The organism is Aurantiacibacter gilvus (assembly GCF_038289935.1).
Lineage (GTDB): Bacteria > Pseudomonadota > Alphaproteobacteria > Sphingomonadales > Sphingomonadaceae > Alteraurantiacibacter > Alteraurantiacibacter gilvus.
On sequence record NZ_JBBYHV010000001.1, the window covers coordinates 1,288,760 to 1,512,710 of the forward strand.

222 protein-coding genes, 7 tRNA genes and 1 other RNA gene (2 of these 230 cut by a window edge) are annotated in these 223,951 nt (G+C 64.5%); 135 read left to right on the plus strand and 95 right to left on the minus strand.

The genetic code is table 11. The features are described 5' to 3' along the window. Window positions 1-614 carry the 5' end (the start) of a patatin-like protein gene (locus tag AAEO60_RS06305; protein WP_341672801.1) on the minus strand. 1,711 nt of this gene lie to the left of the window's left edge, so the window shows 614 of its 2,325 coding nt (coding positions 1-614); its start codon is at window positions 612-614; its stop codon lies off the left edge, out of view. A gap of 96 nt (window positions 615-710) precedes the next feature. Between AAEO60_RS06305 and AAEO60_RS06310 the strand changes: the two genes are divergently transcribed. The 11 genes from AAEO60_RS06310 (at window position 711) to rnr (ending at window position 13,338) form a co-directional block, all read left to right on the plus strand. Beyond that, window positions 711-1,604 (plus strand): MBL fold metallo-hydrolase, encoded by an 894-nt coding sequence (locus AAEO60_RS06310; protein WP_341672802.1) that lies wholly within the window; start codon window positions 711-713, stop codon window positions 1,602-1,604. A 45-nt stretch (window positions 1,605-1,649) separates the two neighbouring features. Further along, on the plus strand, window positions 1,650-3,017 hold the full coding sequence (radA, locus tag AAEO60_RS06315) for a DNA repair protein RadA (protein WP_341672803.1): 1,368 nt from the start codon (window positions 1,650-1,652) through the stop codon (window positions 3,015-3,017). Window positions 3,018-3,029: 12 nt separating this feature from the next. Continuing rightward, window positions 3,030-3,548 carry a CvpA family protein gene (locus AAEO60_RS06320; RefSeq protein WP_341672804.1) on the plus strand — a complete coding sequence of 173 codons (519 nt, stop codon included), beginning with the start codon at window positions 3,030-3,032 and terminating at the stop codon, window positions 3,546-3,548. Continuing rightward, a complete protein-coding gene (locus tag AAEO60_RS06325; RefSeq protein WP_341672805.1) occupies window positions 3,545-3,970 on the plus strand; it encodes an iron-sulfur cluster assembly scaffold protein in 426 nt (141 codons plus the stop codon). Before AAEO60_RS06320 ends, AAEO60_RS06325 begins: the two co-directional genes overlap by 4 nt. Window positions 3,971-4,006: 36 nt before the next feature. Beyond that, window positions 4,007-5,632 (plus strand): MFS transporter, encoded by a 1,626-nt coding sequence (locus tag AAEO60_RS06330; protein WP_423970100.1) that lies wholly within the window; start codon window positions 4,007-4,009, stop codon window positions 5,630-5,632. Next, window positions 5,619-6,668, plus strand: coding sequence for an alanine racemase (gene alr, locus AAEO60_RS06335; RefSeq protein WP_341672807.1), 1,050 nt, complete (start codon window positions 5,619-5,621; stop codon window positions 6,666-6,668). The genes AAEO60_RS06330 and alr overlap by 14 nt, the downstream gene beginning before the upstream one ends. Before the next feature lie 70 nt (window positions 6,669-6,738). After that, window positions 6,739-7,302 (plus strand): polyhydroxyalkanoate synthesis repressor PhaR, encoded by a 564-nt coding sequence (gene phaR / locus AAEO60_RS06340; RefSeq protein WP_341672808.1) that lies wholly within the window; start codon window positions 6,739-6,741, stop codon window positions 7,300-7,302. A 100-nt stretch (window positions 7,303-7,402) separates the two neighbouring features. Beyond that, entirely contained in the window at window positions 7,403-8,947 is a 1,545-nt protein-coding gene (locus AAEO60_RS06345; RefSeq protein ID WP_341672809.1) for an aminoacyl--tRNA ligase-related protein, read from the plus strand. Window positions 8,948-8,974: 27 nt separating this feature from the next. Then, on the plus strand, window positions 8,975-9,559 hold the full coding sequence (locus AAEO60_RS06350; RefSeq protein WP_341672810.1) for a DUF805 domain-containing protein: 585 nt from the start codon (window positions 8,975-8,977) through the stop codon (window positions 9,557-9,559). A gap of 101 nt (window positions 9,560-9,660) precedes the next feature. Beyond that, window positions 9,661-11,013 carry a M28 family peptidase gene (locus tag AAEO60_RS06355; protein ID WP_341672811.1) on the plus strand — a complete coding sequence of 451 codons (1,353 nt, stop codon included), beginning with the start codon at window positions 9,661-9,663 and terminating at the stop codon, window positions 11,011-11,013. A 24-nt stretch (window positions 11,014-11,037) separates the two neighbouring features. Then, window positions 11,038-13,338, plus strand: coding sequence for a ribonuclease R (rnr, locus tag AAEO60_RS06360; protein ID WP_341672812.1), 2,301 nt, complete (start codon window positions 11,038-11,040; stop codon window positions 13,336-13,338). On the opposite strand, the gene AAEO60_RS06365 is transcribed toward rnr, so the two are convergent. Beyond that, window positions 13,335-13,787, minus strand: coding sequence for a universal stress protein (locus tag AAEO60_RS06365; protein WP_341672813.1), 453 nt, complete (start codon window positions 13,785-13,787; stop codon window positions 13,335-13,337). The two genes, rnr and AAEO60_RS06365, sit on opposite strands and share 4 nt — an antisense overlap. A gap of 126 nt (window positions 13,788-13,913) precedes the next feature. On the opposite strand from AAEO60_RS06365, the gene AAEO60_RS06370 reads away from it, so the two are divergent. Genes AAEO60_RS06370 through AAEO60_RS06400 form a run of 7 tightly spaced genes read left to right on the plus strand, consistent with a single transcriptional unit; the run spans window position 13,914 to window position 19,466 of the window. Next, window positions 13,914-15,188, plus strand: coding sequence for a pyruvate dehydrogenase complex dihydrolipoamide acetyltransferase (locus AAEO60_RS06370; protein ID WP_341672814.1), 1,275 nt, complete (start codon window positions 13,914-13,916; stop codon window positions 15,186-15,188). A gap of 8 nt (window positions 15,189-15,196) precedes the next feature. After that, a complete protein-coding gene (locus AAEO60_RS06375; protein ID WP_341672815.1) occupies window positions 15,197-15,589 on the plus strand; it encodes a hypothetical protein in 393 nt (130 codons plus the stop codon). Next, a complete protein-coding gene (locus tag AAEO60_RS06380; protein WP_341672816.1) occupies window positions 15,586-15,981 on the plus strand; it encodes an acyl-CoA thioesterase in 396 nt (131 codons plus the stop codon). Before AAEO60_RS06375 ends, AAEO60_RS06380 begins: the two co-directional genes overlap by 4 nt. Then, on the plus strand, window positions 15,978-16,388 hold the full coding sequence (locus AAEO60_RS06385) for an SH3 domain-containing protein (RefSeq protein ID WP_341672817.1): 411 nt from the start codon (window positions 15,978-15,980) through the stop codon (window positions 16,386-16,388). The genes AAEO60_RS06380 and AAEO60_RS06385 overlap by 4 nt, the downstream gene beginning before the upstream one ends. A 3-nt stretch (window positions 16,389-16,391) precedes the next feature. Continuing rightward, window positions 16,392-17,804 (plus strand): dihydrolipoyl dehydrogenase, encoded by a 1,413-nt coding sequence (lpdA, locus tag AAEO60_RS06390; RefSeq protein WP_341672818.1) that lies wholly within the window; start codon window positions 16,392-16,394, stop codon window positions 17,802-17,804. A gap of 4 nt (window positions 17,805-17,808) precedes the next feature. Further along, complete coding sequence (locus tag AAEO60_RS06395) at window positions 17,809-18,738, plus strand: aminotransferase class IV (protein WP_341672819.1); 930 nt, start codon at window positions 17,809-17,811, stop codon at window positions 18,736-18,738. Between the two features lie 14 nt (window positions 18,739-18,752). Then, window positions 18,753-19,466 carry a sulfotransferase-like domain-containing protein gene (locus tag AAEO60_RS06400; RefSeq protein ID WP_341672820.1) on the plus strand — a complete coding sequence of 238 codons (714 nt, stop codon included), beginning with the start codon at window positions 18,753-18,755 and terminating at the stop codon, window positions 19,464-19,466. Window positions 19,467-19,477: 11 nt separating this feature from the next. On the opposite strand, the gene AAEO60_RS06405 is transcribed toward AAEO60_RS06400, so the two are convergent. Beyond that, window positions 19,478-19,567, minus strand: a tRNA-Ser gene (locus tag AAEO60_RS06405). Window positions 19,568-19,709: 142 nt separating this feature from the next. Between AAEO60_RS06405 and AAEO60_RS06410 the strand changes: the two genes are divergently transcribed. The 11 genes from AAEO60_RS06410 (at window position 19,710) to mazG (ending at window position 29,680) form a co-directional block, all read left to right on the plus strand. Continuing rightward, window positions 19,710-20,594, plus strand: a complete 885-nt coding sequence (locus AAEO60_RS06410) for a DUF8021 domain-containing protein (RefSeq protein WP_341672821.1) — start codon at window positions 19,710-19,712, stop codon at window positions 20,592-20,594. A 78-nt stretch (window positions 20,595-20,672) separates the two neighbouring features. Beyond that, window positions 20,673-21,707, plus strand: coding sequence for a lytic murein transglycosylase (locus AAEO60_RS06415; RefSeq protein WP_341672822.1), 1,035 nt, complete (start codon window positions 20,673-20,675; stop codon window positions 21,705-21,707). Continuing rightward, the gene (locus AAEO60_RS06420) at window positions 21,691-22,749 is read left to right on the plus strand and encodes an SPOR domain-containing protein (RefSeq protein WP_341672823.1); all 1,059 of its coding nucleotides are present in this window, start codon (window positions 21,691-21,693) and stop codon (window positions 22,747-22,749) included. Before AAEO60_RS06415 ends, AAEO60_RS06420 begins: the two co-directional genes overlap by 17 nt. Before the next feature lie 36 nt (window positions 22,750-22,785). After that, on the plus strand, window positions 22,786-23,940 hold the full coding sequence (locus tag AAEO60_RS06425; RefSeq protein ID WP_341672824.1) for a D-alanyl-D-alanine carboxypeptidase family protein: 1,155 nt from the start codon (window positions 22,786-22,788) through the stop codon (window positions 23,938-23,940). Next, entirely contained in the window at window positions 23,937-24,572 is a 636-nt protein-coding gene (gene tmk / locus AAEO60_RS06430; protein WP_341672825.1) for a dTMP kinase, read from the plus strand. The genes AAEO60_RS06425 and tmk overlap by 4 nt, the downstream gene beginning before the upstream one ends. After that, entirely contained in the window at window positions 24,569-25,546 is a 978-nt protein-coding gene (locus tag AAEO60_RS06435; protein WP_341672826.1) for a DNA polymerase III subunit, read from the plus strand. Before tmk ends, AAEO60_RS06435 begins: the two co-directional genes overlap by 4 nt. Then, window positions 25,539-27,113, plus strand: a complete 1,575-nt coding sequence (metG, locus tag AAEO60_RS06440; RefSeq protein WP_341672827.1) for a methionine--tRNA ligase — start codon at window positions 25,539-25,541, stop codon at window positions 27,111-27,113. Before AAEO60_RS06435 ends, metG begins: the two co-directional genes overlap by 8 nt. Then, on the plus strand, window positions 27,110-27,907 hold the full coding sequence (locus AAEO60_RS06445; protein ID WP_341672828.1) for a TatD family hydrolase: 798 nt from the start codon (window positions 27,110-27,112) through the stop codon (window positions 27,905-27,907). The genes metG and AAEO60_RS06445 overlap by 4 nt, the downstream gene beginning before the upstream one ends. Further along, on the plus strand, window positions 27,904-28,671 hold the full coding sequence (locus AAEO60_RS06450) for an MBL fold metallo-hydrolase (RefSeq protein ID WP_341672829.1): 768 nt from the start codon (window positions 27,904-27,906) through the stop codon (window positions 28,669-28,671). The genes AAEO60_RS06445 and AAEO60_RS06450 overlap by 4 nt, the downstream gene beginning before the upstream one ends. After that, the gene (locus AAEO60_RS06455) at window positions 28,668-28,835 is read left to right on the plus strand and encodes a hypothetical protein (protein WP_341672830.1); all 168 of its coding nucleotides are present in this window, start codon (window positions 28,668-28,670) and stop codon (window positions 28,833-28,835) included. Before AAEO60_RS06450 ends, AAEO60_RS06455 begins: the two co-directional genes overlap by 4 nt. A gap of 80 nt (window positions 28,836-28,915) precedes the next feature. Then, entirely contained in the window at window positions 28,916-29,680 is a 765-nt protein-coding gene (gene mazG / locus AAEO60_RS06460; protein ID WP_341672831.1) for a nucleoside triphosphate pyrophosphohydrolase, read from the plus strand. On the opposite strand, the gene hflX is transcribed toward mazG, so the two are convergent. From hflX to dusB, 8 genes are all read right to left on the minus strand, one after another. Continuing rightward, a complete protein-coding gene (gene hflX / locus AAEO60_RS06465; protein ID WP_481125111.1) occupies window positions 29,677-31,008 on the minus strand; it encodes a GTPase HflX in 1,332 nt (443 codons plus the stop codon). The two genes, mazG and hflX, sit on opposite strands and share 4 nt — an antisense overlap. Continuing rightward, window positions 31,008-31,577, minus strand: coding sequence for an RNA chaperone Hfq (hfq, locus tag AAEO60_RS06470; protein ID WP_341672832.1), 570 nt, complete (start codon window positions 31,575-31,577; stop codon window positions 31,008-31,010). Before hfq ends, hflX begins: the two co-directional genes overlap by 1 nt. A gap of 178 nt (window positions 31,578-31,755) precedes the next feature. Beyond that, window positions 31,756-32,640, minus strand: a complete 885-nt coding sequence (locus AAEO60_RS06475; RefSeq protein WP_341672833.1) for a hypothetical protein — start codon at window positions 32,638-32,640, stop codon at window positions 31,756-31,758. Window positions 32,641-32,736: 96 nt separating this feature from the next. Further along, a complete protein-coding gene (gene ntrX, locus AAEO60_RS06480; RefSeq protein WP_341672834.1) occupies window positions 32,737-34,125 on the minus strand; it encodes a nitrogen assimilation response regulator NtrX in 1,389 nt (462 codons plus the stop codon). Window positions 34,126-34,145: 20 nt separating this feature from the next. Then, window positions 34,146-36,374 carry a sensor histidine kinase gene (locus AAEO60_RS06485; RefSeq protein WP_341672835.1) on the minus strand — a complete coding sequence of 743 codons (2,229 nt, stop codon included), beginning with the start codon at window positions 36,372-36,374 and terminating at the stop codon, window positions 34,146-34,148. Window positions 36,375-36,443: 69 nt separating this feature from the next. After that, window positions 36,444-37,853 carry a sigma-54-dependent transcriptional regulator gene (locus tag AAEO60_RS06490; protein WP_341672836.1) on the minus strand — a complete coding sequence of 470 codons (1,410 nt, stop codon included), beginning with the start codon at window positions 37,851-37,853 and terminating at the stop codon, window positions 36,444-36,446. A gap of 12 nt (window positions 37,854-37,865) precedes the next feature. Further along, window positions 37,866-38,936, minus strand: a complete 1,071-nt coding sequence (locus tag AAEO60_RS06495; RefSeq protein WP_341672837.1) for a two-component system sensor histidine kinase NtrB — start codon at window positions 38,934-38,936, stop codon at window positions 37,866-37,868. After that, window positions 38,933-39,952, minus strand: coding sequence for a tRNA dihydrouridine synthase DusB (gene dusB / locus AAEO60_RS06500; RefSeq protein ID WP_341672838.1), 1,020 nt, complete (start codon window positions 39,950-39,952; stop codon window positions 38,933-38,935). Before dusB ends, AAEO60_RS06495 begins: the two co-directional genes overlap by 4 nt. A gap of 82 nt (window positions 39,953-40,034) precedes the next feature. Between dusB and AAEO60_RS06505 the strand changes: the two genes are divergently transcribed. From AAEO60_RS06505 to AAEO60_RS06515, 3 genes are read left to right on the plus strand one after another with little or no spacing between them, the layout of a single operon-like run. Next, window positions 40,035-41,198, plus strand: coding sequence for a bifunctional 2-C-methyl-D-erythritol 4-phosphate cytidylyltransferase/2-C-methyl-D-erythritol 2,4-cyclodiphosphate synthase (locus tag AAEO60_RS06505; RefSeq protein WP_341672839.1), 1,164 nt, complete (start codon window positions 40,035-40,037; stop codon window positions 41,196-41,198). 12 nt (window positions 41,199-41,210) lie between these two features. Continuing rightward, on the plus strand, window positions 41,211-41,732 hold the full coding sequence (locus AAEO60_RS06510) for a hypothetical protein (RefSeq protein ID WP_341672840.1): 522 nt from the start codon (window positions 41,211-41,213) through the stop codon (window positions 41,730-41,732). A 10-nt stretch (window positions 41,733-41,742) separates the two neighbouring features. Continuing rightward, window positions 41,743-42,237 (plus strand): CinA family protein, encoded by a 495-nt coding sequence (locus AAEO60_RS06515; RefSeq protein ID WP_341672841.1) that lies wholly within the window; start codon window positions 41,743-41,745, stop codon window positions 42,235-42,237. Here AAEO60_RS06515 and AAEO60_RS06520 read toward each other — a convergent pair. Further along, entirely contained in the window at window positions 42,198-42,659 is a 462-nt protein-coding gene (locus AAEO60_RS06520; RefSeq protein ID WP_341672842.1) for a type II toxin-antitoxin system RatA family toxin, read from the minus strand. The genes AAEO60_RS06515 and AAEO60_RS06520 overlap by 40 nt on opposite strands. Then, window positions 42,659-43,600: a lipoyl synthase gene (gene lipA / locus AAEO60_RS06525; RefSeq protein WP_341672843.1), complete on the minus strand. Its 942-nt coding sequence runs from the start codon at window positions 43,598-43,600 to the stop codon at window positions 42,659-42,661. Before lipA ends, AAEO60_RS06520 begins: the two co-directional genes overlap by 1 nt. 94 nt (window positions 43,601-43,694) lie before the next feature. Between lipA and AAEO60_RS06530 the strand changes: the two genes are divergently transcribed. From AAEO60_RS06530 to AAEO60_RS06545, 4 genes are read left to right on the plus strand one after another with little or no spacing between them, the layout of a single operon-like run. Next, a complete protein-coding gene (locus AAEO60_RS06530) occupies window positions 43,695-44,342 on the plus strand; it encodes a carbonic anhydrase (RefSeq protein WP_341672844.1) in 648 nt (215 codons plus the stop codon). After that, a complete protein-coding gene (locus AAEO60_RS06535) occupies window positions 44,339-44,668 on the plus strand; it encodes a low molecular weight protein tyrosine phosphatase family protein (RefSeq protein WP_341672845.1) in 330 nt (109 codons plus the stop codon). The genes AAEO60_RS06530 and AAEO60_RS06535 overlap by 4 nt, the downstream gene beginning before the upstream one ends. Before the next feature lie 58 nt (window positions 44,669-44,726). Continuing rightward, window positions 44,727-45,443, plus strand: coding sequence for an NYN domain-containing protein (locus AAEO60_RS06540; protein WP_341672846.1), 717 nt, complete (start codon window positions 44,727-44,729; stop codon window positions 45,441-45,443). A gap of 60 nt (window positions 45,444-45,503) precedes the next feature. Continuing rightward, entirely contained in the window at window positions 45,504-46,301 is a 798-nt protein-coding gene (locus AAEO60_RS06545) for a DUF1206 domain-containing protein (protein ID WP_341672847.1), read from the plus strand. Here the strand turns inward: AAEO60_RS06545 and AAEO60_RS06550 are convergent, their stop codons facing one another. Both AAEO60_RS06550 and mutL read right to left on the minus strand, forming a co-directional pair. Beyond that, the gene (locus AAEO60_RS06550; protein ID WP_341672848.1) at window positions 46,302-46,811 is read right to left on the minus strand and encodes a hypothetical protein; all 510 of its coding nucleotides are present in this window, start codon (window positions 46,809-46,811) and stop codon (window positions 46,302-46,304) included. Beyond that, window positions 46,811-48,622 carry a DNA mismatch repair endonuclease MutL gene (mutL, locus tag AAEO60_RS06555; RefSeq protein WP_341672849.1) on the minus strand — a complete coding sequence of 604 codons (1,812 nt, stop codon included), beginning with the start codon at window positions 48,620-48,622 and terminating at the stop codon, window positions 46,811-46,813. The genes AAEO60_RS06550 and mutL overlap by 1 nt, the downstream gene beginning before the upstream one ends. 183 nt (window positions 48,623-48,805) lie before the next feature. Here mutL and AAEO60_RS06560 point away from each other — a divergent pair, with 183 nt between their 5' ends. From AAEO60_RS06560 to AAEO60_RS06585, 6 genes are all read left to right on the plus strand, one after another. Further along, a complete protein-coding gene (locus tag AAEO60_RS06560) occupies window positions 48,806-49,852 on the plus strand; it encodes a rod shape-determining protein (RefSeq protein ID WP_341672850.1) in 1,047 nt (348 codons plus the stop codon). Window positions 49,853-49,886: 34 nt separating this feature from the next. Continuing rightward, the gene (mreC, locus tag AAEO60_RS06565; RefSeq protein WP_341672851.1) at window positions 49,887-50,783 is read left to right on the plus strand and encodes a rod shape-determining protein MreC; all 897 of its coding nucleotides are present in this window, start codon (window positions 49,887-49,889) and stop codon (window positions 50,781-50,783) included. After that, window positions 50,783-51,337 carry a rod shape-determining protein MreD gene (gene mreD, locus AAEO60_RS06570; RefSeq protein WP_341672852.1) on the plus strand — a complete coding sequence of 185 codons (555 nt, stop codon included), beginning with the start codon at window positions 50,783-50,785 and terminating at the stop codon, window positions 51,335-51,337. Before mreC ends, mreD begins: the two co-directional genes overlap by 1 nt. A gap of 3 nt (window positions 51,338-51,340) precedes the next feature. Further along, window positions 51,341-53,368: a penicillin-binding protein 2 gene (gene mrdA, locus AAEO60_RS06575; protein WP_341672853.1), complete on the plus strand. Its 2,028-nt coding sequence runs from the start codon at window positions 51,341-51,343 to the stop codon at window positions 53,366-53,368. Continuing rightward, window positions 53,365-54,483, plus strand: a complete 1,119-nt coding sequence (gene rodA / locus AAEO60_RS06580; RefSeq protein WP_341672854.1) for a rod shape-determining protein RodA — start codon at window positions 53,365-53,367, stop codon at window positions 54,481-54,483. The genes mrdA and rodA overlap by 4 nt, the downstream gene beginning before the upstream one ends. A 92-nt stretch (window positions 54,484-54,575) precedes the next feature. Then, window positions 54,576-54,651, plus strand: a tRNA-Lys gene (locus AAEO60_RS06585). A gap of 10 nt (window positions 54,652-54,661) precedes the next feature. Here the strand turns inward: AAEO60_RS06585 and AAEO60_RS06590 are convergent. From AAEO60_RS06590 to AAEO60_RS06605, 4 genes are all read right to left on the minus strand, one after another. Next, window positions 54,662-55,780, minus strand: coding sequence for a cobalamin-independent methionine synthase II family protein (locus AAEO60_RS06590; RefSeq protein WP_341672855.1), 1,119 nt, complete (start codon window positions 55,778-55,780; stop codon window positions 54,662-54,664). Next, window positions 55,777-56,799, minus strand: a complete 1,023-nt coding sequence (locus AAEO60_RS06595; protein WP_341672856.1) for a 5-methyltetrahydropteroyltriglutamate--homocysteine methyltransferase — start codon at window positions 56,797-56,799, stop codon at window positions 55,777-55,779. Before AAEO60_RS06595 ends, AAEO60_RS06590 begins: the two co-directional genes overlap by 4 nt. Further along, window positions 56,799-57,353 carry a VOC family protein gene (locus AAEO60_RS06600; protein ID WP_341672857.1) on the minus strand — a complete coding sequence of 185 codons (555 nt, stop codon included), beginning with the start codon at window positions 57,351-57,353 and terminating at the stop codon, window positions 56,799-56,801. The genes AAEO60_RS06595 and AAEO60_RS06600 overlap by 1 nt, the downstream gene beginning before the upstream one ends. Before the next feature lie 76 nt (window positions 57,354-57,429). Continuing rightward, window positions 57,430-58,554, minus strand: a complete 1,125-nt coding sequence (locus AAEO60_RS06605) for a CaiB/BaiF CoA transferase family protein (protein ID WP_341672858.1) — start codon at window positions 58,552-58,554, stop codon at window positions 57,430-57,432. An 82-nt stretch (window positions 58,555-58,636) separates the two neighbouring features. Here AAEO60_RS06605 and AAEO60_RS06610 point away from each other — a divergent pair, with 82 nt between their 5' ends. The 4 genes from AAEO60_RS06610 to AAEO60_RS06625 are packed head-to-tail and all read left to right on the plus strand — an operon-like array spanning window position 58,637 to window position 62,331. Next, entirely contained in the window at window positions 58,637-59,419 is a 783-nt protein-coding gene (locus AAEO60_RS06610) for a citryl-CoA lyase (protein WP_341672859.1), read from the plus strand. Between the two features lie 48 nt (window positions 59,420-59,467). Then, the gene (locus tag AAEO60_RS06615) at window positions 59,468-60,196 is read left to right on the plus strand and encodes an SDR family NAD(P)-dependent oxidoreductase (protein WP_341672860.1); all 729 of its coding nucleotides are present in this window, start codon (window positions 59,468-59,470) and stop codon (window positions 60,194-60,196) included. 13 nt (window positions 60,197-60,209) lie between these two features. Continuing rightward, window positions 60,210-61,361: an alpha-hydroxy acid oxidase gene (locus AAEO60_RS06620; protein ID WP_341672861.1), complete on the plus strand. Its 1,152-nt coding sequence runs from the start codon at window positions 60,210-60,212 to the stop codon at window positions 61,359-61,361. Between the two features lie 19 nt (window positions 61,362-61,380). Beyond that, the gene (locus AAEO60_RS06625) at window positions 61,381-62,331 is read left to right on the plus strand and encodes a PDZ domain-containing protein (protein WP_341672862.1); all 951 of its coding nucleotides are present in this window, start codon (window positions 61,381-61,383) and stop codon (window positions 62,329-62,331) included. Here AAEO60_RS06625 and AAEO60_RS06630 read toward each other — a convergent pair. Next, a complete protein-coding gene (locus tag AAEO60_RS06630) occupies window positions 62,328-62,846 on the minus strand; it encodes a flavin reductase family protein (RefSeq protein ID WP_341672863.1) in 519 nt (172 codons plus the stop codon). The genes AAEO60_RS06625 and AAEO60_RS06630 overlap by 4 nt on opposite strands. A 104-nt stretch (window positions 62,847-62,950) precedes the next feature. Here AAEO60_RS06630 and ribB point away from each other — a divergent pair, with 104 nt between their 5' ends. Genes ribB through AAEO60_RS06645 form a run of 3 tightly spaced genes read left to right on the plus strand, consistent with a single transcriptional unit; the run spans window position 62,951 to window position 65,631 of the window. Continuing rightward, window positions 62,951-64,252, plus strand: a complete 1,302-nt coding sequence (gene ribB, locus AAEO60_RS06635; RefSeq protein ID WP_341672864.1) for a 3,4-dihydroxy-2-butanone-4-phosphate synthase — start codon at window positions 62,951-62,953, stop codon at window positions 64,250-64,252. Window positions 64,253-64,255: 3 nt separating this feature from the next. Continuing rightward, window positions 64,256-64,675 carry a 6,7-dimethyl-8-ribityllumazine synthase gene (gene ribH, locus AAEO60_RS06640; protein ID WP_341672865.1) on the plus strand — a complete coding sequence of 140 codons (420 nt, stop codon included), beginning with the start codon at window positions 64,256-64,258 and terminating at the stop codon, window positions 64,673-64,675. Next, the gene (locus tag AAEO60_RS06645; protein WP_341672866.1) at window positions 64,672-65,631 is read left to right on the plus strand and encodes an aldo/keto reductase; all 960 of its coding nucleotides are present in this window, start codon (window positions 64,672-64,674) and stop codon (window positions 65,629-65,631) included. The genes ribH and AAEO60_RS06645 overlap by 4 nt, the downstream gene beginning before the upstream one ends. A gap of 5 nt (window positions 65,632-65,636) precedes the next feature. On the opposite strand, the gene AAEO60_RS06650 is transcribed toward AAEO60_RS06645, so the two are convergent. Beyond that, a complete protein-coding gene (locus tag AAEO60_RS06650; RefSeq protein WP_341672867.1) occupies window positions 65,637-66,545 on the minus strand; it encodes a DUF8021 domain-containing protein in 909 nt (302 codons plus the stop codon). 119 nt (window positions 66,546-66,664) lie between these two features. On the opposite strand from AAEO60_RS06650, the gene AAEO60_RS06655 reads away from it, so the two are divergent. Then, complete coding sequence (locus AAEO60_RS06655; protein ID WP_341672868.1) at window positions 66,665-66,925, plus strand: hypothetical protein; 261 nt, start codon at window positions 66,665-66,667, stop codon at window positions 66,923-66,925. Here AAEO60_RS06655 and eno read toward each other — a convergent pair. Further along, window positions 66,922-68,205 carry a phosphopyruvate hydratase gene (gene eno / locus AAEO60_RS06660; RefSeq protein WP_341672869.1) on the minus strand — a complete coding sequence of 428 codons (1,284 nt, stop codon included), beginning with the start codon at window positions 68,203-68,205 and terminating at the stop codon, window positions 66,922-66,924. The genes AAEO60_RS06655 and eno overlap by 4 nt on opposite strands. Before the next feature lie 147 nt (window positions 68,206-68,352). Between eno and AAEO60_RS06665 the strand changes: the two genes are divergently transcribed. The 5 genes from AAEO60_RS06665 to AAEO60_RS06685 all read left to right on the plus strand — a co-directional run bounded on the left by AAEO60_RS06665 (window position 68,353) and on the right by AAEO60_RS06685 (window position 70,548). Further along, window positions 68,353-68,889 (plus strand): hypothetical protein, encoded by a 537-nt coding sequence (locus tag AAEO60_RS06665; protein WP_341672870.1) that lies wholly within the window; start codon window positions 68,353-68,355, stop codon window positions 68,887-68,889. 45 nt (window positions 68,890-68,934) lie between these two features. Continuing rightward, window positions 68,935-69,360 carry a phage holin family protein gene (locus tag AAEO60_RS06670; RefSeq protein WP_341672871.1) on the plus strand — a complete coding sequence of 142 codons (426 nt, stop codon included), beginning with the start codon at window positions 68,935-68,937 and terminating at the stop codon, window positions 69,358-69,360. Beyond that, window positions 69,353-69,715 (plus strand): hypothetical protein, encoded by a 363-nt coding sequence (locus AAEO60_RS06675; RefSeq protein WP_341672872.1) that lies wholly within the window; start codon window positions 69,353-69,355, stop codon window positions 69,713-69,715. Before AAEO60_RS06670 ends, AAEO60_RS06675 begins: the two co-directional genes overlap by 8 nt. Window positions 69,716-69,737: 22 nt before the next feature. After that, on the plus strand, window positions 69,738-70,229 hold the full coding sequence (locus AAEO60_RS06680; RefSeq protein ID WP_341672873.1) for a hypothetical protein: 492 nt from the start codon (window positions 69,738-69,740) through the stop codon (window positions 70,227-70,229). Between the two features lie 85 nt (window positions 70,230-70,314). Continuing rightward, a complete protein-coding gene (locus AAEO60_RS06685; RefSeq protein ID WP_341672874.1) occupies window positions 70,315-70,548 on the plus strand; it encodes a DUF4170 domain-containing protein in 234 nt (77 codons plus the stop codon). Between the two features lie 61 nt (window positions 70,549-70,609). Here AAEO60_RS06685 and greA read toward each other — a convergent pair whose 3' ends face one another. The 4 genes from greA to carA form a co-directional block, all read right to left on the minus strand. Beyond that, entirely contained in the window at window positions 70,610-71,077 is a 468-nt protein-coding gene (gene greA / locus AAEO60_RS06690) for a transcription elongation factor GreA (protein WP_341672875.1), read from the minus strand. A 105-nt stretch (window positions 71,078-71,182) separates the two neighbouring features. Beyond that, window positions 71,183-74,506, minus strand: coding sequence for a carbamoyl-phosphate synthase large subunit (gene carB, locus AAEO60_RS06695; RefSeq protein ID WP_341672876.1), 3,324 nt, complete (start codon window positions 74,504-74,506; stop codon window positions 71,183-71,185). Then, complete coding sequence (locus AAEO60_RS06700) at window positions 74,506-75,015, minus strand: hypothetical protein (RefSeq protein ID WP_341672877.1); 510 nt, start codon at window positions 75,013-75,015, stop codon at window positions 74,506-74,508. The genes carB and AAEO60_RS06700 overlap by 1 nt, the downstream gene beginning before the upstream one ends. Further along, window positions 75,012-76,193 carry a glutamine-hydrolyzing carbamoyl-phosphate synthase small subunit gene (gene carA, locus AAEO60_RS06705; protein ID WP_341672878.1) on the minus strand — a complete coding sequence of 394 codons (1,182 nt, stop codon included), beginning with the start codon at window positions 76,191-76,193 and terminating at the stop codon, window positions 75,012-75,014. The genes AAEO60_RS06700 and carA overlap by 4 nt, the downstream gene beginning before the upstream one ends. A gap of 150 nt (window positions 76,194-76,343) precedes the next feature. On the opposite strand from carA, the gene AAEO60_RS06710 reads away from it, so the two are divergent. The 7 genes from AAEO60_RS06710 (at window position 76,344) to AAEO60_RS06740 (ending at window position 84,675) form a co-directional block, all read left to right on the plus strand. After that, window positions 76,344-76,796 carry a GatB/YqeY domain-containing protein gene (locus AAEO60_RS06710; RefSeq protein WP_341672879.1) on the plus strand — a complete coding sequence of 151 codons (453 nt, stop codon included), beginning with the start codon at window positions 76,344-76,346 and terminating at the stop codon, window positions 76,794-76,796. Window positions 76,797-76,874: 78 nt separating this feature from the next. Continuing rightward, window positions 76,875-78,776: a DNA primase gene (gene dnaG, locus AAEO60_RS06715; protein WP_341672880.1), complete on the plus strand. Its 1,902-nt coding sequence runs from the start codon at window positions 76,875-76,877 to the stop codon at window positions 78,774-78,776. Between the two features lie 9 nt (window positions 78,777-78,785). Continuing rightward, a complete protein-coding gene (rpoD, locus tag AAEO60_RS06720) occupies window positions 78,786-80,807 on the plus strand; it encodes an RNA polymerase sigma factor RpoD (RefSeq protein ID WP_341672881.1) in 2,022 nt (673 codons plus the stop codon). Between the two features lie 25 nt (window positions 80,808-80,832). Further along, window positions 80,833-81,384, plus strand: coding sequence for a pseudouridine synthase (locus AAEO60_RS06725; RefSeq protein WP_341672882.1), 552 nt, complete (start codon window positions 80,833-80,835; stop codon window positions 81,382-81,384). An 82-nt stretch (window positions 81,385-81,466) separates the two neighbouring features. After that, window positions 81,467-82,099, plus strand: coding sequence for a ParA family partition ATPase (parA, locus tag AAEO60_RS06730; protein ID WP_341672883.1), 633 nt, complete (start codon window positions 81,467-81,469; stop codon window positions 82,097-82,099). A gap of 40 nt (window positions 82,100-82,139) precedes the next feature. Next, window positions 82,140-83,744 (plus strand): GMC family oxidoreductase, encoded by a 1,605-nt coding sequence (locus tag AAEO60_RS06735; RefSeq protein ID WP_341672884.1) that lies wholly within the window; start codon window positions 82,140-82,142, stop codon window positions 83,742-83,744. Window positions 83,745-83,790: 46 nt separating this feature from the next. Then, complete coding sequence (locus AAEO60_RS06740) at window positions 83,791-84,675, plus strand: DUF8021 domain-containing protein (protein ID WP_341672885.1); 885 nt, start codon at window positions 83,791-83,793, stop codon at window positions 84,673-84,675. Here AAEO60_RS06740 and AAEO60_RS06745 read toward each other — a convergent pair. After that, on the minus strand, window positions 84,669-85,088 hold the full coding sequence (locus AAEO60_RS06745) for a nuclear transport factor 2 family protein (protein WP_341672886.1): 420 nt from the start codon (window positions 85,086-85,088) through the stop codon (window positions 84,669-84,671). The two genes, AAEO60_RS06740 and AAEO60_RS06745, sit on opposite strands and share 7 nt — an antisense overlap. A gap of 82 nt (window positions 85,089-85,170) precedes the next feature. Here AAEO60_RS06745 and AAEO60_RS06750 point away from each other — a divergent pair, with 82 nt between their 5' ends. From AAEO60_RS06750 to rpsD, 8 genes are all read left to right on the plus strand, one after another. Beyond that, window positions 85,171-87,045 (plus strand): outer membrane protein assembly factor BamB family protein, encoded by a 1,875-nt coding sequence (locus tag AAEO60_RS06750; protein WP_341672887.1) that lies wholly within the window; start codon window positions 85,171-85,173, stop codon window positions 87,043-87,045. Between the two features lie 69 nt (window positions 87,046-87,114). Continuing rightward, a complete protein-coding gene (gene rpiB, locus AAEO60_RS06755; RefSeq protein ID WP_341672888.1) occupies window positions 87,115-87,549 on the plus strand; it encodes a ribose 5-phosphate isomerase B in 435 nt (144 codons plus the stop codon). Between the two features lie 11 nt (window positions 87,550-87,560). Beyond that, window positions 87,561-88,874 carry a serine hydroxymethyltransferase gene (gene glyA, locus AAEO60_RS06760; protein ID WP_341672889.1) on the plus strand — a complete coding sequence of 438 codons (1,314 nt, stop codon included), beginning with the start codon at window positions 87,561-87,563 and terminating at the stop codon, window positions 88,872-88,874. A 3-nt stretch (window positions 88,875-88,877) separates the two neighbouring features. Next, a complete protein-coding gene (locus tag AAEO60_RS06765; protein WP_341672890.1) occupies window positions 88,878-89,108 on the plus strand; it encodes a hypothetical protein in 231 nt (76 codons plus the stop codon). 23 nt (window positions 89,109-89,131) lie between these two features. Further along, window positions 89,132-89,602, plus strand: coding sequence for a transcriptional regulator NrdR (gene nrdR, locus AAEO60_RS06770; RefSeq protein WP_341672891.1), 471 nt, complete (start codon window positions 89,132-89,134; stop codon window positions 89,600-89,602). Further along, window positions 89,589-90,326: an RNA methyltransferase gene (locus AAEO60_RS06775; RefSeq protein WP_341672892.1), complete on the plus strand. Its 738-nt coding sequence runs from the start codon at window positions 89,589-89,591 to the stop codon at window positions 90,324-90,326. Before nrdR ends, AAEO60_RS06775 begins: the two co-directional genes overlap by 14 nt. An 87-nt stretch (window positions 90,327-90,413) precedes the next feature. Beyond that, window positions 90,414-90,749, plus strand: coding sequence for a hypothetical protein (locus AAEO60_RS06780; RefSeq protein ID WP_341672893.1), 336 nt, complete (start codon window positions 90,414-90,416; stop codon window positions 90,747-90,749). Between the two features lie 172 nt (window positions 90,750-90,921). Next, window positions 90,922-91,536: a 30S ribosomal protein S4 gene (gene rpsD / locus AAEO60_RS06785; RefSeq protein ID WP_341672894.1), complete on the plus strand. Its 615-nt coding sequence runs from the start codon at window positions 90,922-90,924 to the stop codon at window positions 91,534-91,536. 64 nt (window positions 91,537-91,600) lie between these two features. On the opposite strand, the gene AAEO60_RS06790 is transcribed toward rpsD, so the two are convergent. The 6 genes from AAEO60_RS06790 to AAEO60_RS06815 are packed head-to-tail and all read right to left on the minus strand — an operon-like array spanning window position 91,601 to window position 98,461. After that, entirely contained in the window at window positions 91,601-92,602 is a 1,002-nt protein-coding gene (locus AAEO60_RS06790; protein ID WP_341672895.1) for a c-type cytochrome, read from the minus strand. Window positions 92,603-92,644: 42 nt separating this feature from the next. After that, window positions 92,645-94,621 (minus strand): S9 family peptidase, encoded by a 1,977-nt coding sequence (locus AAEO60_RS06795; RefSeq protein ID WP_341672896.1) that lies wholly within the window; start codon window positions 94,619-94,621, stop codon window positions 92,645-92,647. Window positions 94,622-94,651: 30 nt separating this feature from the next. Further along, on the minus strand, window positions 94,652-95,791 hold the full coding sequence (gene tgt / locus AAEO60_RS06800; protein ID WP_341672897.1) for a tRNA guanosine(34) transglycosylase Tgt: 1,140 nt from the start codon (window positions 95,789-95,791) through the stop codon (window positions 94,652-94,654). Beyond that, window positions 95,781-96,725 carry a DUF481 domain-containing protein gene (locus AAEO60_RS06805; RefSeq protein ID WP_341672898.1) on the minus strand — a complete coding sequence of 315 codons (945 nt, stop codon included), beginning with the start codon at window positions 96,723-96,725 and terminating at the stop codon, window positions 95,781-95,783. The genes tgt and AAEO60_RS06805 overlap by 11 nt, the downstream gene beginning before the upstream one ends. 18 nt (window positions 96,726-96,743) lie before the next feature. Beyond that, window positions 96,744-97,517 carry an ABC transporter permease gene (locus AAEO60_RS06810; protein ID WP_341672899.1) on the minus strand — a complete coding sequence of 258 codons (774 nt, stop codon included), beginning with the start codon at window positions 97,515-97,517 and terminating at the stop codon, window positions 96,744-96,746. Then, entirely contained in the window at window positions 97,514-98,461 is a 948-nt protein-coding gene (locus AAEO60_RS06815; protein WP_341672900.1) for an ABC transporter ATP-binding protein, read from the minus strand. Before AAEO60_RS06815 ends, AAEO60_RS06810 begins: the two co-directional genes overlap by 4 nt. Before the next feature lie 165 nt (window positions 98,462-98,626). Here AAEO60_RS06815 and AAEO60_RS06820 point away from each other — a divergent pair, with 165 nt between their 5' ends. Continuing rightward, window positions 98,627-99,022 (plus strand): cupin domain-containing protein, encoded by a 396-nt coding sequence (locus AAEO60_RS06820; protein ID WP_341672901.1) that lies wholly within the window; start codon window positions 98,627-98,629, stop codon window positions 99,020-99,022. Window positions 99,023-99,025: 3 nt separating this feature from the next. On the opposite strand, the gene queA is transcribed toward AAEO60_RS06820, so the two are convergent. The 5 genes from queA to AAEO60_RS06845 form a co-directional block, all read right to left on the minus strand. Then, the gene (queA, locus tag AAEO60_RS06825; protein ID WP_341672902.1) at window positions 99,026-100,060 is read right to left on the minus strand and encodes a tRNA preQ1(34) S-adenosylmethionine ribosyltransferase-isomerase QueA; all 1,035 of its coding nucleotides are present in this window, start codon (window positions 100,058-100,060) and stop codon (window positions 99,026-99,028) included. A 20-nt stretch (window positions 100,061-100,080) separates the two neighbouring features. Further along, window positions 100,081-100,788, minus strand: coding sequence for a peptidylprolyl isomerase (locus AAEO60_RS06830; RefSeq protein WP_341672903.1), 708 nt, complete (start codon window positions 100,786-100,788; stop codon window positions 100,081-100,083). An 84-nt stretch (window positions 100,789-100,872) separates the two neighbouring features. After that, a complete protein-coding gene (gene coaD / locus AAEO60_RS06835) occupies window positions 100,873-101,385 on the minus strand; it encodes a pantetheine-phosphate adenylyltransferase (RefSeq protein WP_341672904.1) in 513 nt (170 codons plus the stop codon). Beyond that, window positions 101,385-102,290 (minus strand): polyprenyl synthetase family protein, encoded by a 906-nt coding sequence (locus tag AAEO60_RS06840; protein ID WP_341672905.1) that lies wholly within the window; start codon window positions 102,288-102,290, stop codon window positions 101,385-101,387. Before AAEO60_RS06840 ends, coaD begins: the two co-directional genes overlap by 1 nt. A gap of 6 nt (window positions 102,291-102,296) precedes the next feature. Then, window positions 102,297-102,545, minus strand: coding sequence for an exodeoxyribonuclease VII small subunit (locus AAEO60_RS06845; protein WP_341672906.1), 249 nt, complete (start codon window positions 102,543-102,545; stop codon window positions 102,297-102,299). A 63-nt stretch (window positions 102,546-102,608) separates the two neighbouring features. Between AAEO60_RS06845 and AAEO60_RS06850 the strand changes: the two genes are divergently transcribed. Genes AAEO60_RS06850 through AAEO60_RS06870 form a run of 5 tightly spaced genes read left to right on the plus strand, consistent with a single transcriptional unit; the run spans window position 102,609 to window position 107,023 of the window. Beyond that, complete coding sequence (locus AAEO60_RS06850; RefSeq protein WP_341672907.1) at window positions 102,609-103,010, plus strand: DUF2177 family protein; 402 nt, start codon at window positions 102,609-102,611, stop codon at window positions 103,008-103,010. Between the two features lie 59 nt (window positions 103,011-103,069). Continuing rightward, a complete protein-coding gene (purL, locus tag AAEO60_RS06855) occupies window positions 103,070-105,304 on the plus strand; it encodes a phosphoribosylformylglycinamidine synthase subunit PurL (protein ID WP_341672908.1) in 2,235 nt (744 codons plus the stop codon). Beyond that, window positions 105,304-105,714: a hypothetical protein gene (locus AAEO60_RS06860; RefSeq protein ID WP_341672909.1), complete on the plus strand. Its 411-nt coding sequence runs from the start codon at window positions 105,304-105,306 to the stop codon at window positions 105,712-105,714. The genes purL and AAEO60_RS06860 overlap by 1 nt, the downstream gene beginning before the upstream one ends. Then, entirely contained in the window at window positions 105,711-106,397 is a 687-nt protein-coding gene (locus tag AAEO60_RS06865; protein WP_341672910.1) for a nitroreductase family protein, read from the plus strand. The genes AAEO60_RS06860 and AAEO60_RS06865 overlap by 4 nt, the downstream gene beginning before the upstream one ends. Before the next feature lie 26 nt (window positions 106,398-106,423). Then, window positions 106,424-107,023: a ferric reductase-like transmembrane domain-containing protein gene (locus AAEO60_RS06870; RefSeq protein WP_341672911.1), complete on the plus strand. Its 600-nt coding sequence runs from the start codon at window positions 106,424-106,426 to the stop codon at window positions 107,021-107,023. Here the strand turns inward: AAEO60_RS06870 and serB are convergent. Beyond that, window positions 107,020-107,844, minus strand: coding sequence for a phosphoserine phosphatase SerB (gene serB, locus AAEO60_RS06875; RefSeq protein ID WP_341672912.1), 825 nt, complete (start codon window positions 107,842-107,844; stop codon window positions 107,020-107,022). The genes AAEO60_RS06870 and serB overlap by 4 nt on opposite strands. A 52-nt stretch (window positions 107,845-107,896) precedes the next feature. Between serB and miaA the strand changes: the two genes are divergently transcribed. The 7 genes from miaA (at window position 107,897) to leuA (ending at window position 115,713) form a co-directional block, all read left to right on the plus strand. Next, window positions 107,897-108,844 carry a tRNA (adenosine(37)-N6)-dimethylallyltransferase MiaA gene (gene miaA, locus AAEO60_RS06880; protein WP_341673555.1) on the plus strand — a complete coding sequence of 316 codons (948 nt, stop codon included), beginning with the start codon at window positions 107,897-107,899 and terminating at the stop codon, window positions 108,842-108,844. A gap of 143 nt (window positions 108,845-108,987) precedes the next feature. Continuing rightward, window positions 108,988-110,730 (plus strand): biosynthetic-type acetolactate synthase large subunit, encoded by a 1,743-nt coding sequence (ilvB, locus tag AAEO60_RS06885; RefSeq protein WP_341672913.1) that lies wholly within the window; start codon window positions 108,988-108,990, stop codon window positions 110,728-110,730. Then, window positions 110,730-111,245, plus strand: a complete 516-nt coding sequence (gene ilvN, locus AAEO60_RS06890; protein ID WP_341672914.1) for an acetolactate synthase small subunit — start codon at window positions 110,730-110,732, stop codon at window positions 111,243-111,245. Before ilvB ends, ilvN begins: the two co-directional genes overlap by 1 nt. 113 nt (window positions 111,246-111,358) lie before the next feature. Beyond that, window positions 111,359-112,378, plus strand: coding sequence for a ketol-acid reductoisomerase (gene ilvC, locus AAEO60_RS06895; protein WP_341672915.1), 1,020 nt, complete (start codon window positions 111,359-111,361; stop codon window positions 112,376-112,378). Between the two features lie 19 nt (window positions 112,379-112,397). Next, window positions 112,398-112,997 carry a DUF4329 domain-containing protein gene (locus tag AAEO60_RS06900; protein ID WP_341672916.1) on the plus strand — a complete coding sequence of 200 codons (600 nt, stop codon included), beginning with the start codon at window positions 112,398-112,400 and terminating at the stop codon, window positions 112,995-112,997. Window positions 112,998-113,101: 104 nt separating this feature from the next. Further along, window positions 113,102-113,752: a YceI family protein gene (locus AAEO60_RS06905; protein WP_341672917.1), complete on the plus strand. Its 651-nt coding sequence runs from the start codon at window positions 113,102-113,104 to the stop codon at window positions 113,750-113,752. 263 nt (window positions 113,753-114,015) lie between these two features. Beyond that, entirely contained in the window at window positions 114,016-115,713 is a 1,698-nt protein-coding gene (leuA, locus tag AAEO60_RS06910; protein ID WP_341672918.1) for a 2-isopropylmalate synthase, read from the plus strand. Between the two features lie 140 nt (window positions 115,714-115,853). Here the strand turns inward: leuA and AAEO60_RS06915 are convergent, their stop codons facing one another. Continuing rightward, window positions 115,854-116,612, minus strand: a complete 759-nt coding sequence (locus AAEO60_RS06915; RefSeq protein ID WP_341672919.1) for a hypothetical protein — start codon at window positions 116,610-116,612, stop codon at window positions 115,854-115,856. A gap of 198 nt (window positions 116,613-116,810) precedes the next feature. On the opposite strand from AAEO60_RS06915, the gene recJ reads away from it, so the two are divergent. From recJ to AAEO60_RS06975, 12 genes are all read left to right on the plus strand, one after another. Further along, window positions 116,811-118,592, plus strand: coding sequence for a single-stranded-DNA-specific exonuclease RecJ (recJ, locus tag AAEO60_RS06920; protein ID WP_341672920.1), 1,782 nt, complete (start codon window positions 116,811-116,813; stop codon window positions 118,590-118,592). Window positions 118,593-118,673: 81 nt separating this feature from the next. Then, window positions 118,674-118,748, plus strand: a tRNA-Glu gene (locus AAEO60_RS06925). A 56-nt stretch (window positions 118,749-118,804) separates the two neighbouring features. Next, a tRNA-Glu gene (locus tag AAEO60_RS06930) sits at window positions 118,805-118,879 on the plus strand. 80 nt (window positions 118,880-118,959) lie between these two features. Continuing rightward, window positions 118,960-120,141 carry an ATP-binding protein gene (locus AAEO60_RS06935; protein ID WP_341672921.1) on the plus strand — a complete coding sequence of 394 codons (1,182 nt, stop codon included), beginning with the start codon at window positions 118,960-118,962 and terminating at the stop codon, window positions 120,139-120,141. A gap of 117 nt (window positions 120,142-120,258) precedes the next feature. After that, complete coding sequence (locus AAEO60_RS06940; protein ID WP_341672922.1) at window positions 120,259-121,665, plus strand: OprO/OprP family phosphate-selective porin; 1,407 nt, start codon at window positions 120,259-120,261, stop codon at window positions 121,663-121,665. Window positions 121,666-121,788: 123 nt separating this feature from the next. Continuing rightward, complete coding sequence (locus AAEO60_RS06945; RefSeq protein ID WP_341672923.1) at window positions 121,789-122,832, plus strand: substrate-binding domain-containing protein; 1,044 nt, start codon at window positions 121,789-121,791, stop codon at window positions 122,830-122,832. A gap of 18 nt (window positions 122,833-122,850) precedes the next feature. Beyond that, window positions 122,851-124,236, plus strand: coding sequence for a phosphate ABC transporter permease subunit PstC (pstC, locus tag AAEO60_RS06950; protein ID WP_341672924.1), 1,386 nt, complete (start codon window positions 122,851-122,853; stop codon window positions 124,234-124,236). Beyond that, entirely contained in the window at window positions 124,229-125,488 is a 1,260-nt protein-coding gene (gene pstA, locus AAEO60_RS06955; RefSeq protein WP_341672925.1) for a phosphate ABC transporter permease PstA, read from the plus strand. Before pstC ends, pstA begins: the two co-directional genes overlap by 8 nt. A 101-nt stretch (window positions 125,489-125,589) precedes the next feature. Further along, window positions 125,590-126,336: a phosphate ABC transporter ATP-binding protein PstB gene (gene pstB, locus AAEO60_RS06960; protein ID WP_341673556.1), complete on the plus strand. Its 747-nt coding sequence runs from the start codon at window positions 125,590-125,592 to the stop codon at window positions 126,334-126,336. Continuing rightward, window positions 126,336-127,004 (plus strand): phosphate signaling complex protein PhoU, encoded by a 669-nt coding sequence (gene phoU, locus AAEO60_RS06965; RefSeq protein WP_341672926.1) that lies wholly within the window; start codon window positions 126,336-126,338, stop codon window positions 127,002-127,004. Before pstB ends, phoU begins: the two co-directional genes overlap by 1 nt. Before the next feature lie 109 nt (window positions 127,005-127,113). After that, window positions 127,114-127,803, plus strand: a complete 690-nt coding sequence (phoB, locus tag AAEO60_RS06970; protein WP_341672927.1) for a phosphate regulon transcriptional regulator PhoB — start codon at window positions 127,114-127,116, stop codon at window positions 127,801-127,803. A gap of 222 nt (window positions 127,804-128,025) precedes the next feature. Further along, a complete protein-coding gene (locus AAEO60_RS06975; protein ID WP_341672928.1) occupies window positions 128,026-128,268 on the plus strand; it encodes a hypothetical protein in 243 nt (80 codons plus the stop codon). An 82-nt stretch (window positions 128,269-128,350) separates the two neighbouring features. Here the strand turns inward: AAEO60_RS06975 and AAEO60_RS06980 are convergent, their stop codons facing one another. Then, entirely contained in the window at window positions 128,351-131,926 is a 3,576-nt protein-coding gene (locus AAEO60_RS06980) for an error-prone DNA polymerase (RefSeq protein WP_341672929.1), read from the minus strand. A gap of 144 nt (window positions 131,927-132,070) precedes the next feature. Here AAEO60_RS06980 and AAEO60_RS06985 point away from each other — a divergent pair, with 144 nt between their 5' ends. From AAEO60_RS06985 to AAEO60_RS07000, 4 genes are all read left to right on the plus strand, one after another. Beyond that, a complete protein-coding gene (locus AAEO60_RS06985) occupies window positions 132,071-132,460 on the plus strand; it encodes a PilZ domain-containing protein (RefSeq protein WP_341672930.1) in 390 nt (129 codons plus the stop codon). Between the two features lie 93 nt (window positions 132,461-132,553). Further along, the gene (locus tag AAEO60_RS06990) at window positions 132,554-133,912 is read left to right on the plus strand and encodes an MFS transporter (RefSeq protein WP_341672931.1); all 1,359 of its coding nucleotides are present in this window, start codon (window positions 132,554-132,556) and stop codon (window positions 133,910-133,912) included. Beyond that, complete coding sequence (locus AAEO60_RS06995; RefSeq protein WP_341672932.1) at window positions 133,909-134,811, plus strand: TauD/TfdA dioxygenase family protein; 903 nt, start codon at window positions 133,909-133,911, stop codon at window positions 134,809-134,811. Before AAEO60_RS06990 ends, AAEO60_RS06995 begins: the two co-directional genes overlap by 4 nt. A gap of 53 nt (window positions 134,812-134,864) precedes the next feature. Then, window positions 134,865-135,668, plus strand: coding sequence for a TerC family protein (locus AAEO60_RS07000; RefSeq protein WP_341672933.1), 804 nt, complete (start codon window positions 134,865-134,867; stop codon window positions 135,666-135,668). Window positions 135,669-135,678: 10 nt separating this feature from the next. Here the strand turns inward: AAEO60_RS07000 and AAEO60_RS07005 are convergent, their stop codons facing one another. Together AAEO60_RS07005 and AAEO60_RS07010 are read right to left on the minus strand one after the other, a co-directional pair. Next, window positions 135,679-137,283, minus strand: coding sequence for a DUF6504 family protein (locus AAEO60_RS07005; protein WP_341672934.1), 1,605 nt, complete (start codon window positions 137,281-137,283; stop codon window positions 135,679-135,681). Next, entirely contained in the window at window positions 137,198-137,917 is a 720-nt protein-coding gene (locus AAEO60_RS07010) for an ImuA family protein (protein ID WP_341672935.1), read from the minus strand. The genes AAEO60_RS07005 and AAEO60_RS07010 overlap by 86 nt, the downstream gene beginning before the upstream one ends. Window positions 137,918-138,021: 104 nt before the next feature. Here AAEO60_RS07010 and AAEO60_RS07015 point away from each other — a divergent pair, with 104 nt between their 5' ends. Next, window positions 138,022-138,489, plus strand: coding sequence for a pyridoxamine 5'-phosphate oxidase family protein (locus tag AAEO60_RS07015; RefSeq protein ID WP_341672936.1), 468 nt, complete (start codon window positions 138,022-138,024; stop codon window positions 138,487-138,489). A 57-nt stretch (window positions 138,490-138,546) separates the two neighbouring features. Here AAEO60_RS07015 and AAEO60_RS07020 read toward each other — a convergent pair whose 3' ends face one another. Then, window positions 138,547-140,004 (minus strand): sodium-dependent transporter, encoded by a 1,458-nt coding sequence (locus AAEO60_RS07020; RefSeq protein WP_341672937.1) that lies wholly within the window; start codon window positions 140,002-140,004, stop codon window positions 138,547-138,549. A gap of 130 nt (window positions 140,005-140,134) precedes the next feature. Here AAEO60_RS07020 and AAEO60_RS07025 point away from each other — a divergent pair, with 130 nt between their 5' ends. Genes AAEO60_RS07025 through AAEO60_RS07035 form a run of 3 tightly spaced genes read left to right on the plus strand, consistent with a single transcriptional unit; the run spans window position 140,135 to window position 143,851 of the window. Continuing rightward, window positions 140,135-141,877, plus strand: a complete 1,743-nt coding sequence (locus AAEO60_RS07025; protein ID WP_341672938.1) for a caspase family protein — start codon at window positions 140,135-140,137, stop codon at window positions 141,875-141,877. 25 nt (window positions 141,878-141,902) lie between these two features. Next, entirely contained in the window at window positions 141,903-142,772 is an 870-nt protein-coding gene (gene panB, locus AAEO60_RS07030) for a 3-methyl-2-oxobutanoate hydroxymethyltransferase (protein WP_341672939.1), read from the plus strand. Window positions 142,773-142,783: 11 nt separating this feature from the next. After that, a complete protein-coding gene (locus AAEO60_RS07035; RefSeq protein ID WP_341672940.1) occupies window positions 142,784-143,851 on the plus strand; it encodes a DUF475 domain-containing protein in 1,068 nt (355 codons plus the stop codon). Here AAEO60_RS07035 and AAEO60_RS07040 read toward each other — a convergent pair. The 7 genes from AAEO60_RS07040 to AAEO60_RS07070 all read right to left on the minus strand — a co-directional run bounded on the left by AAEO60_RS07040 (window position 143,832) and on the right by AAEO60_RS07070 (window position 152,499). Then, window positions 143,832-144,797, minus strand: coding sequence for a bile acid:sodium symporter (locus tag AAEO60_RS07040; RefSeq protein WP_341672941.1), 966 nt, complete (start codon window positions 144,795-144,797; stop codon window positions 143,832-143,834). The genes AAEO60_RS07035 and AAEO60_RS07040 overlap by 20 nt on opposite strands. 25 nt (window positions 144,798-144,822) lie before the next feature. After that, complete coding sequence (gene prsR, locus AAEO60_RS07045) at window positions 144,823-146,187, minus strand: PEP-CTERM-box response regulator transcription factor (RefSeq protein WP_341672942.1); 1,365 nt, start codon at window positions 146,185-146,187, stop codon at window positions 144,823-144,825. Next, window positions 146,187-148,313: an XrtA/PEP-CTERM system histidine kinase PrsK gene (gene prsK / locus AAEO60_RS07050; protein WP_341672943.1), complete on the minus strand. Its 2,127-nt coding sequence runs from the start codon at window positions 148,311-148,313 to the stop codon at window positions 146,187-146,189. The genes prsR and prsK overlap by 1 nt, the downstream gene beginning before the upstream one ends. Next, on the minus strand, window positions 148,313-149,698 hold the full coding sequence (locus AAEO60_RS07055; RefSeq protein ID WP_341672944.1) for a TIGR03013 family XrtA/PEP-CTERM system glycosyltransferase: 1,386 nt from the start codon (window positions 149,696-149,698) through the stop codon (window positions 148,313-148,315). The genes prsK and AAEO60_RS07055 overlap by 1 nt, the downstream gene beginning before the upstream one ends. Window positions 149,699-149,802: 104 nt before the next feature. Beyond that, window positions 149,803-150,105: a hypothetical protein gene (locus AAEO60_RS07060; RefSeq protein ID WP_341672945.1), complete on the minus strand. Its 303-nt coding sequence runs from the start codon at window positions 150,103-150,105 to the stop codon at window positions 149,803-149,805. Window positions 150,106-150,326: 221 nt separating this feature from the next. Then, window positions 150,327-152,159, minus strand: a complete 1,833-nt coding sequence (locus AAEO60_RS07065) for an SLC13 family permease (RefSeq protein ID WP_341672946.1) — start codon at window positions 152,157-152,159, stop codon at window positions 150,327-150,329. 255 nt (window positions 152,160-152,414) lie between these two features. After that, window positions 152,415-152,499 (minus strand) — tRNA-Leu (locus tag AAEO60_RS07070). 131 nt (window positions 152,500-152,630) lie between these two features. On the opposite strand from AAEO60_RS07070, the gene AAEO60_RS07075 reads away from it, so the two are divergent. Then, window positions 152,631-153,596 (plus strand): hypothetical protein, encoded by a 966-nt coding sequence (locus AAEO60_RS07075; protein ID WP_341672947.1) that lies wholly within the window; start codon window positions 152,631-152,633, stop codon window positions 153,594-153,596. A 16-nt stretch (window positions 153,597-153,612) separates the two neighbouring features. Here AAEO60_RS07075 and AAEO60_RS07080 read toward each other — a convergent pair whose 3' ends face one another. Genes AAEO60_RS07080 through efp form a run of 3 tightly spaced genes read right to left on the minus strand, consistent with a single transcriptional unit; the run spans window position 153,613 to window position 155,358 of the window. Continuing rightward, on the minus strand, window positions 153,613-154,431 hold the full coding sequence (locus AAEO60_RS07080) for an inositol monophosphatase family protein (protein ID WP_341672948.1): 819 nt from the start codon (window positions 154,429-154,431) through the stop codon (window positions 153,613-153,615). Between the two features lie 15 nt (window positions 154,432-154,446). Beyond that, window positions 154,447-154,785, minus strand: coding sequence for a hypothetical protein (locus tag AAEO60_RS07085; protein WP_341672949.1), 339 nt, complete (start codon window positions 154,783-154,785; stop codon window positions 154,447-154,449). Window positions 154,786-154,794: 9 nt separating this feature from the next. Further along, the gene (efp, locus tag AAEO60_RS07090; protein WP_341672950.1) at window positions 154,795-155,358 is read right to left on the minus strand and encodes an elongation factor P; all 564 of its coding nucleotides are present in this window, start codon (window positions 155,356-155,358) and stop codon (window positions 154,795-154,797) included. A gap of 116 nt (window positions 155,359-155,474) precedes the next feature. Between efp and AAEO60_RS07095 the strand changes: the two genes are divergently transcribed. Next, window positions 155,475-155,825 (plus strand): elongation factor P, encoded by a 351-nt coding sequence (locus AAEO60_RS07095; protein WP_341672951.1) that lies wholly within the window; start codon window positions 155,475-155,477, stop codon window positions 155,823-155,825. Between the two features lie 5 nt (window positions 155,826-155,830). On the opposite strand, the gene AAEO60_RS07100 is transcribed toward AAEO60_RS07095, so the two are convergent. After that, on the minus strand, window positions 155,831-156,403 hold the full coding sequence (locus tag AAEO60_RS07100; protein ID WP_341672952.1) for a YdcF family protein: 573 nt from the start codon (window positions 156,401-156,403) through the stop codon (window positions 155,831-155,833). After that, the gene (thiE, locus tag AAEO60_RS07105) at window positions 156,400-157,026 is read right to left on the minus strand and encodes a thiamine phosphate synthase (protein WP_341672953.1); all 627 of its coding nucleotides are present in this window, start codon (window positions 157,024-157,026) and stop codon (window positions 156,400-156,402) included. The genes AAEO60_RS07100 and thiE overlap by 4 nt, the downstream gene beginning before the upstream one ends. A 79-nt stretch (window positions 157,027-157,105) precedes the next feature. Between thiE and AAEO60_RS07110 the strand changes: the two genes are divergently transcribed. Beyond that, window positions 157,106-157,519: a hypothetical protein gene (locus AAEO60_RS07110; RefSeq protein ID WP_341672954.1), complete on the plus strand. Its 414-nt coding sequence runs from the start codon at window positions 157,106-157,108 to the stop codon at window positions 157,517-157,519. Here the strand turns inward: AAEO60_RS07110 and AAEO60_RS07115 are convergent. The 5 genes from AAEO60_RS07115 to tkt form a co-directional block, all read right to left on the minus strand. Continuing rightward, window positions 157,516-158,403 (minus strand): fructose bisphosphate aldolase, encoded by an 888-nt coding sequence (locus AAEO60_RS07115; protein ID WP_341672955.1) that lies wholly within the window; start codon window positions 158,401-158,403, stop codon window positions 157,516-157,518. The two genes, AAEO60_RS07110 and AAEO60_RS07115, sit on opposite strands and share 4 nt — an antisense overlap. Before the next feature lie 106 nt (window positions 158,404-158,509). Then, complete coding sequence (locus AAEO60_RS07120) at window positions 158,510-159,151, minus strand: 2OG-Fe(II) oxygenase family protein (protein WP_341672956.1); 642 nt, start codon at window positions 159,149-159,151, stop codon at window positions 158,510-158,512. A 131-nt stretch (window positions 159,152-159,282) separates the two neighbouring features. Next, complete coding sequence (locus tag AAEO60_RS07125; RefSeq protein ID WP_341672957.1) at window positions 159,283-160,485, minus strand: phosphoglycerate kinase; 1,203 nt, start codon at window positions 160,483-160,485, stop codon at window positions 159,283-159,285. A gap of 11 nt (window positions 160,486-160,496) precedes the next feature. After that, complete coding sequence (gap, locus tag AAEO60_RS07130) at window positions 160,497-161,504, minus strand: type I glyceraldehyde-3-phosphate dehydrogenase (protein WP_341672958.1); 1,008 nt, start codon at window positions 161,502-161,504, stop codon at window positions 160,497-160,499. 15 nt (window positions 161,505-161,519) lie between these two features. Then, window positions 161,520-163,502 (minus strand): transketolase, encoded by a 1,983-nt coding sequence (gene tkt, locus AAEO60_RS07135; RefSeq protein WP_341672959.1) that lies wholly within the window; start codon window positions 163,500-163,502, stop codon window positions 161,520-161,522. Window positions 163,503-163,694: 192 nt separating this feature from the next. On the opposite strand from tkt, the gene AAEO60_RS07140 reads away from it, so the two are divergent. The 5 genes from AAEO60_RS07140 (at window position 163,695) to AAEO60_RS07155 (ending at window position 165,211) form a co-directional block, all read left to right on the plus strand. Then, window positions 163,695-163,880 (plus strand): hypothetical protein, encoded by a 186-nt coding sequence (locus tag AAEO60_RS07140; RefSeq protein ID WP_341672960.1) that lies wholly within the window; start codon window positions 163,695-163,697, stop codon window positions 163,878-163,880. Continuing rightward, window positions 163,877-164,185 carry a cell division protein ZapA gene (locus tag AAEO60_RS07145; RefSeq protein ID WP_341672961.1) on the plus strand — a complete coding sequence of 103 codons (309 nt, stop codon included), beginning with the start codon at window positions 163,877-163,879 and terminating at the stop codon, window positions 164,183-164,185. Before AAEO60_RS07140 ends, AAEO60_RS07145 begins: the two co-directional genes overlap by 4 nt. Before the next feature lie 10 nt (window positions 164,186-164,195). Then, window positions 164,196-164,364, plus strand: a non-coding RNA gene (gene ssrS, locus AAEO60_RS15795) — 6S RNA. 23 nt (window positions 164,365-164,387) lie between these two features. Then, window positions 164,388-164,972 carry a 5-formyltetrahydrofolate cyclo-ligase gene (locus AAEO60_RS07150; protein ID WP_341672962.1) on the plus strand — a complete coding sequence of 195 codons (585 nt, stop codon included), beginning with the start codon at window positions 164,388-164,390 and terminating at the stop codon, window positions 164,970-164,972. Further along, a complete protein-coding gene (locus AAEO60_RS07155; protein ID WP_341672963.1) occupies window positions 164,972-165,211 on the plus strand; it encodes a DUF2842 domain-containing protein in 240 nt (79 codons plus the stop codon). Before AAEO60_RS07150 ends, AAEO60_RS07155 begins: the two co-directional genes overlap by 1 nt. Window positions 165,212-165,226: 15 nt before the next feature. Here the strand turns inward: AAEO60_RS07155 and AAEO60_RS07160 are convergent. The 6 genes from AAEO60_RS07160 to AAEO60_RS07185 form a co-directional block, all read right to left on the minus strand. Further along, window positions 165,227-165,303, minus strand: a tRNA-Asp gene (locus AAEO60_RS07160). Window positions 165,304-165,411: 108 nt separating this feature from the next. Next, window positions 165,412-166,671, minus strand: a complete 1,260-nt coding sequence (locus AAEO60_RS07165; protein WP_341672964.1) for a dihydrolipoamide acetyltransferase family protein — start codon at window positions 166,669-166,671, stop codon at window positions 165,412-165,414. 5 nt (window positions 166,672-166,676) lie between these two features. Further along, window positions 166,677-167,729, minus strand: a complete 1,053-nt coding sequence (locus AAEO60_RS07170; protein ID WP_341672965.1) for an alpha-ketoacid dehydrogenase subunit beta — start codon at window positions 167,727-167,729, stop codon at window positions 166,677-166,679. Window positions 167,730-167,734: 5 nt separating this feature from the next. Next, window positions 167,735-169,027 (minus strand): 3-methyl-2-oxobutanoate dehydrogenase (2-methylpropanoyl-transferring) subunit alpha, encoded by a 1,293-nt coding sequence (locus tag AAEO60_RS07175; RefSeq protein ID WP_341672966.1) that lies wholly within the window; start codon window positions 169,025-169,027, stop codon window positions 167,735-167,737. Between the two features lie 86 nt (window positions 169,028-169,113). Next, window positions 169,114-170,061, minus strand: a complete 948-nt coding sequence (thyA, locus tag AAEO60_RS07180) for a thymidylate synthase (protein WP_341672967.1) — start codon at window positions 170,059-170,061, stop codon at window positions 169,114-169,116. Between the two features lie 39 nt (window positions 170,062-170,100). Further along, window positions 170,101-171,099 (minus strand): NAD-dependent epimerase/dehydratase family protein, encoded by a 999-nt coding sequence (locus AAEO60_RS07185; RefSeq protein WP_341672968.1) that lies wholly within the window; start codon window positions 171,097-171,099, stop codon window positions 170,101-170,103. Window positions 171,100-171,255: 156 nt separating this feature from the next. On the opposite strand from AAEO60_RS07185, the gene AAEO60_RS07190 reads away from it, so the two are divergent. From AAEO60_RS07190 to AAEO60_RS07205, 4 genes are all read left to right on the plus strand, one after another. Next, a tRNA-Pro gene (locus AAEO60_RS07190) sits at window positions 171,256-171,332 on the plus strand. 151 nt (window positions 171,333-171,483) lie between these two features. Then, complete coding sequence (gene purF / locus AAEO60_RS07195; protein ID WP_341672969.1) at window positions 171,484-172,959, plus strand: amidophosphoribosyltransferase; 1,476 nt, start codon at window positions 171,484-171,486, stop codon at window positions 172,957-172,959. Further along, complete coding sequence (locus tag AAEO60_RS07200) at window positions 172,959-173,690, plus strand: SDR family NAD(P)-dependent oxidoreductase (RefSeq protein ID WP_341672970.1); 732 nt, start codon at window positions 172,959-172,961, stop codon at window positions 173,688-173,690. The genes purF and AAEO60_RS07200 overlap by 1 nt, the downstream gene beginning before the upstream one ends. 103 nt (window positions 173,691-173,793) lie before the next feature. Continuing rightward, entirely contained in the window at window positions 173,794-174,141 is a 348-nt protein-coding gene (locus AAEO60_RS07205; RefSeq protein WP_341672971.1) for a PilZ domain-containing protein, read from the plus strand. Between the two features lie 121 nt (window positions 174,142-174,262). Here the strand turns inward: AAEO60_RS07205 and AAEO60_RS07210 are convergent, their stop codons facing one another. From AAEO60_RS07210 to AAEO60_RS07240, 7 genes are all read right to left on the minus strand, one after another. Next, on the minus strand, window positions 174,263-177,568 hold the full coding sequence (locus AAEO60_RS07210; protein WP_341672972.1) for a S41 family peptidase: 3,306 nt from the start codon (window positions 177,566-177,568) through the stop codon (window positions 174,263-174,265). Between the two features lie 133 nt (window positions 177,569-177,701). After that, window positions 177,702-178,970 carry a UDP-N-acetyl-D-mannosamine dehydrogenase gene (gene wecC, locus AAEO60_RS07215; RefSeq protein ID WP_341672973.1) on the minus strand — a complete coding sequence of 423 codons (1,269 nt, stop codon included), beginning with the start codon at window positions 178,968-178,970 and terminating at the stop codon, window positions 177,702-177,704. Then, on the minus strand, window positions 178,970-180,088 hold the full coding sequence (wecB, locus tag AAEO60_RS07220) for a non-hydrolyzing UDP-N-acetylglucosamine 2-epimerase (RefSeq protein WP_341672974.1): 1,119 nt from the start codon (window positions 180,086-180,088) through the stop codon (window positions 178,970-178,972). The genes wecC and wecB overlap by 1 nt, the downstream gene beginning before the upstream one ends. 93 nt (window positions 180,089-180,181) lie before the next feature. Further along, on the minus strand, window positions 180,182-181,384 hold the full coding sequence (locus AAEO60_RS07225; protein ID WP_341672975.1) for a serine hydrolase domain-containing protein: 1,203 nt from the start codon (window positions 181,382-181,384) through the stop codon (window positions 180,182-180,184). Next, a complete protein-coding gene (locus AAEO60_RS07230; RefSeq protein WP_341672976.1) occupies window positions 181,384-182,616 on the minus strand; it encodes a class I SAM-dependent methyltransferase in 1,233 nt (410 codons plus the stop codon). The genes AAEO60_RS07225 and AAEO60_RS07230 overlap by 1 nt, the downstream gene beginning before the upstream one ends. Before the next feature lie 43 nt (window positions 182,617-182,659). Next, entirely contained in the window at window positions 182,660-184,045 is a 1,386-nt protein-coding gene (locus AAEO60_RS07235) for a cryptochrome/photolyase family protein (protein WP_341672977.1), read from the minus strand. A gap of 30 nt (window positions 184,046-184,075) precedes the next feature. Then, on the minus strand, window positions 184,076-184,984 hold the full coding sequence (locus AAEO60_RS07240; RefSeq protein WP_341672978.1) for a metal-dependent hydrolase: 909 nt from the start codon (window positions 184,982-184,984) through the stop codon (window positions 184,076-184,078). 86 nt (window positions 184,985-185,070) lie between these two features. Between AAEO60_RS07240 and AAEO60_RS07245 the strand changes: the two genes are divergently transcribed. Next, window positions 185,071-186,384 carry a GumC family protein gene (locus AAEO60_RS07245; RefSeq protein WP_341672979.1) on the plus strand — a complete coding sequence of 438 codons (1,314 nt, stop codon included), beginning with the start codon at window positions 185,071-185,073 and terminating at the stop codon, window positions 186,382-186,384. Window positions 186,385-186,386: 2 nt separating this feature from the next. On the opposite strand, the gene AAEO60_RS07250 is transcribed toward AAEO60_RS07245, so the two are convergent. From AAEO60_RS07250 to AAEO60_RS07260, 3 genes are all read right to left on the minus strand, one after another. Then, a complete protein-coding gene (locus tag AAEO60_RS07250) occupies window positions 186,387-187,673 on the minus strand; it encodes a sugar transferase (RefSeq protein WP_341672980.1) in 1,287 nt (428 codons plus the stop codon). A gap of 144 nt (window positions 187,674-187,817) precedes the next feature. Further along, window positions 187,818-188,843: a 2-oxoacid:ferredoxin oxidoreductase subunit beta gene (locus tag AAEO60_RS07255; RefSeq protein WP_341672981.1), complete on the minus strand. Its 1,026-nt coding sequence runs from the start codon at window positions 188,841-188,843 to the stop codon at window positions 187,818-187,820. Further along, window positions 188,840-190,699: a 2-oxoacid:acceptor oxidoreductase subunit alpha gene (locus AAEO60_RS07260; protein ID WP_341672982.1), complete on the minus strand. Its 1,860-nt coding sequence runs from the start codon at window positions 190,697-190,699 to the stop codon at window positions 188,840-188,842. The genes AAEO60_RS07255 and AAEO60_RS07260 overlap by 4 nt, the downstream gene beginning before the upstream one ends. Before the next feature lie 144 nt (window positions 190,700-190,843). Between AAEO60_RS07260 and AAEO60_RS07265 the strand changes: the two genes are divergently transcribed. Beyond that, the gene (locus AAEO60_RS07265; RefSeq protein ID WP_341672983.1) at window positions 190,844-191,326 is read left to right on the plus strand and encodes an RNA pyrophosphohydrolase; all 483 of its coding nucleotides are present in this window, start codon (window positions 190,844-190,846) and stop codon (window positions 191,324-191,326) included. A 50-nt stretch (window positions 191,327-191,376) separates the two neighbouring features. On the opposite strand, the gene AAEO60_RS07270 is transcribed toward AAEO60_RS07265, so the two are convergent. The 3 genes from AAEO60_RS07270 to guaB are packed head-to-tail and all read right to left on the minus strand — an operon-like array spanning window position 191,377 to window position 194,579. After that, entirely contained in the window at window positions 191,377-191,871 is a 495-nt protein-coding gene (locus tag AAEO60_RS07270; protein ID WP_341672984.1) for a tetratricopeptide repeat protein, read from the minus strand. Between the two features lie 59 nt (window positions 191,872-191,930). Next, entirely contained in the window at window positions 191,931-193,112 is a 1,182-nt protein-coding gene (locus tag AAEO60_RS07275) for an RsmB/NOP family class I SAM-dependent RNA methyltransferase (protein ID WP_341672985.1), read from the minus strand. Between the two features lie 3 nt (window positions 193,113-193,115). Further along, window positions 193,116-194,579 carry an IMP dehydrogenase gene (gene guaB / locus AAEO60_RS07280; protein ID WP_341672986.1) on the minus strand — a complete coding sequence of 488 codons (1,464 nt, stop codon included), beginning with the start codon at window positions 194,577-194,579 and terminating at the stop codon, window positions 193,116-193,118. Window positions 194,580-194,706: 127 nt separating this feature from the next. Between guaB and AAEO60_RS07285 the strand changes: the two genes are divergently transcribed. Beyond that, a complete protein-coding gene (locus AAEO60_RS07285; RefSeq protein ID WP_341672987.1) occupies window positions 194,707-195,057 on the plus strand; it encodes a DUF2200 domain-containing protein in 351 nt (116 codons plus the stop codon). A gap of 21 nt (window positions 195,058-195,078) precedes the next feature. Here AAEO60_RS07285 and AAEO60_RS07290 read toward each other — a convergent pair whose 3' ends face one another. Next, a complete protein-coding gene (locus AAEO60_RS07290; protein WP_341672988.1) occupies window positions 195,079-195,519 on the minus strand; it encodes a hypothetical protein in 441 nt (146 codons plus the stop codon). A gap of 29 nt (window positions 195,520-195,548) precedes the next feature. Further along, a complete protein-coding gene (locus AAEO60_RS07295; protein WP_341672989.1) occupies window positions 195,549-196,316 on the minus strand; it encodes a 3-hydroxybutyrate dehydrogenase in 768 nt (255 codons plus the stop codon). 95 nt (window positions 196,317-196,411) lie between these two features. Here AAEO60_RS07295 and ypfJ point away from each other — a divergent pair, with 95 nt between their 5' ends. Beyond that, window positions 196,412-197,278, plus strand: a complete 867-nt coding sequence (ypfJ, locus tag AAEO60_RS07300; protein ID WP_341672990.1) for a KPN_02809 family neutral zinc metallopeptidase — start codon at window positions 196,412-196,414, stop codon at window positions 197,276-197,278. Next, window positions 197,244-197,825 carry a hypothetical protein gene (locus AAEO60_RS07305; RefSeq protein WP_341672991.1) on the plus strand — a complete coding sequence of 194 codons (582 nt, stop codon included), beginning with the start codon at window positions 197,244-197,246 and terminating at the stop codon, window positions 197,823-197,825. Before ypfJ ends, AAEO60_RS07305 begins: the two co-directional genes overlap by 35 nt. A 74-nt stretch (window positions 197,826-197,899) precedes the next feature. Here the strand turns inward: AAEO60_RS07305 and AAEO60_RS07310 are convergent, their stop codons facing one another. Both AAEO60_RS07310 and AAEO60_RS07315 read right to left on the minus strand, forming a co-directional pair. Continuing rightward, entirely contained in the window at window positions 197,900-199,738 is a 1,839-nt protein-coding gene (locus AAEO60_RS07310) for a M56 family metallopeptidase (protein WP_341672992.1), read from the minus strand. Beyond that, on the minus strand, window positions 199,735-200,127 hold the full coding sequence (locus tag AAEO60_RS07315) for a BlaI/MecI/CopY family transcriptional regulator (RefSeq protein WP_341672993.1): 393 nt from the start codon (window positions 200,125-200,127) through the stop codon (window positions 199,735-199,737). Before AAEO60_RS07315 ends, AAEO60_RS07310 begins: the two co-directional genes overlap by 4 nt. Window positions 200,128-200,315: 188 nt before the next feature. Between AAEO60_RS07315 and AAEO60_RS07320 the strand changes: the two genes are divergently transcribed. Genes AAEO60_RS07320 through AAEO60_RS07335 form a run of 4 tightly spaced genes read left to right on the plus strand, consistent with a single transcriptional unit; the run spans window position 200,316 to window position 203,279 of the window. Continuing rightward, the gene (locus AAEO60_RS07320) at window positions 200,316-200,843 is read left to right on the plus strand and encodes a sigma-70 family RNA polymerase sigma factor (protein ID WP_341672994.1); all 528 of its coding nucleotides are present in this window, start codon (window positions 200,316-200,318) and stop codon (window positions 200,841-200,843) included. Beyond that, the gene (locus tag AAEO60_RS07325; RefSeq protein WP_341672995.1) at window positions 200,840-201,466 is read left to right on the plus strand and encodes an NrsF family protein; all 627 of its coding nucleotides are present in this window, start codon (window positions 200,840-200,842) and stop codon (window positions 201,464-201,466) included. Before AAEO60_RS07320 ends, AAEO60_RS07325 begins: the two co-directional genes overlap by 4 nt. Further along, window positions 201,463-202,656 (plus strand): alpha-hydroxy acid oxidase, encoded by a 1,194-nt coding sequence (locus tag AAEO60_RS07330; RefSeq protein ID WP_341672996.1) that lies wholly within the window; start codon window positions 201,463-201,465, stop codon window positions 202,654-202,656. The genes AAEO60_RS07325 and AAEO60_RS07330 overlap by 4 nt, the downstream gene beginning before the upstream one ends. Before the next feature lie 59 nt (window positions 202,657-202,715). Then, entirely contained in the window at window positions 202,716-203,279 is a 564-nt protein-coding gene (locus AAEO60_RS07335) for a hypothetical protein (RefSeq protein WP_341672997.1), read from the plus strand. Between the two features lie 52 nt (window positions 203,280-203,331). Here the strand turns inward: AAEO60_RS07335 and creD are convergent, their stop codons facing one another. Next, window positions 203,332-204,753 carry a cell envelope integrity protein CreD gene (gene creD / locus AAEO60_RS07340; protein ID WP_341672998.1) on the minus strand — a complete coding sequence of 474 codons (1,422 nt, stop codon included), beginning with the start codon at window positions 204,751-204,753 and terminating at the stop codon, window positions 203,332-203,334. A gap of 132 nt (window positions 204,754-204,885) precedes the next feature. Between creD and AAEO60_RS07345 the strand changes: the two genes are divergently transcribed. Then, window positions 204,886-205,530 carry a peptidylprolyl isomerase gene (locus AAEO60_RS07345; protein WP_341672999.1) on the plus strand — a complete coding sequence of 215 codons (645 nt, stop codon included), beginning with the start codon at window positions 204,886-204,888 and terminating at the stop codon, window positions 205,528-205,530. 17 nt (window positions 205,531-205,547) lie between these two features. On the opposite strand, the gene AAEO60_RS07350 is transcribed toward AAEO60_RS07345, so the two are convergent. Genes AAEO60_RS07350 through sdhC form a run of 6 tightly spaced genes read right to left on the minus strand, consistent with a single transcriptional unit; the run spans window position 205,548 to window position 211,082 of the window. Beyond that, window positions 205,548-206,846 carry a M20/M25/M40 family metallo-hydrolase gene (locus AAEO60_RS07350; RefSeq protein WP_341673000.1) on the minus strand — a complete coding sequence of 433 codons (1,299 nt, stop codon included), beginning with the start codon at window positions 206,844-206,846 and terminating at the stop codon, window positions 205,548-205,550. Between the two features lie 33 nt (window positions 206,847-206,879). After that, window positions 206,880-207,872: a C13 family peptidase gene (locus tag AAEO60_RS07355; RefSeq protein WP_341673001.1), complete on the minus strand. Its 993-nt coding sequence runs from the start codon at window positions 207,870-207,872 to the stop codon at window positions 206,880-206,882. A 44-nt stretch (window positions 207,873-207,916) separates the two neighbouring features. Beyond that, complete coding sequence (locus AAEO60_RS07360; protein WP_341673002.1) at window positions 207,917-208,447, minus strand: STM3941 family protein; 531 nt, start codon at window positions 208,445-208,447, stop codon at window positions 207,917-207,919. A 13-nt stretch (window positions 208,448-208,460) separates the two neighbouring features. Beyond that, window positions 208,461-210,305 (minus strand): succinate dehydrogenase flavoprotein subunit, encoded by a 1,845-nt coding sequence (sdhA, locus tag AAEO60_RS07365; protein WP_341673003.1) that lies wholly within the window; start codon window positions 210,303-210,305, stop codon window positions 208,461-208,463. Continuing rightward, on the minus strand, window positions 210,305-210,691 hold the full coding sequence (sdhD, locus tag AAEO60_RS07370; RefSeq protein WP_341673004.1) for a succinate dehydrogenase, hydrophobic membrane anchor protein: 387 nt from the start codon (window positions 210,689-210,691) through the stop codon (window positions 210,305-210,307). Before sdhD ends, sdhA begins: the two co-directional genes overlap by 1 nt. A 10-nt stretch (window positions 210,692-210,701) precedes the next feature. Beyond that, window positions 210,702-211,082 carry a succinate dehydrogenase, cytochrome b556 subunit gene (gene sdhC / locus AAEO60_RS07375; RefSeq protein WP_341673005.1) on the minus strand — a complete coding sequence of 127 codons (381 nt, stop codon included), beginning with the start codon at window positions 211,080-211,082 and terminating at the stop codon, window positions 210,702-210,704. Between the two features lie 135 nt (window positions 211,083-211,217). Here sdhC and AAEO60_RS07380 point away from each other — a divergent pair, with 135 nt between their 5' ends. From AAEO60_RS07380 to AAEO60_RS07400, 5 genes are all read left to right on the plus strand, one after another. Then, window positions 211,218-211,928: an SDR family NAD(P)-dependent oxidoreductase gene (locus tag AAEO60_RS07380; RefSeq protein WP_341673006.1), complete on the plus strand. Its 711-nt coding sequence runs from the start codon at window positions 211,218-211,220 to the stop codon at window positions 211,926-211,928. Beyond that, the gene (locus AAEO60_RS07385; protein ID WP_341673007.1) at window positions 211,918-212,817 is read left to right on the plus strand and encodes an MBL fold metallo-hydrolase; all 900 of its coding nucleotides are present in this window, start codon (window positions 211,918-211,920) and stop codon (window positions 212,815-212,817) included. Before AAEO60_RS07380 ends, AAEO60_RS07385 begins: the two co-directional genes overlap by 11 nt. Then, the gene (locus AAEO60_RS07390) at window positions 212,814-213,719 is read left to right on the plus strand and encodes a 50S ribosomal protein L11 methyltransferase (RefSeq protein ID WP_341673008.1); all 906 of its coding nucleotides are present in this window, start codon (window positions 212,814-212,816) and stop codon (window positions 213,717-213,719) included. Before AAEO60_RS07385 ends, AAEO60_RS07390 begins: the two co-directional genes overlap by 4 nt. A gap of 11 nt (window positions 213,720-213,730) precedes the next feature. Continuing rightward, entirely contained in the window at window positions 213,731-214,432 is a 702-nt protein-coding gene (locus tag AAEO60_RS07395; RefSeq protein WP_341673009.1) for a DUF2459 domain-containing protein, read from the plus strand. An 82-nt stretch (window positions 214,433-214,514) separates the two neighbouring features. Further along, a complete protein-coding gene (locus AAEO60_RS07400; RefSeq protein WP_341673010.1) occupies window positions 214,515-214,859 on the plus strand; it encodes a PilZ domain-containing protein in 345 nt (114 codons plus the stop codon). A gap of 9 nt (window positions 214,860-214,868) precedes the next feature. Here the strand turns inward: AAEO60_RS07400 and ligA are convergent, their stop codons facing one another. From ligA to recN, 3 genes are read right to left on the minus strand one after another with little or no spacing between them, the layout of a single operon-like run. Continuing rightward, window positions 214,869-216,917, minus strand: coding sequence for an NAD-dependent DNA ligase LigA (gene ligA / locus AAEO60_RS07405; protein WP_341673011.1), 2,049 nt, complete (start codon window positions 216,915-216,917; stop codon window positions 214,869-214,871). Further along, window positions 216,914-217,261, minus strand: a complete 348-nt coding sequence (locus tag AAEO60_RS07410; protein WP_341673012.1) for a hypothetical protein — start codon at window positions 217,259-217,261, stop codon at window positions 216,914-216,916. The genes ligA and AAEO60_RS07410 overlap by 4 nt, the downstream gene beginning before the upstream one ends. Further along, a complete protein-coding gene (recN, locus tag AAEO60_RS07415; RefSeq protein WP_341673013.1) occupies window positions 217,261-218,928 on the minus strand; it encodes a DNA repair protein RecN in 1,668 nt (555 codons plus the stop codon). Before recN ends, AAEO60_RS07410 begins: the two co-directional genes overlap by 1 nt. Before the next feature lie 131 nt (window positions 218,929-219,059). Here recN and AAEO60_RS07420 point away from each other — a divergent pair, with 131 nt between their 5' ends. Further along, entirely contained in the window at window positions 219,060-219,395 is a 336-nt protein-coding gene (locus tag AAEO60_RS07420) for a PilZ domain-containing protein (protein ID WP_341673014.1), read from the plus strand. A gap of 12 nt (window positions 219,396-219,407) precedes the next feature. On the opposite strand, the gene AAEO60_RS07425 is transcribed toward AAEO60_RS07420, so the two are convergent. Beyond that, window positions 219,408-220,202, minus strand: coding sequence for an outer membrane protein assembly factor BamD (locus AAEO60_RS07425; RefSeq protein WP_341673015.1), 795 nt, complete (start codon window positions 220,200-220,202; stop codon window positions 219,408-219,410). Window positions 220,203-220,518: 316 nt separating this feature from the next. Here AAEO60_RS07425 and AAEO60_RS07430 point away from each other — a divergent pair, with 316 nt between their 5' ends. The 4 genes from AAEO60_RS07430 to AAEO60_RS07445 all read left to right on the plus strand — a co-directional run. Beyond that, the gene (locus AAEO60_RS07430) at window positions 220,519-220,833 is read left to right on the plus strand and encodes a UrcA family protein (RefSeq protein ID WP_341673016.1); all 315 of its coding nucleotides are present in this window, start codon (window positions 220,519-220,521) and stop codon (window positions 220,831-220,833) included. Between the two features lie 194 nt (window positions 220,834-221,027). Further along, entirely contained in the window at window positions 221,028-221,765 is a 738-nt protein-coding gene (locus AAEO60_RS07435; protein WP_341673017.1) for a 2OG-Fe(II) oxygenase, read from the plus strand. Beyond that, complete coding sequence (locus AAEO60_RS07440) at window positions 221,762-223,453, plus strand: tetratricopeptide repeat protein (RefSeq protein ID WP_341673018.1); 1,692 nt, start codon at window positions 221,762-221,764, stop codon at window positions 223,451-223,453. The genes AAEO60_RS07435 and AAEO60_RS07440 overlap by 4 nt, the downstream gene beginning before the upstream one ends. After that, window positions 223,450-223,951 carry the 5' portion of a class I SAM-dependent methyltransferase gene (locus AAEO60_RS07445; protein WP_341673019.1) on the plus strand. It continues 413 nt past the right edge of the window, so the window shows 502 of its 915 coding nt (coding positions 1-502); its start codon is at window positions 223,450-223,452; the stop codon falls past the right edge of the window. Before AAEO60_RS07440 ends, AAEO60_RS07445 begins: the two co-directional genes overlap by 4 nt.

A 223,951-nucleotide genomic window follows, 5' to 3' on the forward strand; every position in this document is an offset into this window, starting at 1 on the left:
CGTTCGGGCAAAAGGGGCGGCCCGGCGGGTGTCTTTTCCATCGCCTGCAGGGCATCGTGGATCAGCCGGGAGAAGCCCGGTCCGGAGAACGGCGGCTCGAACCAGCGTCCGCGCACCAGCCTGGAAATCTTGTGGCGAACCTCCTTGCGGGTTTCCACCGCCACCGTCTCCTCCACGGTGTTGCCCGGCCCGCGCGTGAGGTACCAGACGAAAGGCCGCATATAGCCGCGTGCCATCAGGTCGGACCACGGACGCGCCTGCGGATCGACCAGGTTCTCGACATCTGCCGTGTCGAGCCACAGTTCCGTCAGCGGTTCCAGGCTGCGCCCCGAGTGGATCGCCTGCGCGAGGAACACCGCGTTGATCCCGCCAGCGCTGGCGCCGGTGATGATATCCGGCAACACGCGCAGGCGCAGGTCATGCTGCGTTTCAAGCTCGTTGAGCATGCGCTGGTAGACTGCCTCGGACCCTGTCTCGTGCAAGGCGTCAGGCGAATGGTGCGCCTGGCTGGCGCGGGCGAGCTTCCACAGCTCCTTCGTGACGCCGTGCATGTAGACTGCCAGGCTGACGCCGCCGTAGCAGACTAGCGCGATCCTGAGTTCCTTCTGCCGCATGGCGCGCTTGATGGCAGATGCGCGGCCTTCACGCTAGCCGCTCGACACTAACCGGAAGGACGGATAACCTTGCCGCCGAAATGGGGAGGGTTACCGATGAGAACTACCGTTGCCGCACTGCTGGCCTGCACCGCCATTGCCAGCCCCGTCTTGGCGCAGGACATGGACGACGTTGAAATCCGCGCGGTGGAACTGCGCCCCGGGGTCGCTGTCCTGTTCGGCAACGGCGGCAATATCGGAGTCAGCTACGGTGAAGACGGCACGATCCTGGTAGACGATCAGTTCGCGGTGCTCAGCGACCGGATCATGGCGGCCGTGGCGGGACTTGGTGCAGAACCCGTGCAATACGTCATCAACACCCATTGGCACTTCGATCACGCGGGCGGCAACGAACCTTTCGGCGAGGCCGGGGCAATCATCGTGGCCCACGACAATGTCCGCGCCCGGCTGGCGTCGGGCGGCACCGTGCTCGGCAATGTCGAGCCTCCCGCACCCGAAGTCGCCTTGCCGGTGCTGACCTACGACCAGGGCATGACGATCCACGCCAACGGCGACCAGATCGACCTCATGTACCTTGGCGGCGGCCACACCGACGGCGATACCGTGGTATTCTGGCGCGAGGCCAACGTCGTCCACATGGGCGACAATTTCATGCACCAGGCGGGCTGGCCATTCATCGACATCGAAAGCGGCGGCAACGTCGAACACCTGCTGGCGTCGCTGGGCCGAGTGCTGGCGATGATCGACGATGACACCGTCGTGATTCCGGGCCACGGGGGAATCACCGACCGTGCTGGCCTCGCCGCATTCCGCGCCATGGTTGCCGACGGGGTCGACCGGGTGCGAGCCTTGCGGGAGGAGGGCATGACGCTGGAGCAGGCAGTTGCCGCGCAACCGGTTGCAGGCCTGTCCAACACGGCCAACGGCTTCATCTCTGACGATGCCTTCGTCACTGCGGTCTGGCACAGCCTGGACGCACATCGCCACTGACAAGCGCACTTGTGTTCCATGTTTGTTCCGTATAGCTAGGCAGCCATGGCCAAGCCCAAGAAACGCTACATTTGCACCGAATGCGGCAGCGTCGCCTCACGCTGGCAGGGCCAGTGCGGCGAGTGCCAGGAATGGAACACGCTGGTGGAGGATGCCCCCGACACCAAGTTCGCCGCCAAGCACGATCTTTCCAGCGGAGGGAGGGCGCTGGCCTTCGAATCGCTCGATGCGCCCACCAAGCCGCTCGCGCGTCGCCCAACCGGCATCGGCGAATTTGATCGGGCACTGGGCGGTGGGCTCGTTCCCGGTGCGGCCATCCTGATGGGCGGCGAGCCGGGTATCGGCAAGTCGACCCTGCTGCTGCAAGCTGCAGCCAGGATTGCCGAGGATGGCGGCTCTGCCGTCTATGTCAGCGGCGAAGAGGCCACGGGACAGGTCCGCATGCGCGCGGGACGGCTAGGCCTCTCCAAGGCCCCGCTCAAACTCGCTGCGGCCACCTCGGTGCGCGATATTCTGACCACCCTCGGGCAGGACAATCCTCCGGACCTGCTCATAGTCGATTCGATCCAGACGATGCATTCCGACATGATCGAAGGCGCACCGGGAACGGTCAGCCAGGTCCGCGCTTCTGCTTTCGAACTGATCCGCTTCGCCAAGGAGAAAGGCACCGCGCTGGTGCTGGTCGGCCACGTAACCAAGGACGGCAACATTGCCGGCCCGCGCGTACTGGAACACATGGTCGACACGGTCATGAGCTTCGAGGGCGAACGCAGTCACCAATACCGTATCCTCCGCTGCCTCAAGAACCGCTTCGGCGCGGTGGACGAGATCGGCGTCTTCGCCATGGAAGGCCACGGGCTGGACGAGGTGGCCAACCCATCATCGCTGTTCCTTTCGGGCCGCGACCGGCCCATTGCCGGTGCCGCGGTATTCCCCGCGCTCGAAGGTACGCGTCCGGTGCTTGTAGAGATCCAGGCGCTGATAGTGCGGCTGCAATCGGGTGCCACGCCGCGCCGCGCGGTTGTCGGCTGGGACAGCGGTCGTCTCGCCATGCTGCTGGCCGTGCTCGAATCGCGCTGCGGGCTGAGCTTCTCGACCGCCGAGGTCTATCTCAATGTCGCAGGTGGCTACCGCCTTTCCGACCCGGCGGCAGACCTGGCCGTTGCCGCCGCACTGATGAGTGCTTTGGCGGACAAGCCCCTGGCTGCCAATGCCGTCTGGTTCGGCGAAGTGGCGCTGTCAGGTGAAGTCCGGCCCGTTGCCCACGGCGGTGTCAGGCGGAAGGAAGCGGCAAAGCTCGGATTCGAAACAGCATTTGGTCCACAGGATGGTGGTCAAAGCGTGGCTGGCTTGCGATACTCGGAAGTTGGCAGCGTCACCTCGCTCGTTGACCGGGTGATGGCATCGGCATAACTTCCGCGCCCAATGACCGCTTTTGACCTTATCGTGCTGCTTATCGTCGGCGTTGCTGCCGTGGGTGGCTTCTTGCGCGGCTTCGTGCAGGAAGTGCTTTCCATCATGGCATGGATATTGGCCGTGCTGGCTATCCGTTTCCTCCACACGGACCTGACAGCGGCAGTCCTTGATTTCATGGGTTCCCCCATCACCGCCTCGATCCTCGCTTTCGCGCTATTGCTGCTGGTTCCCTATGCAGGGATGAAACTGATCGCCAGCCGCGCTGCCAACAACGCGCGTACTTCCGTGCTCAACCCGGTCGACAAGGTGCTGGGCTTCGGGTTCGGTGCCTTGAAGGGCCTGATCATCGTCGTTGTCGCCTTCTCGCTGCTGGTGCTGGGCTATGACACGGTCTGGGGTTCCTCGGGTCGCCCCCTCTGGATCGCAGAGGCTCGCACCTACCAACTGGTCGATGCCGGTTCGCGCGAGATGGTGCAGATCATTGCCGAACGGCGCGCGCGCTTGCAGCACGACGACGAAGGCGAATGAGCGCGGAACGGCTGTACACGCCCGACATGCTGGCAGCGGCAGTCGAGCTGGCGAACTATCCCCCTATCGACAATGCCCCGCTACATGGCGAGGCACGCTCGCAGGCCTGCGGTTCAACTCTGGCGATGGACGTCGTGCTGGACGAATCCGGTTCGGTGGAGCGTGTCGGCATGCTGGTGCGGGCATGCGCAGTCGGGCAGGCCGCAGCGACGGTTTTTGCGCGTCACGCCGTCGGCCGAACCCCAGACGAAATCCGCATGGCGCACGACTGCCTTTCCGGCTGGCTGGAGGAAGAGGGCCCCGCGCCGCATTGGCAGGACATCGGCTTGATCGCCCCGGCCCGGGACTACCGCGGACGGCACGGTGCCATGTTGCTGCCGTGGAAGGCGGCAATGGCGGCTCTTTCCAGCACGGCTGCATAACGCTAACTCCCACGGTCAGATTTATCGGGGGATCGCATGGCAAGCACAGCCACAACACCACATCACGAACCAAGCGCGAAGGAAATTCGCATGGTCATTGCCGCCAGTTCGGCAGGTACCGTGTTCGAGTGGTACGACTTCTTCATCTACGGTACGCTGGCGGCTTTCATAAGCACGGCCTTCTTCCCCACCGGGAACGAGACGCTCAGCCTGCTGCTGACCTGGGCCGGTTTTGCCATCGGTTTCGGTTTCCGCCCGTTGGGTGCGATCCTGTTCGGCTACCTGGGTGACCGGCTGGGCCGGAAATATACCTTCCTCGTCACTGTCACGATCATGGGCATCGCGACCGCGGGGGTGGGCTTGGTACCCGCCGAAGCGAGCATCGGCATATTCGCCCCGATCATCGTCATCCTGCTGCGTGTGGCGCAGGGCCTGGCGCTGGGCGGAGAGTATGGCGGCGCGGCAATCTACGTCGCCGAACACGCTCCGTCGCACAAACGCGGGCTCTATACCAGTTTCATCCAGGCAAGTGTGGTCGGCGGCTTCGTGCTGAGCCTGGTTGTCGTGCTGGGATGCCGCTTCCTGATCCCTGCGGATACCTTCGCCGCGTGGGGCTGGCGCGTACCCTTCCTGTTATCGATTGTCCTGCTGGGCATCTCGCTGTGGATGCGCCTGAAGCTCAACGAAAGCCCGGTGTTCCGGGCGCTGAAGGAAGAGGGCGAAACCTCGGCCAACCCCTTCGTCGAAAGTTTCACCTATCCCGGCAACAAAAAGCGCATCTTCATCGCCCTGTTCGGCGTTGCCTGCGGCCTGACGATCATCTTCTACACCGCCTTCTTCTCGACGCTCAGTTTCCTCAAGGGGCCGATGCGGATGGAGGACACGACAGCCGAACTGATCGTCGGCGCGGCTTCGATCGGTGCCGTCATCTGCATGGTCTATTTCGGCAGCCTGTCCGACCGCGTCGGTCGCAAGAAGCCGATCCTGTTGGGCTATATCGCCAGCCTCGTGCTGCTCTTCCCGCTGTTCTGGGGCATCGGTGCATTGGCCAACCCGCAACTGGCAGAAGCAGTCGAAAGCAATCCGGTGCACATCAGCGGACCGGGCTGTGATTACAATCCCTTTGCTGCCGAGCAGGCCACCGAATGCGGACAGCTGATGGGCGAACTGACCGATCAGGGCGTTCCCTATACGGCCTCGGAAAGCGAAAACCTGACGTTCGGCTTCAGTGATTCCACAGGTTACCCGCTGGAAGACGTGCCGGGCAGCGCGGCCAACAGGGCGCTCATCGCCGAACAATTGTCGGCTCGGGGCTATGACCTGCCAGACCAGGTTCCGCCCTTCGTCAATATCCTCGGCGTGTTCGCCATCCTGCTGGTGTTCGGCGCGCTGAGCGGCGCCACCTACGGCCCTGTCGCGGGCCTGCTGTCCGAGATGTTCCCACCCAAGATCCGCTACAGCTCCATGTCGATCCCCTACCATATCGGCGCAGGCTATTTCGGCGGGTTCCTGCCGCTGATCGCCGGCTACCTCGTTGCGCGGTCGGGCGATCTCTATGCCGGCCTCTGGTACACCTGGTGGCTGCTGGTCGTGGCTATCGTGGTGGCTTGGTGGGGCCTGCCGAGCGGACCGCCACGCGATTTCGAAGATGACCCTGCCTGAGCCGCCGCCAGCAAGCCTGCGGCTGGGAATCGACAAGGCAGCACTGGCTGACAACTGGCGCGCGCTGGGCAGGTTGTCCGGCGCGGCCGAGGCCGGGGCCGCGGTCAAGGCCGACGGCTATGGGCTCGGCGTAGATCATGTCCTGCCTGCCTTGCTGGAGGCCGGAGCGCGGCAATTCTTTGTCGCGCACTGGAGTGAAGTGGTGGACCTGCTCAAGCACGTGCCGGGCAAGCAGGTTTCGGTGCTCCACGGCATCAGGAACGCTGACGAAGCCGCCTATGCCAAGGCGACGGGGACCGTGCCGGTCATCAACTCCCTGGCCCAGGCGCATCGCTGGAACGAAGCCGGGGGAGGGACATGCCACCTGATGATCGACAGCGGTATCAACCGGCTCGGCATCGCTCCTGACGAAGCCGGCGATCCAGCGATACAGGCGCTGCGAGTCGACACGCTGATGTCGCATCTCGCTTCGGCGGACGAAGACTCGCCACTCAACGAGCGCCAGCTCGCCACCTTCCGCGACGTGGTGCCGTGGGTGCAGGCCCGGCAGCTCAGCCTCGCCAACAGCGCCGGAATCGCGCTGGGGGCCGACTACCACTTCGACCTCACCAGGCCGGGCCTGTCGCTCTACGGCGGTGTTCCGCGGCCCGAGCTGGCAGAGGCAATCCGGCCAGTGGTCACCGTCGAAGCCGCAGTGCTGCAAGTGCGCAACCTGCAACCGGGTGACGTTGTTGGATACAATGCTGTCTGGCGCGCGCAAAAGCCGACGCGTGCGGCAACCATTTCGTTAGGGTATGCTGACGGAATATTACGCTGCTGGGCACAGGGCGGTGCGTTGCAGCATGGGGGAGACCAGCTTCCCATCATTGGCCGGGTGTCCATGGACATGGTGGTGGTGGACTGCGGCGAGAACGATCTGAAGGAAGGCGATTTCTGCAATTTTCCCTATGGTTTACCGCAGGCAGCGGAACTTTCCGGCCTTTCGCAGTACGAACTGCTGACCTTGCTGGGGAAGAGGTTTCTGCGACAATCCTAATACACTGAATTGCCATTTCCATGTTGCAAGTGCTAAGGCAGCCCCGGTCGTACAATCAGGGAGCCATGGGATGGCCGCAGAAGACACTACGGGCGAGGCAGCCATCATTATCAAGAAGTACGCCAACCGGCGTCTCTACAACACGCAGTCGTCCAGCTACATTACTCTCGATGACTTGGCGCAGATGGTGCGCACCGGCGTCGACTTCCAGGTTCTCGATGCCAAGACCGGGTCTGACATCACGCACGCCATCCTGACGCAGATCATCATGGAAGAAGAGACGCATGGCGAGCAGATGCTCCCCGTCAGCTTCCTGCGCCAGCTGATCGCCATGTATGGCAATTCGATGCAGGCAATGATGCCGCCCTACCTCGAAGCGGCCATGGCCAATTTCCAGACCAACCAGAACAAGCTGCAGGAAGCCTTCCAGTCGAGCATGGGAACCGATGCCCTGTCGAAGATGGCAGAATCGAACATGGCCATGTTCCAGGCGGCTGCCAGCGCCTTCATGCCGGGAGCCCCCGGCGCGCCGACACCTACTGCCGCACCGACGGCCAGCGAGGGCGACGATATCGACACGCTGCGCGAACAGATGGCGGAAATGCAGCGCAAGCTGGACAAGCTTGGCAAGTAGCCCGCCGCAGACTAGCGGATAAACCTCCTGCACTCTCGACTTGTCGCCAATCCGGCGGCATGCGAGCGTGCCGTTCCCGTTGAATTTTGGAAAGCCTGCCATGTCCGCCATTCGCCACGCTCTCAACACCAAGCGCGAAGACGATTTCGCCGCCTGGTACCAGGAGGTGATCTCCGCCGCCGATATGGCGGAGGAATCGGGTGTGCGCGGCTGCATGGTGATCAAGCCGTGGGGCTACGGCATCTGGGAGCGCATGCAGCGGCTGCTGGATGACCGGATCAAGGCCGCCGGCGTGCAGAACGCCTATTTCCCGCTGTTCATCCCGCTGGGCAATTTCACCCGCGAAGCGGAGCATGTCGACGGCTTCGCCAAGGAAATGGCCGTGGTCACACACCACCGCCTGATCTCAGACGGGAAGGGCGGCCTGATCCCCGATCCCGAAGCCAAGCTGGAAGAGCCGTTGGTGGTGCGCCCGACCTCGGAAACGATCATTGGCGACGCCATGAGCCGCTGGATCCAGTCATGGCGCGACTTGCCGCTGCGGCTCAACCAGTGGGCCAACGTCGTGCGCTGGGAGATGCGCACCCGCATGTTCCTGCGCACCAGCGAGTTCCTGTGGCAGGAAGGCCATTCCGCCCACGCCTCCGCCGAGGAAGCCAAGGCCGAAACCATGATGGCGCTGGAACTGTACCGCTCCTTCGCCGAAGAAGACGCCGCGTTGCCGGTGATCGCTGGCGAGAAGCCGGAGAACGAGCGCTTCCCGGGCGCCGTGGAAACCTGGTCGATTGAAGCCATGATGCAGGACGGCAAGGCCCTGCAGGCGGGCACCAGCCACTATCTCGGCACCAATTTCGCCCAGGCAGCCGACATCCATTACCAGAACCGCGAAGGCCGTGAAGAACTGTGCCACACGGTCAGCTGGGGTATGTCGACCCGCATGGTTGGCGGACTCATCATGACCCACGGCGATGACGACGGCTTGCGCGTCCCGCCCGCTCTCGCGCCGTTCCAGGTGGTGATCCTGCCGATGCTGCGCGACAAGCCCGAAGACGATGCTTTGCTGGCCTATTGCGAGGAGCTGCGCGCGATGATCGCTGGCCAGGGCGCACTGGGAGAGCCCGTGCGCGTGCTGCATGACACCCGTCCGGGCAAGGCTGCCACCAAGCGTTGGGACTGGGTGCGCAAGGGTGCACCCGTCATCATCGAGGTCGGTAGCCGTGACATGGAGAACGGCGCTGTCAGCCTGCTGCGGCGCGATGCCCTGTGGAATGCCGAGACGGGCAAGCCCGCTTTCCAGTCACCCACCCGCGAATTGGCCGCCCAGTCGATCTCGACGATCCTCGCCGATATCCAGAACGGCCTGCTGGTCGAAGCCCGCGAGCGGCGCGAAGCCAACATCGTGCGCGACATCGACACCATGGAGGACCTCGCCGCCCACTTTGGCGAGGATCGCAAGTATCCCGGCTGGGTGGAAGTACAGTGGTCCAAGCCGACAGGCGAGGGGCTGGAAAAGGTGGTGGAACAGCTCAAGGCGCTGCGCCTCACGCTGCGCAACGTGCCCATGCATGTGCCGCCGGCGGACGGCACCTGCATCTTCACCGGTGAGCCGGCGGTCGAAAGGGTGTTCGTAGCGCGCGCCTACTGATATCATTGACATAAGGGAGGCCTGTCGATGATCAACGAAACCAAATATTGCCTGAAGAACGTCACCAATTTCGAGGGGCGCGACGCGCGCCAGACATTCTGGTTCTACGTCCTCTTCCTGGTGCTGCTGCAGTTCGCCATCGGCCTGCTATCAGCGATCCCGTCCATGGCATCTGCATTCGGCAGCAGTCTCGAAGCCGCCCAGTCCGGCATGGATATGGAACGCGTGCAAGCGCGCATGATGGCCGAAATGGCCAACTCGCTCGGGACAATGATGTGGATTGGCGTTGCCACTTCGGCCATTATAACGCTGTTGTTCGTAGCAGCTTTTGTCCGCCGTCTGCATGACGCGGGTTACAGCGGCTGGCTGGCGCTGGTGCCGGTAGTGATCCAGGTGATGGCGATCTACGGGCAAATCGACCAGGCCGACCAATTGCAGCAGATCTTCACCTCGGGTGCCAGTCCTCAACAGATGCAGGCGATGCAGATGGAGGTAAGCTCCAACCCGGTGAATTACATTTCCTGGCTCGGCTACCTGTTCGTGATCGTGTTCGGCGTATTCAAATCGCAGCCAGGCCCGAACCGCTACGGCGAACCGCCGCAGCCGCTCTAGGCGGGCGGGTTGCCGCGCGACCGGCGGGTCGCTCCCGTGATGGGTAACACCTGCAATCAGCCACCTTGCCAAGTCCGCCCGATTGGGCGATTTCTCGCCGCATGCGCTATCTGATCCTGCCAGCGGCATGCATTGCCGCCATCGCCGCTCCTGCCATCGCCCATGACGATCCGGCCGAACCCGTTTCCGCCGAACGCCTGCAAGCCGATGTCGAAACCCTGGTTGGCTTCGGCACGCGGCACACGCTCTCCGGGCTTGACGGAACCGAGCGCGGCATCGGAGCGGCCTTGCGCTGGGGCAGGGCGGAGTTCGAAGAGACCAGCGCGACTTGCGGCGGCTGTCTCGAAGTCAACTATGTCGAGCGCGAGATGAGCGGGCGGCGTATTCCCGAGCCGGTACTGATCCGCAATGCCGTCGCGATCCAGTGGGGCACCGAGCGCCCAAACGAGGTCGTGATTATCCAGGGCCATATCGACAGCCGCGTTTCCGATGTGATGAACGCGGAAGCCGACGCTCCCGGCGCCAACGACAATGCCAGCGGCTCTGCCCTGGTGCTGGAAGCAGCGCGAGCGCTGTCGCAGCACGAATACCCCACCACCATCATATACGCCCTGCTGATGGGGGAAGAGCAGGGCCTCTACGGCGGCAACCTGCTGGCCGACTATGCCACCGAGCAGGGCTGGACGGTGAAGGCCGTGCTCAACAACGACGTGGTCGGCGGATCCTGCGGTTCAGACGGGGTTTGCGATGACAGCCATGTCCGCGTGTTCTCCGAAGGTGTTCGCGCCGACGCCGACGAGGCCACTAGCGCGCAGATGCGCTCCATGGGCGGTGCCAACGACAGCCCCAGCCGCAACCTCTCGCGTTTCCTGGACCAACTGGCCGATACACAGGTGGGCGGTCTTGATGTCCGCCAGACATGGCGCAGCGACCGCATGGGACGAGGCGGGGACCACCTGCCGTTTCTCGACCGCGGCTATCCCGCTATCCGCTTCTCGGTCGCCATCGAAGACTACGAACACCAGCATCAGGACCTGCGCGTCGAGGACGGAGTGACCTACGGCGACACGGTGGACGAAATGGACTTCGATTTCCTCGCCGGCGTCACCCGGCTGAACGTTCAGGCGGCCGACGTGCTCGCCCGCACGCCCATGCCGCCCGTGGTGCAAAGCGACGGTATCGTGCGGCCTGACGTCCTGCTGGAATGGGAGCCTGTCGCCGGCGCGACCAGCTACCGGATCTACCGCCGCCGCACCGACGAGCGCGACTGGAACCTGCGCGAAGTGCTGGCCGCAGACCCTGCCGCGGACCTCAATTCGATCATCCTAGCGCCCGATCGCGGGGACGACTGGATCTTCGGGGTCAGTTCTGTTGCTGCCGACGGGGCGGAAAGCCCGGTCTCCAGCGCCGTGCCGGGCGGGCAATTCTATCCGCTACCGGTCGACAGCGAGTAAGCCAGCCCCCATATGGCGGGGCAGATGACAAAACGCCCCCACAACAAGTTCCAGGGACTGCCCAGCAAGGAGCAGATCCTCGAATTCATCCGCGCATCCGAAAACGTCGTCGGCAAGCGCGAGATCGGCAAGCATTTCCGCCTCAAGGGACAGGAAAAAATCGCGCTCAAGGCGCTGCTGAAGGACATGGCCGAAGAAGGCCTGATCGACGGCAAGAAGAGCGCCTTCCACCGCATGGGCGGCGTGCCCAAGGTCACCGTGCTGCGCGTGGTCGATATCGAGGATGGCGAGCCCATTGCGATCCCCGAGACCTGGCAGCCCGATGACGCCACGCCGCCGCCACGCCTGCGAGTGATAGAACGCAAGAAGCAGGCCGCCCTGCGCAAGGGCGACCGTATCCTCGCGCGGACCGAAGAAGCGGGGAAGGGCTGGCTGGCCCACCCCATGCGCAAGCTGCCGTCGACCGAGGGCGCATTGCTGGGCATTGTCGAGTTTGACCGCAGCGGCCAGGCCTGGCTTGCGCCGGTCGACAAGAAGATCCGCAGTTCCGCCCGCGTCAGCGATGTCGGGCAGGCCGAAGAAGGCCAACTGGTCCTCGCCGAACCTGCCGGGCGCGGTCGCAATTCGACGGTGAAGGTGACCGAGGTGCTGGGCGATCCGCTCGCCCCGCGATCCTATTCGCTGATCGCCATCCACAAGTACGGCATCCCCTTCAACTTCCCCGACGAGGTTCTGGACGAAGCCGACGAGGCGACCAGGCTTGCCCTCAGCGAGGAGCAGCGCGAAGACCTGCGAAACGTACCCATCGTCGCCATCGACCCCGCCGATGCGCGTGACCACGACGATGCCATCTGGGCCGAACCCGATGGCAAGGGCGGTTTCCGCGCCATCGTCGCCATTGCCGACGTATCGTTCTACGTGCGCCCGGATAGCAAACTGGACCGCGAGGCGCGCAAGCGCGGCAATTCGGTATACTTCCCCGACCGGGTCGTGCCGATGCTGCCCGAAGTCCTCTCGGCTGACGTCTGCTCGCTGAAGGAAGGCGAAGATCGTGCAGCCATGGCCTGCCACCTCCACATCGATGCCGGGGGGCGGGTAACAGACTGGCGTTTCACCCGCGCACTGGTGCGGATCGCGGGCAACATCGCATACGAAGACGCGCAGGCTGCAATCGACGCGGGCGATGCGCCCGAAAACCTGCGCAACCTGTGGGACGCATGGGCCTTGCTCGCCAAGGCGCGCGCGGACCGTGATCCGCTGGAACTGGAACTGCCCGAACGCCGCGTGATCCTCGATGAACAGGGCAAGATCGCCGAGATCGCCGTGCGCGAACGGCTGGATGCCCACCGCGTGGTCGAGGATTTCATGATCGCGGCCAACGTCGCGGCAGCCAAGGCGTTGGAAAGCAAGGCCAGCCCGGTGGTCTACCGCATCCACGAGCCGCCGACCCGCGAGAAGCTGATCGCCCTGCGCGAATACTTCGAATCGATCGGCAAGAACCTGGCCCTGGGGCAGGTCATTACCCCCAGCCTGTTCAACCGCATGATCAAGGACATCGGCGATCCGAGCGAAAAAGGGCTGGTGATGGAAGCCGTGCTGCGCAGCCAGACGCAGGCCTATTACGGCCCCAAGAACGCCGGCCACTTCGGGCTCGCGCTGGGCAGCTATGCGCACTTCACTTCGCCGATCCGCCGCTATTCGGACCTGCTGGTTCACCGCGCACTGGTCGACAGTTTCGGGCTGGAGCAGCCCAAGCCCAAGAGCAAGGCGATCCCGGCCCATTCGGGACTGTCGGACAAGGATCGCGACGATCTCGGCAAGATCACCGACGCCATCAGCGTCACTGAACGCCGAGCGATGGAGGCGGAACGTGACACCATCGACCGCTACGTCGCCGCATGGCTGTCAGCCCGCGTGGGCGAGGTGTTCAAGACCCGCATCACCGGGGTGCAGAAGTTCGGATTCTTCGCCACCATCGTGAGCCTTGGCGGCGACGGACTGGTGCCGATCTCCACGCTGGGCCGCGAATACTTCCGCTACGACGAGGCCGCCCATGCGCTGATCGGCGAGGATAGCGGCGAGAGTTACACCGTGGGCGACGTGCTTGACTTGCGCCTGGCCGAGGCCAACCCGCTGACGGGCGCCCTGAAGTTCGAGTTGCCTGAAGGTGGCGGGTCGCAAAAGGTGGAACCTCGCGGGCGCAGGCCCGAGCGCAAGCCCCGTACGAACAAGGGCCCGAAGAAGGACAGGCAGGGCAAGCACGTAGTCGGCCAGCGCGGGCGTCCGGGCAATATCCGCCATCAGGGGCGGGGCAAGAAACGCTAGCTCAACCTGTCCAGCTCTTCATTCGACAGGCCACCCGGAACGATGAACACCGGGCACTGCAGGTCACCCGCGTGGGTCGAGAAATAGGTAACCAGCGGGCCGGGTATGCCGTCCGCTGCCGCACCCAGCACCAGCGCGGCCACTTCCGGGTGTTCCTCGAGGTATTCCCTGATCACCGCCTTGCCGTCGCCCACCCGCACGGCAATCTGCGGCATCTTGCCGCTTTCATATTTCATTTCGCCCGCGGCAGAATTGGCGAGCACCTCGGCACGGTCGCGGGCCTCCTGTTCGATAGTTTCCTGGATTCGCCCGAAGGCGCTGAAGGCCTGCTTCGGCACCAGCGCGAGCAGGTGCACGGCGCCGCCGGTTTTCGCCGCACGACGCGCGGCAAAGCGCAGCGCGACCTGTGCTTCTTCCGTTTCGTCGATGATCGTCAGATAGACGCGCATTAATGGTCTCCCGGCGTCATGGTATCGGTGGAAACCTTGAATTCCGCAAGATGCCTTGCCCCGCGCCATGATTTTGGCCAATGAGCGGGTCACGCGACAACCAGCTGCCAGGGAGCAAGCGCCGCAATGCCGATTGCCATCAAGATGCCCGCCCTTTCACCGACCATGGAGGAAGGCACGCTGGCCAAATGGCTGGTTAAAGTGGGTGACCAGGTTTCCGCCGGTGACATCATGGCCGAGATCGAGACCGACAAGGCCACGATGGAATTCGAAGCGGTCGACGAAGGCACCATCGCCCACATCCAGGTTGAAGAAGGCACCGAAGGCGTCGCCGTCGGTACCGTGATCGCCACACTGGCCGAAGAAGGCGAAGACGTGGCTAACGTCGAACCGGCTGGTGGCGCTGCCACGCCTGCTCCGGCTCCTGCCCCGTCCGAGGCGAAGGAAGAAGCTGCCCCGGCTGCCGCACCAGCACCAGCTCCGGCTGCTGCTCCCGCCGCAAGCGGCGACCGCATTATCGCTTCACCGCTCGCCAAGCGTATTGCCGAGCAGAAGGGTATCGACCTCTCCACCGTGAAGGGGTCCGGCCCCAACGGCCGCATCGTGAAGGCTGACGTCGACGGCGCACAGCCCGGTACTGCTGCTCCGGCGCCTGCCGCTGCCGCCGCTCCGGCACCCGCTGCCGCACCGGCCGAGGCACAGGACTTCGGCATTCCGCACGACGTCGAAAAGCTTTCCGGCATGCGCAAGACGATCGCGCGCCGCCTGACCGAGTCCAAGCAGCAGGTCCCGCACATCTACCTGACGGTGGATATCCGTCTCGACGCCCTGCTCAAGCTGCGCAGCGAGCTCAACGCGGCGCTGGAGCCGCAGGGCGTTAAGCTGTCGGTCAACGACATGCTGATCAAGGCGCTGGCCAAGTCGCTGGAGCAGGTCCCGGCCTGCAATGTCCAGTTCGCCGGCGATTCGATGCTGCAGTTCAAGCGCGCCGATATCTCGGTCGCTGTGTCGATCCCCAACGGCCTCATCACCCCGATCGTGAAGGACGCGGGTGCCAAGGCGATGAGCAAGATCAGCACCGAGATGAAGGATCTCGCCACCCGCGCCAAGGACGGCAAGCTGGCGCCCGAGGAATACCAGGGCGGTACGGCGAGCCTTTCCAACATGGGCATGTTCGGCATCAAGCAGTTTGAGGCGGTCATCAACCCGCCGCAGGGCATGATCATGGCCATCGGCGCGGGCGAGAAGCGCCCCTACGTGGTCGAAGACAGCCTGCAGATCGCCAGTGTGATGAGCGCCACCGGCAGCTTTGACCACCGTGCCATCGACGGCGCTGACGGCGCGCAGCTGATGAAGGTGTTCAAGGAACTGATCGAGGCACCGCTCGGGCTGGTGGCGTAAGCACCGCCATGGTCCGACGCTGTCTCATTGTCGCTGCCTGCCTTGCCCTGCCGGCACAGGTGGCAGCGAGCGAGCGGGAACAGGTGCCGCGGATCGGTCTCGACGGTCCGGAGCTCGACGCATGCGGCGGTATTGGCTCGGTCACCCACTTCGAACCGGAGATTGCCGTGCTCGAGGCACCGGACGCCTATGCCCGAGAAAAGGACCGCTTGCCGATCCGCTCGCTCGTATGGCTGTGCGAAGCCGTGGGCGACTATCAGGGCATTGTCTATGCCACGGGTGAATTCCAGGATCTGGGAGATTGCCGAGTGAGCCGCCCGATCGCCACACCACAAGCGTATAACGGCCCCTGCGCCCATGGCTGGGTCATGGCGCTCAACCTGTCGCTGGTGTCCGAATGACGGAAAGTGGAACGCATAGCAGGCGCGATCCGGCCATGCGCGTCACCGCCATGCCGGCTGACGCCAACGCCTACGGAGACATTTTCGGCGGCTGGCTGCTGAGCCTGATGGATTCGGGCGCAGGCCTGATTGCCGCCCGGCGAGCGAAGGGCAGGGCAGTCACCGTCGCCATGGACGCCGTGGAATTCCACAAGCCGGTGAAGGTTGGCGACGAAGTATCGGTTTATGCCGAGATCACCCGTGTCGGGCGCACCTCGATGGAAATCTGCACCGACGCCTATCGGCGGGAGCGCCATTCCGACAGGGAAGAGCGGGTGACATCCGCAAAGTTCACCTTCGTTGCAGTCGACGATCATGGCCATCCGCGCTCGGTAAACGAGGCGCAGTCATGAGGGCAGTCGCCGCCATTGCCGCCACCGCCCTCGCCAGCGCACCTCTCGCCGCACACGAACCGGCAGACGCACAGCCGGTGATGATCGGCCACGACGGGTTGGATTTCGACGCCTGCGCCGGGTTCGGCGTCGTCAGCGGCCTCAACCCAGACGGCGACAACTTCCTCGCCGTGCGCGCCGCGCCAACCACGCAGGCCAGCAAGATGGACGAGCTCCGCGAAGGCGAGGAAGTCTGGTTCTGCGACGGGACCGCAGACCAGCAGTGGATCGGCATTGTATACGGCTCCAACCGCGAGCCCGGTGTCGACTGCGAGGTTTCCTCGCCGGTTCCGAATGTCGTTCCTTATATCGGCCCATGCCGCTCCGGCTGGGTCTCCGCCCGTTATGTTACCCTCATTGCAGGATAGATCATGAGCACTTCCTACGACGTCATCGTTCTCGGTTCCGGCCCCGGCGGCTATGTCGCGGCAATCCGCTGCGCGCAGCTCGGGCTGAAGACCGCCATTGTGGAGCGTGAACTGCTGGGTGGCATCTGTCTCAACTGGGGCTGCATCCCCACCAAGGCCCTGCTGCGCAGCGCGGAGATCCTGCACTATGCGCAGCACGCGTCGGACTATGGCCTGAAGATCGCCGGTGCCATCGAGGCTGACATCGAGGCCGTGGTGAAGCGCAGCCGCGGCGTTGCCAAGCAGCTGAACCAGGGCGTCACGCACCTGATGAAGAAGAACAAGATCGCCGTGCACATGGGCGAGGGCACGCTGACCGGCCCGACCAGCCTGACGGTGAAGGGCGAGAAGGGTGAGGAGAAGCTCACTGCCAAGCACGTGATCGTCGCCACCGGTGCCCGAGCGCGCGACCTGCCCTTTGCTCCGGCGGACGGCAAGAAAATCTGGACCTACCGCACTGCCATGACCCCGCCGGAAATGCCGAAGAAGCTGCTGGTGATCGGTTCAGGTGCGATCGGCATCGAGTTTGCCAGCTTCTACAACGACATGGGCGCCGATGTTATCGTTGTCGAGATGCTCGACAACGTGGTGCCGGTGGAAGACAAGGACGTGTCCGTCTTCCTCGAAAAGGCGCTGACCAAGCAGGGCATGACGATCATGACCGGCGCCGGCGTCGAAGAGCTGAAGGCCACGCCCAAGGGCGTAACCGCCAAGATCAAGCCCAAGGACGGCAAGGCTGGCGAGCAGGAATTCACCCACTGCATCGTCGCCATCGGCATCGTCCCCAACACCGAGAATATTGGCATCGACAAGCTGGCCGAGCTCGATCGCGGGTTCATCCAGATCGATCCCTACGGCCGCACCAAGTCGAAGGGGCTGTGGGCCATCGGCGATTGCACGCCCGGCCCGTGGCTGGCGCACAAGGCGAGCCACGAAGGTGTCACCACGGCGGAAGCCATCGCGCAGGAACTTGGCAACAAGGACGTGCATCCGCACCCGCTTAACCGCTCGGCCATTCCGGGCTGCACCTACTGCCACCCGCAGATCGCCAGCGTCGGCCTGACCGAGGCCAAGGCCAAGGAGGCAGGTTATGAGGTGAAGGTTGGCATGTTCCCCTTCATCGGCAACGGCAAGGCCATCGCGCTGGGGGAGGCCGAGGGCTTCACCAAGACCGTGTTCGACGCCAAGACCGGCGAACTGCTGGGCGCGCACATGGTTGGCGCGGAAGTGACGGAAATGATCCAGGGTTATGTCGTCGGCAAGACGCTGGAGACGACAGAGGCCGAACTGATGCAGACCGTGTTCCCGCACCCGACCATCAGCGAATCGATGCACGAAAGCGTGCTCGCTGCATACGGCCGGGCACTGCACATCTGATCCGATGGAAGGGCAGGGGACACATTCCTACCTCCCCGATCCGCGCAATGCGGAGATCCTGATCGACGTAAACGGGACGCATTTCCCGCGTGACGAAGCGCGGGTGAGCGTGTTCGATTCCGGGTTCATGCTGGGCGACGGGGTATGGGAAGGGCTGCGCCTCCACGGCGGACGGCTGGCTTTCCTTGACCGCCACCTCGACCGGCTGTGGCACGGGGCCAAGGCCATCGCCATGGATATCGGCATCAGCCGCGAGGAGATGGCGCGGCGGCTGTACGCCGTGCTCGACGCCAATGGCATGACCGATGACGGTGCCCACGTCCGCCTGATGGTGACGCGTGGCGTCCGCTCCACGCCCTACCAGGACCCGCGCGTGGTGGTGACGCCCGCCACGGTGGTGATCATCCCCGAATGGAAGCAACCGTCGCCCGAAACCGCGACGCGGATGCTCAAGCTGTTCACCGTCCACGTGCGGCGCGGATATCCCGACGTGCAGGACCCGATGCTCAATAGCCATTCCAAGCTCAACTGCATCACCGCCTGCATCCAGGCGACACAGGCAGGTGCCGACGAGGGGCTGATGCTCGATCCGCACGGTTTCGTGGCGACCTGCAATTCGACGCATTTCTTCATCGTCAAGGATGGCGAGGTCTGGACCTCGAGCGGAGACTACTGCCTCGACGGCATTACCCGCGGCATGGTGATTGAAATCGCGCGCGAGGCCGGGATCACCGTGCGCGAGCGCAATTTCTCGCTCACCCACGTCTACGGGGCGGACGAAGCCTTCACCACGGGCACCTTTGCGGGCGTGGCCCCCGTCGGCAGCGTGGACGGCCGGGTTCTGGGAACTGAACGCGGCCCGATGGTCGAACACCTGCAACAGCTCTACCTCAAGCGGATTGCCGAGGATGCAGCGGGGAGGGCGCGGCCCTGACTGTCAGGATCGCCATGTGGTCTGGCCCGCGCAACATCTCGACCGCGATGATGCGCAGCTTCGGTGCACGGGCAGACTGCGCAGTGTCGGACGAACCGTTCTACGGCGCCTTCCTCAAGGAAACCGGCGAACCGCACCCCATGGCAGCCGAGATAATCGACAACATGGACTGTGATTGGAAGAGGGTGCTGGCCACGCTGTCCGGCGATCCGCCCGGCGGCGAGCCGGTCTGGTACCAGAAGCATATGCCGCACCACATGGAAGGCCCGGTGCACATCGAACACATGCCGCACCACCGCCACGCCTTCCTGATCCGCAATCCCGCGCGCATGGTCGCCAGTTATCGCCACAAGAACGAGCTGACCGGCCCCGAAGCGCTCGGCTATGCCCGCATGCGCCGCTACTTCGAGACGGAAGCCGATCGCCTGGGCCACGCACCGCCAGTGGTGGATTCCGATGCAATCCTGACGAATCCCGCTGGCGTGCTGGCGAAGCTGTGCGAGGCACTGGACATCGCTTGGGCCCCGGCAATGCTGTCATGGAAAAAGGGACCACTGCCCGAAGACGGCATCTGGGGCCCGCACTGGTACGACAAGGTCAACGCCTCGACCGGCTTTGGCGCGCCGCCCGGACCTGTGCCCGAACTGAGCGAGTACCAGCAGCAGGTCGCAGACGCCTGCCGCGCGGACTACGCGGCTCTCGCGGACCACAGCATCAAGGCAGCATAGCGGGGAATTGCTGGCGGACAGGGTGGGATTCGAACCCACGGTGGGCTTGCACCCACGCCGGTTTTCAAGACCGGTGCATTCAACCGCTCTGCCACCTGTCCGACCGAGCGCGAGGCGGTTAGCGCCTTCTGTCGCAAATGTCACCTACTCCCCCGTGACAGGGTCGAAAACAGGCGTTAGAAATCTTTTTGACTATGTCCACGGAGCGGCATCAAGCCGCCTGTTCAAGAGGATCGCCTGACCATGACCCGCAAGCCCAAGAGCCTCAAGCTTTACGCTGTTCTTGCCGCCGCCACCGCCTTTGTCTCCGCCACGCCCGCCATGGCGCAAGGTGCCTGCACCCGCGAACAGCTGCAGGGAATGGCTGACGACTGGATCGAAGCTATCGAGCAGGGCACGATGATGACCATGCAGCTGGGCGAATGGGTCGATTACAACGAGAACTTCGAACGCTCCTCGCTCGGCGGTTTCCTCCATCCGGCCCGCGAAGTGAACTGGCACATGGCCCTGCTGGACACCACGAGCTGCAAGGTCTTCGTCGAAGCAGTCATGAAAGACGCAGAGCGCCCGATCGTCACGGCGACCACTTTCGGCAGCGGTTTTTTCGGCGTTGGCAGCTTCGACAACATCGTTACCGACGAGGGTGACTGGCTGTTCGACGCCGAAGCCACTTACGAATATGCCCGGCGCGAGGACTGGGGCGACATTCCCGAAGGCGAACGCGCCACGCGGGAGGAACTGATCGCCGCCGCCGACGCCTATCTCGACCTGTTCAATGACCCGACCGTGGAAGTGCCGTGGGGGACACCCTGCGCACGCCTGGAAGGCGGGGTCTACACTGCCCGTGGAGAGCCGACTGACAGCTGCAACGTCGGTGTGCCCGAAGGCGTGGAACTGACGAACCGTCGCTATGTCGTCGACCCGGTGAAGGGCGCAGTGAACGTGTTTCTCGAATTCGGCGAGAACCGTCGTCCGGACAGCCACACATTCCGCGTCGAAAACGGCGCAATCCGCTACATTCACACCGTCACCTATTGCGAAGAGGACAATTGCGGCTTCACCCCGTTCGCGGAGATGCTGGCCAACAATCCCGACATGCAGCCGCCTTACGCTCCTCTCGACGAGTAGGCGCGCGCCAGCGGCATTTGGTCGCTTTTCGCATTTGAGGGATTCCATCTGCGGGGGCGGTGATCTAATCTCCGCCCCATGCAGTTCAAATCCCTGCGCCGCCATGGCGCTTTCGCCGCAATCGCCGTCATTTCCGCTACCCCTGCCGCAGCGCAGGAGGAGCCGTTTGACGAATATCTCGCGACGGTGGCGCAACAGGCGCGGGCAGAAGGTGTTAGCCAGGCAACGATCGACGAGATCTTCGTCGGCCTGACGCCCAACGACCGGGTGATCGCACTGGATACGCAGAACGTCTCCTCCGGCGGCTCGGTCAACCCGGCCACCGGCTTTGCCTGGATGTCGAGCTATTTGCGCCGCCACAACACTGCTTCGCGGATCAGTGGCGGGCGGCGGAAGCTGGCCGAAGTGCGGCCCATCGCGGCAGAAGTGGAGCGCCAATATGGCGTCCCGGGAGAAATCATCGTCGCCATCTGGGGACATGAGACCGCCTACGGCGCCGTGATGGGCAGCTTTGACCTGCCGCGTTCGCTCGCCACGCTCGCGTGGGAAGGGCGCCGTCGCGACCTGTTCGAGCGCGAATTCATCGACGTGCTCAAGATGGCCGACCAAGGCGTGCCGCGCAGCCAACTGACGGGCAGCTGGGCAGGGGCCTTCGGCAACGGCCAGTTCCTGCCGAGCGTCTATCTGCGGCTCGCCGTGGATGGCGATGGCGACGGTGACCGCGATATCTGGAACAGCGACGTCGACACCATGCATTCGATCGCCAACTATTTCCGTGACGCCGGCTGGCGCACGGGAGAGCCCTGGGCCGTGCGTGCCTATGTGCCGAACTCTGCGGATCGCAGCGGGATCGAAAACCTTGTCGACTCGCCGGTTTGCCCGCGAGTTCACGAACGCCACAGCCGCTGGCTGACCGTTCGGGAATGGCGTGAACGGGGTATCGAACCACGCGCGCCCATCGGTGATGACGTGATGGCTTCGCTGTTCGAACCCGACGGTCCGGCAGAACCTGGGTACCTCTTAACCCAGAATTATAGGGTTATCCTCGAATATAACTGCTCGAACTATTACGCGATGAGCGTGGGGTTGCTTGCAGATGAGATTACCCAATAGCCGCATTGTCCGTGCGTTTCCGCGCACTGCCTTAACCATTATTCTTGTCGCTGGCCTTGCTGGCTGCGGCGGCGGCGGCAACTCTGCGCAACTCGCCAGCGTGTCCGCACCGCGCGCCACGACCGGCCCGGCGGCAGACTATCCGGTGACCGTGGGCGAACCTTACACCGTCGACGGCACGCTCTACACGCCGATCGACACCATGAATTACGACGAGGTCGGCTACCTGGCGCTCGACGACGATGCGATGGGGTACACGGCCGCGCATCACACACTGGCCTTTCCGAGCTATGTCGAAGTCACCTCGCTGGAAACCGGGCGCACCGTCCTAGTGCGCGTCGAACGGCGCGGACCGGTAGCTTCAAACGCGCTGATCGCCTTGTCACCGGCAGCCATGGCGCAATTGGGAGGCAACGTCGACACGCCCGTGCGGGTGCGCCGCGTCAACCCGCCGGAAGAACACCGCGCGCTCCTGCGTGCCAGCAATGCCGCGCCCCTGCGCATGGATACGCCGATGTCGCTGGTAAATGTGCTGCGCCGCCGGCTGCCGGATAGCGGCTCGGCCCCGCTGCAAGCGGACGCGCAGCCGCAGCCGGTCGAGAACGTCGAGGTTGCCGCCTCGACAGCGTCAGCCGCTCCTACCTTGCCCGCAGCGCCAGCACCGGCAGCAAGGCCCGAACTTCCGCAGTTCGCACCCGGCGCCGCCCCGGCAACGCCTGCGGAAGCGCTTGCGGAGGCTTTTGTCGAAGTGGCAGAAGCCGAGACACGGGAACCAGTCGAGACTCCCGAGATCGCAGAGGCTGCACCGGGACCTGTCGCCACCCAGCCCGCAGAGGGGCGGTTCCTCGTCCAGGCGGCGGCATTCTCCAATCCGGACAATGCTCGCCGTGCGGCGAATGTGCTGGGCGGCGAGGTCACCCGTTCAGGCGCCTACTATCGCGTGCGCACCGGGCCTTTCGCCACCCGTGGAGAAGCCGAAGCCTCGCTCGCCAACGTCCGACGCGCGGGCTATACCGATGCCCGAATCCTGACCAGCGGCTGAGACTGAACTTCCGCCGCTCCAAGCGGTGGAGAATCTGTGCGATATCCGAAGGTCCTGGCACTGGCAGCAGCGGCATTTGGCGCGCTCGCCAGCCAGCCTGCCAGCCCGGCACCTGCGCCCGTCCCCGACGAGATTCCTATCGCCCTGCTGGTGGACCTGAGCACCGGCCAAACGCTCTATGCGCGCGAGGCAGAGCGGCGCTTCACGCCAGCATCGGTTACCAAGGTGATGACGGCCTACTTGGCCTTCAAGCTGATCAGCGAAGGCGACCTGCATCCGGGCCAGCGCTTCCAGTACACGCCGGAACTGGAAGACGAGTGGTATGCCGAGGGCTCCAACATGTTCCTGCGCGCGGGCGAGCAACCGACCATCGGCCAATTGCTGCTGGGAATCACCACCGTGTCCGGCAACGACGCCAGCGTGGCCCTGGCGATTGCGGCAACCGGTTCGCTCGAAAACTGGCTGGAGCTGATGAACGCCAACGCCGAAGAGCTTGGCATGCATGACACCCATTTCGGCTCGGCCAATGGCTATCCCGATGGCGGGCAGACCTATACCTCGGCGCGAGACCTTGCCCTGCTGGCAGAGGCCATGACGCGGGACTATCCGGCGCTCTACCAGCGATACTTCGGTCACCGGACCCTGCGCTGGCGCAACATCACCCAGGCCAATCACGATCCCGTCACCGGCGTTGTCGCAGGCGCAGACGGGATCAAGACAGGCTACACGCGCGAGGCAGGGTTCACCTTCCTTGGCTCCGGCGAACGCGATGGACGCCGGCTGGTGATGGTGCTGGCAGGTGCGCCGGACAGCCGCACGCGCGACGACGCGGCGCGCGAATTCCTCGAATGGGGCTTTTCGGATTTCGAACAGGCCACGGTGATCCCGGCGGGTGTCGAGGTCGGCTCGGCACTGGTGCAGGACGGCGCCGAACGCAACGTGCGCCTGCGCACCGCGGCCGACGTGGTCGCATCCCTGCCGCGCGGGGAGGCAGCGGACCACTGGACTATGGAAGTGGTCTATCGCGGCCCCATCACCGCACCCATTGCCGCGGGCGATCCCGTCGCGCGATTACAGCTGAGCGTCGACGGCCAGCTGGTGCTGGAGGTCCCGCTGGAGGCGGCCGATTCCGTAGCAAAGGCCAATGCCTTGCAACGCGTGCTCAATGCGTTGAGAAAGTGGACTGCATGAGCACGGGGCGTTTTATCACATTGGAGGGCGGCGAAGGGGTCGGCAAGTCGACCCAGGCCGCCATGCTGGCGGACGCCTTGCGCGCGCGCGGCATCGACGTGCTGCTGACACGCGAACCGGGCGGCACCCCGGGCGCAGAGGCCATTCGCAAGCTGCTGCTCGACAGCGAACTGGAAATCGGCGCGCGGACCGAGGCCTTGCTGTTTGCCGCCGCGCGCGCCGATCACGTTGAAAAGGCTATCGCCCCCGCGCTCGATCGCGGCACCTGGGTGGTCTGCGACCGTTTCATCGATTCCTCGCGCGCTTACCAAGGCGGCGGGGACGACCTGTTCGACGATGCCATCATGGCGCTGCACAACATCGGATCGTGGGGCCTGATGCCGGACATGACCTTCCTGCTGACAGCAGACAATGAAGCCGTGGCCCAGCGGCTGGCCGCCCGCGATGGTGACAATTCCGACAGGATCGGCGGGCGCTCCGCTGAATACCACGCCGCGGTGGCAGACCGCTTCCGCACGCTGGCTGTCAGCGATCCGGAGCGGTTCGCATGCATCTCCGCCGACGGCACGCCCGGCGAAGTCCACGACCGCATCATGCGCGCCATGGCGCCGCTGACAGGAGAGGGCGGGTGAGCCACGACGCCGCCTCCTACATCGGCCACGATGCCGCCTGGGCCGAATGGCGCCGCGCGATGGCGGGCGAACGCATGCATCACGGCTGGATCCTCTCGGGCCGCAAGGGCGTGGGCAAGTCCGCCTTCGCCCTCGCCGCAGCGCGCGAACTGGTGGCGGAGGAGGGCATTCCACAGCCTCCCGGCGACCATCCCGATATCCGCTACGTCACCCACCCGCCCAAGAACGACACCGAGGCGCGCAAGCGCGATGACGGCAAGCCCTACGAACTGGCGCGCAACATCAAGATCGACCAGATCCGCGAGCTGCAACGCCGCCTGACCACCCGCCCCACGCTGGGCAGCCGCCGCGTGGTCATCCTCGATCCGGCCGACGACATGGAGCCAGGTGCCGCCAATGCGCTGCTCAAGAGCCTCGAGGAACCGCCGGTAGGCACCTATTTCATGCTGATCGCGCACCGGATCGGTCGGCTGCTGCCAACGATCCGCTCACGCTGCCGCGTGCTGTCCTTCCCGCGCGTGTCCGACGAGGACATGGACCGCGTCCTTGCCCGCGAAAGCCCGCAGGCCAGCGCCGACATGCGCGAAGCGGCGATTGCCGCGGCCAATGGCTCGCCCGGGGCTGCGATCGACTTCGTCGAGCTGGACCTCGGCAAGGTGCACGCGCTGATGAAGCAGGTGGCGGAGCGCGGCGATCCCGATTTCTCCCTGCGCGGTCAACTCGCCAGCGCCATGGGCGCGCGGCCAAGTCGCGAGAAGCAGCTCGCTGCCATCGAACTGGCGCGCGCCGTCGTGGCCGAGCGAATGCACGGTGTATCCGGCAGGCATATCCCCGCGCTCGTCGATACCCACGCTGCTCTTGTGAAGCTGGCCGGGCAGGCCCCGACCTACAATTTCGACGCAGGACTGCTGGTGATGGAAATCGGCACCTTGCTCGCCAGTCTTGCGGCTTCTAGGGAAGCCGCCAATGTCTGAGACCTTTTACCTCACCACCGCGATTCACTATCCCAACGGCAAGCCGCACATCGGCCATGCCTATGAGACCATTGCGGCTGATGTCCTCGCCCGTTTCCACCGCCAGATGGGCCGCGAGGTGCGGTTCCAGACCGGTACCGACGAACACGGCCTGAAAATGGCGCAGAAGGCGCGCGACCTGGGCATGACCCCGCGCGAACTGGCGGACGAAATGTCCGACCATTTCCATGCCTTGTTCGACAAGCTTGATATCAGTTACGACCGGTTCATCCGCACGACCGAAGAAGAGCACCACCGCGCCAGCCAGGCGATCTGGAAGGCAATGGAGGCCAATGGCGACCTCTACCTGGACCGCTACGAAGGCTGGTACTCGATCCGCGACGAAGCCTATTACGACGAAAGCGAGCTGGTCGACGGGGAAGGGGGCGAAAAGCTCTCCCCGCAAGGCACGCCGGTAGAATGGACCGTGGAGGAAAGCTGGTTCTTCAAACTGTCCGCATACGGCGACAAGCTGCTGGCGCTCTACCGCGACAATCCCGACTTTATCCGCCCCGAAAGCCGCCGCAACGAGGTGATGCGCTTCGTCGAGGGCGGCCTGCGCGATCTTTCGGTCAGCCGCACCAGCTTCGACTGGGGCGTGAAAGTGCCGGGGAGCGAAGAGCACGTGATGTACGTCTGGGTCGACGCGCTCACCAACTACCTCACCGGCCTCGGCTATCCCGACGCGACCGAGAACATGGCCAAGTTCTGGCCGGCGGACCTGCACCTGATCGGCAAGGACATCGTCCGCTTCCACGCCGTCTACTGGCCTGCCTTCCTGATGAGCGCCGGAATCGAGCTGCCGAAGCAGGTGTTCGGCCACGGCTTTCTTCTCAACCGCGACGGCAAGAAGGAAAGCAAGTCGGCGGGCAACGTCACCGATCCTGCCGAACTGGCTGACCGCTATGGCGTCGACGTTCTGCGCTATTTCCTGCTGCGCGAATTCAGCTTCGGACAGGATGGAAGCTATTCGCAGGAAGCCATTGTAAATCGCGCCAATTCGGAATTGGCAAACAGCTTCGGCAACCTCGCCCAGCGCACCCTGTCGCTGATCTTCAAGAACTGCGAGGGCAAGCTTCCGCCGGTGAACGGTCACAGCGACGAGGACAATGCCCTGTTCGCCCACGTCGACCGGGTGATCCATCAGGAAATGCCCGACGCCTATGCCGACCTCGCCTTTGCCCAGGCGCTGGAGGCATGGATGGGCGCGGTATTCGCCTGCAACGCCTATATTGACGCACAGGCGCCCTGGGGGCTGAAAAAGACCGATCCGGAGCGAATGCAGACCGTGCTCGCCACCCTGTACATCTGCATTGCCCAGCTGGCCGTGGCCGTTATTCCGGTCATGCCGGAATCGATGGGCAGGCTGCTTGATGCCATGGGCATTGCACCGGGACAGCGTACGCCCGAAGCTATTCGCTCGCACTGGTATTCGCCGCTGGCCGAAGGCAATTTCACGCTGGAGAAGCCGCAAGGTATCTTCCCGCGCCTCGAACTGCCTGAAACCGAAGGGGAGGGGGCACAGTGACGCTCCACGCGCCACTGATCGACAGCCACTGCCACCTCAATTACGAGGGCCTGATCGAGCGGCAGGCAGACGTGCTCGCCAATGCCCGTGCGGCTGGCATTACCGGCTTCCTCAACATCTCCACGCGCGAAAGCGAGTGGAGCGACATCGTCGCCACGGCGGAGCGCGAGCCTGACGTCTGGGCCACCGTCGGCATTCATCCGCATGAGGCGGACAAGCACGCCGACCTTGGCCGCCAGGTGTTGCGCGACGCCACCGACCATCCGCGCGTGATCGGCGTCGGCGAAACCGGGCTCGACTACTATTACGACAAGTCCGACCGCGCCGTGCAGCGCGACCTGTTCCGCATGCATATCGGCGTGGCGCGCGAAACCGGCCTGCCGATCGTGATCCACACGCGCGATGCCGAAGCCGATACGCTGGAGATCCTGGCCGACGAAATGGAGCAGGGCACCTTCCCCGCGCTGATCCACTGCTTCACCGCTTCGGCGGACTTCGGTCGCAAGGTGCTGGACCTGGGCCTGACGGTCTCGCTGTCGGGCATCGTGACTTTCAAGAACGCGCGCGAAATACAGGAATTTACGAAGGAAATCCCGGCAGAGCGGCTGCTGGTGGAAACCGACAGCCCGTTCCTCGCACCGGTCCCGCACCGCGGCAAGACCTGCGAGCCCGCCTTCGTTCGCAATACCGCCGAATTTGTCGCCGAACTGCGCGGTGAAGACGTCGAGCAGTTGGCTGCAACAACCTCGCGCAACTTCTTTAATCTTTTCAGAAAAGCCGGGACGCCCGCGTGAAGCTGGTGGTGCTCGGCTGTGGCACGTCGACCGGAGTTCCGCGGATCGGCAACGACTGGGGCGAATGCGACCCCAAGGAGCCGAAGAACCGCCGCAGCCGCGTCTCGATCCTGGTCGAAAGCAAGGCCGGGCAGCGGCTGCTTGTCGACACCTCGACCGACCTGCGCAACCAGTTGCTCGCCAACGGGATCGAGCGGATCGACGGCGTGTTCTGGACGCATGACCATGCGGACCATTGCCACGGGATCGACGACTTGCGTCCGTTACGCTTCGGCCGCGCCGGATCGATCCCCGGATTTGCCTCGAAGGAAACCTGCCGCCGGCTACGGAACCGGTTCGACTACGTCTTTGCCGGACAATATGGCTACCCGACCATCGTCGAGCTCAATTCGCTCGAGAACCTGCGAATCCTTTCGGGCTTCTCGGTCGAGAGCGTGGAGATGCCGCATGGACCGATTATGACGACCGCCTACAGGTTCGAAGCAGATAATAAATCAATTGGTTATGCCACGGACTTCAGCGAGATTACCGATGATATGGTCGACTTGTTCGAGGATATCGACGTGCTCGTGACCGACTGCCTGCGCCGCGAACCCCATCCGACGCACGCGCATCTCGGCATGGCACTGGAGCTTGGCGAACGTTGCGGTGCCCGTAAACTGGTCCTGTCACACCTCGACAAGTCGATGGATTATGCCACCTTGAGCGAGGAAACGCCGGACAATGTCCTGGTAGGCTATGACGGAATGGAGCTTGAACCATGAGCGGTGGAGGAATTGTGTCGATCGTTGCCATGCTTGGCTGGCTGGTCTTGGCGTTCGCTTCATACCGGTCCTATCAGGTCGACACCTCAACAACGATTCGTATCGCTCTGATATGGGGCTGTATTTTCCTCGGCGTGGCGTTTCTTTTCAGTGTGTTCATGTGAGAGGGAACTCTGACCTGGCCCTTTGGAACACCTCTCTATATTTAACATAATATATATTATCATTCCAATATTCTTGAGCCATGACTGACCAGATATCCCGCCTCCTCTCGATCATGGCGCGCCTGCGTGATCCCGAAACCGGGTGTGAATGGGATGTCGCGCAGGATTTCTCGACCATTGCGCCGTATACGATCGAGGAAGCTTATGAAGTAGCCGACGCCATCGAGCGCGCCGACATGGAAGACCTGCGCGGCGAACTTGGCGACCTGCTGCTGCAAGTCGTCTTCCACGCCCGCATAGCCGAGGAAGCCGGCCACTTCGAGTTCAACGACGTTGCGCGAGCCATTTCCGACAAGATGGAAGCCCGGCATCCGCACATCTTCGGCGACGAAGGCGGCGTGATGGACGGCAAGCGCTGGGAAGACCTGAAAGCGGCCGAGCGCGCCTCAAGCGGGTCTGAAAGCGCCATGGACGGCGTCGCAGGCGCGCTGCCCGCACTGTTGCGATCAGACAAACTGCAGAAGCGCGCAGCGCGCGTCGGTTTTGAATGGCACGACGTGAAAGGACCGCGCGAAAAGCTGCTCGAGGAGATCGGCGAGCTGGAAGCAGCCACAACGCCAGAAGAACGCGAGATGGAAGCCGGCGACATTCTCTTCGTCGCTGTCAACATCGTCAGGCGTTTCGGCGTCGATCCCGAAGCAGCCTTGCGCGCCTCCAACAGGAAGTTCGAGCGCCGTTTCCGCGAGATGGAGCGCCTCGCCGCCGCAGACGGCCTCGTCTTCGCGGATCTCTCGCTCGACGAGCAGGAAAGCTACTGGCAGCGCGTCAAGCGCGCCGAGAGCTAGGCGTCCAGCGCCTCGAACCGGCCGAGTTCCTTTTCGGTCAGCCGCACGTCGATTCGGCGCATTGGGCCATCATCGCCATCACCGGCCTCAACCTCATCCAACACTTCGCCATGCGCGTGAAGCCAGGCGATCCGAGCGCCGTCGCTGGCGGGGACCAGCAGCGAATGCAGGCGCGCACCTTCGGTCAGCACGGCCCCGAGACGTTCCCGCAAGGTTTCCAACCCGGCACCGGTGACGGCAGAAATGGCCAGCACCTTGTCGTCCGCTGCGGCGACGGCCCCCAGCTCCTCGGCGTCTTCGGGCGAGAGCAGGTCGAACTTGTTCCACACCTCGATAATCGGGGTACTCCCCCCCTCCCCGTCGCCTTCGTCAGCCACGACGCCAAGGTCACCGAGAACGTTCAACACCTGCTTCTTCTGCGCGGCGGTGTCGGGATTGGCGATGTCGCGGACGTGGAGGATGATATCGGCGGCAGTCACCTCTTCCAGCGTGGCACGGAAGGCAGCGACCAGCTGGGTCGGCAGGTCGGAGATGAACCCCACGGTGTCCGACAGGATGGCTTTCTCCACGCCCGGCAGTGAAATTGCCCGCATCGTGGGGTCGAGCGTGGCGAAGAGCAGGTCTTCCGCCATGACATCTGCGCCCGTCAAACGATTGAAAAGTGTTGATTTACCCGCGTTTGTATAGCCAACCAGAGCGATAACCGGCCAGGGTGCCCTTCCCCGCCGCTTGCGATGCAATTCGCGGGTCTTGCGCACCTGTTCCAGTTCGCGGCGCAGCTTGCCCATGCGATCGCGGATCATGCGGCGGTCAGCCTCGATCTGCGTTTCGCCCGGACCGCCAAGGAAGCCGAAGCCACCGCGCTGGCGTTCGAGGTGGGTCCAGCTGCGCACCAGGCGGCTCTGCTGGTAATCAAGGTGGGCCAGTTCGACCTGCAGGCGACCTTCCGCCGTCGAGGCGCGCTCGCCGAAGATCTCGAGGATCAGGCCGGTACGGTCGATGACCTTGCGCTTGAGCTTGTCTTCGAGGTTGCGCTGCTGGATCGGCGAAAGCGCGCCGTCGACGATGACCAGCTCGGCCTCGTGCAGTTCGCAGTCGGCGGCGATGCGTTGGACCTGGCCTTCACCAAACAGGGTATTCGGGCGCACTTCGCGCACCGGCAGGATGTAGGAGTGCGCGACGACAATGCCGATGGCGAGCGCCAACCCCTCCGCCTCTGCAAGGCGGGCAACAGGATCGTCTTCGCGCCGATGGCTGCGAATGTCGGGGCAGATGACGAGGGCCCGCGCACCGCGCGTGACCTCGCCTTCGATGTCATCGTCGAAAATCAGTCGTCGCTTTCGTTGTCGCCGTCATCATCCAGGTCATCGGTCAGGTCGACATGACTGGCGGGCTGAATGGTCGACACGGCGTGCTTGTACGCGAGTTGCACGTATCCGTCACGCTCCAGCAGCATGCAGAACAGGTCATAGCTGGAGATGCGGCCCTGCAGCATCACGCCGTTGACCAGGAACATGGTGACCTGCACCTCCGCCTCACGCACACGCGACAGGAAAATGTCCTGCAACAGGCGCTGCTTGCGGTTGCCGTCCGGGCCGCTGCCAAACTGCTCGGCATCCATAGGGACGCCCGGCATGATGGTGGAGATCGCGTGCTTGTAGACCAGCTGCGATTGCCCGTCCCGCCGCAGCAGGATGGAGAAGTTGTCGAACCAGGTAACGATGCCCTGCAGCTTGACACCCTTCACCAGGAACATGGTGACGGGGGTCTTCTCGCGCCGAAGGTGGTTGAGGAAGACGTCCTGCAGGTTGGCATTCTTGCCCGTTGCAGGTGGCTTGCTTGCGGGTTCCGCTTCTCCCACTGGTCGCGGGCGAGCGGAGAGGGTGCCTTTGGTCATTTGCCTGACTCCTGTATCTTCTTGTTGGCGAGCCTTGGCCCGCATTCTGGTGCCGCCGTGTGACAATCACAGGACTCACCGGGTAACACTTCTTGTGCGACGCAGCATAACCTCGTTGCCAGATGGCTTACAAGGACGATTATACAAGTTTTGTCGGCCTTAATTGTAGCAGCTTGTATCAGCCGGCCACATTCTCGCAGGCAATCCGGGTGGTACTGTGCGAATCCCGCCGCACGCTGCCGCTACGATCCCGGACCAGGGTAAAGTCGTAGAGATTGCAGTAATCGGGGTTTGACGGATCGCGCGCGGCAATGGCGGCATCGCGGCGCTGGCCGACCACGCGCCCGTTCTCGATCTTGTCGCGCCAGCCAGAGGTGACGTTGATACGCATGATCTGCCAGTCGATGCCGCTGGTCGTCCATGCTTGGCGGAACATGGCGATGGCCGCCGGGTCGGTCGTGATCGCAGAGGGCATGCGCACATTGCGCGCGGCCGCCAGTTCGGCAGCATCCTCAGCCGCCAGAGCGCCGGCCCGCGAACCGCCAAGCTCCGCCATGGCAGCCTGCACCTGCGACCGCGCTACGGCAAAGCTGCCATCCTGCGGGAAAAGGTGCGTCGCGGCGTAGAGATAGACGTCGTAGGCGAGCAGGAAATTGTAGGCCGCATCGCCGCGCCCGACCCCAGTAACCAGGCTGCGCGCCTGCTCGATCAGCTGCGGAACCGATTGCACGGCGCCCTGATAATGCATCCGCAAGCCCATCAGCATAGCCTGCTTCTGGGCATCAGGCAGGGCATCGTAACCGTCGCCCATGACGCGATCTGCCAGGTCGCGGTAGGCTTGCACCTCCCGGTCGACACGCTCGTCGTCAGCCGGGGTGACGGTGGTCGTGTCGATCCGGACACCCAGGCGCTGGCTATCCATGATGAAGTCCTGCAGCACTTGTCCGCTTCCAGCGCCCACTTGCAGCGCGGGCAACAGGGCCGGCGCTTGAGCTCCGGCGACCGCCGGAACTGCTGCGGACAGCAGGCACAGAACCGCGGAAACAGTGGCGATAGAACGCATCTCGACCTCCATGAAACAGGAGGACCAGATGTCATCTGCTGCCGTTTCCCCTCAATACCACAAGCGTGGGATGTGGTTGACGCGTGTCGGCCAGCCCTATTCCTTGTCGTCGTCGTTACTGCTGCGCTCGTTCATTCCGAGCAGCTTCAGCTTGCGGTGCAAGGCCGAGCGTTCCATGCCGATGAACCCAGCAGTCTTGGAAATGTTGCCGGAGAAACGGCGGATCTGGATGCGCAGGTATTCCCGTTCAAAGCTTTCGCGCGCCTCGCGCAGGGGAACGCCCATCAGGGAAGAGATACCGCCTCCGTTGTCGTCCGAGCCGCCGGTAATTTCCGACGGCAGCATTTCCGGCGTGATCTCGCTGAAGTTCTCTCGCGGCGCGAGGATGACCGTCCGCTCGATGACATTGCGCAGCTGGCGAACATTGCCGGGCCAGTCGTAGGCCTGCATGGCCGCCAGCGCCTCGGGCGTGACAGTCGGCGGCTCCAGACCTTGCTCGCGCGCATAGCGGGTGAAGAAATGCTCGGCGAGCGCGGGGATGTCGTCACGCCGATCGCCCAGTGGCGGGATCGCAATCGGGACCACGTTAAGCCGGTAGAACAGGTCCTCGCGGAAACGCTTTTCCTCGATCTCGGCGAGCAGATCCCGCGCAGTGGAGGACACGACGCGCACGTCCACACCGACTTGCCGATTGCCGCCGACGCGCACGAAGCTCTGGTCAGTCAGGACGCGCAGGATGCGCGCCTGGGTGCTTTCCGGCATGTCCGCCACCTCGTCGAGGTAGAGCGTGCCGCCATCCGCCAGTTCCAGCAGGCCGGCACGAACCAGCTTGCCTTCGGCTTCCTCGCCGAACAGTTCGTGCTCGAAACGCTCAGGCGTGATGCGCGCGGAATTGACGCTGACGAATGCCTTGTCGGCACGCGGGCTCCAGGCGTGCAGCAAGCGTGCCGCGACTTCCTTGCCCGCCCCGGCCGGGCCGCTGATCAGGACGCGACTGCCGGTATTCGCGACGCGCTTCAACGTCGCGCGCACGCTGTTGATGACGCTGGAATTGCCGGTGAACTCGTCCGGCGAGGCCATGCCTTCGCGCAGGCGTTCGTTCTCGCGGCGCAAGCGTTCGGTCTCGGTCGCGCGTTCGACCAGGTGGAGCAGTTTCTCGGCCTCGAACGGCTTTTCGATGAAGTCCATCGCGCCGCGGCTGACAGCGGACACGGCCGTGTCGACATTGCCGTGTCCCGAGAAGATCAGCACTGGCAGGTTGGGTTCGCGCGCCTTGATCGCATCGAGCACTTCCAGCCCGTCCATCGGGCTGCCGTGCAGCCAGACGTCGAGCAGTACCAGGCTGGGTCGCCGTTCGTCGACCATGGCCAGGGCAGAGACACTGTCGCCGGCCGTGCGGCATTCATAGCCTTCGTCGCTCAGCACACCGGCGACGAGATCGCGGATGTCGCGTTCGTCATCGACGACAAGGATGTCGAGTGCCATTCAAAGGTCTCCTAATGTAATCATTCGGCGGCCTCGTTGTGCTCGCCGGTTTCGGTCGGCCGAATGGCGAACCGTAGTATTGCCTGGGTGCCGCCGTGCTCGCGCGGCGAGAATTCCAGGTCGCCAGCGTGTTCCTCGACGATCTTCTTGACGATCGCGAGGCCCAGCCCGGTGCCCTTCTCGCGGGTCGTGACATAGGGTTCGAACACGTTCACCCCGCTCTGCGGCAAACCCACGCCGTTGTCGCAAATGGTGATCGCCAGGTGATCGCCCTCAATCGCCATGCTGACATCGATCCTGCCGCGCCAGTCAGCCGCCGCGTCGGGAACGCGCGCATCGACCGCCTCGGCAGCATTCTTCAACACGTTGGTCATGGCCTGGCCAAGCTGGTGGCGATCGCATTCGATTGGCGGGATCTGCTCTTCGACACTGAAACCGTAGGTGATTTCCGGATGGGCGACTTCCTGCAGGAACAGCGACTGCCGGACGAGGTCGACCGCGTCTTCCTGCCGGAATACCGGCTTGGGCAAGCGCGCAAAGCTGGAGAATTCATCGACCATCTTGCGCAGGTCACCCACCTGCCGGATGATCGTACCGGTTAGCTCGTCGAACAGCTCGACGTCCTTCTCGATCTGCTTGGAATAGCGACGCTTGAGGCGCTCTGTCGCCAGCTGGATCGGGGTGAGCGGGTTCTTGATCTCGTGGGCGATACGGCGCGCCACGTCGGACCAGGCGGCCTGCCGCTGGTCGAGCAGCTGGCGGGTGATATCCTCGAAGGTGATGACGAAACCGCCTGCTGCCGGGGCTAGCTGCACGGCCAGCGTCAGCAACTCCCCGGCGCGGCTCATCTGGATGATCTCGCTCTGGGTGCCGTCTGCCACCAGTTGCGCCAGCTGCGGCGCGATTTGGGCCAGCTCGGTGTTCACCGGCATAGGGCCTTCGCTGTCCAGCAGCAAGCGTTGGGCCGAGCTGTTCATCAGCAGGATGCGCCCTTCCCCGTCGATCGAGATGATCCCGGCGGTCACCGATTGCAGCACGGCCTCGATCAGCGCGCGGCGTTCTGCCAACTGGTGGTTGGCGCCGATGAGCGCGTCGGTCTGTCGTTCGATCTGCGCCGACATGCGGTTGAAGGCGCGGTTTAGCAGGCCGATCTCGTCCGTCCCGGTGCGCCCCGATACGCGCATGGCATAGTTGCCTGCCCCGATTTCCTGCGCAGCGTTGGCAAGGTCCGCCAGCGGTTTCACTTGCCGGTCCGCAAAACGCAAAGCTGCCCATACCGCAAGCGCCACCAGCGCCAGCGATACGCCAAACAGCGCGAGGTTGAACTGCAATTGCAGGACCCGCGTCCGCAGGATGAGGTCGTCATAGGAATTCACGACGTTCTGCGCCTGGCGGTACAATTGTTCGGCTTGCGGCCGCGCGTCTCGCGCAACATACAGGTAGAGATCAAGCTCGCGGTCAAGCAAGGATACCGCCTCAATACGCTCGGGCGAGGAAGAGACGATGTACGATTGACCATCGCGCAGCGGAGCAACGCTCTCTGCGGCAATTCGTTGACGGGCGCGGTCGTCCTCGGGGTCAGCAAGCGCGACCAGGCGGCTCTCGCCGTCTTCGGTCAGGCGAATGATCGCTCCTTCGCTCAGGCTGCGGTTGTAGACTTGGGAGACGAACTGATCGGCGAATTCGGGGCTCGATACGGGCACGCTCTGCATGATGAAGCGCATGTCGCTGGCCATGAGCACGGCATTGTCACCGACATTGCGAAGGTTCTCGTCATAGTAACCCTGCGCCACATTGTTCGCATTTTCGAGCAACCCGCGAGAATCGTCGCTGAACCAGAAAGCCACACCCGACTGGAACAGGATAGAAGCGAAGACCGCGACGAACAAAGTCGGAATCGCCGCGATCAGCGAGAAGAAGAACACCAGGTTCACATGCAAGCGCGCGGTTGTGCCCCCTGCCCTCCGGATGGCAATCCGCCTCCCCCATAGGACAATCAGCCCGAGCGAGGGCAGCAAGGTGCCCACCAGCATGGCGGCAGCCTGCGCGGAAGGAACAGGATCGCCTTCGTCCGGCCGACCGGAGAAATAGATCCAGACCGTCAGCAGCATCGCCGCAAGCGCCAGGTAGCAAAGCGCTTCCAGCCACATGAACAGGTTGATCCGGCGCGCGGTAACCGCCGCCTGGCGCAGCAGGCGCGAGCGTTTGGCCGTTGTGGATGCCGGATCGTTAATGGGCTCGGACGCCATGTTGCAGGCATACAACAGGGCTGTTGCATCAGGGCAAGTGAAAATTGTGAGCTAGCCCCAGCAATGCGACTAACCGCGCGCGAAAGCTTCCGGATCGATATCCAGTTCGGACAGTCGCTTGCGCAGGGTGTTGCGGTTGATCCCCAGCATTTGCGCCGCTTTCAACTGATTTCCACTGGTCCGTGACAGGGCATGGGCGAAGATGGGACGTTCCAGTTCGGCAAGTGCCGTATGGTACAATTCCCCGTCGGCAATGTCCTGCGCTGCCAGCCACTGCGCCACCTGTTCGCCGATATCGCGCGCCTCGCTCGCATCGGTCCCGGCCTGTCCGCTGTCCAACAACGAGCGCACGGTGTCCGCGTCGATCACGTCCTCGCGCGCCAGCAGGGCCGCACGGAAGATCAGGTTCTGCAATTCGCGCACGTTGCCGCGCCAGTATTGCTTCTCCAGCAGGCGGGCCGCGTCAGCGCCAAGCGTGCGCTTGGGCAGGCCTTCGCTTGCCGCACGAACAAGGAAATGCCGCGCCAGCGGCGTGATGTCGTCCGGCCGTTCGCGCAACGGCGGCAATTTGATCGGCACGACGTTGAGCCGGTAATAGAGGTCCTCGCGGAAATCGCCGCGCGCAATCATTGGTTGCAGGTCGCGATTGGTAGCGGAGATGATCCGCACGTCCACGGCGATTTCATCGTTGCCGCCCACGCGCCGGATGCGGCCCGATTGCAGAGCGCGCAGCAGGCGGGTCTGGGCTTCGGCAGGCATGTCGCCGATCTCGTCGAGGAACAGCGTGCCGCCGCTGGCCTGCTCGAACTTGCCGATGGAGCGCGTGGTGGCGCCGGTGAAGGCCCCCTTCTCGTGTCCGAACAGTTCGCTTTCGATCAGTTCGCGCGGGATCGCCGCCGTGTTCACTGCCACGAAGGGACCGCCCTTTCGGTTGCCCAACTGGTGGATCGCTTCGGCTACCAGTTCCTTGCCCGTACCGCTCTCGCCCAGCACCAGCACCGTCAAATCATTGTGCAGCACGCGGGTGATCATGCGGAAGACTTCCTGCATCGGCTGGCTGCGACCGATCAGGGGCAGGCCTTCCACCGTTTCACCATCCTCGCCGGCAGAGGCGCTGCGTGACTGCACGGCCTGCAGGGTCGCCCGGACAAGCTCGTCGAGGTCGAAGGGCTTGGGAAAATATTCGAAGGCCCCGCGCTCGGTTGCGCGCACGGCTGTATCGAGCGTGTTCTGTGCCGAAAGGATGATTACCGGCATGTCCGGATAGTTGTCGCGCACGGCACCCAGCGTTTCGATGCCGTCACCGTCGAGCAGCATGACGTCGGTCAGCATGACGCTGTATTGCCGCTCCGCCAGCGATTCATCGCGGCAAGCGACCGTGTCGCACGTGTCGACCGACAGCCCTTCGTCTTCCAGCGCGGCGCGAATGACCATTGCGATCGCGTTATCGTCCTCCACCAGCAGCACGTTGTGGCTCATCTCTCGCTCTCCCTAGCGGGCCATGGGCAGGTGGACACGAAAGTGCGTCCAACCGGTGGCTTCGTCGCGTTCGTGACTGATGCGCCCGTCCATGTCGCGCACCAGCTTCTGCACCAGCGCCAGGCCAAGGCCCTGGCCGTTGGTCTTGTTCGAGACAAACGGCTCGAAAATGTCGTCGCGAATGGCCGGATCGATACCGGGGCCGTTGTCGCTGACCTGGATTTCGATCGGCAATTTTACCGGCCGCCCCAGCCGGATCACGTTCATCACCAGCCCGCTGACGAAGCGGGTCTGCACCGTCACTTGCGGAGCGACGTTGTCGGCACAGGCATCGCGGGCATTGGCCATCAGGTTGACCAGCACTTGTACCAGCGCACCCTCGTTGGCCAGCACCGGCGGCAGCGAGGGGTCGAACTCCTCGCGCCAGGCGATGGCGCTGTCGCTGGCAATCTTCACCGTCTCGTAGGCACGGTGGATCGCGGCGTGCAGGTTGACCGGCCCCACCGGCTCCGCCCGTTCGCGACCGAGCCGCTGCATGCGGTCGATCAGCTGGGCAATCCGGTCCACCTCGTCGGCAATCAGGTCTGTCAGCGGCTTCTGCGTCTTGCCCGCCTTGCGGCCAAGCAATTGCGCCGCGCCGCGAATGGCCGCCAAGGGATTCTTGATCTCGTGCGCCAGAACGGCGGGCCCGCGCAGGGTCCCGCGCCGCTCGGTCTCTTCAAAGCGCTCACCCTGGGTAGCATCGGAAAGCGTGGCCACCCGCCAGCCCGGATGACTGTCGAGCGCGGAAAAAGTCAGATTCACGCGCAAGTCACGCTTGCCGACCTTCACGTCCAACCCGCGCGCATAAAGCTGCGCGCCGGGCAGCTTCAGCCGCTCCAGCAGGTCCTCGTTTTCGAAGGTGATAACCTCGCCGAACTCGCGCCCGAGCATGCGCTGCGAACCCAGCCCGAGCAGGTCTTCCGCTGCCGGATTGACTTCGCAGATCTCGAGGTCTGGTGACAGCAGGAGCAGGGCGAAACTGAGCCCGTGGATCTGCGCCCGTGCAGCAGGAAGCGCCGGATCGGCCCCGGTCTCGCTCACGCGGCGCGGCGCCTCAGGAAGGGTTCGTAGAACTGCTCCAGCTCTTCCAGCACCAGCTTCGCATCGTCGATGAAGTTCACCTTGTTGCGGAAGTCGGCGCTGCCGTGCATCCCCTTGGTGTACCAGCCCAGGTGCTTGCGGGCGATCTTCACGCCCACGTTCTCGCCGTAATGGTCGAGCATCTCGTTATAGTGCTCCACAACGGTCTCGTACTGTTCGTCGAAGCTGGGGCTTTCGAGCATTTCGCCGGTCTTCCACCAGTGCATCACCTGCCCCAGCAGCCACGGCCTGCCATAGGCCCCGCGCCCGATCATGAGCCCGTCCGCGCCGGACTGCTCCAGCGCCGCGGCAGCATCGCGGATGGAGCAGATGTCGCCATTGACGATAACCGGGATGCTCACGGCTTCCTTCACCTTGCGGACGAAGGACCAGTCGGCATTGCCCTTGTACATCTGGTTGCGTGTGCGCCCATGGACGGTGATCATCTTCACGCCCAGGTCCTCGGCAATCTTGCTGAGTTCGGGCGCGTTGAGGCTCGCGTGGTCCCAGCCCATGCGCATCTTCACCGTCACCGGCACCTTCACCGCCTTGACGGTGGATTCCATCAACTTCACGGCGAGCGGTACCTCGCGCATCAACGCGCTGCCGGCATACTGGCCCACGACCTTGCGCACCGGACAGCCGAAGTTGATGTCGATCACCGCCGCGCCGTTGTCTTCCTGCATCCTGGCAGCTTCACCCATCGATACCGGGTCGCACCCGACAAGCTGCATCGATACCGGCTCTTCCGTCGGATGCCACTCGGCCTTCTGGATCGACTGCCGGGTTTCGCGAATCGCCGCTTCGCTGGCGATCATCTCGGTGACATTGAGGCCAGAGCCATAGCGCCGCACCAGGGTGCGGAACGGACGATCGGTCACACCCGTCATCGGCGCGAGCACGACCGGGCAGTCGATCCGCACGGGACCGATGTCGATGGGCATGATTGCCGGAGGGGTTGGGACTTCGTTACTCATATTCACCAGTGTGCCTAAAATATGGGCAGGCGCATAGTGCATTGCTAGGGCGCACTCAAGCAGGTAGCTCGCGTGGCGCATTATGACTGACGCTTCCCCTCCCCCTGCCCCTTCCATCGCCGCCGTCATCGTGGCTGCGGGCAAGGGCCTGCGCGCGGGGCAGCCGCTGCCCAAACAGTTCGCCCCTTATCGTGACAGCACCGTGCTGCGTTCCGCCGTGGAGGCGCTTGCTGGCGCCGGCGTCACGCGGTTTGCCGTGGCGATCCCCGAAGGGGCCGACGAGATCGCCAGCAACATTCTTGCCGGGATCGACGGCGTGATGTTGGTCACCGGCGGCGCGACTAGGCAGGAAAGCGTGGCGCGCGGGCTGGAGGCACTCGCCGCTGACGCCCCCGATCTGGTGCTGGTCCATGACGCCGCCCGCCCGGACTGCCCGCCCGACGTGGTGGTACGGCTGGTTGATGCCCTCGCCGCCCGGCCCGGCGCAATTCCTGTCCTGCCCGTCGTCGACAGCATGGTCGTGGCCGACGGCGACCTCATGGGCGCGAACGCCGAGCGCGAGAAGCTGCGCCGCGTGCAGACACCGCAAGCCTTTCGCTTTGGCGATATCCTCGCCGCTCACCGCGCATGGCCTGGCGAGCTCACGGCTGGTGACGACGCACAGGTGCTGCGCGCCTTTGGCGGCGATGTGGCGCTGGTCGATGGCGACGAACGGCTGCACAAACTGACTTTTGCGGAGGATTTCGTGACTGCGAGCAAACCTGCCCTGTCCGTCCGCGTCGGGTCCGGCTACGATGTCCACCGCCTTGCCGCAGGCGAAGAGCTATGGCTCTGCGGCGTCAGGATCGACCATGACAAGGGGCTTGCCGGTCATTCCGATGCCGATGTCGGGCTGCATGCCGTGGTCGATGCCGTGCTCGGCGCGATCGCGCAGGGTGACATTGGCCAGCATTTCCCACCCACCGATCCGCAATGGAAGGGCGCGCCCTCGGCGCGGTTTGTCGAACATGCGGTGAAGCTTGCAAGCGAAGCAGGTTACGTAATCGGCAATGTCGACCTGACACTGATTTGCGAGGCGCCCAAGATCGGCCCGCATCGCGATACCATGCGCGCGCGGCTGGCCGAACTGCTTGACGCAAGCATCGAACAAGTCAGTGTAAAAGCAACCACGACCGAGAAACTCGGCTTCACCGGGCGTGGCGAAGGCATCGCTGCCCAGGCCGTTGCCACCCTGGTCGCCAAGTAAAGGAGTCCTCGCATGCAGATCCGCCGTAAGATCGCCACCGCGCTTGCCGCTGCCGCCACCGGAGCCCTGCCCGTATCTGCCGCCGCGCAGGAAGCCTGCCTCACCGAAACCCAAGTCAGTGCCATGGTCGTCTACGGCGTGCCGCTGGCCATGGGCGGCCTCCAGCAGAGTTGCGGCGAAGTGCTGTCACCGGACGGCTTCCTCGCAACCGGCGCGCCGGCAATGGCAGACCGCTATGCCGCGCAGAGCGACGCCGCCTGGCCGGATGCTTTCTCCGCCTTCCTGAGCTTCGCCGGATCGGGCGGCCAGGAAGGCGTTTCCGCCATGCGCGAGATGCCGGAAGAGGCCCTGCGCCCATTCCTCGACGCCCTGATTACCGGCCTGATCGCCAACGAAGTGAAACCGGAAAAGTGCGGCAACATCGAACGCCTGCTGGAGGTACTCGCTCCGCTCGAACCGTTCGAGGCTGGTCGTCTCGCTGCCGTGATTGCTGCGATGGCTGGCGTGGAAGACCCGGAAATCTGTGATAGCTGAAGGGACCGACGTGGACTCCTTACTCCCCCCCGAAATCGTCGACCTTGCCCGCCGCGTGGTCGAGGAAAACACCGCTGCCGGTCGCAAGGTGACACTGGCGGAAAGCTGCACCGGCGGCATGGTGGCTGGTGCCATAACCGAAATCCCCGGCAGCTCGGCCGTGCTCGATCGCAGCTATGTCACCTATTCCAACGAAGCCAAGATGGGCGACCTCGGTGTCGATTCCGACATTATCGAGGCCTTTGGCGCCGTCTCGGTCGCCTGCGTCTATGCCATGGCCAAGGGCGCGCTGGAACGCAGCGGAGCGGACGTGGCCGTGGCGATCAGCGGGATTGCGGGGCCTGACGGCGGCAGCGAACTCAAGCCGGTCGGCACAGTGGTCTTCGCCCGGATGGTGCGCGGCGACGAGGAACCGACGGCCGAGGAAAGGCTGTTCGCCGACACCGGACGCTCCGGCGTGCGGCTTCAGGCGACGCTTTGTGCGCTGGAACTGTTGCTGCCGTAGAGCGCTTCGGCGCGGGCTTCGAAGGCGGCCACCATCTTGCGGAAGGCGCGGTCGATATACTGGCCCGCCAAGGTTTCGAACATGATGTTCTTGAAAGAGAAATCGACCGCGAAGTCGATCTCGCAGCAGTTCTCGCCGCAGTCGCGGAAGGTCCAGTTGTTGTCGAGGTCGCGCAGCGGACCGTCGATGTAGTGGACGTTGATGGAGTTCGGGCGGTCCTTCACCACCCGCGAGGTGAACTTCTCGCGCAGCGCCTTGAAGCCCACCAGCATGTCCGCCGTCATCTCGGTATCGCTGTCTGCGCGCACCCTCGTGGCGACTACCCAGGGCAGGAATTCGGGATACTTGTCGACATCAGCCACCAGGTCGAACATCTGTTCGGCCGTATAAGGCAGTCGGTGAGTCTCGCGGATCGAAGGCATCAGGCTTTGGCTGCTGCCTTTGCCAGCTTGGCTTCGCGTGCAGCTTTCATCTGGGCGAAATCATCGCCAGCGTGATAGCTGGAGCGCGTCAGCGGGCTGCTGGCGACCTGAAGGAAGCCCTTGGCCCGCGCGATGGAGCCGAAAGCGTCGAAAGCCTGCGGCGTCACGAAGTCTTCCACCTTGGCGTGCTTCGGCGTCGGCTGGAGATACTGGCCCATGGTGATGAAATCGACATCGGCACTGCGCATGTCATCCATGACCTGGTGCACTTCGAGTCGCTGCTCGCCCAGCCCCAGCATGATACCGGACTTGGTGAAGATCAGCGGATCGTGCGCCTTCACCTCTTCCAGAAGGCGAAGTGAGGCATAATAACGCGCGCCCGGCCTGATCGTGGGATAAAGCCGTGGCACGGTTTCGAGGTTGTGGTTGTAGACGTCAGGACCGGCCTCGCAGATCGCCTCGACCGCGGCGCGCATCTTGCCGCGGAAATCGGGCGTCAGGATCTCGATCGTCGTATCCGGCGTCTCGCGGCGGAGCGCCTGGATCACCTTTACGAACTGCCCTGCCCCGCCGTCCGGCAAGTCATCGCGGTCCACGCTGGTGATGACGATGTGCGAAAGACCCATCTGCGCCGCGGCGATGGCGGTGTTCTCCGGCTCCATCGGATCGACGATCCGCGGCATGCCGGTCTTCACGTTGCAGAAGGCACAGGCCCGCGTGCAGACATCGCCAAGGATCATCACCGTGGCATGCTTCTTGGTCCAGCATTCCCCGATGTTCGGGCAAGCAGCTTCTTCGCACACGGTGTTGAGGCCGAGGTCGCGCATCAGCTTGCGCGTTTCGTGATAGCCCTTGCTGACCGGCGCCTTGACGCGAATCCAGTCCGGCTTGCGCTGGCGCGGGGGGCGATTGCCTTCGGGAGCGGAAGAAAGGTCGTTCATTGCGGGCCCACTTAGGAGCCTCGCCCCGCGCGGGCAAGCCGTATGGACTTTTGGCCTCTTGCCGAATCCACAAAATGACGCCAGCGAAGGTGGCATGACTGACAAGACCCCCGCCATGAACAGCCTTGTCGATGGCTACCGTCGTTTTCGCCAGGGCGAATATTCGCGCGAACTCGATCGCTGGAGGCAGCTGACCGAAGGCCAGTCCCCGCGCACGATGATCATTGCCTGTTCGGACAGCCGCGTGGACCCGGCGCAGATCTTCGACGTGTCACCCGGCGAGCTTTTCGTGGTTCGCAACGTCGCCGCACTGGTTCCTCCGTTCGAGACGACGCCCGGCCAGCACGGTGTTTCCGCCGCGCTGGAATTCGCGGTGCAGTTCCTGAAGGTGGAACAGGTGGTAGTCATGGGCCATGGCATGTGCGGCGGCTGCCAGGCAGCGCTGACGCAGGACCTGCACGGAAACGAGCTGGGGGAAGGCGGCTTCGTCGCCAACTGGATCGACATGCTCGATCCCGTGCGCGATCCGATCGCCAAGGAACTCGGCACCAGCGGGCGCGAGGCCGAACGGGCGATGGAACTGGCCGCCGTGAAGGTGAGCCTCGCCAACCTGCGCACTTTCCCCTGCATTCAGGAGAAAGAGCCGACCGGCGAAGTGACGCTGCGCGGTGCCTATTTCGCTATTTCGGACGGTGTCCTGCACCTGCTTGATGAGGAAAGCGGCGAATTCAAACCGGCGTGATAAACGTCCTGTTCGTGTGCAGCCAGAATAAGCTGCGTAGCCCCACTGCCGAACAAGTCTTTGCCGATCATCCCGGTATAGAGGTCGATTCCGCCGGCACCAACAGCAACGCCGAGAACCCGCTGACCAACGAGTTGGTCTCATGGGCGAACATCATTTTCGTGATGGAAAAGACCCACAGGAGCAAGCTCCAGAGGAAATACCGGGCACAGTTGAAGGATGTGCGGATCATTTGCCTCGATATTCCCGACGACTTTGAATTCATGGACGGGGCACTGGTTGACTTGCTGCGAGTGAAAGTGACACGATTTATCCCCGTGGCTTAGCGGTCCTTTGTTCCATCGCTGCTTGCACTCACCTGCCCACGGAGCCATCTAACGGGCCATGCCAGAAGCAGAACTCAAGAATATCGCCCTGTTGATCGACGCCGACAACGCCAGCCATGCGGGGATCGACCCGGTGCTGACCGTGCTCGCCGAGCTTGGCCAAGTGAATATCCGTCGTGCCTACGGCAACTGGGCCAAGCCCGCGCTTGCCAACTGGAACAAGATCACCCACCGCTTCGGCCTGCAGCCGATGCAGCAGTTCGACCTGACCAAGGGCAAGAACGCTACCGACATTGCCATGGCCATCGACGCCATCGACCTGCTCAATGCGGGCAAGGTGGACGGTTTCGGCATCATGAGCAGCGACAGTGACTTCACCCCATTGGTCACACGCCTGCGGCAGGACGGGCTGATCGTCTACGGTTTCGGAAGCGCCAAGGCGCCCGAGGCCTTCAAGACCGCCTGCACCCGCTACATTGATGTCGACCAACTGATCCGCACCGCTTCGCACGATGACGACAAGACTTCATCGGAAGGCGGGCCGATCGACAACGAGCTGATCGAACTGCTGGGGGCAGCATGGAAGGCCGCCAGTCGCGATGACGAGGGCTATGCCCGGTTGCACGAAGTCGGCCAGATTGCCGGCAACCGCTCCAGCTTCGACGTGCGCAACCATGGGTTCAAACGCCTGTCAGACCTGATGCGGGCGGCCAGCGACAACTTCAAGATGGAACGCCGTGACGACAACCAGCTCTATGTGAAGCGCCTGCGATAAAGGGCCATCTCGGCACAATCTCTCCCGGCTGGCGTTGGTCCGGAAAAGAGGGAAATGTGCATGGTCGACAAATCGGAGAAATTTAACTGGCTGGTCCGCGTCGGCTATTTCAGCCGCGCAATCCTATACGCGACCCTGGGGCTAATCGCGCTCACCAGCATGGGCCGCATTGCCGATGGGACCAGCGGCATATTCCAGGCCATAGAGGATTACCCACTGGCAACCGCGATCCTGTGGCTGATGGTGGTCGGCTTGTTCGCCTATGCGCTGTTCCGGCTTGCCTCGACTTTCCTTGATATCGAGCACAACGGGAATGACTCCAAAGGCTGGGCCAAGCGGATTGGCCACGCAGGCAGCGCGATCGGGCACCTCGCCCTTGCCTACACTGCGTTCCAGTTTGCCACGTCCGGTCAGTCCAGTGGAGGTGGAGCCGAGGGCGCAGCAGCTGGCGTGCTCGCGATGCCTATGGGCGGCATTGTGCTTGGCCTGCTGGGGCTGGCTTTCCTGGGTGCAGCCGTATTTCAGGCGAAGAAGGCGTGGACGGCAGAGTTCATGCACCGCATCTCCTCTCGTGCGCCCTCAGCGACGCGCTCGATGGGCCGCGCTGGCTATGCCGCTCGCGCCGCGGTTTTCCTGATTATCGGCTGGTCACTGGTGAAGGCAGGCTTCATGTCGGGCGGCAGCGAGCAGGTGAAAACGCTGGGCGATGCTGTCGCCTCGCTGTCGGGCAGTGGCGTCTGGTTCACGCTGGTTGCCGTCGGTTTGCTGGTTTTCGGCCTCTTCAGCCTGCTGCTGGCGCGCTACCGTATCGTCCCGGACCTCGACGCTAGTGGAAATGTGCCCGACTTCCGCAGCTGATCAGGCCCCGCAATTGACCACGCCGGTACCCTGGTAAACCACCCTGTCCCACCGGTCGCGCAGCCAGACGGTACCTTCGTAGAAGACTGCACCACCATCGATGGTCTCCTCGCCAGTGCCCTTCTCCGCGATTTCGAGCCGCAGCGAATATTCGCGGCCATTATAGAGCGAGCGCGTGGCCGCAGGCAGTTCACGTGACCCGGGGTCGGCGGCCAGGCGAATCACGTCGCCGTCTATCTTGACGAAGGCATCCACTTCGCGGGCAATAACGCGCGCACCCATGCTGGTGCCGGGTGCATAGGAGCAGGCGAGGCCGTAAAGGTCGTTCGCTTCGATATCGTCGTAGAGCAGAGGGTCAGGCACGATCTCGACCATCGGTGGTGCAAGGTCGTTGGCTTCGCGAACGCGCTCCGCCAGGGCTTCGTCCTCGGCAGCCCGTTCGGCGGGAGTACGCTCATCACCGCACGCCGCCAGCAATGCCGGGGCACAGAGCAGAATCGGCCAACGCATCAATGTCTCCCGAACAACTTTTCGACATCATCCATGGACAGTTTCACCCATGTCGGTCGCCCATGGTTGCATTGCCCTGAACGCGGAGTCGACTCCATCTCGCGCAGCAGGGCGTTCATTTCGGGAACGTTCAACGTGCGCCCTGCCCGAACCGATCCGTGGCAAGCCATTGTGGCGAGCACATGTTCTATCTTCTCGCCCAGCAGCAGCGACGAACCGTGCTTGGCGAGATCGTCCGCCAGGTCGGTCAGCAGGGCTGCGGAATCGGCCTGCTTGAGCGATGCGGGCATGGCGCGCACCAGCATGGCCGAGGGGCCGAAGCGCTCGATCACCAGTCCGAGGGTGGCGAAATGATCGATCTGCTCTTCCAGCCTGTCACAGGCCGGTTCGTCCATCTCGACCACGTCGGGGATCAAGAGCGCCTGGCTGGCCGCGACCTTGTCGCCCGCGCCTGCCGCGCGCAGCCGTTCGAGCACGATCCGCTCGTGGGCGGCGTGCTGGTCGACGATCACCAGCCCGTCCGCCGCTTCGGCGACGATATAGGTGTTCGCCACCTGTCCACGCGCGACACCCAGCGGATAGTCCTCCGCTTCCTGTGGTATCGCTTCGGCTGCCTCTGCCCGGCCCTGGGGAGCAGCCAATGTCTCCCCATGGGTTTGCCACGCTGCACGTGCCTCTGCCACGCGGGAGGGAGAAGGCGCAGACCAATCCCGACCGGCAAAGATCGAACGCATTGCTGCAGGTTCGGGCGCGAGGGGTTCCGTCTGCCAGCGTCCCATGGCCCCGGCATCAGGCGCCTGCGCGCTCCGGCGGTCACCGGTGGAGAGTGCCTGTCGCAATCCGCTGACGATAAAGCCGCGCACGGCCGCCGCATCGCGGAAGCGGACCTCGGTCTTGGCCGGGTGCACGTTCACGTCGACGTCCGCGAAAGGAATGTCGAGGAATAGCGCCAGCACGGCATGGCGATCACGCGCAAGCATGTCCGCATAGGCTCCCCGCACGGCACCGGTCAGTAGGCGGTCCTTCACCGGGCGCCCGTTGACGAACAGGTACTGGTGGTCGGCAACGCCGCGGTTGTAGGTCGGCAGGCCCGCGACACCGGTCAACCGCATGACCCCCTCCTCACTCGGCCGCTCCAGTTCGATGGAAACGCCGTTGTCCGCCAGCTCGCGCGCGATGATCTGCGCCACGCGCGCTTCGGTGCTGTCACCGGCTTGCACGGAGAAAATGCGGCGGTCGCCATGTTCGAAGGTGAAGCCGACGTCCGGCCGCGCCATGGCGAGGCGACGCACTACGTCGAGGCAGGCGGCATACTCGCTGCGCGGAGTGCGCAGAAACTTGCGGCGGGCGGGAATCTTGCCGAACAGGTCCTCCACGCGGACGCGGGTCCCCGGGGGCAAGGCAGCGGGTCCCCGTTGCCCCACCGAACCATGGTCGACGACGACCTTGTGGCCGTGCTCAGCCCCTCTTGGCCTGCTCTCGAGTGTCAGCTTCGAAACGCTGGCAATCGACGGCAAGGCCTCGCCGCGGAAGCCGAGTGTGCTCACCTGCTCGATGGCTTCGTCCGGCAGTTTGGAGGTTGCATGCCGCTCCAGCGCCAGCGCCATCTCGTCCGGCGACATGCCGCAGCCGTCGTCGGTGACTTCCAGCGATCCGAGGCCGCCCTCGACAATCGAAACCACGATCCGGCTGGCGCCAGCGTCGACGGCATTCTCCACCAGTTCCTTCAGCGCGGAGGCGGGGCGTTCGACCACTTCGCCAGCCGCAATACGGTTGACCAGCGTCTCTGGAAGGCGGCGAATTTCGGGCATTTCCGCATACTATCGACCACTCGCCGCATTTTCGAGGCAGACCGGGAGAAATCTGTGTGCTTTTCGACAAATTTTTTGCCCTTTTCCCGCACGACGCGTTACAGAGCGCAACTTCACGCAAAACCTGCGGCTGCTGCGCGGAGTCCCTCCGCGAGCAAGCCTTCATAAGATACGGATTTATCGATGGGTTCCTTCTTCTCCAATTTCTTCAAATTCGGTTCGCAAAACATGGCCATCGACCTCGGAACGGCCAACACCCTCGTCTACGTGCAGGATCGCGGGATCGTGCTGAATGAGCCGTCAGTGGTCGCCATCGAGACGATCAACGGCGTCAAACGCGTGAAGGCGGTTGGAGAAGACGCGAAGATGATGATGGGCAAGACGCCCGACAATATCGAAGCGATCCGCCCGCTGCGCGACGGCGTCATCGCCGACATCGAGATCGCTGAAGAAATGATCAAGCACTTCATCCGCAAGGTGCACGGCAAGCGGACCCTGCTGCGCTATCCGGAAATCGTGATTTGCGTCCCCTCGGGTTCGACCTCGGTCGAGCGCCGCGCCATCCGCGACGCTGCCAGCAATGCCGGCGCATCCGAAGTCTTCCTGATCCTCGAACCCATGGCTGCGGCCATCGGCGCCGACATGCCAGTGACCGAGCCGGTCGGCTCGATGGTGGTCGATATCGGCGGCGGCACTACCGAGGTCGCCGTACTTTCGCTGCGCGGCCTCGCCTACACCACTTCGGTGCGTACCGGCGGTGACAAGATGGATGAAGCCATCGTTTCCTATGTGCGTCGCCACCACAACCTGCTGATCGGCGATGCTACGGCAGAGCGGATCAAGAAGGACTACGGCGTCGCCACCGTGCCGGAAGACGGCGTGGGCGAAAGCATCATCATCAAGGGCCGCGACCTGGTGAACGGCGTGCCGAAGGAAATCACCATCAACCAGGCGCACATCGCCGAGGCCCTGTCCGAACCGATCGGCGCCATCGTCGAAGGCGTGCGCATCGCGCTGGAGAACACCGCACCCGAACTGGCCGCCGACATCGTCGACCAGGGCATCGTGCTGACGGGTGGCGGCGCGCTGATCCGCGGTCTCGACGATCACATCAAGGAAGAAACCGGCCTGCCCGTCTCGATCGCGGAAGACCCGCTGACCTGCGTTGCCATCGGCACCGGCAAGGCCATGGAAATCCCGATCTACCGCGGCGTGTTGATGACCGCCTAATTTCAACGGAAGTACCCAGGAGGAGCTGGCGGTTATGGCACCGCCTTCGGCAAAGCAGCGATCCGGATCGAACAAGAAGGCACAGCTCGGGCTGTTTGCCGGTTATCTTGCTGCCGGATTGGGTGCGACGCTCGGTGCCCTTTTGCTGGCACTTTCGCTTTGGCGTCCTGACACCTTCAATGGACTGCGCTCGATGGCCAGCGATGCCGCCGCGCCTGTGGGTGAGGTCGGCGCCGCTGGACGCGTCAACACGCGCAGTTTCTTCGAATCGATCGCCGGATATTACGATGCAGGCACCAAGAACGCCGAGCTCGAGCGCGAGATCGAGATAGCGCGGGTGCGGCTGGTCGAAGCCGAAGCGCTGGCGCAGGAGAACGAACGGCTCCAGGCAATCCTCGGGTTGACCCAAGCAGACACCGAACCCGTGGCTGTCGCCCGCCTGATCGGCTCCAGCGCTGCGAGCGCACGGCGTTTTGCCTATCTATCCGCCGGCAGTGACGACGGCGTGGAGCGGGGTATGCCGGTAACATCCCCCATGGGCTTGGTCGGACGCGTGCTCGAAACCGGCAGCGATACCTCGCGCGTGCTGCTGTTGACCGACACCGACAGCGTTGTGCCGGTCCGGCGCGCCACCGACAACGTGGTAGCTTTCGCTGAGGGCCGCGCCGACGGATCGCTGCGCATCCGCCTGATCAACCTTGGCATCAACCCGCTGGAACCGGGTGATATCTTTGTCACCTCCGGCGCGGGCGGCCTGTTCCATCCGGGCGTGGCCGTGGCCATGGTCAGCGAAATCACTAACGATGGAGCGATCGGTCAGCTGTTGAGCAATCCGGCAGCAACCGACGTCGTCGTCGTGCAACCGATCTGGCAGGGCGAGATCCTGGAAGCCATGGACGAGCCGCTCGAAAACAGCGAACCGGCGGGCTGATGGAGCGTCTGAGCGATACAGCCCGCCGCGACGCCTATGGCAGCAAGATCAACCGTCACCACTCACCCGTGCTGGCCTACGGCATGCCGTGGGTTACGATCATCCTGGGCTCGCTGACGCCGCTGCTGCCGATCATCGCCCTTGCGCCGATCCTGCCCCCCTTCGGTTACATGCTGCTGCTTGGCTGGCGCCTGTCGCGACCAGGCCTCTTGCCCATGTGGGCGGGCCTGCCGCTGGGTCTGATTGACGATCTCTATTCCGGCCAGCCGCTCGGCAGTGGTATACTCCTGTTCAGCTTGACCATGATAGCGCTCGAACTTCTCGACGCGCGCGTACCCTGGCGCAATTTCTGGCAGGACTGGCTGACGGCCTGCATGCTGCTGTTTATCTACCTGGTCGTTGCAGCGCTGGTCTCGGGTGCGGAGATCAGCCTTGGCCAGCTTTACCTCTTGCTTCCACAGATACTCCTCACGATGGTTCTTTACCCCGTAATTACCCGCCTCATTGCCATGCTGGACCGGCTTCGCCTCACCCGCATCAGGCGGATCGGGTAGCGCATGGAACGCAAACTTACCTCGAACGCGCTGAAGCAGACCTTCTCCAAGCGCAGCTTTGTCGTCGGTTCCATACAGGGCGGTATCGGACTGCTGCTGGCTGCGCGCATGGGTTACATCGCCGTTGCCGAGAACGAGAAGTACGAGATGGAGGCGGAGAGCAACAGGGTGAACCTCACCCTGATCCCGCCGCGCCGTGGCTGGATCCTTGACCGCAACGGTTCCCCCATCGCCTCCAATCGCGCCGACTTCCGCGTGGACATCATACCCGAGCGCCTGCATGATCCCGACGAGACGGTCGCACTGCTGGGCGACTTGCTCGACTTCACCGAACCGGAAAAAGCTGACCTGCGTGACCGGCTGGAGACATCCGCCGGCTTTGCCGCCGTGCCCGTGGCCAGCGGCCTCGATTACGAGAAGTTCGCGGCCGTCAGCGTCCGCATCCCCGAATTGCCGGGGGTGATCCCGCAACGCGGCTTCTCGCGCTACTACCCCACCGGTCCCTCGGTCGGGCACTTGATCGGCTACGTCGGTGCTCCCAGCCGCGAGGAATACGAGCAAGACCCTCAGCCGTTGCTGCTGACGCCCGGTTTCAAGCTGGGCAAGGACGGGATCGAGAAGCAGTTCGAACAGGAACTTCGCGGTGAGCCCGGCGCTCGCCGTGTCGAAGTCACCGCCTCGGGCCGCATCGTGCGCGACCTGGAGACGCGCGAGGACGTCCAGGGAAATCCTGTCCAGTTGACTATCGACGGCCCGCTGCAGGACTACGCCGCCCGCCGTATCGGCTTGGAGAGCGGCTCGGTCGTAGTGATGGATTGTCGCACGGGCGACCTGCTTTGCATGGCCTCCATGCCCAGCTTCGATCCCAACAGCTTCTCCGACGGGATCGGCCGCGTCGAGTATTCCATGCTCAGCGAGAACGAGCGCGTTCCGCTGCGCAACAAGGTGCTGCAGGGCCTCTATCCGCCGGGTTCGACCGTGAAGCCCACCGTGGGCATGGCGCTGATGGGTGCAGGCGTCGATCCGGAAGAGACCGTGATCTGCAATGGTGGCCTGCAGGTTGGCAACCGCCGCTTCGGATGCTGGAACCGTAGCGGCCACGGCCCGGTCAACCTTGCCAAGGGCATTTACCAGAGCTGCGACGTCTATTTCTACGCCATGGCCCAACGCGTCGGCATGCAGCCGATCGCCGACACCTGCAAACGCTATGGCATGCAACAGCAGTTCGACCTGCCAGTGGTCAGCCAGTTCTACGGCACGGTACCCGATCCGGCGTGGAAGATGGAACGCTACGGACGCGAATGGCAGGCCTACGACACGGTCAATGCCACCATTGGCCAGGGCTATATGCTGGCGAGCCCGCTGCAGCTGGCGGTGATGGCTTCGCGCCTTGCCACGTCCGAAGTGGTCTTGCCGCGCCTGTTGCTGAACGACACTGCTCCGCAATTCGAATCGATGGGAGTTAGCCAAGAGTACAAGGCCTACATCCGCCAGGCGATGAGCGACGTGGTCAATGGCCCCGGCACGGCAGGTCGGGCGCGTCTGCCGCTCGACGATGTCCTGATGGCCGGAAAGACGGGTACGGCACAGGTTGTTGGCCTGAACTTTTCGGACGGTCGCTCCGGCCCGTGGCGTTACCGCGACCATGGCCTCTTCATCTTCTTCGCTCCGTACGACAATCCGCGCTACGCCGGCGCTGTTGTTATCGAACACGGCGGCGGGTCGGGCGCAGCCTATCCGGTGGCGCGCGACGTCATGACCTTCCTGTTCGATCCGCAGCGCGGCCTCGACGCACTGCACGCGCTTGAAGCGCAGTGGGGCGGCACCGCGCAGCAGCGGCTTGACGCGCAGTATGCGGCCTATGCCGCAGCCGCCGGCGTGGACCTGCCCCCTGCCCCGCCGCCGGTGACGCTGGCCGAACAGGTGGATGCCGAAGCGCGCGCAGCCGTAAACGAACCCCAGCAGGCTGTGACCGAAGCGTTCACGCCGCGCGAAGAAGCCAATCCGCGCGCCGAGGATACGTCCACGTGAGGGGCGAGATCAGCCTCCCCCGGCCGATAGCCGAGTTCCCGTGGCGCGTGGTGATCCCGCTTGCCCTGTTGGTGGCCTTCGGGGCTGCCGTGCTGCACTCGGCGGCTGGCGGCTCCATGTCACCCTATGCCACGTCGCACCTTGTGCGATTCGGCGTGTTCCTGGTGATGGCCCTGATCATGTCCTACTTCCCCGAGGACTGGGCGAGGATGGCGGCCATCCCGGTCTATGCCGTTGTGGTCCTGTTGCTGCTCGCGGTGGAAGTCTACGGCCAGCTTGGCGGCGGCAGCCAGCGCTGGCTGGAACTGGGCTTCATGCGCCTGCAACCTTCGGAGTTGATGAAGCCCGGCATCGTCCTGATCGTCGCGGCCTTCTACCATTCCCTGCCCGCCGCCATGATAGCCTCATGGCGCGCGCTTTTGGTGCCACTGGGGATCACCGCCCTCCCCATGGGCCTGGTGCTGTTGCAGCCCGACCTTGGCACGGCGCTGGCCATCGGTTTCGGCGGGATCGTGGTGATGTTCCTCGCGGGCATTCCGCAGAAGTGGTTCATCAGCGGCGGTGTGGCGGCAGTCATTGCGGTACCGATCGCCTTTTTCTTCGTCCTGAAGCCCTACCAGCAGCAGCGTGTGATGACCTTCCTCGACCCCGAGAGTGACCCGCTCGGCACCGGCTACCACATCACCCAGTCGAAGATCGCCATTGGCTCGGGCGGGATTGTCGGCAAGGGGTTCGGCGAGGGTTCGCAAAGCCAGCTCGACTACCTGCCCGAACCGCACACCGACTTCGTCTTCGCCACCATGGCAGAGGAATGGGGACTGGTCGGCGGGCTGTTCGTGCTGCTGGTTTTCGGCATCGTGCTACGCTGGGGCCTGCTGGTCGCCCGCGACGCGCAAACCCGCTTCGCGCGCCTGCTGGCCGCGGGCATGACAGCGACGATTTTCTTCTATGTGGCAGTAAACCTGATGATGGTAATGGGGCTGGCGCCAGTGGTCGGCATCCCCCTTCCCTTCATGAGCCACGGCGGCTCTTCGATGATGACCAACATGATCTGCGTGGGAGCTTTGATGATGGTCGAGAGGTGGAACCGGCAGTCCGCGAGGTCAGCTTTCTAACACTACCCCTTTTCACGCGCGAAACAGCCGCTATATGGACGCCTCTCGCGATTCGCAGCGCGCATCGTGATCCAGCGGTAAATCGCCGGAATGGACGCATAGCTCAGTTGGTAGAGCAGCTGACTCTTAATCAGCGGGTCCTAGGTTCGAGCCCTAGTGCGTCCACCATTTTTCAAGCTTAGAAATAACGCTTCGAGGCGATAGCTGCGCCTTCCGCGAGGGCTGCCAGTTTCGCCCAGACCACCTCGGCATCGACAGAGTTGCTGCCGGCGTGGACCGAGAAGCCGCAGTCGACGCCGGCCATCACCCGTTCGCGCCCCAGCAGCTCGGCATAGCGGCCGATGCGCTGGGCGATCAGGTCGGGGTGTTCGATGTAGGGTGATTGCGGCTCTACCATGCCGGGGCACAGCACCTTGCCTTCTGGCAGCTGGTGCTCCTCGAAATAGGCGAACTCATGCGCGTGGCGCGGGTTGGCACCTTCCAGAAGGACAGTCTGCGGCTTGGCGCTCCAGACGATGTCGGCGATCTCCGCAAGGTCGACGTCGCAGTGGTGCGGGCCGGGGTAATTGCCCCAGCACAGGTGCATGCGGCACTGCTCGGCAGGGATGTTCTGCAAGGCGTGGTTGAGCGCGGCGATATTCATGCCGATGCGCTTGCGGAAGTCCTCCAGCGACAGGTGCGTGAACTGCACGTGGCGGCCCATGGCGAGGTCCGGGCAGTCAACCTGCAGGGTGATCCCGGCCTTGGCGATAGTCTCGTATTCGTGCCGCAGTCCCTCGGCGAGCGCGAAGACATACTCCTCGTCGCTGGCATAGTACTGGTTGGGGAAGAACAGCGCGGTCACGCCCGGCGATGCCGCGGACATGAATGTTTCGTGCCCATCTGCCAGCCGCGTCAGGCGTTCGGCATCGAGGCGCGGGGCGTCCATGTCGATGACTTCGATAGGTCCGGTGCAGGCCGGAGCCGAGCGCTTGGCCCTACCCTTGTTGCCGAACACCTGTGCCTTGGCACCGGGGAAGTCCTCGAGGTCCTGGAATTCGTACTGCCCTGCCTCGCCGCCAAAGCCCGAAAGGCGGTGCTTGATGTAGGTGGCATAGCTCGGCTTCGACATCTCGCCATCGCCCACCACGACGATGCCCGCCTGCTTCTGGCGCGAGACGATCTCGGCGGTGGCGCGTTCAACGGCCGCGTCGAACGCATCCTGCGAGACATCCTCACCGCCCTCGCGGGCGAAGACGAGGTCGAGCAGGTAGTCGGGGCGCGGCAGGCTGCCGGTGTGGGTGGTCCTGAAGCTCACGACAACTCTTCACGCACGATCCGCGCACCGTCGGCCATGGCCTTCATCTTCCCGAAGGCGACATCGCGCGGCAGGTACTTGAGGCCGCAGTCGGGCGCGACGATGACACGGCTGGCATCGACATGCGGCAAGGCCTTGCGGATGCGCGCAGCCACGGTCTCGGGCGTTTCCACTTCGTGCGTCGAAAGATCGAGCACGCCGAGGATGATGGTCTTGTCCGGCAGGCTTTCCAGCACGGTGCAGTCGAGATCCTGCTGCGCGGTCTCAATGCTGATCTGCTGTACCGCCGATCCCGCCAGTTCCGGGAGGAAGGAATAGCCTTCGGGCCGTTCATGGATTAGTGCCGCGTAGCCGAAGCAGATGTGCAGCGCGGTCATGCCCTCAACGCCTTCGAGCGCGCGGGAAAGCGCCTTGAGGCCGTACTGACGCGCCGCATCGGGCCGCGCCTGCATGTAGGGTTCGTCGAGTTGCACAACGTCGGCACCGGCCGCATGCAGATCCTTGATCTCTTCGTTCACCGCTGCGGCATAGGCCAGCGCCAGCGCCTCAAGGTCGCCGTAGTGATCGTCCTGCGCCTGCTGGCTCATGGTGAAGGGGCCGGGCACGGTGATCTTGATCGGCTTGTCGGTGAAGCGCCGCATGAATTCGACGTCGCGCACCTGCACCGGGTGCTTGCGGCTGATTTCGCCGGCCACGCGCGGCACCGGCACCGGCTCGCCCGAACGATCGAGCGCGGTGCCGTGGTTCTCCATGTCGATGCCGTTCAGCGCCGTAGCGAAGCGGTTGGAGTAGGATTCACGGCGCATCTCGCCATCGGTGATGATGTCGAGGCCCGCCTTCTCCTGCTCGCGAATGGCGACGATCGTGGCATCGTCCCACGCCTGTTCCAGCAGCTCAGGCTCGACCTTCCACAGCTCCATGGCGCGGGTGCGCGGCGGGAAGCGTCCCGCCAGCTTGGCGCGATCAATCAGCCAGTCGGGCTGCGAATAGGACCCGACCAGCGAACTTGGCAGCAGCATCAGCTGGCCTTTTCGAGTTCGGAAGGACGCACGTCATTGTTGGGCGTGTGATCGCCTGCCAACCAGCGCTTGAGCTCCGAATGGGCATCCTTGGCGCGGATGGCGTTGATCTGCTCCGCATGCGGCGCATCGCAGCAGAATTCGCAGATCATGCCGTCGGGATCGACGACATAGACGCTGCGGCAATAGCCATGTTCGAGAACGTAAGTTCCGGGAGGCTCGATACCGGCATCGGCAATACGCCGTTCCAGCTCGGCCTGGGTTTCGGCGTCAACGTTGAGGGCGATGTGGCGGAAGGGGCTGGAGGCCAGCTCCGGCCCGAATTCAGCCTGGTCGTCGTCATTGGCAAACTGGAAGAAGGCCAGCGCGCTGCCATCGGCAAGGCCAAAGAAGCAGTGGCAATAGGTCCGTTCCTTGCCGAACAGTTCTTCCTGCTCGCACCAGGTGGCAACCAGCGGGAAGCCGAGAACGTCCTCATAGAAGGCGCGGGTCTTCTCCAGATCTTTTGACACGTAGGCAGTGTGATGCAGCCTGCTCGGCAGCGAATTGGCCATTGTCCTTCTCCCATTTCGTCGATTCTTCGACGTGTTTTGCCGGACATTATCAAAGAAGGCCGTCTTCGCAACGCCGCTAGCGCCCAAGGATCTCCTTGTTGTGCTGCCCCAGCTCGGGCGGGGGCGTCACTTCGTCCTCGATCTCGCCATCGAAACGGATCGGGTTGCGGATGGTGCGGAAGGTGCCGCGCTGCCCTTCCCCGCTGATTTCAAGGCGGTGGTGCTTGGCCAGGTCGCCATCGAGCACCTCCTTGGAACTGAGCACGGGAGAATGCGGTACTTCACATTCGGCCAACCGCTGCTCCCAGTAGGAGCGCGGCTGCGCGGCAAACAGCGGGGCGAGGAATTCGATGACCTTCTCGTAATTCTCGATTCGCGCCGGACGGCTCTCGAACTCGGGCCGTTCGAGCATGTCGGGCTGGCCGACAGCCGTGGCGAGGTTTTCCCAGAACTTGGGCGGGCTGGACATGTGCAGGGCCACCCAGCCGCCGTCCGCGCATTCGAAGACGTAGCTCTGCGAAACGTGCGGGCGACTCCACGGTCCCATGACCTCGTCGACGCTGAGGTAATGGGTGAAATCGTCGAGGTTGAAGTGCGCCATGGCCTCGAACATCGAGGTCTCGACGCGGCGGCCCTTGCCGGTCTTTTCGCGTTCGTAGAGCGCTGCCAGTATGCCGTAAGCGGTGTAGAACCCGGTAACGGCGTCGCCGATGGCAGGACCCACCACGCGCGGCTTGTGCGGGTTGACCAGCAACCGCAGGAAACCGCTGCAGGCCTGCGACACCGTGTCGAAGGCCGGGCGATCCTTCCACGGGCCGTCGTTCCCGAAACCGGAAATGTCGGCATAGATCAGGCGCGGGTTGATGGCTTGCAGGCGCTCGGCATCGACGAACAGCCGTTCGGCCACGCCGGGGCGGAAGTTCTGGATGAAGACGTCGGCGCCCTTAACCAGCTCGTCGAAGGCCGCGAGGTCCTCCGGGTTCTTCTTGGTGTTGAGCTCCACGCTCTTCTTGTTGCGGTTGTAGGTCTGGTAATGCGGCGAATAGAGATCGCCCTTGAAGGCGCGGAAGGGATCGCCCGTTTCGGGCATCTCCACCTTGATCACCTCGGCCCCCAGGTCCGCCAGCAACATGCCGGCAGCAGGTCCGGTGATAAAGGTGCCCATGTCGAGCACGCGCACGCCTTCGAGCGGTCTGGCCATTCGTCTCTCCCTTGCCTCTGCGGCGCATGGCTATAGGCAGGGAGCAGACACCGCAACCGGGTTCGGGACTGGGAGAGACAGATTGCGCACAAGTAAGCAGGACACCGGCTATTCGGCCATTTGCACATCGGATGCTGACAGCATCACCGTGCGCGGGCACGACCTGTGCGAGGACCTGATCGGCAAGATCGACTTCTCCAGCTACTTCTGGCTGCTGGTGACCGGCAAGGAACCGGACGAGAACCAGAGCTTCTTCCTCAATGCCGTGCTGGTGGCCCTGGCAGAGCACGGCATGGTGCCTTCCGTGGCGGCTGCGCGCATGACGCTGGCCGCCGCGCCCGAGGCGGTGCAAGGCGCGGTGGCGGCAGGCATTCTCGGTTGCGGTTCGGTGGCGCTGGGCAGCGCCGAGATCGCGGGCAAGTTCTACGCCAGCTGCGTCGAGGAACAGCGCAAGAGCGGCGATCCGGTCGACGAAGTTGCCGTGCGCTGCATCGAACAGTGGCGCACCCATACCAAGGCGGTGCCCGGCTTCGGCCATTGGCAGCACACCGAGGGCGATCCGCGTGCGCTCAAGCTGCTGGCCATGGCCGAAGAGCGCGGCGTTTGCGGCGAGCACGTCGCCATGATGCGCGCGATCCAGGCCGCCCTGCCGCAGACCATCGGCCGTGAATTGCCGGTCAACGTCAACGGCCCCATCCCTGCCATCATGCTCGACCTTGGCTGGCCGCTTGCCGCCCTCAAGGGCATCGGCCTGCTGTGCCGCACCGGCAGCCTGATCGGCCACCTGACCGAGGAGGCGGAGCGGCCCGTAGGCTTCATCATGAGCGGCGCGGCTTCGGCAGCCATAGAATATGATGGCGATTGACGTTCGTCAGGGTTAGTCGCCCCGGCAAAGGTTTTGGAGGAGTATTCAATGTCCATTCTTGAAGGCCGCGTCGCCGTTGTCACCGGAGCGAGCTCCGGCATTGGCGAGGCCTGTGCAGTCGAGTTCGTCAACAAGGGCGCCAAAGTGGTGCTCGCTGCCCGCCGTGCGGAGCGGCTGTCGGGCCTGGTCGAGAAGATCGAAGGCATGGGCGGCGAAGCGCTTGCCGTGACCACGGACGTTACTGACGAAGACGCCATCGCCAACCTCTTCGCCGAGGCCGTGACCAGGTTCGGCGGCGTCGACGTGCTCATCAACAACGCCGGTATCGCCGAGAACACGCCCGTGCACGAGACCTCGCTCGAGCACTGGCACAAGGTGATAGACACCAACCTCACCAGCGCCTTCCTCTGTGCCAAGCATGCCTGGCCCCTGTTCCTGAAGGCAGGGCACGGGCGGATCGTCAACATTGGCTCGATCTCGGCCAAGGTGCCGCGCAGCGAGTGCCCCAGCTACACCGCCAGCAAGTTCGGCCTGCAGGGGCTGACCCATGCGCTGGCCGTCGACGGGCGCGATCACAACATTGCCGTGTCGATCTTCCACCCCGGCATCGTCGCCACCGAGATCATGCCCGGTTCGGTGAAGCTGCCCGAGAACTTCGCCGCGACGCCCGAAGAGATCGCCGAAGTCATCGTGCACATGTGCAACCTGCCCGACTACCTGAACTTCTACGAAGCGCTGGTAGTGCAGAACAAGCTGCCCTTCCTCGGGCGGGGTTGAGGGAACAGGGCTAGTGGCTGGCGAAACGCTCGGCTGTTTCAACATTGCCGACCTGGCGGCCAAGGCGCGTCGCCGGTTGCCCAGGGGCGTGTGGGAATACCTCGAGCGCGGGGTCGAGGACGAGACCGGCATGGATCGCAACCGTGCAGCCTTCGATCGCCTGACCTTCAGGCCCCGCGTCCTGCGCAAGGTCGACGAAATCGACACGCGCACCACGATCCTGGGCAAGGAAGGCGCACTGCCCTTCGCCATTGCACCGACCGGCGCAGCTGGCATCATGTGGTATCGCGGGGATCACGATCTCGCCAATGCCGCAGCCAAGGCCGGTATCCCCTTCACCATCTCCAGTGCCAGCACGATGGACGTGGAAGACTTTGCCGAGATCGGCGGACGGCGCTGGTTCCAGCTCTACATGTGGGAAAACCGCGAGCTGTCCTACGACGTGGTGCGCCGGGTAGACGCCGTGGGCTGCGATACGCTGTTCGTGACGCTCGACCTGCCGGTGCCGCCCAACCGCGAATACCTGGCGCACAACGGCTTCGGCATGCCCTTCGGATTCAATCACAAGAACGTGACCGACGTCTTGATGCACCCGCGCTGGCTGGCGGGAGTGATCGGCAGGTACATGGTGAACGGCGGCATCCCCAAGCAGGCCAACCTGCCCAAGGCGATGAAGAACTCGGTCATGCGCGGAGCCAAGCCGGGGGCGCTGTTCAAGCAGGACGACCTCGACTGGGACGGCATCAGGCGACTGCGCGATATCTGGAAGGGCCACTTCATCCTCAAGGGCATGCTGCACCCGGACGATGCCCGCATAGCGCTGGAAGCAGGCGTGGACGGGATCGTGGTCTCCAACCACGGTGCGCGGTCACTCGACCACTCGGTCGCGGCGATTGACGCCCTGCCCGACGTTGTCGCCGAGGTTGGCGGGAAGATGACCGTCTTCCTCGACAGCGGCGTTCGGCGCGGCAGCGATGTGGTGAAGGCCCTCGCGCTGGGCGCCGATGCCGTGATGGTCGGCCGTGCCACGCTTTACGGACTTGCTGCAGCCGGCGAACCGGGCGTTGCCCGTGCCATCGACCTGCTGGGCAGCGAAGTGGCCCGCACCATGGCCATGCTGGGCCTGCGCAGCGTGGCCGAGATTGACGCCAATGCCCTCGCCTAGGTCGCGCCTCTGGCCTGCATTGCTTGCCCTTGCGGCGCTGCTCTGCTCGCCCGTCGCCCGCGCCCAAGGCTGGGCCGAAGTCGAAGAGCAGGATCTGCGCCTCGCCCGCGTGGCGGAGCGGATCATGATCGCCAATGCCGCGCTGTGTAACCAGACCATGCCGATCACCGGCCTGATCCTGCATAGTGCTGACATGTACGGCGAAGGCGTGGCGGAGGACCGCTTCGTCAACGGTCCCCTCGCCATCGCGTCCCTGCTGCCCGGTTCGGTGGCTGCCAATGCCGGGTTGCAGCGCGACGATGCGATTGTCGCGATCAATGGCGTGGCCACCGCGAACCTCGAACCGGAGCCGGAAGGCCACTTGCGTGAAGCCGCCTTCGCGGTACTGGTAGGCGCTTCCCCGGCCCGCGCGGTCACGCTGTCGGTGCAGCGCGCCGGGCAAGTCATTCCGGTTTCACTCGACGCTCCGCGCGGCTGCCGTTCGCTGGTGGAAATCCTGCTAGGCGACGGCCCCAATGCCCTTTCCGACGGGCGGATCATCCAGCTGCAATACGATTTCGCGCAAAGCCTCACCGACGACCAGCTCGCCGTCGCCTTTGCCCACGAACTGGCGCACACCGTGCTGGAACACCGCCGCCGCAAGACCGAAGCGGGGATCGACAACGGCAGCCTGCTCGCCAACCTCGGCCGCCATCGGCTCGCCAACCGCCAGGCCGAGATCGAGGCCGATCGACTGTCGATCCACCTGCTCGCCAATGCCGGTTACGATCCGGCAATCGTCGAGCAGTTCTGGCATTCCGACGCCGGGTCGCGCGCCAACGGGTCAATGCCCAACTTCATCTATCCCACGACCCAGTCGCGAGCCGACATCGTGGCGCTGGAACTGTCGCGTTACCTGCCGCTGCGGCGGGGACCGACCTGGCCGGGGCACCTTCTGGAATGGCGCGAGCGCGGATTTGCCAGCGACTAGCTGTCTGCCGGGCGCTGCGGAGCCTGGCTTATGTCGATGTAGTCGCGATCGAAATAGGTCAGCGGCGTGGCATCCTCGCGGTGGCGCGCCGCCAGCAACTCACCGATGAAAATCGTGTGCGTGCCATAGCTGTGCCGGTGCGCCGTACGACAGATCAGGCTCGATTGCGCGGTGGCGAGAACGGGCACATCCAGTTCCTCGGTCCAGTCGCCCACGTCGAAGCGGTCCTCGCGCGGCAACATGAAATGTTCCGCCACGTCGCGGTTGCCCAGCCCGAGCACGTTGACGCAGAACCGCTCGGCGCGCTCCAGCGGGTCATGCAGTGAGGCCGACCGGTTGACGCAGACCAGCAGCGAAGGCGGCTCGAAGCTCAACGAACTGACCGCCGTGGCAAGGATACCATAGCGCTGGCCGGCATCCTTCGTGGTGACGGCATAGACCGTGGCGGCGACATGACGCATCGATTCGCGGAAGGCCTCGACCAGCTCCGCATGGCTTTGTGCTGCATCGCTCATGGGCGTTCTTTGCGGCCTGCCGAGTCGCGGCGCAAGAGGCAATGTTGGCCTCCAATGTGATATCACGCACTTGCGATCACATTATAATGTGATAAGCGGGCTGCATGAACGACATAACGATAGCTCGCGTCCGCGAAATCATCGCTGACGGAAAGATGACCCGCGCCGGACTCGCCCGCGCCGCCGGTCTCCACGCCAACACCCTGCGCGACTGTACCGAAGTCGGCTGGAACCCCACCACCGAAACGCTCGGCAAGCTCGATCGCTTCCTGACAGAAAACGACCAGACACCGGTGCTCGTCGGGATCGAGGAGATCATCGAAGAGGCGCGCAATGGCCGCATGTTCATCCTTGTCGACGACGAAGACCGCGAGAACGAAGGCGACCTGATCATTCCCGGCCAGATGGCCACGCCCGATGCGGTCAACTTCATGGCCACCTACGGCCGCGGGCTCATCTGCCTTGCTCTCACACGCGCACGCGTCGATGCCCTTGGCCTCGAACTGATGAGCCGCAAGAACCGCACGCGGCACGAAACTGCCTTCACCGTCGCCATCGAGGCCCGCACCGGCGTCACCACCGGCATCAGTGCGGCAGACCGCGCGCGCACGGTTTCGGTCGCCATCGACGCCAGCAAGGGTCCCGACGATATCGTCACGCCTGGCCACGTGTTCCCGCTCGTCGCTCGCGAAGGCGGCGTACTGGTGCGCGCCGGCCATACCGAAGCCGCGGTCGACATCTCGCGCCTTGCCGGTCTCAACCCCAGCGGCGTGATCTGCGAGATCATGAACGAAGACGGCTCGATGGCGCGGCTGGAAGACCTGATCGGCTTCGCCCGCAAGCATGGCCTCAAGATCGGCACGATTCGCGACCTGATCGCCTATCGCCGCCAGAACGACCACCTCGTCGAAAAGCGCGAGGAAGAACGCTTCAGCAGCGAATGGGGTGACGACTGGCGCGCCATCAGCTTCTACAACACCGCCACGCGCGGCGAAACGATGGCCCTGGTGAAGGGGCACATCGACCCCGACGCCCCTACCCTCGTGCGCATGCATGCACTATCGATGTTCGACGATATCTTCGCCCGCAAGGGTGATCGGCGCAGCCTTCTCGAAGGGTCCATGCGGATGATCGCGGAAGAAGGCTCGGGCGTCGTCGTGCTGATAAATCAGCCCCGCCCCGACTATGCCAGCAGCGCCGTCCGCCGCCTGAACAAGAAGCCCCCTCGCGATGACGACATGCCGCCAGAGGAGCAGCGCGACTACGGTGTCGGCGCGCAAATCCTCACCGAACTGGGCGTGCGCGACATGGTGTTGCTCACCAATACCAGCCATTCGCTCGTCGGACTGGACGGCTATGGCCTGTCCATCGTAGGCGAGCGGCCGATTGTTCTTGAGGAGAAATAGACGATGGCCCGCTTCCTGATTGTCGAGGCCCGTTTCTACGGCCATCTGAACGACATGCTGATCGACGGCGCGCGCAATGCCTTGCGCGATGGGGGGCACGAGGTCGACGTCCTGACCGTCCCCGGCGCGTTGGAAGTGCCCGGCGCCATCGCCATGGCAGCCGAAAGCGCCCAGTACGATGGCTTCGTCGCCATCGGCGTCGTGATCCGCGGCGAGACCTATCATTTCGAGATTGTCGCTGGCGAAAGCGCACGCGCGATCATGGCCCTGACCATGGATGGCATTCCCATCGGCAACGGCATCCTCACCACCGAGAACGAGGAACAGGCGCTGGTGCGCGCGGACCCGGCGCAGAAGAACAAGGGCGGCGAGGCGGCACGGGCGGCCATGCGGCTGCTCGAACTGCAGGAGAAGTTCCGATGAGCGACCATCCCGCAATCGCAGGCATCCCGCTGGTCCTGGGCGGCAACGTCTTCGGCTGGACCGCCAAGGGCGAGGATGGCTTTGCTGTCCTCGATGCCTTCTACGAGGCTGGCGGCCGCATGATCGACACTGCCGACGTCTACTCGGCCTGGATTCCCGGGCACGTCGGCGGCGAGAGCGAAAGCTTCATCGGCGAATGGCTCGCCTCGCGCGGGGTGCGGGGGGACATGCGCGTCCACACCAAGACCGGCATGCTCAGCAAGAACAAGCCCTTGGTGCCCGGCTCTGCTGGCGATCCCGATCTCTACCAGCCGCAAGCGGTGAAGGATCACCTCGCTGCCTCGCTGGAGCGCCTGCAAACCGACTATATCGACCTCTACTACGCCCACCGCGACTTCGAGGAGCTGGAGGTGGCGCAGATCGTCGAAGTCTTCGACGCCACGACAAAGGACGGTACCGTCAAGTCGCTGGGCGCGTCGAACTTCAACGCCGAGCGCCTCGAGGCGGCACTGGACCACGCCGACAGCACGGGTGCCGAACCGTTCCGCGCACTGCAGAACGAGTACAACCTCGTCGCCCGCAAGGCCTACGGGGCAGACTTGCAGGCGATCTGCGTCGAACGTGGCATCGCTATGCTGCCCTTCTTCGGTCTCGCCGCAGGCTACCTGACGGGCAAGTACCGCAAGCCGGAAGACTTCGAGCAAGGCCAACGCGGCTACCGTACCAAGGACTATGCCGAAGTCGGCCCGCCCGTCCTCGCCGTGATGGACGAGATTGCTGCCGACACCGGTGCCTCCATGCCCGCCATCGCGCTGGCCTGGCTGGTGCGCCAGCCCGGCATTCCGGCACCGATTGCGAGCGCGCGGAACGTCGAACAGCTGACCGAGCTGCTCGAGTTCACGCAGGTCGAGCTAAGCGAGGCGCAACTGGCCGAACTGACCGAGGCGCTCGCCTAGCCTGCCTAGGGCTGCTCGATACCCTCGGCAATCGGCCAACCGCCAAGATCCAGCTCCGGTGGCAGCAGGCGGATATAGGCCTCCACCATGTGGATCTGGCCGTCGTAGACCTTGAACATCTCCCACGCCGTCAGCCGGTCAGAGCCCGGGCCGCTGGCATTCCATGACAGCCGCATCAGTACGATGCCCATGCGTTCGTCGACGACAATGTCACGCACGGTCACACGGCCGAGCTGGTTGAAGATCGCCAGCGACTGGTTGCCGATGTCGTTGCAGCCGGGGATGAAGGTGCAGTCCGGCCCCGCCATCATCATGCCGTTCTCGATGCGGTAGGCATCATCAGAGAACGGCGTGCCGACGGCGTTGAAAGTCTCTGCGTTGGACAGGCCGAGCGGATAGAGCATGGCGATGGCCACGGCGTCCTCGCGGCTTTTCAGTTGCTCTGGCCGGGGCGCCAGGTTCATCTCCACGGACGGCGCGCCGCTGTAGCGGTCGATGGCGAAGAGCAGGCCCTCGGCGCGGCTGCGGGTGGCAACAAGTTCTATTTCGTTCAGGCGCTGCCGGTCGTCCACCTTCACGCGCACAACGAGGATGATCGGGGCTCCCGATTCCTCCACCATGACCCCCGCCACACCGACGCCTGCATGTTCGTCGATAATGTCCTGCCGATAGCCGCGCAGCCGTGTGACCGTGCGCACCAGGCCAACCTGCGCCAGTTCCTTCTCGACGCCGTCCTCGGTAACCCGCAGGTCCGGCGCGACGTCGAGGCCGCTGGTGTCGTGCCGCACCAGCGCGTGCAGAACCTCGGTGACCTTGCCGCGCAGGCATTCGCGGTCACAGTCCTGCGCGCTGGCAGGCGTAGCCACCATCAATGTCGCTGCAATCGTCAGGCACAGTGCCAGCACCTTGCGCATGAAATCTTCTCCCTTTCCCCGGTATCTTCGCGCGCAGCTATATCGGCAGCATCGAGGCAACGGAAGGGTCGACCCGCCGTGGCTGGAACCACTTGCCCTGCCCGCGCGCTTTGGCTGGCATGAACGGACCGCTGGAATGGATCGCCGCCATTGGCACCATGATCGCCGCCTCACTGATCGCGTTCGACCTTGGCCGGCGCGCAACGGCGTGGGGGTTCGTGCTGTTCTGCCTCGTTTCGATCACCTGGATCATTTCCGGCCTGACCGGCGGATCGATGCCGATCGCGGCAATGAACGCCGTGTTGCTGGCGATCAACGTCTGGGGCGTGTGGCAGTACTGGTTCCACCCGAAGAACCGGGCTGACAGCGAGAGGCCTTAGGCAAGCCGCCCGAAGCATCCGCGGCCGGCGTACCTGGCACTGTCGCCCAGCTCTTCCTCGATGCGGATCAGCTGGTTGTACTTGGCGAGCCGGTCCGACCGGGCGAGCGAGCCGGTCTTGATCTGGCCGCAGTTGGTGGCAACCGCGAGATCGGCGATGGTGGCGTCTTCGGTTTCGCCCGAACGGTGGCTCATCACGCTGGTGTAGCTCGCGCGGGTGGCCATATCGACCGCGGCCAGTGTCTCGGTCAGCGTGCCGATCTGGTTGACCTTCACCAGCAGCGAGTTGGCCAGGCCCTGCTCGATGCCCATGGCGAGGCGCTCCGGGTTGGTGACAAAGAGGTCGTCGCCCACCAGCTGCACCTTGTCGCCAATCAGATCGGTAAGCGCCTTCCAGCCGGCGAAGTCGTCTTCGGCCATGCCGTCCTCGATCGACTTGATCGGGTAGTCATCACACAGCTCGGCGAGGTAGGCGGCCATTTCGTCAGGCGTCAGCGAGATCTGCTCGCCTGCCATGTCGTATCGGCCGTCGGCGAAGAACTCAGTCGAGGCGCAGTCGAGCGCCAGCACTACGTCTTCGCCCGGGGTGAACCCGGCCCTCTCGATCGAGGCCATGATGAAGTCTAGCGCGTCGCGGGTGCTGGCAAGGTTGGGCGCGAAGCCTCCTTCGTCGCCGACCGAGGTCGACAGGCCCTTCTCCGCTAGTCCCTTCTTCAGCGTGTGGAAGATTTCCGCGCCCCAGCGCACACCTTCGGCCAGCGTGTCGGCGCCGACCGGCATGATCATGAATTCCTGGATGTCGATCGGGTTGTCGGCATGCTCGCCGCCGTTGACGATGTTCATCATCGGCGTGGGCAGCACATGCGCCGAGACCCCGCCAACATAGGAATAGAGCGGCAGGCCACGCGCATTCGCGGCGGCCTTGGCCACTGCCATGCTGACGCCGAGGATGGCATTGGCGCCGAGCTTGGCCTTGTTGGGGGTGCCATCGAGCTCGATCATGGCGCGGTCGATATCGCGCTGGTCCTCGGCATCGAGGCCGAGAATGGTGTCGGAAATCTCGCCGTTGACCGAGTCGACCGCCTTCAGCACGCCCTTGCCAAGGTAGCGATCCTTGTCACCATCGCGCAGTTCGACCGCCTCGTGCGCGCCCGTCGAGGCGCCCGAAGGCACTGCCGCGCGACCGAAGCTGCCATCTTCCAGCAGCACGTCGACTTCCACTGTCGGGTTGCCTCGGGAATCGAGAACTTCGCGGCCGTGAATGTCGATGATGGCGGTCATGTAAAAATCTCCGGATTTCGGTGTTCGCGCCCCCTATACTCTTGGAACTTTGCACTGCAACATGCGTTGATCTCTTGAACGGGGGTGTCTTACTCCCATAATACAATATTGAGGGACCTTCCCGCTAACTCGAAAAAGGGGAACACAATGGCTGCCAAGAAACCAGCAACGACCAAGAAGACGGAAGCAGACCTTGCTGCCGTCGCCGCCGCAACCGCTGCTGCCGAACCGACCACCAGCAATACGTCCGAGGCCAAGTCGCGCTTCAATGCCGCCCTGGAAGAGGCCAAGGCCGGCGCCGTCGCCCTGGGCGACGAAGCCCGCGCCCGTGCAGGTAACGTCCGCGACGAAGCCCGCGCCCGCGGTGAAGACTGGGCTGGCGATGCCAAGGAAAAGGCGGGTGAACTCGCTGTCGAAGGCAAGCACAAGGCCAGCGAAGCCCTTACCAACCTGTCGCGCATGATCGACGAGAACGCAGCGTCGCTCGACGAGCGGTTCGGCCCGAAGTACGGCGACTACGCCCGCTCGGCATCGCGCTCGCTGCAGGAAAACGCCCGCAAGCTTGAAGAGAAGAGCTACGAGGAATTGGCTGAAGATTCGCGTGAAGCGATCCGCAAGAGCCCCGCAACGGCGGTTGGCCTGGCGGCACTGGTCGGTTTCTTCTTCGCCCGCCTGTTCCGCTAGACCCTCGTGGAGGGACGGGACGACAATACCGGCTCGGCCGCAACCATGGCGCATGGCGATGCCGCGCTTGACGATGCGTCGCAGGGTGTGCCTCCGCACGAGGAGCACACCACTGCGCCCACTCGCTCGCTTGGTGACGATCTCGAAGCGCTGATCGAGGACGCGAAGACCTATGTCGACGCAGAGCTTTCGTATCAGAAATCACGCGCAGGCTTCGTTGCCAACCGCCTGAAGCAGACGATCGCCTTCGGGGCGGTCGCGATCTATTTCGCGATCCTCGCGACGATCGGCCTCACGGTCGGACTGATCATCGCGTTGACCCCATACCTGACAGCATGGGGCGCAACCGCCGTGGTCGTGACCGGCCTCCTGCTGCTGACCCTGCTCATGGTGCTGCGCGCATCGAAAGCCTGGAAAAGCTTGATGGGCGCCATGCAAGGCGACGAGGAGGAACCGACCGACGATGGCTGACCCCGAACAGCAGCTGCGTGAAGACCGCGCCCTGCGCAACGACGCCAAAGGGCTGGTCAAGAACAGCATCGACAACGTTAAAGGTGACATGGCGCAGCGCGGCTTCGGTGCCCGAGTGGCCTCTCGCGCCAAGGATGGCGCCGCCCAGATTGCCGACGACAGCGCGGATTTTGTCCGCAGCCACGGCAACCAGCTCGGCACCGGGTTGGTGTTTGGTGCCCTGGCCTTGGTCGGGTGGATGTTCCGCGGCCAGATAGCTGACGCCATCTACGAACTGGTCAACCAGGACGAGGATGCAGCTGACGAAGCCGATCCGGAACCCGAAGCCCCCGTCGACGATTTACACAGTGACTGAATATTCCAGCTGGAGACACCCAATGAGCGATCCCAAACGCGAAGAAATCAAGGCCCGTATTGCTGCCGCACAGGCGCGTGAAGAGGCTGAGCAGCTGCCCACCCGCTCCGAACGCGCCAAGGATGCCGTGTCCGGTGCCGCCGACAGCTTCACCACTTTCGTCAAGGAACGCCCGCTGACCGCCGCTGCCGGCGGCCTCGTGCTGGGCATCCTCGTCGCCTCCATGTTCAAGGGCCCGCGCCGCGCTGCCATGCGTGGCGGTGCCAAGGCCGCTGGCCTCGCCGCGCTTGGTGCCGAGGCCGCCACGGCCTTCACCAGCGAACTGTTCGACGATGCCAAGGCTGCCGGTCGCGAAGGCGCGCGCAAGGCGGAAGACCTCGGCGATGCGGTAGGTGACACGGCCCGGTCCTTGCGCCGCGACGCCAGTTACCAGGCTGCGCGCACCGGCGATCTCGCCCGTATTGCTAGCCGTGAAACCGGCAAACGCCTCGCACGCGCGTTCGGACGTCGCTGATCGGTTGAGCCCGCCCTCTTGCGCTGGGCGGAGTTTGCCGTAGATGCACGGCGAGTTTCCCTTCCAGCGACGAAAGGCCACGCGCATGCCCGATAGATCCCAGCTCCTCCACCTCGTCATCGGCGGCCGGGTAAATGACCCGCGGACCGTAGAGTTCCAGGACCTGAAGGACATCCATGTGGTCGGCTTCTATCCCAGTTATGCCGAAGCCGAAGAGGCATGGCGCGGCTGGGCGCAGCGCACGGTCGATGATGCAGAAATGAAGTACGTGATCGTGCACCTGCACAGGCTGCTGGAGCCTGACCTGCCGGGAACCTGATGGCAGACACAAAAAAGCCCCGCTTCGGCGGGGCTTTTCGTATCCGTCACTGACGTGAGGATCAGATGAATTCGATCTTTTCGATCAGGTAGAACTTCTCGCCCGAGGGTACGGTCACTTCCACTTCGTCGCCCACGCTCTTGCCGATCAGCGCGCGCGCCAGGGGGCTTTCGTAGGAAATACGGCCCACCTTGGCATCGCTCTCTGCCTGGCCGACGATCTGGTACTTCAGCGCCTTGTCGTCTTCGTCGAGCACCGTGACAGTCGCGCCGAAGACCACCCGCTCGCCCGACAGGCTTGCCGGGTCAATGATCTGGGCCCGACTGGTCTTGTCTTCCAGGTCGGCAATCTGGGCTTCGACCTGGCCCTGGCGTTCCTTGGCGGCGTGATATTCGGCGTTTTCCGAAAGGTCGCCATGCGCGCGCGCTTCCTCGATCGCATCGACGATCTTGGGCCGCTCCTCACGCAATGCCTTGAGGTCTGCGGTCAGCTTTTCGTAGCCCTCCGCGAGCATGGGCACTTTCTGCATTATCTTCCCTGTCCTTGTCTGTCCGACCCGTCAAAACGATCGTGGCCCGCCCGATCAGGCGGCTTCGCAAGCGTCAATATGAAGGGGGAGATGTGTGTCTAAGGCCTAGCTATAATAGTCCTGCAAGGCGCGTACTTCAAGATCACTTGCATTTACGGATACAATAGCCTGCGCTGCGGCCGCCGAAGCAGCCGCCGTCGTGTAGTACGGAACCTTCATTTCCAACGCCGAAGCGCGGATCGACTGGCTGTCCTTGTGGCTTTGCCAACCTTCGGTGGTGTTGAACACCAGCGCGATCTCGCCATCGACGATCTTGTCGACGATGTGCGGACGGCCTTCGGCCACCTTGTTGACACGTTCGACCGGCAGTCCCTGCTCGACCAGGTACTTCTCGGTGCCGCCCGTGGCGATCACCGTGAAGCCGAGGTCGGCCAACTGCTTCACCGGGCCGACAATCTGCGGCTTGTCGCTGTCCTTCACCGATACGAAAACGCAGCCGCTGGTCGGCAGGTTGGATCCTTCGGCGATCTGCGCCTTGGTATAGGCGGTGGGAAAATCCTTATCTATTCCCATGACTTCGCCGGTGGACTTCATTTCCGGTGTAAGCACCGGGTCGCTGCCGGGGAAGCGGGCGAAGGGGAAGACGGCTTCCTTCACCGCGACATAGTCCAGTTCGCGCGGGATCGCCGGCATGTCGGCTAGCTTCTCGCCTGCCATGACGCGCGCGGCGATCTTGGCGACCTGCGCGCCGGTGGCCTTGGCCACGAAAGGCACGGTGCGGCTGGCGCGCGGGTTCACCTCGATCAGGTAGACCTCGCCGTCCTTTACCGCGAACTGCACGTTCATCAGGCCGCAGACGCCGAGCGACAGGGCCAGGGCTTCGGCCTGGCGCTCCATTTCCTGCACGATCTCGTCGGGCAGGCTGTAGGGCGGCAACGAGCAGGCGCTGTCGCCCGAGTGGACGCCGGCTTCCTCGATGTGCTGCATGACGCCAGCGATCACGACCTGCTCGCCGTCGCACAGGGCGTCGACATCGCATTCGATGGCATCGCGCAGGTACTGGTCAACCAGCACAGGCGAGTCGCCGGACACGTCGACCGCGGTCTTGATGTAGTTTTCGAGCTGCGCGTCGCTGTCGACGATCTCCATCGCCCGCCCGCCGAGTACGTAGGAGGGACGCAGCAGCACGGGGTAACCGATCCGGTGCGCCACGGCGAGTGCTTCCTCGCCGCTGTAGGCGATACCGTTTTCGGGCTGCTTGAGGTCCAGCTTGTCGACCAGCTTGGCAAAGCGTTCGCGGTCTTCGGCAAGGTCGATCGCGTCGGGCGAGGTGCCGAGGATCGGGATACCCGCTTCCTCCAGCGCGCCGGCCAGTTTCAACGGGGTCTGCCCGCCGAACTGCACGATCACGCCCTTCAGCGTGCCCTTGGTATGTTCGACGCGCAGGATTTCCAGCACGTCTTCGGCTGTCAGCGGCTCGAAATAGAGGCGGTCGGAGGTGTCGTAGTCGGTTGAAACCGTCTCCGGGTTGCAGTTGACCATGATCGTCTCGTAGCCCGCTTCGCTCAGCGCGAAACAGGCGTGGACGCAGCAATAGTCGAACTCGATGCCCTGCCCGATCCGGTTCGGGCCGCCGCCGAGGATGACGATCTTCTCGCGGTCGCTCGGCCATGCCTCGTTCTCGGGCTCGCCGAAGCTGGGCGCCTCGTAGGTCGAGTACATGTAGGGCGTGATGGCTTCGAACTCGGCAGCGCAGGAGTCGATGCGCTTGAACACGGGCAGCACGCCCAGCTTCTGGCGCAGTTCGCGCACTTCCTGCTCGCTCGTGGCACCGGCCATGGCCCGCAGGGCATCGTGCAACAGGCCGGAGCGCTTGGCCTGCGTCTCGCCCAGGCCGCCCGCAACGCCCACCGAACGCACGGCCAGCGTGGCAAGCCGCTTGTCGGAGAAGCCCATGGCCTTCAACCGGCGCAGTTCGGCAGCTTGGTTGGGCAGGCCATCCTGGCCGATCATCGCCTCTTCGTAGACGATTTCCTCGATGTGCCGCAGGAACCACGGATCGTAGAAGGTGATCGCCTGAACTTCCTCGACGGTGAAGCCCTCGCGGAACGCCTGCGCGATCATCAGGATGCGGTCCGGCGTCGCCTGGCTAAGCGCGGCGGTGATGTTGTCGCGGCTCTGGCCTTCCAGATCCACCACGCGGTTGAACCCGTCGAGCCCGGTCTCGAGGCCGCGCAGCGCCTTCTGCAGCGATTCCTTGAAGTTGCGGCCGATGGCCATGACTTCGCCGACCGACTTCATCGCGGTGGACAGGTGGTTGTCGGCGCCCTTGAACTTCTCGAAGGCGAAGCGCGGGATCTTGGTGACGACATAATCGATGGTCGGCTCGAACGAGGCCGGGGTCGCGCCGGTGATCTCGTTGGTGATCTCGTCGAGCGTATAGCCCACGGCCAGCTTGGCCGCGACTCGGGCGATGGGGAAGCCGGTGGCCTTGGACGCCAGCGCCGAGGACCGCGACACGCGCGGGTTCATCTCGATCACGATCAGGCGGCCATCCTCCGGATTGACTGCGAACTGTACGTTCGAACCACCTGTTTCCACGCCGATTTCGCGCAGCACGTTGATGCTGGCGGTGCGCATGATCTGGTATTCCTTGTCGGTCAGCGTCAGCGCCGGCGCGACAGTGATGGAATCGCCCGTGTGGACGCCCATCGGATCGACATTCTCGATCGAGCAGATGATGATGGCGTTGTCGTGCTTGTCGCGCACGACCTCCATCTCGTACTCCTTCCAGCCCAGCAGGCTTTCCTCGATCAGCACCTCTGTGGTGGGGCTGGCGTCGAGGCCGGAGCGGACGATGCGTTCGAATTCCTGCTTGTTGTAGGCCACGCCGCCGCCGGTGCCGCCCAGGGTGAAGCTGGGGCGGATGATCGACGGCAGGCCGGTGCGTTCGAGCACCTCGTAGGCCTCGTCGAGCGTATGGGCGACGCCCGAACGCGCAGATTCGAGGCCGATCTTGTCCATCGCCGCGCGGAAACGCTGGCGGTTCTCGGCCTTGTCGATGGCATCGGCCTTGGCGCCGATCATCTCCACGCCGTATTCCTTGAGGACTCCCATTTCCTCCAGCTTCAGCGCGCAGTTGAGCGCGGTCTGCCCGCCCATGGTGGGCAGCAGGGCGTCGGGGCGCTCCTTGGCGATGATCTTGGCGACGATTTCCGGCGTGATCGGCTCGACATAGGTGCGATCGGCGAATTCCGGGTCGGTCATGATCGTGGCCGGGTTGGAATTGACCAGGATGACGCGATAGCCGTCTTCCTTCAGCGCCTTGATCGCCTGGGTGCCCGAATAGTCGAACTCGCAGGCCTGCCCGATGATGATCGGACCAGCGCCAATGACGAGGATGGAGGAGATGTCAGTACGTTTGGGCATTACTCAGTGGCATCCATTGTCTGGGTATCCGTCTCTTCGCTGGACACTTCGTCGTCCTGACCGAGCGGGAAAATGCCCGCTTCCACCAAGAGTCCGTCCGTGGCGAGATATGCGTCGTCAAAACGGTCGAAAAAGCGTGACTCAAGATCGTCTGCGACCTCACACCCTTCTACGCTCCGATCAAAGAAGTTCTCGACGACCCGGCGAACTTCATCCAGCCGCTCCGATGCAGTCGCGCCGTCTGCCATAATAGCACTCGTGCTATGAAGCTCGATCGGTCGCTCGGTATCGCAGGATGCAGCCACCGTCTCCATCAACAAGGGTGATGCGTAGATCGAAGGTTCTTTCGCGACATAAATCGCAACAAAAATGCCATCGATATCTCGAACCATCGCAGCATGATAATCAGGGTGTGAGCCAACGAACCATTCGTCAGTTTGAGCGGTCAGAGCGGTTGGGGTCGCGGAAAGCGCGAAGACCGCAAAGGATATCAGCAGCCGCCTTATCACCCCAACATCCCCACAAACTTCTCGAACAGGTAGAAGCTGTCCTGCGGGCCGGGGCTCGCCTCGGGGTGGTACTGCACTCCGAAGGCCTTCTTGCCGGTGATCGAAATGCCGCAGTTGCTGCCGTCGAACAGCGAAATGTGCGTCTGCTGCACGTCCGCCGGCAGGGTGTCGGGGTCGACCGCGAAACCGTGGTTCATCGAGGTGATTTCGACGAGGCCGGCGGTCTCGCCCCAGCCCTCGCCCACGCGCTGGACCGGGTGGTTCGCGCCGCGGTGGCCCTGGTGCATCTTCACCGTCTTCGCGCCCGCCGCTAGCGCCAGCATCTGGTGGCCGAGGCAGATGCCGAACAGCGGCACGTCCTTGTCCAGCAGCGCCTTGATCACGGGCACGGCATATTCGCCCGTCGCCGCCGGATCGCCCGGGCCGTTCGACAGGAACACGCCCTCCGGTTCCAGCGCCATGATTTCCTCCAGCGAGGCCTTGGCCGGAACCACCGTCACCTTGGCGCCAGCGCGCACGAGGTTGCGGAAGATGTTGTCCTTGGCGCCGTAGTCGATGGCGACCACGTGGGGACGGCTATCGCCCTCGCCCGAATGGTATCCGTGGCCCAGCTGCCAGTAGGAGCCCTGCCAGTCCTCCTGCCCTTCGCGGGTGACGCGCTGGGCGAGGTCCATGCCTTCCAGCCCCGGCCATTCCTGCGCGCGCTGCAGCAGGGCGTCGATGTCGAACTTGCCGTCCGGAGCGTGGGCAATCACCGCGTTGGGCGCGCCCGACAGGCGGATGCGGCGGGTCAGCGCGCGGGTGTCCACGCCGGCGAGGCCGATCTTGCCGTGCTTCTCCATCCACTCGCCAAATTCGACTTCGGAGCGGAAGTTGGATGAGTGGGTGATATCTTCGCGGACGATGCAGCCGACAGCGCTTTCGACCACGCTCTCCACGTCCTCGGCATTGGTGCCGACGTTGCCGATGTGCGGGAAGGTGAAGGTGACGATCTGCGCCGCGTAGGAGGGATCGGTCATCACCTCCTGGTAGCCGGTCATCGAGGTGTTGAAGCAGACCTCGCCAACCTCTGCGCCCGTGGCGCCAAATCCCTTGCCCCAGACAACTGTCCCGTCTGCAAGAACCAAAACACCCGTAGCGCCTTTAGGTTGCGCAGACGAAGAGGCGAGAAAGGCCATGGTGGCTCCCGTGAATCAGTGGACCGGCAATGTGTGCTAAGTCCCAGCCGCTAGAGACGCGGAAGGGCACCGTCAAGCGCGAGGCTTGGCTTTATTTCGCCATCCCCTACATGGGGCGCAATCATCCACAGGAAAGCTGCGAGAAAACAGATGCTGCGCGACACCATCAAGACCGAAACCGTTACCGCGATGAAGGCCGGCGACAAGCCGCGCGTGGCCGCGCTGCGCCTGATTTCCGCCAAGATCAAGGACCGCGACATCGAGGAACGCACCAAGTCGTCCTCCGGTGACGACGATGCTCTGGTGATCGACGTCCTGCAGAAGATGGCCAAGCAGCGCCGCGAATCGATCCAGATGTACGAAGACGGCGGCCGTACCGAGCTGGCCGAGCAGGAAAAGGCCGAACTGGCCGTGATCGAGGAATTCCTGCCCAGGCAGCTGGGCGAGGACGAGACCAAGGCGATCATCGAATCGATCAAGGCCGAACTGGGCGCCGAAGGCATGAAGGACATGAGCCGCGTGATGGGCGAACTGAAGCAGCGCCACGGCACCGAGCTCGACATGAGCAAGGCCAGCGGCTGGGTGAAGGAAGCGCTCAGCTAAGGGCTATCCCCAGCCCTCCACAGCTAATCGAATCCAAACTCCCCGCGAATCGGGGGATTGGGCTATGGTTGAGGGCTTATGGCGCTGTCACCCCAATGGCTGGATGATCTGAAGTCGCGGATCACGCTGTCCGCGCTCATCATGCGCACAGTGAAACTGCAGCGCGCCGGGCGCGAGTGGAAGGCCTGCTGTCCGTTCCATTCGGAAAAGTCGCCCAGCTTCTACGTCAACGACCAGAAGGGCTTCTACCACTGCTTCGGCTGCCAGCAGCACGGCGGCGCGATCGACTGGATGATGGAGCAGCACGGGCTCCAGTTCATGGACGCAGTGAAGGAACTGGCGGCGGAAGCGGGGATGGACGTCCCCGCCCCCGATCCGCGCGCCGCCGAACGCGCCGAGGCGCGCGCGGGCCTGCATGATGTCATGGCAGCGGCGCAGGAATGGTTCGTCGAACAGCTGCGCGGGCCCGACGGGGCGGAGGCGCGCAGTTATCTGGAGCGTCGCGGCCTCAACGACAGGACGATCCGCCAGTTCGGTTTCGGCTGGGCGCCGGACGACAAGGAAGCGATCAAGAAGGCGCTGGCGCGGTTCGACGAGCGCCTGCTGGTCGAGGCGGGCCTGCTGATCGAGGTCGAGAACAAGATCCCCTATTCGCGTTTCCGTGGCCGCGTCATGCTGCCGATCCAGGATGCCCGCGAGCGGGTGATCGCCTTTGGCGGGCGTATCCTGCAAGACCGTGACGGGGTGGCGAAGTACCTCAACAGCCCCGACACGCCGCTGTTCGACAAGGGGCGCACGCTCTACAACCTGCACCGCGCCGCTGCTGCCTCGCGCAAGTCCGGCCGGGTGATCGTCGCCGAAGGCTACATGGACGTGATCGCGCTCGCGGCTGCCGGTTTCGAGGATGCCGTCGCGCCCATGGGCACGGCGCTGACCGAACAGCAGATCGAACTGCTCTGGCGCATGGCCGACAAGCCCGTGCTGTGTTTCGACGGCGACACGGCAGGCCGGCGCGCCGCCATGCGCGCGGCAGAGCGTGCCCTGCCCCTGCTGCGTCCGGGCCATTCGCTGCAAGTGGTCCAGTTGCCCACGGGCATCGACCCCGACGACCTGATCAAGCGCGATGGTCCCAAGGCGATGGAGTGCCTGCTGGCTGATACCAAGTCATTGCTCGACCTGGTCTGGGAGCACGAGCAGGCTGCGCAGCCGCTCTCCTCACCAGAGGACAAGGCGGGCCTGAAAGCGCGGCTGCTCGATCACGTCGACACTATCGCGCACCCTGACATCAAGTCGCTCTATCGCCGCGAACTGCTCGACCGCTACGGCACCTTCGCCTTCCCGCCGCGTCCGCAGCGCGAATTCAAACCGCGCAGTGGCGGCAAGTGGAACGACCAGCCCCAGCGCACTCCGCCAGAGGTCACGCAACGCCTGCGCAAGGCCACCACCGGCGCCTTCCGCGACATGCTAACCGCCGCCGTGCTCAACGGACTGGCGCAGCACCCGGGCGAGATTCACCGCCATGCCGACGCCCTCCTGGGCCTTGCGAAGGGTGATGCCCAATTGGCCCGGGCCGTGGATTTTCTGCTCGATAACGCACAAGAGCTTGAACCTTCCGCGAATTCGCCCATATCTGCTGCAGACAACCTGCCGCCGCCGCCGGATAAAGCCCGTTTCTCCTTCCTGATGGAAGGCTCCGATCCGGACGACGCGAGGGAGGATCTGGCCGAAGCCGTTGCCTTGCTGGTCGAGAGACCTGCATTGGAAGCGGCTATTGCCGCAGCCACGCGTCGTTTCGATATCGATCCGGATGGTGCGTTTGCCGAGCAGCAACGCTTGCGCAAACGAAAACTGGAAATCGATTCGCGACTGGGGCAAATGGCACGCAAACGCGCCGCGCAATCTCAGGAAGGTGCTGAGGCGCAGGGACAACAGGATAGGGCAGCTGACGAAAGTCAGCCCGCCGAGCAAGAGACGGATTGAACCAGCATAATGGCCAAAGACGATGGCAACGGCAAAGATGACGCGCCGCTGATCGACCTCAACGAGGCCTCGATCAAGAAGATGATCGCGAAGGCGAAGCGCAAGGGCTACATCACCTATGACGAGCTGAACGAGGCGCTGCCCTCTGGCGAGATGAGCTCTGACCAGATCGAGGATATCCAGTCCGCGCTGTCGGACATGGGCGTGCAGATCGTCGAGAACGCCGAAGAAGCCGAAGAGGACGACGACGACGGTCCCGAGGAAATCGCGCCGACCGGTTCGGAATCGCGTGCCGAGGACAACAAGCACGTCCCCGAAAAGAAGAAGAGCACCGCTGGCGAGGGCCGCACCGACGACCCCGTGCGCATGTACCTGCGCGAAATGGGCGCGGTGGAACTGCTCAGCCGCGAAGGCGAGATCGCCATTGCCAAGCGTATCGAGGCCGGCCGCGACACCATGATCATGGGCCTGTGCGAAAGCCCGATCACCTTCCACGCCATCATCACCTGGTCCGAAGCGCTGAACTCGGAAGAGATGCAGCTCCGCGAAATCCTCGACCTTGACGCCATGCTTTCTAAGGAGCCACCCGTCGACAAGATGGAGGAAGGCGCCGAAGACGATGACGACGGCGAGATCTCCGAGGAGACCGCCGGCCCCACCATCCGCGACGATGACGAGGATGACGACGACGAGGACAACGAAGAGGGCGAAGACGGCGAGGAAGGTTCGAGCCGCAAGCGCGACGAGGACGAGGAAGAGGACAACACCATGTCCCTCGCCCAGATGGAAGCGGCGCTGAAGCCCGACGCCATCGAGCGTTTCGCCCGCATCACCGACCTGTTCAAGAAGTTCGAGAAGCTCCAGGCCGAGCGTGTCGACGTGCTGGGCGCCGGGGAGGAATTCCCCAAGGCGAAGGAAAACCGGTACGAGAAGCTGCGCGAGGAACTGACCGCCGAGGTCGAGTCCGTACAGTTCCACGCGACCAAGATCGAATACCTGGTCGACAATCTCTATGCCTTCAACCGTCGCCTGACCGCTTTGGGCGGGCAGATGCTGCGCCTGGCCGAACGCCACAAGGTGAAGCGTCTCGACTTCCTCGAAAGCTATGTCGGCAACGAGCTCGACGATGCCTGGATGAAGGAGCGCGCGAAGAAGGACAAGAAGTGGGCTGCCTTCGCCGAGAAGGAAGCCGACGCGGTCGAGCGCATCCGTGCCGAGATCGCCGATATCGCCAGCGCCACGGGCATGAGCCTGGACGAATTCCGCCGCATCGTGAACATGGTGCAGAAGGGCGAGCGCGAGGCGCGCATCGCCAAGAAGGAAATGGTCGAGGCCAACCTGCGCCTGGTGATCTCGATCGCCAAGAAGTACACCAACCGCGGCCTGCAGTTCCTCGACCTGATCCAGGAAGGCAACATCGGCCTGATGAAGGCGGTCGACAAGTTCGAATACCGCCGCGGTTACAAGTTCAGCACCTACGCCACCTGGTGGATCCGGCAGGCGATCACCCGCTCGATCGCCGACCAGGCGCGCACGATCCGTATCCCGGTCCACATGATCGAGACGATCAACAAGCTGGTGCGCACCAGCCGCCAGTTCCTGCACGAGCAGGGCCGCGAACCCACGCCGGAGGAAATGGCCGAACGCCTTTCCATGCCGCTGGAGAAGGTTCGCAAGGTGATGAAGATCGCCAAGGAACCGATCAGCCTCGAAACGCCCATCGGCGACGAGGAAGATTCGCACCTGGGCGATTTCATCGAGGACAAGAACGCCGTGATACCGGTCGACGCCGCGATCCAGGCAAACCTCAAGGAAACCGTCACCCGCGTGCTGGCATCGCTCACCCCGCGTGAGGAACGTGTGCTCCGCATGCGTTTCGGCATCGGCATGAACACCGATCACACGCTGGAGGAAGTAGGCCAGCAGTTCAGCGTGACCCGCGAACGTATCCGCCAGATCGAGGCCAAGGCGCTGCGCAAGCTAAAGCACCCGAGCCGCTCGCGGAAGATGCGCTCGTTCCTCGACCAGTAAGATCACGGCGGGACGCCGCACGGACATGTCCCGCCTGATCCTCTTCAACAAGCCGATGAACGTGCTGTCGCAGTTTACCGACCGCGGCAGCCCGACCAAGCGCGCGACGCTGTCGGACTTTATCGACATGCCCGGTGTCTATCCGGCAGGACGGCTGGACCGTGACAGCGAAGGGCTGTTGCTGCTGACCGATGACGGCCGGTTGCAGGCACGGATTGCCGATCCGAAGTTCAAGCTGCCCAAGACCTACCTCGTGCAGGTGGAAGGCATTCCCGATGCTGCTGCGCTGGACCAGCTGGCGCACGGGGTGATGCTGAACGACGGCCCCACCCTGCCCGCCGAGGCGGAACTGATCGACGATCCGCAGCTATGGCCGCGCGATCCGCCAGTGCGCTTCCGCAAGACCGTGCCCGACTGCTGGCTGCGCCTGACCATCCGCGAAGGACGCAACCGGCAGGTGCGCCGGATGACGGCGGCCGTTGGCAACCCGACCCTGCGTCTCGTGCGCTGGTCCATCGGCGATTGGCAGCTGGATGGCCTGCAACCGGGCCAATTTCGCGAGGCCCCCGCCCGCTAAGTCGATGGACACCCGCCGTCAGGCATGGCAATTGTACCAGCAGGAGAGGAAACCGCCCGAATTCTTCAGGGAGTCCCTTTCCGTGTCCACCGAAACCAAGGTCATCGCCGTCGTCAGCCAGAAGGGCGGATCGGGCAAGACAACGCTCGCGCTGCACCTGGCCACCCATGCGGCCTACAAGAAGAAGCAGACCTGCGTGATCGACACCGATCCGCAGGCGACCGCCGCGGCATGGGGTGACTGGCGCGGCGATTTCCTGCCGGCCGTGGTCACCAGTCCGCCTGCCCGCCTCGCCCGCACCATCGAGAACGCCGCCAGGGAAGGCTGCGAGCTGGTGGTGATCGACACCCCGCCCCACGCCGAAGCGGCCATGCGCGAGGCGATCAAGGCGGCGGACCTCGTCCTCATCCCCACCCGCCCGCGCGCCTTCGACCTGCACGCGCTGGAAGGCATTGCCGACATGGTCAGCTTTACCGGCACCCCGGCGCACGTCGTGCTCAACGGCGTTCCGGCCCGCGCGACCAAGATGGTCGAGGAAGCCAAGGCGGCGGTGAAGGAAATGGGCCTGGAAACCTGCCCCATCCTGTTCGGCGAGCGCGCCGATTTCCACCGTTCCTCATCCAAGGGCGAAGTCGCCAGCGAGATCGACCCTGACGGCAAGGCGGCGGGCGAAGTGAAGGCGCTGTACAAGTGGTTGAAGAAGGCCCTCGACTAACCCGCTGGACGCACCGCCTGCTTGGCGTCATGCTCGGCCAATGGGGAGAGGGTACGACTACATCGTCGTGGGTGCCGGTTCGTCCGGCGCGGTGATTGCCGCTCGGCTGAGCGAGGACCCGACCTGTTCGGTGCTGCTGGTCGAGGCCGGAGGGCCAAACCGCCATCCGCTGCAACTGATGCCGCTGGCCTTCCCGCGTGTGGCGCTGGGCAAGATCGGGACATGGCAGTTCGAAAGCGAGCCCGAACCCGCGCTCGATAATCGTACCCTGGGCCTGCCGCGCGGCAAGACGCTGGGCGGGACAAGCGCGATCAATGCCATGATCGCCGTACGCGGCAACCGGCGGGACTTTGACGACTGGGCCAAGGCCGGTTGCGATGGCTGGGCCTTCGACGATGTCTTGCCCTACTTCAGGAAGCTGGAGAGCCACTGGCGCGGTAGAAACGAATGGCATGGCGGCGATGGTCCCATCGGCATCACCCGCATGGAGGGGCCGGACCTGCTGTTCGAAGCGCACCGCGAGGCGGCGGAACTGGTCGGCATCCCCTACTGCGACGATCCCAATGCCGCCGAACAGGACGGTATCAGCCACATGGAATCGACCGTGGCAGGCGGCAGGCGATCCAGCTCTGCCCGCGCCTACCTCGATCCGGCCAAGGGGCGTCCTAACCTGACGGTGCTGACCGTCGCTTTAGTGACCCGGATCGTGGTCGAGAACGGGCGCGCCACGGGAATCGAGGTGGCCGAGGGCACGGCGCGTAAACGCATTACCGCCGCAAGCGAGATCATCGTCAGCGCCGGGGCCTATGGCTCGCCGCAGATCCTGATGCTGTCCGGCATCGGCAATCCCAACGAATTGCGCACGCTCGGTATCGATCCGGTTCACGCCCTGCCCGGCGTCGGCAGCGACCTTGCCGATCATCCCGTGGTGATCCACGAATATGCGCTGAAGGACGACCTTGGCCTCACGCGCCACCTGCGGATCGACCGCGCGGCCATGGCTGCGGCCCAGTGGTTCCTCGGCGGCAACGGCCCCTTCGCCTATACGGGCACGCTTGCCAACGTCTTCATGCGCTCCAAGCCGGGGCTTGACCGGCCCGACATGCAGCTGATGTGCCTGCCGATGAGCGGCAATGCCCGCCTGTGGGTGCCCGGATTGCAGCGCAAGCCCGAGAGCTTCCTGTCCGTCCGCACCGGCTACCTGCCCTTGAAGTCGCGCGGCTGGGTGAAGTTGCGCAGCGCCGATCCGCGCGATCCGCCACGCATCTTCCTCAACATGTTTTCGGCCAGCGGCGACATGGCAGGCATGGTGCGCTCGATCCGCCTGACCCGCGAGATCTACGCGCAGGAACCGCTCGCCCGCCTGATCGACCGCGAGACCCAGCCCGGCGAGGCCTTGCAGAGCGACGTTGAACTCGAACGGTTCGTCCGCGCCAATGCCACGCACCGCTCGCATCCGGCCAGCTCGTGCCGCATGGGCACTGACGACATGGCCGTGGTCAACCCGCAGCTGCGCGTACACGGCGTCGAAGGACTGCGCGTGGCCGATGCCTCGATCATGCCCGCCCTGCCGCGCGGCAATCCCAACCTCGCTTGCCTGATGATCGGCGAAAAGACGGCAGACATGATCAGGTTTACCCGCTGAAACATCGTGCTAAACCGGCAATGAGGGATTTTGGGAGGGACTTTCGATGCATTCGATAAAGGCATTTGTCGTGGCTTGCGCCGCGCTGTTCGCGGCGCCGGCCATGGCACAGGACAATCACTGCGACCGCGCCTGCCTGGGCGATCTCGTGACGCAATATGTCGATGCCATGATGGCGCACGATCCCTCCGCGCTGCCACTGGCAGAGGACGCCGAATATACCGAAGGCGGCCGCGCCTTGCCGATGGGCGAAGGCGCCTGGCAGAGCCTGACCGCACGCGGCACTTTCCGGCACGACTATCTCGACACTACCCGGCAAGTCGCCGCAGCCCACGTCGACTTCTTCGAAGGCGAGACGCCGGTGCTGATCTCGGTCGCGCTGCATGTCGATGATGGCGAAATCAGCGGCATCGAGACCATCGTCCACCGCGCCACGCCGGATTCGCCCTTCCAGCCTGCCGTGCTCGACCAGCCAGTGCGCGGCATGGACGCACCAGTGCCCGAAGGCATGCGCCAGTCGCGCGAGGACATGGTCGACATAGCCTACCGCTATGCCGAGGGGCTGCGGCTGGGCAATTTCATCGACGCCCGCGTGCCCTTCGCGCCAGAAGCCTACCGGGTGGAGAACGGCGTCATCACCGCCGGCGAAGGCTGCCGCTTCACGCCCTGCGACCCTGCCCGCCAGCGGATCATGGTCCATCCCGGCCTCATCCCCAGCGTCGTCGCGGTGGACGAGGAAAACGGCACGGTGCTGCTGTGGATGAACTTCGGTTTCACCGATTCCTACGGCCCGGGGAACGCGCTGGTGACGATGGAAGCCTTCAAGATCTGGGGCGGATCGATCCATTCGATCAACGCCTTTTTCGACTTCCTGCCCATCGGTCGCGGCCGCGGCTGGCCTTCGGAAGACCCGGTCCCGCGGCTTTACTGAGCGGCAGGTGCCTCCGGCACCCAGACCGCGCCCTTGATGTAGCGGATCAGGCCTTCCTCGTTCAGCAGGTAGTGGATGTAGAACTCCACCGGAACGCGCATGCCGACGGGAATCGGCGTCATGCCGCCATAGCCGCGCACGTCCAGCTCTTCCTGCGACAGCTCCTTCAGCCCGGTGAACCAGATCACCACGTTGGAGACGAAGCCCTGTTTGCCCGGGAAGAACTCGCGGAATTCCACCTCCTCGCGGCAGTAGTCGTGGAAGAAGCCGTAGAAGGCGCGAAAGGCGGCCTTGCCGCGCACGGCAAAACCGGCATTTTCCAGCACGAAGTCGTCGGCGAAGAAGGTCTCCAACCTATCGTAATCGCGCGCGTTGAAGGCCTCGATATAGCGGTGATAGTCGTCTTCGGTCACGTGGCTCTCCCTTTACCGACCGATAGCCCGCCCTTAGGAACAGGCAAGTTCACAATGGAATTTGCGAACGCGACGAGGGGGAATGATGCGTAGGGTTATCCGGTTCCTGGCCATGCTGGCCGCTCTCTGCAGCACGTCAGCGGCACTCGCCCAAGGCGGCCCGGACCCGCTGGACGCCGCCACCCGCGCGCTGGGCACCGAGGTTTACGCCAGCAGCTGTGCTGCCTGCCACGATAACCCTGGCACCCATGCCCCCTCGGCGATGGCGCTCGGTGGACTCTCGCCTGAACGCGTGCTGCGCGTGCTCGAAAGCGGACGGATGCAGGCGCAAGCGGCTGCACTGTCCGACGAGGAACGCGCCGCGGTGGCGCAAGTTATCGCCAACCGTCCGCTTGGTCTGGCGGCGCAAACCCCTCCGTTGTTCCGCTGCGAGGGTGAAGCCGCGCAGTTCGACCGTGGCAGTCCGCCGCCCTTTGCGGGCTGGGGCCTCGACGCCGGCAATGCCCACGCGATCCCGAGCGAAGTGGCGGGTATGACCGCTGCCGATGCCGAACGCCTAACGCTGCGCTGGGCCTTCGCTTTTCCCGAGACGGTCGAAACCCGTTCGCAGCCGACCATCGCGGGCGGTGCCATCTATGTCGGCGGCGGCGACGGCACGCTATACGCGCTCGACCTCGAGACCGGCTGCACCCGCTGGACCTACCAGGCCGCTTCGAGCGTGCGCAGCGGCGTGGTGGTAAGCCCGTGGGACGCGGAGGATACCGATGCGCGCCCGCTGGTCTTTTTCGGTGACAGCCTCGGCTACGCCTACGCGCTCGACGCGGTGACAGGCGCGGAAGTCTGGGCGCGGCGCGTGGAGGGGCACGGCTTTGCCCTGCTAACCGGCACCCCGGCGCTCCACGGCGATACGCTGTTCGTTCCCGTTTCTTCGGGCGAGGAAGGCTCTGCGGCGATCCCGACCTACGAATGCTGCACCTTCCGCGGCTCGCTGCTGGCTCTCGACGCAATGACCGGGGAGACGCGCTGGCAGACATTCATGGTGGGCGAGCCGCACGTAAACGGGGCAAACGAACTTGGCGTTCCGACGCTGGGGCCTTCGGGCGTCGCCATCTGGTCCGCCCCGCTCGTAGATGCGGAGCGGGAAATGGTCTACGTCGCCACCGGGGACAACTACACCCAGCCCGCCACGCACCTGAGCGATGCCATCGTGGCGCTGGATATCACCACCGGCGCGATCCGTTGGGCAACGCAGGTCACACCCGGTGACGCCTGGAACGTGGCCTGCTGGCCCAACCCGGCCGGGACCGTAGGAGAAAACTGCCCCGAGGATGCCGGACCCGATGCAGATTTTGGAGCGGCTCCCGTGATGGCTCGCGGCGCGGACGGCCGCGAATACCTGCTGGCAGGGCAGAAATCGGGCGTCGCCTATGCCTTCGATCCGGACACCGGCGAACTGCTTTGGGAGACACGCGTGGGCCGTGGCGGTGTACTGGGCGGTGTGCACTTCGGTATCGCTGCCGCCGGCGGACGGCTCTATGTCCCGATCAACGACGGCCCGACCGACCCTGAGGCCGACCATCCCCGCAGCCCCGGCGTCTACGCGCTCGACGTCGCTACGGGTGAGCCGGTCTGGTCCGCACCCTCGCCCGATATCTGCGCGGGCCGCATGTTCTGCGAACCCGGCTACACCGCCGCGATCACCGCCACTCCGGACATGGTCGTGGCGGGCGCAGCCGACGGGCATGTGCGCATCCTTTCCGCCGAAACGGGCGAAGTCCTCTGGGATTTCGACACCGCGCGCGAGTTCACCAGTGTCAACGGCGCGACCGGCAATGGCGGCTCGATGAGCGGCGGGGCGGCACCGATCGTCTACGACGGCAATCTCATCGTCAGCTCGGGCTATGCCTTCCTCGGCAAGATGCCCGGAAACATGCTGCTCGTGTTCGGGACGGAATGAAGCCAGCCTAGTCGGGGACAAAGCCCTTTTGCAGTGGCATCGCAGCCGCTCCGTCCCTATGTGGGCGCCATGAAGATCGCCATAGCCTCCGACCACGCCGCCCTCGCCCTGAAATCCGAATTGCGCGAGTGGCTGATCGAACAGGGCCATGAGGTTGCAGACCTCGGCCCGGAATCTGCCGAAAGCGTCGACTATCCCGATTTTGGCTACCTGCTGGCCAGCGTTGTCGCCGAAGGAACCGTTGATCGCGGCGTGGCGCTGTGTGGTTCCGGCCTCGGCATTTCCATGGCCGCCAACCGCAACCCCGCAGTGCGTTGCGCGCTGGTTTCCGAACCTCTATCGGCCAGCCTCGCACGCGAACATAATGATGCCAACATCATCGCCATGGGCGCACGCCTCACCGGCAGCGACATGGCCAAGGCCTGCCTCGCTGCCTTCCTCGACACGGAATTCGCCGGTGGCCGCCACCAGCGCCGTGTCGACAAGCTGTCCAACCCGTCCTGAAAGTCCCCGTAATGTCCGCCAGCCAGTCCGCCAGTTCCGCCAACCCGCTTGACCGCTTCTGGAGCGAGGGCCTCGAGGAGGCCGATTCGCTGGTCTATGGCATCATCCGCAAGGAGCTGGGCCGCCAGCGCGACGGGATCGAGCTGATTGCGAGCGAGAACGTGGCCAGCCCCGCAGTGCTTGAAGCCACGGGCAGCGTCTTTACCAACAAGTATGCCGAGGGCTATCCGGGCAAGCGCTATTACGGCGGCTGCGAATTCGCGGACGAGCTGGAAACGCTCGCCATCGAACGCGCGAAGCAGCTGTTCGGCTGCAATTTCGCCAACGTCCAGCCCAATTCCGGCAGCCAGATGAACCAGGCGGTGTTCCTTGCCCTGCTCAATCCGGGCGACACCTTCATGGGGCTCGACCTCGCCAGCGGCGGCCACCTGACCCACGGTTCGCCCGTCAACATGAGCGGCAAGTGGTTCAACTGCGTGCCCTATGGCGTACGCCGCGACGACAGCCTCATCGACATGGAAGAGGTTCGCCGCCTTGCCCATGAGAACAAGCCCAAGCTGATAATCTGCGGCGGCACGGCCTATCCGCGCACCTGGGACTTTGCGGAATTCCGCAAGATCGCCGACGAAGTTGGCGCTTACCTGCTGGCGGACATCTCGCACTTCTCCGGCCTGGTGGTCGGCGGTGCCCACCCTTCGCCCTTCCCGCATGCCCACGTGGTGACCTCCACCACGCACAAGAGCCTGCGCGGCCCGCGTTCGGGCATCATCCTGTGGAACGACGAGGAACTGTCAAAGCCGCTCAACATGGCGGTTTTCCCCGGCATGCAGGGCGGCCCGCTGATGCACACCATCGCCGGCAAGGCCGTGGCCTTCGGCGAGGCGCTGCGCCCGGAATTCCGCTCCTACGCTGCCGCCATCGTCGAGAATGCCAAGGCGCTGGCCTCCAGCCTGCAGGAAGCCGGCATCACCATCGTTTCCGGCGGCACGGACAACCACCTGATGCTGGCCGACCTCACACCCAAGGACGTGACCGGCAAGGCGGCCGAAAAGGGTCTCGACCGCGCGCTGATCACCTGCAACAAGAACGCCATCCCGTTCGAGCCACGCTCGCCGTTTGTTACCAGCGGCGTGCGTCTCGGCACTCCGGCGGCAACCACACGCGGTTTCGGCCCGGCCGAATTCCGCAAGGTCGGCGCCCTGCTGGCGGAAGTTGTCGACGGCATGGCCCGCAACGGTGATGAAGGCGATGCACAGGTCGAAGAACGCGTCCGCCGCGAAGTTGGCGAACTGTGTGCCGCATTCCCTGTCTATCCCGGGAGGTAAGCCATGACTGATCCGCGCAGGAACGATGACAATATCGATCGCTTCATCCTCAAGGATGCGATGAATGAGGCCAAGGACATGGGCCGCAAAGGGATGCAGCATCCCTCGACCGCTCCGGTACTGACCGGGGCAGCCATCGGTGCTGTTGCCGGTGCCGTGCTGCCCGTGATCAGCTGGCCGGTGGGCCTGCTCGCAGGCGCCGGGTACATGCTCTACAAGCGGGTCCGTCCCTGACCTGTCATGTCCGGTAACACCCGATGAGATGCCCGTTCTGCGCGCATGATGACAGCCAGGTAAAGGATTCGCGCCCTACCGAAGACAACACGACGATCCGTCGTCGCCGCCAGTGCGAAGGCTGCGGCGCGCGGTTCACGACCTTCGAGCGCGTGCAGTTGCGCGAAGTGGCCGTGCTGAAATCGGGCGACCGGCGCGAAACCTTCGACCGCTCCAAGATCGAACAGTCGGTCTCGCTCGCCTGCCGCAAGCGCGGCGTCGACCAGGAACGCATCGACCAACTGGTATCGGGCATCCAGCGGCAGGTGGAAACGGCAGGCGAAAGCGAAGTCCCCTCCTCCCGCATCGGCGAAATGGTGATGGAAGGCCTGCGCCAGCTCGACAGCGTCGCCTATATCCGTTTCGCCAGCGTCTATCGCGACTTCTCCGAAGCACGCGATTTCGAGGAATTTGCCAGCACGGTGCAGCAGGCTGGTGGCAATGGCGCCGACTGACACGCCTTCCCCGGTCATCGTCCTTGTCCGCCCGCAGCTGGGCGAAAATATCGGCAAGGCGGCGCGGGCCATGCTCAACTTCGGCCTCACCGAACTGCGGATGGTCGCCCCGCGCGACGGCTGGCCCAATCCGTCTGCAGGTCCGGCCGCCGCAGGTGCCGACGTCGTGTTGGAAAGGGCCCAGGTTTTCGCAACCACTGCCGAGGCCGTGGCCGACTGCGCCCACGTCTACGCCACAACCGTGCGCAAGCGCGGCGTCACCAAGCCGGTCCAGACGCCCGAGGAGGCCGCGCGCGACATTCCCCGGCAGCCGGGTCGCAGCGCGATCCTGTTCGGGCCGGAACGATCCGGCTTGGAAACCGAGGACGTCGCCCTCGCCCGCACCATCATCACCGCGCCGATCAATCCGGAATTCGGCTCGCTCAACCTTGCCCAGGCCGTGATCCTCGTCGCCTACGAGCTGTCCAAGCACCGCGACCTGGTCATGCCAACCGAGGAAGAACTGCTTCCTCCCGCACCGCAGGACGAACTCGACGGACTGATCGGGCACCTAGAGAGCCTGCTGGAGCCGAAAGGCTATTTCCTCCCGGAAGGCCGCTCCGCAGCCACGCGGCGAACCCTGCGCGGCGTGCTGACCAAACCGGGCTGGAACCACCTGGAGGTGCGCACCCTGCGCGGCGTGCTGTCGTCGCTGGGACGATCCGACAGGGACGACCTGCCGTGAAGGCCTCCACGACAGGCTGATACAATTTATCCCTGAAAATCAGTGGCGGCCATGATATGGCTCGCGCCGGAAAGGGAGAAATGGATCATGAGATATCACGTGCTTGCCACGGCAGTACTGCTTGCTGGCAGTTCTGTCGCGCTGGCCCAGCAGGCAGAACCGGAGCAGCAGGAGCAGCAGCAGGCGGCCGCAGTTCCCTCTACCCAGGTGGAAGAGGAAGCCCCTGACGAGGATGACCTCGGCGAGGAAGTCGTTTGCCGCACCGAGCGCATCACGGGATCTCTCACCCGTCGCCGGCGCACCTGCATGACCCGCAACGAATGGGCCAACCTCGAACGCAATACCGCCGGTGGGGTCCGCGAGATGGGCCGGAACGCCTCGGGCGGCGCGGAATGCGTCCAAGACCAGTTTGGCGGCTGCTGAACACTTGACTTAACCGCGTGCAACGCTATTTGCGCGCCTTCGCTGAAATTGGCTCCGCACCCCGGTGAAGCGGTAGCCGCGCCTGACATTCCCGCAAGGGGCCGGTCAGGCGGTGCGATGCCGGGTTGAATGGCCATCGCTGGGATGGTCCGCGAATTGAAGGAAGTGACTTATGTCGAAGCGCACTCGCGCCAAGCACAAACTCGACCGCCGGATGGGCGAAAACATCTGGGGTCGTCCGAATTCCCCGGTCAACAAGCGTTCGTATGGCCCCGGCCAGCACGGCCAACGCCGCAAGGGCAAGATGTCCGACTTCGGCCTGCAGCTGCGCGCGAAGCAGAAGCTCAAGGGCTACTACGGCGACGTGACCGAAAAGCAGTTCCGCGCCACCTACAAGGACGCCACCCGCATGAAGGGTGACACCGGCCAGAACCTGATCGGCCTGCTCGAGCGTCGTCTCGACATGATCGTCTACCGCGCCAAGTTCGCTCCGACGATCTTCGCTGCGCGCCAGATCGTTTCGCACGGCCACATCAAGGTCAACGGCGTGAAGTGCAACATCGCCTCGCGTCGTTGCGATGTTGGCGACGTGATCTCGCTGGGCGACAAGGCCAAGGAAATGGCCCTGGTCATCGAAGCCCAGAGCCTGCCGGAACGGGACATCCCCGAGTACGTGGTTGTCGACGGCAACGACAAGGTCACCTTCTCGCGCGTTCCCTCGCTCGACGAAGTGCCCTACCCGGTGCAGATGGAACCGAACCTGGTGGTCGAGTTCTACTCGCGCTGATCCGGCAACGGACGACGAAATAAAAAAGGGGCGGTCCTCGCGGGCCGCCCTTTTTCGTTGGCGCCTAGCGCAGGCCGTCGCCGAGCAGGTCTCCGTTGATCACCTGCCCGTAATAGTCGCCCGAGGCATGGTGCGCCGCGCGCGTGGCCTCGATGCTGGTGCCTTGCTGGCGCGGATCGGGCGGACGTTCCTGGCTGTCGATATAGGCGGCGACATCCCAGGCCTGCTGGTCGGTCAGGCTCATGCCGTTGCCGAAGGGCATGTTGGCCTTGACGAAGCCTGCCGCATTGGACAGCCGCGCCATGCCTGCCCCCCAATTGTACGAATGATCGCCCCACAGCGGCGGGTAGGCATAGGTGCCGTCGGGGTTGGCTACCCCTGCCCCGTTCTCGCCATGGCAAAGGCTGCACTGCTCGGTATAGACCTGCGCGCCGCGCAACAGATCGGGCTCCTGCGCGGGGTCGGCAACATCGAGAAAGCCCCGCTCTGGCATCTCGACACCGGTCGGCGCGCCGGTCGCCAGGAAGGAAAAATAGGACATCAGGTCGCGGTAAATGTCGTGTCCGGCGGGCGGCGGCACACCGGCGGGCGAGGCTGACGCGTTCATCGAGTAGATGAAGCACCCCAAGATCCGGTCTTCCATCGTGTTGATGCGGTCATTCTTGCGCCGATATTCGGGGAACATGGCGGCGGCCGCCCACATCGGGGCAGAATTGGGATCGCGGCCGCCATCGAGGTGGCAATTGCTGCACGTCAGCCCGCTGCCGACATAGTTACTGGCGTGAATGCCCGTTTCTCGAAACAATGCCTCTCCGCGGCGGATTGAATCGCCTAGCGGGCCATCAGGAATGCTGGACATGGGCGGCGGCGTGAAACTCGCCGTGGTAACGGCAGGTGCCGCGGCCTCACCGGCCGCCTCGCCCGTCGGCGCAGTCGCCGGAGAGCCGAACAGGAACAGTACCCCCCAGACGGCCGAAAGGGCCGCGAAGAACACCACCAGCACCAGCAGCAGGCGCGTGTGCCCGCCGCTGTTCATGCCTGTCTCGTGGGGCTTCCGTTCTGCCATCGGCTACGACTCCATCCGCCGAGCAGATTGGCCCCTGGTGCCTTATTCGGCAAGATGCTCGGTCAGGAAGGTGTCTATGGCCAACAGCATGTTGCCGCGCACCTGGCCGTGATCGAGGTAGTGATCAAAGCCTTCGTATTCTACGTATTGCACCGTCCGGCCAGCCGCTTCCAGCCGGTCTTCCATGCGGCGGGACTGGAAATTGCCCACGTTCATGTCAGTCGTGCCGTGGAACAGCAGGACGGGCGCCTCGAATCGGTCAGCGTGGTTGGCCGGGCTGCCTTCCTCCACGTGCGGGCCATCGCCGACAAAGCGGCGAACGACTTGGTAATTGGTGTAATCGCGCGCTTCTTCCACCACCTGCTCAAGGTCAGTGACGGGGGCGATGGCGACCACGGCCTGGTAAAGCTGCGGATCGAGCACTTGCGACTGCAATGCGGCATAGCCACCATAGGACCAGCCGACGATGCCCAGGCGTTCGGGATCGGCAATGCCTTCGGACACCAGCCAGCGGCCGGCGTCGTTCACATCGCCGACGGCCACTTCCCACTGTTGGAAACCGTTGCGACCGAACCAAGCCTCGCCATAGCCGCTCGACCCGCGGAAATTGGGCTGGAGGACGGCGTAACCGCGGGCAGCGAAGAACTGCACCATCCAGTCGAAGCCCCAATAATCGCGCGCACCGGGGCCACCGTGCGGCATGACCACGGCGGGCATGGCGCCTTCGCTGTTCAGCGGCAGCGTGAGGTAGCCGGGTATCATGGTGCCGTCCGCCGCCGGGAATTCCACCGGCGTCATCGGGGCCATTTCCATGCCTTCCAGGTGATCGCGCGTCGGCAGCAAGGGCGACAGGGCATTGTTGGCGCGTTCGAGCAGGTAGTACATGCCGGGATCGACGTCGCTACCGGCATAGATCAGCAGCGTCTGCTCGTCCGAAGAAGCATCGACAATACTGATCAGAGGACTGCCTGGCAGGGCCGCCTGCAAGCGGCCAGCCAGGTTGCCGAGGTCCTCGTCCAGATAGGCAATCTGGCGCTTTTCGGTTGCGTAGGAGACGCCCACGACGCGCTGCTGGCGACCGATGCGCATCAAGCCATCCACGTCGACATCGTCGCGGGCCAGCACCAGTTCGCTGTCAGCGTTCTCGTCCAGGGTAACGCGGTACAGCGCGCGGTAGCCATCGAGGGTCTGGAAGCCATAGGCGACGTTCTCCTCCGCGCTGACGGCGACGGGGTTGAAGCCGGACAGGTCACCTGAAAAGGCATTCCAGCGGCTCGAATCCGGAGTACGGTAGAAATACAGGGTATCGCCCGTCAGCCGACCGGAGATATCGCGCGGGCGGCGCACCTTGACGCGAATCTCGCCGTGCTCGTCAGCGACGTAGCGAACTGCATATTCGTCAGGGTCTTCGACCGTGCGGCGGCGATTGCGAGTGACGTCGACCATCTCGACGCCCAGGCCCGACTCCTCGTTCGCAAGGCGCGTTCCGAGGCTGGATTCTTCAAGAAACTGGCGGGTCATCAGGATACGGTTTTCCTCGCCTTCGATATCGAGCGAAAGAACCGAACCCCCATCCTGCATCACGCCATACGACCGCAGCGAGCGGCTCGAGGTGAGCAGGTTCGGGTCAGACCCGTCAGTCGCCACCGACAACATCCGGGTGTAGTTGATAGGCACCCTTCCGTCGACGCGAGCATAGGCCACCAGTTCGCAGACCAGCCACACCTCGTTCGCCCAGTCGCACTGGGTCATCTCGGCATTGTCTTCGCTCAGGCTGGTAAGGGCGCGCGGTTCCCCCTCGCCATTCAGATCGACTACGTAGAGGATCTCGGTCGTGGCATTGTCCGAGGTGATATAGGCAATCTGCGTACCCGAAGGCGACAGGCTGATGTCCAGCACCGTGGGCCTTGCCCCGAAGCGGCCGGCAAGGTCTTCAGGGCTGCCGACCTGAGCCTGGACCGGACTGGCCACAGCAATGGCGAGAGTGGCAAATCCAAGTGACAAGGTGTTGTATTTCATGGTCCCTCCGTTTGAGGGCAAATCAACACATCACTTCCGCGAAAGATAGTCGTTCCGGAAACTATCCGCAAAATTCGCGAACTTGCCTGCCGCAATCGCGTCGCGCATGGCCTGCATCAGCTGCTGGTAGAACGACAGGTTGTGCTCGGTCAGCAGCATGGCACCCAGCATCTCGCCCGACTTGGTGAGGTGGTGCAGGTAGGCGCGGCTATACTTGCCGCAGGTCGGACAGGTGCAGCGCTCGTCGAGCGGTGCCGTGTCCTCCGCATGGCGGGCATTGCGCAGGTTCACCGGGCCGGTCCAGGTGAAGGCCTGCCCGTTGCGGCCCGAGCGGGTCGGCAGCACGCAGTCGAACATGTCCACCCCGCGCTCTACCGCGCCGACGAGGTCGTCGGGCTTGCCCACACCCATCAGGTAGCGCGGCGCGTCCTCGGGCAGCATGCCAGGCGCAAAGTCGAGCGTGGCGAACATGGCTTCCTGCCCCTCGCCCACGGCGAGGCCGCCGATGGCATAGCCGTCGAAGCCGATGGCGCGCAGGGCCTCGGCAGAACGGGCCCGCAGTCCTTGGTCGAGGGCCCCCTGCTGGATACCGAACAGTGCGCTTTGCGCCGCATGCTCGCCGCCTGCATCGAAGGCATCGCGGCTGCGCTTGGCCCAGCGCATCGACAGCTCCATGCTGGCCTCGATTTCCCCGATCGGACGGTCCGCGCGCGGACATTCATCGAAGGCCATCACGATATCAGAACCGAGCAGGCGCTGGATTTCCATCGAGCGCTCGGGCGTCAGCATGTGCTTCGAGCCGTCGATGTGGCTGCGGAAGGTCACGCCTTCCTCGGTCAGCTTGCGCAATTCGGCGAGGCTCATCACCTGGTAGCCGCCGCTGTCGGTCAGGATCGGCCGGTCCCACTGCATGAACTGGTGCAGGCCGCCGAGCCGCGCGACGCGTTCAGCGCCGGGGCGCAGCATCAGGTGGTAGGTATTGCCGAGGATGATATCCGCCCCCGTGGCACGCACGGTCTCGGGCTTCATCGCCTTCACCGTGGCCGCCGTCCCCACCGGCATGAAGGCAGGCGTGCGGATCGTTCCGCGCCGCATCTCGATCTGGCCGGTGCGCGCCTTCCCGTCAGTCGCACTGACCGAAAATCGGAAGCGGGGACGATCAGAAGCCATAGATCAGCGTGAACCGGGTGAGCGTATCGGTGCTGACAGCACCTGCAGCGGGATTGCTGTCATACTCGATGGACCACGCCAGACGGGCACGCAAGGCATCGGTGATGCTGGCTTCCAACCCGGTCGTGGCCGTAAGGCTGGTGTTCGAGCTGTCGATGATCACCAGTGCCTCCCCGCCCGTCTCGACGGTGGAGTTGGCGTCCTGCGTCAGCTTGATCGTGTCGGTGATATCCCAGTCGAAATCGAGGCCGGCCAGTGCGGCAAGGCGGCTGGTGCTGGTGCCGTCGTTGAATTCGGTGACGCGGTAGGCGGGGCCGGCCTTCACCGACAGCTCCATCGTGTCGGTGTCGATCACGCGGTAGCCGAGGCCGCTCGAAACCGAATAGCGCGCCGAATAGCCCTGGCGACTGTCGCGTTCGAACTGGGCAAGGCCGAAGGCGAACAGCCGTTCGTTGATCTGGTAACGCGGCTCGTAACTGGCGAGGAACTGCTCGCGCGACGTGGCACCGTCCTGTCGCCGGTAGTCGGCGGACAAGCGCAAGCGGTGCTCCCAGTCGATGCCTTGGCGTTGCAGGGAGAGAGCGGCGCTCAGGCCGATCTCGTCGGTATTGCCGGAGGACTGGAAGCCGCCGATCTGCCCTTCCCCGCTCCAGTTGTCGAACAGGCCTGCCTGGCGGATCGCTTCTTGCTCGGCTGCAGCCTCTGCTGCGGCAAGTTCGGCCTGCTCCGCCGTGTAGGCCGCAAAGATCGCGTCGATTTCAGCGACATCTTCGGGGAAGGCGGTGCGCGCGGAATTGACCACGGCCTCGACATCGTCGGCATCGCCATTGGCAATGGCGGCATCGATCATGGCGCGCGCGGCTTCGGGCAGCTGCGCGGCGGCCGGGCTGGCAGTCAGGGCGAAAGGGATGGCAAGCAAGGCAAGTTTCTTCATGCGCGCCCCGCTAGCCAATCATTCGCGCAACCGCCACCCTGTCCTAAAGATCCATGCGATTGCAGCCACGCAAAGCGCGACGAAGGCCAGCGTCATGCCGAAAGCCACGGCGATGGGCACGTCGGACTGGCCGGTAAAGGTCCAGCGCAGGCCGTTGACGAGGTAGAACACCGGATTCACCTGCACCAGCGTGCCCCAGGGCTCGCCCAGCATGTCGACCGAGTAGAAAGTGCCGCCCAGGAATGTCAGCGGGGTCAACACCAGCATGGGGATGATGGAGAGCTTTTCGAACCCGTCAGCCCACAGGCCGAGCAGGAAACCGAAAAGCGAGAAGGCCGCCGCCACCAGCACGATATAGCCCAGCGCCAGCAGCGGATGGGCAATCGAATAGTCGACGAACAGCGTGGCGGTGACGAGGATGATCGCCGAGATGATCAGCGACTTGAGTGCCGCCGCCCCGATGAAGCCGATCACGGTCTCGGCGACGCCTACCGGGGCCGACAGCAGCTCGTAGATCGCTCCGGTGAACTTGGGCATGTAGATGCCGAAGCTGGCATTGCTGGTGCTTTCTGCCAGCAGGGTCAGCATCAGCAGGCCGGGAACGATGAAGGCACCGTAGGGCACGCCGTTCACCTCGGCCATGCGGCTGCCTATGGCGGAGCCGAAAACGATGAAATAGAGGCTGGTGGTCAGTACCGGCGAGACGATCGAGCCGAAGGCCGTGCGGAAAAAGCGCAGCAGTTCGTTGCGCAGGATGGCATAGGCACCGCGCCAGTTCATGTAGCTGCTCATGCCGCCACCTCCTGCCGGTCTTCCAGCAGGCCGACAAAGATATCCTCCAGCGTGCTCTCGCGAGTCTCGATGCCGTTGAAGGCGATCTGCTGCTGCACCAGCAGGCAGGCCAGTTCGGCCACCTCGCGCTTGCCCGCGCCTGTGCCGTCACCGCCGCGATAGACGAGGCGCTTGCCTTCGTCCTCAAGGTGGACGGCATAACCGGACAAGGGTGCAGGCACCTCGGCAAGCGCGCTATCCAGCGTGAAGTGCGCCTCGGTGCTGCCCAGCTTCGCCATGATGGCATCCTTGTCGTCGACCAGCAGTATCTCGCCCTTGTTGATCACGCCCACCCGGTCGGCCATTTCCTGCGCTTCCTCGATATAATGGGTGGTGAGGATGATCGTCGTGCCGCGCGCGCGCAGGGCGTCGATCTGCCGCCACATGTCGCGCCGCAGTTCGACGTCGACGCCGGCAGTGGGTTCATCGAGGAAGAGCAGCTCCGGATCGTGGGCCAGCGCCTTGGCAATCATCACGCGGCGCTTCATGCCGCCCGACAGTTCGCGGATAGCCGCATCGCGCTTGTCCCACAGGCTGAGGCTCCTCAGCACTTCCTCGATCCGCGCTTCGTCGGGCGCGAGGCCGAACATGCCGCGCGAATAGCGGATCTGGCGGATCACCTTGTCGAACATGTCCGTGGCCAGTTCCTGCGGCACCAGGCCGATCCGGCTGCGCACCTCACGCCAGTGCTTGCGGGTGTCGAGCCCGAAGGCCTCGATCGTCCCGCCGGTGGCGTTCACCAGGCCGCACGTCGCGCCGATCAGCGTGGTCTTGCCTGCGCCATTGGGACCCAGCAACGCGAAGATCTCTCCGCGCCTGATGGTCAGGTCGACGCCTTTCAGCGCCTGGACGCCGCCCTTGTAGGTTTTTTCAAGGCCGCGAATGTCGAGAATCGGATCAGGCATCACGCATAATTCGGACGCAGAGGTGGGTTTTACAAGAGGACCTTTTCTTGATGCGGCTCAAGGCATTCGTTGGCTGGCGCTGCCAGAACGGCGCTTGTGCCGTGGTGCGGACTGCCCGCATAACGGCCTGGACCAATCCATCGACGTCTGAGAAGGAGCTGCACCATGAAGGGCTATTTCGATAACATCGAATCCGCGACCGAGAACAACGAGCTGTTCCGCAAGGTGCTCTACACCGGCCACAACCTGCAACTGGTGCTGATGACGATCCAGCCGGGCGAGGAAATCGGGGCCGAAGTCCACGACGACCGCGACCAGTTCTTCCGCTTCGAAGCGGGCGAAGGCGAAGTGACGGTCGACGACAATGTCTATGCGGTGAAAGCCGATGACGCCGTGATCGTGCCACAGGGAGCGCGGCACAATGTCCGCTGCACGGGTGACGAGCCGCTCAGGCTCTACACCATCTACGGACCGCCCGAGCACATCGACGGCACCGTGCACGCAACATGCGCCGACGCCGAAGCCGCGCACGAACACTTCGACGGCAAGACGACGGAGTAGCGCTCAGCCTTCGGGCAGAAGCAGGCTTGAATCGCCGTAGGAATAGAAGCGGTACCCCTGCGCGATGGCGTGGGCGTATACCGCCTGCATGCGTTCGCGCCCCATCAAGGCAGAGACCAGCATCATCAGCGTCGACTTGGGCAGGTGGAAATTGGTCATCAGGCCGTTCACCGCCTTGAAACGGTAGCCGGGGGTGATGAAGATCGACGTGTCGTCCGAAAAGGCACGGATCTTGCCATCATCGCCTGCCGCACTTTCGAGCAGGCGCAGGCTGGTGGTACCGACCGCAATAAGCCGCCCGCCCGCTTCGCGCGCCGCGTTGAGGCGGTCCGCAGTGTCGGCGTCAATGGTGCCCCATTCGGCATGCATCCGGTGGTCGTCGGTGTCATCCGCCTTCACCGGCAGGAAGGTGCCCGCCCCCACGTGCAGGGTGAGCGTCTCGCGCTGTACGCCCGCCGCGTCGAGCGCGGCGATCAGGCGATCGGTGAAGTGCAGCGCGGCGGTCGGCGCGGCCACGGCCCCGTCCCTCTGCGCGAACATGGTCTGGTAGTCTTCGCGGTCCTGTGCGTCGGTTTCGCGCTTGCCGGCGATATAGGGCGGCAGCGGCATGCGCCCTGCCCGTTCCAGCAGCACCTCGACCGGCTCGTCGCCCGCGAAAGCGAGCGTGAAGCTGCCGTCGGCGTGGCGTTGCTCGGCCACGGCGGTTACGTTCGCGCCGAATTCCACCGTGTCGCCTTCGCGCAGCCGCTTGGCGTTGCGGATGAAGGCCTGCCAGCGGCGCAGGTCCACGCGCTTGTGCAAGGTCGCGCCGATCCTGGCTTCCCCACGGTGGCCTTCGAGCTGGGCCGGGATCACGCGGGTGTCGTTGAACACCAGCACGTCACCAGCCCGCAGGTATTGCGGCAGGTCGAGCACGCCGCGGTCGGCAAAGGGTTTGTCCCCTTCCACCACCAGCATGCGCGCAGCATCGCGCGGCCGCGCAGGGCGCAGCGCGATCAGCTCTTGCGGCAGGTCGAAATCGAACAGGTCAACGCGCATGGCGTGACGCTATTCCGGCATCATTCGCCCTCGGGCGCGTTCAGCATGTCGAGCGTGATCCGCTCGGGCTGGGCCGGGGCGACATCGGCGGGCATCATCTGAGGAACGTCGTCGGCAGCGATGCTGGCCTGCAGGATGCGCGTCGGGTTGCTGGGCGGCTCGCCGCGCTGGATGGCGTCGACAGCAGCCATGTTCTGGATGACGCGGCCGAAGTTGGTGTAGCGGCGATCCAGCGCGAAACGCGGGTAGAAGACGATGAAGAACTGGCTGTTGGCGCTGTCCTCGGAATCGGCGCGGGCCATGGAAACGGTGCCGCGCACGTGGGGGAGGAAGTTGAACTCCTCTTCGAGGTCAGGCAGCGTCGAGCCGCCCTGGCCGGTCCCGGTCGGATCACCCGTCTGCGCCATGAAGCCGTCGATCACGCGGTGGAACGGCACGCCGTTGTAGAAGCCATTGCGCGCCAGCGTCTTGATCCGCTCGACATGGTTGGGCGCCCATTCGGGCACGAGGCGGATAGCCACGCGCTCACCCGTCGACAGGTCGAGCAGCAGGATGTTCTCGCGGTCTTCCTGCATGTCGAAGTTCACCCGCAGTGGCAGCACGCGGGCTTCGGCATTGGTGGCATCGGTGCTTTCGACCGCAGGCGACAGGTCAACGTCCTGTGCCATGGCAGGTGCGGAGATGAGGGTGAGAGCGGCAGCGGCCGACAACGCGATGTGGCGGATCATAATCCTGTCCAAGACTGATTGGTAAATATCGGTTGCGGCTCTATCGGGTGCGGCATGACAGTTCAATGAACATATGCACAGCTGTCACAAGTCGCCGCGCTGGCCGAGTTCAGCGACGCGGGCGACGACCTGCTCTTTCACCGCGGGGCTGACGAAGGGCGCGATGTCCCCGCCGTAGAGGGCGATTTCCTTCACCAGCTTGCTGGCGATCGGCTGCAAAGAGATGTCGGCCATCAGGAACACCGTCTCGATCGATGCATCGATCTGCTGGTTCATGCCCGCCATCTGGTATTCGTATTCGAAGTCGGCGACGGCCCGCAGTCCGCGAATGATGACGCCGGCACCGACATGACGCGCGAATTTCATCAGCAGGGCATCGAACCCGCGAATCTCGACATTGTCCAGGCCGAGCCGCGCGATTTCGCCATGCATCATGTCCATCCGCTCTTCGGGCGTGAACATAGGGTTCTTGCTGGGATTGGTGGTGACGCCGATCACCAGCCGGTCGACCAGCTTGGCCCCGCGCCGCAGGATATCGGCATGGCCGAGCGTGCAGGGGTCGAAAGTGCCGGGGTAAAGGCCGATGCGTTCAGTCATTAGCGATCCCGCTCCACGATGAAGCGCGCCAGTGCGCGCAGCAGGTCAGCCTCTGCACCGTGGTTCGACAGGTGGCCGATTGCCTGTTCCGACAGCGCATGCGCCTGTGCCCGCGCGGCATCGACGCCCATCAGTGAAACGAAGGTGGCCTTGCCCTGCTCTGCATCCTTGCGCAGCGCCTTGCCGGCCTTGGCCTCGTCGCCCTCTTCATCGAGCAGGTCATCGGCGATCTGGAAAGCCAGGCCGATGTCGCGGGCATAGTTGCGCAGGTGCGCCCTGCCGTCGGCCGGAACCTTGCCCAGGATGGCGCCCATTTCCACCGCCGCGCCCAGCAGGGCCCCGGTCTTCAGCTGCTGCAGGCGGGTTACGCCGTGGAGGTCGAACTCCTCCTTGTCGGCAGCCATGTCCATCACCTGTCCGCCCGCCATGCCGTTATGGCCGCTGGCCGTGGCGAGCGCGTGGACCAGTTCGGCGCGGATGAAGGGATCGTTGCTGACATGGGTTCCACCCAGCACCTCGAACGCCAGCGCATGGAGCGAATCGCCCGCCAGCACGGCGGTCGCTTCGTCGAACTTCTTGTGCAGGGTGGGCTTACCGTGGCGCATGTCGTCATCGTCCATGCACGGCAGGTCGTCATGGATCAGCGAATAGACGTGGATCGCCTCGATCGCGGAACCGGCGCGCACGGCGGCGTCGCGGCTGGCGCCATACATTTCCGCCACAGTGACCAGCAGCATGGGCCGCACGCGCTTGCCGCCGTCGATGGTGGCGTAGCGCATGGCTTCGACCAGCGGCGCGCGGGCGTCGTCCGGGATGGGAAGCAAGGCGTCAAAGGCGGCGTCGATCTCGCGCTGGACGCGCAGGAGGCCGGTGCCAAGGAGGTCGTCTGCCAGGACGAGGCCCATCGCGACCTACCCTGCGTCGAAGGGCGCAGTGCCCTGTGGTTTGCCGTCAGGACCGGCGACGATCTTCTCGATCCGCTCCTGCGCGGCGTCGAGCCGTGCCTGGCAATGACGCCGCAGTGCCTCGCCGCGTTCGTAAAGCGCGATGCTCTCGTCCAGCGGCACGTCGCCACCTTCCAGCCTGCGCACCACGTCTTCGAGGCTCCTGAGCGCCTCTTCAAAGCTCATTGCGGAAATATCGGGGCCGTTGTCTGCCATGGGCGGGACCATTGACGGTGGCAGGGCGCAGGGTCAAGCTGCGCTATAGCCGGGAGAGGCCCTATGAAGTGGATTATCGCCTATATTGCTGCGGCCGTCGCCTTCGGCGCGCTGGATGCCGTGTGGCTGCGCTGGGCAGCAGACAACCTCTATCGCCCCGTCATCGGCAGCATCATGGCGGAAGAATTCCGGATGGGCGCAGCGGCGGCCTTCTATGTCATCTACATCGCCGGGATGGTGTGGTTCGCAGTGAAGCCGGGCGTGACCTCGGGCAGCGTGTCCACCGCCCTGCTCAACGGCGCGCTGCTGGGCGGGCTGTGCTACGCCACCTTCGACCTCACCAGCCAGGCGGTGATGAAGGTCTGGGCAACTCATATCAGCATTGCCGACATCGCCTGGGGCATGTTCGCCACGGCGGTTGCCGCAGGGGTTTCCACATGGGTGACGCTGAAACTCACCGCATAAGGGGAAATTGACGCGGTCAGGACTAGCGGGGAAACGCCCTCCTCGCTAAGGCGCTCGCCATGAGCGAAATCACCCCTGAAATTGTCGAACAACACGGCCTGAGCACCGAGGAATACGAACGCGTCCTCCACGCGCTGGGTCGCGAGCCCAACCTGGTGGAACTGGGCATCTTCTCGGTCATGTGGTCGGAGCACTGCTCTTACAAGTCGAGCCGGCTGCACCTGAAGAAGCTGCCGACCGAAGCCCCGTGGGTAATTTGCGGACCGGGCGAGAACGCGGGCGTAATCGACATTGGCGACGGCCAGGCCGCCATTTTCAAGATGGAGAGCCACAACCACCCGTCGTATATCGAGCCCTACCAGGGCGCGGCGACCGGCGTCGGCGGTATCCTGCGCGACGTCTTCACCATGGGCGCGCGCCCGGTGGCGAACGCGAACGCACTGCGCTTCGGCCGTCCGGACCACCCGAAGATGAAGCACCTGGTGCAAGGCGTGGTCGCGGGCATCGGCGGCTACGGCAACTGCGTCGGCGTGCCGACCGTGGCGGGCGAGACCAACTTCAACGCGGCCTACGACGGCAACATCCTGGTCAACGCCATGACCGTGGGCGTCGCCGATGCTGACAAGATCTTCTACTCGGCCGCCACCGGCGTGGGTAACCCGATCGTCTATGTCGGCTCCAAGACCGGCCGCGACGGCATCCACGGCGCGACCATGGCCAGCGCCGATTTCGCCGAAGATGCCGAAGCCAAGCGCCCCACGGTGCAGGTGGGCGACCCCTTCACCGAAAAACTGCTGATCGAGGCCTGCCTCGAACTGATGGCCACCGACGCCATCGTCGCCATCCAGGACATGGGCGCAGCGGGCCTGACCTCGTCCAGCGTGGAAATGGCCACCAATGGCAAGGCCGGCATCCGTCTCGACATGGACAAGGTGCCTTGCCGCGAAGAGGGCATGACACCGTACGAAATGATGCTGAGCGAGAGCCAGGAGCGCATGCTCATGGTGCTCAAACCCGGCAAGGAAGAGATGGCAGCGGCCATCTTCGAGAAGTGGGAGTTGGACTTCGCGGTTATCGGCGAAGTCACCGATACGCGCCACATGGTGCTGGAATTCGGCGGCGAGGTGGTTTGCGACATTCCGCTCGGCCCGCTCGCGGCTGACGCTCCGCTCTACGATCGTCCGCACCTGTCGCGCGAGGAATACACCAAGTGGGCCGGCATCACGCCGATGCAGAACCGACCGGATACCGACGATGTCGGCGGCGACCTGCTGAAGCTGCTGGCCAGCCCCAACCTCGCCAGCAAGAGCTGGATCGCGCAGCAGTACGACAGCCAAGTGGGAGCCGATACGCTGCAGATCGGAGGCGATGCCGGTGTGGTGCGCGTGCACGGCACCAAGAAGGCGTTGGCGATCAGCACCGACTGCACGCCGCGCTACGTCTATGCCGACCCCTACGAGGGCGGCAAGCAGGCGATTGCCGAGGCCTACCGCAATCTTTGCGCCGTGGGCGCCCGGCCGCTGGCGGTGACCAACTGCCTCAACTTCGCAAATCCGCAGCGGCCCGAAATCATGGCGCAGTTAGTCCACGCGCTGGACGGCATGGGCACGGCCTGCCGCGTGCTCGACTTCCCGATCGTGTCGGGCAACGTGTCGCTCTACAACGAAAGCAAGGCTACCGGTGGCGGGTCTGCGATCCTTCCAACACCCGCCATCGGTGGTGTCGGTATCATTGACGACTATGACACGATGATGACAATGCCGTTCAAGGCGGCTGGCGAGACGATCTACCTGGTCGGTGCCGAAGCCTGGGCCACGCCCGATCCGGAACGCTCGCACCTCGGCAAGTCGCTGTGGCTCGACGTCGTGCATGGGCGCGACGAAGGCCGCGCCCCGCCCGTCGACCTGACGCTGGAGAAGTACGCGGGTGAAACCGTGCGTGAACTGATCGCGGCGGGCCTCGTCAGCGCGGTGCACGACGTGTCGGACGGCGGTATCGCCGTGGCACTCGCGGAAATGGCCATGGCCAGCGGCATCGGTGCCGAGGTCGAGGCAAATCCGCAGTACACGGCCGCCGCATGGTGGTTCGGCGAAGACCAGGGCCGCTACCTGATCTCCGTGCCGGACGTGGAAGCCTTCAACCGCCAGCTGGCCGAAGGCACCCGCGACGAAGACACCGCCCGCGTCGGCTTCCGCCGCCTAGGCACCACCGGCGGCGACAGCCTGCTGGGCGTGTCGATCACGGACCTGCGCAAGGCTCACGAGAGCTTCTTCAAGGACTGGATGGAGGGCTGATGCCCTCCGGCGCATATTCCGGCACCCCGCTCGCCAAGAAGCTCAACCTGCGCGACGGGCAGCGCGTCTGGTTCAGCCAGATGCCGGAAGGCGTGTTCGAGGAGATCGCCGAATATGCACTCGACATTACCCTGCTCGGCGCGCCCGAGCCGGGGATGGACGGGGCGCACATATTTGTAACCGAACGCGCGCGGCTGGCGAACTTGCTGGCGATGTTGCGCGAAACGATTGCACCCGATGGCCAGGTCTGGGTCAGCTGGCCCAAGATGGCCGCCAAGGTCGAAACCGACATTACCGAAGATGCCATCCGCGAAGTCTGCCTGCCCCTGGGGCTGGTCGACACCAAGGTATGCTCGGTGGATGACACCTGGTCCGGCCTCAAGCTCGTGATCCGCAAGGATCTGCGATGAGCGAGGCGCACCAGGCCTTCCCGCCACTGCCCCACTACACCGACAAGGAACGTGTGGAGCGCGCCCGCGCCGCTTTCGAGCGCCTGCACACCCGCCATTCGTGCCGCGCCTTCTCCGATGCGCCCGTCCCGCGCGAGGTGATCGAATATGCCATCCGCGCTGCCGGTTCGGCTCCGAACGGTGCCAACCACCAGCCATGGCACTTCGCCGTCATCGGTTCGGCAGACAAGAAACGCGCCATCCGCGAGGCCGCCGAGGCCGAAGAACGCCGCTTTTACGGCGAAGATGGCGACAAGCCCAAGGCGAGCGAGGAATGGCTGGGTGCCCTGGCCCCTATCGGCACCGATGCCTCCAAGCCCTTCCTCGAAACGGCCCCGTGGCTGATCGCCTGCTTCGCCCAGCGCACGGGCGGGATCGAGGAAGACGGGCAGACGCAGAACTATTACGTCAACGAAAGCGTCGGCATCGCCTGCGGCATGCTGATTTCGACGCTCCACGAGGCGGGTCTCGCCACACTTACACACACGCCGAGCCCCATGGGCTTCCTGCGCGACCTGTGCGGCAGGCCCAGCAACGAAAAGCCGCTGATGATCGTGGTTGTGGGCCACCCTGCCGCTGATGCGACAGTGCCCGAGCACGCGCTCAAGAAGAAACCGCTGGAGCAGATTTCCAGCTGGCTCTAGGCATGCCCCGGGGAAAGGGGCATTCCATGAACAAGACTTGGCCTATTGTGCTCGGACTACTGACGAGCGTGGCAGCGATGGTCGCGGGCCTGCTCACAGGCACCGACACGCTTGAGCAATGGCAACTGGCTGCTCGGTGGACGGCGCGCGCCTCGTTCCCGCTGTTCCTGATCCCCTTCATCGCCTCGGCGCTGGTTCGACTCTATCCCACTGGCTGGACCAGGGCGCTCATGCGCAACCGCCGGTGGTGGGGACTTGGATTCGCTGCCGCCTTCGGCATGCACCTCGCCTGCCTGCTGGTGAACCAGTGGCTGCGCGACAATTTCCCGCCGACCGGACCGGGCGATCCGGGATTCTACCTCTACCTGCTGCTGCTGGCGATGGTGCTGACCTCGACCGATACTGCCCGCAAACGCATGGGCCGCTGGTGGAAGGTGCTCCATCGGACCGGCATGTGGGGATTCTGGGTGGTCTTCGTGATCAGCGACTACCTCGCCGTGATCCATGGCGAATGGCCGGCGCAAAGCCCGCTCACCGATCCCTATTTCGTCGTCGGCATCGCGGCTGCGCTGTCAAAGCTGGCCGCCTGGCGGCGCGCCAAGCGTCGCAGGGGCCGGCTGTCCTAGGCCCCCACCCACTCCGTTTCGGGAATTTCGAGCAGCTTGAGCAGCGCCGTCAGGTCACCGCGTTCGACCCAGCCATTGGCCGCTTCGCGCGCCTTGGGCTTCGCGCGGTAGGCGATCCCGTAGTTGGCAGCCTCCAGCATGGGGATGTCATTGGCACCGTCGCCAGCGCCCATGCTCACGGCTTCCTCACCCAGCTTGGCCATTTCCTCGCGCAATACGGCGAGCTTGGTGGAGCTGTCGGCGATCGGGCCGTCGAGTCCGCCGGTGAGCTTGCCGCCGACCACTTCCAGCCGGTTGCCCACCACGCGGTCGAAACCCAGCATGGTGGCGACAACGTCAGCGAAGTGATGGAAGCCGCCGGTTACCAGCACAGAGCGGCAACCCCTGGCGCGCAGCGTCTCGACCAGCACCTTCGCGCCCTCGGTCGGGCGGATGCGTTCGTCGAGGCAGCGGTAGATTGCGTCTTCGTCCAGACCTTCGAGCAGCCCGACGCGCTCGCGCAGTGCAGACTCGAAGTCGAGTTCGCCCTGCATGGCGCGCTCGGTGATGGCAGCGACCTTTTCCTTCAGGCCCGCGAAGTCAGCCAGTTCGTCGATGCATTCCTGGCCGATCATGGTCGAATCCATGTCGGAGACGAACAGCTGCGGCAAGGTGATCACATTGCGCGCGATGATCGCGTCGCAGTCATCGAAGTGCCGGCGGATTGCTGCCTGCAAGCCAGCGAGATCGTCGCCCGGGCTTTCCAGCTGCAGAACGTCGCCGCAGAAGTCGAGCATGGCCGCATGGGCAATGGGCGTGGCGCTGTCCGCCAGCGCGGCCATCAATGCCTCCACCCGCCTTTCCAGCGAGGCCGGGTCTGCTATCAGCCGGACGATGAGCAAGTCTGCAACTCCTGTTCTGAAACCGGTGGCGCTCATTGCAGGGCCGACCGCCAGCGGCAAGAGCGATCTCGCGGTGCGGCTCGCTTTGGCGCTGCGAGAAGCTGGCCGCGAAAGCGTGGTGATCAATGCCGACAGCGCGCAGGTCTATGCCGACCTGCAGGTGCTCAGCGCCCGCCCGAGCGAAGAGGAGATGGGCGGCATACGGCACCGCCTGTTCGGGACATGGGACGGCGCAGAAGCCTGCTCGGCAGTCGACTGGGCCGCTGCCGCCAAACACGAGATTGCCGAGGCGCATGCCGCGGGACAGGTACCCATCCTCGTGGGCGGGACCGGCCTCTATATCCGCACCCTGCTGGAAGGCATTGCCCCGGTTCCCGAAATCGACGCCGAGGTCCGCGAAGCGGTGCGCGCCATGCCGGTCGAGCAAGCCTATGCCGCCCTGCAGGCCGAAGACCCGGTGCGCGCCGCCATGCTCAAGCCAGCAGACAGCCAGCGGATCGCCCGCGCGCTGGAGGTGATCCGTTCGACAGGGCGCACGCTCGGGGACTGGCAGCAGCACAAGGAAGGCGGAATCGCGGACAGCATCACCCTCGCCCCGCTGGTGATCCTGCCGGACCGCGACTGGCTCAATGCCCGCTGCGACAAACGCTTCGCGCAGATGATGGACAATGGCGCGGTGGAAGAAGTCGAGGCACTGCTGGCGCGCTGCCTTCCTGACACCTTGCCCGTCATGCGCGCCATCGGCGTGCCGCAGGTCGCCGCGATCCTGCGCGGCGAATGGACGCGCGCGGAAGCAGTCGAAGCGGGACAACTGGCCACGCGGCAATATGCCAAGCGGCAATATACCTGGCTGCGCAACCAGTTGCCGGCGGAGTGGCCGCGCAGGGAGCCTGAAAATATCCAAATTCGACCTCAATTTGATATATTATTCTCAAATTAGCGGTTGACAGGTTATATTCTGTCTCATATTGCGCCCTCGGTGAGATGAGGAGATGGGAGCCCGGCGCAAGCGATTGCGTCGGGCTGTCTTTTTCCCCAGAGGCACCGGAAATTTGCGTAGGCAGGTAGTTTTAGGAGGACGAAGTGTCGGAAGAACGCAGCGGCGCTGCGATACTGGTCGAAAGCCTGGTGCGGCAGGGTGTCGAATTCGTATTCGGCTATCCCGGCGGTGCCGTGCTGCCCATTTACGACGAACTCTTCTCCGACGAGCGGATCCGCCACATTCTCGTGCGGCACGAGGCTGGCGCAGCGCACGCGGCGGAAGGCTATGCCCGCTCCACCGGCAAGCCCGGCGTGGTGCTGGTTACCTCCGGCCCCGGCGCGACCAATGCCATCACCGGCATCGCCGACGCCTTCCTCGATTCCATTCCCATGGTGGTCATCACCGGCCAGGTGCCGACCAACCTGATCGGCACCGACGCCTTCCAGGAAGCTGACACGGTGGGCCTGACGCGCCACTGTTCGAAGCACAATTACCTGGTGAAGGACCCGGAAGAGCTCGCCGCGACCATCGAGGAAGCCTTCGAGATCGCTTCCTCCGGTCGTCCCGGCCCGGTCGTGGTCGACATTCCCAAGAACGTCCAGATCGCCACGGCCACTCTGCCCGAAGGCGCGGCCAACCGGCGCAAGCGCTACCATCCGCGCATGGTTGGCGCGGCCGACGAGATCGCCGAGGCGATCGAGATGATCGCCCATGCCGAGCGCCCGATTTTCTACACCGGCGGCGGGGTGATCAACGCGGGACCGCAGGCGAGCGAACTGCTCCGCCAGTTCCAGCAGATGACTGGCGCACCGCTGACTTCGACGTTGATGGGCCTCGGCTCCTTCCCGTCCGATCACCCGGACTGGCTGGGCATGCTGGGCATGCACGGCACCTACGAAGCCAACATGGCGATGAACCAGTGTGACGTGATGGTGTGCATCGGCGCGCGTTTCGATGACCGGGTGACCGGCCGGCTCGACGCCTTCGCGCCCGGTTCGAAAAAGATCCACATCGATATCGACCGATCGTCGATCAACAAGATCGTACCGGTTGACCTCGGCATCGTCGGTGACTGCGGCAGCGTGCTGGAACAGCTGATCGCCTGCTGGGGTGATCGCAAGAGTGCGGACCTTGGCGAGTGGAAGGCGCGCATCGCCGGGTGGCGCGCGCGCGACAGCCTCGCCTATCCCGACCGCAGCGAATCGCTGATGCCGCAAAAGGCAGTCGAAACGCTTTTCGCCATGACCCGCGAGCGCTCGCCCATCATCACCACCGAAGTCGGGCAGCACCAGATGTGGGCGGCGCAGTACTTCGGCTTCTTCAGTCCCAACCGCTGGCTGACCAGCGGCGGGCTCGGTACCATGGGCTACGGCCTACCCGCCGCCATCGGTGCGCAACTGGGCAACCCGGACGACCTGGTGATCGACATTGCCGGTGAAGCCTCGATCCAAATGAACATCCAGGAACTCGGCACGGCGAGCCAGTACCGCCTGCCGGTCAAGGTGTTCATCCTCAACAACGAATACATGGGCATGGTCCGCCAGTGGCAGGAACTGACCTATGAGAGCCGCTATTCGAATAGCTATTCGGACAGCCTGCCAGACTTCGTGAAGGTCGCCGAGGCCTATGGCTGGAAAGGCATCCGTATCCACGATGAAAGCGAGCTTGAAGACGGCATCCGCGCCATGCTGGAGCATGATGGCCCCGTCATGGTCGATTGCCAGGTGTCCAAGGACGCCAATTGCTTCCCTATGATCCCCTCGGGAGCTGCGCATACCGAGATGCTGCTCTATGGCGACATGGTTGGCGGCACGATGGACGACGAAGCGAAGGCCCTCGTGTGATGAAGATCCAGCATCGCCACCACGAACGTCACGTTCTGACCGTGATCGTCGACAACGAACCCGGCATCCTGGCCAAGATCACCGGCCTGTTTACCGCGCGCGGCTACAACATCGACAGCCTGACCGTGGCCGATATCTCGGAAGACCATGCCGTCAGTCGCATCACTATCGTCACGGGTGGCCCGCCGCCGGTGATCGACCAGATCATGGCCCAGCTGGACCGGCTGGTGCCCGTCCATCGCGTGGTCGACCTTTCCGAGGAAGGCCCGCATGTCGAGCGCGAACTGGCGCTGGTGAAGGTAAAGGGCACGGGCGAGCACCGCGTCGAGGCCTTGCGCATCGCCGACGTGTTCCGCGCCAGCGTAGTCGACACCACCACAGAAAGTTTCGTGTTCGAACTGACCGGTGCGTCCGACAAGATCGACAATTTCGTCGCCTTGATGCGTGGCCTTGGCCTGGTCGAAGTCGGCCGTTCGGGCGTCGTCGGAATGATGCGCGGCAGCGAGGGGTCTTGACCACCGGATAGGAATTTTTCGTGGCCCCCGATATGCGCGGGGACTACGGTCACACCACGATTTGCAACATGAGAGCGCCCCAGCGGTACCGACGGGGCTCAAGAGGGATTGAAATGAAAGTTTACTACGACGCCGATGCCGACCTGAACCTGATCACCGACAAGAAGATTGTCGTGCTCGGCTATGGCAGCCAGGGCCACGCCCACGCACAGAACCTGCGCGATTCGGGCGTGAAGAACGTCGCCATCGCCCTGCGCGAAGGCTCGGCCACGGCGAAGAAGGCCGAAGCTGCCGGTTTCGAGGTGTTGAGCAACAAGCAGGCAGCCGAACAGGCCGATATCCTCATGATCCTCGCGCCCGACGAACACCAGGCCGCGATCTGGGAGAACGACCTCAAGGGCAACATGAAGAAGGGTGCCGCCCTCGCCTTCGCCCACGGCCTCAACATCCACTTCGGCCTGATCGAAGCGCCCGACGATATCGACGTCATCATGATCGCGCCCAAGGGCCCCGGCCATACCGTGCGCAGCGAATACCAGCGCGGCGGCGGCGTGCCTTGCCTGATCGCCGTCCACCAGGATGCCAGCGGTAACGCCCACGATATCGCCCTCGCCTATGCATCGGGTGTCGGCGGCGGTCGTTCGGGCGTGATCGAGACCAACTTCCGCGAAGAATGCGAGACAGACCTGTTCGGCGAGCAGGCCGTGCTCTGCGGCGGCATCACCCACCTGATCCAAGCCGGTTTCGAAACGCTGACCGAAGCCGGTTACGCGCCGGAAATGGCCTATTTCGAGTGCCTGCACGAGACCAAGCTGATCGTCGACCTGCTCTACGAAGGCGGCATCGCCAACATGCGCTACTCGATCAGCAACACCGCCGAATACGGCGACATCACCACCGGTCCGCGCATCATCACCGATGAAACGAAGGCCGAAATGAAGCGTGTGCTCGACGACATCCAGTCGGGCCGTTTCGTGAAGAACTTCGTGCTCGACAACCGCGCCGGCCAGCCCGAGCTGAAGGCTGCCCGCAAGCGCGCCGAAGCGCACCCGATCGAACAGACCGGTGCCAAGCTGCGCGCCATGATGCCGTGGATCAGCGCCAACAAGCTGGTGGACAAGGAAAAGAACTAGGGCAAAACTGGCGGCCATCATGCCCGGTGGCCGCCCGACCCTGATCCTGTTTGTCATTTGCGGCCTCGCATGGGGCGCCATCGTGCTGCACCGCGTGTCGGATACGCTGGGCAGCGTCGTGACCGAGGCCAGTGTCCCGCAAGCCGAGGTGCAGGAATTTGCCCGCGCCCGGCTGGCGGAGATGCAGCAGCAATCCTTCGACCACGATATCGAGCTCTGCGGCCTCGTGGCCGAGAACAGCGCTGGCGAGTTGGTCGCACGCACCACGCGGGTGGGTGACGAGGCCAGTTGCGATGCGGCCTATTTCGATGTGCACAGCCTGTTGCCCCGGGCAACCATGCACACCCACGCGGCCTTCAATCCCGATTACGACAGCGAAGTGCCCTCCACCATCGACGTACAAGGCGACATGACGAGCGGCATCGATGGCTATGTTTCGACACCGGGTGGGCGGTTCTGGCACGTCGACGGCCGCGCCGGCATCGCGCGGCAGGTTTGCGGCGAAGGCTGCCTGCCGCAGGACAGCGACTACGATCCATGTGACGCTCTGCCTCCGCAGCGCGAATACACCTTGCAGGGCTTGCGGGAACGCGAGCGCTCGGTCTGGACCGGGTGCTAGCCGCCAGCCCGGCACCACCTTTCGGACGGGTAGCGCAACAGTGGTGGACATTGTCAACCTACCCCGCCATTCTGCAATCCAACCAATCCACTGGGAGAATATACATGCGTAAGACGATTCTGGCCGTCGCGGCTGCTTCTGCAATTGCCACCGTCGGCATCACCGGGCTCAATGCCCAGGCTGGCCCGGAAGCCGAAGGCATGGATGCCAGCACGGTTGCTTCGGGCACCTATTCGACCGATCCGAACCACTCGCTGGTCGGCTGGCGCCTCGATCACCTCGGCTTCAACGACTACTTCGGCATCTTCGGCGACGTCACCGGCACCCTGGTGCTGGATACGGACAACATCGCCAATTCCTCCGTCGACGTGATGATCCCGCTGAACAACCCGACGGTTGCCAGCGCCGGCTTGCGCGACCACCTGCTGCGCCCGGGCGGCGAAGGCACCAACCCCGACTTCTTCGGCCCCGAGCCGGAAGCTGCCCACTTCGTGTCGACTGCCGTCCACCAGACCGGCGAAGATACCGCGCACATCATGGGTGACCTCACCTTCAACGGCGTTACCAAGCCGGTGACGATCGAGGCCGAACTGTCGGGCATGGGTACCAACATGATGAGTCAGAAGCCTACCGTCGGCTTCCACGGCACCACGACGATCAACCGTTCGGAATGGGATTTCGGCTGGGGCATCCCCTTCGGCATTGGTGACGAGGTCGAACTGGACATCACCGTCGCCTTCGAACTGCAGGAATAACTGCCTGTCACACGAGAGCGGGCGCAGCGCCAAAATGGCCTGCGCCCGTTTTCATGTCTGGACCTATTAACCAATCGTCCCTAAGTATCTTCGCATGACGCAGGCCTACAGCCTACTCCTGCTGCGACTTACACGCCCTTAGGCGTGCCATTTTCCCTGCGCGTTCGGCAGGGACCACTCCTAAGGGCTGATCCACCACAAGGTTGATAAATCCGCGCCGGGCCTTGCCGTGCGCGTCGAAGTTGCAAAAGGCTGTTTTCGAAATGCCCATGTTGTCCGATCCCTCGGCCAAGTACCGCCCGTTCCCGCAGGTCAACTTGCCTGACCGGCAGTGGCCCTCGCGCACCATCACCGCCCCGCCCCGCTGGCTCAGCACCGACCTGCGCGACGGCAACCAGTCGATCATCGATCCGATGGATCGCGCCAAGAAGACCCGCTTCTTCGACCTGCTGGTGGAAGTCGGCGTGAAGGAAATCGAAGTCGGCTTCCCCGCGGCGGGCCAGACCGAATTCGATTTCATCTCCTGGCTGGTACAGTCCGAACGCGTTCCCGAGGACGTGGTGGTGCAGGTGCTCACCCAGTCGCGCGAAGACCTGATCAAGCGCAGCTTCGAAAGCCTCGAAGGCGCGCACTCGGCCATCGTCCACCTCTACAACGCCGTCAGCCCGGCCTGGCGCGACATCGTCTTTCGCATGAGCAAGGACGAGGTGAAGCAGATCGCCATCAACGGCGCGCAGCTGCTGGTGGACGAGGCCGCCAAGCGTCCCGACACCAAGTGGCAGTTCGAATATTCTCCCGAGACCTTCTCGACGGCGGAACTCGATTTCAGTCTCGAGGTTTGCGAAGCGGTGATGCAGGTGGTCGGTCCGACCAAGGACTGGCCGATCATCCTCAACCTGCCCGCCACGGTGGAGGCGGCAACGCCCAACATCTACGCCGACCAGATCGAATATTTCTGCCGCAACCTGCCCAACCGCGAGGCGGCAGTGATCTCGCTGCACACGCACAATGACCGTGGCACTGGCGTCGCTGCGGCCGAACTCGGCCTGATGGCGGGTGCGGACCGCGTCGAAGGCTGCCTGTTCGGCAACGGCGAGCGCACCGGCAACTGCTGCCTCGTGACCGTCGCACTCAACATGTACACGCAGGGCGTCGATCCGGGCCTCGATTTCTCCGACATCGACAAGGTGATCGAGACGGTCGAATACTGCAACGAACTGCCGGTCCACCAGCGCCACCCCTACGGCGGCGAACTGGTGTTCACGGCCTTCTCCGGCAGCCACCAGGACGCCATCAAGAAGGGCTTCGAAGCCCACGAGAAACAGAACGACCAGCAGTGGAAGGTGCCATACCTGCCCATCGACCCGGCAGACCTTGGCCGCGACTACGAAGCGGTGATCCGCGTCAACTCGCAGTCCGGCAAGGGCGGCTTTGCCTGGGTGCTGCAGCAGGACCAGGGCCTGAAGCTGCCCAAGAAGTTGCAGGCAGACTTCTCCAAGCACGTGCAGTTCATGGCCGACAGCCAGGGTCGCGAGCTCAACGCCGCCGATATCTGGGAGTGCTTCAAGCAGACCTATTACCTCAAGGTGGAGAAGCGTCGCTTCCGCCTGGTCGACTATGAAGAGCGCCGCGCGAACGATGGCTCACGCGTCTTCGCGGGCACCATCGAAGTTGACGGCGTGCCGCAGCAGGTCTCCGGCCGCGGCAAGGGCCTGATCTCCTCGGTGCTGGCGACAATCCGCGAGACCTACGGCCTCGATTTCGAAGTGGTCGACTATTCGGAACATGCGCTCGGCGGCGGTGTCGATGCGCGCGCGGCAGCCTACATCGAATGGTCACTGCCCGATGGCCGCTCCGGCTGGGGCGTGGGGATCGACGAGGACGTGGCGACGGCCAGCGTCCGGGCGATCCTGTCAGCCGCCAACGGTGCCGCGCACGGCGCCGGCACCCAGCGGTTCTGACACCGGCTGGGGTGCCGGCGCGGTAGCAGCCCGGATCTGGTCCGCCATGGCGTTCAGCTGCAATCGACTGCGCCCGACGTCCAATAGGCGTCGGCGCGACTGACGCGCACAAACCGAGCTTGCCCAAGCCGCTGCGATTGTCAGCGCGCGACCCTTCGCACATCGACAATCGCGCCGTTGCCGTTCCCTTCGATGCGCAAGGTCTCGCCCGAAGGTCCGGTGAATTCGAGCGGTTCGATTACGCGCCCATTCTCCACCAGCCAGCTGAGCAATCGCAGGGCGATCTTGGCACCTTCAGCGCGATCGGCAGCGACAACCGGATCAAGGCGCAGTTCCTGCCCGGTGAACAGGCTCAGCCCCTCGCTGACAAGCCCGCCTTCGGGAGTTGTGACAAGCGCCGAAAGGCCGAGGCCGGGGAAGGCCCCGCCTTCGATCCAGCGCAATACGCCGCGCCGGAAGTAATCGGCGTCGCTCATTGCCCGGGCCGGATGCCAGGCTACGGCGTCGACCCCCTCCAGTTCGGCCAGGTGCGCGGCGATCATCGCCATTGTGCGCACCACAGGAAACATGGCGCCGCCGGCAGCCAGGTGCGGGCCAGGTGTAATCAGTACCGCCTGGTGCCTGGCGATACTGGTCGCACCTGACAGGCCGAAAGTGTGGATCGTTCCGGGGACGTCGATCGGCGCTTGCGGCGCGAGACCAGCAAGATCGAAGCTCAGGCCATTGGCAAGCAGTTCCAGCCAGCCTTCCTCCACGCCGCCATCGGCGGCCGGGTCGAGGCTTATGGAGAATTGCCCCGCCTTGCGGGCCAGCGCGCGGATATCCGCCGCGCGAGGTCGTTTTCCGGGCGCAAACAGCAGCGAAACTGCTGAAGCAAAGTCCTGGTCTTCAAGGCGCAATGCACTGGCGATAGGCCTTGTCCCCTATGGTCCGTCGAGAGCTTTCTCTGACGGCAAAGACATTTAAGGTCTAGTCCTAGCACAAATATGCATATTCGGCGCCCCGTGAAGTCGCCCGATTACTTGCAACACTCCGCATCTGTCGAGAGCCATGTCTCTCCAGTTGGAGGAGGTGCGCAAAAGCGCTAGGTCACGACAATGGCAACCCGGTCTTCAGTCTTGGGCGTGGAACAGTCGCTGAGCGGCAAGGCCTGGCAATGGCGCGGCGGCAATATGCAGCTGGAAGGCGGCATTCATTCGCTGACCGAAGACATAGCCACCCAGCTGCTGCTGTCGCGCGGCGTCGAACCGGACGACCTCGATCGCCACCGCCAGCCCAGCCTGCGCGGTTTCCTCCCCGATCCGTCGCAGTTCAATGACATGGATCGCGCCGCCGAACGCATCGCAGAGGCCGTGCTGACGCGCGAGACGATCACGATTTATGGCGACTACGATGTCGATGGAGCCACCAGTTCGGCGCTGATGATTCGCCTGATCCGCATGCTCGGGCATGACGCGCGGCACTATATCCCGGACCGCCTGCTGGAAGGCTACGGCCCCAGCGGCGAGGCCTTGCTGAAGATAGGCAAGCAAGGCTCCAGCCTGATCGTCACGGTCGATTGCGGCGCCATGGCGCACGAGGCTTTGGGAATGGCGCACGACGCGGGGATCGACGTGATCGTGGTGGACCACCACAAATGTTCGCCCGAGCTGCCGCGCACCTATGCCCTGGTGAACCCCAACCGGCTCGACGAGAACGACCTCGCCGCTGCGCACGGTCACCTGGCAGCCGTCGGCGTAGCTTTCCTGCTGGCCGTGGCCGTGGTGCGCACCCTGCGTGAGCGTGGCTATTTTGCTGATCGCAAGGAGCCCGACCTGCTCTCGCTGCTCGACCTGGTGGCACTGGGCACCGTGGCTGACGTGGCCGCCATTCGCGGGCTCAACCGCGCTTTCGTGGCGCAGGGCCTGAAGGTCATGGCCAAGCGCGAAAACACCGGCATGGCCGCGCTGATCGACGCCAGCCGCCTCAAGGCCGCCCCCAAGTGCAGCGATTGCGGCTTTGCCCTGGGTCCGCGCATCAATGCTGGCGGACGCGTAGGCGAAGCGACGCTCGGCGTGCGCCTGCTCACCACCGAAGACCCCGACGAAGCACGCGAGATCGCGGCACAGCTGTCCTCCCTCAACGAGGACCGCCGCGCCATCGAGGCCGCTGTGCAGGAAGAGGCCGAAGCGCAGCTGGACGCCCAGCACAACCGCTCGGTAATCTGCCTTTCCGGAAAGGGCTGGCATCCCGGCGTGATCGGTATCGTCGCCGGACGCATCAAGGAAAAGTCGGGCAAGCCGAGCCTCGTCATCGCGCTCGATTCGGGAACTGGGCAAGGAAAGGGTTCGGGCCGCTCCATCGCAGGCGTCGACCTTGGCGCTGCCATCATCGCCGCGCGCGAGGCGGGCCTGCTGGTCGCAGGCGGTGGCCATGCCATGGCCGCCGGGCTTACCGTGGAAGCGGGCAAACTCGATGCCATGGCAGAATGGCTCGATGACCGGCTGGCCAGCGCCGTTGCCAAGGCCAGCGCATCGCAGACCATGCTGCTCGACCTCGCCGTGGCTCCCGGCGGGCTGACGCCCGAACTGGTCGAAACGCTGGAAGCCGCCGGCCCCTATGGTGTCGGCTGGCCGGGTCCGCGAATCGCCGTGGGACCGGTGCACCTGGTGAAGGCCGACATTGTCGGTACCGACCACTTGCGCCTGATCGCGGCCGGACAGGACGGCCGCAGCCTCAAGGCCATCGCCTTCCGCGCGGCTGACAGCGCAATGGGCCAGTCGATCCTCCACGGCGCCAAGGGCCGCCGCCTGTGGCTGGCAGGGCGCGCAAAAATCGACGATTGGGGCGCTCGCCCCGCGGCCGAATTGCATCTGGAAGATGCTGCCTGGGCCGACTGATTACAGGCAGGGCAATAATATGCCAAATGTGGGCTTGACCGATTGCACGCACACCCCTAATTGCGCCGCTCCATCGCGCGTGGCCCCTTCGTCTAGCGGTTAGGACGCGGCCCTTTCACGGCTGAAACACGGGTTCGATTCCCGTAGGGGTCACCAGCGATGGATTTGCCTTCCACATGAATGGCACATTGCCCGGTCGGGCGACCGGCAACGGCCCCTTCGTCTAGCGGTCAGGACGCGGCCCTCTCACGGCTGAAACACGGGTTCGATTCCCGTAGGGGTCACCAAACCGACAATCCGGAAACGAGCGTGGATGTTTCGGCCGGCGAGGTAGAAACCGTCACAATTCTGGCGCATGAGCATTGGCATGAAGGGCATCAAGGCTCCCGTCGCCGCAATCGTGCTGGCCATTATCTGCGGCGTGGTCCTGTTGCTTTCAGGCTCCAGCGTCGGACCCGTGGCGGCCATGGTGGTCGTCTGGATCCTGTCGTTCTGGCTGGTCGAACCCGCTCCCCCCGAACGGCGCGCCGACACCAGCGAAGGCGTACAGCTGACGCGCAGCGGCATGCGCGACCTCATCGAACATTCGGGCCTGCCCATGCTGATGCTGGATCACAACCGCATCATCGTGGCCAATGCCAATGCCCGCGAGGCCATTGGCGGCCATATCCTGGGGCAGGATGCCCGTGTGGCCTTGCGCCATCCGGCAGCTGTCGACCTGCTGTCGCGCCCGGGCGGCGGCAGCGTTACCGTGCAGGGCCTGACGGGGCCGCGCAGCAACTGGCAACTCACCTGCCAGCCACTCGACGAGCGCTATTCACTGATCGAACTGATCAACCGCACATCCGAAGCCGATGTCAGCCGTGCCCATACCGACTTCGTCGCCAATGCCAGCCACGAGCTGCGCACTCCCCTCGCCTCGATCATCGGCTACATGGAAACGCTGGCAGAGGAAGGGGAAGACGTCGATCCCAAGCACGCCAGCCGGTTCTATTCCACCGTTCTGCGCGAAGCACGCCGGTTGCAGAACCTGGTCGACGACCTGATGTCGTTGAGCCGCGTTGAAGCGGAGAAGCATGACCAGCCGCGCGAACCGGTGGAGCTGGAACCGCTGGTGCGGCAGGCTGCACGCGACGGCGCCGGCCATGAACGCTTCGAGCGGGTGAACTTCTCCTTCGACGACGGACCGCTGGTTGTACGCGGCGATCACAAGCAGCTTGAACAGCTGGTTCGCAACCTCGTCGACAATGCATTGAAGTACGGCGGAGAAGGTCCCGTCGACGTCTCGCTAGCCAAGGGCCAGCGGGACATGGTGGTGTTTACCGTGCGCGATCATGGCGAAGGCATCGGGCCCGAGCACCTGCCGCACCTGACGCGGCGCTTCTATCGCACCGATCCGGGGCGCAGCCGCGCTGCCGGAGGCACCGGACTTGGCCTCGCCATCGTCAAGCACATTGTCGAACGGCACCGCGGGCGGCTGGATATCGACAGCAAGCTGGGCGAAGGCACGACCGTCACCGTGCGCATCCCGCTCCTGATCGACAACTGAGACTTCTCCACAAGTTGTCCACCCGCGAACAGCCTGCACAGGCGGGTTGTAACAATAGCGTCACATTGTGGTCATAGCTGGCGCACATCGCAGCCACATAAGTGAAACAGAATTGTCATGAAGAAACTGCTCGCACCCGCCCTCCTGGCCGCCACGGCGCTCACGCCGGGTACTGTTTTTGCTCAGGAAACCGCGCAGGACTCCATGTCCGGCGTGATGGAAGAGCTCGCCGCCATGCGCGCCGAGATCGCCCGCCTGAACCAGCGAGTCGCGGAGCTGGAAGCCGACCAGGCCCAGAGCGCAGCCGACATGGTCGCGCTTGAGGCACAAGCCGCAGCCGCCCAGGCGCAGACCGAAGCCGCGATCGCCGCGATCCCCACACCGATGGTGACGGCCCCCAACGGAACCGAGATTTCGTGGGCCGGCGCCCCCGAGATCGAAGGGCCGGGTGGCTGGTCGTTCAAGCCGCGCGGCCGCCTCAACATAGACGCGGGCTTTATCAGCGCGCCGGATTCGACCGGCCGCGATGACGGTTTCAACAGCGAGATGCGCCGTGCCCGCCTCGGCGTCGAAGGCGATATCCCGGGCGGTTTCGGCTACAAGTTCGAAATCGACTTCGCCGGCAATGACGTCGATGTGACCGATGCCCTGCTGAGCTACGAGCACGGCGCGCTCACCGTGAACGTAGGCCAGCGCAACAATTTCCAGTCGCTGGAAGAGCTGACCTCCAGCCGCTTCTCCTCCTTCATCGAACGTGCCGCTTTCACCGATGCCTTCGGCTTCGAACGCCGCCTGGGTGTTGCTGTCGAGTTGGAACCGACCGATTCGGTGCTGATCCAGGCCGGTGTCTTCACCGATAACATCGGCGACCTGCCGGGCGAATCCACCAGCGTCGACGGTCGCATCGTATTCATGCCCGAACTGGGCGACGCCCAGCTGCACCTTGGTGCGTCGGTCCACTTCACCGACCTGGCCGAAGGCGATACCGTCCGCTATCGCCAGCGCCCGCTGGTGCACTTCACCGGCGAACGCTTCATCAATACCGGCAACCTCCCCGCCACCAGCGAATTCGGTGCCGGCGTGGAAGCTGGCGTCGTGGTCGGCCCGTTCCACGCGGTTGCCGAAGGCTTCTGGCAGAGCCCCAGCATGGTTGGTGCCATGCCGGACCCGACCTTCTTCGGCGGCTATGTCGAAGCCGGCATGTTCCTGACCGAAGGCGACAGTCGCGGCTATCGCGGCGGCACCTGGAACCGCACGCGCCCGGCCAACCCGGTCGGTGAAGGCGGCATGGGCGCGGTGCAGGTCAACGTTCGCTACGACTACCTCGACCTCAGCGATGCCGGCATTATCGGCGGCACGCAGAACGGCTACATGGCCAGCCTCGTCTGGGTACCCACCGACTACACCCGCTTCCTGGTCAACTATGCCCGCCTCGAATACGACGACGCGGTGCATGCGGCGGCAGGCGGTGACCTGGACTACTCGGTCGATGTCATCGGCATCCGCGCCCAGGTCGATTTCTGATTACGCAATCTGACGGCCTTCCGGACTTATCTGACACCGGGACACGCTTTGGACCCTAGCTTGTCGTAAAGCCGTCACACAGTTTACCTAGCGGTCTGGCATCCGAACCAAATGAGGATCAACATGAACAAGACTTTCCGTACCGCCACCGTGACGCTCGGCGTCGCGCTGCTTGCCGCTTGCGGCAACAGCGGCAGCAACACCTCCGCCCCCGATGCCATCAGCGTGGTCGGTTCCTCCACCGTCTTCCCCTTCGCCACGCGCGTTGCAGAAAGCTTTGCCCGCAACACCGGCATGCCTTCGCCGATCATCGAATCGACCGGCACCGGCGGCGGCATGCAGCTGTTCTGCAGCGGCGACGGCGCCAACACCCCCTCGGTGGCCAATGCCTCGCGCCGGATGAAGGCCAGCGAGTTCGAAACCTGCCAAGCCAACGGCGTGACCGAAGTCACCGAAATCCAGGTCGGCATGGACGGCATTGCCTTTGCCAGCGCCAATGGCGGTATCGACTTCGATATCACCCCGGAAATCATGTACCGCGCCATTGCTGCCAACCCCTATGGCGAAGAGCAGACCGCATCGAGCTGGAGCGACCTCGACCCGTCGCTGCCCAACAAGCCGATCCTGGTCTACGGCCCGCCGGCCACTTCCGGCACGCGTGACGCGCTGGTCGAACTGGTGCTGATGCCGGGCTGCGAAGCCAATGAAAGCATGGCCGCCATCGAGGAAGAAAGCGAAGAGCGATTCGAAGCAATCTGCACCGAAGTCCGCACCGACGGTGCCTATGTCGAGCAGGGCGAGCAGGACAACCTGATCGTGCAGAAAATCGAAGGCAATGCCGACGCCATCGGCGTGTTCGGCTACTCCTACCTCGAAGAAAACCTCGACCGTATCCACGGCATGACCGTGAACGGCGTGGAACCGACCTACGAAAATATCTCCAGCTTCAACTACATCGGCGCCCGTCCGCTGTTCATCTATGTGAAGAACGCGCATCTCGACGCCATCCCCGGCCTGCGTGAATTCGTGGGCGAATGGGCAGCAAACTGGGGAGCAGCAGGTCCGTTGACCGAAGTCGGTCTTGTGCCGAACCCGGAAGACGTTATGGCCCGCAGCAACAATGCAGCGACTGCCTTCACGCCGCTGACCGCCGCCGACTTCGAATAGGAGCCGTAAACCGCCGCCATGTCTGCCAGCACCCTGCTCCTTCTCGTCCTGGGACTCGGTCTGGCCGGCTGGCTGGTCGCCCGGTCGCGCGCCACAATGTTCCGGCGCGCGGCCAGCGACAACCGGATTGCCTCATTGCCCAATTACCACGGCTGGTACGCCGCGCTGTGGATTGCCGCTCCGGCGTTGCTGTTTGCCATCGTCTGGGCTGCGGTCTCCGATTCGCTGGTATTGCAGAGCGTGTTGGCAGATCCGGCTGCGGCTGACCTGCCGCCTTTCGGCCTGCAGCGCGAGACGATCCTGTCCCAGGCACAGGCGGTTGCGAGCGGCGCTGCCCAGACGGTGACCAACCCGGCAGCCAATGCCCTGGTCGAACCGTTCCGCCGGGCGAGCAGCTTTTACGGTATCATCGGTGTCGTGGTCACCCTGCTGCTCGCTGGCACGGGCGCGGCTATCGCGTTCCTGCGCCTGAAGCCCGATTTCCGTGCCCGCAACCGGGTGGAGAAAGCCGTTCTCGGCGGACTGCTGGTCGCCTCGCTGGTAGCCATCCTCACCACGGTGGGCATCATCGCCAGCCTGGTGTTCGAGACCATCCGCTTCTTCGGCATGGTCAATCCCATCGACTTCCTGACCGGCACCAACTGGGCGCCGAACCCGATGACGGACGATTCCAATCCGGACCCGGCCCGCTACGGTGCCGTGCCGCTGTTCTGGGGCACCTTCTTCATCGGCGTGGTGATCGCCATGCTCGTCGCCATCCCGCTGGGGATGATGAGCGCGATCTACCTCAACCAGTATGCCGCGCCGCGCGTGCGCACCTGGCTGAAACCCGCGCTCGAAGTGCTCGCCGGTGTGCCGACCGTGGTCTACGGCTACTTCGCCGCGCTAACCATTGCCCCTGCCATTCGCGACATTGCCATCGCCCTGGGGGTGCAGAACCCGTCCAGCGAAAGTGCACTGGCTGCGGGCCTCGTGATGGGCGTGATGATCATTCCCTTCGTCTCTTCGATGGCCGACGATTCGATCGCTGCCGTACCGCAGGCGATGAAGGACGGCTCGCTGGCGCTCGGCGCAACGCAGAACGAGACGATCAAGCGGGTGCTGGTGCCTGCCGCCCTGCCCGGAATCGTCGCCGGCATCATGCTGGCCATCAGCCGCGCGATCGGTGAAACCATGATCGTTGTCATGGCCGCCAGCGCCACCGCGCGCCTGTCTGCCAATCCATTGGAGGCGATGACCACGGTCACTTACCAGATCGTCGCCAACCTTACTGGCGAGGCCAGCACCGATTCCGCTGCCACCCTGGCCGCCTTCGCGCTGGGCTTCGTGCTGTTCCTCGTCACGCTGGCGCTGAATGTCATCGCCCTGCGCGTCGTCAAGAGATTCCGTGAAGCTTATGAGTGACCAGGCCGAAACCATGCGCCCGACGCGCACGCCCGCATTCGAGGCCCGCCTCAAGAAGCGCTACGCGTCCGAGCGTCGCTTCAAGGTGCTGGGCCTTGGCGCAATCCTGTTCTCGGTGGCGGTGCTGGTATTCCTGCTGATCAACATGACGGTGAGCGGCCTTGGCGGCTTCCAGCGCACCGAGCTCGCCGTGCCGGTGGACTTCACCCAGGCGGGCCTGACCGTGCCTGCCAACCCGGTGGATGAGCGCGAAGTGGTGCAGGCCCTGCAACGGCAAGGCCTGCCCGAAGTCATTTCCTTCAGCGCCGAACAGGCACTGGGTGAGGAAGGCGCAGCACACGTCAACAACGAGGCATGGCGTCTCGTCGGCCAGCAGATAGCGACCGATCCTTCAATGCTTAGCCAGCGCGTGGAGCTGTGGCTGCCGACGTCGGAGAACCTCGCAAGTGCCTATGCCGGCGATGGCAACGCCGAATTGCAGCCGTTGGCACAACAGCTTGCTGACCAAGGCTTGCTGGAAGACCGGTTCGACTTTGGTTTCCTCCAGCGTGCCGATGCCACCGATCCGCAGCTGGTGGGTATCTGGGGCGCGCTCAAGGGCTCGATCCTGACGATGATCGTTACCCTTGCCCTGGCTTTCCCGATTGGCGTGCTCGCGGCGCTCTACCTCGAGGAATACGCCCCCAAGAACCGCTGGACCGACCTGATCGAGGTGTCGATCAACAACCTGGCGGCCGTGCCGTCGATCATCTTCGGCCTGCTGGGCCTCGCCGTTTTCCTGGCGATCTTCCCCGGTTATCGCTCTGCCCCATTGATCGGCGGCATGACGCTGGCACTGATGACCATGCCGGTAATCGTGATCGCCGGGCGCAACGCGATCAAGGCCGTGCCGCCATCGATCCGCGACGGTGCGCTCGCCATCGGTGCTTCGCCGATCCAGGTGGTGTTCCACCATGTCCTGCCGCTGGCACTGCCCGGCATCCTCACCGGCACGATCATCGGCATGGCGCGCGCACTGGGCGAGACGGCCCCGCTGCTGCTGATCGGCATGCGCGCTTTCGTGGCGACACCGCCCGAGGATTTCACTTCCAACGCCACGGTGCTGCCGATGCAGATCTTCCTGTGGTCCGACGAAATCGACCGTGGCTTCGTCGAACGCACCAGCGCGGCGATTATCGTGCTATTGGTATTCCTGTTGCTGATGAATGGCCTCGCCATCTATCTGCGCAACCGCTTTGAAAAGAGATGGTAATGAGCGATTCCGAAACCCAGACTGTCGATGCGGGAGTGGCGCTGTCCAACCCGTCGGGCAAGTCGCTCGAACACGAGACCATCGATGTCGGCGAGCCGAAGATGCGCGCCCGCGATGTCGACGTGTTCTACAGCGACAAGAAGGCCATCGACAGCGTTTCGATCGACATTCATACCGAATTCGTGACCGCCTTCATCGGCCCTTCGGGCTGCGGCAAGTCGACCTTCCTGCGCGCGCTGAACCGCATGAACGACACCATCCCTTCGGCCAGGGTGACCGGCTGCATCGAACTGGACGGCGAGGATATCTACGCCAGCGGCATGGATGTGGTGCAGCTGCGTGCCCGCGTCGGCATGGTGTTCCAGAAGCCCAACCCGTTCCCCAAGTCGATCTACGAGAACATTGCCTACGGCCCCCGGATACACGGCTTGGTCGAGAGCAAGACTGACATCGACGAGATCGTCGAAAAGAGCCTGCGCCGTGCCGGGCTGTGGGAAGAAGTGAAGGATCGACTCGAAGATTCGGGCACGGCCCTGTCAGGCGGCCAGCAGCAGCGCCTGTGTATCGCCCGCGCCATCGCCGTGGAGCCGGAAGTCATCCTGATGGACGAACCCTGCTCGGCGCTCGATCCCATCGCCACGGCCAAGATCGAGGAACTGATCGACGAACTGCGCGGCCGTTATGGTATCGTGATCGTCACCCACTCGATGCAGCAGGCTGCGCGCGTCTCGCAACGCACGGCCTTTTTCCACCTTGGCAGCATGGTAGAATACGGACTTACCTCAGACATTTTCACCAATCCGCGTAAGAAGCGCACGCAGGATTACATCACCGGAAGGTATGGCTAATGGCCGAACATACAGTCAAAGCCTTTGATGAAGACATCACCCGTCTGCGCGGCCTGATCGCCGAGATGGGCGGCCTTGCCGAAGTCGCGATCCAGCAATCGCTCGACGCCCTTGTGCGTGGCGACAAGGAACTGGCCGCAGAGGTCGTCGAACGCGACGCCAAGCTCGATGCGCTCGAAACCGAAGTCGACGCCATGGCCGTGCGCGTGCTCGCCCTGCGCGCGCCGATGGCCGACGACCTGCGCGAAATCGTCGCGGCGCTGAAGATCGGCGGCGTGGTGGAGCGCATCGGCGACTATGCCAAGAACATCGCCAAGCGTGTTGGCCGGATCGAGGGCCGCAGCCGCTTCGAACCGCTGACCCTGCTTCCAGCCATGGGCGAACTTGCAGCGGAGATGGTGCACGACGTGCTCACCGCCTATGCCGCGCGCGATCCCATCGTGGCACGCGAAGTCATCGAGCGTGACGACAAGGTCGATGCCTTCTACGACAGCATTTTCCGCAACCTCGTCAGCCACATGGTGGAGAATCCTGCCACCATTTCGAGTGCAGCCCAGCTGCTGTTCGTAGCCCGCAACCTGGAGCGGATCGGCGACCATGCGACCAATGTTGCCGAGATGGTCCACTACGCTGCGACCGGCACCTATCCGAACGATATCGAACGCTGAGCGGAACGGGTGATTCCGAGGCCGGGGTTGCAACAATTCTGACACATGAGTGAAATATTGGCTGGGTCACGGCGCGGATTCGCGCGCCTTTGCCAAAGGTACAAATTTCATGTCGACGCCCAAGCTGCTCCTTGTCGAGGACGATATCGCCCTGGCCGAACTGCTCGAATACCGGTTCGAGAACGAAGGCTACGATGTCCGCATAACGGCGGACGGGGACGAGGCCCTGATGATGGCGGCGGAGGACGCGCCGGACCTGGTAATCCTCGACTGGATGATCGAAGGCACCAGCGGCATCGAGGTCTGTCGCCGCCTGCGCCGCGACAAGGCGACCGCGCACGTCCCCATCATCATGCTGACCGCGCGCGAGGCCGAGGACGACCGGGTTCGCGGGCTGGAAACCGGTGCTGACGACTACCTCACCAAGCCTTTCTCCCCGCGCGAACTGCTGGCCCGCGTTGCCGCCGTTCTGCGCCGCGTGCGCCCTGCCCTTGCCGGCGAAACGATCGAAGCCGGCGACATGAAGCTGGATCCCGTCGCTCACCGGGTCGAACGCCGGGGACGCCAGCTGCAGATCGGCCCGACCGAATATCGGCTGATCAAGTTCTTCATGGAGCATCCGCGCCGGGTATTCTCACGCGGACAACTGCTTGACGCGGTCTGGGGTACGGGCAGCGAAATCGAGGAGCGCACGGTAGACGTGCATATCCGCCGTTTGCGCAAGGCCATCGCTATCGAGAACGCCCGCGATCCCATCCGTACGGTGCGCTCGGCGGGTTATGCGCTGGAGCCGGTCTAGGTCGCAGCAGCGATTTGTGCTGCAATGCACCAAAATTTTGTTTATTGACCACTTGCGGTGAAAAGCGCGGAAATCCGGCGATTTTCTTGTGATCGAAATGCAACGACTCATCGCAAAGTGCGCTCGCTTTGGAACAATTTTACCCTTTTGCGCTTCACTTAATGACGCACGTGCGTTAAACCCGTCGCAAGTAAACAAGCCTCCGAAAATTCGAGGAATATGATGAAAAAGATTATTGCAAGCTCCATTGCCGCCGCCCTGATCGCCGGTACGACCGTATCTGCCGCTGCCGACACTTCGTTGGAACGTGCTGCTGCGCCGACCACCCAGGGTGAGCAGTTGGGCAGTGACGAAGATGGTGGCGCAGGCGCGATCCTGATCGTGCTGCTGGGCGCTGCTGCAGCAGCTGCTGTCGTGGTCCTCATTGAAGACGACCAGGACGAACCTTTGCCGACCAGCCCGTAACAGGCTGATCACTACCAATACCTAGACCCCCGCTTCGGCGGGGGTTTTCGTTTGTCTGACGCAGATCTTTCCTGCCGGGCGTTCAGTGGAAATCACGCGACTTGGGAATAACCCTGACATTGCGCGGATGACCGCGCATGTTGGACATGTCGTCGATCATGTCGCGCGGGCGGATAACCTTCGCCTCCCGTTCCGCACTGGTCAGGCTGGTGAGATGGCGACCCGGCGGCAGCGGATGCTTGACGTGGTCGGCCCGCGCGACGGGGGCATGCAGAAGGTCGTCGGACAGGCGGTGCAGCTCGTCCGTGGCATCGCGCATGTGGTGGGCGATAACGTGGATCACCTCGTCATCGTATTCCACCCGGCCACGCACCTCGACCAGTCGCGATCCCATGATCACGCGGCGCTGCCGCTCCATCAGGTCCGGCCAGACGACCACGTTGGCCACGCCCGTCTCGTCCTCCAGCGTGATGAAGCACACGCCCTTGGCGCTGCCGGGGCGCTGGCGGATCAGCACGACGCCCGACACCTGCACCATGGAGCGGAATTTGCGGTCGCGCAGGTCAGCGGCGCGCACGAAGCCGCGCTCGGCCAGGCTGGCTCGCAGGAAGGCCATCGGGTGCGCCTTCAGGCTGAGCCGCGTGGTCTGGTAGTCCGCCACCACCTCCTCGCTCAGCGGCATCTTCGGCAGCACGGCCCTGCCCTGCTCCGCGCCCTCGTCACGCTCCTCGGCATGGGCGAACAGCGGCAGGTCCGGCGCGCCGACCAGGCTGCGCGCGTCCCATAGCGCCTGCCGCCGCGACAGGCCCAGCGAGGTGCAGGCATCGGCGCTGGCGAGCCGCTCCACATGACTGACCGGTATCCGCGCCCGCTCGCGCAGTTCGGCAACGTCGGCAAAAGGCCCCTCCGCCTGCCGCGCCGCCACCAGCGATGCGGCGACGTGTTCGGGCAGGCCATCGACCTGCCGCAGGCCAAGGCGCAGGGCGACATGGCGATCGAGACGGCCTGCCTCGTCATCCTGACGAAAGTCAGGATCTCTCTCCAACCGTTCACCACTGGCTGACGGCGATCCCGGATCAAGTCCGGGATGACGACTGTCCTCCAGCGTGCAGTCCCAGTCCGAATGGTTCACGTCCACCGGCAGCACCTCCACCCCGTGCTCGCGCGCGTCGCGGACGATCTGCGCAGGGGCGTAAAAGCCCATCGGCTGCGAGTTGAGCAGGCCGCAGGCGAAGGCGGCGGGGAAGTGGCACTTCAGCCAGCTGGAGACGTAGACGAGGTGCGCGAAGCTGGCGGCGTGGCTCTCCGGGAAGCCGTATTCGCCAAAGCCCTTGATCTGGTTGAAGCAGCGTTCGGCAAAGTCGGGGTCGTAGCCGCGCGAAATCATGCGCCCCACCATCAGCTCCTGCAATTCGTGCACCATGCCGCGGCTGCGGAAGGTCGCCATGGCCTTGCGCAGGCGATTGGCCTCGGCGCCGGAGAACTTCGCCGCGTCGAGTGCGATCTTCATCGCCTGCTCCTGGAAGATCGGCACGCCCAACGTGCGCTCGAGGATAGAGGACAGCTCGTCCGGGGGCCCGTGTTCGGGTGACGGCGCGGGCAGCAGCACCTGCTCCGCCCCGCGGCGGCGCTTGAGGTAGGGGTGCACCATGTCGCCCTGGATCGGCCCCGGCCGCACGATGGCGACCTGGATGACGAGGTCATAGAACTCGCGCGGGCGCAGGCGCGGCAACATGTTCATCTGCGCCCGGCTCTCGACCTGGAACACACCCAGCGAATCGCCCTTCCGCAGCATCTCGTAGGTCTCCGGGTCCTCGCGCGGGACCGTGGCCAGCGTCAGCCGGCGGTCGTGGTGGTCCTCCAGCAGGTCGAGGCACTTGCGGATGCAGGTGAGCATGCCCAGCGCCAGCACGTCGACCTTGAGGATGCCGAGCGCGTCTATGTCGTCCTTGTCCCACTCGATGAAGGTGCGGTCGGGCATGGCGCCGTTGCCGATCGGCACGGTCTCGGTCAGCGCGCCCTGCGTCAGGATGAAGCCGCCGACATGCTGGCCCAGGTGGCGGGGCATGCCGATCATCTGCTCGGTCAGCTTGAGCACGCGCTTGAGGTGCGGATCGGCCAGGTCCATGCCGATCTCGCTGACGTGCTTGGCACCGATCTCGCGCCCCATGGAGCCCCAGACGGTGCGGGCAAGCGCAGAGGTGACGTCTTCCGACAGGCCCATCACCTTGCCCACCTCGCGCACGGCCATGCGCGGCCGGTAGTGGATCACCGTGGCGCAGAGCCCGGCGCGATGGCGGCCATATTTGCGGTAGAGGTACTGGATCACCTCCTCGCGTCGCTCGTGCTCGAAATCGACGTCGATATCGGGCGGCTCGTTGCGGTCTTCGGAGATGAAGCGGTCGAACAGCAGCTGGTGCTTGGCCGGATCGACACTGGTGATCTCGAGGCAATAGCAGACCGCCGAATTGGCCGCCGAGCCGCGTCCCTGGCACAGGATCGGCGGTTCCTGCCCGCGCGCGAAATCGACCACATCCTTGATGGTGAGGAAGTAGCGCGCGAGGCCCAGCTTGCCGATCAGGTCCAGCTCGCGCCGCAAGGTGACCCGCACCGAATCGGGCACGCCGGACGGATAACGCCGCGCCGCGCCCTTCCAGGTCTCGGCCTCGAGGTATTCCTGCGGCCCCATTCCTTCGGGATAGATCTCCTCCGGATACTCGTAGCGCAGCTCGTCGAGGCTGAAGCAGCACATGTCGGCCAGCGCGCGCGCCGCGGTAATCGCGTGCGGCCAGCGGGTGAACAGCCGCACCATCGCCTCGGGGCCCTTGAGGTGGCGTTCGGCATTGGCGTGCAGCAGGTGCCCTGCCCTTGCCACCGTGGTCTTGTGACGGATCGCGGTCATGACGTCCTGCAAGGGACGGCGATCCGGCGCGTGATAGTGCACGTCGTTGGTAGCGAGCAGTTTCAGCCCGTTGGCCCGCGCCAGGGCGTCGAGCCGGTCGATCCGGGCAATGTCGTCACCCGCGTAGAGATAGCTGGCAGCGACATGGTGCAGGCCCGCAAGGCCGGCGACGAGATGCGGCAGCAGGTCGGACAGGTCACCGCTGGCCAAGCCTTCGCGCGTACCGCCATCCAGCGCCACCACGTTGCTCGCCCAGCCCGGCACGGTGAACTGCGCGGCAAGGTCGCGCGGGGGCAGCAGCACCAGTTCCACGCCTTCCCCGTAGGCAGCGAGCATCTCCAGCGAGATCTCGCATACGCCCTTGTCCTGCCATCCGCCGTCGAGCCTACCCATGCGCCCGGCAGAGACCAGCTGGCACAATCGCCCGTAAGCCGCCCGGTCCACCGGGTAAGCGAGGAAGGCCAGCCCCTCCACCGTCTCGATCCGGCAGCCGATCACCGGGCGCAGCTTGAGCGTTTTCGCCTCGCTGTGAATGCGCACCACGCCGGCCATCGAATTGGCATCGGCAATCCCGATGGCGTCATAGCCCAACTGACGCGCGGTCAGTACCAGGTCCACCGCATCGGAAGCCCCGCGCAGGAAGCTGAAACAGCTCACCAGCCCCAGCTCGACGAACGGCGCGCGTACAGGCGGCTCGACCGCATCGGGGTCGAGCCTGATCGTGCGCTTGTCGGGTGTAAGCGGCGCGTCGGGCATGTGTTCTATATATGTTCTTACTCAGGCCAAGCCAAGACACCCAAGGGCCAGCAGGTACGGCAAATGGAAGTTAACCTTCCGCATTGTGGCGAGCTTAACCAACCAGCGGGCAGGCAAGGCGAATAACAACAAGGGGACATCGCGATGAAACTGTTCGGCAGCGCAAAACCGGTATCGGTGACCGAACAGCGAGCCAAGCCCAGAACCCGTGTCGATTGCTTCGCCACCCTGGCCATGCCCAGCGGCGAACGACAGGGCCGCCTCTACGACATCTCTACCGACGGCGCCCGATTCGTCACCGACAGCCCGCCCGCCAAAGGTGCCAGCGCCATTCTCGACTGGGACCTGCACGAGGCCTATTGCCATGTGATCTGGACCAAGCCGGGCATGTGCGGTGTGCAGTTCGACCGGCCCATTTCCGCCAAGGCTGTACAGGATCTTGCCGAAGCAGCCCCCGCCGGTCCGCGACTGGTACACCCGGCAGGCGGTGACGCAGGCGGAGGCAGCGCCCCGCCCACCCGCTTCGTCGGCTGAAACCGCCCCGCGAAACCGAGTAGACGCGCGCCTCTGCAAGTGACACACTCCCCTCCAAGCCGGGCCCAGACCCGGCACGGGAGGACATGAGAGGTGACCCAGAAGACCTTCAGTGCCGCAATGGCGGACGTGCCGCTGCGTCCGTTCCAGGTGCTCGTCATCGCCTTCGGGCTGATGCTGCTGGTGATCGACGGGATCGACCTGCAATCGCTGTCGCTCGTCACACCGGTCATCCTTGAGGAATGGGGCATAGACCGCGCGGATTTCGGGCCTGCTCTGGCAGCATCGCTGTTCGGCATGGGTTTCGGATCGTTTTTCGGCGGCATGCTGGGTGACCGGCTGGGCCGGCTCAAATCGCTCTTCATCGCCTGCCTGATCTTCAGTGCCTCGACCGCGGCGGCGGCCTATACCAACAGCGTATGGGAAATGGCCGCCGTGCGCGCGCTGGGCGGACTGGGCTTCGGTGCCGCCTATCCCAACGCCCTGGCACTGGTGAGCGACTGGGTGAACGAGAAGTGGCGCCCGCATTCCATCTCGCTGCTGTCGATCGGCATCCCCGTGGGCATCTCGATCAGCGCGGCGGTGATCCCGCTGCTGCTGCCCGAATATGGCTGGCGCGGCGCCTTCCTGATCTTCGCGGGCGGATCGGTTGCCCTCGCCGTCATCGTTATCCTCATCCTGCGTGAGCCGCCGGGCTTCCTGCTGGCCCGAGGCAACAGGGAACGCGCGCAGAAGAACGCCGCGCTGGTGATCGACCCCGCAATCGAGCTGCTACCCGAAACCGAAAGCAGTGACGCTGCCGCGCCCGGCGAGCGGATCGGCACCTTCCATCGCAGCAACCTGCGACTCAACATTGCCATGGTCATCAGCTTCTCGGCGGCGACGACGCTGGTCTACGGCCTGCTCAACTGGACGCCGGAACTGCTGACGACGGCCGGGTTCACGCTGGAACAGGCGGTGCGGGCGAGCTTCTGGCAGGGCAACCTGTCGATCGTCGGCGGACTGAGCGCGGGCCTGCTGGCGCGGACATTCGGATCGAAGGCGGTGATCCTTGGCGGCGCTGCCGCGATCCTTGCCAATATCGTCGTGCTGGGGGTCGTGGTCGAAGGCCTCGACGGCCTGCCCACAGCGGGTGAAGTCACCGCCATCGTCCTGCTTGAAGGGCTCGCGGTGGGCCTCGTCAGCATGATGATCACCCTGTTCTACGTGGTCATGGCCCACGGCTATCCGGCCAGTTGCCGCTCCGGCGGGATCGGCTTCATCCTTGCCGCCGGCCGGATCTTTGCCATCGCCATGGTTTTCTACGGCGGCACGCTGATCAACCTCGGCGGCGAAGGCAGCTTCGTCTGGTACTTCGGAACCCTGTCAGCCATTGCCGTGATGGTTTTTGCCGCCGCCTTCATCATTGACCGCCATGTCGGACCCGCCCGCAAGAAGGAGCAACTAGCATGACCGTTATCGCCGGACGCCGGATCAGCCCGCAGGTCGCCGCGGGCGATTACACCCGCTTCACCGCCACGCCCTATTCGGGTGCACTGGGGGCGGTGATCGAAGGGGTGGACCTGTCGCAGGACCTCGATGACGAGACCATTGCCGAGATCCGCCGCGCGCTGATCGACTACCAGGTGATCTTCTTCCGCGGGCAGGAGATGACGCCCGAACAGCACCTCGCCTTCGCCAGGCGGTTCGGCACGCTCAACCAGCACGACCAGGTGAAGGGAATGGATGAGTATCCCGACATCATCGAGGTACGGCAGGAACCCACCGACACGCGCAATTTCGGCGGGGCCTGGCACGGCGACGTGACCTACCTGCCCGAACCGCCGCTGGGCTCGATCCTCTATGCCAAGGAAGTTCCGCCGGTGGGCGGCGATACGCTGTGGTCGAACCTCTACATCGCCTACGAAGACCTTTCGCCGGGCATGCGCGCGATGATCGACCCACTGGTGGTCGTCCACACCCCCGCGCTGATCTACGGCACCAAGTCGATGGACTGGAGCAAGGACAGCTCGATGAAGTCCTCGCCGACCGAGGCCGCGCATTACGAGGTCGAACACCCGCTGGTGCGCGTGCACCCGGAAAGCGGGCGCAAGCTGTTCTACGTCAGCGGGGCCTACACCCCGCGCTTCAAGGACATGACCGAGGAAGAGAGCAAGCCGCTGATCGACTACCTGATGTACCAGGCAACGCGCGAGCCGTTCACCTGCCGCTGGCGCTGGCAGGCGGGCGACGTGGCCTTCTGGGACAACCGCGCGACGCTGCACTACGCGCTGAACGACTATCACGGCCACCGCCGCATCATGCACCGGGTAGCGATCAATGGCGAACGGCCGGTGGGGGTTGGCTGCTGATAAGGGCCATGTTGCCCCTTGAGTGAAGACGGGCGCTCCGGCATCTCTTGCGAATGGATATCGTCGCCCTGCTTTCCGACCCGGCCACCTGGCTCGCCCTGCTCACCCTGATCGCGCTGGAAGTGGTGCTGGGGATCGACAACCTCATCTTCATCGCCATCCTTTCGAACAAGCTTCCGGTGCACCAGCAACAGCGCGCCCGGCGCATCGGGCTGGCGCTGGCGCTGATCATGCGCATCGCGCTGCTACTGCTGATCGGCTGGCTGGTGACCTTGCAGACGCCGCTGTTCGACCTCGGGTTGTCGGGCGATCCCGGCCCCTACGGCGAGCCGACCTTCGAGACTGCCTTTTCCGGCCGCGATCTGATCCTGTTGGCGGGCGGGCTGTTCCTGTTGTGGAAGGCGACCAAGGAAATCCACCATTCGATGGAGCCGGAGGACAATTCCGGCGACCTGCTCGACAAGACTCCTGGGATCGGCGCCGCAGCCACGGCGACCTTCGGCGGGGTTATCGTGCAGATCATTGCCATCGACCTGGTCTTCTCGGTCGATTCGATCCTTACTGCCGTGGGCATGACCGACGTCATTCCGATCATGGTGACCGCAGTCATAATCACCGTCGGGATCATGCTGGTCGCGGCAGACCCGTTGGCGCGCTTCATCGAGAAGAACCCGACGCTGGTGATGCTGGCGCTGGCTTTCCTGGTGATGATCGGACTGGTGCTGATCGCCGACGGCTTCGGCGTCCACGTGCCCAAGGGCTATGTCTACGTCGCCATGGGTTTCTCGGTCGGCGTCGAGATCCTCAACATAGTTCAGCGCAACCGGCGGGCGAAGGCGAAAGAGGCAGCGGGCTGAGGTCGGGAATTCACCCGAACAGCCCCTGCAAGAACCAGTCCGGCATCCCCCCGCGCCCGTCATCCGGCAACCCGTTGCGGTAGATCCAGTAACGGCGGCCGTGATCGTCCTCCACGCGGTAGTAGTCACGCAGGCGGGTGGAGCCGCGTTCGCGCCACCATTCCGGCGCAATCCGCTCCGGGCCCTCGACACGGGTGACTTCGCAGACCTCTCCCCGCCAGCGGAAGCGGCGCGGATAGCCTTCGGGCGCGGCGTAGAGCACGGATATGCGTTCGGGCCGGTCGAGCAGCTTCAGGGGCCGTGTGTGGAAAGCCAGCTCGCCCTGGCTCGCGGATTCGGGCTCCAGCGGCGGCTGCCAGCCCTGCGCGCGTTCGGGAATGTGGCTGGCGCGCGGGACCGGGCGCTGCACCGCCGCCTTGCCCAGCCGCGTGGTCAGCCGGTCGATACAGGCGGCGAGCGAGGTGCCGTGGCTCTCCGCCGCAGCTTCAAGGTCCGCCTGTCCCAGCTTGAGCGGTTCGGACCAGTTTGCACGCAATCGCAGCATCTCGATGCCGAAGCCTGCGTCGACATCGTCGAGCCGGTCGGCAAACAGGCGGCACACGTGCGCGGCATCGCGGGTGGCGGCGGCCAGTTCGAGGTCGCGCAGCAGCACCTCGCCATCGACGCGCCACATGCCCAGTTGCAGGCGGCGCGCTCCCTCGCCCCTCGCCTCCAGCGCGCGGGCCATGTTAGCGGCGAGGTCTGCCACCACCTGGTCGAGCAGTTCGCGGTGACGGATCGGCTCCATCAGGCGGCGCTGCACCATGGGCATGGCGACGGGGACCACCGGCAGCAGCGGTTCGGGCACGCGGCCCAGCAGCTGGTCGAGCCGGATCAGCGGATTGGCCGAGGGCGAGCGGCGGGTGCGGAAGCGGCGCTGCAGCTTGTCCCGCCCGGCGCGGCCCTCCTCGATATCGGCAAGGTCGTGCAGCCGCTTGAGGCCGAGGCGGCGCAGCACCAGCAGCACGTCGTTGTCGAGCCGCAGCGCCGCCACCGGCAGGTCCGCCAGCCGCGCCATGGCATCGTCGTCGCTGGCAAGGATAGTGCTGTCAGCGGCGAAATGGGCCAGCGCCCATGCGGCCCCGGCAGTCGGCGCAATGGCGCTTCGCACCTCCAGCCCGCGCGCCGCGCAGCGGGCGGCGACGTCCGCCAGCAACCGCGCCTCGCCGCCGAACAGGTGGGCAACGGCGGTCACGTCCACCAGTACGCCGTCAGGCGGGTCGATCGCGCTCCACGGCCCCCAGCGCTGTGCCCAGATCGCCAGCCGTTCGAGGAAGGCGAGGTCACCCGCCGGGTCTGCCGGACGCACGTCGAGCGCAGGGCAAAGTGTGCGCGCGTCGGCCAGCATCATGCCTTTCGCCACGCCTTCCGCGCGCGCGGCATGGTTGGGCGCTTCCACCCGCGGACCATGCGCGGTCTCGATGATCAGCGCCAGCGGAGCGGCGTCAGGCCCTTCCCCGGGCGTGCAGTCTTCGGAGTGCCGCCAGCGATCAAGCGCCAGCTGCGCGCACCAGATCGCCATGATCCGGCGCGGCGGGGCTGGCGATGCGCTGGGCGGTGAGGCGGTCGGGCTCATCGCGCAGGATCCATTCTCCGGGCAAGTGGGAGCGGGCACGGAACAGCTCGGCCTGCCAGACGGCACGGCCCGGCGCGGCCACGTTCCAGCGCGGCGGGGAACTGGGGGCAGAAGCCAGCCGCCAGCGCATGCGCGCCGAGCTGAGGTCCGGCGCGGCATCGAGCCGCACCAGTAGCAATGGTACGCCGTGCTTCTCCGCCGTCAGGCTGAGGCGGCGCGAGGCGGTGAAGTCGAGCGCCTTGGGATTGCCCGCAATCTCTCCCACCACGGCGGCAAGGTCACGGCAGCGCAGCCCCTCCTCCATGGCGAACAGCGCGTCCTCGGGCGTCTTGGCGGCGACATGGACCACGCGGTGACGCAATCCCTCAGGCAGTCCCGCGCGGTAAGGCCGCCCGCCCAGCCGGATCGCGCGGGTATCCTGCACCCACAGCACACTGCGCTCCTCCAGCGTGGCGCTGTCCGTCCCGTCCAGCACCTGGCGCGCGAAGGCCAGCGCCGCACCGGCCCCGCTCGCCTCTGCGGCGGGGGCAAATATCTCGCTGTGCAGCGCTAGCGGCAGGCCCGGCTGCCAACGGGGGTTGCTGGCAGCACGACCGGCCAGCTGACCTGCCTTGAGCAGTGTGCTGGTATCCATACCGAATCGACTCCTGTGTTCCTTTTATGTTCCGATGCGGGCTTCAGGGCAAGTCCGGAACTTCCCCCCTCCCCAATCCATTGGTTAGGTAAAGGAGACAGAAAATGAGCACCCCCGACGAACTCAAGAACCGCTTCTGGACCGCCCTGGCCGACAGCCCCTACCTGTTCCTGCAGCTGGACAGCGCGCCTGAAAAGGCCGTGCCGATGACCGCGCAACTGGACAAGGACGCCGATAGCGCGATCTGGTTCTTCACCAGCCGCGACCATGGCCTCGCCCGCATGGGACCGGCCACCGCGACTTTCGCGGGCAAGGACCACGACATGTTCGCCCGATTCTCCGGACGGCTCACCGAAGAAACCAGCCGTGAGCGGCTGGAACAGCACTGGAGCCCGATGATCGAGGCATGGTTCGACGGCAAGGACGATCCCCGGCTGTTGATGCTGCGCATGGACCTGGGCCAGGCCGAAATCTGGAACAGCGACATGGGCTTCTTCGACAATGCCAAGATGCTGCTGGGATTCGACAGCCGCGAGGAAGCCAAGGAGGAGCACGCCGAAGTCGTGCTCTGATCCTACCGAAACCGCCCGAAAGGGGCCGCTATCCGCAACCGGGTGGCGGCCCTTTTGCTATTCCGCTTCCACCTGCTCGGCAGCATCGGGAGCTTCCGCTGGCTCCTCTTCGGGCAGCAAACCGACAACCAGGATGGCAGCCAAGGCGATCGGACAGACAAAGCGCACCAGCGCCAGCCAGGTCAGGTGCAGCGCCCCGCCGAGGCCGTTCTCGATATCCACCAGCTTGCGATCAGCCACCCAGCCGATGAACAGCGCGGTGAGGATCGCCCCGATAGGCATGAAGAACTTTGCCGTCAGCCCGTCGAGCACATCGAAAAAGCCCTGCCCTTCGAAAATGGGGATGAAATCCAGCGGGTGCCAGTCGGACAGCACATTGAACGACAACGCGGCAAGCGCGCCCAGCACCAGCGCACCGAAACCGACGATGATCGCGCTGAACACGCGCACGACGCGGAACTTGTCGATCATCCACGCCACCGGCACTTCCAGCAGGGCCACAGAACTGGTGAGAGCGGCAAACCCAACCATGACGAAGAAGGCCAAGCCTACCACCGACCCGAACGGCATTTCCTGGAAGGCATGCGGCAGGGTCTGGAACATCAGCCCCGGCCCGGCGCTGACGGAAAGACCGGCCGAGAACACGATGGGGAAGATGCACAGGCCGGCGATCAGGGCGACCGCGGTATCAGCCCCGCTGATCAGCGCCGACGTGCTGGCCAGGTTGACGTTGCGGCCGACATAGCTGCCGTAGGTAATCATGCCCGCCACACCCAGCGAGAGCGAGAAGAAGGCCTGCCCGAGGGCTGCGAGCATTATCGGTCCGGTGAGCTTTTCCGGCTCGAAGGTGAACAGGTATTCCAGCGTCTGGTTGAAGGCACCGCCGAAGGCACCATAAACCGTGATGAGGATCAGCAGGACGAAGAAGGCCGGCATCAGCCACTTGGCGACGAACTCGATACCTCCGCTCACGCCGCGCGCAACGAAGTAGAGCGTAATGCCGAGGAACAGTGCGTCGAGGCCGACGGTCCACCCGGCGCTGCCGATCATTGTCGGGAACAGGCTTTCGATCTGCTCTGCCGACTGGTCGGTGAAAGCTCCGCCCGAAATCCCGCTATTGAAGATGTCGACGAAGAAAACGCCGATGTAATAGAGCACCCAGCCGCCCACGACGCAGTAGAAGCTGAGGATCAGGAAGGCCGCGAGCACGCCCATGCTGGCGAGAATGTCCCAGTGCGGGCTGGCGCGGCTGGCGCTGGCCACACGGCGCACGCTTTCGGGCGCGGAAGCCTGGCCGTGACGGCCGATCAGGGTTTCCGAGAGCAGGATCGGCAGGCCGATCAGCACCACGCAACCGATATAGAACAGCACGAAAGCACCGCCGCCATTGGCACCTGCCTCCGCGGGAAAGCGCCACAAGTTACCCAGACCAACAGCGGAACCAATGGCTGCCAAAATGAATGCGCTACGCGACGACCAGTGGTCCCTGGTCGATCCCGATTGCGAAAGTGCCATGATATCTTCCCTCTGCGGTCCCGAAGTCGTGGCGTAATGCAACGAATTTGCGCGCACGTCGAGGGCCCCTAGGCCAACGTCCACGTCCGATACGTTGCCATGACCCGAAGCGAGGGTCTATCCAAGCGCGATGATCCGATTGATTCTGCCCTTGATCACACTTGTCGCAGCAACCGCCCATCCGGCACGGGCCGAGTGCGCTCCCGGTTCCGAACCCCAGGGCAGCGGAGACCGGGGGGTCGGCCTGCTGATCGGGGTTTCCGACTATGCCGCGGCCGACGATGGGGGATGGTCTCCGCTCGACAATGCGGTGCGCGATGTCGAGTTGGTCTGTTCGATGCTGAAGCAGGCAGGTTACCGCGTCACCGTACTGCGCGATCCGGAATGGGCAGAAATCGACGAGCGGGTCGTGGACTTCCACCTGGCCGCAGATGGCGCACCTTCGGCTATCGCCTATTTCGCCGGGCACGGCTTCCAGTACGGCGGCCAGCAGTTCCTGGTACCCGCCAATGCACCGGTACGCTCCAGCACCAACGAGTTGCGCACCAACTTCATCGATATCGAGAACCTGCGCTATGCGCTGGGCGCAGCCGAGGGTTTCTCGCTGTTCATGCTGGACGCCTGTCGCACCGCGAACCCGCACGTGCATTTCGACACCGTGACCAATGCGACTGCGGAAGGAACCGTCTCGAACCTCGGCAAGGTGGAACTGCCCGGCGGCGCGGTGATCTTCTCCACCGGCGAGGGACGTCCAGCCTATGACGAGGCGCCGATCGATTCCCCGCTCAGCCCGTTTGCCGATGCCGTGGCCAGCAATCTCGCGGTTCCGGGCCTTGCCCTGTTCGATTTCTATGGCAGGCTGAGCGAAGACGTCATCGAGCGCACCCGCGACATGGATCCTGGCGGTGCGCAGTATCCCGCGATCTACATCAGCGGCACGCCCAACTTCTACATTGTGGATGCGCAGGACCTTGCCTCGCTGAGTGCTGAAGTCGATGCAGAGCCAGCCGGCCCTGCGGCGACTGCGAGCCCGGCCCGCGCACGAGGGGCCGCCGAACAGGCCGTGGCTGCTCCAGTGATCGACCTGCCCGACCTGGACGAGATCGCGGTTACCGACGGACGTGTGCTTGTTCGCCGTGTCATCGGCGAACCCACGATCGAGGAAATTCTGGCCGCTGCAGAAGCGGGCGACGCGATGGCGCAATATATACTCGGGCTGGCACTGCAGCATGGCGTGGGGATCGCGCCGAACCAGCAGGCCGCCTTCGACTGGTTCGAACGCTCCGCGGCGCAGGGGAATGTCGCCGGCATGACCTCGCTCGCCTACATGCTCATGCTGCCGGACCAGACGGACTTGCCCCGGGCTCGCGCCTTGCTGACGGAGGCATCGGAAAGCGGCTACGCCAAGGCCAAGTCGCAGCTGGGCTTTGCCTTGCTCAATGGCTCGCTGGGCGAGACAGACACGGCGCGGGCAGTCGACCTGTTCCGCCAGGCATCCGATGCCGGCCACGTCTATGCCACCTATGCCCTGGGTCGATATGGCGAAGGCGAACGCGGAAATGCCGAACGGCGGCTGCGAGCGCTGGCCGATGACGGCGATGTCGATGCCGACCGCTGGCTGTGCGAAATGCACTACGAGACGCTCGAATTCGACGGGGTGGCGGAGCATTGCGAGCGCGCCGCGCGACACGAATACCCCACGGCACAGGCGATCTGGGCCGGCATGCTGGCACGCGGTGACGATGTGCGGCGCAATGACGAACGTGCCCTGCATTGGGCTGAACGCGCCATCGGCAGGCTCGATAGAAACCAGACCTCGGGCGCGGCATTGTACGACTACACCGAAGAATTGATCGAACGGCTTGATCGCTAGGCCCACGGCCCCCAAGGAAAACCCCATGTCCACGACCTTCCAGCTCGACACGTCCACCAGTCGCGCCAATCCCACGCCTGCACCGATGCGACGCCTGACGGTGCCGAAGATCCGGGCGCGCAAGGTGGACGGCGTGACCGAAGAGCCGATTGTCATGCTCACCGCCTACACGGCGCGGCAGGCGCAGCTGCTCGATCCGCATTGCGACCTGCTGCTGGTGGGGGATTCGCTGGGACAGGTGATCTACGGCCTGCCCTCCACCATTCCCGTCACCATGGACATGATGGCCAACCACGCCGCGGCCGTGGTGCGCGGATCGTACCATTCGGTGGTCGTGGTCGACATGCCTTTCGGTGCCTACGAGGCCAGCCCGCAGGCGGCATTCGAGGCGGCTGCAACCTTGCTGAAGGCCAGCGGGGCAGCGGCGGTGAAGCTCGAAGGCGGCGAGGCCATGGCCGAAACCGTCGAATTCCTCGTCCAGCGCGGCATCCCGGTAATGGGGCATGTCGGCCTGACCCCGCAAGCGGTGAACGTGCTGGGCGGCTATGCCGCGCGCGGCCGCAGCGATGCCGAAGCCGACAAGATCGTCGGTGATGCCAAGGCACTCGAAGCCGCCGGGGCCTTCGCCATCGTCGTGGAAGGCGTGGTCGAACCCATCGCCATTGCCGTGACCAAGGCGGTTGCCTGCCCCACCATCGGCATTGGCGCATCGGCCAGGTGCGACGGCCAGGTGCTGGTGACAGACGACATGCTGGGTATGTTCGAACGCGTCCCGCGCTTCGTGAAGCGGTACGAGGATATCGCCACGACCATCTCCGCCACCGCGGAAAAATACGCCAGCGAAGTGCGCGAACGCAGCTTCCCCGGTCCCGACCAGCTCTACCAGCCAAAGTAGGCCCACACTCGATGCAAACCCTTCGCCGCTTCTACGGCTTTTCGTTCGTTTTCACGCTGATCTGCCTCGGCCTTGGCGCCTGGTACGGATGGGCCAGTACCGGCACCATCCGTGGCACGGCATCGATGCTGTGGATCATCGCCGTGCTCTCGGTGCTGGAAATCTCGCTCAGCTTCGACAACGCCGTGGTCAACGCCTCGGTGCTCAAGAACATGGACAAGGTATGGCAGCGACGCTTCCTGACCTGGGGCATTGCTTTCGCCGTCTTCGGCATGCGCGTGGTCTTTCCGCTTGCCATCGTTGCCATCGCGGCCGGGCTCGGCCCGATGGAGACCATCGACCTGTCGCTCAACGATCCGCGCGAGTACGAACGTATCGTCAGCTCGGCCCATGTCGGGATTGCCGGCTTCGGCGGCGCCTTCCTCGCCATGGTTGGCCTGAAGTTCTTTTTCGACCGCGAAAAGGACATCCACTGGATCGCCAAGATCGAGGAATGGCTGTCGCGGTTTGCCGCCCTTCCCGCGGCAGAAATCGCCCTCCTCTTGCTGGTGCTCTGGGGTATCTCCACCCTTCTCGACCCTGCCGAGGCGCTCACCTTCCTGATCGCCGGTATCCTCGGCCTCGTCACCTTCATCGCCGTCGAAGGGATCAACACGATCCTCGAACTGCACGAAGAGAAGAAGCGGCTGGCCGGTGCCGTCGTGAAGAGCGGGCTTGGCGGCTTCCTCTACCTCAACGTGCTCGACGCCAGCTTCAGCTTTGACGGGGTGATCGGTGCCTTTGCGCTGTCGAACAATATGATCGTGATCGCACTGGGCCTGTCGATCGGTGCCATGTTCGTGCGCTCCATGACGATCCACCTCGTCGAGAAAGGCACGCTGGCGCAGTACCGCTTCCTCGAGAACGGCGCGTTCTGGGCGATCATCGTGCTAGGCGGGATCATGCTGGCGTCAGCCAAGTTCCACATCCCCGAAACGATCACCGGCCTGATCGGAGCGGCGCTGATCGGACTGTCTTTGTGGTGGTCAGTCCGCCACAACAAGATCCATCCCGAAAAGGCTAACCTTCCGCACGGCTGAAACGCGCCGCCAAGGGCGCGGAGATTACCATCTGCAAGAGGTGGTAGACCAGCACCGGCAACAGCACGAGCCCGGCCACTTCCGGCGCGAACAGCACGCTTGCCAGCGGCGCGCCCATGGCGATGCTCTTCTGCGCCCCGGCGAAGAGGAATGACACGCGGCTGGGGATGTCGAGCCGAAGCAGGCCGCCCAGCCACCAGGCGCCGAAGAAGCCAAAGGCCAGCATGGCGCCCACGAGGCTGAGCAGCACACCCCATTCAGCGAGCGAGATCAGCGTCCACAAGCCTTGCTCCACCGCGCCCGAGAAGGCGACGTAGACGGCGATGGAAATCACGATCCTGTCCATCCAGCCGAACAGCTTGCGCCGCTCGCTCACCAGCGGACCCAGCCAGCCCTGGAACAACTGGCCCAGAACGAAAGGCAGCAGCAGGATCAGCGCGATCCGTTCCAGCCCGCCGAGATCGATCCCCGGCATGTCGCTGCTCGCCAGCAATCCGATCAGCGGCGCGGTGATGAACACGCCGAGGATGTTGAGCACCGCCGCCCCCACGACCGAGAGCGAGATGTTCCCCCCGGCGATGGAGCTGTAGGCGGTGGCCGACTGGACGGTGGACGGCAGTACGCCGAGGAAGATGAAGCCCAGCGCCACGCTGGCGGGCAGCTGCACCGCCGCCAGGCCGCTGGCAGCAAGCGAGGCAAAGGCCATGCCGCCGAAGACGAACAGCACGAGCGGCAACAGGTAGCGCAGGTTGCGGACGCCGTGCAGCACCTGCTCGCGCGGCAAACGCAGGCCGTTGAGCAGGAAGAGCAGGAACACGCCGCCATCGGACACCAGCCGCGCTATGGCGCGACCCTCACCCGTCACCGGCAGCAAGCTGGCGAGCAGGATCGCCAGCAGCAGCAGCCGCACCAGCGGATCGAACAGGGCCCCCATGCGCGCGATCATTGCGCGCGGCTCTGCCCGCAGCGGATCAGGTCTGCAAGTCGTATTGCTTGAGCAGGTCGTAGAGCGTCGGGCGGCTGATCCCCAGCATCTTGGCCGTGCTGGAGATATTGCCCTCCGTCCGCGCCAGCGCATGGCGGATCACCTTGCGGTCCGACTGCTCGCGCGCGCTCTTGAGGTTTAGCACGCCGGGCTCTTCCTCTTCGCCGTCGCCCATGTCGAGGTCTTCTGCCCCGACCAGCTTGCCTTCGGCCATGATCACCGCCCGCTTCACGCGGTTCTCCAGTTCGCGGACATTGCCCGGCCAGGCCCAGCCATCGATGGTGGAGAGCGCATCGGGAGCAAAGCCGGTCACCGCAGGGTTCATCTCCTCGGCAAAGCGCTTGAGGAAGACCTTGGCCAGTAGCACGGCGTCACCCGGGCGCTCGGCCAGCGAGGGAATCTTCACCACGACTTCGGCAAGCCGATAGAACAGGTCTTCGCGGAAGCGCCCGTCGGCGATCATGCTCTCGAGGTCCTGGTGCGTGGCGCAGACGATACGGGTGTCGACCGGGATCGAACTGCGGCCGCCGATGCGTTCGATGGTGCGTTCCTGCAGGAAGCGCAACAGCTTGACCTGCAGGGGCAGCGGGATGTCGCCGACCTCGTCGAGGAACAGCGTACCACCGTTGGCCATCTCGATCTTGCCTTCGGTGGTCTTCACGGCGCCCGTGAAGGCGCCCTTCTCGTGCCCGAACAGCTCGCTTTCGAGCAGGTTCTCCGGGATCGCGGCGCAGTTGATAGCCACGAAGTTGCCGTTCTTGCGGCTGCTCGCCTCGTGCACGCCGCGTGCCAGCAGTTCCTTGCCGGTGCCGCTGGCGCCCAGCAACATGACCGAGATATTGGTATTGGCGACCCGCTCAATCGTGCGGGCAACCTTCACCATTTCGGGTGCCGAGGTAATCAGGCCACCCAGCACGGTGTTGCCCTCGTCCGCCTTGCTTGCGAGACGGCGGTTCTCTTCCTCGATGTGGTGCAGGTTGAGCGCCCGGCGGACGATCAGGCCCAGCTGGTCGATATCGACCGGCTTCTGGTAGAAATCGTAAGCGCCCCGTTCGATAGCGTTTAGCGCGCTCTCGCGGGCCCCGTGTCCGGAAGCGACGATTACCTTGGTATCGGGCTTCAGCGCCATGATCGCATCGAGCACGGCAAAGCCTTCGGTCGTGCCGTCCGGGTCCGGCGGCAGGCCGAGATCCAGCGTCACCACCGGCGGTTCCTCGGAACGCAGCGCCGCAATCGCGGAATCGCGATCTCCGGCGATGATGACGTCGAAGTCCTCGTACGCCCACTTGAGCTGGGCCTGCAGGCCCTCGTCGTCCTCGACGATCAGCAACTTGGGTTTGTCGTTAGCCATTATGCAACCTCACTGGCCTTTGCCGCCTTGCGGTCATTTTCTTGCATGGTGCGGAGCAGGTCCGCTGTTTCACTGAAGGGCAGCCGCACGATGAAACGCGTGCCCAGCCCTTCGCGGGATTCGACGTCCATCCGGCCACCCATGGCACGCACCAGTTCGCGCGCTTCGAAGGCTCCGATACCGAAGCCACCGGGCTTGGACGAATGGAACGGCTTGAACAGGCGGGTGCGGATGAACTCCGGACTCATGCCCTCGCCGGAGTCTATCACCTCGACAATCGCGCTGCCGGGATCGGTGCGCAGGCCAACGAACACCGGCGCATCTTCCGGGCTCGCTTCGATGGCGTTCTGCACCAGGTGCACCAGGGCCTGCTCCAGGCCCTCTGCATCGGCCTTCACCTTGCAGGCTTCGCGCTGGAGGAAGACGATTTCGTGCTTGCCACGATATTGGGCCACCACGCGGTCCAGCAGTTCGTCCAGCTGCAGCGGCTCGCGTTCCTTGCCGCCATGACTGCCATAACGGCCAAGTCGCGCAAGCAGTGCCTGGAGCTTGTCGGTCGAATTGCGCAGCGTCAGGATCATGTCCGCACGGAATTCAGGCTTCTCGGCGTGTTTCTCGGCATTCTTGGCCAGCAGCGAGAGCTGGCTGGCAAGGTTCTTGATATCGTGCATGACGAAGGCGATGCGGCGGTTGAACTCGTCGAACCGTTGCGCCTCTCCCAGCGCGTCCTGGCTGTGCCGTTCGGCAAGATAGCTCGCCAACTGGCGCCCGATCACGCGCAGCACGTCGAAGTCTTCCCAATCCAGCCGTCGGGCGACACTGGGCCGTTTGAGCACGACCACGCCCAGCAGGCGTTCGTAGTGCAGCAGCGGGACAAGGGCCCAGCTGCTTTCCTCGGCCAACAGCCATTCGGGTGTCGCCACGGCCGGAACACCCTCCGCATCTCCGGACCGCACATGGTCGAGATCGACAATGAACTGGCTGTCTTCGAGGAACTTGGCACCAAGCGCATCGATCGCTTCCGCTGGAACTTCCAGCGTCGGCCACTGCCAGCGCGCTTCCAGTGCAAGGCCACCTTCCTCACCCGGCGTGAGGAGGAGGCCGCCAGGGCTGTCCGTAATGTCCGCCACGGCCTGCACGGCGCGTTCGGGAAGAGGTGCCGCCTGAGGGCCAGCACGGCCGATGGTGTCGGTGAACCGCAACCATTCGGCGCGGTAGTCGTAACGGTGCTGGAACAGGTTCTTGGACAGGGTCACCCGCAGCCAGCCACGAAGCTTCTTCGAAGGCAGGATGGTCAGCGCGATGGCGCTCGCAAGCAGGACAAAGCCGGATTGCAGCATGCGGCCATAGTCGCTGCCGACATAGGCCAGGCCCTGCGCGATCACGACCATCACCACCAGGTAGGCACCGATCAGCAACAGCGAAAACGACTGGAATGTGAAGCTGCGCGAGGGGCGGAAGCGCAGCTCGGCCTCGTTGCGAAGGGTGCCCAGTGCCAGCAGCAGGACAGCCACGGCCAGGGCGAGGCTGCGCAGGCCTTCAAGCAGCACCGGCATGGCGCTGTCGAGATAGGCGACGGTGTAGAGATTGAGGTCGTAGAGCCACAGGAGGCCCAAGGCTGCTGTCGGCCAGCGCAAGCTCTGCCGGGCCTGCGTGGCAGCGCCGGCATAGAGGTTATGCAGCAATACCAGTGCACCGATGCAGAACAGCAGGCGGAAGGTGGCGGCAAAGCGTATCACCAGAAGTTCGGCTTCCTCCGCCCCGCCGTACCGGATGCGCGCGACGATCAGGGCGACCTGCATCAGTTCGACAAAGCCCAGGGCAAAGACCACCGGCCGGATCGGCCCCAGTTTCTTGTCACGGTCATCGTGCGAAAACAGGCGATAGAGCATCCACAACCAGGCAAGGTTGCTGGCGATCATCAGGACCCGGGTGGCAAAGGCGTCCTGCCCCATACCGATCACCGAGAAGGCCCAGAGCGCGGCGCAGAACAGCGCTGCAGCGGCCGCACTGATCGCCGGACCCTGCGCGCGCTGGCTGGTAACCAGCCACAGCGCCAGGGCCACGGCGGCACAGGCCGTGACGAGGTAGCTCAGGTAACCTGCAAAATCCCACACCGAGGTCATCACCGCGCACCCTCCGGCCACAGCACCACGCGCAGCGTCTGCAGCATGATCAGCAGGTCAAGGAAGGGCGTGTAGTTCTTGGCGTAGTAGAGATCGTATTCCAGCTTGTGCCGCGCATCCTCGATGCTGGCACCGTAGGGATAATTGATCTGCGCCCAGCCGGTTATGCCCGGCTTCACCATATGGCGTTCGGCGTAATAGGGCAGCTGCTGCTCAAGATCGTCGACGAACTTGGGCACTTCGGGGCGCGGGCCGACAAAGCTCATGTGGCCCATCAGCACGGTCCAGACCTGCGGCAGTTCGTCGATGCGCACCTTGCGGATAAATGCACCCACGCGGGTAACGCGCGGATCGTTCTTCTCGGCCCACTTGGAGCCGTCCTTTTCGGCATCGGTGCGCATGGAGCGCAGCTTCACCAGCTCGAAGGTCTGGCCGTAGAGGCCCACCCGCTTCTGGCGGAAGAAGGCCGGCCCCTTGCTGTCGAGCTTCACGATCAGGGCAAACAGCGCGATCACCGGGAAGGACACCAGCAGCAGCAGGCCGCTGGCAAGGATGTCGAAGGCACGCTTGGCGACCGAAGAGATCGCGCGGCCCGAGGAAAATCCGTCGGAAAAAATCAGCCACGAGGGGTTGAGCGTGTCGAGATCGACGCGGCCGGTCTCGCGCTCCATGAAGCTGGAGAATTCGTTAACGTGCACGCCTGCCGTCTTGATCCGCAGCAGGTCCTTCAGCGGCAAGGCATTGCGGCGCTCTTCCAGCGCCAGCACGACTTCGGTCGCCCCCAGGTCCGCCACGTGGCGGGACAGGTCCGGAATGGCCGAACGCGGGATGGCCTCCGCCACCACGGGGGTTGCGCCGGTCATGTCGATGAAGCCAATCACTATGAACCCGCTGTTGTCCTGCGCCGAGAGCTCCTTCAGCCGCTGCGCTCGGTGTCCGGCGCCCAGCACCAGGATCCGGCGACGAAAGGCCGAGGTGCCGAGCAGCCCGCCAACGATCGCGCGGTTGAGCACCAGCAAGACGCTGGAGATGGCCATGGCGTATAGCAGGGTGGACCGCCAGTACGTCTGCCCGGGCAGCACGAAATCGAGCATGGCGAGTGCAAGGATCGCCAGGCTGAGCGCCACAAGCAGCCGCGCGCAGGCAAAGCGCATCGAGCGCAAGGCCTCCGGACCGAAAACGCCCACGGCGATCATGGCCGCAAGCGTAGTCACGGCGAAGCCGGCGACAGGCAGGGCCCGCTCGCCTGTCGGCCCCGGATCCATGTCGATCTGCACCGCACGCAGATTCCACGCGAGGTCGCCTGCCAGCAGCAGCAGCGCGAGATCAATCAGGCCCAGCAGCAGGACTGCATGCGGGATATAATGTTTGAAGAGACGAACCATCGCTCCAACCGACCAGATCCGGAGGAATTTCCGGGTATGGTTCGGTTAACGGCGAGGTGTGAAATGTCGGTAAACTTTACACCTGCAAATTGCGCGCGGGACAATCAGTCCGAAGCAGGCTCAACCACGTCTTGCGCCGCGTCGCCCATATCTTGCGCGGCTTCACCGACATTCTCGGCTGCGGTACCGACGCTTTCGGCGGCATCCGCCACGGCATTGTCCTTGGCCATTTCGGCGGCTCCCAACTGCGAGAAAGCGACATAGGCCAGGCCAGCAACGACGAGCAGGGCCAGCAGCAGCACCCATTTTCCCATGCCGCCAGATCGCGGCTTGTCGGTGACAATCGTCGTGTGCGTATGTGTCGAGCCCGAAGGGGTCTCGACTTCGGTCGTACGTTGATCAGTCACCATGAAGACTCCTCTGCTTGTGAGCCTTACAATGCAGCCGGCAAGAGACGGTTCCGCTCGCAGGCCCAGTGAATACCATGAGCAAGCGTGGGTAACCGCGATTTAACCAGCTCCCACGGCCAGCGCTTTACGCCTTGGCGCTAGCAAGCGCAGATGAGCGAGTTCCAAGCGGCATCGGCCCGCCGCATGGGCCATGGCGGCAACGACAGCTGGGCCGCTCGCTACATGCCGTAGGACCTCGCCAGCAGGAAGCTGAGGGCGGTCACCATGATCAGCACCAGCGGGACACCGGTCTTCACATAGTCACCGAACGTGTAGTTGCCCTCTGCCATGATCAGCATGTTGGTCTGGTAGGCAATGGGCGTCGCGTAGCAGAGGTTGCAGCCGAACAGGACGGCGAGCACCAGCGGCTCGGGCGGCAAGTCCAGCTGGTTGGCAATGGCGAAGGCGATTGGGGTGCCCACCGTGGCGGCCGTCGCGTTCGAGGCGAAGTTGGTGAGCAAAGTCACGAACAGCATGATCGCTGCGATCACGCCGGCAGGCTCGAGGTGTTGCAGGCCGAGCGACAAGGCCTCGCCCAGCCAACCGGCCGCCCCGCTATCGAGGATGAGCCGGCCGATGGTTATGCTGGCTGCCACCAGCACGATGACCTGCCCCGACAGGGCGCGGCCGACGCGGTCGAACTTCACGCAGCCGGTCAGGAACATGACAATCGCCCCCGCCAGCGAGGCAATCGCGATCGGGACATTCAACATGTAGAAGCCCTGCGAACCGTAGAACGGGATACCGACCGAGGCGAGCGCGACGGCCACACCCATGATCGCTGCCGCCAGCACGGCCTTGGACCGGCGCGGCACTTCGCGGCCACCTTCCAGCTGCAGCAGGGCATCGTTCTGCGCGAATTCGGCCAGGGCGGGCGTCAGTCCCATGACCAGCATCACGTCGCCTTCACTGATGCGGATTTCGCCGTGGATGTCATCGGGTTCGCTACCCAGCAGGCGCGCCGGACGATGGATGCCCAGCACGGCGACACCGTAGCGGTTGGCAATGCCGGAAGTGGACAGCGTGCGGCCGACCAGGCGTGAGTCGCCGGTGACCACCATTTCGACAACATTGATGTCCTCGCTGTTGGCGGTCGCGCTGCGCTGCACGTCGTTGACGACCCAGCCGGGCGCGATCTGGCCTTTCAGCAGCCGGACCGCCTCCTCCAGCGCGTCATGGGTGCCGGAAACGCGAAAACGCTGGCCTGCTTCAAACGGTCCCGAGGGGCGTTCGTCGAACCGGAACTCCTCCGGCAGCATGCCCACCACTTCATCGAAGTGCTTGTCGATCAGCATGCTCGTTTGCGGCACACGCAAGTGCGTGGAGAACCAGCGCTGACCCTGCCCCTTCTCCGGACTGTTGTCGCGCAGCATGCGCGGCATCACCAGCCAGATATACGGCAGCGCAATCACCGAAGCTGCCAGCACGATCGGTGTGAACTCGAATACGCCCATCTCGCGCATGCCAAGGTCCACGGCGATCGAAACGACAAGAATGTTGGTCGAGGTGCCGATGGTGGTCGCCATGCCGCCAAGCAGCGAGGAGGCATTGAGCGGCATGAGCGTGCGCGATGCCGGCATGGCTCCGCGCACGGCCAGGGTGACAAAAATCGGGATCAGCAGCACCAGCACGGGCGTGTTGTTGACACCCATCGACAGCACGAATGCCAGCACCAGCGACAGCAGCAGGCCCAGCTGCAGGTTTACCTTGAACACGCGCTCCAGCAGCCGCGCGGCAGGCTCCAGGGCGCCGGTCACAACCAGCCCCCTGCCCATCACCATCAGCGCGCAGATGGTGATCAGCGCGTAGTGTCCGAAGCCGGAGAAGGCCAGCTGCAGCCCGTCAGTCGGCTGCGTGTGCGGCATGGGGAAGAAGTAGAGGCCAACCGCAATGATGGCGATGGCCAGCAGCGAGATGATCTCGACCGATATCCGCCCGCGGACGAACATGTAGAACACGACGACAGTAAGCGCCATCGCAGCAATAGCGTGGAAGGATGGTGCTTCGATCATCTAGCTGACTAACAGCATGACCGGCATCGGGGTGCAAGCGGATCGCGCGCTTTTCGGCCTATTCGGGACTGGGCGCCATGACCCAGGTGAGCGTGATCGCAGGCGAATCACCGGGCACTTCTTGGCACGTGATCTCGCCCACTTCGGCCAGCAGCCCGTCGATTTTCGACAGCGTCTCGGCATCGGGACACCCGACAAGGCGGAGAACAATCCGGCGAGCGTGGAAGGACCCCTTCCCGCCTCGGCCTGATCGCCTGGTACCTCTGGCCGGACTCGAACCGGCACTTCCGAAGAAACTCGATTTTGAGTCGAGCGCGTCTACCAATTCCGCCACAGAGGCTCACCAGACAGGCCAGCGCGCTTAGCCGCGCTTGGAGGCCGCTGCAAGAGCGCCTTATCCATGGCATGGCGGGATTGCGCAAAAGCATACACATCCATGGCATCCCTATGGCATGACCGGGAGTGTCACCGATGCCGCTTTCAAGGTACTATTCGCCGACTTTGCGGGCAGCGACTGCCGGTCTCTTCCTGCTTGGCAGTGCACTGCCCGCCATGCCCGCGCTGGCCAACGGAGCCGCGCCGGCTCCCGCCAGCAAGCAGGATCGCCTGCCAAATACCCGCGAAGACCGCGAACGGGCGCAGGTCATCGATACAACCTTGACCGAGATCCTCGACTTCCGCCTCGATATCCGCAGCCTGATTGCAGACCAGGACGGTGCCTGGCCGCGCATCCAACAGCAGGTGGCCGAATACCGCAGGCGCATGGACGCCGCGATCAATCCCGCGCTGGTCGCACAGGCCAACGATTTCTCGACCCGGCCCACCGTCCGTCTGCGCGACGAGGCCGAGCGGAATGCCGAGCGCATGGCAGGCATGATTGCCAGTGCCAATGTCGAATCCACGCTTGCCGCGACCCGCGAAAGCACGATGTTTGCGCGCTATTCGGCGCTGGTGCAAATGGGTGAACAGCTGCGCCAGCTGCAACGCCTCTATCCGGACAATGCCACCATCGCCCAGGCCAACCAGACCGCGGCGGGCGTCCTTGCCCAGCTGGGCAGCTTCGACGAAATCGAAGCACAGGCCAGCGCCAACGTGGCGGCGCGGATTGCCGAAACCCGCTTGCTGGCCCCGGTGCGCCGCGATGCGGCGCTGGAACGCAGCTTTGCCAATGCCTTCTGGGCCAGCCCCTGGGCCAACGACTATCGCGGCGGCGAAATCGTGCGGATGAACCTGACGAGTTCGGGCTGGACCGTGCACACCAACGCCTTGGGAACGCCTGTCAGCCGCGATACCGGGACGAGCTTCGCCGTGCGCGCGCCTGACGGCAAATGCTACGCCGTGCGCGGAATTTTCGAACAGCGCTATACCGGCGGAGGGTACGGCGGCAGTATCTATGCCTCCGGCTCCCACCAGGAAATGCTGTGCGCGAATATCTGAAGCGGGCCTTGCAGCCCTACTTGAGCGCTTCGGCAACCAGCTTGTGCAGGCGTGAATGCAGCTGGTCGTTGCCCGCGATGACCTGTTTGTCGCAGATCGGCAGCGATCGACCACGGTAGTCGGACACGAATCCGCCAGCTTCACGCACCAGCAGGCAACCAGCCGCCGTATCCCACGGCGAAAGGTCGCTTTCCCAGAAGCCGTCGAAGCGGCCCGCAGCCAGCCATGCAAGGTCGAGCGAGGCTGCACCGAAGCGGCGGATGCCCGCAACTTCGGGCCCCACACGACCGAAAATGCGCGACCACTCGGCAAAGTCCCCGTGCCCCTGGTACGGCATGCCGGTAGCAATCAGCGATTCCGAAAGGCGGCGCCGACCAGAAACGCGCAGGCGGCCGTCGTGCAGCCAGGCACCACGCGATTTCTCGGCCCAGAAGGTCTCGTCGGTGATCGGGTTGTAGATGACGCCTGCAACGACGTCGCCCCAGCCACCGCCACCCAGCTTGGGTTCCTGCATGGCGATGGACACTGCGAAGTGCGGGATGCCGTGGAGGAAGTTGCTGGTACCGTCGAGCGGGTCGACGATGAAACGCGGTTTGTCGGGATCCATGTCGATCTCGCCCGATTCCTCGAGCAGGAAACCCCAGTCAGGACGCGCCTGGACCAGTTCGTCATAGATCGTGCGTTCAGCGGCGCGATCGGCCTTGGAGACGAAGTCTGCCGGGCCTTTCTGGCTCACCTGCAGGTGTTCGATTTCGCCAAAGTCGCGACGCAGCCGGCCACCCGCCTTGCGGGCAGCCTTTTCCATCACACGGATTAGTCCGGAAATTGCGGCCAAGTTACTCTACTTTCTTCAGTCGACGACGACGCGGATCCACTGCGCCGTCAGTTCGATCTCGCCCCAGCCACTGTCGAGAAAGGCATAGTCGCCTTCGATCGTCGCGCTGGAGATCGTTGTTTCGTCGTCGCTACCGCCCTGCGACTGCTTGATGCGCAGGTCATCGATATCGGCGAAGCTGATAAAGCCCTTGCGGAAGCAAGTGCCCTCGGTGTCGGGTTCAAACTTGGCGTGCCCTTCCAGCACCTGGAATTCCATCTCCAAAGTCAGTGATTCATCATCATAAATGACTTCCAGCAACTTGCTGCGCTCGAGATCAATATTTTCGAGCTTGGGATGTGTTGCTTCGGACATAGGGCCTCCTCAGCTAGCCTTCCCGACATAGGCCTGTTCGTAGACATCGACAACAATGCGGGTGCCGCTTTCGATGTGCGGCGGGACCATGATGCGCACGCCGTTGTCGAGCACGGCGGGCTTGTAGCTGGACGAAGCAGTCTGGCCCTTCACCACGGCATCCGCCTCGACGATCTCGGCTTCGATCTGGGAAGGCAGCTGCACACTGATCGGGCGTTCTTCCCACAATTCCAGCTGCACCTGCATGCCGTCCTGCAGGAACGGACGGGCATCGCCCAGCAGGTCGCTCGGCAGGGTGATCTGTTCGAAGGTGTCGCCGTCCATGAAGACCAGCATCTCGCCGTCTTCGTAAAGGAACTGGTATTCCTGCGTTTCCAGGCGCACCTTCTCGACCGTGTCGGCGCTGCGGAAGCGGACGTTCGTCTTGCGGCCGTCGATGAGGTTCTTCATCTCGACCTGCATGTAGGCGCCGCCCTTGCCGGGCTGGGTGTGCTGAATCTTGGCGACTTTCCAGATGCCGCCTTCGTATTCGATGATGTTGCCGGGACGAATGTCCACGCCGCTGATCTTCATGAGAACTTGCCTTGATGAGAAAGAATTGCGCCGCGCCCTACCCTTAGTAGGCAATTTCGGCAAGGCGCGTGAGATGTTCATGACGGGCTAAGCGGAAAATGCTAATGGCGCGCATCATGAACAAGGTTTCCAGTATCTTGCCGGTCATGGCTGCAATAGTTGCCACTCCTGCCTTTGCCCAGGGACAACTGACGACCATCGAACGTGGCCATTACGTTTGCGAACTTCCGGGCGATGCCTCAGGCAGCGCAGGCATTCCCCAGCCGGAAGAGAGCTTCACGATCGAGAGCGCGTCCCGCTACGCTTCTCCGCAGGGTGACGGCACTTACCTGCGCCGGGGTGACCGGCTGACCATGACCAGCGGACCGCGCAACGGCGATGCCTACGTGGTTCTCGGTCGCGGCTTCCTGCGCAAGCTCGAGAATGGTGTGCCCAGCCGGCTGCGCTGCGTGCGGCAGGGACGCTGACCCACCTATTCCCCGAACAGCCAGAAATGGTGCATGAAATAGACCTCGCGCGCGAGGAACGGCAGCTTGGTACCCCAGGACTGGTAGCGGGTCGTCGGCGTTGCGCTCGGCTCGGCATCAAGGCCCAGCGCCTCGGCCATCTCCATCGCGCGTCGCAGGTGCAGCGGGTCTGACACGATCAGCGCATCGTCCAGCCCGGCATCGCGCATCAGCAACTGCGCCTCGACGAGGTTGTGCATGGTAGTGACGGACTGGGTTTCGATCAGGATCGCCTCTGCCGGCACGCCTTGGGCCAGCGCCATGTTGCGCGCGGCCTCGCTTTCGGCGAGCGTGTCTCCCTCTCCCTGCGCACCAGTGAAGATCAGTTGCTGCACCCGGCCTTCGTCATGCAGCGAGATGGCGTGCGCAATGCGTTCGCGAAAAACGGGCGACGGCTCATCCCCGGAAATCGCTGCCCCGAGCACGATAGCGGCATCTGCTGCTATCCCCGGCGGCGCGGTTGGCGTGTCGTAAATCCACACCGCAATCGCGCCCAGCCAGCCGCACAGCAGCGGAATGATGATGCGGTGCAGCTTCAAGCCATCGCCTTCGCGAATGCCTGCACCGCCGCCACTTCATCACCGCCCCAGACAGCGTGGGAGACAGCGAGGAAGTCCGCCCCGGCTTCTACCAGCGGAACACAATTGTCCGGCGTGATGCCGCCGATGGCTACGCAGGGGATTTCGAACAGGCCGGACCACCAGCGCAGGATTTCCGGCTCCGGACGATGCTCGCTGGCCTTGGTCTCGCTGGGGAAGAAGGCACCAAACGCGACATAGTCCGCCCCCGCTTCGCCTGCTTCCATGGCCAGGTGGCGGCTGGCGTGGCAGGTAATGCCGATCTGCACCTCGCGTCCCAACTCCTCGCGCGCTTCGCGCAGGTCGCCGTCACTTTGGCCGAGGTGTACGCCATCCGCCTTCAGTCGCCGCGCCAAGGCCACGTCATCGTTGACCACGAAACCGACATCATGCGTTGCGCATATCTCCTGAAGCGGGGCAGCCAGTCGCGCCGCCTCGTGTTGGGTCAAACCCTTCACGCGGAACTGGAAAGCGGTCGCCAGCCCCTTGCCCGCCGCCAGCGCGCGGTCGAGCCGTTCGGGAAAGGAGCCGCCGACATCGAGCGGCGAGATCAGGTACAGCTGGCAAGAGGGAGTTTCAGACATGGATGGCGTTGGTAACCTTCGGTTGGGCATTCGTCGACATTCACAATTCCGACAGCCGCCTAGCGCCTAGATAGCGGCGATGAAATCAAAACTCTTCACGCGATTCGCATTGCTCGGCGCGCTGGCCACTTCGGTGAGCGCATGCGCCGTCATTCCTGACACCCCGATCGTCAACAACGGACCTGCCGCCAGGGCCGGTACCGCCGTGGCGCTCAGCCAACCGGTGTGGACCGGACGGGTCGTCGTCACCCCCATCGAAGTCCACGAGGACAGCCGCTGCCCGATCAATGCCCGTTGCGTCTGGGCCGGGCGCGCAATCGTGCTGACCCGGATCGACGGTGCAGGCTGGCGCGAGCAGGCCTACCTGACCCTGGGCGAGCCGCACGAGATCCGCAACACCAGCGTGACGCTCACCAGCCTCGAGCCAGGGCGCACCACCGACGGACCGGTGCGCTCCGCAGACTACCGCTTCACCTACGAGGGCGGTAACTAGGCGACCGAAGCGGCGTAGATCTTGTCGATGGACTTGCCCAGCGCCGCGTCGAATTCCTCGTCGCTCTGTGAAACGCGCAGGTCCTGCAGGGTGGCGCGGCTGAAGCTGGCAATCATGCCCTTGTTCTTGGCCAGCTCGGCGCAAGCTTCATCGGTAGTGTAGCCGCCAGACAGCGCCACGACGCTCAGCACGCGCGGATGGTCGACCAGCTCCTGGTACAGCCCGGCCTTCACCGGGATCGACAGCTTGAGCATCACCTGCCGGTCTTCCGGCATGGCATCGAGGTGCTTCAGGATCTCGGCCTTGAGGATCTCTTCGCCCTCGGCGCGGTCAGCAGCGGTAATGTCGTATTCCGGCTCGAGGATCGGCATCAGGCCGGCGTCGATGATCTTCTGGGCGACTTCGAACTGCTGCGCAACGACAGCGGCGATCCCGGCGGGGTTGGCGCTCTTGATCACCGACCGCATCTTGGTGCCGTACATGCCCTTGGCCACCGACTTTTCCAGCAGGGCGTCGAGCTTGTCGAGCGGCTTCATCAGCTGCACGCCGTCGGCCTCGTCAGCCAGGCCCTGGTCCACCTTGATGAACGGCGCGACGCCGCGTTCCTTCAGGGCGTCGGGAGCAGGCTTGCCGTCGACGTCGCCGTCCATGGTCTTCTCGAACAGGATCGCGCCGATCACCTTGCCACTCGCAAAGCTGGGCGCGCAGATCACGCGGCTGCGCATCTTGTGGATCTGTTCGAACATCTCGTCTTCGCCAGACCATTCGTCGTCGCTGACGCCGTAGCCGCGCAGGGCCTTGGGGGTGGAACCACCCGACTGGTCGAGCGCGGCGATGAAGCCCTTTCCGGCGGCGAACTTGGCGGCGAAATCCTGCGTAGTCATCGGAAGCTCCTCAGATCCGAATGGGAATTGCCGTGGCTCCTATGCCGGGCTTGGGGAGAGTTCAAGCATGTGAAAATGTCCGTGCACAAAGACTTGCCGGAAAGGTCTATTCCACTCGCTTCAGCGCCGCCGTGAGGTTTATCGCGATCGAGATACGCGTGCCTTCCCCGTAGAACGGCCGCACGGCGTGCTGCAGCCAGCTGGGGAACATCACCACCATTCCGGTGCGCGGGCGAACCGACACCTCGCTGGGGATCGGCTGCCCCGCCGCATCGAGCATCCGCAAGTCCGGGGCCGCCATCTGCGTCATCGGAGCGCGCGGATCGAGCAATTGCAGTTCGCCGCCCAGTTCGCGGTCATCGTCGCCGTTAAAGCCGTCATCGACATAGGCCACGACCGACCAATAGCTGCCCGGATGGGTATGATACTGGTTCGCATGGCCCTTGCGGCTGACGTTGGCCCACAGTTCCGGAATCCAGCCAAAGCGGCTTTCCTGCGGGCTCTTTGCATCCTGCGTTTGGGCATCGGCCATGGTCATGGCCTTGTAGACCAGCGCCTTGGCCGCTTCTCCGCCCCATTCGAGCATGCGCGTATTCGAATGCCAGCCGCCGAGGTTGGAAATGCTGAGCCCTTTGGCGTCGCGCGCCATCTCTTCTTCAATTGCCGCGCGCAACATGGCGATGCCCTCTTCGCTCTGCAGCGTGTCGATCACGAATGGAGTGGCGAAGATCTGGTGAGTGTCGGTCATGCAGCGCCGATGATAGCTTAGAGGTCGGGAAAGTCGATCCGCAGGTTGAACGCCGCGATGTCACCCACCTGCTTTTCCTGCGACGCTGCGACCGAGTGACTTGTCCCGACGAGGATCGCCGGGACGCAAGTTTAGCGCGACAGGGCCGCGACGCCGGGCAGTTCCTTGCCTTCCATCCATTCGAGGAAAGCGCCGCCAGCGGTCGAGACGTAAGTCACCTGGTCCGTCACGCCTGCGTGGGCCAGCGCGGCGACGGTGTCGCCACCACCTGCCACGGAAACCAGCGCGCCAGCCTGCGTCAAGGCGGACGCTGTGCGCGCCAGCGCCACGGTCGCTTCGTCGAAGGGCGGCGTTTCGAAAGCACCCAGCGGGCCATTCCACACCAGCGTGGCGCAGGTCTTGAGCACGTCGCCCAGCGCCTCGACCGCAAGCGGGCCGACGTCGAGGATCATCTCGTCGTCGGCGACTTCGTGGACGTTGCAGGTGCGCAGCGACGGCGGGTTGGCGGCAAATTCCTTCGCCACCACCACGTCATACGGCAGGTGGATCGTGCAGTCGGCCTTGTCTGCTGCGTCCATGATGGCGCGCGCGGTATCGGTCAGATCATGTTCGCACAGGCTCTTGCCGACATTCACGCCGTTGGCGGCGAGGAAGGTGTTGGCCATGCCGCCGCCGATGATGAGGTGCTGCACCTTGCCCGCGAGGTTTTCCAGCACGGCCAGCTTGGTGCTGACCTTGGCCCCGCCCACCACCGCAGCAACCGGTGGCGTGGGATTGCCAAGCGCCGCTTCGAGCGCCTTGAGTTCGGCTTCCATGGCACGGCCCGCATAGGCTGGCAGCACGTGTGCAAGCCCGGTGGTGGTGGCGTGGGCACGGTGGGCTGCGGAAAAGGCATCGTTGACGTAGAAATCGCCGTTGGCCGCGATGGCCTTGGCAAATTCAGGATCGTTCTTTTCCTCGCCCGGCCAGAAACGGGTGTTTTCCATCAGGCCGACGTCGCCCGGGCCGAGGATGTCGATTGCCTGCGCGGCGACCGGTCCGGCGACCTCGGGGATGAACATGATTTCCTTGTCCATCACCTCTTCGACTGCGCCCAGCACCTCGCTGAGCGACAGCGTCGAGTGCCGCTCTCCCTTCGGACGCCCGAAGTGGGCGAGTAGCAGCACCTTGGCGCCGCGTTCGCTCAGTTCGAGCACCGTCGGCGCAACCGCGCGGGCGCGGGTCAGGTCAGTCGCCCGCCCGTCGCTCATCGGCAGGTTGAGATCGACGCGGACCAGCGCCCGCTGGCCGGTAAGATCCTGCGGAAGATCGTCGAGGGTCTTGAAAGCGGCCATCAAGGCCTCCCTTACATCAGCTTCGCCATCACGCCCGCGGTGTCGAGCATGCGGTTGGAGAAGCCCCACTCGTTGTCGTACCAGCTGACGACGCGGGCCAGCTTGCCTTCGAGCACGGCGGTTTCCAGCGAATCCACCGTCGACGAGGCCGGGTGGTGGTTGAAGTCGCTGCTCACCAGCGGCTTGTCGGTGTAGTCGAGCACGCCCTTCATTCCGCCTTCGGCAGCAGCCTTCAGCGCGGCGTTCAGTTCCTCTGCCGTGGTGTCGCGGCCGGGGGTGAAGACGAGGTCGATCAGCGACACGTTCGGGGTCGGTACGCGCACCGACGAACCGTCCAGCTTCCCGGCCAGTTCGGGCAGCACCAAGCCCACCGCCCGGGCAGCGCCGGTGGTGGTGGGGATCATGTTCTGCGCACCGCCGCGGGCACGGCGCATGTCGCTGTGCATCTGGTCGAGCATGCGCTGGTCGTTGGTGTAGCTGTGGATCGTGGTCATGAAGCCACGCTCGATGCCCACCAGGTCGTTCAGGACCTTGGCGACCGGCGACAGGCAGTTGGTGGTGCAGCTGGCGTTGGAGACGATCACGTCGTCTGCGGTCAGCACGTCATGGTTCACGCCGTAAACGACCGTTGCCGAAACGCCCTTGGCCGGGGCCGAGATCAGCACGCGCTTGGCACCTGCATCGAGGTGCGGCTTGGCAGCGTCGTGACTCTGGAAGAAACCGGTGCACTCCAGCACCATGTCGACGCCCATTGCAGCGTGCGGAAGGTTGCCGGGATCGCGCTCGCTGGTGACGGCGATGGTCTTGCCGTTCACCACGAGGTTGGTGCCGTCGACGTCCACCGTGCCGGGGAAGCGGCCGTGGGTGCTGTCGAACGCGAACAGCAGGGCATTGGAGTTGGTGTCTGCCAGGTCGTTGATCGCTACCAGCTCGAAATCGTGGTCGGTGCGTTCCAGCAGGGCCCGTGCGACGAGCCGTCCGATGCGTCCGAAACCGTTGATTGCAACCTTTGTCGCCATGGAAGAAACTCCTGCTTAGCCGTTCAATTTGTTGATGATTGTGGGGACGATGGCATCCACCGTCAGCCCGAATTTCTTGAAGAGGTCACCCGCCGGGGCCGAGGCGCCGAAGCGGTCGATGCCGAACTGCAGGCCGTCGGTGCGGGTATAGCGTTCCCAGCCGAAGGTCGTGCCGGCCTCGATCGAGGCGATCAGCGCGTCGGTGGGCAGCATGTCGGCCTTGTAGTCCTCGCTCTGCTCGTCGAACAGTTCGCTGCAGACCATCGACACGACGTCAGCGCCGATGCCTTCCTTCTCCAGCTTCTCCGCGCAGTCGAGCGCCAGCGAGACTTCGGAACCGGTCGCGACCAGGACTACGCGGCGCTTGTTGCCGGCACGCTTCAGGCGGTACCCGCCCTTGCTGCACATGTCGGTTTCGTCAGGCGAATTGCGGATCTGCGGCAGGCCCTGGCGACTGAGCGCCATGACCGTCGGACGATCCTTCTGCTGCAGCGCGATGTTCCAGCACTCGGCCGTTTCCACGCGGTCAGCCGGACGCATGACCAGCAGGTTGGGCATGGCGCGCAAGCTCTGCAGGTGCTCGATCGGCTGGTGCGTCGGGCCGTCTTCGCCAAGGCCGATGGAATCGTGCGTCATCACGTAGATCACGCGCACTTCCTGCAACGCCGACAGGCGAATCGCGCCGCGGGCGTAGTCGGTGAAAATCAGGAAGGTGCCGCCATAGGGGATCACGCCCCCGTGCAGCGCCATGCCGTTCATCGCCGCCGACATGCCGAATTCGCGGATACCGTAATAGACATAGCGGCCCGAGTAATCGTCGGCGGTGAAAGGCGTGGTGGCCGCTGTCTTGGTGTTGTTCGAACCCGTCAGGTCGGCGCTGCCGCCGAGCATTTCGGGAACGAGCGGCGTCAGGATTTCCAGCGCCTGTTCGCTCGACGCGCGGGTGGCGAGCTTCTTGGGCTCGTCGAACCACTTCTGGAAGGCCTTGGCGGCCTTGTCCCCGTTGGGCAGGTCGCCGGCCATGCGGCGGGTGAACTCGGCCTTGTCGGACGAAACTTCGAGACGGGCCTGCCATTCGCCGCGCGCAGTTGCACCGCGCGTACCGGTGGCGAGCCAGTTGGCCTTCACGTCGTCGGGGATGACGAAGGGCGGGTAGTCCCAGCCCAGCACCTTGCGGGCCGCTTCGACCTCTTCGTCGCCCAGCGGGCTGCCGTGGGTCTTGCTGGTACCCTGCTTGTTGGGCGCGCCCTTGCCGATGATGGTCTTGCAGGCGATCAGCGTCGGGCGGCTTTCATCAGCCAGCGCGGCGTCGATGGCGCGGCGAATGTCCGCCGGATCGTGACCGTCGCATTCCTCGACCTGCCAGCCGGTGGCGCGGTAGCGGGCGGGAATGTCTTCGGAAGAGGACAGCGAGACGGCACCGTCGATGGTGATCTTGTTGTCGTCCCAAAGGACGATGAGCTTGCCCAGCTTGAGGTGGCCGGCAAGACCGATGGCCTCGTGGTTCACGCCTTCCATCAGGCAGCCGTCGCCGGCCACCACCCAGGTGCGGTGGTCGACCAGGTCGTCGCCAAAAGTCGCGTTGAGGTGGCGTTCGGCCATGGCCATGCCCACGCCCATGGCGAGGCCCTGCCCCAGCGGGCCGGTGGTGGCTTCGACGCCCGCCAGCAGGAAATTCTCCGGGTGACCGGCGCAGGGGCTGCCCAGCTGGCGGAAGTTCTTGATGTCTTCCAGCGTCGGCGCCTCGTAGCCCGACAGGTGCAGCAGCGAGTAAATCAGCATCGAGCCGTGGCCCGCGCTCAGCACGAAGCGGTCGCGGTCAGCCCAGTCGGGCGCCTTCGGATCGAACTTAAGGTAGTCGTTCCACAGCACGGTGGCCACATCGGCCATGCCCATGGGCATGCCGGGGTGCCCCGAATTGGCAGCCTGCACCGCGTCCATCGACAGGGCGCGGATGGCATTGGCCATATTGGTAAAACGGGCGGTGTCGTCGCTCATGCCTATCGCTCCATTCGCCACCCGCGGACCGTGCGGGGCGATTCGGTTGGGGGCTGTGTGGTGGTGGCAGGCCACAAGGTCAAGCAAGTCCCCCTTCGTGCTTAACAAGGGCGAATTGCCGCAGCGAGAGTTATTCACAGCTTGCCCGCGCAAACCTTTGCCGATGGGGCATTTGCGGGTAAATCTGTACGAATGGACGGTGATCGCACCGCAAGGGCACTGGCCCGGATTGACGCGGCCTTCGAGCGATTGGAGGCTGCCCTGTCGCAGCGCCCGCCAGCCGACAGCCAGATTCAGGCCCGCTATGACGCGCTCCGCAGCGAGGCGGGGGCCGCGCTTTCCGAGCTCGACCAGCTGATCGGAAGGCTGGAAAGATGAGTGCCGGCAACGTCACGCTGGCGATCGCCGGTCGCAGCTACACCATCGCCTGCGGGCCCGGAGAGGAAGAGCATATCGCTCGCCTCGGCGCCTTGATCGACGCCAAGCTGTCGACGCTCGATGGCCTCGCCGGCCAGTCGCCCGAACGCATCCTGCTCTATGCTTCGCTGCTGCTGGCGGACGAGTTGCACGAGGCGAATACGGGCTCTGGCGCCTCCGATGCGAACGCCGAAGCGCTCGAAAATCTGGCCGACAGGATGGAAGCACTGGCAATGCTGCTTGAGACTGGGGCTGCCAGCACCTAAATGGGCTGTGGCGGGACTGCCCGGCACGAGCTGTTTGAATATCCCTGAGGCTATAAGCAATCCAAGGGAGCTGTCCCTGCCCGGCCCACCAGTTCGGCTGTGGGGTCGGTGCATACGGCGCCCACCTGACGTTTTGGCGTCAGAGGATTTCCCGGAAAACGACCCATGGTGGTTCCGCCACTTTCCATCTAGGGCCATGGCCATGTCCGAGATCAAGCAAGAAAAAGCCGCTATCCGCAAGATACTGCGCAAGGCCCGCCGCGAACATGCTGCCTCGTTGCCGAAAGAAGTGAGCGCGCTGGTATTCCGCGCCCCGCCCGGCCCGATCCGCGAACTGGTGCCCGAAGGCGCAACCATCGGCCTTTACCGCAACGACCCCGGCGAGGCTCCGTCAGGCGGCTATGCGCGCTTCTTCATGGAAGCCGGCCACCCGATCGCCCTGCCCCGGATCGACAAGCTGGAGGACCCCATGGTGTTCCACGTCCACACCGATCCCTATGGCGAAAGCGACCTTTCGGAAGGCCGCATGGGCCTGATGCAGCCTGCAGCGCGCAGTCCCGTCGTGGAACCGGACGTGCTGTTCATGCCGCTGGTCGGCTTTACCGAACAGGGCGACCGCATCGGCCAGGGCGGCGGTTTTTACGACCGCTGGCTGGCCGCCCACCCCGATACCATTGCCATCGGCATGGCCTGGGACGTCCAGAAAGTCGACCAACTGCCCGTGGAAGACCATGACATGCCGCTAACCGCAATCATCACCCCTACGCGCATATACGGTCCGTTCTGATGCGTACCGAACCGACCTGGCGCATACCCGTGGGAATCCTGCTGCTGCTGGCCGCGCTCGCCGTCTACGTTGTCGTCATCGCCCGCTACGCACCGAGCCTGATCGGCGCCTGGCCGGTCCTGGCGCAGACAGTGGTCTACCTGGTGCTGGGCGTGGTCTGGCTGCTGCCGCTGCGGCGTTTCCTGATCTGGATGGAGACCGGACGCACTTCACCCCCGGACGAAAACGACCGAAGCTGAAGGAAATGTCCCAAGTGGCGCGAGTGACGGGACTCGAACCCGCGACCCTCGGCGTGACAGGCCGATACTCTAACCAACTGAGCTACACCCGCGCATTTAAGCGGCTCTAGCGCCTCTTGGGAGCCGCGCATCTAGTGGAGGGTCTCACCCCTGTCAACACACCAGAAGCGGCTTTTTCAACGAAGTTCAAATCGCCCTGATCAACCCGCCAGAATCGTGGCCGGAGCCTCGATCAGCTTCTTCACTTCCTGCACGAAAGCGGCGGCATCGTAGCCGTCCACGACGCGGTGATCGCAGCTGATCGAAATGTTCATCAGCTTGCGCTTTTCGACGCGTTCCACACCGTCGCTGCCGGTCACGAACATCGGCCGTTCGACGATGCGATTCGGACCAATGATAGCAACTTCGGGACGGTTGATGACCGGCGTGCTGGCAACGCCGCCCAGCGGGCCGAGCGAGGTGATTGTAAGGGTCGAGCCGGACAGCTCTTCCGACTTGGCGCTGCCACTGCGCGCGGCTTCGGCCAGGCGGCCGATCTCGCGCGCCAGCTGCCACAGGTTCTGCGACTGCGCGTTGCGGATCACGGGCACCATCAGGCCATTGTCGGTCATGGTCGCCATGCCCAGGTGCACCGCGCCGTGGCGGGTGACGACCTTGGCCTCGTCATCGAAGCGGGCGTTGATCATCGGGAACTGGGGCAGCGCCTTGCAGATCGCGGTGATCAGCAACGGCAGCATGGTCAGCTTCGGGCGATCGCCGCGATTGCTGTTCAACTGGGCGCGGGTTTCTTCCAGCGCGGTGACGTCGCATTCCTCGACATAGGTGAAATGCGGGATGTTGCGCTTGGCTGCCTGCATGTTCTCGGCAATGCGTTTGCGCAGGCCGATGACCTTGATCGTCTCGTCTGGCCGCGTTGCCGCACCGCCGGAGAAACCGCCGGTATAGGAGACAAAGGCGTCGAGATCGGCATGGCGGATACGGCCGTCTTCGGCGGGCTTCACCTGCGCAAGGTCGATGCCGAGGTCCTTGGCGCGGGCGCGCACGGCGGGGCTGGCCAATACCTTGGTCTCGGCGGGTGCAGGAGCCGGTGCGGGAGCGGGAGCCGGTGCGGGCTCAGGCGTGGCTTCTGCGACAGGTTCAGGCTCGGGTGCCGGTTCGGGAGCCGGAGCAGCTTCCGCAATGGCCTCGTTTTCCTCGATCACCTCGTCGGGCACGTCGCCCTCGACCTCGATCACCACCAGCATGCCGCCGATGGCCACCACGTCGCCGACTTCGCCCGCGACTTCGAGCACCTTGCCCGCGACCGGGCTTTCCATCTCGACCGTCGCCTTGTCGGTCATCATGTCGGCCAGCTGGCCGTCTTCCTCGATCATGTCGCCGGGCTTCACGTGCCAGGCAACGATCTCGGCCTCGGCAATGCCTTCGCCGATGTCGGGCAGGTTGAAGGTGAATTTCGCCATGGCGGTTACTCGCTCAGAAGCTTGTCGATGGCCTCGCCGATACGGACGGGACCGGGGAAATAGGCCCATTCGAGGCTATGCGGATAGGGGGTGTCGAAGCCGGTCACGCGTTCGATCGGGGCTTCGAGGTGGTAGAAGCAGCGTTCCTGCACCAGCGCGGACAGTTCCGCGCCAAAGCCGGAGGTCTTGGTCGCCTCGTGCACGATCATGCACTTGCCGGTCTTGGCGATAGATTCCTCGATAGCCTCGATGTCCAGCGGCACCAGCGTGCGCAGGTCGAGGATCTCGGCATCGACGCCCTTCTGGCGGCACACTTCCTCGGCCACGTGGACCATGGTGCCGTAGGCCAGCACGGTCAGGGCATCGCCTTCGGTGACCTTGCGCGCCTTGCCCAGCGGGATCTTGTAGTATCCCTCGGGCACCTGCGCCTCGGCAAAGCCCTTCCAGGTCTTGGCGGGGCGATCATAATAGCCGTTGAACGGGCCGTTGTAGATGCGCTTGGGCTCGAAGAAGATGACCGGGTCATTGTCCTCGATGCAGGAGATCAGCAGGCCCTTGGCATCGTAAGGCGTCGCCGGGATCACCGTCTTGAGGCCGGAAACGTGGGTGAAGATGGCCTCTGGGCTCTGCGAGTGCGTCTGCCCGCCGAAGATCCCGCCGCCGAAGGGGCTGCGCACCGTCATCGGGGCGATGAATTCGGCTGCCGAACGGTAACGCAGCCGCGCCGCTTCGGAGATCAGCTGGTCGAGGCCGGGGTAGATATAGTCGGCGAACTGGATTTCCGGCACCGGGCGCAGGCCGTAGGCCCCCATCCCCACCGCGACACCGATGATGCCGCATTCGGAAATCGGCGTGTCGAACACGCGGGTCTTGCCGTGCTTTTCCTGCAGGCCGGCGGTGCAGCGGAACACGCCGCCGAAATAGCCGATATCCTCGCCCAACAGGACGACATCGTCATCGCGGCCCAGCATGATGTCGAGCGCGGAGTTGATCGCCTCGATCATGTTCATTTCGCGGGTGTCGCCAGCAACCTGGTCGCCAGCTTCGGAAGTGGTCATCTCGTTCATTCCGCCGGGTCTCCGGGAAACTTGATCCGCCGCTCGCGGATCGCCTGGTCGGCTTGTTCCTCGAGATGCCAGGGAAGCTCCTCGAAGACGTCTTCGAACATGGTGTGGAACGGGTGGTGCAGGCCGTGGCCGAGGATTCCGTTCTTCTCGGCTTCCTTCATCGCCGCTCGGACCATGGCGTCGAGCTCGGCGTCCATCTCCTCCTGCTGCTCGTCCGACCACTCGCCCAGGGAGATCAGATGGCGCTTGAGGCGCATCACCGGATCGCCCAGCGGCCATTCCTCGCGCTCTTCGGCAGAGCGGTAGGCGCTGGGATCGTCCGAGGTCGAGTGCCCTTCGGCGCGGTAGGTGAAGTGTTCGATCAGGGTCGGCCCGGCATTGGAGCGGGCGCGATCTGCAGCCCAGCGTTCCGCCGCGTAAACTGCCAGCGGATCGTTGCCGTCAACGCGCAGGCCGGCCATGCCATAGCCGATGGCGCGGGCAGCGAAGGTCGCGCGTTCGGCGCCAGCGAAACCGGAGAACGACGAGATCGCCCACTGGTTGTTGATCACGTTGAAGATCACCGGCGCGTTGTAGACGGTCGCAAAGGTCAGCGCGGAGTGGAAATCGCCCTCCGCCGTGCTGCCCTCGCCCACCCAGGTCGCGGCGATGCGGCTGTCACCCTTTGACGCGCTCGCCATGGCGAAGCCGGTCGCTTGCGGTAGCTGGGTGGCCAGGTTGCCGCTGATGGAGAAGAAGTTGAGCCGCTTCGAACAGTACATGATCGGCAGCTGGCGGCCCTTCAGCTTGTCCGCCTTGTTCGAATAGATCTGGTTGACCATCTCGGTCAGTTCATAGCCGCGCGCGATCAGGCAGCCCTGCTGGCGGTAGGAGGGGAAGATCATGTCGTCCCCGGCCAGCGCGTGGGTAGCGCAGACAGAGGTCGCCTCTTCGCCGGTACACTTCATGTAGAAGCTGGTCTTGCCCTGCCGCTGGGCGCGGTACATGCGATTGTCGAAGGCACGCACCAGCGCCATTTCGCGCAGCATCTGCCGCAGCGTTTCCGGCGACAGGCGCGGGTCCCACGGGCCATGCGCCTGGTCGTCGTCACCGAGCACCCGGATCAGGTCATCGCAGAGCGGGAAGGTTTCCCGGGCTTCTGCGGTTTCGTCAGGCCGCGGCTGCTTGCCCGGCTCGCTGATGTCGAGGTCGCTGAAATCGACCGTGTCGCCGGGACGGTAGCGCGGCTCGGGCACATGCAGCGCGAGCTTGGGGCGATTGCTGCCCGTCTCGTCCGTGCCTTTGGCCATCACCTGCTCTCCACAAGATTATTTCAATTGACCCAAACTATATTAGTTTCAACTGAAACGGTCAATCCGCTCTACCATAGCAGAGCTCAAACTGCCACTGGTGCGCGAAGGACTCCTTGTGGTTCGTAATCAAGCACCTCGAAGTCCTCGAAACAGTAATCGAATATTGTTTCCGGCACCCGCTTGAGAGCAAGTTTCGGAGTCCCTTCGGGTTCCCGCTGCAGCTGGGCTTCGACCAGATCGGTGTGGTTGAGATACAAATGCGTGTCGCCGCCGCTCCAGACCAGCTCGCCCGGCAGCAGATTCGTTTGCGCCGCCATCATGCGCGTCAGCAGGGCCGCGCCGAACAGGTTGAACGGCAGGCCCAGCGCAACGTCGCAGCTGCGCTGGTAGAGCAGGCAGTTGAGCCGCGCGTCCGCACCCTCCCCCGCCACATGGAACTGGTAGGTCTTGTGACACGGCGGCAGGGCCATGCGGTCCAGCTCCGCCACGTTCCAGCCTTCGATGATATGGCGGCGGCTGCCGGGATTGGCCTTGAGGCTTTCGACTACCTGCGCGACCTGATTGATGCCCGGTCCCTTGGTATACTTCCCGTCCGGCCCGTACTGGTAGGTGGGCCAGTCGACCCACTGTTTGCCGTAGACCGGGCCAAGGTCGCCCCAGTTCTTGGCAAAGGCCTCGTCCGCGACGATGCGCGCTTCAAAGTCTTCCTGCGAAATGTCCTCCCCGCTCGCCTTGCGGTACTTGGCCAGCGGCCAGTCGGACCAGATGGTGACGCCCACTTCCAGCAGCGGGCGGATATTGGTGTTGCCGGTCAGGAACCACAGCATCTCCTTCGCCGCAGCCTTCCAGTAGACGCGCTTGGTGGTGAGCAGCGGCACCCGGTCATCGGCTAGGTCGAACCGCAGCATGGTGCCAAACACCGAGCGCGTACCGACACCGGTGCGGTCCATGCGCTCGTCCCCGTGCTCCCAGATGTGGCGCATCAGGTCGAGGTATTGCCATTCGGGGTGGCGTGGCGGAGTCGTGGTCATGTCCGGATGGCTACCACCGGCAACCGCGCGAGGCCAAGCTTACAGCCCGTGATATTCCCGATACCATTCGACGAAGCGGGGAATGCCCTGCTGGATCGGCGTCGTCGGCCTGTATCCCACGTCGCGGATGATGGCGTCGATATCGGCAAAGGTGCGCACCACGTCGCCCGCCTGCATCGGCTGCCAGTCGATCTCGGCCTTCTGGCCCAGCGCCTCTTCCAGCACGGCGATGAAGTCCGTCAGCTTCTCCGACTGGTTGTTGCCGATGTTGTAGAGCGCGTGCGGCTTTACCGAACCGCCCGCCTTTACCGCCCCATCATCCGCGGGCGCCTTGTCGAGCACGGCCAGCACGCCCGCGACAATGTCGTCGATGAAAGTGAAATCGCGCCACATCTCGCCCTTGTTGAACACCGGGATCGGCTCGCCCGCCAGGATCTTGCTCGTGAAGATCCACATCGCCATGTCCGGCCGTCCCCAGGGCCCGTAGACAGTGAAGAAGCGCAGGCCTGTCAGCGGGATGCGGTAGAGGTGTGCATAGCTCTCGCTCAGCAGTTCGTCCGCCTTCTTGGTCGCGGCGTAGAGGCTGACGGGATGGTCGGCGCGGTCGTCCACGCTGAAGGGCACCTTGTCGTTGCCGCCATAGACACTGGAGGAACTGGCATAGACCATGTGTTCCACCTGCCGGTGGCGCGCCAGTTCCAGCAGGTTGGCATGGCCGACGAGGTTGGACTGCACATAGGCCGCCGGGTTCTCCAGCGAATAGCGCACACCGGCCTGGGCACCGAGGTGGACGATGCGGTCGATCGCCGAACCTTCCAGCGCTGCCTCCAGCGCCGCCATGTCTGCAAAGTCGAGCTTGTGGAAGCGGAAGCGCGATCCGCCCGCCTTGTCCAGCAGCGCCAGTCGCGCGTGCTTCAGCGCCGGGTCGTAGTAGTCGTTGAGGTTGTCCACGCCGATCACGGAGTCGCCGCGCGCCAGCAGCCGTTCGGCCAGTGCCGCGCCGATAAATCCTGCCGCTCCGGTAACCAGAACCTGCATTGGCGAAAAACCCCCGAAACCCGCGCCTTGATCGCGCGCACTAGTGGCAGTGCAGGCAACATAGCGCAATGTCGTAAACTGCCGCTTGCCAGCACGAAGCGCTGCTCCTATAGGGCCGCCTCTGCCTCGCGGGGGTTATCCCTCGCAAGCGCCGGTCGGGGAGTAGCTCAGCCTGGTAGAGCACTGTCTTCGGGAGGCAGGGGCCGGAGGTTCGAATCCTCTCTCCCCGACCAACTTCGCCAACGGCAAACCATCAGGGTGATGGTTTTCGGGCAAAACTCCCGGGCGAAACGCAGGGTGCAGGACAAGACTTGCCCTCCCCCCTTGTAATCAATCCGCAACATCGCCATTGGGGCCGTGCGCCCACACCAGCCACGGAAATCGATGACCCTCACCCATCCCCTGGATCACGGAGACGGTGACGACAAGTTGCACGAAGAGTGCGGCGTGTTCGGCATCATCGGCGGACCAGACGCATCTGCAGCCACCGCTCTGGGCCTCCACGCCCTGCAGCATCGCGGGCAGGAAGCTGTCGGCATCACCAGCTGGGACGGGTCCGAATTCTTCACCCGCCGTGCGCTGGGCCACGTGGCCGAGAACTTCTCCACCGCCGAATCGCTGGCCGAATTGCCGGGACACATGGCCGCCGGCCACGTCCGCTATTCCACCACTGGCGGCGCGGGCCTGCGCAACGTGCAGCCACTCTATGCCGACCTTGCCAGCGGCGGCTTCGCCGTGGCGCACAACGGCAATATCTCCAACGCCATGCAGCTGCGCCAGGAACTGGTGCAGAAGGGCTCGATCTTCCAGTCGACCAGCGACACCGAAGTGATCATCCACCTCGTCGCCACCAGCCGCTATCCCACCATGCTCGACAAGCTGGTGGATGCCTTGCGGATGGTCGAAGGCGCCTATGCCCTGATTGTCATGACCCCGCGCGGCATGGCTGCCTGCCGTGACCCCATGGGTATCCGTCCGCTGGTGATGGGCAAACTGGGCGATGCCACGGTCTTCGCCAGCGAAACCGTAGCGCTCGACGTGGTGGGCGCGGAATTTACCCGCCAGGTGGAACCCGGCGAGTTCATCGAGGTCGACTTCGACGGCACGATCCGCTCGCACCGTCCCTTCGGTGATGTGCAGGCACGCCCGTGCATCTTCGAGCATGTCTATTTCAGCCGCCCCGATTCGGTGTTCAACAAGCGCTCGGTCTACGACAGCCGCAAGAACATCGGCATGGAACTGGCGCGCGAAGCCCCGTGCGAGGCTGACCTCGTCGTGCCCGTGCCCGACAGCGGTGTGCCGGCCGCCATCGGATTTGCCCAGGAAAGCGGCATCCCCTTCGAACTGGGCATCATCCGCTCGCACTATGTCGGGCGCACCTTCATCCAGCCGTCAGACGCCAGCCGCCACGCCGGCGTGAAGCGCAAGCACAATGCCAACCGCGCCATCGTGGAAGGCAAGCGCATCGTGCTGATCGACGATTCGATCGTGCGCGGCACCACCTCGATGAAGATCGTCCAGATCATGCGCGATGCCGGCGCTGCCGAAGTCCACTTCCGCGTCGCCAGCCCGCCCACGGGCCATGGCTGCTATTACGGTGTCGACACGCCCGAACGATCCAAGCTGCTCGCCGGCCGCATGGACCTTGAGGCCATGCGCGAATTCATCAAGGCCGACAGCCTTGCCTTCGTCTCCATCGACGGACTCTACCGCGCGGTCGGGCTGCCCGGCCGTGACAAGGCCTGTCCGCAATATTGCGACGCCTGCTTCACCGGCGAATATCCCACGCCACTGACCGACCTTGCCGACCGCAAGGCCAAGGATGCGCAGCTTACCTTTCCCGTAAACGAGGACGCCTGATGGCTGAAACTCCCGCAGACAAGCCCCTTGCGGGCAAGATCGCGCTCGTCACCGGTGCCAGTCGCGGCATCGGCGCCGCCACTGCCAAGGCACTGGCCGCACGCGGTGCCCATGTCGTGATCACGGGCCGCAAGGTGAAAGACCTCGAAGCAGTCGAGGATGCCATCCACGCGCTGGACGGCACCTCCACCATCGCCCCGATCGACCTGACCGAGAGCGATTCCGTCGCGCGGCTGGCGCAGGCAATTGCCGAGCGGTGGGACAAGCTCGATATCCTGGTGATCTGCGCTGCACAGATGCCGACGCTGACGCCGGTCACCCAGATCGACGCCAAGCAGTTCAACCAGGCGCTGACGCTCAACGTGCTCGCCACGCAGGCGCTGCTGGCCGGGTTCGACCCGCTGCTGAAGCGCGCCGAGGCAGGCCGCGTGATCGGCCTCACCAGCTCCGTCGGTGCCGAACCGCGTGCCTTCTGGGGTGCCTACGGTTCCAGCAAGGCTGCCTTCGATAACCTGCTGGAGAGCCACGGCAAGGAGATCGAACGAATCTCCGAAACGCGTGTCGCCATTGTCGACCCGGGTGCCACCCGCACCGACATGCGCGCCCGCGCCTATCCCGGTGAAGACCCCGATTCGGTGAAGCCGCCAGAGGTGGTCGGCGAACACATCGCCGAAATGCTGGTAGGGGATTTCCCCAATTTGCACCGAACCCGGGTAGAAACGCCCCGTTAACCACGCGGCTTAGGCTCTTCTTAGGGCTGCTTCGACAGTGTGCGCAAAGCAAGGCCATGACGGCCAAGGTTGGGGAACCGTTGCACACGGGATTTTACTTGCGATGACGATGCAGAACACCATGGGCCGCTACGAGATCGCTGCGCAGGAAGATCGCAGCGCGCCGCGTACCAAGATCATGATCCCGGCGCAGCTGCGCGCCTCGGGCATGCGGGCGTTCCAGACGGTCGTGAACGACCTGTCGCTGAGCGGCTTCTCGGCCACGGCCGCCAATCGCATGCATGTGGGTTCGGTTTGCTGGCTGACCCTGCCGGGCCTCGAATCGCTGCAGGCTGAAGTCGTGTGGTGGGAAAACGGCATGGCCGGTTGTGCCTTCACCAACCTGCTCAGCCCCATCGTGCACGACAACATCCTCGCCCGCTACCGCGGCGACGGCAGCTATCGCGGCTAGGCAGTTCGCGTCATCCCGGACATGATCCGGGATCGCCCGCAACATGCTGCCAGCGATTCCGGCCTTCGCCGGAATAACGGGAATGGATCAGGGCGCTGCGGCGTCCTTTTTCATGTCCGCGTCAGTCTCCGATCGGCTGAACATCGGCAGCAGGCGTGCCCACCGGCGGCAGCGGCTGCGGTACCAGCGGGGTTACCGGCTCCGCGGCGATCTGCTGCTGCAGCAGGGCAATGCCCGCCTGCAACTGCGCGTCCTGCCCCATGAAGCGGGCGTGCGGCAGGTTCTCCACCTCGTAGTCGGGCGCGATGCCGTTGCCTTCGACAATCCAGGTGCCGTCGATCGAGTACTGTGCGTTCTCGGCGATGCGGACAGCGCCGTTGTCGACCAGGCGGTTGCGGTCGGACAGCCAGATGCCCGCCCCCGCCGTGCGCGTGCCGACCAGCGGCGCGACCGAGAGCGACTTGATCCCGGCAGCGAAGGTCTCTCCGTCGGAATAGGTGCGCTCGTCTATCAGCACGACGACATGACCGCGATAGGCGTTCTGCATGTTGGTGGTGGGCACACCGCTGCCGTCCGGATTGGACCAGAAGGCCCACGGTTCGCGCGTCAGCATCGAGATGATGATCGAATCGATATTGCCGCCGGAGTTGTTACGCACGTCGATGATCAGGCCATCGCGGTCGAGCTGGGAGAAGTAATCGCGAGCGAAGGTGGCAATGTCGCCGGAGCCCATGGCGCGAAGATGCAGGTAGCCGACATTGCCATCCGACGCCGCGTCCACTGCCGTGCGGTTGGCTTCGACGAAATCGTTATAGCTCGCCATACGCGCTCCGCTCCAGGTCATCGGCTCGACAATCGCGCTGGTGGCCGTGCGGCCACGCATCAGGTCCAGCCGCACCTGCTGGCCGGCCTTGGTGGCCAGCGCCATCCGCAGGTCCGCCAGTGTGGTGACCGGACGGCCATCGACACGCTGGATCACGTCGCCCACCCGCACGTCGACACCCGGACGGCGCAGCGGCGGACGTTGGGCCACGAGATCAGCCTCGGACTGGTAGATCGAATCGATCCGCAGGCCGCCAGCCACTTGCGAGTAGGTGGCGCCGAGGAAGGCCATGGCGCTGTTCTCGCCGTCTTCCGGCAAGTCGCCCGAGCGCACCTGGCTGTGCAGGATGCCGAGCGGCGAAGCCATCAGGCCAAGAATCGTGTTCAGTTCGGCGCGGTGGCCGATGCGGTCGAGCAATGGCTCCGTCCGCGCGCGCACCGCGCTCCAGTCCACGCCGCGCAGGGCGGGATCGTAGGCAAAGTCGCGGTGCAGGCGCCATGCGTCGACGAACATCTGGTGCCACTCGGCCACCGGGTCGATGGTCAGGCGCCAGTCGTTGAAGCGCACGCGGTGCGGCGCCGGTTCGTCGGGCATGTCGTCTGCGGCAGGCACCAGCGAGAGCACGGGCGCACTGGCCGATCCGGTCACCAGCATCACGGTCTCACGGTCCGCCGACAGCTCTGCCGCCAGGACACCTTCGGCAAAGACCTTCTCTTCCGCGTCGCGGCGGTCGATCTTGATCGACACCAGGTCTTCGCCCCGCCAGGTGTAGAGGAAATTCTCAGAGGCGAGCACGCCGCCGCCGACCCCGGCTTCCACCGGCAGCTTGTAGAGTCGCTCCGCCAAGCCAGCCAGGACCACGTTGGCGCTCGCTTCTTCTTCATCGTCCGCCGCTTCGTCGTCGCCACCGCCCCAGGCGCTCTCTTCTTCATCCTCGTCGGTCTGCGTCAGCTCGTTCTGCTCGGTAAAGCCGAACTCGCTCTCGGGATCGAGTTGCAGGGCATAGATCTCGCCGCGATCGGGAAATGCCACACCCATGTTGCGGTCTCCCCAGGGGCTGCCGGGGGTCGGCTCGAAGTTGCGGTCGGAGATGAAATAGAGCCAGGCGCCATCGTGCGCGAAGGCCGGGGCATAGTCGTTGTACTTTCCCGAAGTCGCCATCACCCGCTCGCCCGTGGCGAGATTCTGGACATGGATGTCGGAGGTATTGGCGCCGTTCAGCCGCGAAGTCTCGGCATAGGCGATGTAGGTCCCGTCAGGAGAGAAGGTCACGCCGCCGAAGGGCCGGTCGTCGCCCGTATCGTTGCTGGCCAGCAGCGTGGTGCGCCCGGTAGCCACATCGATGCGCTGCAGGCGTGCCTGCTTGTCCCACACGACGATGCTCTCACCATCAGGAGCAACGGCGAAGGACCAGATATGGGCATCGTAACCGTCAGTGATGGCCGTCGGCTGGCCGGAACCATCGGCCGGCATAGCGAAGATATCGCCCCGGTCACCCTGGTCGAGCACCATGAACACGCGTTCGCCATCGGGACCTTCCACGGCCTCGCGGGCGCGGGCGTCCATCGGGATGGCCAGCTCTACCCGCCGCCGCGCTCCCGGCGCGCCAAGGGCCACGCGGCCACGCGCGGTAACCGTGACGAAGTCGCCCGAGGGGGACACGCGCGCTTCCTCGGCCATGCTCAAGGGGTTTTCGATGGTGCGCAGCCGCGTCTGTTCGCGGTCGGTGATAATATCGAGCGCCAACGTCGTGAGGGTGTTTGTCGCCGTCGAGAACACGTGCAGGTCCGCGCCATTCTGCAGGAAGACGTCGCCGCCATCCATGCTGGCCTGCAGCACGGGGAACGGCAGTTCCTCGGAATGCTGCGTGACGCCGCTGCCATCTTCGGCCACCGACCACAGGGCATCGCCGCCGCTCTTGTCGGAGATGAAATAGATGCGCCCGCCGTGCGCCATGGGGTTGCGGATCGGCGCGCCGAAATCGGCCAGCAACTGGGTCGCTTCGTCCTGGCTACCGCTCTGCCAGCGCCACAACTGCGCCATTCCGCCACCGCGATAGAGCACGGCATTGTCGGAAGAGCGCGCCCGCAGGCCGCGGCGGCTGAAGAACAGCGTCTGCCCGTCCGCGCCGAAAGTCGCATCATTGGCGCGCCAGAGCGGGATCGGGGTAGCTTCGCCGCCCGTGGGGCTGACCGTGTGGAGGATCTCTGCCTGCCCCGCCCCGGTGAAGCTGGAGGAGAAGACCACCTGCCCATCCGGCGTCCAGCCGACGGTGCGAACGCTGCCACCCTCGAAGGTCAGCCGCCGCGGTGCCCCGCCCGCCACGGGCATGACGTAGACATCGTTCGGGCTATCGTAGGCAGCGTTGAACGCCACCCACAGGCCGTCGGGCGAGACCGCGGGGTTGGTTTCCTCTTCCTCGTGGTTGGTCAGCCGTACCGCAGAACCGCCCGACCGCGATGCCCGCCACAGGTCGCCTTCGCTGGCGAAAACCAGCACGTCACCGCGCGCGCTGGGGTACTGGTAAAACCCCTCGTCAGCGAGAGCGGGAGCAGTAACGGTCGTGGCAAGCAGGACGGCAGCGATCGCGGTAAGGCGTTTCATATGAGGTACTTCCCTGTCTGTTTGGCAGGGAGAATGGCCAGCCGCGACTGGTTGCGCAAGTTACAAGATTATGGCGGGCGGGCCGTTCTACGAACAGCCTACCTTGTCAGATGAACTGCATTGGGGAGAACTCTCAATCCCGCTCCACCGCCTTGGCCTTGCGGGTGGAGAACATGCCGGTGGTGTCGACCACGGCCTTCGACAGGTAGCTGTCGGCATCGAGCCGCTTGAACTGGCGGTGGCCTACCAGGAAGGTGACGATATCTGCTTCCTCGCGCGCTTCGTCGCTGGTGGCGTGGCGTACGTTAGGCAAGCCTGCCAGCGAGGCAGGCAGAGCGTCGAGATTGGGTTCGACAACCAATACCTGTGCGCCTTCAATCCTTGCCACCTCCTCGACGATCTCCAGCGCCGGGCTTTCGCGCACGTCGTCGACGTCGGGCTTGTAGGTGATGCCGTAGCAGGCGATCGTCGGGGACTTGAAGCGGTCCGCCAGCGCGGCAATGCTCGCCACCACGCGGTGCGGCTTGTCGTCGTTGACCACGCGCGCCATGCGGATCAGGCGCGCCTCATCCGGCGCGCTGGAGACGATGAACCACGGGTCCACCGCGATGCAGTGGCCGCCCACCCCTGCCCCCGGCATCAGGATGTTCACGCGCGGGTGCTGGTTGGCCAGTTCGCGCACCTGCCAGATATCGGTGCCCAGCTTCTCGCAGATGATCGACAGCTCGTTGGCGAAAGCGATGTTGACGTCGCGGTAGGCGTTTTCGGACAGCTTGCAGAGTTCCGCCACGCGGCTGTCGGTGACGTAGCAGGTGCCCATGACGAAGCTCTGGTACAGCCGTGCGGCCTTGTTGGCGCAGCTGATCGTCATGCCGCCGATGATACGGTCGTTGGACACGAGTTCGCGCAGCATCTGGCCGGGCAGGATACGCTCGGGGCAATGACACAGCGCGACGTCCGCCTCGCGGTCCTCGTCGCGGTAGCGCGGGAAGGTCAGGTCGGGGCGTTCCTCGGCGAAGATCTCCGCCAGCCGCTCGGTCGAACCGACCGGCGAGGTGCTTTCGAGGATGACGACATTGCCCTTCTCCAGCACCGGCGCGATGGTGCGCGCAGCCGCCTCGACATAGGCCATGTCCGGCCCTTCGTTCATCATCGGCGTGGGCACGGCGATCAGGAAGAATTCGGCGGGTTCGGGCGTGGTCGTGGCGCGCAGGCGGCCGGTATCGACGGCAGCCGAAAGCAGCATCTGCAGGTCGGGCTCCTGGAAGTGCGCCTGACCCGAATTGACTGCAGCCACCACCTTTTCGTTGACGTCGAGGCCCACGACTTCGTGCCCCCGGCTCGCCAGCATGGCGGCAGTAGGCAGGCCGATATAGCCGAGGCCGACGGTGCAGACTTTCATCAGGCGGATGCTTTCACGAATGCGGCGACGCTGGCGGCGATCTTCTGCGCTGCCGTGCCGTCGCCATAGGGGAAGACCGCGCGGGCGCGGCTGGCGTAATAGGTCTCGTCGTCGATCAGCCGGCTTACCGCCGAGGTGATCGCTTCGATATCGGTACCGACAAGGCTGGCGACGCCGGTCTCGACCGCTTCGGGCCGCTCGGTCACGTCGCGCATCACCAGCACCGGCTTGCCGAGGGCTGGCGCCTCTTCCTGGATGCCGCCGCTGTCGGTCAGCACGAGGTGCGCGGCCTGCATCAGCGCGACCATCTGCACATAGTCGACTGGCGGGATCAGGTGGACGTGGCTGGTGTGGCCCAGCCGCGCCTCGACCACGTCCTTCACCTGCGGGTTGAGGTGGACGGGGTAGACGATCTGGGTGTCGCCGCGGGCGGCAATGGCGGCCAGCGCGTCGCAGATGCGGGCGAAGCCGTCGCCGAAGCTCTCGCGGCGGTGGCCGGTGACGAGCACCAGCTTCTTCGCCGGATCGAGGCTGACGGGCAGCGAGGCGAGCTCGTCGCCGGTCAGGCCTTCCGCCACGTGCAGCAGCGCGTCGATCCCGGTATTGCCGGTGACTTCGATCTGGCGTTCCGTGGGCCGTTCGTTGCGCAGGTTCTGCGCCGCGCCCTCCGTCGGTGCCCAGAGCAGTTCGGCAACGGCGTCGATGGACACGCGGTTATATTCCTCGGGCCACGGGCGCATGATGTCGTGGCTGCGCAGCCCCGCTTCGACATGGCCAACCGGCACGCGGTTGTAGAAAGCGGAAAGACCCGCCGCCATGGCGCTGGTGGTATCGCCGTGGACCATGACGAGGCCCGGCTGGTGCTCGGCAATCAGGGCATCCATCTCCCGCATCACGCGGGCGGTGATATCGGACAGCGTCTGTCCGGGGGTCATCAGGTCGAGGTCGATATCGGCCTGCTCGCCGAAGACGGCGAAAACCTGGTCGAGCATCTGGCGGTGCTGGCCGGTGGTGACGACCTTGAGATCGACCTCCGGCACCTGCCGCAGCGCGCGCACCACGGGCAGCATCTTGATCGCTTCGGGACGCGTCCCGATCACGAGCAAGAGGGGCGTCACCGGATGCGCGCCAACGAGGGGGTCTGGACTGAGCTCAACCACGCGCAACCCCTAGCCGTTGCACGTAAAAATATTGCTACCGCCGCGTTCACCTTATTGCGCCGCATGGCGGGCGTCTGCGGCGGCCTGCACCACCTCATAGAAGCGGTTGCGTTCGTCTCCCTCGCCGCCCTCGCCGTTGGAATTGCGCCAGTTGGAATTGCTGGCGATCACAAGGTTGCGCGCCGGATCCACCAAAATGCCCTGTCCGAACAGCCCGCTGGCAGCATAGGCGCCTTCGGGATAGGTCCACCACTGGTAGGCATAGCCGCGTCCGTACTTGCCGGTGTCGAACACCGGCGTCGTGGCTTCCTCGAACCAGCCTTCGGGCACGACGCGTTCGCCGCCCGCCATGCCGCCGCCCATGGCGAACAGGCCGAAGCGCGCCATGTCGCGGGTGCTGGCCTGGATGCAGCATCCCGAAATCTCGCTGCCGCTGCTGGACAGCAGCCAGGTGGCGTCCTGCTCCATGCCGAAGGGCGCCCAGACCTTTTCGGAGAGGTAATCGGCCAGGTTCTTGCCCGTGGCATTGCGCACCAGTACGCCGATCATGTTAGTTTCGCCGGTGTTGTAGAGCCAGCGCGTGCCCGGTTCCGCCTCGCGCGGCAGCTGGCGCATGTAGTCGACCAGCGCATCGACGCCCTCTTCGGAGGACTCGTGTTCGTTGAACAAGGCGACGTCGCTTTGGGGGTCCTGGTAGTCCTCGTTCCAGCGCACGCCGCTGCTCATGGTGAGTAGCTGGCGGATCGTGACACCGTCGTAGCCGGAACCTACCAGTTCGGGGATGTACTTGGTCACCGGCTCGTCGAGGCTTTCGATGTAGCCGTCGGCAATGGCTGCCCCGACCAGCGTCGAGGTCAGGCTCTTGGCGGCGGAAAAGCTGGTCCAGCGCCCTTCGGCGTCGAAATCGAGGCCGTAGCGCTCCAGCACCACCTCGCCGTCGAGCACGACAACGATGGACGCCGCCTTCTGCTGTTCCATGAAAGCGTCGAGATCGAAGTCGCCAAGGTCCAGCGGCTCGCCATCGGGCAGTGGATAGGTTGCCTCGCCCGCCTCGATCACCCGCGCTTCCGCCAGTGCCGGGAACCGGTCCATCGCGCGGAAGGCGGCGGTGCGGGTTTCCTCGTCCCAGAACAGCACGTTGCGATCGGTCGGCATGTGCGACAGCACTTCGCGCTGGTCATCGTCGAGCGAGAACCAGGTTACGCCGCCAGCAGCCAGCAAGACGGCCAATGCGCCGACGATCACGTTTCTCATTATCCGTCCTTCACCAGGGTCACCTGGCTTACATTGATCCCGCCGCCGCGGAAGCCGCCTTCGCAATACATCAGGTAGAAGCGCCAGAGGTCGCAGAAGCGCTTGTCGAAGCCGTCCGGCAGGCGGCCCTGCGCCGCTGCCTCGTTGAATCGCTCGCGCCACAGCTTGAGCGTTTCGGCATAGTCGAGGCCGAAGTCTTCCTGCTCGGTCCAGCTGAGCCCGTGCGCTTCGGCGAGTTGCCGGAACTCGCTGGTGCGGATCAGCATGCCGCCGGGAAAGACATAGGCCTGGATGAAATCGGCACTGGCCGCGTAGTCGTCGAAAATCGGCTCGGCGATGGAGATGAACTGGATCGCCGCCTTGCCGCCCGGCTTCAGGTTGCGCGCGACGCAGTCCATGAAGGTGGGCCAGTATTCGCGCCCCAGCGCCTCGACCATCTCGACACTGACGATGGCATCGAACTGTCCGTCCATGTCGCGGTAATCGCGCTTGAGGAATTCGACACCCGGCTGGTGCTGCCGCGCATAGGCCAGTTGCTCGTCGGACAGGCTGATAGCCGTGGGCTTGCTGCCTTGCGAAGCGAAGAAGCCCGCCAGCGAGCCCCAGCCGCAACCGATCTCCAGCAGCGTATCGGGCTTGCCGAGCCGCTGCGCCAGACGTTCCCACTTGCGGTGCTGCGCGGCTTTCAAACCGTCTTCACCGACGTGGTAGGCACTCGAATAGGTCATGGTGGGATCGAGCCACGCGCCGTAGAAACCGTTGCCCAGGTCGTAGTGCGCGTGGATGTTGCGTTCGGCGCCCGTGCGGTCGTTGCGCTTGAGCGCGTGCATGGCCTTGGCCACCCAGCGCCACGGTCCCTTGGCCCGCGCGGTATCGCCCAGCGACACGGCATTGGCCATGAACAGCGCGAACAGCGGCACCGGATCGGGGCTGGACCACTCCCCCGCCTCCCAGGCCTGGTACCAGCCGACCGAACCGCCCGTCGCCAGCCGCACCAGCGCGCGCCAGTCGTGTAGCGTCACCTCGCATTCGAAGCCGGGAGCATTGCCGCCCAGCTTGCGCCGGGTGCCATCAGGCAGCGTGCCGTGGATCGTGCCGCTCGCCAGCCCCGCGTCGATCCGGTCAAGCACCTTGCCGACGGCGGGAGCGAACAGGCGTGCGAACAGGCCGGGACGTGCGGCAAAACGCCGTCCGCCCTCGAGCAAGTCCTCTCCGCGTGCCTGTCCGAGCATGGCAGGCTATATGACGCGGCGGCGTCAGACGGGCAAGGCGTCGTCAGTCCTTGTGCGCGCGATAATTTTGCAGAGCCCGTTCGCGGGCTTCCCTGTGGCCGATCAGCCTGGCCGCATAGTCGCCGCGCAAGTGATCCGGCGGATCGTGGATGTAGGGCTCGTCGAGGTCGGCCAGTTCGGGCACCCATTCGCGGATATAGCCAGCGGCATCGAACTTCTCGCTCTGGCTGAGCGGCGCCATGATGCGCACGAACATGTTGCTGTCGACGCCCGTGCCACTGACCCACTGCCAGTTGGTGCCGTTGCTGGCGTAGTCGGCATCCACCAGCGTATCCCAGAACCATTCCTCGCCGTGCCGCCAGTCGATCAGCAGGTGCTTCACCAGGAAGCTGGCGGCGATCATGCGCACGCGGTTGTGCATCCAGCCGGTCGCCCAGAGCTGGCGCATGCCGGCGTCGACGATCGGGTAGCCGGTGCGCCCCTGCTGCCAGGCCTGCAGCTCTTCCTCGATCACGTGTCCGCGATTGGGATTGCGCCAGAAGTTTTCGTCATAGCCGTCGCGATAGGGCTTCTCGCTGTAGTCGGGAAACTGGCAGACGAGGTTGGCGGCATAGTCGCGCCAGACCAGCTCGGCGCGAAACATGCGCGCGCCCTGCCCGGTGTGCCGCCCGATCCGCTCCCACAGCATGCGCGGGCTGACCTCGCCGAAATGCAGGTGCGGCGAAAGGCGGCTGGTGGCGTCCACGCTCGGCAGGTTCCGGTCGTCCGAATAGCCCGCGATCACCTCCAGGAATTCATCGAAGCGGTCTATCGCGGCGGCAGTTCCGTGCAGGCCGGACCAGTAATCGCGCAACCCGCCCGCCCAGTCGGGCCTGGTGGGCAGCAGGTCGAGATCGTCCAGCGACAGGCTGTCGGGCCATGAGTCCGGACTGGAAAGGCTCGGCTCGGGCAGGATGTCGAAGCCATCTATCGCGTCGAAGGTCGCGTTCTTGAACGGGGTGAAGATCTTGTAGGGCGTGCCCGATCCGGTGGTCACCGTGCCCGGCGGCAGCAGGTAGTTGCCGTCGTGCAGTTGCAGGTCGAGCCGGTCCTTCAGCTTGCCATGCGCGCGCCGCCACCACGGTTCGTAGTGGCGCAGGGCGTGGACCGTCTTTGCACCGGTCTCCCCGGCCAGCTTGCACAGCTCCTCGACCGCATTGCCCCGGCGGATGACCAGCTGCGAATGGTGACGCGCAAGGTCGCTTTGCAGCGCCTCTAGCGCGTGGTGCAGCCACCAGCGGCTGGCCCCGCCCATGCGGCGGTCAGCCGGTGTCTCGTCGTCGAGGATGAAGACCGGGATCACCGGCCCGGCTTGCGCGGCAGAGGTCAGCGCGGCCTGGTCGGTCAGACGCAGGTCGCGGCGGAGCCAGACGATTTGTGGTTCGGACAAGGTGATCCCCTTCTTACAGGGGCCAACTAGTCACTCCGCGCCCGGTTCCGAACACAGACCATCGGGCAGGGTCACGCTGAAGCGGCCGTCCTCGACGCTGTAATAGCGCGCGTCGCTGAGGCGCCAGGTGCCGTCGTCGCGGTGATCCAGGACCGGCGTTCGGCTCCAGAACAGGAAAGCATCGACCTGCGGGTCCTGCGCGCGGGCAGCGGCAAGGTCGCAATCGGACAGCAAGGCATTGCCGACCTTCTCGCCATCAATGAAGAAGCTGCCGCCTCCACCAACGCCGATGGACTCACGCTCCCAGAAGACCAGGGGTGGCGGGGAGGAGATGGTTTCCACGAACGCGCTGTTCTCCTGTCGGTCGAGCTCCGAAATCGCGTGGTTGGCGACAAGGTAGAGCCCGCACAGTCCCAGCACCGTGCGCGCCACCTTGCGCCAGTCGCCGCCGCGCTTCTCGCGCCGAAGCGAGAGCCACAGGCCGATCCCCATGGCCAGCCACAGCCACAGGTCGATAATGAACAGCACGTCACCGTAGAACCATTGGCTGGAGAACGGCTCCAGCAGGCGGATACCGTAGACATTCATCCAGTCGAGGGCGGGATGCGTCAGGCATCCGATCAGCGACAGCGCGTAGAGCCAGCCGAAATGCACCGGCAATCGCTTTTCCGGTCGCTTGCCCCGCCTTGCCTGCCAGCGGTCCCAGCCCCACAGCAGAGCCGCCAGCACCAGCGGCAACAGCACCAGAGCTATCGGTCCGTGCGTGATCCCGCGGCGGAAAGCGAGATGCTCGGTGCCCTCCAGCCAGAAAAAGCAGGCCGCGTCCACGTCTGGCAGGTTCGCGCCGATGATCAGCGCGGGCATGGCGAGGCCGGTCTTGCGCTTGAAGCCGGCCTGGCCGATCAGCGCGCCGGTGAGCGAATGGGTAAGATTGTCCATTGGCGGGGGACCATAATCGCACCGAGGCGGCGCGCTAGCCCCACACCGCTCTTTATCGGCAGCATGCAAGCGTTTAGGCAGAGCGCATGACGGGGACCTACGACGAGGCCGACTACCTATCGCCGGCACCGCGCGGCCAGCGGCAGCGGCCTGCCTGGGTGCGGCTCGGCCTGCCTGTCGCCGGCATCGTGCTGGTCTGCGGGGGTGTGGCGGCGGCTATCGGCCTGACCACCGAGAAGATCTACGAAGCCGAAGCGCGCGTCGAACTGATCGTGCCCGAAGGCGCCGATCGCGCGGCCATGCCCACCGACAGCGAACGGCTGGTGGTGGTGCGATCTTCCGCCGTGGCCGGGACAGCCGTCGAAGCGCTGGACCTGCTCGACGATCCGCGCTTCCTCGATGCCAACCCGGCGCTCGACACCGGCGGCGGCGCCCCTGACGAACGCCAGACGCGCGCTGCGGCCGTCCTGCTGCGCAACAGCAGGGCCACGCTGGACGACAACGGCGTCTTTGTCAGCGTGACATACCGGTCTGCCAGCCCGACGCTGGCGGCGGACATCGCCGACGCGATGGCCGCAGCTTTCGTGGAGGCGGACGCGAGGACCGTGGCCGGGGCACTGGGCGATTCGCGCGAGGAACTGGAGGCGCTCGTCGCCGAGGTGCGCGGCGAACTGGAAGCGGCCGAGCGCGCGCTCTCGGGCGACATGACCGAGGCCGATATTCTCGCCCTGCCCGCCTCCGAAGCGAACCTGCTTGCAGGCGGCGCAGGCATCGATCCGCTGACCGAGGATGCCCGCCTTGCCATCGCCACCCAGATCGCGCTGGTGCGCGGCGAACTGGCGCGCGTGGAAGCGCAGATTGCCGCTGGCACGCTCGACGAACGCGATCCCGTGGTCCGCGACCTGCTCGAAAGCCGCGACGAGCTGCAAGCCGAATACGAGCGCGTGACCAGCCAGTTTCGCGAGGACTACCCGGCAGCGCGCGAACTGCGCGAACAGCTTGATTCCATCAATGCCAACCTCGCTCGCGAACGGGGGAGGATGGCTGGCGATCTGGCCGAAGAGCAGCGCCAGCTCACGCGGCAAGAAGAAGACCTGCTGGCGCAACTCGCGGAACTGGGCGGAGCGATAAGTTCGCGCGGAGAGGCAGGCGAAGGAATCGTCGACCTGCAGGCCGATGTCCTCGCCAAGCGCCAGCTTTACGACATGCTGCTGGCCCGCCTCGCCGTAGCCGAAACCGGCGAACGCCCGACCACGGCGCGCGTGATCTCGCCCGCCGAGCTGCCGACAATGCCGGTTTCGCCCAACTGGTACTGGCTGACTGGTGGGGCACTGGGCGCCGCCCTGCTGCTGTCGCTGCTAGTGGTGGCGAACGACTACCGCCGCCGGAAAGGCCGCTAAGGCTACTTGGCGCCGTGCCCGGTCAGCACCACCATGACGGTGCGCATCATGATCAGGAAGTCGAGCCAGTACGAGAAGTTCTTGATGTAATAGAAGTCGAACTGCAGCTTCGCGTCGATATCCTCCAGGTTTGTCACGTGGCCCTGGTTGACCTGCGCCCAGCCGGTGATGCCGGGGCGCACGATGTGGCGGTAGGAATAGAACGGGATTTCCTGCTGGTACCAGTTACCCAGTTCCAGGGCTTCGGGACGCGGGCCGATCCAGCTCATATGGCCGGTCAGGATGTTGAGCATCTGCGGCAGCTCGTCGATGCGCGTGCGCCGCAGGAAGGCTCCAAGCTTGGTAATGCGCGGATCGTTATCGTCCGTCATCGCCTTGGCGCGGCGTTCATCCTCGCAGTCGCTCAATTCCTCACAGCGCATGGTACGGAACTTGGTAACGCGGAACGGCTGGCCGCGAAAACCGATGCGCTCCTGCCGGAACAGCACGGGACCGGGTGAATCGAGCTTCACCAGCACGGCGACCACCAGCAGCGGCAGGATCAGCAAGGGGCCGAGCAGCAGCACGAGGAAGATGTCAGCCAGCCGCTTCAACCGCATGAAGCTCATGTTCGGCAGCAGCGAGCCAAAGCTGTTCTCGGACAGGTGTTCCACCCAGACGCGGCCCGTTGCGGCTTCGTAGACCTGCTTGAAGTGGAACACCGGCACGCCTTCCAGCGCTGCCATGGCCAGCAGGCGTTCCCAGTCATCGTCAAGGTCTGCATGCAGGTCTGCCACGATGATCGCACCGCGATGAGCAGGCAGGGCCGGCTCCGCCAGGCGACGCGTCTTCAGCCCGATATTTCCGAGCCGCGCGATGCGCCCGCCGGGCACCGTATAGAATATCTTCTGGTCTGCCCTGCTCGCCAGCCCCATCACAGCGATATAGACCGCCACCGAACAGAAGAAGTTGATCAGCAGTACCGGGTTCGAATAGTCGAAGCGGAAGATCAGGATCGCCAGCGCAGCGAAGCCGAAGCTGGTCATGAAGCTGGGCAGCACGGATCCCAGTTGCTTGACACCCGGATAGATGTTCACCCGCCGCGCAAAGAAGATGCCCGCCACCAGCGCGATGATCGAGGCGACGATGGAATTCTGCAGGAAGGCGTTGGACCGGAACGGCTCCAGCGCGCCGCCAAGATAGATCAGCGGCGGCAACAACGTGCCGAAAATGATGCAGGTCAGGACCTGTAAGGCGAAAGAGCGGTAAATGCTCCGGCCATCCTGCATCAGCTCTGACGGAGCTGCCATCAGCATAGTCCGGTCGTCCTCATTCTCGTTGTGAAACAATCTATTCGCATCGACTTCTGACAGCCCGGTCGATTGCAAATCGCGCATGGCCTTAGGCTTGCTCTAGAGCAAGTGCAAGGCAAGTGCGTTACATTGTTACAACAGTCAGTCGACCTGCCAGGTCTGTCCGCTTCCCAGCAAACGGGCGAGGTTGTTGTCCTTGCCCTTGGTCGCGCGCTCGCGTTCTTCGGCCACGGCTGCCTCGTAAGTCGGTCGCGGGTCGTCGTAGAGCACGCCCAGCGCCATGGGGAATTCACCGAACGGCAGTTCCACCAGCATGTGGGCGATGGAGCGGTTGGTGACGTTGTGGACGATCACGCCGGCCGCCTCCCAGTCGCCATCGACGACATCGACAACCATCAGTTCCAGCGCTTCGCGGTCGAGCGCGATACCCTTGGTGCCGCCGGCGAAGAGCATGGGCTCGCCGTCTTCCAGCCACAGTTGGAAATCCTCGGCACCCTTGGGCGCAGCGAAGCCGTCGAACACGTCCTTGTTGTAGACGATGCAGTTCTGGAAGATCTCGATGAAGGCCGCCCCCTGGTGTGCATGCGCCGCCTTGAGCACTTCGGGCAGCTTCTTCGACACGTCGAAACCGCGCGCCACGAAGCGGGCATTGGCGCCCAGCGCGAAGGAACACGGGTTGATCGGCCGGTCGAACGATCCCACCGGGGTCGACGGGCTGCGCGTGCCGAGGCGGCTGGTCGGCGAGGCCTGGCCCTTGGTGAGGCCATAGATCTCGTTGTTGAACAGCATGATCTGCATGTTCACGTTGCGGCGCAGGACATGCATCAGGTGGTTGCCGCCGATCGACAGGCCATCGCCGTCTCCGGTCACCAGCCAGACGTCGAGGTCCGGATTGGCCACCTTGACCCCCGTCGCAAAGGCCGGAGCACGGCCGTGGATGGTGTGGAAGCCGTAGGTCTCCATGTAATAGGGGAAGCGGCTGGAGCAGCCGATGCCCGAAACGAAGACGGTGTTCTTCGGGTCCGCCCCCAGCTGCGGCATGGTGCGCTGCACGGCCTTGAGGATGGCATAGTCCCCGCAACCCGGGCACCAGCGCACTTCCTGGTCGGTTTCCCAGTCCTTGAGGGTGGTTTCGACTCCCGAGATCTCTTGGGTCATCTCGTTCATGACAGGCGCTCCCCGATCGCGGCTTCGAGTTCGTTGATGTAGAACGGCTGGCCGCTCGTCTTGGTCAGGCTTTCGGCGTCGATCAGCAGCTGGTCGCGCAGCACGGTCTTGAACTGGCCGGTGTTCATTTCCGGCACCAGCACCTTGTCGAATCCGCCGAGAAGCTGTCCCAGGTTCTTCGGCAGCGGCCAGATGTTGCGGACGTGAACGTGGCTGACCTTGCGGCCCTTTTCGATCCAGCGGCTGACGGCCTGGCGGATCGGGCCGTAGGTGCTGCCCCAGCCGACCACGACCAGCTCGCCGGTGTCGTCGCCCAGCGCGACTTCCTGGTCGGGCACGGCGACGCCCAGCACCTTGTCGCGGCGCAGGTCGGTCATCTTCTGGTGGTTGGCCGGTTCGTAGGAGATGTTGCCGGTCAGCTCGTCCTTCTCGATGCCGCCGACGCGGTGCATCAGGCCGGGCGTGCCGGGTTTCACCCACGGACGCGCGCCCTTCTCGTCGCGCTTGTAGGCCAGGAACGGCTCACCCTCGGGCAGCTGTTCGAGGAACTGCGCCGGGAACGGTTCGAAAGTCTCTGGATCGGGCACCAGCCATGGTTCGGCAGCATTGGCGATATAGCCGTCGGTCAGCAGCATGACCGGCGTCATGTACTGGGTGGCGATGCGGCAGGCCTCGATGGCGACGTCGAAGGCGTCGGACGGCGAACGCGCGGCGATCACCGGCATGGGGGCATCGCCGTTGCGGCCATAGACGGCCTGGTAGAGGTCGCTCTGCTCGGTCTTGGTCGGCAGGCCGGTCGACGGGCCGCCGCGCTGCGAGTTCACGATCACCAGCGGCAGCTCGACCATGATGGCCAGGCCCATGGCCTCGCCCTTCAGGGCGATGCCCGGGCCGGAAGAGCTGGTGACGCCCAGCTGGCCGGCATAGCTGGCGCCGATGGCCGAACAAATCGCGGCAATCTCGTCTTCCGCCTGGAAGGTGGTGACGCCGAATTCCTTGAGCTTGGCCAAGTGGTGCAGGATCGCGCTGGCAGGCGTGATCGGATAGCCGCCGAAGAACATCGGCAGTTCGGCCAGCTGCGCCCCGGCCACGAGGCCCAGCGACACGGCTTCCGCGCCGGTGATGGTGCGGTAGAGGCCCGGTTCGGCAGGCGCAGGCGGCATGTCCACCTGCTTCAGCGGTCCGGCCAGCTCCGCCGTCTCGCCATAGGCGTGGCCGGCGTCGAGCGCGGCAATGTTGGCGTCGGCGATGTCGGGCTTGTTCTTGAACTTGGCGCGCAGCCAGTCGTGGATGGGTTCGCGCGGACGGTCGAACATCCACAGCGCCAGGCCCAGCGTCCACATGTTCTTCGACCGTAGCGCGTCCTTGTTGCCAAGGCCGAAGGGTTTCACCGCTTCCACGGTCCGTTCGGAAATGTCGAAGGCCAGCAGGTCGAACTTCGCCAGGCTGCCGTCTTCCAGCGGGTTGCTGTCGTAATGCGCCTTTTCGAGGTTCCGCTTGGTGAAGGCACCCGTGTCGGCGATGATCAGGCCGCCGGGCTTGAGCGCGCCGAGGTTGGTCTTCAGCGCGGCGGGGTTCATCGCCACCAGCACGTCGGGCGCGTCGCCCGCGGTGGAGATCTGGCGGCTGCCGAAATTGATCTGGAAGGCCGAAACGCCGAACAGCGTGCCCTGCGGCGCGCGGATTTCGGCGGGGAAATCGGGGAAAGTCGCCAGGTCGTTGCCCGCCAGCGCGGTGGACAGGGTGAACTGCCCGCCGGTCAGCTGCATGCCGTCACCGGAATCGCCGGCGAAGCGGACAGTGATGGAGTCCTGCGTGGAGAGATCAGGCCTGTTCTCGGCCGTCTGGGTTGCCATAAATGTTCTTCCTGCCGGCCCGTAGCTCTGGCTTTATGTTCCGGGCTGGCGACCTAGGGACACCTTGCGGGTGAGACAATCAAGTTTTTCTGTTTTGGCCGCAATAGCTGGCATTAAGCTCTCCACCGCCGTAAATGGCCCGCCATGAGCAGACCAGACCGCCACCTCTACCGCCCCTGCGTGGGTTCCATGATGATCAATGCCTTGGGCGAAGTCTTCGTCGGCAAGCGGATCGACAACAAGGAAGGCGACTGGTGGCAGATGCCGCAAGGCGGTGTCGACGATGGCGAGGACCTCGACGAGGCCATGTTCCGCGAACTGAGCGAAGAGACCGGTGTCGGGTCGGACCTGCTGGAAATCGTCCACCGACTGGAGGACGAGCTCTACTACGACCTGCCCGCAGATCTGCAGGGCAAACTGTGGAAAGGCAAGTACAAGGGCCAGCGGCAGGCGTGGTACCTCGTGCGCTTCACCGGAGAGGATGCGGACATCGACCTCGAGGCGCACAAGCATCCCGAATTCTGCGAATGGAAATGGGTCGATGCCGACCTGCTGCCCGAGCTGATCGTGCCCTTCAAGCGCGATGTCTACCAGACCGTGGTGGACGGGTTCAAACCGCACCTCTAGCGTGCACCGCGCGATCCCGGGTCAGGCCCGGGATGACGACCGGATGCTTGTCAGTTCTGGGTAACACCCTCAGCCGGGTCCACCATATCGGCAGTCATCACCGGCGGGCCGCGGTCGATGGCGGCTGACAGCTGCACGGTCTCGACGCAGGTTTCCCCGCAGAGGTCCTGCAACCGTTCGAGGTTCTCGCGGGCAGCGGCAAGCGCGCCCTTTTCCACCAGTGCCTCGCCCTCGCCCGAAATGGCAGCAAGGTTGGTGGGGTCGCGTTCCTGCGCGGCGCGGTAATAGTGGATGGCCTTGCCCTGCAAGCCATCGGCGCGGGCGGCTTCGGCCAGTTCGAGGTAGACCTGCGTATAGCCCGGATCGACTGCCAGTGCGGCTTCGAATGCATCGATGGCATCCTGCGTCTGGCCCATGGCCAGCGCAGCCTGTCCATCAGCTACCAATGCCTCTGCCCGCGGATCCACCTGCTGCTGCGCATACCCCATGCTACCCTGCACGGCGACAACGAGGGAAAGGGCGGCGGCGACAGGTCCGAAGCGCATGGCAAACTCCTTGATCATGGACGGATAGGATCGTTGGTAAGCGTCCATAATGGGGAGTGTTAACACGCCTTACCTATACGTGCGATGAAAAATCCATCGGTTCCGTCGCGGGAGGGCATCAGGCGAATTCCCGGCCCATGCGCAGAGCCCAGCGGCAGTTCCGGCACAGCGGGGCTCCAGTCCGGATTGGCGGACAGGAACCGTTCCACCTGCCGCGCACCCTCGTCATTCAGCAGCGAGCAGGTGACATAGGTTATCGAGCCGCCGGGCTTTACCAGTTGTGACGCCACTTCAAGCAGATGCGACTGTATCCTGACAAGCCGCATGAGGTCACCCTTGGACAGGCGCCAGCGCGATTCGGGATTGCGCCGCCAGGTGCCGGTGCCCGAACAGGGGGCATCGATCAGCACGCGGTCCGCTTGCCCCACAAGGTCAGCCAGCGCCTCCAGCTCACGGTCGGGATCGAGCAGGACTTCGCGGGCGATTTCCGCTCCGGCGCGCTCTGCCCGCGGCCCCAGCTGCGACAGGCGGCGGCGATCGGTGTCCGCGGCGATCAGCGTGCCCCGGTTGGCCATGGACGCTGCCAGCGACAGCGTCTTGCCTCCGGCACCGGCGCACAGATCAATCACCGTCTCGCCCGGCTGCGCGCCGACCGCCAGACAGGCCAGCTGGCTGCCAAGGTCCTGCACTTCCACCAGGCCTGCTTCGTAAGCCGGCCAGCCGGAAACCTGCGTCCCGCCGGGAAAGCGCAGGGCATTTTCATGCGCCAGCATCTCGCCCGTTTCAGGCAGTTCCAGCGCATCGCGGCTGGTCTTGAGCGTGTTGACCCGCAGATCCAGCGGCGCGCGTCCCAACAAGGCCGCCGCGTCGTCTTCGCCAACGTCCGAAGCAATCAGCAGGTCTTCCAGCCATTCGGCGGCAACACCGCCTTCGGCCGGCTTTTCGTTCTTGCCGATTTTCGGCGGGCCATATTGCGAGCCGTCGAACAGCTCGCGCAGTTCGCCCTGTTCCTCGACCAGCCCCAGCATGGCGACCCGGCCGGTGGCAGGCACCGGCCCGCAGGTGCGGATCGCGTCGTAGACGTGCTCACGAATGGCGCGCTTGTCCTTCGACCCGGCGAAGCGGTGGTTCTTGAACCAGTCCGCCACCAGCCGGTCTGCCGGAGGGCCGTTGCCGTTGGCGGCAGCGATCACGCCGTCGAGAATCTCGATGGCGGCCTGGATGCGTGCAGCAGGCGTCATGACCTAGCGCGTCGGATAGTTGGGTGCCTCTCGGGTGATGCTGACATCGTGGACGTGGCTCTCGCTCAGGCCCGCATTGGTAATGCGGATGAACTGGCTGCGTTCCTGGAGATCGGCAATCGTCGCGCTGCCGGTGTAGCCCATGGCCGCCTTGATCCCGCCCACCAGCTGGTGAACCACGTCGCGCGCAGGCCCCTTGTAGGGCACCTGGCCCTCGATACCTTCGGGCACCAACTTCATCTGGTCCTTGATGTCCTGCTGGAAATAGCGATCAGCCGAGCCGCGGGCCATGGCGCTGACGCTGCCCATACCGCGGTAGGCCTTGTAGGCACGGCCCTGGTAGAGGAACGTGTCGCCCGGAGCTTCCTCGGTGCCGGCCAGCAGGCTACCGATCATCACCGTCGAGGCACCGGCCGCCAGTGCCTTGGCCGCGTCGCCAGAGGTACGCAGGCCGCCGTCAGCGATAATCGGCACGTCTCCCGCCTTGCTGGCAGCGTCCATGATCGCGGTCAGCTGCGGAACGCCGACGCCCGCAACGATGCGCGTGGTACAAATGGAGCCCGGTCCGATACCCACCTTCACCGCGTCGGCTCCAGCGTCGATCAACGCCTTGGCAGCGTCTGCCGTGGCGACATTGCCGGCCACCACCTGCACCGCGTTGGACAAGCGCTTCGCCCGCTTGACCGCTTCGCTGACGGCCTTGTTATGGCCATGTGCAGTGTCGATGATCACCACGTCGCATTCGGATTCGACCAGTGCCTCGGTCCGCTCGAAACCCTTGTCACCCACCGTGGTGGCTGCTGCCACGCGCAGGCGGCCGCCCGCATCCTTGGTGGCGTCGGGGTTGAGCACGGCCTTCTCGATATCCTTGACGGTAATCAGGCCGACGCAGCGGTTGTCGTTGTCGACCACCAGCAGCTTCTCGATACGGCGCTGGTGGAGGATCTTGCGCGCCTGCTCCTGCGTCACGCCTTCGCTGACCGTGGCGAGGTTCTCGCTGGTCATCAGCTCGCGCACCGGCTGCGCCGGATTGTCGGCAAAGCGCACGTCGCGGTTGGTCAGGATGCCGACCAGCTTGCCGTCGGGCGCGGTCACGGGGATGCCGCTGATGCGGTTCAGGTCCATCAGCGCCTGGGCATCGCCCAGCGTGGCGTCAGGCGTGATGGTGATCGGGTTGACCACCATGCCGCTTTCGAAGCGCTTCACCCGGCGCACCGCGGCGCACTGTTCCTCGATCGTCAGGTTGCGGTGGAGCACGCCGATGCCGCCCATCTGCGCCATGACGATCGCCATCTCGCTTTCGGTGACGGTATCCATCGCCGCGGAGAGCACGGGGATGTTGAGCGCAATGCCGCGCGTCAGCTGCGTTTTGGTGGAGGCCTGCGAGGGAAGGATGTCGCTTTCGCCGGGCTTCAGGAGCACGTCGTCGAAAGTCAGGCCGGTTTGAATGTCGGTTGTGTGAGCCATCCTGCCCCCTGTCATATCACAGGGTGATTCGCCAAGGGGGGATTTGTCGCTATTTGTGAACTGAGGCGCGGAGGCGACAGGTTGGCGCGAAATGCATGCTCGCAGCCGGAATACAGGAGGACGAGCAATGCCACGCAAGACGATCGGCGAAATCGAATTCGGCAAGGTCTACCCGATGTACGTCCAGAAGGTGGAGAAGAAGGGCCGCACCAAGGTGGAGCTGGACGAGGTCATCGCCTGGTTGACGGGCTATGACGAGGCGGGGCTGGCTGGACAGATCGCCAAGGAAAACGACTTCGCCACCTTCTTCGCCGAGGCCCCTGCCCTCAACCCCGCCGCCGACCAGATCACCGGCGTGATCTGCGGTTACCGGGTGGAAGAGATCGAGGACCCGCTGACGCAGAAGATCCGCTGGCTGGACAAGATCGTGGACGAACTGGCCAAGGGCAAGGCGATGGAGAAGATCAAGCGGGGTTAGTGTCAGCAAAACAAGGCTGCATCAGGCCCATATGTTGAGGAACGCTTCCACGGCCTTCGGTCCTCCCGGACTCAATCTCGGATAGAAATGAACATTCCCATGCGTTGTTTTAAGCCGCATGCCGCCTGTCCAAATCCACTTTCCCTCGCCGATCTCGGTGCGCGATATCCATTCTCCGCCTATGCGAATGCGATTACTCTCGATTTCAAAGACGTACCCCCTAAGGATCGCCGAAATTGCAGGCACAAAGCCAACCATCGCTAGGGTGAGGAAACAAAGCCAGCCGATCGGATAGATGAGCCAGTGTGGAATCTCGCGACGCCCTGATGTGACAGCCGACCAGTCGATTGTCCCCGTCGTCGCAAGCTCATGTATGCTCAGTGCAGGTAAGAAGCCCGCTATCAGAAAGAGAATCGCAAATCGCGCGTAAGCCTCGAACTTGAAAGTCTTTTTCTCGGACATCCGATCAATCCCGCACTCGGAAGGCGTATCTACTGCGCTGTCCAGCCGCCATCGATCTCGTAATTCGCGCCGGTGATGTTCTGCGCCACGTCGCGGCACAGGAACACAGCTAGCGCCGCCACGTCTTCAGGCTGGGCGAACTTCTTGGTCGGCTGGCGTTCCAGCAGCACGTCGTTGATCACCTGTTCGCGGGTCATGCCGCGGCTGGCCATGGTGTCGGGGATCTGGTTCTCCACCAGCGGGGTCCAGACATAGCCGGGCGAGATGCAGTTGGCGGTGATGTTCTCGCGCGCCAGTTCCAGCGCCAGCGTCTTGGTCAGGCCGGCGATACCGTGCTTGGCCGCGACATATGCCGCCTTGAACGGGCTGGCCGTGGTCGAGTGGGCGCTGGCGGTGTTGATGATGCGGCCCCAGCCTGCCTCCTTCATGTGCGGCACGGCGAGGCGCGCGGTGTGGAAGGCACTCGACAGGTTGAGCGCGATGATCTTGTTCCACTTGTCGACCGGGAACTCCTCCACCGGCGCGACGTGCTGCATGCCCGCATTGTTGACCAGGATGTCCACCCCGCCCGCATGTTCAACCGTTTTGGCCATCAGCTCTTCCGCGCCCTCGACCGTGGTGAGGTCGGTGTTGATCCACCTGGCGTCCAGTTCCTCGCACAGCTTGGCAATCTCGGCCTCGTCGCCGAAGCCGTTCAGCACCACGCTGGCGCCCTCGTCACGCAGCGCGCGGGCGATGGCAAGGCCGATGCCCGAAGTGGAACCGGTAACGAGTGCGTTCTTGCCTGCGAGGAACATAATGGTCTCCGTACAATTGATTTGCTGTTGGGTCCTAGTGCCGTAAACATGACGGTCCAGCCATTTCGTCAAGTGACGGCAGGAGGGGAAACGGCGTGAGACTCAATCCATTCAATCCCGGCAGCATCAATGTCCGGCGCGCAGGCGGCGGTGGTGGTCGCGGCGGGATGCCGGGCGGCAAATTGGGTTGTGGCGGTATCGTGATTGTCCTGATCGCCGCGGTCCTTTTCGGAGTGGACCCGGCGCAGATGCTGGGAAGCATGGACCAGATGGGTGGCACCACCGCCACGCAGGGCCAGAACAGTCCCGGCGAAAGCGCGACGGATATCTGCGACGACAACCAGTATTCGCTCGAAGCCTGCAACGCGCTCGCCTCGCTTGACCAGACCTGGGCCGCGCGCTTCCAGGAGGCGGGCCTCGCCAACCGGTTCCAACAGCCGACCCTCGCCTTCATCTCCGGCAACAGCGTGGATTCGGGCTGCGGCCGCACCTCTGCGGGCGTCGGCCCGTTCTACTGCCCGGCAGACCAGAACATCTACATCCACACCGGTTTCTACGACCAGCTGGCCCGCATGTCCGGCGAAGGCGGCGACTTTGCGCGGCTCTATGTCGTGGCGCACGAATATGGCCACCACGTGCAGACGCTGACCGGCGTTTCCGACGATATCCGCAGCCGCCAGCAGCGGGACCCGCGCAATGCCAACCAGTACCAGGTGCGCATGGAACTGCATGCGGATTGCTATGCCGGGGTCTGGGCAGGCCGGAACCGCAACCTCATCGAGCCGGGTGACTTCGAAGAGGGCATGAACGCTGCCGCCGCCATCGGCGACGATCGCCTGACGGGCGGCCGCGTGAGCAGCGACAATTTCACCCATGGCACCAGCCAGCAGCGCATGCAGGCCCTGCGGCTGGGATTGGAGACGGCCGATGACAACCGCTGTGATGCCGCTTACCTTCCTTAGGGCAACCGGACTGGTGCGTGCCGCCATGGCACTGCCCCTGCTGGCGCTGGCCCAGCCTGTCACTGCGCAGGACGACGTCACCGACAACTCGCCCGATGCCCGCGAAGTGGCGATGACGCCCTTGACCGACCTCAACCTGGCGCGCGATCCGATCCCGGAGATCCTGATCTGGGCGCGCGACAATACCTATGACAGCGAGGGCATGGATAGCTGCGAGAACATCCGCGAGGGTATCGGTGATCTCGATGCCGTGCTCGGTGACGATCTCGATGCCGGTAGCGAGGAAGAAGAACGGCTCAATCCCGGCAGCGTGGCGCAGAGCGTGATCGGCATGTTCATTCCCTTCCGCGGCATTATCCGCGAAGTATCAGGGGCGAACAGCCACGAATACGAGTTCCGCCAGGCCATTGCCGCGGGACTGATGCGCCGGTCCTACCTCAAGGGCCTGGGCGAAGCGCGCGGCTGCGACTACCCGGCGCGGCCCATGCCGGAATCCTTGCGGCAGCAACTCCAGGTGCAGGCTGCAGAAGTCGAAACCGCGGAATAGGGCGCAGACAACAGAACGGCGGAACCCGGGTTGGATCGGGTCCCGCCGTCCGGCTCTCCGACTGTGCGGCCAGATCAGGCCCGGGTCACTTCATCGTCACAGTCGGCATCAGGATGCAGCGGCGCAACCGGCGTGACAGGTGCCACGGGTGCAACCGACCGGACTTCCCAGCCTGCGCCTGCCGGAGCCGACACTTCCCAGTGAACTGCAGCGACCGGCGCGGGCGGAGCTGCCGCCGCAACGGGGGTAACCATCCGACCCGACCAGCGCATGGCGACGGCCGAAGCGCGGGCATTGGCGGTCCGTTCACTCGCGTGAACCTTGGCTTGCAGGCGGTCTTGCGTCGCCTGGCGTGCGCTCATCTCTTGCAGCGATTCGTCCAGCGAACGCAGGATTTCCTCGCGCAATTCGGCGGGCAGTTCGCGGTCGTTGGCGATCTGTTCGCGCGCCTCGCGCAGTCCGGCAGCAGCTTCGGCACGGATTGCGGCGCGGCAGATGACCATGGCGCGGCGGCCGTTGCCAAGGTCACGCTCGATCACGGTTTCACCGCTATCATCGCAGCTGACGTCGAGTTCGTGCAGGCCGGCTTCCTCGTCGGCAAAGACCACGCGGTGACCGGCGATGCCCTCGGCATGGCGCGCGGTTTCCATGGCGATCTCGATGGCGGCCTCGATCTGGCCGTCCATGCCCTCGAGCTCGGCTTCGAGTTCGGCCATCATGGCTTCGAACTCGGCTTCGCTCATCTCGTGCTCGCCGTTGCGGTGGATGCGGCGGACGATCCGGCGGTGGCCGTCTTCGCCAGCCTCGACGCCCTCGTCGCGGATCACGTGGACTTCGACGTGACGTTCGCCATCTTCGGCATCGCTTTCCGCGCGGCGTTCGATCCGCACGACGCGGTGTTGCTCTTCGCCGTCAGGATCGACGGTTTCGATCACCTGCTCTTCCTGCGGCGTTTCGCCCTGGGCGTAGGTGATCGACGCGGTCAGCGGCAGCGCCAGCGCGGTAGTGGTGATAGCCGCTATGCCGAAACGGCGTCGGCGGCTGGAAACTTCGGACATGGTGAGGCTCCTCAAACGATGGATAATCGACTTTTCGCCCAGCACGGGACAGGCCATCGGAGCCGCCAGAGCCATGTGTTCGCCAGCGGCAAAGCCCGCGATCACTTCGGCATAGGCCACCCGTTCCTCCTGCTCCCGACCGGCCACGACGCGCGCATCGCACGCCGCCTCCTGGTCCCGGCGCATCGCTCTCCAGCCCCACCAGGCGAGCGGATTGAACCAGTGCAGAGCCAACAGCGGCTGGGCCGCGATGTTGGCAATGAGATCGTACCCGCGGTGGTGCGCAAGCTCGTGCGCAATCGCCATGTCGCGGGCGGTAATGTCGTAATGCGCCATGAAGGCGGGCGGCAGGGCCACCACCTTGTCGAAGACACCGAAGGCCACGGGTCCCGAAACGGCGGGCGTTTCCACCAGCCGGACCTTGCCGGCCTCGCCGACGGGAACCGACTCCGCCAGCAATTCGGCGCGCATGCGATAGTATTCGCGCACCCGCCAGCCGAGGAAGAGCAGCGCCCCGCCCAGCCACAGCGGCAGCAGCAGGTCAGTCACGGACAGGCCGACCGGCGGCGGCGGAACGAAGGCACCGGCAGTCCCCGCGGCTGTCGCAGGGTCGGAAATGATGAACATCATCGGTTCGGTGCCGGTTGCGGCTTCCGCCACCGGCTCCTCTGGGGCCATCCACGCCGGTAGAACCAGCGGCGGCATGATGAAGCGCAGGAACGGCAGCGCCCACAGCGCATAGGCTACCTGCGGCCCGAAATGTCGTGATACCGGGCGCCGCAGCACCAGTACGAGCGCAATCAGCACCCCGGTGTAGATGAAAGTGTCGACCAGCCAGTCTGCCATACCGCTCATTTCTTCATCTCCTGCAACAGGCGCTCGATCTCGGCGATGTCTTCAGGCGTCAGCGCTTCGGCATCGGCCAGATGCGCCAGCAAGGGCGCCGCACGGCCGCCGAACAGGCGATCGACCAGGCGGCGGCTTTCACCGCCGACATAGGCGGAACGGGCAATGAGGGGGGTATAGAGGAAACGGCGTCCATCGGGCTCGGTCGCCAGCGCGCCCTTCTGCACCAGGCGCGACAGCAGCGTCTTCACCGTAGGCATGGACCAGCCGCGTTCCTTGCAGACGACATCGCAGACTTCGGCTGCGGTTTGCGGGCTGCGCTGCCACAGCGCCTCCATCACCGCATGCTCAGCGTCGCTGATGCGCTCAACACCATCATTTGCGTCTTTCGCAGCCACTGCGTCCTCCCTGACCGACTACGTTTGTCGGAGCTAACGATTACGTTTGTAATCTGAACGGCGAGTGAATTCAAGCTGGCGCGGGCGTTTTATCGAATTATGGCACCCGGTCACCGAGAAAATCCGGGCTGAGTGTCGTGCAGATTTGGTGTAACCCATGCGCTCGTTCCGCCGAAAAGGGGGGTAAGGTGAGTTCCACTGGCGATGCCCTTGACCAGCTGATGGCAGCGGCCCGCGCAGGGGATTCCGCTGCCTATCGGCATTTCCTCGCCGAGGCGGCGCAGCGTATCCGTGCCCGGCTGGCCCGAAAGATCGGCGCGGACAGTGAACTGGAGGATCTGGTGCAGGACTGCCTGATCGCCGTGCATGACAAGCGCCACACGCTCGACCCCGGTCGGCCGGTGGCGCCGTGGATGTACGCGATCGCCAATTACAAGCTGATCGACCACTGGCGCAAACGCGGTCGCAGCCCGATCGACCTCGATGACGAGGCCGACATGGCCGTGGCGGCAGATACGATGGCGGCGACCGATATCGAGGCGCTGCTGGAACGATTGCCCGAGGCGCAGGCGGAGGCGATCCGCCTGACGCACATAGAAGGCCTGACCAACCGCGAGGCGGGCGACCGGCTTGGCGTTGGCGTATCGGCCATGAAACTGCGCGTGCACCGGGGCATGAACCGGCTCAAGGAACTGGTAAACGAACAAGAGCGATGACCACCACCGACGACCTTCTCGATCGCCTTTCGGCGCACGGAGCTGCGACAGCAGGCAAGCCGCGGCTGGTGTTTGGCGGCTGGCTGCTGGGCGCTGCCCTGCTTTGCGCGGCGGGCGTATCGCTGTTGCTTACCGAAGCATTCTACAGCGTGGAACTCTACGGCTTGGGCCCGATGGTGGCGAAATGGGGCTTCTCGCTGTCGCTGATCCTGTTCTGCGTGCTGGCCTTGCGCATGCTCGGCAAGCCCGGGCGGAACAGCGGCGTGCTGCTGGCGCTGCTTGCCCTGCCCTTCGTCCCCGTTGCTGCGTTGCTGGCGCTGGAGCTGTCCACTGCCGGTCCGATGATGGACGGGCCCACCTGGCCGCGCTGCCTGCTGGCCATGGCGATCATGAGCCCGATCGGTTTTGCCGGGGCCGTGCTGGCCGTGCGCTCCATGGCGCCCACCCGCCTGCACAGCGCGGGACTGGTGGCCGGCCTGTTCGGCGGCGCGCTTGCCATGACCGCCTATGCCCCGTTCTGCCCCGAACTCGGCATGACCTTCATGACTCTCTATTATTGCCTGCCGATCGTGCTGATGGCAGGCATTGGCTGGATGTTTGGCCCTAGACTTCTCCGCTGGTGAGGGATCGCCATGATTACCGCGTCCGGCGGCTGTCGGACTGCCACAAGATCGCCGATTTCCGCGAGCTGGCGCGGCGGCGGCTGCCCTACCCCGTGTTCAACTATATCGACGGCGCGGCGGACGACGAAGCAACCAAGGATCGCAACACCGCCGCCTTCGACGACGTGGACCTGGTGCCCGACGTGCTGGTCGGCGCGGACGCGCTGGACCTGTCGGTGGAGATCATGGGCCGGCGCAGCGAATTGCCGCTGATGCTCAGCCCCACGGCACTGCAACGGCTTTTCCACTGGCACGGCGAGCGCGCGGTGGCTTCTGTGGCGGAGAAATTCGGCGTGTGGTTCGGCATCTCGAGCCTCTCCACCGTCTCCATCGAGGAAGCGGGCGAGCGCTGGTCCGGCCCCAAGATGCTGCAATACTACTACCACAAGGACCGCGGACTGAACGCGGCGCTGGTGGAGCGCGCCAAGGCCGCCAAGTTCGATGCCATCACCCTGACGGTCGACACCATCGTCTCCGGCAACCGCGAGCGCTGCAAGCGCACCGGCTTCACCACCCCGCCCCGCTTCACCCCGGGCAACGTGCTGAGCTACGCCATGCACCCGGCCTGGGCGCTCAACTTCATGTTCCGCGAGAAGTTCGACCTGCCCAACCTCTCCACCCACGTGGCGGCGGGCAGCGGGCAGGCGATCTCGATCCAGGACTACTTCAACTCGATGCTCGACCCCGGCCTCAACTGGCAGGCGGCGGAGCAATTGCGCGACGACTGGGGCGGCAAGTTCTGCCTCAAGGGGATCATGTCGGTCGGCGATGCGCGCCGTGCGGCGGACATGGGCGTCGATGCGATCATGATTTCCAACCACGGCGGGCGGCAGCTCGACGGCTCGCGCGCGCCGTTCGACCAGCTGGCCGAGATCGTCGATGCCGTGGGCGACCGGGTCGAAGTAATCCTCGATGGCGGCGTCAAGCGCGGCAGCCACGTGGTGAAGGCGCTGTCCATGGGCGCGAAGGCGGCCAGCGGCGGTCGGCTCTACCTCTACGCACTGGCAGCAGCGGGCGAACCGGGCGTCGAGCGCGCGGTCGGCCTGCTCAAGGACGAAATCACCCGCGCCATGCAGCTGATGGGTAAGCGATCGGTCAGCGAACTCTCGCGCGACAACCTGCGATCTCGTTCTGATGGAGGAGTCCGGTGAAGAGGGTGCTCGCAGTCGGCTTGTGCTTGTCGCTGCTCTCTGCCTGCGACAATTCACCGATGACTGAAGAACCCATTATCGCCGGAGACGAAGCGCCCCGGCGACATGCGATCGACGGTAACTGGACCGTGATCGATCGATGCGCGCCAGAGGAAAACAGGGTCTGTAACGAACCATTGCCACTTGGCCGCGTCGAGGGTGATCAACTTTTCGAGTTCGAGCCGGGGGGTACCCCTAACGAACCTGTTTCTGACATCGAGCAGACCCATCACTATGTGCTGCTGCAGGGTGCCCCCCTGATCGCGCAGGTCGAAACCAGCTTGATCGACCCGGACCAGCGGCTGGCCAGCAGCTTCCATACCTATTTTGCGCTCGATCCGATCGAATGGTCGGATGACGGACAACTGGTCGCAGCACGGATCTGGCCGATCCTTTGCGGACCACCGCCGCAGCCCGGGGAGTGGAATCACGACATTGACAGCCCGGCGCGGCACATGACGAATTTCCCCTATCCCGGTATGGGCGAGGACTGCCTTCCCAAGGACGTCGAGACCCTGCGGAACGCCGCTCGCGAAAGTCGGCAGTACTCAGAAGACATCGAGCTACGCTGGGCTGGAAAATAAGAGAGCCGGACCTTCGCGGGCCCGGCTCCCTCTGTTTGCTAGCTTGGCCTGTTCAGGCCGGAATACCCGAGTGATCCGTTTCCGGCTCCTCGCCGCGGCCAATGCCTGCCCAGTCGACCCGGCGCGTGGCGAACATGATTCCGGCCAGTGCCCCGAAGAGCAGCAGCGAGCCGATCACGAGCGAATAGGTCTCCTCGTTCAGCAGCACGTAGAGCACGCCGTAGAGCGCCGCGAGCATGCCGCCGATGAAGCTCGCCCGTTTCCAGCTACCGAGCACGGCTGCGTTGTAGGCCGTCAGCAGGCCGATGATCGACGCCGAGGCGGTGACGTAGGCGAGCACGAAGCCCCAGACCTCGGCAAAGGCCAGCAGCATGACGAAGAACAGCACGAGGCCCGCGCCGGTGAGCAGGTATTCTGCCGAAGCCACCCGCGCGCCGCCGACGATGTCGAACATCAGCAGGGCGGCAAAGGTGAAGCCGATGAAGAGGAAACCGTACTTCACCGCGCGATCGACCTGGCTGTACAGATCGACCGGATCGACGAGGCCGATCGTCACGGCCTGTCCGCCGGAAGTCTCGACCGTCGAGGATGAGTCGACCGGATAGCTGGAGGTCACCGGTGCGTGCGCGCTCACCGTCAGGTCGGACAGCGTCAGCAGGCCCTGCCCCAGCGCGAGGTTGGTGATGCCGGGATAGACGGCGGTAAAGCCCTCGGCGCCGGTCTCGGTCAGGGTCGGTTCGGGCAGGAAGTTGCCGGTGAAGCTGGGGTGCGGCCAGGTGGAGGTGACGCTCCATTCGGTATCGCCGCCACGCGGGATCAGCGACAGCGAGCGGGTGCCGCGCAGGCCATAGCTCCAGCGCACTTCCAGCGGTGCCTCGCCTGTCCAGGCAGTAACCGGGGCGGAAAAGCCGTTGCCGCCCGTGGCGAGCGGACCGTTGCCGGGACTCAGCTCCAGCGCCTCGCCGCCAGCCACCACGCTGACGCTGTCGGACAGGCCGCGCGTGTCCGACACGCCGAACCGCAGCTCGGCCTCGTCGAACAACAGCGCCTCGCGCTGGACATCCAGCCGGTCGAGTTCGCTGTTCAGCTGGTAGGTTGCCGTGCCTCCCAGCGCGCCGGAAAAGACCACGCTCTCGTAAATGGCGTAACCCTTGCGGTCGGGCGCGAGCGAGGTCTCGATTGACTGGGTAAGCGGCGAGACGAACAGTTCCCGGCGCACCTGTCGGCGACGTTCGCGGTTCACGCCGTCGACCACTTCGGTCTCCACCGTTTCGGCCATGAAGGGGATGACCAGCACCGGCCCGGTGAAGGTCTGCGGCCCGCCCCAGCCCTGCGTGATCTGCTGCTGGGCGGCCTGTGACTGGGTCTCGCGGTCGTAGACAAGGGCATAGACCATCAGCAACGGCACGATCAGCACCACCGCGATAACTCCGGCCATGAACAGCTTCATGCCGGGACTGCGTTCTCGATTCATCACTCTGTACTCCCTCATGGTTATGCGACGAACCGTGCATTGTGAGCGACGAACTGAATGCCCGGTGAACTCGTGCGCGCACGTGACGCGTGCGCGTTGCCGGTTCGGCTTTCGCGCGGCAGGATGGCCAGCATGTTGAAACGATTCGGTCTTTTCGTCGCTCTGGCCCTCGCCTCCCCCGCCGCCGCGCAGGAGGCGACAGAACCCGAAAGCGCGCCCGCTTACGAGACCACGGACGTGGTCCTGATGACCGAAATGGGCGACATCATCATCGCGCTGGAAACCGAGCGCGCGCCGATCACGGCAGGCAATTTCCTGCGCTATGTCGAGGAAGGCCGCTTCGACGGCACCGTCTTCTACCGCGCCATGCCGCTCGACTGGGGCGACCAGCCCAACGGCCTGATCCAGGGCGGCACCCAGTGGGACCCGGAGCGTATCCTGCCGGGGATCGAGCACGAGCCAACGACTCTCACCGGTCTCAGCCACACCCGCGGGGCGCTATCCATGGCCATGGGCGAACCGGGCAGCGCGAACGGCGATTTCTCGATCATGCTGGGCGACCAGACCGGCCTCGACGCCAATCCCGAAAGCGACGATCCGGTGTGGCAGAACGGCTATGCCGTGTTCGGCTATGTCATCGAGGGGATGGACGTGGTCGAGGCGATCCACGCCGCGCCGGTAGATCCCGAACTCGGCGAAGGATGGATGCAGGGCCAGATGCTGGCAGACCCGGTGGTGATCCTCGAGGCGCACCGGATCGAGGACGCTACCGAGTAGCGCGGAGAGCCGAGGCCCTAGCGCTCTTCCGCTGCCAGCCGGCTCATCAGGATGGCCGCGCGCTGCGCCTGGCGGGTGAGGCTGCCGAGATCGAGCGTCTCGCCCGGCGCGTGGCTGCCGCTGCCGTTGGCACCCATGCCGGCCAACGCGTCGGTCATCGGGGCGACGAAGCTGATGTCCGCCGCACCGCGACGGATCGGGGCGATCGGTTCTTGCCAGTCCAGTCCAAGGTCGTCGTTCACGCCGTTGAGCCGCGCCAGCAGGGCAGCATTGCCCTCGGTCGGTGACATGGGCGGATAGCGGAAACTGAACCGAATGGTCGATTCGGTGCCCGGCAGGCTGTCCGCGACAATATCGCGCATGCGTTGCGCCACCCGCTCGGTCTGTTCCTGTGAAATCGTGCGCAGGTCGCCGCGTGCGACGGCGCTATCTGGGATGATGTTGCTCTTGCCGGCGGTGGTGGCGGAAATGTTGTCGTCGCCCAGCACGGCGGGCGTGCCGCCGGCGGCCAGACCGACGTTGAAGGTGAGGTTCTCTTCCGGCAGCTGGGTGCGGAACGCCTCGATAATGCGCGCCATCTCGTAGATCGCGCCGACGCTTTCCGCGGAATGGAAAATGCCCGAACTGTGGCCCGAACCAGCCGTTATCCGCAGTTCCCAGCTGTTGGAAGACCGGCGCGCGGTAACGCCCATGTCGCGCCCGTCCTCGACCGAAAGGCCTTCGAATCCCAGCGCTACATCGGCCCATTCGCCTGCCGCCAGCAGGTCCGCCCGCGCTTCGGCAATCGGGCTGCCGACGCTTTCCTCGTCGCCTGTGAGCGCGACGACAATGTTCGCACCTTCCAGTGTGCCCGCCGCCTGCATGGCGTGCAGCGCGGCGAGGATCACCACCACGCCGCCCTTGTTGTCATCAATGCCGGGGCCGGTAGCCGTCATGCCCTCGCGGGTGAAGGTCTGGAACGGACTGTCGGGTTCGAACACCGTGTCCATATGGCCGATCAGCAGCATGCGCGTGGTGCCGGGGGCGCCCTCGTGCCGTGCGAAAAGATGTCCCGCGCGCCCGACATGGTCCTGGTCGATCCGCTCCACGGTGAAGCCAAGCGCTTCGAATTCGGGCACCAGCATCTCGCGCACGGCACGTACGCCCTCGATGTTGTTGGTGCCGCTGTTCTGGTTCACCAGCCGCTCGAGCAGCGCGACATCGCTCTCGAACCTGTCTTCGACGGTGGAGACCATGACCTGCTCCACACCGGAAAGCTGGGCCATGGCGGGGCTTGCGAAGGCCAGCGCGGCGGCGGCCAATAAGAGGGTTCTCATGGCGGCGATTGCTCCACCCGAACCCGCCGCGTGTCAATCGCTGACCGCAGGCCGCCCGACAGGTTCGCTTGCGGTGTCCGGCATGCGCGCCTCCAGCTGGTTGAGCCAGCCCGCCACGTTTCGTCCGATGGAAAGCTGCGGCAGCGAGGGCACGAGGTTGTCCGCCAGTTCCCACCCCACGATGTGCACCTGTGCGGCGCGAACCGCCTCGGTAAAGGTCTGCGGCTGGCGCAGCTCGCGATTGACCAGTGCGTCGCCGAAATAGGTCCAGTCGTTGTCCGGCTGGCAGCCGAAGCTGGAACGGTTGTGTGCCGCCGCCGTGGCAATCGCCGTATCGTCACCCTGCAGGTGCGGGACGAAAACGCCTGCATAACAGGCATTGAGGATCAGGATGCGGCGTTCCAGCCCCAGTTCGGCGAGGATCGAACGTAGTCGCTGCGGCGACAGGATGCCGTAGCCGTTGTCGCCATCGTGATAGGCCAGCCCCAGCTGCGCGCCGTGGCTGGTGGTGAACAGGACGAGCACGTCCTCCGCCGGGTCCATCAGCTCGGCAAACTGCGCCAGGGCGATGGTGAGCGAAGTGATCGAGCCTTGCGGCAGGCTGTCGTCCTCCCCGTCCGGCCCGGCCAGCACGAGCGTACGCCCCTCGGCATCGTAGCGACGCGAGAGCACCCTGCCCGCTTCGCGCGCCTCGCGGGCGAAGACGGGATCGCTGTCGAGCGCGGCAGCAAGCACATAGGCGTCGATCTGCCCGCGACGGTGCGGTGTCAGGCTCGCCAAGGCCGCATCGAGCCGTCGCCGGTCTGCCAGCATGGCGCGGGCCGACATGCCGCGCTGCATCTCCGGTCCCAGCTGGTAACTGATCGCGCGTTGCTGCTGGGTCTGGCCGGTCGACAGGTCCGGCCAGGGCGAAACGTGCGGCGGCGGTTCGAGGGAGTCGGCAGTGGTGTCGCTCTGGGCGACGGCGGCGGTGGCGAAGAAGAAAGTCGCGGCTGAGAAAACGCCTGCAAGGAAGCGTACTGTCATGCGCTGCAGGTTTGCACGCAGGCGCGCCTGCTGCAAGCGCGACCTTACTTCCGAACGAGCAGGTGATCCGGCGCGAACTGTTCCAGCGCGGCGACCACCTCTTCCATCTTCGCGTCGGTCCCGGACATGGCGAGCGCGAAGGAACAGCCGGTCATCGAGCGGTTGGCGCTGGCCAGTTTGGCGCGGATGCCGGTCATCTGGTCGATCCGCTCCTGCACCACCTCGTAACAGACCATCGGCTGGTTCCCCATCCGCACCGGCTGCAGCCGCGTGATCTCGTCCCAGGTGAAGGTCTGCCGGACCGCCTGGGCATGTTCGATGCCGCTGGCGTCGATGCGAAAGGCCACGCCGCCGCGCATGAACTGGCGCACGATGACGAAGCCGCAGAGACCGAAGAACAGGACAGCGATCCAGCCGACCACCTGCGTCATCTCCGGTCCCAACCGGCGAGAGGCAGGTACTTCGCCGAACAGCCCGGCCATCCACAGCCCGCCAATCACGAAGCCAAGGCTGGCGAGACCAAGCAGGACCAGCCGCCCACGCGAGTAGTTGGCGACATAGGCTTCACCCGCCATCGACGGTGCAGCCCTAGTAGACCCGCTTCTTCGGCTTGATGTACTCGGCATCGTCGGTGAGCGTGTATTCGTGCACCGGACGGTAGTCGATCTTCACCTTGCCGTCGCTGCCGCCCCAGCCTTCGAACCAGGCCACGGTGTGCTTCATCCACTCGGCATCGTTGCGGTCGGGGAAGTCCTCGTGCGCATGGGCGCCGCGCGATTCCTTGCGGTTTTCGGCGGAGTTCATCGTCACCACGGCCTGGGCCATGAGGTTGTCCAGCTCGAGCGTCTCGATCAGGTCGCTGTTCCACACCAGCGAGCGGTCGTGGACCTTGACGTCCTGCAGCCGCTTGTTGGTTTCGGTCAGCTGCTTCACGCCTTCGGCCATCAGCTCGCTGTCGCGGAACACGGCGGCGTGCTTCTGCATGGTCTGCTGCATCTCCTTGCGCACCTCGGCAGTGGGCGAGCCCCCGTCGGCGTGGCGGAAATGGTCGAGACGGCCCAGCGCCATGTCGGCGCTGTCGGCGGGCAATTCGTCGTGCGCGCTGCCGGGCGTGATCAGTTCCTTCAGGCGGAAGCCGGTCGCGCGGCCGAACACCACGAGGTCGATCAGCGAGTTGGAGCCGAGGCGGTTCGCCCCGTGGACCGAGACGCAGGCCGCCTCGCCCACGGCAAAGAGGCCGGGCACCACGTGATCGGGATTGCCGTCCGGGCCCAGCGTCACGACTTCGCCGTGATAGTTACAGGGGATGCCGCCCATGTTGTAGTGGACGGTCGGCGTCACCGGCAGCGGCTGGCGGGTCAGGTCGACGCCCGCGAAGATCTTGCCGCTCTCGGTAATGCCGGGCAGGCGTTCGCCCAGCACCTTGGCGTCGATGTGGTCGAGGTGGAGGTAGATGTGGTCCTTGTCCGGACCGACACCGCGGCCTTCGCGCATTTCCAGCGCCATCGAGCGCGAGACGACGTCGCGGCTGGCGAGGTCCTTCGCGCTGGGCGCGTAACGCTCCATGAAGCGCTCGCCTTCGGAGTTGGTGAGATAGCCGCCCTCGCCGCGCGCGCCCTCGGTGATGAGTACGCCCGCGCCGTAGATGCCGGTCGGGTGGAACTGCACGAATTCCATGTCCTGCAGCGGCAGGCCGGCGCGCAGCACCATGCCGCCGCCGTCGCCGGTACAGGTGTGGGCCGAAGTGGCGGTGAAGTAGCAGCGGCCATAGCCGCCGGTTGCCAGCACCACGCCGTGCGAGCGGAAACGGTGGATCGTGCCATCGTCGAGGCACATGGCGATCACGCCGACGCAGCGGCGGTTGGCGCCCTCGCCCGCCATGATCAGGTCGATGGCGAAATATTCGATGTAGAAGTCCGCCGCATACTTCAGGCTCTGCTGGTACAGCGCGTGGAGCATGGCGTGGCCGGTACGGTCCGCCGCGGCGCAGGTGCGCTGCACGGGCGGGCCTTCGCCCATGTTCTGCATGTGGCCGCCGAACGGACGCTGGTAGATCGTGCCGTCGTCGTTGCGGCTGAAGGGCACGCCGGCGTGCTCCAGCTCGTAGACCGAGGCAGGCGCTTCGCGCACCATGTATTCGATGGCGTCCTGGTCACCCAGCCAGTCCGACCCCTTCACGGTGTCGTACATGTGCCACTGCCAGTGGTCGGGCGAATTGTTGCCCAGCGATGCGGCAATGCCGCCCTGCGCCGCGACGGTGTGCGAACGCGTGGGGAAGACCTTGGAGATGTTCGCCGTCTTCAGGCCGGCCTCTGCCGCCCCCATGGTGGCGCGCAGGCCCGAGCCGCCGGCACCCACGACGACGACGTCATAGGTGTGGTCGATGATCGGGTAGGCCTTGCCGTTGATCTCGAATGTGTCGTTGCGGGCCATCAGGCGGCTCCTCCGAAGGCGAGGCTGCCAATGCAGAACAGGCCGAAGGCGGTTCCGGCAAAGGCGACAAGGTTGAGCAGCATGATCACGCCGAACTTGGTGCCATGCTCATGCAGGTAGTCTTCGATCAGCACCTGCAGGCCCAGCCGGGCGTGCCAGAAGGTGGAGATCACCAGCAAGGCGAGCATGAAGGCGGGCAGCGGCGATCCGGCCCAGTCCACGATGCTGCCATAGCTGTAGTCACTGGTCATCAGCAGCGACACGCCGAGGAAGATCACGGTGACGAGATTACCCACTGCGGTGAAGCGCTGCATGACCCAGTGGTGAGCGCCGTGGTGCGCCGATCCCAGGCCGCGCACGCGCCCGATTGAAGTTCCGTTGCCCATCGTCGTCTCCTCAGCGCAGCAGGATGTAAGCCCAGGTGGCTGCCGTCAGCACCACCCCGCCAAGCATCGAAATGATTGACCACATGCGGTTGGCATCGAGCTCGTAACCGGCACCGGTATCGAGCACGAAGTGCCGCAGGCCCGAACACATGTGGGTGAAGAAGGCCCAGGTCAGGCCGATCAGGACGACCTGCCCGTACCAGGCGCTGGCATGGCCGAGAAAGGTCTCGTAGCTCTCCGGCCCGCCGGCCATGGCGGCCAGCCACCACAGCAGGACACCCAGCCCGACTGTAGCCATCCCGTCACCGCAGGCGCGGTGGAGGATGGAAACCATCATGTGCGGTCCCCATCGCCAGATTTGCAGATGCGGTGAAAGCGGGCGGTCGGCCATGGCATGTCCCCGTTGAATGCTCTTGTGCCGACCGCTCTAGCGGATCACGCGAGCGAGGCAAGCGGTGGAGCGGTAGACTTTTGGCTATTTCTGCCAGCCTTCCCCAGTGTCGCGCTGCCCGCTATGAGGCGTTGCATGACCAATATTCTCGTCACCGGCAGCAGCAGGGGCATTGGCCAGGCGATCGCCGACCAGCTGACCGAGCGCGGCTGCAACGTCATGGGCCACGCCACCCGCGCGCTCGACAGCCGCACCATTGCTGCCGACTTCGCTGACCCGCCCGCCCCGCAGATGCTGTGGGAGGAAGCGCTCGACCGGCTCGACGGGCGGATCGACGTGCTGGTCAACAATGCCGGCCTGTTCGAGGCGATTCCGCTGGGCGCGAGCGATATCGAATGGCTCGACCGGTGGGAGGATACCATGCGTATCAACCTCACCTCTGCCGCTCAGCTGAGCCGCTTTGCCGTGCGCCACTGGCAGGATCGCGGATCGGGCGGGCGGATCGTGCATATCGCCAGCCGCGCGGGCCATCGCGGCGATTCGCCCGGGCACTGGCACTATGCTGCGGCCAAGGGCGGCATGCTGGCGATGCACAAGACCATCGCCCGCGCCTATGCCAACGAGAACATTCTCTCCTACGCCATTACCCCCGGCTTTACCGACACGGCCATGGCGGGCGACTACCTCGAATCGCGCGGCGGCGCGGGCCTGCTGGCCGATATCCCGCTGGGCCGCGTGGCAGAGCCGGAAGAGATCGCCGATATTGCCGTGTTCTGCGCGCTCGACGCCCCGCCCTCCATGACCGGCGCGACGATCGACGCCAACGGGGCAAGCTATGTCCGGTAAGTCCGTTGCCGCGCTTGCGGCATTGGCATTGGTCGCCTGCACCGGCCCGCAACTGCCGGCTGCCGCACAGGACCACGACGCCCAGATGCGCGCCGACTGGGCCGAGACCTGCGAGGACTGGGACGACTGGGACAAGCCCGCACCGTTGTTCCGTGTCTTCGCCAATACCTGGCACGTCGGCACTTGCGGCATCTCCGTTATCCTGATCGCCGGTGACGGCGAGTTCGTGCTTATCGACTCAGGCACAGAAGCGGGTGCGCAAGTCGTGCTGGATAACCTTCGAGCTCTTGCCATAGATCCGGTCGATATTGCCTTGCTCCTGCATAGTCATGAACACTTCGACCATGTTGGCGGACTGCACGTCATCGCAGACTTGATTGGCGGGGAGGTCGTGACATCGTTCCCTGCAGAGGAAGTGATCAGCACGGGTGTAGCCGCTCCCGATGATCCGCAAGTTGGCATGCACGAACCCATGGTTCCGGTGAATGTACAGCGTCGCGTCGCCGACGGTGACCGGGTCCAAACCGACTCGCTTGAACTCCTCGCAATCGCCACCCCCGGCCACACGCCCGGTGCGCTGACCTGGCACTGGGACAGCTGCGACGATGAGCAATGCCTCACCATCGCCTATGCCGACAGCCTCAGCCCCGTCAGCCGCGACGATTACCGCTTCTCCGATCACCCTGAATACGTACAGGCCTATCGCGAGGGCATCGCCCGGCTGGCCGCGCTGGATTGCGACGTGCTGCTTACGCCCCACCCCTCGGCCAGTGGCATGCGCGACAAGCTGGTGGCGGGCGACCTGACGGGCGGCATGGATTGCGCTGCCTATGCCGCAGACCGGCTTGCCGCCCTCGAAGCCCGCCTCGCACAGGAAGCCGATCAATGAGCTGGAAGCTTTCTGCCGTGGATACGAAGGCGCGCGTCGAAGCCGCGCTGGAGAAGCGCGACCTGACGCTCGACTGGGATGACAGCGTGGTGTTGACCGGGTTCGAGGTCGATCCCGACGACAGCACCATCTGGCAGCTCGACGCCTATACCGAGGACAAGCCCGGCGCCGCCGAGAAGAAGGCCATGGCCGCGCTGTTCGAAGCCCCCGCCCCGACAATCAAGGCGGAGCAACTGCCCGATCTCGACTGGGTGGTGGAAAGCCAGAAAGGCGTCGACCCGATTCGCGCAGGCCGCTTCCGCGTACGCACGCCGGAGCATGACGCGCTGGACGAACCCGGCATCACCGAATTCGTCATCCCCGCCGCTCAGGCTTTCGGCACGGGACACCACGAGACGACCGCCGGGTGCCTCGCCATGCTCGACGCCATGCACGCGGCTGGCCTGCGGCCCAGGTCCGTGGCCGATATCGGCACCGGCACCGGCCTGCTCGCCTTCGCCGCCATGGACCTGTGGCCGCGCGCCGTGACCACCGCCAGCGATATCGACCCCATTTGCGGCCCCGCGGTGGTCGAAAACTGCGACCTCAACGGCGTCACGCTCGGCACCGGGCGGGGGCAGCTGGCCATGGTGATTGCCGACGGCATGGAGGATCCCGCCTTGCAGGCGCGCGCGCCCTTCGACCTGCTGATCGCCAATATCCTCGCCGCCCCGCTGATCGACATGGCCTTCGACTTTGCCGAAGCCGTATCCCCGCGCGGTTCGATCCTGCTGGCAGGCTTGCTGGAAACACAGGAGGCCAAGGTGCGCGCGGCCTATCGCAAGGCGGGCTTCCGGCTGCACCGGCGGCTGGTGATCGGGGACTGGAGCGTGCTTTGGTTACGGCACCGCTACCTGGGCTGACCTTGGGGCTGATGCGCCGCCTCCTGCGCCTGCTGGCAGGCGTGCTCGTCATGCTGGCGCTGCTGGTGGTGGGCTATCCGCTGGCGGCCTGGGTGGGCAGCTCGATTCCCGAAAGCGGCAGCGCCGCACCGCCCGCGCCCGATGCCGAAACGATCGAGATCATGGTGGAGACCAACGGTACCCACACCTCTATCGTCGTGCCCATCGTCTCCCATGCGAAGGACTGGCGCGAGAGCTTTCCCAGCGCTTCCCGACCTCGCCGCGACGGCCACGTGCCCACCCACCTTTCCATCGGCTGGGGCGAGCGCGAGGTCTTCCTCAACGTGCCGACCTGGGGCGACCTTGATGCCGGTACGGCCCTGCGCATCGCCACGGTCGGCGGCGATCCGCTGGTGCGCGTCAGCCACTATGTCCGCCCCGGCGCGAGCGAGAACCACCGCCCGCTATCCATCTCCATGGACCAGTACCGCACGCTGGTGAGCGCCATCGAACGCACGCTGCCGGATGTGCCTCCGGGCGAAACGCGCGAGATCCTGCGCGGGACCTATGTCGATGACGCTTACTACGAAGCCGAAGGCAGCTATTCGCTGACCAACACCTGCAACACCTGGGTAGGCGACACACTGGCCGAAGCCGGAGTGGAAATGGGCATGTGGACGCCCTTTGCGGGCGGGGTGATGAAATGGATTCCGCTGCCCGAAACCAATCCCTGACACGCAGGTCCACATGCTTAACGGGCAGCGACAAAAAATTAACCGAACCGTGCTACCAGGATGTTCCGCAGACATAGGGGAAATGACCGTGGTGACTGACGGCGTGCGCGAATCCGAACGCTACGACATCTCTATTGTCGGGACCCTGCGCACCGGCACGGGCAAGCGCGAGGTTACGATTGTCGACCTGTCGGAAGAGGGTTGCCGCATCTTCGACCGGATGGGCTACCTCTCGCCCAACCTCTCGGTGACGATCAAGATCGGTCCGGTCGGCCCGATCGACGCCACCGTGCGCTGGCAGGAGCAGCCCTATGCCGGCATCCGCTTCGACAACCCGCTCTACCCTGCAGTGCTGGAACATATCCGCGCCCATTTCGACCTGCGCGAACTTGGTAGCGGCGCGATCGAAGAGATGCCGCAGTACTAGGCGTCCGGGTCAACCAGCCGCTGCGACGATGGCGGCCCAGCCAGCCTCGTCGATCACCTCGATACCCAGTTCCGCAGCCTTCTTCAGCTTGCTGCCCGCACCCGGCCCGGCCACCAGCAGGTCGGTCTTGGCGCTCACCGATCCGGCGGCCTTGGCGCCCAGCCGTTCGGCCTGCGCCTTGGCCTCGTCGCGGCTCATGGTCTCCAGCTTGCCGGTAAAGACCACGGTCTTGCCCGCTACCGGGCTGTCGACCGTGGCGACTTCGTAGCGCGGCGGGCTGACTTCGCCAAGCAGGTCATCCCACACCGCACGGTTGTGCTCTTCGTGGAAGAAGGCACCCAGCGCCTCGACCACGGCGCCGCCGATCCCGTCGATGGAGGTGAGCGAGGCAGCGGCCTCCTCGTCCCCCGCGAGGGCCTTTTCGGCAGCCTCGCGCAAGGCGGGCAGTTCGTGGAAATACTTGAGCAGGTCGCGCGCGGTCACCGCGCCGACGTGGCGGATGCCGAGGCCGAACAGCAGCCGCGCGGCGTCGGGCTGGCGCTTGGCCTCGATGGAGGCGAGCAGGTTCTCGACCGACTTCTCCTTCCACCCGTCGAGCGCGAGGATCTCGGCCTCGCGGTCCTTCAGGCGGAAGATATCGGCGGGGCTTTCCAGCCAGCCGAGGGCGAAGAACTGGTCGATGGTCTTCTCGCCCAGCCCCTCGATATCGAGCGCGGCGCGGCTGACGAAGTGCTTGAGGCGTTCTGTGCGCTGTGCCGGGCAGATCAGTCCGCCGGTGCAGCGGACATCGACCTCGCCCTCTTCCGCCACGGCTTCGCTGCCGCAGTCGGGGCAGTGATCGGGGAAGACAAAGGGTTCGCGCTCGACCTCGCGCGTCAGGTTGTCGATCACCTGTGGGATCACGTCGCCCGCCCGCTGGATCACCACTCGGTCCCCCGGACGCACGCCGAGGCGCGCGATCTCGTCACGGTTGTGCAGGGTGACGTTGGTGACGGTCACGCCGCCCACCAGCACCGGCGCGAGCCGCCCGACCGGGGTCAGCTTGCCGGTGCGGCCGACCTGGATGTCGATCGCCTCCAGCGTCGTCTCCGCGCGTTCGGCGGGGAACTTGCGCGCAATGGCCCAGCGCGGAGCCTTGGCGACGAAGCCGAGGCGCTTCTGCAGGTCGAGCCGGTCGACCTTGTAGACCACGCCGTCGATCTCGTAGGGCAGGCCCGTGCGGCCTTCGGAAATGCTGCGATATTGCTGCAGCATAGTGCTGAGATCAGGGCATAATGTCAGGTCGGGCGAAATCGGCAGGCCCCATTCGGCAATGCACTGCATGACGCCGAACTGGGTGTCCGCCGGCACCTCGCTGGCGCTGCCCCAGCCGTGCGCGAGGAAGCGCAGCGGACGGGCAGCGGTGACGCTGGCGTCCTTCTGCCGCAGCGATCCGGCAGCGGCATTGCGGGGGTTGGCGAAGAGCTTGCCGCCCGCCTCCTCCTGCGCAGCATTGAGTGCAGCAAAGTCCTGTTTCGCCATGTAAACTTCGCCGCGCACCTCGAACACGTCCGGCACCTTGCCCGACAGCTGCTGCGGGATATCGGCGATGTGCGCGACGTTCGGCGTAACGTTCTCGCCCACCTGCCCGTCCCCGCGCGTGGCGGCCATGACGAGCTTGCCGTGCTCGTAGCGCAGCGAGCAGGAGAGGCCGTCAATCTTGTCCTCGGCGGTGAAGGTCAACGGATCACCCTCGCCCAGCGACAGGAAGCGCCGGACGCGGGCGACGAACTCCTCCACCTCCTCGTCCGCGAAGGCATTGTCGAGGCTGAGCATGGCGACTTCATGCTGCACCTTGGACAGCGGCGAGGCGCTGATCTCGTGACCCACGACCTTGCTCGGCGAATCCTCGCGCACCAGGTGCGGGAATTGCGCCTCAAGCTCGGCGTTGCGGCGCACGAGCGCGTCGAACTCCGGGTCGGAGATCTCCGGCGCGTCATTGGCGTGGTAGAGCCTGTTGTGATGCGCAATCGCCTTGGCGAGCCGCATCAGCTCGTTGGCAGCTTCGGCTTCGGTCATTTCAGGATCGGCTTGCAATGTAATTTCCAACCCTCTGCCTGTTTCTCAGGCGACCAATCACCAGGTATCGGCGCCAAGTTGCCCCACCACCGCATCCCACCCGCGAACCACTCTTTCGAGTAAGCCCTGAGCGCATCAATCGGTTCGGAATGGGGCGTCCCCGACGCCGCGGCTACATCGTCGAAGCCCGGTTCATAGGTGCAACAAGGACAGATTCCGGTGCCAATCAGTGGTCCGCCTTCCACAAAGCTCAGTCCACGGAAATATCCAGGAAAACCACAGCTTGGGCAGAGCCAGTCGCCCGTTTTGCTCTGGATATTAAGGGAACGGTAGTCGAACGACATCACACGCCCTCCAGCAGCCGGTCAGCCTGCGCCCGGGCCTCGTTCGTGATTTCCGCGCCGCTCAGCATCCGCGCGATCTCTTCCTGCCGCCCTTCCGCGTCGAGCAGCATCACCGAAGTCTTCGTCACCGTGCCCTCGCTCGACTTGGCGATCATGTAATGGGTGCGGCCGCGCGCGGCGACTTGCGGGGAGTGGGTCACGGCCAGCAATTGCCCGCCCTCTCCCGCCAGACGCGCCAGCCGTTCGCCGATGGCAGAGGCCACCGCGCCGCCCACGCCGCGGTCGATTTCGTCGAAGATTACCGTCGCCGCCCCGCCCTGCTCCGCCAGCGCCACCTTCAGCGCGAGGATGAAGCGCGACAGCTCGCCGCCCGAGGCAATCTTGTTCAAGGGCGCGAAGTCGGCGCCGGGGTTGGTGGCGATCAGGAATTCCACCGCGTCCATGCCCGAGGCGCCCCAGCGTTCTTCGGGTTGCTCGGCCACAGCCGTCCTGAAGCGCGCAGCGTCGAGCTTCAGCGGTGCCAGTTCCGCAGCGACCGCCTCGTCGAGCCGGACAGCCGCCGTCACGCGCGTCGCATGCAGGGCCTCGGCGCGCGCGCGGTAGACCTCGTGCGCCTTGCGCTCCGCCGCTTCCAGGTCCGCGAGATCGGCATCGCCCTGCTCGATGGCATCGAGCTTGCGGCGCATGGCCTGCATAACCTCGGGCAGGTCGTCGACCTGGCACGAATGCTTGCGCGCCAGCGCCCTGAGTTCGAACAGCCGCGTCTCGATGCGGTCGAGTTCGGCGGGGTCATGCTGCATGGCTTCGGCGGCGCCCTGCAACTTTTCTTCCGCCTCGCCGGCCTCGATCACCGCGCGGTCGAGCGCGCCGAGCGCTTCGGCCAGCAGCGGGTGCTCGGGCGCGATCCGGTCGAGCTTGCGCGCCGCCACCCGCAGCGCCGCCAGCGGCGAATCGCTGCCGTCCCAGACCGTGCGCAGGTCCTCGAGGTCGCCCGCCAGCTTCTCGCCCTTTTGCATGTCCGAGCGGGCATTGGCCAAGGTCTCTTCCTCGCCTGCCTCAGGCTCGATGGCGGTGAGTTCGGCAAGGTGCGCCAGCAGCAGGTCCTGGTCGAGCTTGGCCTGTTCGATATCGGCCCGCGCCTCGGCCAGCTTCGCGCCCGCCTTGCGCCAGTCGTCCCAAGCCATGGCAACGCCCGCCACGTCGGCCCCGGCATAACGGTCGAGCAGCGCCCGGTGCCCGCGCGGGTTTACCAGTCCGCGGTCGTCGTGCTGGCCGTGCAGTTCCACCAGCGAGACCGCCAGCGTGCGCAGCAGGGCCACGCCTACCGGCTGGTCGTTGACGAAGGCCTTGGAACCGCCATCGGCCTTCACCCGGCGGCGGATAATCAGCGCCTCGCCCGGTTCCAGCTCGACCTCGGCATCCTCCAGCGCCTCGGCCAAGCCCCCAGGGAGTTCAGCGAATTCGAAAGTTGCGGTTACGCTCGCCTGCTCCTCTCCAGCGCGCACCAATGCAGTGTCGGCGCGGTTGCCCAGCACCAGCCCCAAGGCATCGAGCAGGATCGACTTGCCCGCACCGGTCTCGCCCGTCAGCACGCCCAGCCCCGGCCCGAAGGCAAGGTCGAGCGCTTCGATCAGCACGATGTTACGGATGGATAGCGCGGTCAGCATGGCGATGCCCCGCTGTAATCCGCGCCCCGGCACAGCGCAACGACCAGCGGCGTCCTGCCCGTGGAATGGCTAGAATTTCTTAAGTATTTTCTGGCCTAACTGCAGCTTCGCAACAAGAGGGGCTCGCTGCGATGTCGGTGCTCACGATCAGGACTTACAAGCGTTACGCCACGCGGCTGCCGGTCGAACTGCGCCGCGAGGGCCGCAAGACCGCTACTGGATTGCTGATCGAATTGTCGCCGCAGGGCGCACGCATCAGCAACCTTGGCCGCGGCAAGTACGAGGCCGGCGACAAGGTGGTGATCGCCACCGCGACCGATATGGAACTGGAAGGCACAGTCCGCTGGGCGCACGATGGCCTGGCGGGAATCCGCCTCGACCGTTCACTGCACTTGCCGGAAATGCGCGACCTGCTGGAGCTGAACCGCCGCGAACAGGCGGACGACAGCTTGTGCTACGGCACCTAGGCGCGACCCAGCCTAACCGCCGACCCGTTCGGGGGCGTGGTCTTCCATCAGCTCGTAAGCCTTCTCGTACCACTCGTTACCGGGATAGTTGGCACCCAGCACGGCCGAATAACGCTGCGCTTCTTCAGGGAGGCCGAGGGCCAGGCTGGTCTCGGTCAGGCGGTAGAGCGCTTCGGGCGTGTGGCTGGTGGTCTGGTAGTCATCCACCACGTTGCGGAAGCGCAGCTGCGCCGCCAGCCACTGGCCGGTGCGCTCGTAAAAGCGGCCGATTTCCATTTCCTTGCCCGCCAGGTGATCGTTGACGAGGTCGATCTTCAGCCGCGCGTCGTCGGCATAGGCGGTTTCGGGATAGCGGCGAACGATCTCGTTCAGGGCGGCCAGCGCCTGCAGGGTAATCGCCTGGTCACGCTCGATATCGCTGATCTGCTCGTAATAGCACATGGCGATCAGGTAGTAGGCGTAAGGCGCGTCGCGGTTACCCGGGTGGATCGACAGGAAGCGCGAGGCCGACTGGATCGAACGCGTATAATCGCGCGCGGCGTAATAGGAGAAGGCACTCATCAACTGGGCGCGACGCGCCCAGGGTGAATAGGGGTGCTGGCGTTCCACCTCGTCGAACAGGCCAGCCGCCATGGTCAGGTCACCGCGATCAAGGCGCTCTCGCGCGGCCGCATAGAGCGATTCGACGTCGCGGGCGACATAGGCAAGGTCGTTCGGACCGTTGTCACGCCCGCCGGCACAGCCGGTCAGCAGCATGGCACAAGTGGCGCCCAGCAGCGCGCTACGGATGGAAAGCTTCGCAGTCATGAGAGGCCTATAGCTAGGCTCGCGCTGAACGCCAAGTGAAGTGCGAGTCACTTTCGCACAGGTCCCGATATATAAGGCAAATCGCATAGTAACGCCCGGATCGGTTACGCCTGAAATCTTGTCGACGTTTGTCGGATTCAGTTGGCCGGTTGTCGGCGCGGTGCGTCATTCATCGACGCGAAGCCCAAGCCGGTCGAGCTTGAGATGCCATGCCCGGCACCCTCCCCTACATCAGGCTCATCGCTCCGGCCCAAACCCGGTTCAAACGGGCCCCCCAGTTCACAGCGGGCCGGAGCACAACAGAGGAGGAAATATTATGACGAAGTTTTCGATCAAGTCCGGTCTGGCCGCCGCGCTCACCGCAGGCGCCCTGTTTGCAACCCCCGCCATCGCCGCCGGTGCGCAGGGTGAGACCGTCGCCGTGCGCTACAGCGACCTCGACCTGTCGACCGAAGCAGGCCAGCGCACGCTCGAACGCCGCCTGACCAGCGCTGCCGAAGAAGTCTGCGGCATCGACAATCGCTCCGGTTTCGCGCTGCCCTCCACCGAGGCCAGGCGCTGCTATCGCGAAACGGTGCAGAATTTCGAACGCGAAATCGCCGCCCGCGCCGAACAGCAGCAGCGCGGCTAACGTTCACGAACCCGGAACCAGGCCGTCACGGGGCGTAGGGTAAGATGCGCACCGGATAGAACAAACTGGCAAGGTTTCCGCATGGCCCGCCGTTGATTGCTCTGCTTGCAGAGTATCACGGCGGGTCTTTTTTTCGTCTGCCTTCGGCCCCGGGACTGGCAAGCCTGCTTCGCGCGACCTATAGGGTGGAAGCCATGGCAAAGGCGCTCTTCGAAATTAATCCACACCTTGACCGGGCCGAGCTTGCCCGCCGGTTTGCCGCTGAGAACCGGCTGCAAATCGAAAGCTTCCTGACTGACGAGACCGCGCGCGAAGTTCGCGAGATACTCGCCTCCGGGACCGAGTGGGGAATCGCCTGCCAGGCCGGCACCAACGGCAAGCCGCAGAGCTGGCGCGGACGCGAATTGCGCGATCCGGCAAATGCCGCCGCCGTCAGGCAGGCACTGCAGGACACCGACAGGGCAGCCGCGAGTGGCGACTATGCCTTCCGCTTCCAGCGCTACCAGATCGTGGAAGCCGTGCAGGAACAGTGGGAGCCCGGCGGCCCGCACGAATTGCTGCTGGAATACCTCAACGCTCCGGAATTCCTCGAAGCCATGCGGCAGATCACCGGAATTCCGCAGCTGGCCAGGGCCGATGCTCACGCCAGCCTCTATGGCCCCAACAACTTCCTTGGCCGGCACATCGATAGCCATGTCGCTGAAGGCTGGCGGATTGCCTACGTCCTCAACATGACCATCGACAACTGGTCCCCCGACTGGGGTGGCCACCTGGTCTTCTACGACGAAGCAGGCAATATCGAGAGCGGGTACATTCCGCGCTTCAACACGCTGAATTTGTTCCTGGTTCCCCGCGCGCACGCGGTAACATACGTGCCGCCCTTTGCTCCGCACGGACGCTTTGCCATCAACGGGTGGTTGCGCGACCGGTGAACAGTCTCAACCCGCAGCAATGGGCTTCGCGTGCTGGCGCTGCGGCGCAAGGCGGTGATATTCCGGGCGCGCTGCGGATACTGGACGAGGCACGGCAAGCCTACCCGCAGGAGGCTGGCCTGTGGCACTTTACCGGCAAGATGCTGCTGCAATCCGGAGATCACGCCGCCGCCGCAGAGCACTTCGGCAAGGCCTTCGCGCTGCTTCCCGGCAATCCCAACTTCGCCATCGACCAGGCCATCGCTCTTGCAGCTGCAGGAGACGACCTGGCCGCGCTGAAGGTGCTCGACCGGATCGAGGCCGAGTGCCGCGACCTTCCCGTCTATTGTTCGACCCGGGCAATGTCCGAACGCAACATCGGCGAACTCGCGGCAGCCGCGCACTGGTATGACCGCGCGCTCGCCCGCGATCCCAAGCGGCCGAAGGCCCTCCTGGGCCGCGCCCGGGTGGCTCTGGAACGCGGTGAGTCCGACGCGGTGCCGCGCTTCGACCAGACACTGCAGGTTGACCCCGGCAATCCTTACGTCTGGCTGGGCAAGGCGCAGTCGCTGGACGTGGCAGGCGACGTGGCCGGCGCGCGGACCATTACCCGGCAGATCGTGGAACAGGCCCCGCAATTCACAGATGCCCTGTTTTTCCTCGCGCAATTGCGGCGTGCGGTGGACGAAGAGGACTATACCTCGCACTATGCCGACGCCGCGGCCAAGGTGCCGCAGGACCCCAACATTCCCGAAGCCTGGGCGCGTACGCTCGGCGGGATGGACCGCAGCAGCGAAGCCGCCGACGTGGCGGCCGAGGCGCGCAAACGCTTTCCCCATATCGAACGGTTCGCGCTGCTGGAGGCAATCTATGCCGGGGCTGACGGCCAGAACGACCGCGCCGAGGCGATTTACGAGGGCCTCGACATCGAGACCAGCGAACGCTTCCTGCACGAAGCGCGGCACCGGACGCGGCGCGGCGAATTCGATCGGGCGGCAGAACTGCTGGACCGGACCCAGGAGCTTGATCCCGACGAGATCAGCGCCTGGGCGCTACGCGAATTTGTCTGGCGGCTGACCGACGATCCGCGTCACGAATGGCTGCACGGGCAGCAAGGCCTGCACGACCTGCATCCCTTGCACGATGCCGACAGGGTGCTGTCGCCAGCCATCGCCCTGCTGCACCAGCTGCACGACAACTCGCCCCTCCCGCTCGGACAGTCGCTGCGGGGCGGCACCCAGACGCGCGGGCAACTGTTCGACCGGCAAGAGCCCGCCTTCCAGGACCTGCGCGCCGCAATCGAAGCGACGCTGGAGGAATATCGCCGCGGCTTGCCGCCGCTGGACGAACGGCACCCACTGCTGCGGCATCGCGACAAGAAATGGCGGATCGCCGGTTCCTGGTCAGTCCGGCTGACCGGCGGAGGCGACTTTCACGCCTCGCACATCCATCCGAAAGGCGTTGTTTCCTCGGCACTTTATTGTGAGCTACCCGAATCCTTCGGCAAGGGTGATGACAAGCTGGAAGGTGCGCTGGAAATCGGCCGCCCGCCGCCAAACCTGCAACTCGACATGCCGCCGCGCCGGGTGATCGAGCCGCGCGTCGGCCACCTGGCCCTGTTTCCCAGCACGCTGTACCACGGCACCCGGCCATTCACGGACGGCCGCCGCATGACTGTCGCCTTTGATGTAGTATTGGATTCCCGATGAGCGGATCGCACCCGAACGAAGCATGGAACACCTTTTGGGAGCGCACCGGAGGGCGGAGCGGCGGCGGGTGCCTGCCTTCTGGCTGGCAAGGCATTGCCGATATGCAGCGCCGCGTGTGGCAAAGCTTCTCTCGCGCTTTGCCCGGCGGCGCCAGCTTGCTGGACCTTGCGACCGGCGACGGTGTGGTGCTGGCGCAGATACTGGAAAAGCGACGCGATCTCACGCTGATCGGGGTCGACCGGGCGACCACCCTGCCCGCACCGCCCAAGGGCATCACGCTCAAAGGCGGCGTGGGAATGGAACAGCTGCCCTTCCCCGACAGTCATTTCGCAGCCGTCACCAGCCAGTTTGGCTTTGAATACGGCGATATCGAGCAAATCGCGCCTGAGATCGCCCGAGTCTTGCAGCCGGGCGGCAAGCTGGGTCTGATTACGCACCGCTTGAAGGGCCCGATCGTAGCCCACAATCGCAAGCGGCGTGAGCAGATCAGCTGGGCGA

Bases quoted from the DNA above. Each gene is read 5' to 3' on its own strand.
- AAEO60_RS06310 (WP_341672802.1), top strand. From the start codon at position 711: ATGAGAACTACCGTTGCCGCACTGCTGGCCTGCACCGCCATTGCCAGC.
- radA (WP_341672803.1), top strand. From the start codon at position 1,650: ATGGCCAAGCCCAAGAAACGCTACATTTGCACCGAATGCGGCAGCGTC.
- AAEO60_RS06320 (WP_341672804.1), top strand. From the start codon at position 3,030: ATGACCGCTTTTGACCTTATCGTGCTGCTTATCGTCGGCGTTGCTGCC.
- AAEO60_RS06325 (WP_341672805.1), top strand. From the start codon at position 3,545: ATGAGCGCGGAACGGCTGTACACGCCCGACATGCTGGCAGCGGCAGTC.
- AAEO60_RS06330 (WP_423970100.1), top strand. From the start codon at position 4,007: ATGGCAAGCACAGCCACAACACCACATCACGAACCAAGCGCGAAGGAA.
- alr (WP_341672807.1), top strand. From the start codon at position 5,619: ATGACCCTGCCTGAGCCGCCGCCAGCAAGCCTGCGGCTGGGAATCGAC.
- phaR (WP_341672808.1), top strand. From the start codon at position 6,739: ATGGCCGCAGAAGACACTACGGGCGAGGCAGCCATCATTATCAAGAAG.
- AAEO60_RS06345 (WP_341672809.1), top strand. From the start codon at position 7,403: ATGTCCGCCATTCGCCACGCTCTCAACACCAAGCGCGAAGACGATTTC.
- AAEO60_RS06350 (WP_341672810.1), top strand. From the start codon at position 8,975: ATGATCAACGAAACCAAATATTGCCTGAAGAACGTCACCAATTTCGAG.
- AAEO60_RS06355 (WP_341672811.1), top strand. From the start codon at position 9,661: ATGCGCTATCTGATCCTGCCAGCGGCATGCATTGCCGCCATCGCCGCT.
- rnr (WP_341672812.1), top strand. From the start codon at position 11,038: ATGACAAAACGCCCCCACAACAAGTTCCAGGGACTGCCCAGCAAGGAG.
- AAEO60_RS06365 (WP_341672813.1), bottom strand. From the start codon at position 13,787: ATGCGCGTCTATCTGACGATCATCGACGAAACGGAAGAAGCACAGGTC.
- AAEO60_RS06370 (WP_341672814.1), top strand. From the start codon at position 13,914: ATGCCGATTGCCATCAAGATGCCCGCCCTTTCACCGACCATGGAGGAA.
- AAEO60_RS06375 (WP_341672815.1), top strand. From the start codon at position 15,197: ATGGTCCGACGCTGTCTCATTGTCGCTGCCTGCCTTGCCCTGCCGGCA.
- AAEO60_RS06380 (WP_341672816.1), top strand. From the start codon at position 15,586: ATGACGGAAAGTGGAACGCATAGCAGGCGCGATCCGGCCATGCGCGTC.
- AAEO60_RS06385 (WP_341672817.1), top strand. From the start codon at position 15,978: ATGAGGGCAGTCGCCGCCATTGCCGCCACCGCCCTCGCCAGCGCACCT.
- lpdA (WP_341672818.1), top strand. From the start codon at position 16,392: ATGAGCACTTCCTACGACGTCATCGTTCTCGGTTCCGGCCCCGGCGGC.
- AAEO60_RS06395 (WP_341672819.1), top strand. From the start codon at position 17,809: ATGGAAGGGCAGGGGACACATTCCTACCTCCCCGATCCGCGCAATGCG.
- AAEO60_RS06400 (WP_341672820.1), top strand. From the start codon at position 18,753: ATGTGGTCTGGCCCGCGCAACATCTCGACCGCGATGATGCGCAGCTTC.
- AAEO60_RS06410 (WP_341672821.1), top strand. From the start codon at position 19,710: ATGACCCGCAAGCCCAAGAGCCTCAAGCTTTACGCTGTTCTTGCCGCC.
- AAEO60_RS06415 (WP_341672822.1), top strand. From the start codon at position 20,673: ATGCAGTTCAAATCCCTGCGCCGCCATGGCGCTTTCGCCGCAATCGCC.
- AAEO60_RS06420 (WP_341672823.1), top strand. From the start codon at position 21,691: ATGAGATTACCCAATAGCCGCATTGTCCGTGCGTTTCCGCGCACTGCC.
- tmk (WP_341672825.1), top strand. From the start codon at position 23,937: ATGAGCACGGGGCGTTTTATCACATTGGAGGGCGGCGAAGGGGTCGGC.
- metG (WP_341672827.1), top strand. From the start codon at position 25,539: ATGTCTGAGACCTTTTACCTCACCACCGCGATTCACTATCCCAACGGC.
- AAEO60_RS06455 (WP_341672830.1), top strand. From the start codon at position 28,668: ATGAGCGGTGGAGGAATTGTGTCGATCGTTGCCATGCTTGGCTGGCTG.
- mazG (WP_341672831.1), top strand. From the start codon at position 28,916: ATGACTGACCAGATATCCCGCCTCCTCTCGATCATGGCGCGCCTGCGT.
- hfq (WP_341672832.1), bottom strand. From the start codon at position 31,577: ATGACCAAAGGCACCCTCTCCGCTCGCCCGCGACCAGTGGGAGAAGCG.
- AAEO60_RS06475 (WP_341672833.1), bottom strand. From the start codon at position 32,640: ATGCGTTCTATCGCCACTGTTTCCGCGGTTCTGTGCCTGCTGTCCGCA.
- ntrX (WP_341672834.1), bottom strand. From the start codon at position 34,125: ATGGCACTCGACATCCTTGTCGTCGATGACGAACGCGACATCCGCGAT.
- AAEO60_RS06485 (WP_341672835.1), bottom strand. From the start codon at position 36,374: ATGGCGTCCGAGCCCATTAACGATCCGGCATCCACAACGGCCAAACGC.
- AAEO60_RS06490 (WP_341672836.1), bottom strand. From the start codon at position 37,853: ATGAGCCACAACGTGCTGCTGGTGGAGGACGATAACGCGATCGCAATG.
- dusB (WP_341672838.1), bottom strand. From the start codon at position 39,952: ATGAGTAACGAAGTCCCAACCCCTCCGGCAATCATGCCCATCGACATC.
- AAEO60_RS06505 (WP_341672839.1), top strand. From the start codon at position 40,035: ATGACTGACGCTTCCCCTCCCCCTGCCCCTTCCATCGCCGCCGTCATC.
- AAEO60_RS06510 (WP_341672840.1), top strand. From the start codon at position 41,211: ATGCAGATCCGCCGTAAGATCGCCACCGCGCTTGCCGCTGCCGCCACC.
- AAEO60_RS06520 (WP_341672842.1), bottom strand. From the start codon at position 42,659: ATGCCTTCGATCCGCGAGACTCACCGACTGCCTTATACGGCCGAACAG.
- lipA (WP_341672843.1), bottom strand. From the start codon at position 43,600: ATGAACGACCTTTCTTCCGCTCCCGAAGGCAATCGCCCCCCGCGCCAG.
- AAEO60_RS06530 (WP_341672844.1), top strand. From the start codon at position 43,695: ATGACTGACAAGACCCCCGCCATGAACAGCCTTGTCGATGGCTACCGT.
- AAEO60_RS06540 (WP_341672846.1), top strand. From the start codon at position 44,727: ATGCCAGAAGCAGAACTCAAGAATATCGCCCTGTTGATCGACGCCGAC.
- AAEO60_RS06545 (WP_341672847.1), top strand. From the start codon at position 45,504: ATGGTCGACAAATCGGAGAAATTTAACTGGCTGGTCCGCGTCGGCTAT.
- AAEO60_RS06550 (WP_341672848.1), bottom strand. From the start codon at position 46,811: ATGCGTTGGCCGATTCTGCTCTGTGCCCCGGCATTGCTGGCGGCGTGC.
- mutL (WP_341672849.1), bottom strand. From the start codon at position 48,622: ATGCCCGAAATTCGCCGCCTTCCAGAGACGCTGGTCAACCGTATTGCG.
- AAEO60_RS06560 (WP_341672850.1), top strand. From the start codon at position 48,806: ATGGGTTCCTTCTTCTCCAATTTCTTCAAATTCGGTTCGCAAAACATG.
- mreC (WP_341672851.1), top strand. From the start codon at position 49,887: ATGGCACCGCCTTCGGCAAAGCAGCGATCCGGATCGAACAAGAAGGCA.
- mreD (WP_341672852.1), top strand. From the start codon at position 50,783: ATGGAGCGTCTGAGCGATACAGCCCGCCGCGACGCCTATGGCAGCAAG.
- mrdA (WP_341672853.1), top strand. From the start codon at position 51,341: ATGGAACGCAAACTTACCTCGAACGCGCTGAAGCAGACCTTCTCCAAG.
- AAEO60_RS06595 (WP_341672856.1), bottom strand. From the start codon at position 56,799: ATGCTGCTGCCAAGTTCGCTGGTCGGGTCCTATTCGCAGCCCGACTGG.
- AAEO60_RS06600 (WP_341672857.1), bottom strand. From the start codon at position 57,353: ATGGCCAATTCGCTGCCGAGCAGGCTGCATCACACTGCCTACGTGTCA.
- AAEO60_RS06605 (WP_341672858.1), bottom strand. From the start codon at position 58,554: ATGGCCAGACCGCTCGAAGGCGTGCGCGTGCTCGACATGGGCACCTTT.
- AAEO60_RS06615 (WP_341672860.1), top strand. From the start codon at position 59,468: ATGTCCATTCTTGAAGGCCGCGTCGCCGTTGTCACCGGAGCGAGCTCC.
- AAEO60_RS06630 (WP_341672863.1), bottom strand. From the start codon at position 62,846: ATGAGCGATGCAGCACAAAGCCATGCGGAGCTGGTCGAGGCCTTCCGC.
- ribB (WP_341672864.1), top strand. From the start codon at position 62,951: ATGAACGACATAACGATAGCTCGCGTCCGCGAAATCATCGCTGACGGA.
- ribH (WP_341672865.1), top strand. From the start codon at position 64,256: ATGGCCCGCTTCCTGATTGTCGAGGCCCGTTTCTACGGCCATCTGAAC.
- AAEO60_RS06645 (WP_341672866.1), top strand. From the start codon at position 64,672: ATGAGCGACCATCCCGCAATCGCAGGCATCCCGCTGGTCCTGGGCGGC.
- AAEO60_RS06650 (WP_341672867.1), bottom strand. From the start codon at position 66,545: ATGCGCAAGGTGCTGGCACTGTGCCTGACGATTGCAGCGACATTGATG.
- AAEO60_RS06655 (WP_341672868.1), top strand. From the start codon at position 66,665: ATGAACGGACCGCTGGAATGGATCGCCGCCATTGGCACCATGATCGCC.
- eno (WP_341672869.1), bottom strand. From the start codon at position 68,205: ATGACCGCCATCATCGACATTCACGGCCGCGAAGTTCTCGATTCCCGA.
- AAEO60_RS06665 (WP_341672870.1), top strand. From the start codon at position 68,353: ATGGCTGCCAAGAAACCAGCAACGACCAAGAAGACGGAAGCAGACCTT.
- AAEO60_RS06670 (WP_341672871.1), top strand. From the start codon at position 68,935: ATGGCGCATGGCGATGCCGCGCTTGACGATGCGTCGCAGGGTGTGCCT.
- AAEO60_RS06675 (WP_341672872.1), top strand. From the start codon at position 69,353: ATGGCTGACCCCGAACAGCAGCTGCGTGAAGACCGCGCCCTGCGCAAC.
- AAEO60_RS06680 (WP_341672873.1), top strand. From the start codon at position 69,738: ATGAGCGATCCCAAACGCGAAGAAATCAAGGCCCGTATTGCTGCCGCA.
- AAEO60_RS06685 (WP_341672874.1), top strand. From the start codon at position 70,315: ATGCCCGATAGATCCCAGCTCCTCCACCTCGTCATCGGCGGCCGGGTA.
- greA (WP_341672875.1), bottom strand. From the start codon at position 71,077: ATGCAGAAAGTGCCCATGCTCGCGGAGGGCTACGAAAAGCTGACCGCA.
- carB (WP_341672876.1), bottom strand. From the start codon at position 74,506: ATGCCCAAACGTACTGACATCTCCTCCATCCTCGTCATTGGCGCTGGT.
- carA (WP_341672878.1), bottom strand. From the start codon at position 76,193: ATGGCCTTTCTCGCCTCTTCGTCTGCGCAACCTAAAGGCGCTACGGGT.
- AAEO60_RS06710 (WP_341672879.1), top strand. From the start codon at position 76,344: ATGCTGCGCGACACCATCAAGACCGAAACCGTTACCGCGATGAAGGCC.
- dnaG (WP_341672880.1), top strand. From the start codon at position 76,875: ATGGCGCTGTCACCCCAATGGCTGGATGATCTGAAGTCGCGGATCACG.
- rpoD (WP_341672881.1), top strand. From the start codon at position 78,786: ATGGCCAAAGACGATGGCAACGGCAAAGATGACGCGCCGCTGATCGAC.
- AAEO60_RS06725 (WP_341672882.1), top strand. From the start codon at position 80,833: ATGTCCCGCCTGATCCTCTTCAACAAGCCGATGAACGTGCTGTCGCAG.
- AAEO60_RS06735 (WP_341672884.1), top strand. From the start codon at position 82,140: ATGGGGAGAGGGTACGACTACATCGTCGTGGGTGCCGGTTCGTCCGGC.
- AAEO60_RS06740 (WP_341672885.1), top strand. From the start codon at position 83,791: ATGCATTCGATAAAGGCATTTGTCGTGGCTTGCGCCGCGCTGTTCGCG.
- AAEO60_RS06750 (WP_341672887.1), top strand. From the start codon at position 85,171: ATGATGCGTAGGGTTATCCGGTTCCTGGCCATGCTGGCCGCTCTCTGC.
- rpiB (WP_341672888.1), top strand. From the start codon at position 87,115: ATGAAGATCGCCATAGCCTCCGACCACGCCGCCCTCGCCCTGAAATCC.
- glyA (WP_341672889.1), top strand. From the start codon at position 87,561: ATGTCCGCCAGCCAGTCCGCCAGTTCCGCCAACCCGCTTGACCGCTTC.
- AAEO60_RS06765 (WP_341672890.1), top strand. From the start codon at position 88,878: ATGACTGATCCGCGCAGGAACGATGACAATATCGATCGCTTCATCCTC.
- nrdR (WP_341672891.1), top strand. From the start codon at position 89,132: ATGAGATGCCCGTTCTGCGCGCATGATGACAGCCAGGTAAAGGATTCG.
- AAEO60_RS06775 (WP_341672892.1), top strand. From the start codon at position 89,589: ATGGCGCCGACTGACACGCCTTCCCCGGTCATCGTCCTTGTCCGCCCG.
- AAEO60_RS06780 (WP_341672893.1), top strand. From the start codon at position 90,414: ATGAGATATCACGTGCTTGCCACGGCAGTACTGCTTGCTGGCAGTTCT.
- rpsD (WP_341672894.1), top strand. From the start codon at position 90,922: ATGTCGAAGCGCACTCGCGCCAAGCACAAACTCGACCGCCGGATGGGC.
- AAEO60_RS06790 (WP_341672895.1), bottom strand. From the start codon at position 92,602: ATGGCAGAACGGAAGCCCCACGAGACAGGCATGAACAGCGGCGGGCAC.
- AAEO60_RS06795 (WP_341672896.1), bottom strand. From the start codon at position 94,621: ATGAAATACAACACCTTGTCACTTGGATTTGCCACTCTCGCCATTGCT.
- tgt (WP_341672897.1), bottom strand. From the start codon at position 95,791: ATGGCTTCTGATCGTCCCCGCTTCCGATTTTCGGTCAGTGCGACTGAC.
- AAEO60_RS06805 (WP_341672898.1), bottom strand. From the start codon at position 96,725: ATGAAGAAACTTGCCTTGCTTGCCATCCCTTTCGCCCTGACTGCCAGC.
- AAEO60_RS06810 (WP_341672899.1), bottom strand. From the start codon at position 97,517: ATGAGCAGCTACATGAACTGGCGCGGTGCCTATGCCATCCTGCGCAAC.
- AAEO60_RS06815 (WP_341672900.1), bottom strand. From the start codon at position 98,461: ATGCCTGATCCGATTCTCGACATTCGCGGCCTTGAAAAAACCTACAAG.
- AAEO60_RS06820 (WP_341672901.1), top strand. From the start codon at position 98,627: ATGAAGGGCTATTTCGATAACATCGAATCCGCGACCGAGAACAACGAG.
- queA (WP_341672902.1), bottom strand. From the start codon at position 100,060: ATGCGCGTTGACCTGTTCGATTTCGACCTGCCGCAAGAGCTGATCGCG.
- AAEO60_RS06830 (WP_341672903.1), bottom strand. From the start codon at position 100,788: ATGATCCGCCACATCGCGTTGTCGGCCGCTGCCGCTCTCACCCTCATC.
- coaD (WP_341672904.1), bottom strand. From the start codon at position 101,385: ATGACTGAACGCATCGGCCTTTACCCCGGCACTTTCGACCCCTGCACG.
- AAEO60_RS06840 (WP_341672905.1), bottom strand. From the start codon at position 102,290: ATGGGCCTCGTCCTGGCAGACGACCTCCTTGGCACCGGCCTCCTGCGC.
- AAEO60_RS06845 (WP_341672906.1), bottom strand. From the start codon at position 102,545: ATGGCAGACAACGGCCCCGATATTTCCGCAATGAGCTTTGAAGAGGCG.
- AAEO60_RS06850 (WP_341672907.1), top strand. From the start codon at position 102,609: ATGAAGTGGATTATCGCCTATATTGCTGCGGCCGTCGCCTTCGGCGCG.
- purL (WP_341672908.1), top strand. From the start codon at position 103,070: ATGAGCGAAATCACCCCTGAAATTGTCGAACAACACGGCCTGAGCACC.
- AAEO60_RS06860 (WP_341672909.1), top strand. From the start codon at position 105,304: ATGCCCTCCGGCGCATATTCCGGCACCCCGCTCGCCAAGAAGCTCAAC.
- AAEO60_RS06865 (WP_341672910.1), top strand. From the start codon at position 105,711: ATGAGCGAGGCGCACCAGGCCTTCCCGCCACTGCCCCACTACACCGAC.
- AAEO60_RS06870 (WP_341672911.1), top strand. From the start codon at position 106,424: ATGAACAAGACTTGGCCTATTGTGCTCGGACTACTGACGAGCGTGGCA.
- serB (WP_341672912.1), bottom strand. From the start codon at position 107,844: ATGGCCGCGCTGGCGGACAGCGCCACGCCCATTGCCCATGCGGCCATG.
- miaA (WP_341673555.1), top strand. From the start codon at position 107,897: ATGAGCAAGTCTGCAACTCCTGTTCTGAAACCGGTGGCGCTCATTGCA.
- ilvN (WP_341672914.1), top strand. From the start codon at position 110,730: ATGAAGATCCAGCATCGCCACCACGAACGTCACGTTCTGACCGTGATC.
- ilvC (WP_341672915.1), top strand. From the start codon at position 111,359: ATGAAAGTTTACTACGACGCCGATGCCGACCTGAACCTGATCACCGAC.
- AAEO60_RS06900 (WP_341672916.1), top strand. From the start codon at position 112,398: ATGCCCGGTGGCCGCCCGACCCTGATCCTGTTTGTCATTTGCGGCCTC.
- AAEO60_RS06905 (WP_341672917.1), top strand. From the start codon at position 113,102: ATGCGTAAGACGATTCTGGCCGTCGCGGCTGCTTCTGCAATTGCCACC.
- leuA (WP_341672918.1), top strand. From the start codon at position 114,016: ATGCCCATGTTGTCCGATCCCTCGGCCAAGTACCGCCCGTTCCCGCAG.
- recJ (WP_341672920.1), top strand. From the start codon at position 116,811: ATGGCAACCCGGTCTTCAGTCTTGGGCGTGGAACAGTCGCTGAGCGGC.
- AAEO60_RS06935 (WP_341672921.1), top strand. From the start codon at position 118,960: ATGAAGGGCATCAAGGCTCCCGTCGCCGCAATCGTGCTGGCCATTATC.
- AAEO60_RS06940 (WP_341672922.1), top strand. From the start codon at position 120,259: ATGAAGAAACTGCTCGCACCCGCCCTCCTGGCCGCCACGGCGCTCACG.
- AAEO60_RS06945 (WP_341672923.1), top strand. From the start codon at position 121,789: ATGAACAAGACTTTCCGTACCGCCACCGTGACGCTCGGCGTCGCGCTG.
- pstC (WP_341672924.1), top strand. From the start codon at position 122,851: ATGTCTGCCAGCACCCTGCTCCTTCTCGTCCTGGGACTCGGTCTGGCC.
- pstA (WP_341672925.1), top strand. From the start codon at position 124,229: ATGAGTGACCAGGCCGAAACCATGCGCCCGACGCGCACGCCCGCATTC.
- pstB (WP_341673556.1), top strand. From the start codon at position 125,590: ATGCGCGCCCGCGATGTCGACGTGTTCTACAGCGACAAGAAGGCCATC.
- phoU (WP_341672926.1), top strand. From the start codon at position 126,336: ATGGCCGAACATACAGTCAAAGCCTTTGATGAAGACATCACCCGTCTG.
- phoB (WP_341672927.1), top strand. From the start codon at position 127,114: ATGTCGACGCCCAAGCTGCTCCTTGTCGAGGACGATATCGCCCTGGCC.
- AAEO60_RS06975 (WP_341672928.1), top strand. From the start codon at position 128,026: ATGAAAAAGATTATTGCAAGCTCCATTGCCGCCGCCCTGATCGCCGGT.
- AAEO60_RS06980 (WP_341672929.1), bottom strand. From the start codon at position 131,926: ATGCCCGACGCGCCGCTTACACCCGACAAGCGCACGATCAGGCTCGAC.
- AAEO60_RS06985 (WP_341672930.1), top strand. From the start codon at position 132,071: ATGAAACTGTTCGGCAGCGCAAAACCGGTATCGGTGACCGAACAGCGA.
- AAEO60_RS06995 (WP_341672932.1), top strand. From the start codon at position 133,909: ATGACCGTTATCGCCGGACGCCGGATCAGCCCGCAGGTCGCCGCGGGC.
- AAEO60_RS07000 (WP_341672933.1), top strand. From the start codon at position 134,865: ATGGATATCGTCGCCCTGCTTTCCGACCCGGCCACCTGGCTCGCCCTG.
- AAEO60_RS07005 (WP_341672934.1), bottom strand. From the start codon at position 137,283: ATGAGCCCGACCGCCTCACCGCCCAGCGCATCGCCAGCCCCGCCGCGC.
- AAEO60_RS07010 (WP_341672935.1), bottom strand. From the start codon at position 137,917: ATGGATACCAGCACACTGCTCAAGGCAGGTCAGCTGGCCGGTCGTGCT.
- AAEO60_RS07015 (WP_341672936.1), top strand. From the start codon at position 138,022: ATGAGCACCCCCGACGAACTCAAGAACCGCTTCTGGACCGCCCTGGCC.
- AAEO60_RS07020 (WP_341672937.1), bottom strand. From the start codon at position 140,004: ATGGCACTTTCGCAATCGGGATCGACCAGGGACCACTGGTCGTCGCGT.
- AAEO60_RS07025 (WP_341672938.1), top strand. From the start codon at position 140,135: ATGATCCGATTGATTCTGCCCTTGATCACACTTGTCGCAGCAACCGCC.
- panB (WP_341672939.1), top strand. From the start codon at position 141,903: ATGTCCACGACCTTCCAGCTCGACACGTCCACCAGTCGCGCCAATCCC.
- AAEO60_RS07035 (WP_341672940.1), top strand. From the start codon at position 142,784: ATGCAAACCCTTCGCCGCTTCTACGGCTTTTCGTTCGTTTTCACGCTG.
- AAEO60_RS07040 (WP_341672941.1), bottom strand. From the start codon at position 144,797: ATGATCGCGCGCATGGGGGCCCTGTTCGATCCGCTGGTGCGGCTGCTG.
- prsR (WP_341672942.1), bottom strand. From the start codon at position 146,187: ATGGCTAACGACAAACCCAAGTTGCTGATCGTCGAGGACGACGAGGGC.
- prsK (WP_341672943.1), bottom strand. From the start codon at position 148,313: ATGACCTCGGTGTGGGATTTTGCAGGTTACCTGAGCTACCTCGTCACG.
- AAEO60_RS07055 (WP_341672944.1), bottom strand. From the start codon at position 149,698: ATGGTTCGTCTCTTCAAACATTATATCCCGCATGCAGTCCTGCTGCTG.
- AAEO60_RS07065 (WP_341672946.1), bottom strand. From the start codon at position 152,159: ATGATCGAAGCACCATCCTTCCACGCTATTGCTGCGATGGCGCTTACT.
- AAEO60_RS07075 (WP_341672947.1), top strand. From the start codon at position 152,631: ATGCCGCTTTCAAGGTACTATTCGCCGACTTTGCGGGCAGCGACTGCC.
- AAEO60_RS07085 (WP_341672949.1), bottom strand. From the start codon at position 154,785: ATGTCCGAAGCAACACATCCCAAGCTCGAAAATATTGATCTCGAGCGC.
- efp (WP_341672950.1), bottom strand. From the start codon at position 155,358: ATGAAGATCAGCGGCGTGGACATTCGTCCCGGCAACATCATCGAATAC.
- AAEO60_RS07095 (WP_341672951.1), top strand. From the start codon at position 155,475: ATGAACAAGGTTTCCAGTATCTTGCCGGTCATGGCTGCAATAGTTGCC.
- thiE (WP_341672953.1), bottom strand. From the start codon at position 157,026: ATGTCTGAAACTCCCTCTTGCCAGCTGTACCTGATCTCGCCGCTCGAT.
- AAEO60_RS07110 (WP_341672954.1), top strand. From the start codon at position 157,106: ATGAAATCAAAACTCTTCACGCGATTCGCATTGCTCGGCGCGCTGGCC.
- AAEO60_RS07115 (WP_341672955.1), bottom strand. From the start codon at position 158,403: ATGACTACGCAGGATTTCGCCGCCAAGTTCGCCGCCGGAAAGGGCTTC.
- AAEO60_RS07120 (WP_341672956.1), bottom strand. From the start codon at position 159,151: ATGACCGACACTCACCAGATCTTCGCCACTCCATTCGTGATCGACACG.
- AAEO60_RS07125 (WP_341672957.1), bottom strand. From the start codon at position 160,485: ATGGCCGCTTTCAAGACCCTCGACGATCTTCCGCAGGATCTTACCGGC.
- gap (WP_341672958.1), bottom strand. From the start codon at position 161,504: ATGGCGACAAAGGTTGCAATCAACGGTTTCGGACGCATCGGACGGCTC.
- tkt (WP_341672959.1), bottom strand. From the start codon at position 163,502: ATGAGCGACGACACCGCCCGTTTTACCAATATGGCCAATGCCATCCGC.
- AAEO60_RS07140 (WP_341672960.1), top strand. From the start codon at position 163,695: ATGGACGGTGATCGCACCGCAAGGGCACTGGCCCGGATTGACGCGGCC.
- AAEO60_RS07145 (WP_341672961.1), top strand. From the start codon at position 163,877: ATGAGTGCCGGCAACGTCACGCTGGCGATCGCCGGTCGCAGCTACACC.
- AAEO60_RS07150 (WP_341672962.1), top strand. From the start codon at position 164,388: ATGTCCGAGATCAAGCAAGAAAAAGCCGCTATCCGCAAGATACTGCGC.
- AAEO60_RS07155 (WP_341672963.1), top strand. From the start codon at position 164,972: ATGCGTACCGAACCGACCTGGCGCATACCCGTGGGAATCCTGCTGCTG.
- AAEO60_RS07165 (WP_341672964.1), bottom strand. From the start codon at position 166,671: ATGGCGAAATTCACCTTCAACCTGCCCGACATCGGCGAAGGCATTGCC.
- AAEO60_RS07170 (WP_341672965.1), bottom strand. From the start codon at position 167,729: ATGACCACTTCCGAAGCTGGCGACCAGGTTGCTGGCGACACCCGCGAA.
- AAEO60_RS07175 (WP_341672966.1), bottom strand. From the start codon at position 169,027: ATGGCCAAAGGCACGGACGAGACGGGCAGCAATCGCCCCAAGCTCGCG.
- thyA (WP_341672967.1), bottom strand. From the start codon at position 170,061: ATGACCACGACTCCGCCACGCCACCCCGAATGGCAATACCTCGACCTG.
- AAEO60_RS07185 (WP_341672968.1), bottom strand. From the start codon at position 171,099: ATGCAGGTTCTGGTTACCGGAGCGGCAGGATTTATCGGCGCGGCACTG.
- purF (WP_341672969.1), top strand. From the start codon at position 171,484: ATGACCCTCACCCATCCCCTGGATCACGGAGACGGTGACGACAAGTTG.
- AAEO60_RS07200 (WP_341672970.1), top strand. From the start codon at position 172,959: ATGGCTGAAACTCCCGCAGACAAGCCCCTTGCGGGCAAGATCGCGCTC.
- AAEO60_RS07205 (WP_341672971.1), top strand. From the start codon at position 173,794: ATGACGATGCAGAACACCATGGGCCGCTACGAGATCGCTGCGCAGGAA.
- AAEO60_RS07210 (WP_341672972.1), bottom strand. From the start codon at position 177,568: ATGAAACGCCTTACCGCGATCGCTGCCGTCCTGCTTGCCACGACCGTT.
- wecC (WP_341672973.1), bottom strand. From the start codon at position 178,970: ATGAAAGTCTGCACCGTCGGCCTCGGCTATATCGGCCTGCCTACTGCC.
- AAEO60_RS07225 (WP_341672975.1), bottom strand. From the start codon at position 181,384: ATGAGAAACGTGATCGTCGGCGCATTGGCCGTCTTGCTGGCTGCTGGC.
- AAEO60_RS07230 (WP_341672976.1), bottom strand. From the start codon at position 182,616: ATGCTCGGACAGGCACGCGGAGAGGACTTGCTCGAGGGCGGACGGCGT.
- AAEO60_RS07240 (WP_341672978.1), bottom strand. From the start codon at position 184,984: ATGGACAATCTTACCCATTCGCTCACCGGCGCGCTGATCGGCCAGGCC.
- AAEO60_RS07245 (WP_341672979.1), top strand. From the start codon at position 185,071: ATGACGGGGACCTACGACGAGGCCGACTACCTATCGCCGGCACCGCGC.
- AAEO60_RS07250 (WP_341672980.1), bottom strand. From the start codon at position 187,673: ATGGCAGCTCCGTCAGAGCTGATGCAGGATGGCCGGAGCATTTACCGC.
- AAEO60_RS07255 (WP_341672981.1), bottom strand. From the start codon at position 188,843: ATGAACGAGATGACCCAAGAGATCTCGGGAGTCGAAACCACCCTCAAG.
- AAEO60_RS07260 (WP_341672982.1), bottom strand. From the start codon at position 190,699: ATGGCAACCCAGACGGCCGAGAACAGGCCTGATCTCTCCACGCAGGAC.
- AAEO60_RS07265 (WP_341672983.1), top strand. From the start codon at position 190,844: ATGAGCAGACCAGACCGCCACCTCTACCGCCCCTGCGTGGGTTCCATG.
- AAEO60_RS07270 (WP_341672984.1), bottom strand. From the start codon at position 191,871: ATGCGCTTCGGACCTGTCGCCGCCGCCCTTTCCCTCGTTGTCGCCGTG.
- AAEO60_RS07275 (WP_341672985.1), bottom strand. From the start codon at position 193,112: ATGACGCCTGCTGCACGCATCCAGGCCGCCATCGAGATTCTCGACGGC.
- guaB (WP_341672986.1), bottom strand. From the start codon at position 194,579: ATGGCTCACACAACCGACATTCAAACCGGCCTGACTTTCGACGACGTG.
- AAEO60_RS07285 (WP_341672987.1), top strand. From the start codon at position 194,707: ATGCCACGCAAGACGATCGGCGAAATCGAATTCGGCAAGGTCTACCCG.
- AAEO60_RS07290 (WP_341672988.1), bottom strand. From the start codon at position 195,519: ATGTCCGAGAAAAAGACTTTCAAGTTCGAGGCTTACGCGCGATTTGCG.
- AAEO60_RS07295 (WP_341672989.1), bottom strand. From the start codon at position 196,316: ATGTTCCTCGCAGGCAAGAACGCACTCGTTACCGGTTCCACTTCGGGC.
- AAEO60_RS07305 (WP_341672991.1), top strand. From the start codon at position 197,244: ATGACAACCGCTGTGATGCCGCTTACCTTCCTTAGGGCAACCGGACTG.
- AAEO60_RS07310 (WP_341672992.1), bottom strand. From the start codon at position 199,738: ATGAGCGGTATGGCAGACTGGCTGGTCGACACTTTCATCTACACCGGG.
- AAEO60_RS07325 (WP_341672995.1), top strand. From the start codon at position 200,840: ATGACCACCACCGACGACCTTCTCGATCGCCTTTCGGCGCACGGAGCT.
- AAEO60_RS07335 (WP_341672997.1), top strand. From the start codon at position 202,716: ATGACTGAAGAACCCATTATCGCCGGAGACGAAGCGCCCCGGCGACAT.
- creD (WP_341672998.1), bottom strand. From the start codon at position 204,753: ATGAATCGAGAACGCAGTCCCGGCATGAAGCTGTTCATGGCCGGAGTT.
- AAEO60_RS07345 (WP_341672999.1), top strand. From the start codon at position 204,886: ATGTTGAAACGATTCGGTCTTTTCGTCGCTCTGGCCCTCGCCTCCCCC.
- AAEO60_RS07350 (WP_341673000.1), bottom strand. From the start codon at position 206,846: ATGAGAACCCTCTTATTGGCCGCCGCCGCGCTGGCCTTCGCAAGCCCC.
- AAEO60_RS07355 (WP_341673001.1), bottom strand. From the start codon at position 207,872: ATGACAGTACGCTTCCTTGCAGGCGTTTTCTCAGCCGCGACTTTCTTC.
- AAEO60_RS07360 (WP_341673002.1), bottom strand. From the start codon at position 208,447: ATGGCGGGTGAAGCCTATGTCGCCAACTACTCGCGTGGGCGGCTGGTC.
- sdhA (WP_341673003.1), bottom strand. From the start codon at position 210,305: ATGGCCCGCAACGACACATTCGAGATCAACGGCAAGGCCTACCCGATC.
- sdhD (WP_341673004.1), bottom strand. From the start codon at position 210,691: ATGGGCAACGGAACTTCAATCGGGCGCGTGCGCGGCCTGGGATCGGCG.
- sdhC (WP_341673005.1), bottom strand. From the start codon at position 211,082: ATGGCCGACCGCCCGCTTTCACCGCATCTGCAAATCTGGCGATGGGGA.
- AAEO60_RS07380 (WP_341673006.1), top strand. From the start codon at position 211,218: ATGACCAATATTCTCGTCACCGGCAGCAGCAGGGGCATTGGCCAGGCG.
- AAEO60_RS07385 (WP_341673007.1), top strand. From the start codon at position 211,918: ATGTCCGGTAAGTCCGTTGCCGCGCTTGCGGCATTGGCATTGGTCGCC.
- AAEO60_RS07390 (WP_341673008.1), top strand. From the start codon at position 212,814: ATGAGCTGGAAGCTTTCTGCCGTGGATACGAAGGCGCGCGTCGAAGCC.
- AAEO60_RS07395 (WP_341673009.1), top strand. From the start codon at position 213,731: ATGCGCCGCCTCCTGCGCCTGCTGGCAGGCGTGCTCGTCATGCTGGCG.
- AAEO60_RS07400 (WP_341673010.1), top strand. From the start codon at position 214,515: ATGACCGTGGTGACTGACGGCGTGCGCGAATCCGAACGCTACGACATC.
- ligA (WP_341673011.1), bottom strand. From the start codon at position 216,917: ATGACCGAAGCCGAAGCTGCCAACGAGCTGATGCGGCTCGCCAAGGCG.
- AAEO60_RS07410 (WP_341673012.1), bottom strand. From the start codon at position 217,261: ATGTCGTTCGACTACCGTTCCCTTAATATCCAGAGCAAAACGGGCGAC.
- recN (WP_341673013.1), bottom strand. From the start codon at position 218,928: ATGCTGACCGCGCTATCCATCCGTAACATCGTGCTGATCGAAGCGCTC.
- AAEO60_RS07420 (WP_341673014.1), top strand. From the start codon at position 219,060: ATGTCGGTGCTCACGATCAGGACTTACAAGCGTTACGCCACGCGGCTG.
- AAEO60_RS07425 (WP_341673015.1), bottom strand. From the start codon at position 220,202: ATGACTGCGAAGCTTTCCATCCGTAGCGCGCTGCTGGGCGCCACTTGT.
- AAEO60_RS07430 (WP_341673016.1), top strand. From the start codon at position 220,519: ATGACGAAGTTTTCGATCAAGTCCGGTCTGGCCGCCGCGCTCACCGCA.
- AAEO60_RS07435 (WP_341673017.1), top strand. From the start codon at position 221,028: ATGGCAAAGGCGCTCTTCGAAATTAATCCACACCTTGACCGGGCCGAG.